General features: G+C 72.8%; 198 protein-coding genes, 2 tRNA genes and 2 pseudogenes (2 of these 202 only partly in view). 64 read left to right on the forward strand and 138 right to left on the reverse strand.

Features of this window, described 5'->3' with window-relative positions:
• The 4 genes from AIF0345_RS09230 to AIF0345_RS09245 form a co-directional block, all read right to left on the reverse strand.
• A protein-coding gene (locus AIF0345_RS09230; RefSeq protein ID WP_285295968.1) for a hypothetical protein crosses the window boundary here: on the reverse strand, positions 1-24 show its start. It extends 513 nt beyond the left edge of the window; 24 of the gene's 537 nt are visible here — the first part of the coding sequence; its start codon is at positions 22-24; its stop codon lies beyond the left edge, outside the window.
• Positions 25-151: 127 nt separating this feature from the next.
• Entirely contained in the window at positions 152-361 is a 210-nt protein-coding gene (locus AIF0345_RS09235) for a hypothetical protein (protein WP_285295969.1), read from the reverse strand.
• Positions 362-497: 136 nt separating this feature from the next.
• Complete coding sequence (locus AIF0345_RS09240; protein ID WP_043558085.1) at positions 498-1,943, reverse strand: class I SAM-dependent RNA methyltransferase; 1,446 nt, start codon at positions 1,941-1,943, stop codon at positions 498-500.
• A complete protein-coding gene (locus AIF0345_RS09245) occupies positions 1,940-4,018 on the reverse strand; it encodes an APC family permease (RefSeq protein ID WP_285295970.1) in 2,079 nt (692 codons plus the stop codon). The genes AIF0345_RS09240 and AIF0345_RS09245 overlap by 4 nt, the downstream gene beginning before the upstream one ends.
• A 58-nt stretch (positions 4,019-4,076) precedes the next feature.
• Here AIF0345_RS09245 and AIF0345_RS09250 point away from each other — a divergent pair, with 58 nt between their 5' ends.
• Together AIF0345_RS09250 and AIF0345_RS09255 are read left to right on the forward strand one after the other, a co-directional pair.
• Positions 4,077-4,742: a potassium channel family protein gene (locus AIF0345_RS09250; RefSeq protein ID WP_043558090.1), complete on the forward strand. Its 666-nt coding sequence runs from the start codon at positions 4,077-4,079 to the stop codon at positions 4,740-4,742.
• Between the two features lie 3 nt (positions 4,743-4,745).
• Complete coding sequence (locus AIF0345_RS09255; protein ID WP_043558092.1) at positions 4,746-5,468, forward strand: potassium channel family protein; 723 nt, start codon at positions 4,746-4,748, stop codon at positions 5,466-5,468.
• A gap of 30 nt (positions 5,469-5,498) precedes the next feature.
• On the opposite strand, the gene AIF0345_RS09260 is transcribed toward AIF0345_RS09255, so the two are convergent.
• Genes AIF0345_RS09260 through AIF0345_RS09275 form a run of 4 tightly spaced genes read right to left on the reverse strand, consistent with a single transcriptional unit; the run spans position 5,499 to position 7,673 of the window.
• Entirely contained in the window at positions 5,499-6,215 is a 717-nt protein-coding gene (locus AIF0345_RS09260) for a DUF3159 domain-containing protein (RefSeq protein WP_285295971.1), read from the reverse strand.
• Between the two features lie 15 nt (positions 6,216-6,230).
• Positions 6,231-6,608, reverse strand: coding sequence for an OB-fold nucleic acid binding domain-containing protein (locus AIF0345_RS09265; protein ID WP_043558097.1), 378 nt, complete (start codon positions 6,606-6,608; stop codon positions 6,231-6,233).
• Positions 6,605-7,309: a DUF3710 domain-containing protein gene (locus tag AIF0345_RS09270; RefSeq protein WP_285295972.1), complete on the reverse strand. Its 705-nt coding sequence runs from the start codon at positions 7,307-7,309 to the stop codon at positions 6,605-6,607. The genes AIF0345_RS09265 and AIF0345_RS09270 overlap by 4 nt, the downstream gene beginning before the upstream one ends.
• 58 nt (positions 7,310-7,367) lie before the next feature.
• Entirely contained in the window at positions 7,368-7,673 is a 306-nt protein-coding gene (locus tag AIF0345_RS09275; RefSeq protein ID WP_043558102.1) for a DUF4193 domain-containing protein, read from the reverse strand.
• A gap of 294 nt (positions 7,674-7,967) precedes the next feature.
• Here AIF0345_RS09275 and sepH point away from each other — a divergent pair, with 294 nt between their 5' ends.
• Positions 7,968-9,161: a septation protein SepH gene (sepH, locus tag AIF0345_RS09280; protein ID WP_043558105.1), complete on the forward strand. Its 1,194-nt coding sequence runs from the start codon at positions 7,968-7,970 to the stop codon at positions 9,159-9,161.
• 47 nt (positions 9,162-9,208) lie between these two features.
• On the opposite strand, the gene AIF0345_RS09285 is transcribed toward sepH, so the two are convergent.
• Both AIF0345_RS09285 and AIF0345_RS09290 read right to left on the reverse strand, forming a co-directional pair.
• The gene (locus AIF0345_RS09285; RefSeq protein WP_043558107.1) at positions 9,209-10,489 is read right to left on the reverse strand and encodes an alkaline phosphatase family protein; all 1,281 of its coding nucleotides are present in this window, start codon (positions 10,487-10,489) and stop codon (positions 9,209-9,211) included.
• Positions 10,486-11,085, reverse strand: coding sequence for a DUF5998 family protein (locus tag AIF0345_RS09290; protein WP_043558108.1), 600 nt, complete (start codon positions 11,083-11,085; stop codon positions 10,486-10,488). The genes AIF0345_RS09285 and AIF0345_RS09290 overlap by 4 nt, the downstream gene beginning before the upstream one ends.
• Before the next feature lie 140 nt (positions 11,086-11,225).
• Here AIF0345_RS09290 and AIF0345_RS09295 point away from each other — a divergent pair, with 140 nt between their 5' ends.
• Complete coding sequence (locus tag AIF0345_RS09295) at positions 11,226-13,751, forward strand: DNA gyrase/topoisomerase IV subunit A (protein WP_285295973.1); 2,526 nt, start codon at positions 11,226-11,228, stop codon at positions 13,749-13,751.
• Between the two features lie 35 nt (positions 13,752-13,786).
• On the opposite strand, the gene AIF0345_RS09300 is transcribed toward AIF0345_RS09295, so the two are convergent.
• The 5 genes from AIF0345_RS09300 to dapA all read right to left on the reverse strand — a co-directional run bounded on the left by AIF0345_RS09300 (position 13,787) and on the right by dapA (position 19,587).
• Complete coding sequence (locus AIF0345_RS09300; RefSeq protein ID WP_268916346.1) at positions 13,787-14,950, reverse strand: glycerate kinase; 1,164 nt, start codon at positions 14,948-14,950, stop codon at positions 13,787-13,789.
• A complete protein-coding gene (locus AIF0345_RS09305; protein WP_043558116.1) occupies positions 14,947-16,308 on the reverse strand; it encodes an enolase C-terminal domain-like protein in 1,362 nt (453 codons plus the stop codon). The genes AIF0345_RS09300 and AIF0345_RS09305 overlap by 4 nt, the downstream gene beginning before the upstream one ends.
• Positions 16,309-16,341: 33 nt before the next feature.
• On the reverse strand, positions 16,342-17,235 hold the full coding sequence (gene garR / locus AIF0345_RS09310; protein ID WP_043558119.1) for a 2-hydroxy-3-oxopropionate reductase: 894 nt from the start codon (positions 17,233-17,235) through the stop codon (positions 16,342-16,344).
• Between the two features lie 69 nt (positions 17,236-17,304).
• Entirely contained in the window at positions 17,305-18,660 is a 1,356-nt protein-coding gene (locus tag AIF0345_RS09315; RefSeq protein ID WP_268916348.1) for a gluconate:H+ symporter, read from the reverse strand.
• Positions 18,661-18,690: 30 nt separating this feature from the next.
• On the reverse strand, positions 18,691-19,587 hold the full coding sequence (dapA, locus tag AIF0345_RS09320; RefSeq protein ID WP_043558123.1) for a 4-hydroxy-tetrahydrodipicolinate synthase: 897 nt from the start codon (positions 19,585-19,587) through the stop codon (positions 18,691-18,693).
• Positions 19,588-19,767: 180 nt separating this feature from the next.
• Between dapA and AIF0345_RS09325 the strand changes: the two genes are divergently transcribed.
• Positions 19,768-20,538 (forward strand): IclR family transcriptional regulator, encoded by a 771-nt coding sequence (locus tag AIF0345_RS09325; protein WP_268916349.1) that lies wholly within the window; start codon positions 19,768-19,770, stop codon positions 20,536-20,538.
• A gap of 50 nt (positions 20,539-20,588) precedes the next feature.
• On the opposite strand, the gene AIF0345_RS09330 is transcribed toward AIF0345_RS09325, so the two are convergent.
• On the reverse strand, positions 20,589-21,329 hold the full coding sequence (locus AIF0345_RS09330; protein WP_285295974.1) for a FadR/GntR family transcriptional regulator: 741 nt from the start codon (positions 21,327-21,329) through the stop codon (positions 20,589-20,591).
• A 109-nt stretch (positions 21,330-21,438) separates the two neighbouring features.
• A complete protein-coding gene (locus AIF0345_RS09335; RefSeq protein ID WP_043558133.1) occupies positions 21,439-22,590 on the reverse strand; it encodes an L-talarate/galactarate dehydratase in 1,152 nt (383 codons plus the stop codon).
• A gap of 139 nt (positions 22,591-22,729) precedes the next feature.
• Between AIF0345_RS09335 and AIF0345_RS09340 the strand changes: the two genes are divergently transcribed.
• Positions 22,730-24,370, forward strand: a complete 1,641-nt coding sequence (locus AIF0345_RS09340) for an amidohydrolase (protein WP_285295975.1) — start codon at positions 22,730-22,732, stop codon at positions 24,368-24,370.
• An 11-nt stretch (positions 24,371-24,381) separates the two neighbouring features.
• Here AIF0345_RS09340 and AIF0345_RS09345 read toward each other — a convergent pair whose 3' ends face one another.
• Positions 24,382-25,440, reverse strand: a complete 1,059-nt coding sequence (locus tag AIF0345_RS09345; protein ID WP_043558136.1) for a GNAT family N-acetyltransferase — start codon at positions 25,438-25,440, stop codon at positions 24,382-24,384.
• Between the two features lie 83 nt (positions 25,441-25,523).
• Entirely contained in the window at positions 25,524-27,791 is a 2,268-nt protein-coding gene (locus tag AIF0345_RS09350; RefSeq protein WP_043558140.1) for a DNA gyrase/topoisomerase IV subunit B, read from the reverse strand.
• 192 nt (positions 27,792-27,983) lie between these two features.
• Between AIF0345_RS09350 and AIF0345_RS09355 the strand changes: the two genes are divergently transcribed.
• Together AIF0345_RS09355 and AIF0345_RS09360 are read left to right on the forward strand one after the other, a co-directional pair.
• Positions 27,984-28,259 (forward strand): DUF7455 domain-containing protein, encoded by a 276-nt coding sequence (locus AIF0345_RS09355; protein WP_229118259.1) that lies wholly within the window; start codon positions 27,984-27,986, stop codon positions 28,257-28,259.
• A gap of 35 nt (positions 28,260-28,294) precedes the next feature.
• Complete coding sequence (locus tag AIF0345_RS09360; RefSeq protein WP_285295976.1) at positions 28,295-28,729, forward strand: rhodanese-like domain-containing protein; 435 nt, start codon at positions 28,295-28,297, stop codon at positions 28,727-28,729.
• 100 nt (positions 28,730-28,829) lie between these two features.
• On the opposite strand, the gene AIF0345_RS09365 is transcribed toward AIF0345_RS09360, so the two are convergent.
• Positions 28,830-30,452, reverse strand: coding sequence for an RNA polymerase sigma factor (locus tag AIF0345_RS09365; protein ID WP_043558143.1), 1,623 nt, complete (start codon positions 30,450-30,452; stop codon positions 28,830-28,832).
• 175 nt (positions 30,453-30,627) lie between these two features.
• Between AIF0345_RS09365 and AIF0345_RS09370 the strand changes: the two genes are divergently transcribed.
• Positions 30,628-31,785, forward strand: coding sequence for a polyprenyl synthetase family protein (locus tag AIF0345_RS09370; RefSeq protein WP_285295977.1), 1,158 nt, complete (start codon positions 30,628-30,630; stop codon positions 31,783-31,785).
• Between the two features lie 95 nt (positions 31,786-31,880).
• Complete coding sequence (pknB, locus tag AIF0345_RS09375; protein WP_285295978.1) at positions 31,881-33,923, forward strand: Stk1 family PASTA domain-containing Ser/Thr kinase; 2,043 nt, start codon at positions 31,881-31,883, stop codon at positions 33,921-33,923.
• 775 nt (positions 33,924-34,698) lie between these two features.
• On the opposite strand, the gene AIF0345_RS09380 is transcribed toward pknB, so the two are convergent.
• The 4 genes and pseudogenes from AIF0345_RS09380 to AIF0345_RS09395 all read right to left on the reverse strand — a co-directional run bounded on the left by AIF0345_RS09380 (position 34,699) and on the right by AIF0345_RS09395 (position 38,723).
• Entirely contained in the window at positions 34,699-36,054 is a 1,356-nt protein-coding gene (locus AIF0345_RS09380) for a class II 3-deoxy-7-phosphoheptulonate synthase (RefSeq protein ID WP_404975918.1), read from the reverse strand.
• A 115-nt stretch (positions 36,055-36,169) separates the two neighbouring features.
• Entirely contained in the window at positions 36,170-37,393 is a 1,224-nt protein-coding gene (locus AIF0345_RS09385) for a pyrophosphate--fructose-6-phosphate 1-phosphotransferase (protein ID WP_043558154.1), read from the reverse strand.
• 243 nt (positions 37,394-37,636) lie between these two features.
• A pseudogene (locus tag AIF0345_RS09390) lies at positions 37,637-37,776 on the reverse strand (IS630 family transposase); the annotation flags it as partial.
• Positions 37,777-37,835: 59 nt separating this feature from the next.
• Entirely contained in the window at positions 37,836-38,723 is an 888-nt protein-coding gene (locus AIF0345_RS09395) for a lysophospholipid acyltransferase family protein (RefSeq protein ID WP_043558160.1), read from the reverse strand.
• Positions 38,724-38,837: 114 nt separating this feature from the next.
• Here AIF0345_RS09395 and AIF0345_RS09400 point away from each other — a divergent pair, with 114 nt between their 5' ends.
• Positions 38,838-40,595 (forward strand): DEDD exonuclease domain-containing protein, encoded by a 1,758-nt coding sequence (locus AIF0345_RS09400; RefSeq protein ID WP_267489896.1) that lies wholly within the window; start codon positions 38,838-38,840, stop codon positions 40,593-40,595.
• A gap of 140 nt (positions 40,596-40,735) precedes the next feature.
• On the opposite strand, the gene AIF0345_RS09405 is transcribed toward AIF0345_RS09400, so the two are convergent.
• A complete protein-coding gene (locus AIF0345_RS09405) occupies positions 40,736-41,179 on the reverse strand; it encodes a DNA-binding transcriptional response regulator (RefSeq protein WP_285295982.1) in 444 nt (147 codons plus the stop codon).
• 168 nt (positions 41,180-41,347) lie between these two features.
• Between AIF0345_RS09405 and AIF0345_RS09410 the strand changes: the two genes are divergently transcribed.
• Entirely contained in the window at positions 41,348-41,971 is a 624-nt protein-coding gene (locus AIF0345_RS09410; protein WP_043558165.1) for a superoxide dismutase, read from the forward strand.
• Positions 41,972-42,061: 90 nt separating this feature from the next.
• Here the strand turns inward: AIF0345_RS09410 and AIF0345_RS09415 are convergent, their stop codons facing one another.
• The 4 genes from AIF0345_RS09415 to AIF0345_RS09430 form a co-directional block, all read right to left on the reverse strand.
• Positions 42,062-42,967 carry an FKBP-type peptidyl-prolyl cis-trans isomerase gene (locus tag AIF0345_RS09415; protein ID WP_043558167.1) on the reverse strand — a complete coding sequence of 302 codons (906 nt, stop codon included), beginning with the start codon at positions 42,965-42,967 and terminating at the stop codon, positions 42,062-42,064.
• 103 nt (positions 42,968-43,070) lie between these two features.
• Positions 43,071-43,466, reverse strand: a complete 396-nt coding sequence (locus tag AIF0345_RS09420) for a HesB/IscA family protein (protein ID WP_043558169.1) — start codon at positions 43,464-43,466, stop codon at positions 43,071-43,073.
• Positions 43,467-43,645: 179 nt separating this feature from the next.
• Positions 43,646-45,313, reverse strand: coding sequence for an ABC-F family ATP-binding cassette domain-containing protein (locus tag AIF0345_RS09425; RefSeq protein ID WP_285295984.1), 1,668 nt, complete (start codon positions 45,311-45,313; stop codon positions 43,646-43,648).
• Positions 45,314-45,398: 85 nt separating this feature from the next.
• A complete protein-coding gene (locus tag AIF0345_RS09430; protein WP_285295986.1) occupies positions 45,399-46,100 on the reverse strand; it encodes a hypothetical protein in 702 nt (233 codons plus the stop codon).
• A 353-nt stretch (positions 46,101-46,453) separates the two neighbouring features.
• Between AIF0345_RS09430 and AIF0345_RS09435 the strand changes: the two genes are divergently transcribed.
• On the forward strand, positions 46,454-48,577 hold the full coding sequence (locus AIF0345_RS09435) for a glucose PTS transporter subunit IIA (RefSeq protein WP_285295987.1): 2,124 nt from the start codon (positions 46,454-46,456) through the stop codon (positions 48,575-48,577).
• A gap of 96 nt (positions 48,578-48,673) precedes the next feature.
• On the opposite strand, the gene ppk2 is transcribed toward AIF0345_RS09435, so the two are convergent.
• The 7 genes from ppk2 to AIF0345_RS09470 form a co-directional block, all read right to left on the reverse strand.
• Complete coding sequence (gene ppk2 / locus AIF0345_RS09440) at positions 48,674-49,510, reverse strand: polyphosphate kinase 2 (RefSeq protein WP_043558498.1); 837 nt, start codon at positions 49,508-49,510, stop codon at positions 48,674-48,676.
• A 119-nt stretch (positions 49,511-49,629) separates the two neighbouring features.
• The gene (locus tag AIF0345_RS09445; RefSeq protein WP_404975920.1) at positions 49,630-50,535 is read right to left on the reverse strand and encodes a TrmH family RNA methyltransferase; all 906 of its coding nucleotides are present in this window, start codon (positions 50,533-50,535) and stop codon (positions 49,630-49,632) included.
• Entirely contained in the window at positions 50,532-52,526 is a 1,995-nt protein-coding gene (locus AIF0345_RS09450; RefSeq protein ID WP_285295988.1) for an ABC transporter ATP-binding protein, read from the reverse strand. The genes AIF0345_RS09445 and AIF0345_RS09450 overlap by 4 nt, the downstream gene beginning before the upstream one ends.
• Positions 52,523-54,271: an ABC transporter ATP-binding protein gene (locus AIF0345_RS09455; protein ID WP_285295989.1), complete on the reverse strand. Its 1,749-nt coding sequence runs from the start codon at positions 54,269-54,271 to the stop codon at positions 52,523-52,525. The genes AIF0345_RS09450 and AIF0345_RS09455 overlap by 4 nt, the downstream gene beginning before the upstream one ends.
• 122 nt (positions 54,272-54,393) lie before the next feature.
• Positions 54,394-55,551 carry an SPFH domain-containing protein gene (locus AIF0345_RS09460; RefSeq protein ID WP_043558186.1) on the reverse strand — a complete coding sequence of 386 codons (1,158 nt, stop codon included), beginning with the start codon at positions 55,549-55,551 and terminating at the stop codon, positions 54,394-54,396.
• A 136-nt stretch (positions 55,552-55,687) separates the two neighbouring features.
• The gene (locus AIF0345_RS09465) at positions 55,688-56,152 is read right to left on the reverse strand and encodes an NfeD family protein (protein ID WP_285295990.1); all 465 of its coding nucleotides are present in this window, start codon (positions 56,150-56,152) and stop codon (positions 55,688-55,690) included.
• Positions 56,153-56,193: 41 nt separating this feature from the next.
• Positions 56,194-57,006, reverse strand: coding sequence for an ABC transporter ATP-binding protein (locus AIF0345_RS09470; protein ID WP_268916359.1), 813 nt, complete (start codon positions 57,004-57,006; stop codon positions 56,194-56,196).
• 100 nt (positions 57,007-57,106) lie between these two features.
• Between AIF0345_RS09470 and AIF0345_RS09475 the strand changes: the two genes are divergently transcribed.
• Positions 57,107-57,826 carry a hypothetical protein gene (locus AIF0345_RS09475; protein WP_268916360.1) on the forward strand — a complete coding sequence of 240 codons (720 nt, stop codon included), beginning with the start codon at positions 57,107-57,109 and terminating at the stop codon, positions 57,824-57,826.
• A 33-nt stretch (positions 57,827-57,859) separates the two neighbouring features.
• Here AIF0345_RS09475 and glgA read toward each other — a convergent pair whose 3' ends face one another.
• Positions 57,860-59,089 (reverse strand): glycogen synthase, encoded by a 1,230-nt coding sequence (gene glgA, locus AIF0345_RS09480; RefSeq protein WP_268916361.1) that lies wholly within the window; start codon positions 59,087-59,089, stop codon positions 57,860-57,862.
• Positions 59,090-59,393: 304 nt separating this feature from the next.
• On the opposite strand from glgA, the gene AIF0345_RS09485 reads away from it, so the two are divergent.
• Both AIF0345_RS09485 and serB read left to right on the forward strand, forming a co-directional pair.
• Positions 59,394-60,638 (forward strand): glucose-1-phosphate adenylyltransferase, encoded by a 1,245-nt coding sequence (locus AIF0345_RS09485; RefSeq protein ID WP_043558198.1) that lies wholly within the window; start codon positions 59,394-59,396, stop codon positions 60,636-60,638.
• 149 nt (positions 60,639-60,787) lie between these two features.
• Entirely contained in the window at positions 60,788-61,498 is a 711-nt protein-coding gene (serB, locus tag AIF0345_RS09490; RefSeq protein ID WP_285295991.1) for a phosphoserine phosphatase SerB, read from the forward strand.
• Between the two features lie 36 nt (positions 61,499-61,534).
• Here serB and AIF0345_RS09495 read toward each other — a convergent pair whose 3' ends face one another.
• A complete protein-coding gene (locus AIF0345_RS09495; RefSeq protein ID WP_043558203.1) occupies positions 61,535-62,047 on the reverse strand; it encodes a SixA phosphatase family protein in 513 nt (170 codons plus the stop codon).
• A gap of 131 nt (positions 62,048-62,178) precedes the next feature.
• Positions 62,179-62,910, reverse strand: coding sequence for an SDR family oxidoreductase (locus AIF0345_RS09500; RefSeq protein ID WP_285295992.1), 732 nt, complete (start codon positions 62,908-62,910; stop codon positions 62,179-62,181).
• Between the two features lie 191 nt (positions 62,911-63,101).
• Here AIF0345_RS09500 and dusB point away from each other — a divergent pair, with 191 nt between their 5' ends.
• On the forward strand, positions 63,102-64,292 hold the full coding sequence (gene dusB / locus AIF0345_RS09505; protein WP_311136112.1) for a tRNA dihydrouridine synthase DusB: 1,191 nt from the start codon (positions 63,102-63,104) through the stop codon (positions 64,290-64,292).
• A gap of 32 nt (positions 64,293-64,324) precedes the next feature.
• Here dusB and AIF0345_RS09510 read toward each other — a convergent pair whose 3' ends face one another.
• Positions 64,325-65,572 carry a YibE/F family protein gene (locus AIF0345_RS09510; RefSeq protein WP_404976010.1) on the reverse strand — a complete coding sequence of 416 codons (1,248 nt, stop codon included), beginning with the start codon at positions 65,570-65,572 and terminating at the stop codon, positions 64,325-64,327.
• A 263-nt stretch (positions 65,573-65,835) separates the two neighbouring features.
• Positions 65,836-67,227, reverse strand: a complete 1,392-nt coding sequence (locus AIF0345_RS09515; RefSeq protein ID WP_268916366.1) for a glycine--tRNA ligase — start codon at positions 67,225-67,227, stop codon at positions 65,836-65,838.
• A gap of 211 nt (positions 67,228-67,438) precedes the next feature.
• On the opposite strand from AIF0345_RS09515, the gene AIF0345_RS09520 reads away from it, so the two are divergent.
• The 4 genes from AIF0345_RS09520 to AIF0345_RS09535 are packed head-to-tail and all read left to right on the forward strand — an operon-like array spanning position 67,439 to position 70,897.
• A complete protein-coding gene (locus AIF0345_RS09520; protein WP_285295996.1) occupies positions 67,439-68,440 on the forward strand; it encodes a metal ABC transporter substrate-binding protein in 1,002 nt (333 codons plus the stop codon).
• Positions 68,441-68,465: 25 nt separating this feature from the next.
• Positions 68,466-69,461, forward strand: a complete 996-nt coding sequence (locus tag AIF0345_RS09525; RefSeq protein ID WP_285295997.1) for a metal ABC transporter ATP-binding protein — start codon at positions 68,466-68,468, stop codon at positions 69,459-69,461.
• The gene (locus AIF0345_RS09530) at positions 69,458-70,423 is read left to right on the forward strand and encodes a metal ABC transporter permease (protein WP_052374438.1); all 966 of its coding nucleotides are present in this window, start codon (positions 69,458-69,460) and stop codon (positions 70,421-70,423) included. Before AIF0345_RS09525 ends, AIF0345_RS09530 begins: the two co-directional genes overlap by 4 nt.
• 24 nt (positions 70,424-70,447) lie before the next feature.
• A complete protein-coding gene (locus AIF0345_RS09535) occupies positions 70,448-70,897 on the forward strand; it encodes a Fur family transcriptional regulator (protein WP_043558216.1) in 450 nt (149 codons plus the stop codon).
• Positions 70,898-70,940: 43 nt separating this feature from the next.
• Here the strand turns inward: AIF0345_RS09535 and uppS are convergent, their stop codons facing one another.
• From uppS to leuA, 3 genes are read right to left on the reverse strand one after another with little or no spacing between them, the layout of a single operon-like run.
• Positions 70,941-71,756, reverse strand: a complete 816-nt coding sequence (gene uppS / locus AIF0345_RS09540; protein WP_043558219.1) for a polyprenyl diphosphate synthase — start codon at positions 71,754-71,756, stop codon at positions 70,941-70,943.
• 1 nt (position 71,757) lies between these two features.
• A complete protein-coding gene (gene recO / locus AIF0345_RS09545) occupies positions 71,758-72,507 on the reverse strand; it encodes a DNA repair protein RecO (protein ID WP_285295998.1) in 750 nt (249 codons plus the stop codon).
• A 35-nt stretch (positions 72,508-72,542) separates the two neighbouring features.
• A complete protein-coding gene (leuA, locus tag AIF0345_RS09550; RefSeq protein ID WP_268917508.1) occupies positions 72,543-74,321 on the reverse strand; it encodes a 2-isopropylmalate synthase in 1,779 nt (592 codons plus the stop codon).
• Positions 74,322-74,687: 366 nt separating this feature from the next.
• Between leuA and AIF0345_RS09555 the strand changes: the two genes are divergently transcribed.
• Genes AIF0345_RS09555 through AIF0345_RS09565 form a run of 3 tightly spaced genes read left to right on the forward strand, consistent with a single transcriptional unit; the run spans position 74,688 to position 76,599 of the window.
• On the forward strand, positions 74,688-75,539 hold the full coding sequence (locus AIF0345_RS09555; RefSeq protein ID WP_285296000.1) for an ABC transporter ATP-binding protein: 852 nt from the start codon (positions 74,688-74,690) through the stop codon (positions 75,537-75,539).
• On the forward strand, positions 75,536-76,375 hold the full coding sequence (locus AIF0345_RS09560; protein WP_285296002.1) for an ABC transporter permease: 840 nt from the start codon (positions 75,536-75,538) through the stop codon (positions 76,373-76,375). The genes AIF0345_RS09555 and AIF0345_RS09560 overlap by 4 nt, the downstream gene beginning before the upstream one ends.
• Positions 76,375-76,599 (forward strand): helix-turn-helix transcriptional regulator, encoded by a 225-nt coding sequence (locus AIF0345_RS09565; RefSeq protein ID WP_268917514.1) that lies wholly within the window; start codon positions 76,375-76,377, stop codon positions 76,597-76,599. Before AIF0345_RS09560 ends, AIF0345_RS09565 begins: the two co-directional genes overlap by 1 nt.
• A 58-nt stretch (positions 76,600-76,657) precedes the next feature.
• Here the strand turns inward: AIF0345_RS09565 and AIF0345_RS09570 are convergent, their stop codons facing one another.
• The 13 genes from AIF0345_RS09570 to AIF0345_RS09630 all read right to left on the reverse strand — a co-directional run bounded on the left by AIF0345_RS09570 (position 76,658) and on the right by AIF0345_RS09630 (position 92,445).
• Positions 76,658-77,749 carry an acyltransferase family protein gene (locus tag AIF0345_RS09570; RefSeq protein WP_285296004.1) on the reverse strand — a complete coding sequence of 364 codons (1,092 nt, stop codon included), beginning with the start codon at positions 77,747-77,749 and terminating at the stop codon, positions 76,658-76,660.
• Between the two features lie 302 nt (positions 77,750-78,051).
• Entirely contained in the window at positions 78,052-81,618 is a 3,567-nt protein-coding gene (locus tag AIF0345_RS09575) for a bifunctional proline dehydrogenase/L-glutamate gamma-semialdehyde dehydrogenase (protein ID WP_285296005.1), read from the reverse strand.
• Between the two features lie 218 nt (positions 81,619-81,836).
• Complete coding sequence (locus AIF0345_RS09580) at positions 81,837-83,633, reverse strand: alpha/beta hydrolase family protein (RefSeq protein WP_285296006.1); 1,797 nt, start codon at positions 83,631-83,633, stop codon at positions 81,837-81,839.
• Positions 83,634-83,636: 3 nt separating this feature from the next.
• The gene (gene era / locus AIF0345_RS09585; RefSeq protein ID WP_285296007.1) at positions 83,637-84,728 is read right to left on the reverse strand and encodes a GTPase Era; all 1,092 of its coding nucleotides are present in this window, start codon (positions 84,726-84,728) and stop codon (positions 83,637-83,639) included.
• A 9-nt stretch (positions 84,729-84,737) separates the two neighbouring features.
• Complete coding sequence (locus AIF0345_RS09590; RefSeq protein ID WP_043558242.1) at positions 84,738-86,018, reverse strand: hemolysin family protein; 1,281 nt, start codon at positions 86,016-86,018, stop codon at positions 84,738-84,740.
• Positions 86,015-86,473: an rRNA maturation RNase YbeY gene (ybeY, locus tag AIF0345_RS09595; RefSeq protein ID WP_043558245.1), complete on the reverse strand. Its 459-nt coding sequence runs from the start codon at positions 86,471-86,473 to the stop codon at positions 86,015-86,017. Before ybeY ends, AIF0345_RS09590 begins: the two co-directional genes overlap by 4 nt.
• Positions 86,470-87,648 (reverse strand): PhoH family protein, encoded by a 1,179-nt coding sequence (locus AIF0345_RS09600; protein ID WP_268917501.1) that lies wholly within the window; start codon positions 87,646-87,648, stop codon positions 86,470-86,472. The genes ybeY and AIF0345_RS09600 overlap by 4 nt, the downstream gene beginning before the upstream one ends.
• Before the next feature lie 153 nt (positions 87,649-87,801).
• Complete coding sequence (locus AIF0345_RS09605) at positions 87,802-88,671, reverse strand: EamA family transporter (protein ID WP_043558251.1); 870 nt, start codon at positions 88,669-88,671, stop codon at positions 87,802-87,804.
• A 346-nt stretch (positions 88,672-89,017) separates the two neighbouring features.
• Positions 89,018-89,536, reverse strand: a complete 519-nt coding sequence (locus AIF0345_RS09610) for an HXXEE domain-containing protein (protein WP_285296009.1) — start codon at positions 89,534-89,536, stop codon at positions 89,018-89,020.
• Positions 89,537-89,624: 88 nt separating this feature from the next.
• The gene (locus AIF0345_RS09615) at positions 89,625-90,371 is read right to left on the reverse strand and encodes an ABC transporter permease (protein WP_268917499.1); all 747 of its coding nucleotides are present in this window, start codon (positions 90,369-90,371) and stop codon (positions 89,625-89,627) included.
• Complete coding sequence (locus AIF0345_RS09620; RefSeq protein WP_285297923.1) at positions 90,368-91,126, reverse strand: ABC transporter ATP-binding protein; 759 nt, start codon at positions 91,124-91,126, stop codon at positions 90,368-90,370. The genes AIF0345_RS09615 and AIF0345_RS09620 overlap by 4 nt, the downstream gene beginning before the upstream one ends.
• A 91-nt stretch (positions 91,127-91,217) precedes the next feature.
• The gene (locus AIF0345_RS09625; RefSeq protein ID WP_285296010.1) at positions 91,218-91,820 is read right to left on the reverse strand and encodes a TetR/AcrR family transcriptional regulator; all 603 of its coding nucleotides are present in this window, start codon (positions 91,818-91,820) and stop codon (positions 91,218-91,220) included.
• A 61-nt stretch (positions 91,821-91,881) separates the two neighbouring features.
• On the reverse strand, positions 91,882-92,445 hold the full coding sequence (locus AIF0345_RS09630; protein WP_285296012.1) for an STM3941 family protein: 564 nt from the start codon (positions 92,443-92,445) through the stop codon (positions 91,882-91,884).
• A 192-nt stretch (positions 92,446-92,637) separates the two neighbouring features.
• Here AIF0345_RS09630 and AIF0345_RS09635 point away from each other — a divergent pair, with 192 nt between their 5' ends.
• Positions 92,638-93,573, forward strand: a complete 936-nt coding sequence (locus AIF0345_RS09635; RefSeq protein WP_285296013.1) for a CPBP family intramembrane glutamic endopeptidase — start codon at positions 92,638-92,640, stop codon at positions 93,571-93,573.
• A 730-nt stretch (positions 93,574-94,303) separates the two neighbouring features.
• Positions 94,304-94,642, forward strand: a complete 339-nt coding sequence (locus AIF0345_RS09640; RefSeq protein WP_084682267.1) for an Imm51 family immunity protein — start codon at positions 94,304-94,306, stop codon at positions 94,640-94,642.
• A 122-nt stretch (positions 94,643-94,764) separates the two neighbouring features.
• On the opposite strand, the gene AIF0345_RS09645 is transcribed toward AIF0345_RS09640, so the two are convergent.
• On the reverse strand, positions 94,765-95,502 hold the full coding sequence (locus AIF0345_RS09645; RefSeq protein ID WP_285296016.1) for a DUF4241 domain-containing protein: 738 nt from the start codon (positions 95,500-95,502) through the stop codon (positions 94,765-94,767).
• A gap of 94 nt (positions 95,503-95,596) precedes the next feature.
• Here AIF0345_RS09645 and AIF0345_RS09650 point away from each other — a divergent pair, with 94 nt between their 5' ends.
• Complete coding sequence (locus AIF0345_RS09650; protein ID WP_285296018.1) at positions 95,597-96,202, forward strand: SMI1/KNR4 family protein; 606 nt, start codon at positions 95,597-95,599, stop codon at positions 96,200-96,202.
• A gap of 85 nt (positions 96,203-96,287) precedes the next feature.
• Here AIF0345_RS09650 and AIF0345_RS09655 read toward each other — a convergent pair whose 3' ends face one another.
• Positions 96,288-97,094, reverse strand: coding sequence for a 16S rRNA (uracil(1498)-N(3))-methyltransferase (locus tag AIF0345_RS09655; RefSeq protein ID WP_043558268.1), 807 nt, complete (start codon positions 97,092-97,094; stop codon positions 96,288-96,290).
• A gap of 76 nt (positions 97,095-97,170) precedes the next feature.
• Here AIF0345_RS09655 and AIF0345_RS09660 point away from each other — a divergent pair, with 76 nt between their 5' ends.
• The 3 genes and pseudogenes from AIF0345_RS09660 to AIF0345_RS16695 all read left to right on the forward strand — a co-directional run.
• Complete coding sequence (locus AIF0345_RS09660) at positions 97,171-97,998, forward strand: YggS family pyridoxal phosphate-dependent enzyme (RefSeq protein WP_285296019.1); 828 nt, start codon at positions 97,171-97,173, stop codon at positions 97,996-97,998.
• Between the two features lie 48 nt (positions 97,999-98,046).
• The gene (locus AIF0345_RS09665) at positions 98,047-98,307 is read left to right on the forward strand and encodes a hypothetical protein (RefSeq protein ID WP_285296020.1); all 261 of its coding nucleotides are present in this window, start codon (positions 98,047-98,049) and stop codon (positions 98,305-98,307) included.
• A gap of 5 nt (positions 98,308-98,312) precedes the next feature.
• A pseudogene (locus tag AIF0345_RS16695) lies at positions 98,313-98,564 on the forward strand (hypothetical protein); the annotation flags it as partial.
• 158 nt (positions 98,565-98,722) lie between these two features.
• On the opposite strand, the gene dnaJ reads toward AIF0345_RS16695, so the two are convergent.
• Both dnaJ and hrcA read right to left on the reverse strand, forming a co-directional pair.
• Positions 98,723-99,850 (reverse strand): molecular chaperone DnaJ, encoded by a 1,128-nt coding sequence (gene dnaJ / locus AIF0345_RS09670; RefSeq protein ID WP_268917491.1) that lies wholly within the window; start codon positions 99,848-99,850, stop codon positions 98,723-98,725.
• A gap of 117 nt (positions 99,851-99,967) precedes the next feature.
• Entirely contained in the window at positions 99,968-101,029 is a 1,062-nt protein-coding gene (hrcA, locus tag AIF0345_RS09675; protein ID WP_043558282.1) for a heat-inducible transcriptional repressor HrcA, read from the reverse strand.
• 158 nt (positions 101,030-101,187) lie between these two features.
• Here hrcA and AIF0345_RS09680 point away from each other — a divergent pair, with 158 nt between their 5' ends.
• Positions 101,188-102,231 carry a DUF3097 domain-containing protein gene (locus AIF0345_RS09680; RefSeq protein ID WP_285297924.1) on the forward strand — a complete coding sequence of 348 codons (1,044 nt, stop codon included), beginning with the start codon at positions 101,188-101,190 and terminating at the stop codon, positions 102,229-102,231.
• A gap of 157 nt (positions 102,232-102,388) precedes the next feature.
• A complete protein-coding gene (locus AIF0345_RS09685; RefSeq protein ID WP_285296023.1) occupies positions 102,389-104,185 on the forward strand; it encodes a subtype A tannase in 1,797 nt (598 codons plus the stop codon).
• Between the two features lie 118 nt (positions 104,186-104,303).
• Here the strand turns inward: AIF0345_RS09685 and AIF0345_RS09690 are convergent, their stop codons facing one another.
• The 11 genes from AIF0345_RS09690 to AIF0345_RS09740 form a co-directional block, all read right to left on the reverse strand.
• Positions 104,304-105,707 (reverse strand): sodium:proton antiporter, encoded by a 1,404-nt coding sequence (locus AIF0345_RS09690; protein WP_043558290.1) that lies wholly within the window; start codon positions 105,705-105,707, stop codon positions 104,304-104,306.
• A 98-nt stretch (positions 105,708-105,805) separates the two neighbouring features.
• The gene (locus tag AIF0345_RS09695) at positions 105,806-106,420 is read right to left on the reverse strand and encodes a hypothetical protein (protein WP_285296025.1); all 615 of its coding nucleotides are present in this window, start codon (positions 106,418-106,420) and stop codon (positions 105,806-105,808) included.
• A 101-nt stretch (positions 106,421-106,521) separates the two neighbouring features.
• The gene (locus tag AIF0345_RS09700; protein ID WP_052374444.1) at positions 106,522-107,115 is read right to left on the reverse strand and encodes a GNAT family N-acetyltransferase; all 594 of its coding nucleotides are present in this window, start codon (positions 107,113-107,115) and stop codon (positions 106,522-106,524) included.
• 185 nt (positions 107,116-107,300) lie between these two features.
• Positions 107,301-110,267 (reverse strand): leucine--tRNA ligase, encoded by a 2,967-nt coding sequence (locus AIF0345_RS09705; RefSeq protein WP_285296027.1) that lies wholly within the window; start codon positions 110,265-110,267, stop codon positions 107,301-107,303.
• Between the two features lie 209 nt (positions 110,268-110,476).
• A complete protein-coding gene (locus AIF0345_RS09710) occupies positions 110,477-110,953 on the reverse strand; it encodes an HIT family protein (protein WP_268917486.1) in 477 nt (158 codons plus the stop codon).
• Positions 110,954-110,999: 46 nt separating this feature from the next.
• Positions 111,000-111,803 carry a metal-dependent transcriptional regulator gene (locus tag AIF0345_RS09715; protein ID WP_268917485.1) on the reverse strand — a complete coding sequence of 268 codons (804 nt, stop codon included), beginning with the start codon at positions 111,801-111,803 and terminating at the stop codon, positions 111,000-111,002.
• Complete coding sequence (locus AIF0345_RS09720; RefSeq protein ID WP_268917484.1) at positions 111,800-112,525, reverse strand: vitamin K epoxide reductase family protein; 726 nt, start codon at positions 112,523-112,525, stop codon at positions 111,800-111,802. The genes AIF0345_RS09715 and AIF0345_RS09720 overlap by 4 nt, the downstream gene beginning before the upstream one ends.
• A gap of 92 nt (positions 112,526-112,617) precedes the next feature.
• A complete protein-coding gene (locus AIF0345_RS09725) occupies positions 112,618-114,411 on the reverse strand; it encodes a bifunctional UDP-sugar hydrolase/5'-nucleotidase (protein WP_285296031.1) in 1,794 nt (597 codons plus the stop codon).
• Positions 114,412-114,414: 3 nt separating this feature from the next.
• Complete coding sequence (locus AIF0345_RS09730) at positions 114,415-115,269, reverse strand: HAD hydrolase family protein (protein ID WP_043558298.1); 855 nt, start codon at positions 115,267-115,269, stop codon at positions 114,415-114,417.
• A gap of 96 nt (positions 115,270-115,365) precedes the next feature.
• Positions 115,366-115,551 (reverse strand): methionine/alanine import family NSS transporter small subunit, encoded by a 186-nt coding sequence (locus AIF0345_RS09735; protein WP_043558301.1) that lies wholly within the window; start codon positions 115,549-115,551, stop codon positions 115,366-115,368.
• Position 115,552: 1 nt separating this feature from the next.
• On the reverse strand, positions 115,553-117,115 hold the full coding sequence (locus AIF0345_RS09740; protein WP_043558303.1) for a sodium-dependent transporter: 1,563 nt from the start codon (positions 117,113-117,115) through the stop codon (positions 115,553-115,555).
• 228 nt (positions 117,116-117,343) lie between these two features.
• On the opposite strand from AIF0345_RS09740, the gene deoD reads away from it, so the two are divergent.
• Positions 117,344-118,060, forward strand: a complete 717-nt coding sequence (deoD, locus tag AIF0345_RS09745; protein WP_043558304.1) for a purine-nucleoside phosphorylase — start codon at positions 117,344-117,346, stop codon at positions 118,058-118,060.
• A gap of 33 nt (positions 118,061-118,093) precedes the next feature.
• Here deoD and ppgK read toward each other — a convergent pair whose 3' ends face one another.
• The 3 genes from ppgK to AIF0345_RS09760 all read right to left on the reverse strand — a co-directional run bounded on the left by ppgK (position 118,094) and on the right by AIF0345_RS09760 (position 121,322).
• The gene (gene ppgK, locus AIF0345_RS09750; protein ID WP_285296034.1) at positions 118,094-118,852 is read right to left on the reverse strand and encodes a polyphosphate--glucose phosphotransferase; all 759 of its coding nucleotides are present in this window, start codon (positions 118,850-118,852) and stop codon (positions 118,094-118,096) included.
• Positions 118,853-118,943: 91 nt separating this feature from the next.
• Positions 118,944-120,293 (reverse strand): SMI1/KNR4 family protein, encoded by a 1,350-nt coding sequence (locus AIF0345_RS09755; protein ID WP_285296035.1) that lies wholly within the window; start codon positions 120,291-120,293, stop codon positions 118,944-118,946.
• 75 nt (positions 120,294-120,368) lie between these two features.
• Entirely contained in the window at positions 120,369-121,322 is a 954-nt protein-coding gene (locus AIF0345_RS09760; protein WP_268917480.1) for an NADP-dependent oxidoreductase, read from the reverse strand.
• Between the two features lie 104 nt (positions 121,323-121,426).
• Between AIF0345_RS09760 and AIF0345_RS09765 the strand changes: the two genes are divergently transcribed.
• Positions 121,427-121,900, forward strand: coding sequence for a MarR family winged helix-turn-helix transcriptional regulator (locus AIF0345_RS09765; RefSeq protein WP_268917479.1), 474 nt, complete (start codon positions 121,427-121,429; stop codon positions 121,898-121,900).
• Between the two features lie 34 nt (positions 121,901-121,934).
• On the opposite strand, the gene AIF0345_RS09770 is transcribed toward AIF0345_RS09765, so the two are convergent.
• From AIF0345_RS09770 to nadD, 7 genes are all read right to left on the reverse strand, one after another.
• A complete protein-coding gene (locus AIF0345_RS09770; protein ID WP_268917478.1) occupies positions 121,935-123,920 on the reverse strand; it encodes an OPT family oligopeptide transporter in 1,986 nt (661 codons plus the stop codon).
• A 284-nt stretch (positions 123,921-124,204) separates the two neighbouring features.
• Positions 124,205-124,279: transfer RNA gene (locus tag AIF0345_RS09775), tRNA-Lys, on the reverse strand.
• 44 nt (positions 124,280-124,323) lie between these two features.
• A tRNA-Ala gene (locus AIF0345_RS09780) sits at positions 124,324-124,399 on the reverse strand.
• Between the two features lie 118 nt (positions 124,400-124,517).
• Complete coding sequence (locus AIF0345_RS09785; RefSeq protein ID WP_043558315.1) at positions 124,518-125,168, reverse strand: histidine phosphatase family protein; 651 nt, start codon at positions 125,166-125,168, stop codon at positions 124,518-124,520.
• Between the two features lie 10 nt (positions 125,169-125,178).
• Complete coding sequence (gene rsfS / locus AIF0345_RS09790) at positions 125,179-125,565, reverse strand: ribosome silencing factor (RefSeq protein WP_268917476.1); 387 nt, start codon at positions 125,563-125,565, stop codon at positions 125,179-125,181.
• A 41-nt stretch (positions 125,566-125,606) separates the two neighbouring features.
• A complete protein-coding gene (locus tag AIF0345_RS09795; protein ID WP_285296041.1) occupies positions 125,607-127,355 on the reverse strand; it encodes a hypothetical protein in 1,749 nt (582 codons plus the stop codon).
• Entirely contained in the window at positions 127,348-128,028 is a 681-nt protein-coding gene (gene nadD / locus AIF0345_RS09800) for a nicotinate-nucleotide adenylyltransferase (protein ID WP_268917474.1), read from the reverse strand. The genes AIF0345_RS09795 and nadD overlap by 8 nt, the downstream gene beginning before the upstream one ends.
• Before the next feature lie 326 nt (positions 128,029-128,354).
• Here nadD and AIF0345_RS09805 point away from each other — a divergent pair, with 326 nt between their 5' ends.
• From AIF0345_RS09805 to AIF0345_RS09850, 10 genes are all read left to right on the forward strand, one after another.
• Positions 128,355-129,131 (forward strand): DeoR/GlpR family DNA-binding transcription regulator, encoded by a 777-nt coding sequence (locus AIF0345_RS09805; protein ID WP_273166196.1) that lies wholly within the window; start codon positions 128,355-128,357, stop codon positions 129,129-129,131.
• A gap of 124 nt (positions 129,132-129,255) precedes the next feature.
• Positions 129,256-130,458, forward strand: coding sequence for a glycosyltransferase family protein (locus AIF0345_RS09810; RefSeq protein ID WP_268917472.1), 1,203 nt, complete (start codon positions 129,256-129,258; stop codon positions 130,456-130,458).
• Entirely contained in the window at positions 130,455-131,672 is a 1,218-nt protein-coding gene (locus tag AIF0345_RS09815; RefSeq protein WP_268917471.1) for a glycosyltransferase, read from the forward strand. The genes AIF0345_RS09810 and AIF0345_RS09815 overlap by 4 nt, the downstream gene beginning before the upstream one ends.
• Positions 131,672-132,805 carry a glycosyltransferase family 4 protein gene (locus AIF0345_RS09820; RefSeq protein ID WP_285296044.1) on the forward strand — a complete coding sequence of 378 codons (1,134 nt, stop codon included), beginning with the start codon at positions 131,672-131,674 and terminating at the stop codon, positions 132,803-132,805. The genes AIF0345_RS09815 and AIF0345_RS09820 overlap by 1 nt, the downstream gene beginning before the upstream one ends.
• Positions 132,802-134,604 carry an ABC transporter ATP-binding protein gene (locus tag AIF0345_RS09825; protein ID WP_285296046.1) on the forward strand — a complete coding sequence of 601 codons (1,803 nt, stop codon included), beginning with the start codon at positions 132,802-132,804 and terminating at the stop codon, positions 134,602-134,604. Before AIF0345_RS09820 ends, AIF0345_RS09825 begins: the two co-directional genes overlap by 4 nt.
• Positions 134,601-135,743 carry a phosphotransferase family protein gene (locus AIF0345_RS09830; RefSeq protein ID WP_285296047.1) on the forward strand — a complete coding sequence of 381 codons (1,143 nt, stop codon included), beginning with the start codon at positions 134,601-134,603 and terminating at the stop codon, positions 135,741-135,743. Before AIF0345_RS09825 ends, AIF0345_RS09830 begins: the two co-directional genes overlap by 4 nt.
• The gene (locus tag AIF0345_RS09835; RefSeq protein ID WP_285296049.1) at positions 135,728-136,774 is read left to right on the forward strand and encodes a phosphotransferase; all 1,047 of its coding nucleotides are present in this window, start codon (positions 135,728-135,730) and stop codon (positions 136,772-136,774) included. The genes AIF0345_RS09830 and AIF0345_RS09835 overlap by 16 nt, the downstream gene beginning before the upstream one ends.
• An 11-nt stretch (positions 136,775-136,785) precedes the next feature.
• Positions 136,786-138,177 (forward strand): UDP-glucose dehydrogenase family protein, encoded by a 1,392-nt coding sequence (locus AIF0345_RS09840; protein WP_285296051.1) that lies wholly within the window; start codon positions 136,786-136,788, stop codon positions 138,175-138,177.
• A complete protein-coding gene (locus AIF0345_RS09845) occupies positions 138,174-139,646 on the forward strand; it encodes a sensor histidine kinase (RefSeq protein WP_285296053.1) in 1,473 nt (490 codons plus the stop codon). The genes AIF0345_RS09840 and AIF0345_RS09845 overlap by 4 nt, the downstream gene beginning before the upstream one ends.
• Positions 139,643-140,308: a response regulator transcription factor gene (locus AIF0345_RS09850; RefSeq protein ID WP_043558337.1), complete on the forward strand. Its 666-nt coding sequence runs from the start codon at positions 139,643-139,645 to the stop codon at positions 140,306-140,308. Before AIF0345_RS09845 ends, AIF0345_RS09850 begins: the two co-directional genes overlap by 4 nt.
• Before the next feature lie 32 nt (positions 140,309-140,340).
• On the opposite strand, the gene AIF0345_RS09855 is transcribed toward AIF0345_RS09850, so the two are convergent.
• Positions 140,341-140,712 carry a hypothetical protein gene (locus AIF0345_RS09855; RefSeq protein ID WP_285296056.1) on the reverse strand — a complete coding sequence of 124 codons (372 nt, stop codon included), beginning with the start codon at positions 140,710-140,712 and terminating at the stop codon, positions 140,341-140,343.
• A gap of 7 nt (positions 140,713-140,719) precedes the next feature.
• Positions 140,720-142,036, reverse strand: coding sequence for a glutamate-5-semialdehyde dehydrogenase (locus tag AIF0345_RS09860; RefSeq protein WP_285296058.1), 1,317 nt, complete (start codon positions 142,034-142,036; stop codon positions 140,720-140,722).
• 346 nt (positions 142,037-142,382) lie between these two features.
• Between AIF0345_RS09860 and AIF0345_RS09865 the strand changes: the two genes are divergently transcribed.
• From AIF0345_RS09865 to AIF0345_RS09875, 3 genes are read left to right on the forward strand one after another with little or no spacing between them, the layout of a single operon-like run.
• Positions 142,383-142,637 (forward strand): AAA family ATPase, encoded by a 255-nt coding sequence (locus tag AIF0345_RS09865; protein WP_285296060.1) that lies wholly within the window; start codon positions 142,383-142,385, stop codon positions 142,635-142,637.
• Positions 142,634-143,407, forward strand: a complete 774-nt coding sequence (locus AIF0345_RS09870; protein WP_285296062.1) for an AAA family ATPase — start codon at positions 142,634-142,636, stop codon at positions 143,405-143,407. Before AIF0345_RS09865 ends, AIF0345_RS09870 begins: the two co-directional genes overlap by 4 nt.
• On the forward strand, positions 143,404-143,790 hold the full coding sequence (locus AIF0345_RS09875) for a hypothetical protein (protein ID WP_285296063.1): 387 nt from the start codon (positions 143,404-143,406) through the stop codon (positions 143,788-143,790). The genes AIF0345_RS09870 and AIF0345_RS09875 overlap by 4 nt, the downstream gene beginning before the upstream one ends.
• Before the next feature lie 36 nt (positions 143,791-143,826).
• Here the strand turns inward: AIF0345_RS09875 and proB are convergent, their stop codons facing one another.
• From proB to AIF0345_RS09900, 5 genes are all read right to left on the reverse strand, one after another.
• Positions 143,827-144,972 carry a glutamate 5-kinase gene (proB, locus tag AIF0345_RS09880; RefSeq protein ID WP_285296064.1) on the reverse strand — a complete coding sequence of 382 codons (1,146 nt, stop codon included), beginning with the start codon at positions 144,970-144,972 and terminating at the stop codon, positions 143,827-143,829.
• Positions 144,969-146,558, reverse strand: a complete 1,590-nt coding sequence (gene obgE / locus AIF0345_RS09885; RefSeq protein WP_285296065.1) for a GTPase ObgE — start codon at positions 146,556-146,558, stop codon at positions 144,969-144,971. The genes proB and obgE overlap by 4 nt, the downstream gene beginning before the upstream one ends.
• A 106-nt stretch (positions 146,559-146,664) precedes the next feature.
• A complete protein-coding gene (gene rpmA, locus AIF0345_RS09890; protein WP_043558350.1) occupies positions 146,665-146,922 on the reverse strand; it encodes a 50S ribosomal protein L27 in 258 nt (85 codons plus the stop codon).
• 65 nt (positions 146,923-146,987) lie between these two features.
• Positions 146,988-147,308: a 50S ribosomal protein L21 gene (gene rplU / locus AIF0345_RS09895; protein WP_043558352.1), complete on the reverse strand. Its 321-nt coding sequence runs from the start codon at positions 147,306-147,308 to the stop codon at positions 146,988-146,990.
• A gap of 196 nt (positions 147,309-147,504) precedes the next feature.
• Positions 147,505-150,135 (reverse strand): Rne/Rng family ribonuclease, encoded by a 2,631-nt coding sequence (locus tag AIF0345_RS09900; RefSeq protein ID WP_285296066.1) that lies wholly within the window; start codon positions 150,133-150,135, stop codon positions 147,505-147,507.
• 447 nt (positions 150,136-150,582) lie between these two features.
• On the opposite strand from AIF0345_RS09900, the gene AIF0345_RS09905 reads away from it, so the two are divergent.
• The 5 genes from AIF0345_RS09905 (at position 150,583) to AIF0345_RS09925 (ending at position 158,946) form a co-directional block, all read left to right on the forward strand.
• Positions 150,583-152,079: a cytochrome ubiquinol oxidase subunit I gene (locus AIF0345_RS09905; protein WP_268918498.1), complete on the forward strand. Its 1,497-nt coding sequence runs from the start codon at positions 150,583-150,585 to the stop codon at positions 152,077-152,079.
• Between the two features lie 22 nt (positions 152,080-152,101).
• A complete protein-coding gene (gene cydB, locus AIF0345_RS09910) occupies positions 152,102-153,238 on the forward strand; it encodes a cytochrome d ubiquinol oxidase subunit II (protein ID WP_285296067.1) in 1,137 nt (378 codons plus the stop codon).
• Positions 153,239-153,453: 215 nt separating this feature from the next.
• Positions 153,454-155,211 carry a thiol reductant ABC exporter subunit CydD gene (gene cydD, locus AIF0345_RS09915; RefSeq protein ID WP_285296068.1) on the forward strand — a complete coding sequence of 586 codons (1,758 nt, stop codon included), beginning with the start codon at positions 153,454-153,456 and terminating at the stop codon, positions 155,209-155,211.
• On the forward strand, positions 155,208-156,989 hold the full coding sequence (gene cydC, locus AIF0345_RS09920) for a thiol reductant ABC exporter subunit CydC (RefSeq protein WP_285296069.1): 1,782 nt from the start codon (positions 155,208-155,210) through the stop codon (positions 156,987-156,989). The genes cydD and cydC overlap by 4 nt, the downstream gene beginning before the upstream one ends.
• A 1-nt stretch (position 156,990) precedes the next feature.
• Positions 156,991-158,946 (forward strand): GAF domain-containing sensor histidine kinase, encoded by a 1,956-nt coding sequence (locus AIF0345_RS09925; RefSeq protein WP_404975922.1) that lies wholly within the window; start codon positions 156,991-156,993, stop codon positions 158,944-158,946.
• 40 nt (positions 158,947-158,986) lie between these two features.
• Here AIF0345_RS09925 and AIF0345_RS09930 read toward each other — a convergent pair whose 3' ends face one another.
• The 6 genes from AIF0345_RS09930 to coaD all read right to left on the reverse strand — a co-directional run bounded on the left by AIF0345_RS09930 (position 158,987) and on the right by coaD (position 163,463).
• A complete protein-coding gene (locus AIF0345_RS09930; protein WP_043558371.1) occupies positions 158,987-159,640 on the reverse strand; it encodes a response regulator in 654 nt (217 codons plus the stop codon).
• A gap of 105 nt (positions 159,641-159,745) precedes the next feature.
• On the reverse strand, positions 159,746-160,774 hold the full coding sequence (gene mutM, locus AIF0345_RS09935) for a bifunctional DNA-formamidopyrimidine glycosylase/DNA-(apurinic or apyrimidinic site) lyase (protein WP_285296070.1): 1,029 nt from the start codon (positions 160,772-160,774) through the stop codon (positions 159,746-159,748).
• A gap of 6 nt (positions 160,775-160,780) precedes the next feature.
• Positions 160,781-161,626 carry a ribonuclease III gene (rnc, locus tag AIF0345_RS09940; RefSeq protein WP_052374451.1) on the reverse strand — a complete coding sequence of 282 codons (846 nt, stop codon included), beginning with the start codon at positions 161,624-161,626 and terminating at the stop codon, positions 160,781-160,783.
• Positions 161,626-162,210: a YceD family protein gene (locus AIF0345_RS09945; protein ID WP_043558377.1), complete on the reverse strand. Its 585-nt coding sequence runs from the start codon at positions 162,208-162,210 to the stop codon at positions 161,626-161,628. The genes rnc and AIF0345_RS09945 overlap by 1 nt, the downstream gene beginning before the upstream one ends.
• A 183-nt stretch (positions 162,211-162,393) precedes the next feature.
• Positions 162,394-162,945 carry an ATP synthase subunit B family protein gene (locus AIF0345_RS09950; RefSeq protein WP_043558380.1) on the reverse strand — a complete coding sequence of 184 codons (552 nt, stop codon included), beginning with the start codon at positions 162,943-162,945 and terminating at the stop codon, positions 162,394-162,396.
• On the reverse strand, positions 162,942-163,463 hold the full coding sequence (coaD, locus tag AIF0345_RS09955; protein ID WP_285296071.1) for a pantetheine-phosphate adenylyltransferase: 522 nt from the start codon (positions 163,461-163,463) through the stop codon (positions 162,942-162,944). Before coaD ends, AIF0345_RS09950 begins: the two co-directional genes overlap by 4 nt.
• A 99-nt stretch (positions 163,464-163,562) precedes the next feature.
• On the opposite strand from coaD, the gene rsmD reads away from it, so the two are divergent.
• Positions 163,563-164,138, forward strand: a complete 576-nt coding sequence (gene rsmD / locus AIF0345_RS09960; RefSeq protein ID WP_084682275.1) for a 16S rRNA (guanine(966)-N(2))-methyltransferase RsmD — start codon at positions 163,563-163,565, stop codon at positions 164,136-164,138.
• A 10-nt stretch (positions 164,139-164,148) separates the two neighbouring features.
• Here the strand turns inward: rsmD and AIF0345_RS09965 are convergent, their stop codons facing one another.
• Complete coding sequence (locus tag AIF0345_RS09965) at positions 164,149-166,467, reverse strand: ATP-dependent DNA helicase RecG (protein ID WP_285296072.1); 2,319 nt, start codon at positions 166,465-166,467, stop codon at positions 164,149-164,151.
• A gap of 8 nt (positions 166,468-166,475) precedes the next feature.
• Positions 166,476-168,317 (reverse strand): DAK2 domain-containing protein, encoded by a 1,842-nt coding sequence (locus tag AIF0345_RS09970; protein WP_285297925.1) that lies wholly within the window; start codon positions 168,315-168,317, stop codon positions 166,476-166,478.
• Between the two features lie 301 nt (positions 168,318-168,618).
• On the opposite strand from AIF0345_RS09970, the gene rpmB reads away from it, so the two are divergent.
• The gene (gene rpmB / locus AIF0345_RS09975) at positions 168,619-168,810 is read left to right on the forward strand and encodes a 50S ribosomal protein L28 (protein WP_043558383.1); all 192 of its coding nucleotides are present in this window, start codon (positions 168,619-168,621) and stop codon (positions 168,808-168,810) included.
• 49 nt (positions 168,811-168,859) lie between these two features.
• Here the strand turns inward: rpmB and AIF0345_RS09980 are convergent, their stop codons facing one another.
• Positions 168,860-169,972, reverse strand: coding sequence for a thiamine-phosphate kinase (locus tag AIF0345_RS09980; RefSeq protein ID WP_043558387.1), 1,113 nt, complete (start codon positions 169,970-169,972; stop codon positions 168,860-168,862).
• Positions 169,959-171,131: a D-alanine--D-alanine ligase family protein gene (locus AIF0345_RS09985; RefSeq protein ID WP_285296073.1), complete on the reverse strand. Its 1,173-nt coding sequence runs from the start codon at positions 171,129-171,131 to the stop codon at positions 169,959-169,961. Before AIF0345_RS09985 ends, AIF0345_RS09980 begins: the two co-directional genes overlap by 14 nt.
• 93 nt (positions 171,132-171,224) lie before the next feature.
• Between AIF0345_RS09985 and AIF0345_RS09990 the strand changes: the two genes are divergently transcribed.
• Positions 171,225-171,959 (forward strand): AMIN-like domain-containing (lipo)protein, encoded by a 735-nt coding sequence (locus tag AIF0345_RS09990; RefSeq protein WP_285296074.1) that lies wholly within the window; start codon positions 171,225-171,227, stop codon positions 171,957-171,959.
• 60 nt (positions 171,960-172,019) lie between these two features.
• Here AIF0345_RS09990 and AIF0345_RS09995 read toward each other — a convergent pair whose 3' ends face one another.
• The 5 genes from AIF0345_RS09995 to leuC form a co-directional block, all read right to left on the reverse strand.
• Positions 172,020-173,078: an NAD(P)H-dependent glycerol-3-phosphate dehydrogenase gene (locus AIF0345_RS09995; protein WP_268918508.1), complete on the reverse strand. Its 1,059-nt coding sequence runs from the start codon at positions 173,076-173,078 to the stop codon at positions 172,020-172,022.
• Positions 173,075-173,920 carry a lysophospholipid acyltransferase family protein gene (locus tag AIF0345_RS10000; RefSeq protein WP_285297926.1) on the reverse strand — a complete coding sequence of 282 codons (846 nt, stop codon included), beginning with the start codon at positions 173,918-173,920 and terminating at the stop codon, positions 173,075-173,077. Before AIF0345_RS10000 ends, AIF0345_RS09995 begins: the two co-directional genes overlap by 4 nt.
• A 103-nt stretch (positions 173,921-174,023) precedes the next feature.
• Positions 174,024-175,346: a UDP-N-acetylglucosamine 1-carboxyvinyltransferase gene (gene murA / locus AIF0345_RS10005; protein ID WP_285296075.1), complete on the reverse strand. Its 1,323-nt coding sequence runs from the start codon at positions 175,344-175,346 to the stop codon at positions 174,024-174,026.
• A gap of 151 nt (positions 175,347-175,497) precedes the next feature.
• Positions 175,498-176,181 (reverse strand): 3-isopropylmalate dehydratase small subunit, encoded by a 684-nt coding sequence (gene leuD, locus AIF0345_RS10010; RefSeq protein ID WP_268918509.1) that lies wholly within the window; start codon positions 176,179-176,181, stop codon positions 175,498-175,500.
• A gap of 31 nt (positions 176,182-176,212) precedes the next feature.
• Complete coding sequence (leuC, locus tag AIF0345_RS10015; RefSeq protein ID WP_285296076.1) at positions 176,213-177,658, reverse strand: 3-isopropylmalate dehydratase large subunit; 1,446 nt, start codon at positions 177,656-177,658, stop codon at positions 176,213-176,215.
• Positions 177,659-177,818: 160 nt separating this feature from the next.
• On the opposite strand from leuC, the gene AIF0345_RS10020 reads away from it, so the two are divergent.
• From AIF0345_RS10020 to AIF0345_RS10030, 3 genes are read left to right on the forward strand one after another with little or no spacing between them, the layout of a single operon-like run.
• Positions 177,819-178,559 carry an IclR family transcriptional regulator gene (locus tag AIF0345_RS10020; RefSeq protein WP_043558406.1) on the forward strand — a complete coding sequence of 247 codons (741 nt, stop codon included), beginning with the start codon at positions 177,819-177,821 and terminating at the stop codon, positions 178,557-178,559.
• Positions 178,560-178,609: 50 nt separating this feature from the next.
• Positions 178,610-179,749, forward strand: coding sequence for a glycosyltransferase family 4 protein (locus AIF0345_RS10025; RefSeq protein WP_285296077.1), 1,140 nt, complete (start codon positions 178,610-178,612; stop codon positions 179,747-179,749).
• 34 nt (positions 179,750-179,783) lie between these two features.
• A complete protein-coding gene (locus AIF0345_RS10030; protein WP_268918511.1) occupies positions 179,784-180,122 on the forward strand; it encodes a hypothetical protein in 339 nt (112 codons plus the stop codon).
• Here the strand turns inward: AIF0345_RS10030 and nrdR are convergent.
• Together nrdR and AIF0345_RS10040 are read right to left on the reverse strand one after the other, a co-directional pair.
• Positions 180,092-180,547 (reverse strand): transcriptional regulator NrdR, encoded by a 456-nt coding sequence (gene nrdR / locus AIF0345_RS10035; protein ID WP_043558414.1) that lies wholly within the window; start codon positions 180,545-180,547, stop codon positions 180,092-180,094. The two genes, AIF0345_RS10030 and nrdR, sit on opposite strands and share 31 nt — an antisense overlap.
• Positions 180,548-180,634: 87 nt before the next feature.
• Entirely contained in the window at positions 180,635-181,207 is a 573-nt protein-coding gene (locus tag AIF0345_RS10040; protein ID WP_285296078.1) for a LysM peptidoglycan-binding domain-containing protein, read from the reverse strand.
• 363 nt (positions 181,208-181,570) lie between these two features.
• On the opposite strand from AIF0345_RS10040, the gene lexA reads away from it, so the two are divergent.
• Positions 181,571-182,323: a transcriptional repressor LexA gene (lexA, locus tag AIF0345_RS10045; RefSeq protein ID WP_043558417.1), complete on the forward strand. Its 753-nt coding sequence runs from the start codon at positions 181,571-181,573 to the stop codon at positions 182,321-182,323.
• 193 nt (positions 182,324-182,516) lie between these two features.
• Positions 182,517-184,973: a RecQ family ATP-dependent DNA helicase gene (locus tag AIF0345_RS10050; RefSeq protein WP_285296079.1), complete on the forward strand. Its 2,457-nt coding sequence runs from the start codon at positions 182,517-182,519 to the stop codon at positions 184,971-184,973.
• Positions 184,974-185,576: 603 nt separating this feature from the next.
• Here the strand turns inward: AIF0345_RS10050 and AIF0345_RS10055 are convergent.
• From AIF0345_RS10055 to AIF0345_RS10085, 7 genes are all read right to left on the reverse strand, one after another.
• Entirely contained in the window at positions 185,577-187,088 is a 1,512-nt protein-coding gene (locus AIF0345_RS10055; protein WP_285296080.1) for a Tat pathway signal sequence, read from the reverse strand.
• 52 nt (positions 187,089-187,140) lie between these two features.
• Positions 187,141-189,093, reverse strand: a complete 1,953-nt coding sequence (locus AIF0345_RS10060; protein WP_285296081.1) for a DUF2334 domain-containing protein — start codon at positions 189,091-189,093, stop codon at positions 187,141-187,143.
• 386 nt (positions 189,094-189,479) lie between these two features.
• Positions 189,480-190,844 carry a histidinol dehydrogenase gene (gene hisD, locus AIF0345_RS10065; RefSeq protein ID WP_043558424.1) on the reverse strand — a complete coding sequence of 455 codons (1,365 nt, stop codon included), beginning with the start codon at positions 190,842-190,844 and terminating at the stop codon, positions 189,480-189,482.
• Between the two features lie 72 nt (positions 190,845-190,916).
• Positions 190,917-192,092: a non-hydrolyzing UDP-N-acetylglucosamine 2-epimerase gene (gene wecB / locus AIF0345_RS10070; protein WP_285296082.1), complete on the reverse strand. Its 1,176-nt coding sequence runs from the start codon at positions 192,090-192,092 to the stop codon at positions 190,917-190,919.
• A complete protein-coding gene (locus AIF0345_RS10075) occupies positions 192,079-192,852 on the reverse strand; it encodes a hypothetical protein (protein ID WP_229118270.1) in 774 nt (257 codons plus the stop codon). Before AIF0345_RS10075 ends, wecB begins: the two co-directional genes overlap by 14 nt.
• Positions 192,849-194,273, reverse strand: a complete 1,425-nt coding sequence (locus AIF0345_RS10080; RefSeq protein WP_285296083.1) for a glycosyltransferase family 2 protein — start codon at positions 194,271-194,273, stop codon at positions 192,849-192,851. Before AIF0345_RS10080 ends, AIF0345_RS10075 begins: the two co-directional genes overlap by 4 nt.
• Positions 194,274-194,276: 3 nt before the next feature.
• Complete coding sequence (locus AIF0345_RS10085; RefSeq protein WP_268917350.1) at positions 194,277-194,564, reverse strand: hypothetical protein; 288 nt, start codon at positions 194,562-194,564, stop codon at positions 194,277-194,279.
• Between the two features lie 183 nt (positions 194,565-194,747).
• Here AIF0345_RS10085 and AIF0345_RS10090 point away from each other — a divergent pair, with 183 nt between their 5' ends.
• Genes AIF0345_RS10090 through AIF0345_RS10100 form a run of 3 tightly spaced genes read left to right on the forward strand, consistent with a single transcriptional unit; the run spans position 194,748 to position 195,753 of the window.
• A complete protein-coding gene (locus AIF0345_RS10090; protein ID WP_285296084.1) occupies positions 194,748-195,407 on the forward strand; it encodes an ADP-ribosylglycohydrolase family protein in 660 nt (219 codons plus the stop codon).
• A complete protein-coding gene (locus AIF0345_RS10095; protein WP_267489899.1) occupies positions 195,383-195,544 on the forward strand; it encodes an ADP-ribosylglycohydrolase family protein in 162 nt (53 codons plus the stop codon). Before AIF0345_RS10090 ends, AIF0345_RS10095 begins: the two co-directional genes overlap by 25 nt.
• Positions 195,541-195,753 (forward strand): hypothetical protein, encoded by a 213-nt coding sequence (locus AIF0345_RS10100; protein ID WP_285296085.1) that lies wholly within the window; start codon positions 195,541-195,543, stop codon positions 195,751-195,753. Before AIF0345_RS10095 ends, AIF0345_RS10100 begins: the two co-directional genes overlap by 4 nt.
• A 46-nt stretch (positions 195,754-195,799) precedes the next feature.
• Here AIF0345_RS10100 and AIF0345_RS10105 read toward each other — a convergent pair whose 3' ends face one another.
• The 4 genes from AIF0345_RS10105 to AIF0345_RS10120 all read right to left on the reverse strand — a co-directional run bounded on the left by AIF0345_RS10105 (position 195,800) and on the right by AIF0345_RS10120 (position 201,780).
• On the reverse strand, positions 195,800-197,266 hold the full coding sequence (locus AIF0345_RS10105) for a sugar transferase (protein ID WP_285296086.1): 1,467 nt from the start codon (positions 197,264-197,266) through the stop codon (positions 195,800-195,802).
• A 131-nt stretch (positions 197,267-197,397) separates the two neighbouring features.
• Positions 197,398-198,828, reverse strand: a complete 1,431-nt coding sequence (locus AIF0345_RS10110) for a polysaccharide biosynthesis tyrosine autokinase (protein ID WP_043558434.1) — start codon at positions 198,826-198,828, stop codon at positions 197,398-197,400.
• 155 nt (positions 198,829-198,983) lie between these two features.
• Entirely contained in the window at positions 198,984-199,301 is a 318-nt protein-coding gene (locus AIF0345_RS10115) for a hypothetical protein (RefSeq protein WP_268917395.1), read from the reverse strand.
• A 160-nt stretch (positions 199,302-199,461) separates the two neighbouring features.
• On the reverse strand, positions 199,462-201,780 hold the full coding sequence (locus AIF0345_RS10120) for a NosD domain-containing protein (protein WP_285296087.1): 2,319 nt from the start codon (positions 201,778-201,780) through the stop codon (positions 199,462-199,464).
• 161 nt (positions 201,781-201,941) lie between these two features.
• Here AIF0345_RS10120 and AIF0345_RS10125 point away from each other — a divergent pair, with 161 nt between their 5' ends.
• Complete coding sequence (locus AIF0345_RS10125; RefSeq protein ID WP_311136085.1) at positions 201,942-202,202, forward strand: RNA-binding S4 domain-containing protein; 261 nt, start codon at positions 201,942-201,944, stop codon at positions 202,200-202,202.
• A gap of 104 nt (positions 202,203-202,306) precedes the next feature.
• On the opposite strand, the gene dnaE is transcribed toward AIF0345_RS10125, so the two are convergent.
• The 21 genes from dnaE to mraY all read right to left on the reverse strand — a co-directional run.
• Entirely contained in the window at positions 202,307-205,915 is a 3,609-nt protein-coding gene (gene dnaE / locus AIF0345_RS10130; protein ID WP_285296088.1) for a DNA polymerase III subunit alpha, read from the reverse strand.
• 865 nt (positions 205,916-206,780) lie between these two features.
• Positions 206,781-207,578, reverse strand: coding sequence for a hypothetical protein (locus AIF0345_RS10135; protein WP_285296089.1), 798 nt, complete (start codon positions 207,576-207,578; stop codon positions 206,781-206,783).
• Positions 207,575-208,801: a radical SAM/SPASM domain-containing protein gene (locus tag AIF0345_RS10140; RefSeq protein WP_285296090.1), complete on the reverse strand. Its 1,227-nt coding sequence runs from the start codon at positions 208,799-208,801 to the stop codon at positions 207,575-207,577. Before AIF0345_RS10140 ends, AIF0345_RS10135 begins: the two co-directional genes overlap by 4 nt.
• Positions 208,798-209,757, reverse strand: coding sequence for a cysteine peptidase family C39 domain-containing protein (locus AIF0345_RS10145; protein ID WP_285296091.1), 960 nt, complete (start codon positions 209,755-209,757; stop codon positions 208,798-208,800). The genes AIF0345_RS10140 and AIF0345_RS10145 overlap by 4 nt, the downstream gene beginning before the upstream one ends.
• 24 nt (positions 209,758-209,781) lie before the next feature.
• Positions 209,782-211,887: an ABC transporter permease family protein gene (locus tag AIF0345_RS10150; protein ID WP_285296092.1), complete on the reverse strand. Its 2,106-nt coding sequence runs from the start codon at positions 211,885-211,887 to the stop codon at positions 209,782-209,784.
• Positions 211,884-212,555, reverse strand: a complete 672-nt coding sequence (locus AIF0345_RS10155) for an ABC transporter ATP-binding protein (protein WP_285296093.1) — start codon at positions 212,553-212,555, stop codon at positions 211,884-211,886. The genes AIF0345_RS10150 and AIF0345_RS10155 overlap by 4 nt, the downstream gene beginning before the upstream one ends.
• Before the next feature lie 862 nt (positions 212,556-213,417).
• The gene (locus AIF0345_RS10160) at positions 213,418-214,368 is read right to left on the reverse strand and encodes a 2-dehydropantoate 2-reductase (RefSeq protein ID WP_285296094.1); all 951 of its coding nucleotides are present in this window, start codon (positions 214,366-214,368) and stop codon (positions 213,418-213,420) included.
• Between the two features lie 28 nt (positions 214,369-214,396).
• The gene (locus AIF0345_RS10165; protein ID WP_043560656.1) at positions 214,397-214,996 is read right to left on the reverse strand and encodes a GNAT family N-acetyltransferase; all 600 of its coding nucleotides are present in this window, start codon (positions 214,994-214,996) and stop codon (positions 214,397-214,399) included.
• 45 nt (positions 214,997-215,041) lie between these two features.
• A complete protein-coding gene (locus AIF0345_RS10170; protein ID WP_285296095.1) occupies positions 215,042-215,962 on the reverse strand; it encodes an RluA family pseudouridine synthase in 921 nt (306 codons plus the stop codon).
• Positions 215,959-216,744 (reverse strand): signal peptidase II, encoded by a 786-nt coding sequence (gene lspA, locus AIF0345_RS10175; protein ID WP_084682392.1) that lies wholly within the window; start codon positions 216,742-216,744, stop codon positions 215,959-215,961. Before lspA ends, AIF0345_RS10170 begins: the two co-directional genes overlap by 4 nt.
• Positions 216,745-216,864: 120 nt before the next feature.
• Positions 216,865-217,506 (reverse strand): DivIVA domain-containing protein, encoded by a 642-nt coding sequence (locus AIF0345_RS10180; RefSeq protein ID WP_268917359.1) that lies wholly within the window; start codon positions 217,504-217,506, stop codon positions 216,865-216,867.
• Between the two features lie 239 nt (positions 217,507-217,745).
• Complete coding sequence (locus AIF0345_RS10185; protein WP_043560666.1) at positions 217,746-218,036, reverse strand: YggT family protein; 291 nt, start codon at positions 218,034-218,036, stop codon at positions 217,746-217,748.
• A gap of 14 nt (positions 218,037-218,050) precedes the next feature.
• Entirely contained in the window at positions 218,051-218,524 is a 474-nt protein-coding gene (locus tag AIF0345_RS10190) for a cell division protein SepF (RefSeq protein WP_043560669.1), read from the reverse strand.
• Between the two features lie 118 nt (positions 218,525-218,642).
• Entirely contained in the window at positions 218,643-219,419 is a 777-nt protein-coding gene (gene pgeF / locus AIF0345_RS10195) for a peptidoglycan editing factor PgeF (RefSeq protein ID WP_285296096.1), read from the reverse strand.
• Positions 219,420-219,422: 3 nt separating this feature from the next.
• The gene (gene ftsZ / locus AIF0345_RS10200) at positions 219,423-220,724 is read right to left on the reverse strand and encodes a cell division protein FtsZ (protein WP_268917360.1); all 1,302 of its coding nucleotides are present in this window, start codon (positions 220,722-220,724) and stop codon (positions 219,423-219,425) included.
• Positions 220,725-220,908: 184 nt separating this feature from the next.
• On the reverse strand, positions 220,909-221,847 hold the full coding sequence (locus AIF0345_RS10205; RefSeq protein ID WP_268917361.1) for a cell division protein FtsQ/DivIB: 939 nt from the start codon (positions 221,845-221,847) through the stop codon (positions 220,909-220,911).
• Positions 221,844-223,358 (reverse strand): UDP-N-acetylmuramate--L-alanine ligase, encoded by a 1,515-nt coding sequence (locus tag AIF0345_RS10210; protein WP_285296097.1) that lies wholly within the window; start codon positions 223,356-223,358, stop codon positions 221,844-221,846. Before AIF0345_RS10210 ends, AIF0345_RS10205 begins: the two co-directional genes overlap by 4 nt.
• 8 nt (positions 223,359-223,366) lie before the next feature.
• Positions 223,367-224,662, reverse strand: a complete 1,296-nt coding sequence (locus tag AIF0345_RS10215) for a UDP-N-acetylglucosamine--N-acetylmuramyl-(pentapeptide) pyrophosphoryl-undecaprenol N-acetylglucosamine transferase (protein ID WP_285296098.1) — start codon at positions 224,660-224,662, stop codon at positions 223,367-223,369.
• Positions 224,655-225,884, reverse strand: coding sequence for a peptidoglycan glycosyltransferase FtsW (locus tag AIF0345_RS10220; protein WP_043560684.1), 1,230 nt, complete (start codon positions 225,882-225,884; stop codon positions 224,655-224,657). Before AIF0345_RS10220 ends, AIF0345_RS10215 begins: the two co-directional genes overlap by 8 nt.
• 248 nt (positions 225,885-226,132) lie before the next feature.
• A complete protein-coding gene (gene murD, locus AIF0345_RS10225) occupies positions 226,133-227,632 on the reverse strand; it encodes a UDP-N-acetylmuramoyl-L-alanine--D-glutamate ligase (RefSeq protein WP_268917364.1) in 1,500 nt (499 codons plus the stop codon).
• Between the two features lie 65 nt (positions 227,633-227,697).
• Positions 227,698-227,803, reverse strand: the 3' end of a protein-coding gene (mraY, locus tag AIF0345_RS10230) for a phospho-N-acetylmuramoyl-pentapeptide-transferase (protein WP_268917365.1). It continues 983 nt past the right edge of the window; the window shows 106 of its 1,089 coding nt (coding positions 984-1,089); its start codon lies beyond the right edge, outside the window — the gene reads right to left on this strand; its stop codon occupies positions 227,698-227,700.

Genomic DNA, 227,803 nt, shown 5'->3' on the forward strand with positions numbered 1-227,803 from the left:
GTTCGTGAGCGGCGAGAGCCCCATCGGCCTCGTGTCGGAGCGGCCGCTCCACTGCCCCGCTCCGCTGACCGGGTCCTACCCGGTCACGTAGTCGTCGCCGTCCCCTTGGGAGACGACGAGGACGCCGGTGCTGGTCGCCCGTGCGCAGATGTTAGGAGCCGTGCCGGGCGGGCGGGTCGCCGACCTGCCCTGCGGTCAGGTCGATGCTCCACGCCTGTGTGACGCCCCGCGCCCAGGCGCTGGAGGCGGGCGGCGGGGAGACGGCGGAGAAGCCTCGGCCCGAGCAGCCGCCCAGGGCCAGCGCGACCGCGGCGAGCAGGGCGAACCCGCGGATCGGCGTCAGGGGGTGACGGGGCCTCACTGCTCTCATGGTGCCGGACTCGCACCTCAAGGCGGCCGGGGCCATGGGTACCGCGCCCCTCGACGCCGAGCCCGGACGGGCGCCCCGACGCCGAGCGCGGCGCCCGTCCGGCCGCACCGGGTTCGGCCCGTCCCCCTCAGGGCCTGTCGAGCACGACGATCGTCTCGAGGTGATGGGTGTGGGGGAACATGTCCAGGGCGCTCATGGCCGCCAGCCGGTAGCCGGCCCCCATGAAGGTCCTCAGGTCCCGCGCCAGGGCCGCGGGATCGCAGGCCACCATGACCACGCGCCCCGCGCCGAGAGCGGCGACGGCCTCCACGACCTCGCGCCCGGCCCCCTGGCGCGGCGGGTCGAGGACGACGACGTCGGCCCCCGGCTCGCCGTCGGGCGCGAAGCGGCCCAGCCTCGCCACGGAGGCGGCGGTGACCCTGCCGGTGAGGAGGCGGGCCCCCTCCAGGGAGTGAAGGGTCCGGCGGGCGTCGCCCACCGCCTGCTCCCTGCCCTCCAGTGAGCGCACCGCCCCGGTCAGCACCGCCAGCGGCAGCGTGAACAGGCCCGCGCCGGCGTACAGCTCGACCACGCGCACGCCCGCCGTCCCGGCGGGGTCCAGGGGGCCGTCGCCGGCCCGCGTGCCGGCCGCCGTCGGCGCACCGGACAGGGCGGCGCGCACCACCCGGTCCACGAGCACCCCCGGCGCGTCGCGGTGCACCTGCCAGAAGCCGCCGGCGTGCACGCTGTAGCGCAGCCGTCCCAGCCCGAGGCCGGCGGCGTCGACGGTCTCCTCCACGCGCCGGCGCCCCGTGGGGCGCCCCGATGCGGTCAGGACCTGGTGACGGTCCCCGTCCGACAGGAGCACCACCGGCTCGCCGGCGCTGGGGGCGACGGCCCGCACACGCATGCCCGGTCGGTAGCGCCTGCGCCACAGGGCGCGCTCGGTCAGGCCGAGGTCCCGGATCGCCGAGACGGCCAGCGGCAGGGACGTCACCGGCAGGACCCGTCCCGAGCGGAAGCCGTGCATGCCGGCCAGGCCGTCGTCGGTGACGCTCAGGGCGACCCTGGTCCGGGTGCCGGCGCCGGCCCAGCGGCTCGCCCGCGGCTCGCCGCCCGCCTCCGCGTCGCCCGGCATGGGCTCGACGGGCACCGTGGCGGCCCCCCGGGCCTCGGGCAGGGAGGCGGCCGCGGCCGCGACCTCCTCGCCGCCGATGCGCCGCAGGCAGTCGGCCAGCACCCACCGCTTCCAGGTGCGCTGGGCAGGCAGGGCGACGTGGCAGAGCTCCCCGCCGCCCACTCCCCCCGGGCCGGCCTCGGGCCACACGGGCCGCACCCGGTCCGGCGAGGCCGACAGGATCTCGACGGCGTCGGCGCGCCAGATCTTGGCGTTCTTCTCGGTCAGCACGGCGCGCACCGTCTCACCGGGCAGGGCGTGGCGCACGAAGACGACATGGCCGGCGGGGTCGTCGTCGGGGCGGGCCACGCAGTGCCCGCCGTGAGCGGGCGGGCCCACCCGCAGGATCATTGTCTCGACGGCGCCGGAGGCCTGCGGCCTGCCGGGCGCGCTGGAGTGCGGACTGCGGGTGCTCATACGGTCTCTCCTGGGCCGGGCGCGCCGGCGGGCCGGCGGCGGTAGCGGTCTTCCCTGCGGACGGCGGCGTCGGCGTCGGCGATTCCCTTGGCGGTGCGGGCGCGCAGGCCGTGGTGGATGTGGGTCTCCCCGGGCAGTCCGAGCTGCCAGGGCACCGACGCCATGACGACCCCGGGCGTGAACAGCAGCGCGGTCTTGAGCCGCAGCGCGGTCTGATTGTGAAGGATCTGCTCCCACCAGCGGCGCACGAGGTACTCGGGCAGGAAGACGACGACCAGGTCTCGCGGGGACTCGCGGCGCACGGAGCGCACGTAGCTGACGATGGGGCGGGTGATGTCGCGGAAGGGCGAGTCCAGGACGGTCAGGGGCACAGCCAGCTCCGCCTCCTCCCAGGCGTCCAGGAGCCTGTCGGCACCGCCGTCGCCGGTGTCCACGGTGACGGCCTCGATGGAGGTCGGGTGGGTGGACTGGGCGTAGGTCAGGGCCCGCAGGGTGGGCTGGTGGAGGCGCGAGGCCAGGACGATGGCGTGGACGTGGGCGGGCAGCACGCGCGCGTCGTGCAGGTCGGAGATCGCCAGCTCCTCGCTCACGCGCCGGTAGTGGCGCCGGATCCGGCTCATCACCAGGCACAGGAGCGCCATAATGGTCAGGGTGATCCAGGCGCCGCGGGTGAGCTTGGTCGCCAGCACGATGAGCAGCACCAGGCCGGTGCCCGCCACGCCGATGGTGTTGATGACCCGGGAGCGGTGCATGCGGCGGCGCGCCCTGGGGTCGGTGGCGGTGGTCAGCTCGCGCGTCCAGTGGCGGACCATGCCGATCTGGGAGAGCGTGAAGGAGATGAACACGCCGACGATGTAGAGCTGGATGAGCCGGTTGGTGCTGGCGTCGAAGCCGACGATGAAGGCGACCGCACCCAGCCACAGCACGATAATGCCGTTGGAGTAGGCCAGGCGGTCGCCGCGCTGGGAGAGCTGGCGGGGCAGGAACTCGTCGCGGCCGAGTACGCTGGCCAGGACCGGGAAGCCGCTGAAGGCGGTGTTGGCGGCCAGCACCAGGATGAGCCCGGTCACCGCGGTGATGAGGTAGAACATCGGCTTGAAGCCGGCGAACACTGCTGCGGCGATCTGCCCGATGACCGGGGCCTGGTGGTAGCCCGCGCCCAGCGGCCGGCCGTGGCTGAGCAGCTCGGTGGCCGGGTCCTCGACCATGCGGACGCCGACGGCGCCGGCCAGGTGGATGATGCTCATGAGCATGAGCGCGGCGATCGTGCCCAGCATGAGCAGGGTGGTGGCGGCGTTGCGGGACTTGGGGCGCTGGAAGCTGGGCACGCCGTTGGAGATCGCCTCGACGCCGGTCAGGGCCGCGCACCCCGAGGAGAAGGCCCGCAGGATGAGGAAGGCTCCGGCCAGGCCGGTCAGGCCCTGCTCCCACCCGCTGTGGGTGACGACCTCGTAGGAGGCGCTCTCGGCCCGCCCGAGCGCGCCGGTGGCCTCCTGTATGAGGCCGACGACGGCGAGGGCCCCGATGGCCGCCATGTACAGGTAGGTGGGGATGGCGAAGGCGCCGCCCGACTCGCGGCTCCCGCGCAGGTTGAGCAGCGCCAGGCCGGTGGCGATGCCGACGGCGATCTCAACCTTGTGGTCCTCCGCCCAGGGCACGGCCGTGGCCAGGTAGGAGGTCCCCGAGGACACCGAGACGGCAACGGTCAGGACGTAGTCGCTCAGCAGCGCGGAGGCCACCAGCAGGCCGGCGTGCGGCCCCAGGTTGGTCGAGACGACCTCGTAGTCGCCGCCGCCGGAGGGATAGGCGTGAACGGTCTGCCGGTAGGAGGCGACCACCACCACGAGCACGCCGACGACCGCCAGCGCGACCCACGGCGCGATCGCCGTGGCCGCGACCCCCGCCACCGCCAGGGTGATGAGCACCTCGTCGGGCGCGTACCCGACCGAGGACAGGGCGTCGGAGGCGAAGACCGGCAGGGCGATCCGTTTGGGCAGGAGGGTCTCGCCAAGCGCTCGGCTGGGCACCGGGCGCCCGACGAGAAGCCGCTTGACACGGTCTGCGAAATCACGCACGACACCGAATCGTACGTCCGCGTTCCCCGGCGTCCAAGGTCCGGGGTACGGTTTTCCCGTGCACTTCGTCATTATGGGCTGCGGCCGCGTGGGGGCCTCCATGGCCACCCAGCTCGACCGCATGGGCCACTCCGTGTCCATTATCGACCAGCTCTCCGACGCTTTCCGCCGCCTGCCCGCCGAGTTCAACGGCCGCAAGGTCAAGGGTGTGGGCTTCGACCGGGACGCCCTGGAGCAGGCGGGCATCGACGAGGCCTACGCCTTCGCCGCGGTGTCCAATGGCGACAACTCCAACATCGTGGCCGCGCGGGTGGCTCGGGAGCTGTACGGCGTCGAGCACGTCGTGGCCCGCATCTACGACGCCCGTCGCGCCGACGTCTACGAGCGCCTGGGCATCCCCACGGTGGCGACGGTGCGGCAGACCGCCGAGCAGATGATGCGGCGGATCCTGCCCGGCGGCACGGCGCGGGAGATCGTCGACGTCTCCGGGGCCGTGGGCCTGGTTCAGCCCGACGTGTCCAACGCCTGGGTCGGCATGACCACCAGCGCGATCGAGGAGCGCCTGGATGTGCGGGTCGCGTGGATCTCCCGCGGGTCGACGGCGCTCGTGCCGCGGTCCACCACGGTGCTCCAGGAGCACGACCGCCTTCACCTCGCGGTCGCCACCGAGAGGCTCGTCACCGTCCAGCGCGCACTGTCCCGTGCACCCGTCGAGGAGGTCTGAGCAGTGAAGATCGTCATCACCGGCGCCGGTTCCGTGGGTCGTTCCATCGCCCGCGAGCTCATCAGCCACGGCCATGAGGTCACGCTCGTGGACCGCTCCCCCGACGCCATGCGCATCGCCTCGGTGCCCGAGGCCGACTGGCAGCTGGCCGACGCGTGCGACGTCGACGCCCTGGCCGAGGCGGGGGCGGGCGAGTGCGACGTCGTCGTCGCCGCGACCGGTGACGACAAGTCCAACCTCGTGACCTCGCTGCTGTCCAAGACCGAGTACGGCGTGCCCCGGACCGTGGCGCGCGTCAACAACCCGAAGAACGAGTGGCTCTTCGACGAGACCTGGGGGGTGGACGTGGCCGTCTCGACGCCCCGCATTATGACGGCGCTGGTGGAGGAGGCGGTCAGCGTCGGCTCGCTGGTGTCCGTGTTCACCTTCCACCAGTCCGGCGCCTTCATGCACGAGCTCACCCTGCCCGACGACTCCCCGGTCATCGGAGAGCTCGTCAGCGAGGTGGAGCTGCCTCCCCACACGGTCCTGGCGGCCATCCTGCGCGACTACCGTCCGATCAACCCCGACCGGGACGAGCGCTTCGAGCGCGGGGACGAGCTGCTGTTCCTCACCGCCCGCGAGGGGGAGGAGTCGCTGTCCGAGATACCCGAGCTGTTCACCTCCGCGGAGGGCCCCGGGCCCGAGCTCACGCCCGACACCGACCCGGCGCCCATGCTGGGCTGAGCCCGCCTCCCGGCCCGCCGCCCAGCGGCCTCAGCGGCCGGGGCGCCGGGAGGCGGGCCGCACGATCAGCCACACGAACCAGACGCACAGGGCGAACAGCGGCAGCCCCAGCACGATCCGGGCCACCCCCAGGGCCCCGACGGAGGCCTCCCCCGCCAGGTAGAGCGGCGCCTCCACGAGCAGGCGCAGGGCGAACATGGCCGTGAGCACTCCGGTGCCGGTGACGTAGCGGCGCCGGATCCCGGCCCGGGCCGGGTCGGTGCGCCAGGAGCCCCGGGCCGCGGGGCTCCCGCCGTCCTCGGCCGACGTCGCGCCGCCCGGGCCCGTGGGGCGCCACAGCTCCATGAGCACCCCGACGACCGGCCGGCGCGCCAGCAGGGAGCCCAGGCAGGCGGCCAGCCACGCGGCGTTGACGGCCAGGCCGGTGGCGTAGAAGTTGGACGCCCGCCCGCTGTGCCAGGCCCACGCGGCGCTCACCAGGGCCACCAGTGCGCCGCCGGCCACCTGCCTGAGGCCCTGACGCTGGGCGAGCCGCGCGATGAGGGCGACGGCGCTCACGGCCAGCGAGGCGACCAGGGCCGCGGCCAGCGCGGTCGGCGCCACCGCCATAATGATGACGAAGACGAGCGTGGGGACGGCGGACTCCAGCACGCCGCGCCAGCCCCCGACCGCGGCCGCGACGTCGAAGCGGTCGGCGTCGAGGGCGCCCAGCCCTGTGGCCGTGCGGGGGGCGTCAGTGGTTCTCACGGTGTCGGTCTCCAGTCAGTCTCCGGGGGCGAGGATCTCGTAGCTCGGGTTGTAGATCGTAGGGCGGGGCCGGCCGGCGACGACCATGCCCTCGGCCCGCAGGTGCACGCCGGGGCGGATCCCGACGATCGCCCGGCGCCCGATCCACACCAGGTCCACCGAGCCGGTGCCGTCGTAGAGCTGGCCGACCAGGACGGGCTTGTCCGTGGACGGCCTGAAGGTGACGGCGCGCAGCACGCCGGAGACCTCCGAGCGTCGGCGCGCCCGCAGCTCGCCGACGGGCATGGTCCCCCGCCTGCGCGCGGAGGTCGCCTCGTCGAGGGCGTCGATGTCCTCGCGGCTGGAGCGCAGCCGGGAGAAGCGGTCCCTCAGAGCGCGCAGTGCACGGCTCATCGCACCTCGGCGATGGTCGGCCCGGGCTCGAGGGGGTCGAGGCCAGGCAGGTCCTCGGCGGCCGGGGCGTTGACGATCCCGGGGGCGTGAAGCGGGAGGATCTCCCGCGGCGGCCTGGCGGCGCCGTCGCGCACGACGACGATGTCGGCGAAGACGCCGCGCAGCACCTGTGAGGCCGCCTCGTCGGTGGCGGCGGGGCCCTGGAGCACGCCGCGCAGGAACCAGCGGGGGCCGTCCACCCCGATGAAGCGGGCCGCGACCGTCCCCTCCCGGCCGTCCGGGGTGCGCACGGGCACGTGCGCGAGGAGCTCCGGGCCGTGCTCGCCGTCCTCGACCTCGAAGCGGGCGCCGGCACGGGTCAGCTCGGCGGTGATGTCCTCGCGCAGCTCGTCCCAGATGCCGATGGTGCGCGGCGCCGCGAAGGCGCGGAGCTCGAGCGTGGAGCCGGACAGGACCAGGACGGCGGCCGATATCTCCTGGCCCGCCCCTCCTGGGTTCTCCAGGCGTATCTGCATCCCGTCCACGGCCGGTACGCGCAGGGAGCCCAGGTCGATCCGGCCCACGGATCCCGGGCGGTCGGGCGCATCGGCGGCGTCCCAGGGGCCGGTGCCGGTCTCGGCGGACGCCCGGGGTGCGACGTCATCGGAGTTGGTGCTCGATTCGCTCGCGTCGTCGTCTCGACGACGGGAGAACAGTCCCATGAGGGTCTCCTTGTCGGGGTGTGGTGCTCCACGGGGGAGCGGGTGCTCGAGCCTGTGGTCAGCCCGCGCAGTCGGTGCACACCGGCTGTCCGGTGGCCTCGTCGATATAGGCCAACGAGCCGCGGTGGTGGACCAGGAAGCACTCGGAGCAGGTGAACTCGTCCTCCAGCTGGGGGACGACGTGAACGCTCAGCTCCTCGCGGGACAGATCCGCCCCCGGCAGCTCGAAGCCCTCGGCGACCTCGTTCTCGTCCTCCTCGATGGCCTCCGAGGACTGGTCCTTCTGCCGGGCGGTAAGCTCCTCGATGGAGTCGGACTCGGGCTCGTCGTCGTTCTTGCGCGGGGCGTCGTAGTCGGTCGCCATGGCCTGTCACTCTCTCTCGTCGACGGCACTCGATCGGACTCTCGGGCGGTCCGCAGCTCCGCCGGAACCGGCTATAACACCGAAGACCAGCTGCTGTCGACCCCTCCGAGCAGGGCACGCGCACCATAGCACCACGAACTGGTCACGTGAACCATGCTCAACGGCGATGCAATAGGGCTCAGGGCGAACAGACTCACACGCCGGCCGCATGGCACACCGGGCGACATCCCGCGGCCCGAGCGGCCGGGATGGCACGCTGAGCCTGTACGACGGATACGAGGAGGCATATCCCCCATGATCGAGCTCGAGCTGCTGGGCGCCAACGGTGACACCGTCGTCATGACCGACGGCAAGGGTGAACGCTACAGCATCGTCGTCGATGATGCCCTGCGCGCCGCGGTGCGCCGCGCACGTCCGGCCGCGCTGTCACGGGCCATCGCGCCGCCGACCCCCGGCTCGGCCGTCCGCCCCCGCGAGCTGCAGGCCTTCATGCGCGCCGGCGCCAGCGCCGAGGAGGTCGCCACCACCACCGGCATGGACGTCGAGCACGTGCGCCGCTTCGAGGGCCCGGTCCTGGCGGAGCGGGCGTGGGCGGTCCGCCAGGCTCAGGCGTGCCGCATCGGCTGGGAGAAGGACTCCCCCGTTCTGGGCGAGCTCGTCGTGGACCGCCTGGCCACTCGCGGGGTGGAGCCGACGAGCCTGCAGTGGGACGCGCTGCGCGAGGGCCGCGACCCCTGGCAGGTGACCCTCGCCTTCGTCCAGGGGGCGCAGGCCAAGCTCGCCCGCTGGGAGCTGGACATGACCGCCCGCTCCGTCAGCGCGCTGGACGAGGAGGCCCGCTGGCTCACGGAGGCCGCCGCCGCTGCTCAGCGCCCGCCGGTCTTCGACCAGGACTCCCCCGTCTCCGGCGCCTCGGCGTCCTCGGCGCCGACGGCGGCGAGCCCGGTGGCGCCGGCCGCGGAGTCGGCGGCCTCCCCCGTCTCCCCTCCCGCGGCCGCGGAGGCGGGAGAGCCTGAGCAGTCCGCGTGGAACGAGGTGCGGGCGGGCCTCGAGGACTCCTCGACCGACGCGCTGCTGGCGGACCTGGCCTCCAGCCGCGGGCGCAGGCTGGAGGTCGAGCCCCCGGCGGACGAGGAGGAGCCCGCGGAGCCGATGACCTCGCCGCGCGGGCAGGCCCAGATCGTCTCGATGTCCGACCGCCGCAGGGTCGCCGTGGGCCAGGGCGGGCACTATCCGGCCGCTGCGAGGCGCCGCGCCTCGGCCCCCAGCGCGCCGTCCCCCGCACCGCCCGCTCCGGCGTCGGCCTCGCCCCAGGCCGCGGCCTCGGCCCACAGTGCTCCGACCGTGCCGCTGGCCCAGGTGGAGAGGCGGACCGAGCAGGACGAGTCCGATCGGGCACCGGCCGTGCCCGCCCCCAGGCCCAAGCGGCGCTCGCGCCGCTCCGTCCCCTCCTGGGACGAGATCGTCTTCGGGGCCAAGCCCGAGTAGCCCTCCGGAGGGCCCGGCCCCGCCGCCCCAGGCCCCGGGGCGACCAGTCAGGTCAGGACCGTCAGCAGGGGGACGGTCGTCTCGGCCCGCGTGAGGGACCCGTGCACGCCGGGCATGGCCATGGCGGACTCGCTGTGGACGCGCGGGTCGACCGCCACCCACTCCCGGCTCATCGCCACCAGGACATCGCCCACGACGCCGGCCGCCCGCTGCCCGACCGGGCCCAGGTGCCGGTCCGCCTCGGCCCGGGTGCCGATCCACAGGGCCCGCTCCCCCAGCTCGTCGCGCCACCGCTGGGCGACCTCGGAGGCGACGTCCTGGTCCGACCCGGGCACGTAGAGGTGGGTGAAGCGCGGCTCGCCCGCCACGGCGACGACGTCGCGGCTCAGGGCGGGGCGCGCCGAGACGTCGATGCGCCGGTCGGGCCCGGTGTCGACCATGCCGTGGTCGGCGGTGAGGATGATGCGGGTGCCGGCGGGGACGCGGCGCGCGAGCCCTGCCAGGGCGGCGTCGAGGCGCTCGAGCTGCTCGAGCCACCGCACGGACCGCCAGCCGTGGGCGTGGCCGGTGTGATCGAGCTCGCCGACGTAGAGGTAGACCAGGGGGATGCCCCGCCGCAGCGCCTCGACGGCGAGTCCCGGACGGGCCTCGAGGCAGTCGGCGCCCAGGTGGGGTGCGCCGCGCAGGCCGGCCACGGTCAGCCCCGAGCCGGCGAAGCGGGCGGGGCCGATCGTCACGGCCAGGGGCGCGCCGGGCTCGCCGCGGGGGCGGGGACGGCCCGGGTCGCGCTCGAGCCGCTCGAAGATGGTGGGCACGTCCTGCCAGGCCCGCGGGTCGGGGGCGCGCCCCTCCCAGGTGATCAGGCACAGGTTCTGCTCGGGGTGCGGGGCCGTGTCCACGAGCAGGGTCCGGTCCAGCAGCGGGTTGAGCACGCTGTAGCCGACCATGCCGGTGACTCCGGGCAGGGCGCCGGTGCCCAGGGTCGTCAGCGCGGCCGCCGTCGTCGAGGGGGTGCAGGTCCGCGCGGCGGGCCCGGGACCGGAGGCCGCTCGGGCCGCCGGCCCCGTGGACGAGGACGAGGCGGACAGCCAGGACCGCAGCGTGGGCGCGTGCCCCAGGCGCTCGCGCAGCATCTCCAGGCCCAGCCCGTCGACGAGCACGACGACGGTCGGGGTGGTCCCGGAGTCCTCGGCCAGCAGGCTCCAGGCGGCGGCGGCCTCGCGCGCCTGCGCGTCGGAGAGCACGTCGGGCAGATCGACGTCGCGCAGGCGCAGCCCCGCTCCGGCCGCGGCGGCGCCCAGGACCTGGCGCAGGTGCGGCGCGCTCATGCGCGCGCCGCGGCCCGGACGGTCGCCTCGGACAGCGCCCGGGCGAAGCGGTCGGCGCGGGCCAGCGCGGCGTCGCCCTCAACCCCGGCGGCGACCCGTATGACGATGTCGTCGGGCATGGAGATCCCCGTCAGCCCGTGCTCGGCCTCGCAGGACGGGTCGCCGCAGGTCGCCGGCTCGAGCTCCAGGCGGCGCACCGCGCCCCAGCAGACCGAGATCGTCACCTCGGTCAGCTGTCCGCCGCCGGCGGCGGGCTCGCGCACGCCCCGGGTCAGCGACACCGAGGAGATGCGGGCGATGGGCACGGCCTCGCTGGTGGCCACCGCGCCCGGCCTGCCGTCCTCGCGCGGGACGTCATCGACGTGGACGATAATGAGCCGGCTGGTGGTCAGAGCGAGCACGGTCAGGTGGCGGTGCACCGCGTCATCGAAGGTGGTCTCGGCCTGGACGAGGTCGACGACGATCTCCTCGCCCGCCACGGCGACGTCGAGCGTGCCCAGAACGAGCTCGGGGTAGTAGCCGGCGTGCCGCACCTCCTCGGCCAGGGGCGTCGAGGATGCGGCGTCGTCGGGTCGGCCCTGCGCAGTCCACTTCATGGGCCGATCATGCCACCAACCTGCGACAGGCCCGCGGGCCGGGGCCACTGGGCGCGGCCGGTCCCGCACTCGACGGCCGATGCGGCCGCCTCCGGGTGTCGTCTTCCCATTCCGGGCCCTCATCGCGCATGATGCGGGGCATGCCGAAGTCCGCTACGCAGCCGCCTCCCCCCGTCGACGGCCTCATTGTCGACCAGGACCTGCCCACGGAGATGCGCACGTCCTTCCTGGAGTACGCCTACTCCGTGATCTACGCCCGCGCCCTGCCGGACGCCCGCGACGGCCTCAAGCCCGTCCAGCGCCGCATCCTGTTCCAGATGGACCGCATGGGGCTGCGCCCCGACCGGCCGCACGTGAAGTGCTCGCGCGTCGTCGGCGACGTCATGGGGCGGCTCCACCCGCACGGCGACGTCGCCATCTACGAGGCCCTGGTGCGCCTGGCCCAGCCCTTCACCATGCGCCTGCCGCTGGTCGACGGGCACGGCAACTTCGGCTCCCTGGACGACGGCCCGGCCGCGGCCCGCTACACCGAGGCGAGGCTGGCCAGCAGCGCCCTGGCGCTGACGGCGGACATCGACGAGGACACCGTCGACTTCTCCCCCAACTACGACTACACCCTCACCGAGCCGGGTGTCCTGCCGGCGGCCTTCCCCAACCTGCTGGTCAACGGCGCCTCGGGCATCGCGGTGGGGATGGCGACCAATATGCCGCCGCACAACCTCGTCGAGGTCGCTGCCGCCGCCCGCCACCTCATCGAGCACCCCCAGGCCACCCTGGAGGACCTCATGGCCTTCGTGCCCGGCCCGGACCTGCCGGCCGGCGGCATGATCGTCGGCCTGAACGGCATCCGCGAGGCCTACCGCACCGGGCGCGGCAAGTTCCTCACCCGTGCGACCGCCCGCATCGAGAACGTGACCGCCCGCAAGAAGGGCATCGTGATCACCGAGCTGCCCTACCTGGTCGGCCCGGAGAAGGTCATCACCCGCATCAAGGAGACGGTGGCCTCCAAGAAGCTCCAGGGCATCACCGACGTCGCCGACCTCACCGACCGCAAGAACGGCACGCGCCTGGTCATCACGGTCAAGAACGGCTACAACCCCGAGGCGGTGCTCGCCCAGCTCTACAAGCACACGCCGCTGGAGGACTCCTTCGGGATCAACAACGTGTGCCTGGTGGACGGCCAGCCGCGCACGCTGGGCCTGCGCGAGCTGCTCGAGGTCTTCGTCCGCCACCGCCTGACGGTCGTGGAGCGCCGCACCCGCTTCCGCCTGGGCAGGCGCAGGGAGCGCCGGCACCTGGTCGAGGGCCTGCTCATCGCGATCCTCGACATCGATGAGGTCATCCAGGTGGTGCGCTCCAGCGAGGACGCCGCCACCGCCCGCACCCGTCTCATGCGGGTCTTCGACCTCACCGAGCCGCAGGCGAGCTACATCCTGGAGCTGCAGCTGCGGCGCCTGACCAAGTTCTCGGTCATCGAGCTGGAGAAGGAGCGCGACTCCCTGGCCCGGGAGATCGCCGAGCTCGAGGCCGTCCTGAACGACGAGGCGCTGCTGCGGGGCGTGGTCTCCCGCGAGCTGGCCGCGGTGGCCGAGGAGTTCGGCACGCCGCGGCGAACGGTGCTCCTCGAGGCCCCCGGGGCCGGGGCCCCGGGCTCGGGACCGCAGGCGCCCGACGGCGCGGGAGCGAACGCCCCGGGCGCCACGAAGCAGGCGGCCATGAGCCTCATGGCCGGCGCCTCCGACGTCCCGCTGACCGTCCCGGACGACCCGTGCCGGGTGCTCCTGTCGGCCACGGGCCTGGTGGCGCGCACGGCCGGGGCGGAGCCCGTCTCGCGCGCGGGCGGGCGCCGGCGCCACGACGCGATCACGAGCCAGGTCGCCGCGACCGCGCGCGGCCGGGTCGGGGCCGTCACCGACACGGGCCGCCTGGTGCGCCTGGACGTCGTGGCGACCCCGGAGATCCCGCGCCCGGAGGGGGCGCCCTCGCTCGCCGGCGGGCAGCCCGCGCGCCTGCTGGTCGACATCGAGCCGGAGGAGAGGGTCGTCGGCCTGGTACCCATCGGCTCGCAGACGACTCCGCCGATCGTGCTGGCCACCGCCGCGGGCGTCATCAAGCGCGTCAGACCGGGCGACGAGCCCGGCCGCGGCGACTCCTGGGAGGTGATCGCGCTGGCCGACGGCGACCGCGTCGTCTTCGCCGGCACCGCCGCCGACTCCGACATCCTCGCCCTGGTGACCTCGGACGCCCAGCTGCTGCGCTTCGAGGCGTCCAGGGTGCGCCCCCAGGGGCGGGGCGCGGGCGGCATGGCGGGCATCTCCCTGCACGAGGGGGCGCGCGTCATCGCCGGCTCCGCGGTGCCCGCCGACCTGCTGGCCGAGGCCGTCGTCGTCACGATCGCCGACGCCGAGGGGGCGCTGCCGGGCACCGGGACGGGCTCGGTCAAGGTGACCCCGCTGGACCGCTACCCCGCCAAGGGGCGGGCCACCGGGGGTGTGCGCGCCCAGCGCTTCCTGCGCGGGGAGGACGAGCTCGTCCTCGCCTGGGTCGGGGTGGGCCCGGCCCGGGCGGTCGGGCCGGGCGGCCAGAGCGTAGGGCTGCCCGAGACCGACGAGCGCCGCGACGGCTCCGGCTCGCCGCTGTCCGCCCCGGTGGCCGGGATCGGGTGACGCGCTCCCGGCCCGAACGGTGGGCGGACCGCGCGCTACGCCGCTGGATCCGCTGGGTCCACCACTGAGCCCGCCGGCCCGCTCCGGTGGGTCCACAGCCGCATGACCGTGGCGGTCGCCCGCTCGGTGCTCTGCGGCGCGGCGCGGAGCACCTCGGCGAGCGGGACGACATCCCCCTGCGAGCTCGACATGAGGGCCACGCAGCCGGTGGTCAGCAGCACCTCCGCGCCGGGGCGCACCCGCCCCGCCACAATGACGGTGGGCACTCCCTGGGCGGCGGCGACCCGGGCGACGCCGGCGGGGGTCTTGCCGGCCAGGGTCTGGGCGTCGACCGAGCCCTCGCCGGTCAGGACGAGGTCCGCCCCGCTGACCGCCTCGGCCAGGCCGACCGCGCGGGCGACCAGCTCGACCCCGGGCTCGAGCCTGGCCCCCAGGAAGGCCATGAGGGCGAAGCCCAGACCCCCGGCCGCCCCGGCCCCCGGCAGGTCCGCGAGCCCGGCGCGCCCGCTCAGGCGGGCCCAGCGGGCCAGCACCGAGTCGAGGTAGTCGACGTCCTCCGGGCTCGCACCCTTCTGCGGGCCGAAGACGGCGCTGGCGCCGCGCTCCCCCAGCAGGGGGTTGTCGACGTCGCAGGCGGCCTCGATCCTCAGGCCGGCCAGCCTCGCATCGAGGCCGGAGGCGTCGACGGACGCGAGCCCCTCCACCTCCCTGGGCGTCGTCCCGACGGCCTGCCCCTCGCCGTCGAGGAAGCGGACGCCGAGCTCGGCCAGCATGCCGGCGCCCCCGTCGTTGGTGGCCGAGCCGCCGATGCCCAGGAGCAGGCGGTCGGCTCCGGCGTCCAGGGCCGCGCGGATCATCCGGCCCACGCCCCGGGTGTCCGAGCCGAGCACGTCGCGCTCCTCCTCGGGGACCAGCTCGAGTCCTGCGGCCGTGGCCATCTCGAGCACGGCGGTGCCGCCGCCGACCGCCAGGCGGCCCTCGACCGGGCGGCCCAGGGCGTCGACGGTCTCGACCGTGCGGACCCGGGCGCCCAGCGCCGCCGCCACGGCGTCGGTGAATCCCTCGCCGCCGTCGGACATGGGCACCTGGACGACCTCGGCGTCCGGGACGACGGCGAGCACGCCGCGGGCCATGGCGGCCGCCGCCTCAGCGGCCGTCATGGCCTCCTTGAAGGAGTCGGGGGCGAGGACGACCTTCACGGCCGCCCCCCGGCGGCGGGCTCGCGCACGAGCGCGGGCCGCTTGGGGTCGAAGGCCCACCCGGGGATGAGGTACTGCATGCCGATCGAGTCGTCCCGGGCGCCGCCTCCACCGATCTTCTCCAGGAACAGCGCGTGGGCCGCCTCCAGCCGGTCGCGGTCGACCTCGACGCCCAGGCCCGGGACGTCCGGGTCCACGGCGACCTCGCCGTCGATGATCTGCGGGCTCCTGGTGGTCAGGCGCTCGAGGCCCTCCTGCCAGATCCAGTGGGTGTCCAGGGCGTTGTACTCCCCCGGCGCCGAGGCGCCGCAGTGGGCGATCATCGCCAGGCTGATGTCGAAGTGGTTGTTGGAGTGGCAGCCCCAGGTCAGGCCCATGTCGTGGCAGAGCTGGGCCACGCGCACCGAGCCCTCCATCGTCCAGAAGTGCGGGTCTGCCAGGGGGATGCTGACCGAGCCCAGGGCCAGGGAGTGGGTCATCTGCCGCCAGTCCGTGGCGACCATGTTGGTGGCCGTCGGCAGCCCCGTGGCGCGGCGGAACTCCGCGAGGATCTCCCGGCCGGAGTAGCCCTGCTCCGCGCCGCAGGGGTCCTCGGCGTAGGCCAGGACGCCCACCTTGTCCCTGCACAGCTCGACGGCCTCGGCCAGTGACCAGGCGCCGTTGGGGTCGAGCGTGATGCGGGCGTCGGGGAAGCGCCGCTTGAGCGCGAGGACCGACCTCATCTCCTCGGCGCCGGGCAGGACCCCGCCCTTGAGCTTGAAGTCCTGGAAGCCGTAGCGCTCGTAGGCGGCCTCGGCCAGGCGCACGACGGCGTCCGGGGTCAGCGCCTCCTCGTGGCGCAGGCGGTACCACTCGACGTCGGAGCCGGGCTCACGCACGTACTCCAGGTCGGTCCTGCCCGGGTCCCCCACGAAGAAGAGGTAGCCCAGGGTCCTGACCCGCGACCGCTGCTGGCCGTCGCCCAGCAGGGCCGACACCGGCAGGTCCTCGTACTTGCCCAGCAGGTCCAGCATGGCCGCCTCGATGGCGGTCACCGCGTGGACGGTCGTGCGCAGGTCGAAGGTCTGCAGCCCGCGCCCGCCCGCGTCCCGGTCGGCGAAGGCCGTGCGCACCCGGCGCAGCACGTTCTTGCGGTCGGCGATCGACCTGCCGACCACGAGGGGCCCGGCGTCCCGGAGGGTCCGGGTGATCTTGTCCCCTCCGGGGACCTCGCCGACGCCGGTCGCCCCGGTGGAGTCGGTGAGCACCACGACGTTGCGGGTGAAGTAGGGGCCGTGGGCCCCGGACAGGTTGAGCTCCATGCAGTCGCGCCCGGCGACTGGGTAGACCTCGATCTTCTCGATCCTCGGTGCAGTCATCGGCGACTCTCCTTAGCTCGGCCCCGGTCCGCCTCAGTCCGCCAGCGCGGTGCCGGCGAGCCCCTCGTAGAAGGCGAGCAGGCTCGAGTGGTCGTGGAGGAGGTGGCCGTCGTTGGCGATCGCGGTCATCATCTCACGCACGGCGGCGGTCAGGGGCAGGCTCGCCCCGACCGCGTGGCCGGTCTCGAGGGCGTTGTTGAGGTCCTTGATGTGCAGGTTGATGCGGAAGCCGGGGGCGAACTCGTCGGCGAGCATCTTCTCGGCCTTCTGCTCCAGGACCTTGGATCCGGCCAGGCCGCCTCGGATGGCGTCGACGACGCCGCGCGGGTCGACGCCGGCCCGCTTGGCCAGGACGAGGGCCTCGCCCAGGACGGCGATGTTGACGGCGACAATGGCCTGGTTCGCGAGCTTGGCGGTGTTGCCGGCGCCGAGGTCGCCGACGCGGGTGACCGAGCCGCCCATGACCTCGAGCACGGGCCTGTAGGTGTTGAAGACGTCCTCGGGGCCGCCGACCATGAAGGCGAGAGAGCCCTCGATGGCGCCGGGCTCCCCGCCGGAGACGGGGGCGTCGAGCATGGGCACGCCCTTGGCGGCGAGGAGCTCGCCGACGTGCTGGGACACGCCCGGGGCGATGGAGCTCATGTCGATGAAGGCCATGCCCTCGTGGGCGCCCGCGAGCACGCCGTCCTCGCCGTTGTCGCCCTCGACGACCTCGAGGACCTGCGGGCCGTTGGGGACCATGGTCAGGACGAGCTCGACCTGCTCGGCGACCTCGCGGGCGGTGCCGGCCCCCCGGGCGCCGTGGGAGACGAGCTCGGCGACGGGCTCGGGCGAGCGGTTGCTCACGACGAGCTCGTGTCCCGCCTTGAGCAGGTTGATGGCCATGGGCCTGCCCATGATCCCAAGGCCGATGAATCCGATCCTCATGATATTTCCTTCTGTTGCGTGTGGTGTGCGGTGGTCGTTGCGGGTGCGTGGTGGACGGTGGGGTGCCGCTCAGACGAAGGCGCCCAGGATGAGGCAGCCGCCGAGGCCGAGGACGGAGAGCACCGTGGTGTAGGTGGTGCGGACCTTGATCGCCTCGGTGACGGTGAGGTTGAAGTACTCCTTGAACATCCAGAAGCCCGGGTCGTTGACGTGGCTGAAGGCGACCGAGCCGCATGCGGTCGCCAGCACCATGACCTCGGGCGAGACGCCGCTGTCGGCGACGAGCGGTGCGGCGATGCCCGCGGCGGTGGCGACGGCGACGGACGCCGAGCCCAGGGCGATGCGCAGGATGACCGCGATGAGCCAGGCGAGGATGATCGGGCTGACGTCCCAGCCGGAGGTCATCGCCTTGATGTAGTCGGCGATGCCCGCGGCGGTGAGGACCTCCTTGAAGGCTCCGCCGGCGGCGATGACGAGCAGGATCATGGCCATGGACCTCGCACCGCCGGCCATGGAGTCGGCCACCTCGCGCATCGGCCGCCCGTTGAAGGGTCCGAAGACGCACACGGATACGAGCAGGGCGATGAGCAGGGCGATGGCGGGGGACCCGACGAAGCCGATCACGCCGGTCAGGGCGTTGTCGGCCGGCTCAGTCATGTCGTAGACGGCGGCCCCGGCGATCAGGACGACGGGCAGGAGCGCGACCGTCAGCGAGATGCCCATGCCCGGGAGCTCGTCGTCGCTGAACTCCCGCTCGGAGACGAGGCCCGCGGGGATCTCGGGGGTCACGGTCCTGACGAAGCGGAGCCGCGGCCAGGTCATGGACACAAGGATGCCGACGGGGACGGCGATAATGAGGCCGAGGGCCAGTGTGTGACCGATGGAGGCGTCGTAGAGGCCGGCGACGGCGGTGGGTCCCGGGTGCGGCGGCAGGAAGGAGTGCATCGTCGACAGCGTGATGGACATGGGCAGGCCGATCCACAGCAGCGAGTTCCTCGTGGCCCGCACAAGGGTGAAGGCGACCGGGACGATAATGACGAAGGCGACCTCGTAGAACATGGTGATGCCGATGACCACCGAGGTGATGACCATGGCCCACTGGACGCCCCTCTCGCCGAACTTCTCGACGATCTTGAGGGCGATGCGCTGGGCGGCGCCGGCGTCGCCCATGACGCGGCCGATCATGGCGCCCAGGCCGATCACGACGAGCGTGGACGACATCTGCCCGCCGATCCCCTTCTCCATGAGCTCGGGGACGGCCGGCAGCCCCGCCGGCTCGTCCTTGTAGGTCAGGACGCCGGCGGCGGCGGCCCACACGCCGACGAGCGCGGCGACGGTGAGCAGCGCGAGGAAGCCGTTGAGCTTCGTCTTGGTCATGAGGAGGATCAGCAGCGCGACAGCGAGCGCGACGACGACGAGAGGCATTGTTCCGTTCCTTTCCGCGTGATGCCCCGGTCAGGCGCCCGCAGCGCCCGCAACGTGCTCGGCCACGTACTCGGCGAGCCGGGTGCGGTACGGCTCGGTGAGCTCGCTGGCGGGCTGGAGGCAGTAGCCGGCCTCCACGCCGGCCATGCGCAGCCCCTCCTTGAGGACCACCGGGAAGGTCGCCTTGTCCAGCAGGGCGCGCAGCGGCACCAGCTCCTCCTGACGGCGCCGGGCCTCATCCAGGTCGCCGGCGGCGAAGGCGCTGTAGATCCCCACCGAGATCGCCGGCGCGATGTTCGCGGTCGAGGCGATGGCCCCCGCGGCGCCCGCCCGGAGCGCGTCGAGGATGAGGTTGTCCCGGCCGATGAGGACGCTGAAGTCCTCCGGCGTCTCCTGGATGACCCTGCGGGTGAACGCCAGGTCGCCGGCGGAGTCCTTCAGGCCGATGATGTTGTCGACCTTGGACAGCGCCACGATGGTCTCCAGGGTGAGCTCGACATGGGCGCGCGCGGGGTTGGTGTAGAGGATGATCGGCAGCTCGGTGCCGGCGGCGACGGCGGTGAAGTGGCGCACCAGCTCGCTCTGGGTGGGCGACATGAAGTAGGGGGTGAGCACGGACAGCGCGCTCACCCCGCCGATCTCCTGGGCCGTGCGCGCGACCTCGACCGCGCTGCGGGTGGTGATCTCCGAGGCACCCGCGTAGACGGGCACCCGGCCCGCGGCGTGCTCGACCGCGATCTCGATGACGCGGCGCTTGGTCTCCTTCGACAGGCCGTAGAACTCGCCGGCGCTGCCGAGCACGAACACGCCGTGCACGCCTGCGGCGATCGTGTAGTCGATGACGTCGCGCAGTCCCTGCTCCAGCAGGTCGCCTTCACGGGACAAGGGGGTGACGAGCGCCGGGATGACGCCGCGGGGAGTGAGCATCGGGTACCTCCATCGGTCCGGGCGAAGACAGCCTCGTCTCCACCACTGTCATGAAGTCTACATACTTAGACGGCTGTACGCTATAGAAGACAGCATTCTCGTCGTCCGGCTTCGTGACGGCGCGTCCGGGTATGCTCGGACCCTTGACGGCGAGCGGCGAGGGAGTGGTCAGGAGTGGTCATGGGCGCGTTGGGCGCCGGAGTGCGCGAGGTCAAGTCCGCGGCCCGCACGATCGAGCTGCTGGAGTTCCTCGCCGCGCGGTACGGCACCGCGACGAGGCTCCGCGACGTCGCCGAGGGGCTGGGGACTCCGCGCTCGTCGGCCTACGCCCTGCTGCAGACCCTCGTCGCGCGCGGCTGGGTGGAGACCGATCCCACCGGCGCCGACTACTCGATCGGCATTCGCGCCCTGCTGGCCGGAACCAGCTACATCGACCGGGACCCCTGCGTCCGCCTGGTCCAGCCCGTCCTCGCGGACGCCGCCCACGAGCTGCGCGAGACCATGCACATGGGACGCCTGGACGGCACCCAGATCGTCTACCTGCTCACCGTCGAGTCCCACGAGTACCGCCGCTCCAACCACCGGGTGGGCCGGCGCCTGGAGGCCATCCACACCGCGCTGGGCAAGGCGGTGCTCGCCGCCCGGCCGGGCACCGTCCTCGACTCGCTTCCCGACCCGCTGACCCCCGGCTCGCTGACCTCCCTCAAGGCGGCCCGGGCCGACCTGGATCTGACGCGCACGCGCGGCTACGCCGTCGACAATGAGGAGAACACCCCCGGCCTGCGGTGCTTCGGCGTCGCCCTGCGCTACTCGACCCCGGTGCGGGACTCCATCAGCTGCTCGATCCCGATCGAGCGCCTGACGCCCGCCCGGGAGAAGACCATCATCGACACGCTCCTCGCCGTCCGCGAGCGCATTGAGTGGTCGGCGCCCGTGGACGCCGTCCGCTAGGGCCCGCGGCCCGGCGCCGTCGCCGGACCCCGCGGGGTCGGAGGCGCCGCTCAGGGGCGCGGCAGCGAGGCCAGCGAGCGCCCCAGGTGGACCCTCACGGCGGAGCGGGCCGCGTCGGCGTCGCCGCGCACGACGGCGTCGCGGATCGCCGCGTGCTCGTGGACCAGCAGCGCCCCGTGCTCGGGGTCGACCAGGTCGACGTCGTCGAGGCTGGCCCGGTGGCGCAGCACCGACTGCGCGCCCAGGCCCTCCATGACCCCGATCAGCAGCGGGTTGCCGCTGGCGACCGCGACCGCCATGTGGATCGCCCAGTCGGGGCCGACGACGCTGCCCCCGGTGCGAACGGCCCGCCGCAGGTCGGCCAGCGCCCGGTCGAGGACCTCGATCTGGGCGCGGGTGCGCCGCCGGGCGGCGAGCGCCGCCGCCTCGCACTCGATGGCGAGCCTGAGCTCCATGACGTCGCGGGCGCTGCGGCGGGCCGGCAGGACGATCCCGCCGCCGTCGGCCCGCCCGCCCGCCGCCCCGGGCGTGGCCGCGATGAAGGAGCCGCGCCCCTGGAAGGTCTCCACCAGGCCCTCGGCGCGCAGCTGGGAGACGGCCTCGCGCACGACGGTGCGGGAGACCTCGTAGCCGCGGGACAGCTGCGCCTCGGAGGGCACCTTGGCCCCCGGGGTCAGGGCCCCGTCGGCGATGGCGGTCCTCAGGCGCGCGGCGACGGCGTGGGCCAGTCCGCGCGGGTCGTCGCGGCGGAGGGGGCCGCCCGGCTCCCAGGCGTCCGGCGCCGGGCTCATCTCTCGCCCGCCCGTCCGTCGCCCGGCCCCGGACGGGAGCTGCTGGCTCTCACCGGTGCATCGTAGCGAATCGGGACGGCCGGCCCCCGTCCGGCCGCGCCGCGGGGGCTCAGGGCCGGCCGGAGAGCCGGCAGGCGTCCACGGTCCAGGCGCGCAGCTGGTCTGAGGGCGTGACCCCCAGCCCGGGGCGCCCGGAGACCAGCATGCGGCCGTCGGCGATCTCCATGTGCTCGTTGAACAGCGGGTCGAGCCAGTCGAAGTGCTCGACCCAGGGCTCGATGGGGTAGGTGGCGGCCAGGTGCGAGTGGATCTCCATGGCGAAGTGGGGCGCCAGCTGCAGGCCGGCGTCCTCGGCGAGGATGGCGAGCCTGCGGAACTGCGAGATCCCGCCGATGCGCGGGGCGTCGGGCTGGATGACGTCGCAGGAGCGGCACTCGATGAGCCGCTTGTGCTCGGCGACGGAGGCGAGCATCTCGCCGGTGGCGATGGGCGTGGCGATCTCGCGCGCGAGCTCGGCGTGGCCGGCGTTGTCGTAGGCGTCCAGGGGCTCCTCGATCCACACGAGGTTGAACTCCTCCATGGCCCTGCACATGCGCATGGCGGTGGGGCGGTCCCACTGCTGGTTGGCGTCGACCATGAGCGGGAAGTCCTCGCCGAGGTGCTCGCGCATGGCGGTCAGGCGCTCGAAGTCGACCCTGTGGTCGGGGTGGCCCACCTTGATCTTGATGCCCCCGATGCCGGCCTCGACCGACCTGGTGGCGTTGTCCAGGACCTCGGGCAGCGGGGAGCTGAGGAAGCCGCCGGAGGTGTTGTAGCAGCGGATGGAGTCGCGGTGGGCGCCGATCAGCTTGGACAGCGGCAGCCCGGCGCGCTTGGACTTCAGGTCCCACAGGGCGACGTCGATGGCGGCGATCGCCTGGACGGCGACGCCGGAGCGGCCCACGGAGGCGCCGGCCCACAGCAGCTTGACGCGCAGGCGGTCGATGTCGCTGGGGTCCTCGCCGAGGAGGTTGTCCGCGACCTCTCTGGCGTGCGCGAACTGGGCGGGGCCGCCGGCGCGCTTGGAGTAGCTGAAGCCGACGCCGGAGAGGCCGTCGGCGGTCTCCAGCTCGCAGAAGAGGAAATTGACCTCGGTCATGGGCTTCTGGCGGCCGGTGAAGACCTTGGCGTCGGAGATCTCGTGCGCGAGCGGGAGCACGACGTGGGACAGCGCGATGCTCGTGATCCGGTCCGAGCTCCGGCCTGGGCTCTGGTCTGACATGGAATGGCTCCTTCGACGTTCCGCGGCAGTCAGTCCACAGCATATCATACAAGTAACCATACTTATATGATAAGTAGGCGCTCCGGTTCCTTCCGCCTCCGGGCGGGACATGTCCATCCGTCGAGGCCCATAATCGCCCATGGCCTCGCTCCTCCTGCGTCACGTCCGCCCCGTCCGCTTCCGCAGCCGCCGCCGGCTCGGCCGCCTGCGCGCGAGCGCGCGGGGACTGCCCGCGCCCGGGCGCGGCCGGGCGCGGCCTGCGCCCGCGCCCGTCGACATCCGGGTGGACGACGGCGTGGTCACGGAGATCGGCCCCGGCCTGGAGCCGAGGGGCGAGCACGTCCTGGACGCCGAGGGCGCCTTCGTCATCCCCGGCCTGTGGGACGCCCACGCCCACCTGGACCTGGAGGCGGCGCGGCGCTCGCGGATCGACACGGCGGGGACCCGGTGCGCCGAGGACGCCCTGGCCCTGGTCGCCCAGGCCGTCGCCGCCCTGCCCGCGGGCGGCTCCGGCCCCGTGGCCCCCACGGTGCAGGGCTTCGGGCACCGGCTGTCGAACTGGCCGCGCGTCCCCACCGTGGCCGAGCTCGACGCCGTCACCGGCGCGGTCCCCACCGTCCTGATCTCGGGCGACGTCCACTCCGGGTGGCTCAACTCGGCGGCGCTGGCCGCCCTGGGGCTGAGCGCCGCGAGCGCGGGCGAACCGGGCGCGCCCATGCGGGAGGACCCCTGGTTCGCCGTCCTGGACCGGCTCGACGAGATCCCGGGGACCCGCGAGCGACGGGAGGCGGGCTACGGCGAGGTCCTCGCCGACATGCTCGCCCGCGGCGTGACCGGGGTGGTGGACATGGCCTGGGGCGATGATCCCGAGGACTGGCCCCGGCGCCTGGCGGCCATGGGGGCGCGGGGCGCCCTGCCCGGGGTCCTCCCCCGCATCCGGGCGGCCGTCTACCGCGACAAGCTGGAGCGGTGGATCGCCGCGGGCCTGCGCACCGGGGAGGCGCTGCCGGGCTCGCCGGTCGGCGGCGACGGCGCCGCCGTGCTCACGCAGGGGCCGCTCAAGGTGATCGCCGACGGCTCCATGGGCACGGCCAGCGCCCACATGCGCGAGCCCTACCCTACCGGGCTCGGCGCGGAGCACCCTTTCGGCGTGGCCAATATCGGGCGGGCGGAGCTCACCGCCCTCATGGTGCGCGCCCGCGGCGCCGGCTACGAGGCGGCGATCCACGCCATCGGGGACGCCGCGGTGGAGGACGTCGCGGCGGCCTTCGCCGCCTCCGGGGCCGCCGGGCGCCTCGAGCACGCCCAGCTGCTCCCCCGCGACTCGCTGACCCGGGCCGACAGCGCGCTGGCGGCCCTGGTGTCCTGCGGCGTGGAGCTGTCGGTCCAGCCGGCCCATCTCCTGGACGACTGGGAGGCTGTGGGGAGGGTGTGGCCGGGCCTGGAGGGGCGCGCCTACGCCTTCGCGGACATGGTGACCGCCGGCGCCCTGCTGCACCTGGGCTCGGACGCGCCGGTCGCGCCGCTGGACCCGTGGCTGGCCATGTCGGCGGCGGTCGGCAGGCGCACGCCCGACGGCGGAGCGTGGTCGCCCTCCCAGCGGCTGAGCGCCGAGGAGGCCCTGGCGGCCTCCCTCGACGGCGCCGGGCCGGTGGCGGTCGGCTCGCGCGCCGACCTGGCGGTGCTGCCGGCCGACCCGCTGGCGCTGGGCGCTAAGGAGCTGGGGCGTCTGCGGCCCGTGGCGACCGTCGTGGCGGGCGCGGTCGCGCACACCGGCTGAGGGCGCGGCCCTCACACATCCAGGGCGTAGAGGATGGTGCCCCGGGTGGGCGTGTACCCCAGGTTGCGGTACAGGTCGACGACGCCGGTGGGGTTGTCGGAGTCGACGCCGGCCGCGGCGTAGTCCATGCCGTCGCGCCGGTAGGCTCGCATGGCGGCGGTCAGGAGCGCCGGGGCCACCCGCCGGGTCCGGTACTCGGCGAGCACCCCCAGCATGTCCGTGTACCCCTCGCGCCACCCCAGCGCCGCCCAGTCCTGCTCGTAGCGGCCCGAGCGCAGGAAGCCGGCGACGCGCGCCCGGTCCCCCGAGCGGTCCATGGCGACGAAGCTCCACCCGGGGGCGAAGTAGGCGCGGCCGGCCCTCCACTCCTCCCGCGTCATCTCGCTCGCCTCGTACTCGCCGTCGGCGACCCGGTTGTGCGCGATGCGGACGAGCTCGTCGAGCTCCTCGCTCCACGGCTCAATGGCGATGAAGCCGTCGGTGTCCACATCCGGGATGTCGTCGCTCAGGCTGCGGCGCACCTCGCGGAACCACCGGCTGGGCTCGAAGCCCAGGTCGCCCAGGTGCTCCTTCATGCGCTCGTCGTCCTCCAGGACGGTGGTCACGACATGGGCCGGTGTCGTGGCGGCCTTCGATCCCGGTGCCGCCCCGGCGCGCTCGGTGCCGATGAGGTGGCGGGCGCGCTCGGTCTGCCAGTGCAGGAGCGCCCCGCCGATGCCGCGCCTGCGGAAGTCGGGGTCGACGACGCCGATCAGCGAGGCGTAGATCTCCCCGGCGGGCCGCAGGCGCACCAGGGCGAAGGCGCGCATGACGCCCAGGGCGTCCCTCCCGGCCACGCCGGAGTAGGTCGGGTCGACGAAGTACTCCGCCGTCTCCTCGGCGGTGGTCCGGTAGGGCGGGTCGTCCACGGACTCTGCGCGGGCGATGAGCGCCGCCAGCGCCCCGTTGTCCAGGGGGCTCAGCGGGGCCCAGAACAGGTCCCGGGGAAGCGCCGAGCGCGGGCCGGGGCGCAGCATGGACCAGGGGCCGGTGACTCCTGCGCGACGCGAGGATCCGTAGACGGGGGCCATAGGCGCCTCCTTGCGCGGTTACCGGGAGGGCGCCCCGGCGGTGACGAGCGGACTATGCGGCACCATACCCGATGCGTCTGACATCAGGCGTCGATGCGCTCCCGGTCGACGTCGGCGGCGCCCTCGATGATGAAGCCGCGGCGCGGCTCGACGGCCGCGCCCATGAGGAGCTCGAAGACGTTCTCTGCCTCCAGCAGCTCGGCCTCGTCGCCCAGGGTGATGCGCCGCAGGGTGCGGTGCTCGGGCTCCATGGTGGTCTCGGCGAGCTGGTGGGCATCCATCTCCCCCAGGCCCTTGTAGCGCTGGGGCTCCTTGAAGCCGCGCCCGGCCCTCTCCAGCCTGCGCAGGGTGCGCACCAGCTCGTCGTCGGAGTAGGTGTAGATGACCTCCTTCCTGCGCCGCCCAGAGCCGGAGACCTCGATGCGGTGCAGCGGGGGGACGGCGGCGAAGACGCGGCCGGCCTCGATCATGGGCCGCATGTAGCGGAAGAAGAGGGTCAGCAGGAGGGTGCGGATGTGGGCGCCGTCGACGTCGGCATCGGTCATGAGGATGACCTTGCCGTAGCGGGCCGCCTGGAGGTCGAAGGTGCGCCCGCTGCCGGCCCCCACCACCTGGATGATGGCGGAGCACTCGGCGTTGCGCAGCATGTCGGCCTGGGAGGCCTTCTGGACGTTGAGGATCTTGCCGCGGATGGGCAGCAGCGCCTGGAACTCGGAGTTGCGGGCGTTCTTGGCGGTGCCCAGGGCCGAGTCGCCCTCGACGATGAACAGCTCGGAGGCGCGCACGTCGTCGCTGCGGCAGTCGGCGAGCTTGGCCGGCAGGGTCGAGGACTCCAGGGCGGTCTTGCGGCGGGTGATCTCCTTGTGCATGCGCGCGCTGACGCGGGCGCGCATCTCGCCGACGATCTTCTCCTGCAGGGCCCGCGACTGGGTCTTGAGGTCGCGCTTGGAGGAGGTCAGCAGGGCGGTGAGCTCGGTGTCCACGACCCTGGCGACGATCTGGCGCACGGGGGCGGTGCCCAGGACCTCCTTGGTCTGCCCCTCGAACTGGGGCTCGGGCACGCGCACGCTGACCACCGCGGTCATGCCCGCCAGGATGTCGTCCTTCTCGATGCGCCCGTCGCGGCTGGTGACCTTCAGGGCGCGCGCGTTGGAGTCGATCTGCCTGCGCAGGACCCTGGTGACGGCCTGCTCGAAGCCGGCCAGATGGGTGCCGCCCATGGGGGTGGCGATAATGTTGACGAAGGAGCGCTCGGTGGTGTCGTAGCCGATGCCCCAGCGCAGGGCGACGTCGACGGCGCAGGTGCGCTCCACCTCGACAGGCCGCAGGTGCCCGCTGGCGCGATCGAGCTGCTGGATGGTCTCGGTGTAAGCGCCCTGGCCGGTCAGGCGGAAGGTGTCGGTCACCGAGCCGTCGGTGGCCAGGAAGTCGACGAAGTCCGCGGTGCCGCCCCTGGCCCGGAACACCTCGGCGCCCCCGGCCGTCTCCCCGCCCGGGGCCGCGGCCTCCAGCAGGTCCCCCGCGGTCCCTGCGGTCTCGGTGGCGCTCCTGGCCGCAGCCCGCATCGCCAGATCATCGGTGGTCCTCGAGCCCGAGGAGGCCGCGCGCTCGGATCGCGCGGCCTCCTCGGCGCTGCGCTCGTCGGTCAGGGACAGGGCCAGCCCGGGCACGAGGAAGCTCGTCTGCCGCAGGCGGGCGCGCAGGGCCGCGGCGTCGTAGTCGGCCGGGGAGGGGAAGATCTGGGGGTCGGCCCAGTAGCGCACGCGCGTGCCGGTCACGCCCCGCCCGACCCTGCCGATCACCCGCAGCTCGGAGGCCTCGGTGTACTCCTCGAAGGGCGAGGCCGGGCCGGGGCCGCCGGGCGGGTCGGTGAAGACGCCGGGCACGCCGCGGCGGAAGCTCATGGCGTAGGTCCGCCCCGCCCGGTCGACCTCGACGTCCATGCGGGCGCTCAGGGCGTTGACGACGCTCGCGCCCACCCCGTGCAGGCCGCCGGCCGCGCCATAGGATCCCCCGCCGAACTTCCCCCCGGCGTGGAGCTTGGTGTAGACGAGCTCGACGCCGGTCAGCCCGGAGGACGGCTCGACGTCGACGGGCACGCCGCGGCCGGTGTCGCGCACCTCGATGGAGCCGTCAGCGTGGACGAGGACGTCGATGCGGTCCCCGTATCCCTCGAGGGCCTCGTCCACGCCGTTGTCCACGATCTCCCACACGCAGTGCATGAGGCCCCGCTGGTCGGTGGAGCCGATGTACATGCCGGGGCGCTTGCGCACCGCTTCCAGCCCCTCCAGCACGGAGAGGTGGCGGGCGGAGTAGTCGCCGCGGCTGGTCTTGTTCTCAGAAGCGGGCACGACCGGACTTTACCGGACCGGGGTCGAACAGGTGTTCCTGCGCGCCGCGGCCGAGCCTGTGGTCTTCGTCGTCGGGCGACGGCGGCCCGCGACCGGTGCACGACGGCCCCCGGTGCGCCCTGGGCGAAAGCGCGTGCGCCTGGGGCGGAAACGGGCGCCCGAGAAGGATGAGGTGCTCCGGGGCGTGGTGGAATGCGGGTCATGAGCACCATCAGCACATCCGCCGCCCCCCAGACGGCGACATCCCTGGGCGAGCAGCGCGCCCCCGGCGCCGGCGCCTCCACCGAGCGGCCCCTGACCGCCGCCGACCGCTGCGACGTGTGCGCGGCGCAGGCCTACGTCCGCGTGGTGCTGCTGACCGGAGAGCTCTTCTTCTGCGCCCACCACGCGCGCGAGCACGGCAGCAGGCTCAGGGAGGTCGCCCTGCTCTTCCAGGACGAGACCGCGACCCTGACAGCGGGCGACTGACGCGCAGGCGCTGCGATGTCACAGGCGGAGCCGTCGTGAGCCGCCCCTCCCGTCCTCCGAGGCCCATCCGGGCCCTGCCGGTCCTCGCGGCCTGCGCCCTGGCGCTGGCCGCCTGCTCGGGCCCCCCGCCGCAGGCCGGCGCCACGGCCGGCCCGGCGCGTGCCTCCCAGGCCGGCGACGGGAGCACCGAGAGCGCAGCGGCCCCGGTCACCATTGACGTGCGCACCCCCCGGGAGTACCAGCAGGGGCACCTCAGGGGCGCCGTCAACATGGACGCCTCCTCCGGGAGCTTCGCCGAGCAGATCGGCGGCCTCGACCCGAACGCCCCCTACCGGGTGTACTGCAGGTCGGGGAACCGCTCCGCGAGGGCCGTCGCCACCATGCGCGACGCCGGGTTCACCAACGTCACCGACCTGGGGGGAATCGAGGACGCCGCGGCCGGCACCGGCCTGGAGGTCGTCACCGACTGAGCCGGTCTGAGCCGGCCCCGGGCCGGCCCCGGGCCATGTCGTCGCGCCGCCCAGGCGATCCCGTGGCCGCCGTCGGCGCGCACAGCGCCCCGCAGGCCGGTCAGTCCAGGTAGTCGCGCAGCACCTGGGAGCGTGAGGGGTGGCGCAGCTTGGACATGGTCTTGGACTCTATCTGCCGTATGCGCTCACGGGTGACCCCGTAGACCTTCCCGATCTCGTCGAGGGTCTTGGGCTGGCCGTCGGTCAGGCCGAAGCGCATGGAGACCACGCCGGCCTCGCGCTCGGAGAGCGTGTCCAGCACGGCGTGGAGCTGCTCCTGCAGGAGGGTGAAGCTCACCGCGTCGGCCGGGACCACGGCCTCGGAGTCCTCGATGAGGTCGCCGAACTCGCTGTCCCCGTCCTCGCCCAGCGGCGTGTGCAGGCTGATGGGCTCTCGACCGTACTTCTGGACCTCGACGACCTTCTCCGGGGTCATGTCCAGCTCGACCGCCAGCTCCTCAGGAGTGGGCTCGCGGCCCAGGTCCTGAAGCATCTGGCGCTGGACCCGGGCGAGCTTGTTGATGACCTCGACCATGTGGACGGGGATGCGGATGGTGCGGGCCTGGTCCGCCATGGCGCGGGTGATGGCCTGGCGGATCCACCAGGTCGCGTAGGTGGAGAACTTGTACCCCTTGGTGTAGTCGAACTTCTCCACCGCGCGGATCAGCCCCAGGTTGCCCTCCTGGATAAGGTCCAGGAAGAGCATGCCGCGCCCGGTGTAGCGCTTGGCCAGGGAGACCACCAGGCGCAGGTTGGCCTCCAGGAGGTGGTTCTTGGCGCGCTGGCCGTCCTGGGCGATCCAGTGCAGCTCGCGGCGGTACTTTGCCTCCAGGTCGTTGCCCCGCGTGCCCAGCAGGTGCTCGGCGTACAGGCCGGCCTCGATGCGCTTGGCGAGCTCGACCTCCTGGGCGGCGTTGAGCAGCGCCACCTTGCCGATCTGCTTGAGGTAGTCCTTGACCGGGTCCGCCGTGGCACCGGCGGTGACGACCTTCTGGGCCGGCTCATCGGCCTCATCGGAGTCGGAGACCGTGAAGGAGCCGTCCTTGCCCTTCTCGGAGCGGGACTTGCGCCCGGACCGCTTGCCCGCCGCCTTCTCCGCCTGCTCGCGCCGGATGCGGTCGAGCTCGCCGGTCAGGGCCGCGATGGAGGGCTGCATCTTGATGCCCTTGATGATCCAGCCGCGGAAGATGAAGCCGTTGCTCGTCAGGAACTCGCGGGCGACGACGGGACGCTCCTCCTCGGGGATCACGAAGCGGGGCACCGGGCCGTGGCCGTAGGGGGCCAGGGTGATCGGGTTCTCGAGCGTGCCGTTGCCCGTGAGCTCGAGCCCCTCGACGACGGTGCGGCTGCGCACGTACAGGGTCGCGCCGGGGGCGAGCCTGACCCCCTTGAGGGCGGCGGTGGTGTTGAAGGGCTTGCGCTTGGTCCCGTCGCCGTTCTCCTCCAGGCTCACATCGAGGTAGTAGTCGCGCAGCTCGGGAGCGGGCTCGTCCTCCTGCTCCCCGGAGTCGTCCGAGCCCTCATCGAGGGGGGCGTCCTCCTCCGCATCGCCCGAGTCGCCTGAGTCGTCGTCCTCTGCGCCATCATCGAGATCGTTGAGATCGAGAGCCTCGCTATCCTCAGGGGTCTCGTCGATGTCATCAGCGCGCTGGATGCGCTTCCGCGTAGCTGTGGAAGTAGCCACGGAGTTCCTTTCGCGTGGGCGGACTGATCGGGGTGGGGCAGGGCCTGCTGGCGGCATGCTCACGGCCGACGCAGCAGACAACCCTCCGACTATAGCGTTTATTCCCGCTGCCTCAGCACGGCGGCCGGGGGCGGCACGCAGGTAGGCCGGGTTCCGCCCCATTACGCTGATTCGCATGACTGCTCTTCCCCCCGCGCTCCGAGCTGTGCGCGCCGCCGTCGACGCCAGACTCGCTCAGGTACTGGACGCCCACCGGACCCGGTGGGCCGGCCCGGCACCCGCCTGCGGGGAGCTGCTCGACGCCGCCGAGGCACTGACGTCCTCGGGAAAGCGGATGCGCGCGGTGCTCGGCGCCGTCGGGCTCGCGCTGGGCGCACCGGGCGCGGCGCCCGAGGAGCGCAGCCGGCTCATGACCGGCGCCACCGCCGCCCGCCTCGGAACGGCGCTCGAGCTGTACCAGGCCAGCGCCCTGGTCCACGACGACGTCATCGACGCCGCCCTGACCCGCCGCGGCCGTCCCACGGCCCACCGCCGGTACGCCGCCCAGCACGCCGCCTCGCACTGGCTCGGCGACGCCGCGACCTACGGGAGCAGCGCTGCGATACTGCTGGGCGACCTGCTCATGTCGCTAGCCGGCGCCGAGATGGGCGCCGCCGTCGCCCCGCCCGTCGACGGCGCGCACGCCGCGTCCGCCCGGGCCGCCTTCGACGCTATGACCGCGGAGGTCGCCGTCGGGCAGTTCCTCGACGTGCGCGGCGGGGTGACCGCCCTGCCCGCCCCCGACGCCGATCCCACCGCCACGGGCCGGGCGATGCTCGACTCGGCACTGGCCGTAGTGCGGTGCAAGTCCGCGCGCTACTCGGTCATGCACCCCCTGCTCATCGGCGCTCTCCTCGGGGGTGTGGCGATGGACGCGCCCCTGTACGCGGCGCTGCGGGTCTTCGGCGAGCAGGTCGGCATCGCCTTCCAGCTGCGCGACGACGTCCTCGGCGTCTACGGGGACCCCGACCTGACCGGCAAGCCGGCCGGCGACGACCTGCGCGAGGGCAAGCGGACCGTCCTGCTGGCCATGGCGTGGCGGCGGACCGACCGGGCCGGCCGGACCCTGCTGTCCCGGGTCCTGGCGAACCGGGGCGCGGATGCCGGCCTGATCGCCGTCGCGTCCGCCCTCATCCGCGACTGCGGCGCCCTGGCCGAGCACGAGGAGGAGATCGCCGCTCACGCCCGGGCCGGGATCCGCGCCCTGGGCGGCGCCCCTCCGGGGTCGCTCGACGAGGCCGGCCGCAGCGACCTTCTGGCCCTGGCCCAGGCGCTGACGGCGCGCAGCGCCTGAGGCGCCCCCCGGCGGGAGGAGCCGATCCGCACCGCCCTGCGCAATGCCGGCCGATGCTGGTCCCCCGCGCCCCTTCCGCGCCTTAGAATCTGGCCGTGGTCAAGGATCCCCTCACCGGTCGCCTGGTCGACTCTCGCTACGAGATCGTCGACCTCGTGGCGCGCGGCGGCATGGCAACCGTCTACCGGGCGTTCGATCGCCGGCTCGACCGCGTCGTCGGCCTCAAGCTCATGCACGCCCACCTGGCCGACTCCCCCGACTTCGTCGCCCGCTTCCGGCGCGAGGCGCGCGCGGCGGCGCGCCTGTCGAACCCGGGGGTGGTGGCCGTCTACGACCAGGGCAGCCTCGACGGCATCGCCTACCTGGTCATGGAGTACGTCGAGGGGCCGAACCTGCGCGACCTCATGGCCGCCGGCCCCCTGTCGGTGCGCGAGGCCCTGGGGCTGACCGCCCAGATCCTGCGTCCGCTGGGCGCTGCGCACCGCGCGGGCCTGGTCCACCGGGACATCAAGCCCGAGAACGTCCTGCTGCCCGCGGACGGCTCGGTCGCCAAGGTCGCCGACTTCGGGCTGGCCCGCGCCGTCACCGAGGCGACGCAGACCACGACCGGCAACGTCCTGGGGACCGTGGCCTACCTCGCGCCCGAGCTCATCACCTCGGGCACGTCCAGTCCCCGCGCCGACCTGTTCTCCGTGGGCATCATCGTCTACGAGCTGCTCACCGGCGAGCAGCCCTTCGCAGCCGACGCCCCCATCCAGATCGCCTTCCGCAACGTGCACGAGGACATCCCTTCTCCCTCGGCCCTGGTCCCGGACCTGCCCGCCGAGGTCGACGAGCTCGTGTCCGCCCTGACGCAGCGCGATCCGGAGCTGCGTCCCCGCAACGCCGACGAGGCGCTGGCCCTGCTGCGCAGGACCGCCGCCTCCCTGCCCGAGGCCGATCTGCTGGTCAAGCGCGGCGGCGGGACCGGCTCGGTGCGCACGCAGGAGGTCCTCGCCGCCAACGCCGAGGCCGCCCGGGCGGCCATGAGCGCCCAGTCCCCCGAGGAGCCCGTCGCGGAGAGCTCCAGGCCCGCGCCGGGGGCAGGCCTGCGCACGGTCTCGCTGCCGATCGGCTCGATCGGGCCTGACGCCCAGGACGCCGGAGACGGCCGCACCCAGCACCTGGCGCGCGAGGAGCTGCTGCGCGCCGACGACCAGGCCACGACCGCGGTACCGCGCAAGGGCCTGCGGCCCGTCCGGCGCCGCACCGTCGTCATCGGGGCCGCGGCCGCGCTCCTGGTGGGCGGCGGCGCCGGCGGCTGGTACGCCTGGTACGTCCTCAAGGGGCCCGGGCGCTCCGTCCCCGTCCCCGAGATCATCGGCCAGAGCGCCGAGGATGCCCAGAAGGCGGTCGAGGACGCGGGACTGACCTGGGGGACGCCCAGCCGCGACTTCTCCGACACGATCCCCGAGGGCTCCGTCATCTCCTGCAGGCCGGGGCCGGGCGACGGCGCGCGCCTCAAGCAGGCGGTCACCGCCGTCGTCTCGCGCGGCGTGGAGCAGAAGAAGGTCCCCGACGTCGCGGGCAAGACCCAGGACGAGGCCACCAAGGCCATCACGGACGCCGGCCTGACCGTGGGCCCGATCACCCAGGAGTACTCCGGCACCGTGGAGTCCGGCAGGGTCGTCTCCACCGATCCGAAGGCGGGGACGAGCATCAACCACTCCTCGGCGGTGGCGATCGCCGTCTCCAGGGGGCGTCAGAGCGCGACCGTGCCCGACGTGACCGGCATGACCGTGGACCAGGCCAAGACGACCCTGGAGGCCGCCGGCCTCAAGCTCGGCACCCAGACGCAGGCGTTCTCCGACACCGTGGCCTCCGGCCAGATCATCTCCACCAGCCCGGCGGCGGGCGCCAGCGGCGTCTATAACGGGGACACGGTCGCCGTGACGGTCTCCAAGGGGCCGGAGAACGTCACGGTCCCCGACGTGAACGGGAAGAGCGAGGAGGAGGCCAAGAAGGCCCTGGAGGACCTGGGGCTCAAGGTGGAGGTCAACAAGCGCCTGGGCGCCCCCTTCGGCACCGTCCGCTCCACCGAGCCGGCCGCCGGCACCAGCGTCAAGACGGGCTCCACCGTCAAGATCAATATCTTCTGACGGCTGCCCGCCGAGGCGGAGGCCGGCCCGGTGCCTGCGCAGGGCGCGCAGCCGATCCCGCCACGGCTCGGTCCATCCGCTGGCGGCGCCCTGGTGGCCGACGATCGCCAGTGCCAGGGCCCCGGCGGCGGCGTCCCCGCGCTCCAGCAGGGAGTCGACCGGCCCGGCCCCGGGACCGCCCGACGGCAGGATGCGGGCGCGCTCGGCCGGCGAGGCGGCCGCGTCCGCCAGCAGGCTCGCCAGGCGCAGGTGGGGCCCCAGTCGGGGGCGATGGCGCGGTGGGCAGGGCGTCGAGGAGTTCGGCGGACCACACACGCGTGTCGGTTCTCGCGCCCTTGCAGGCGGCGAAGACCTCGGCGCGCTCTCCGGGCGGCAGTGCCGTCAGCAGCGCCGCGAGCCGGACCTCGTCGCGCCGGGCACGGGCCAGCGCCGCGCGCTGACGGGCCGCGAGCAGGGGGATTCGGTCGCGCAGGCCGCCCACCGGGCCGGCGCGCCCGCGGCGCATGCCCGCGCGCCACGGGCAGTCCGCGAGCAGGTCGGTGACCGCCTGCGGGTCGTGCCGCAGGAGCAGGCCGGGGCGGCCCTCCACGGCCCGCGAGATGATGCTCGTGGGGCCCGCCGCCCTCAGGAGGTCCACCAGCGCCCCGGGACGGCTCACGGCCAGGGCGGGCAGGGCGGGCGCGGCCCAGGCCCCGTCCCGGACGGCCGGGGCCGCTCCCGTGAGCCGACGGCGCGGGCGGGCCTGCCGGGGCCGGCCCTCCAGGGCGGACCGGGCTCAGCCGCGCAGCATCTCGGCGACCTCGAAGGCCATCTCCAGGGACTGCTGGTGGTTCAGGCGCGGGTCGACCAGCGTCTCGTAGCGCCGGGCCAGGGCGGCCTCGTCGATGTGCTCCCCCCCGCCGAGGACCTCGGTGACGTCGTCGCCGGTGAGCTCGACGTGGATGCCGCCGGGCACCGTGCCGAACGCGCGGTGGACCTCGAAGAAGCCGCGGAGCTCGTCCATGACGGTGTCGAAGCGGCGGGTCTTGTAGCCGTTGTCGGAGGTGATGGTGTTGCCGTGCATGGGGTCGGTGACCCAGGTGACCGGGCGGCCGTCCTCGGCGACGGCCTCGATGAGGGCGGGCAGGGCCTCGCGGACCCGGTCGGCGCCCATACGGGTGATGACCGTCAGGCGCCCGGCGTCGCCGCGGGGGTTGAGGTGGTCGATGAGCGCCAGGAGCTCTGCGGGCGTCGTCGTCGGGCCCACCTTGACGCCCACCGGGTTGTGGACGCCCTCCAGGAGGGCGACGTGGGCGTCCTCCGCCCCGCGGGTGCGCTCCCCCACCCACAGGAAGTGGGCGGAGGTGTCGTACAGGCGGCCCGAGCGCGAGTCCTCGCGGATCATGGCGTCCTCGTACTCCAGGAGCAGGGCCTCGTGGGCGGCGTAGAAGTCGACCTGCCGCAGGGCCTCGAAGTCGACCCCGGCGGCCTCCATGAAGCGCATGGCGCGGTCGATCTCCCCGGCGAAGGACTCGAAGCGCGCGTAGGCCGGGTTGGCGGTGAAGCCGCGGTTCCAGGAGTGGACCTCGCGCAGGTCCGCGTACCCGCCCATGGTGAAGGAGCGAATGAGGTTGAGGGTGGTGCCGGCGCGCAGATAGGCGTCGAGCATGCGCCCGGGGTCGGGGACGCGGGCGGCCCGGGTGAAGGCGTGGTCGTTGACGGAGTCCCCGCGGTAGGAGGGCAGGGTGACGCCGTCGCGCGTCTCGACGTCCGCGCTGCGCGGCTTGGCGTACTGGCCGGCCATCCGCCCCATCTTGACCACGGGGGTCGAGGCGCCGTAGGTCAGCACGGCCGCCATCTGCAGGATGGTCTGGAGCTTGAGGCGGATGTTGTCGGCCGTGTTGTCCGCGAAGGACTCGGCGCAGTCGCCGCCCATGAGCACGAAGGCGCGCCCTCCGGCGGCCGCGGCCAGCTTGGTGCGCAGGGAGTCGACCTCGCCGGCGAAGACGAGCGGGGGCCGGGTGCGCAGGTCCGCGGTCACCGCCCGCAGAGCGGCCGCGTCCGGGTAGGCCGGCTGCTGGGCTGCGCGGCGCGAGCGCCAGCCGACGGCGTCGCGGGGGGCGGTCGGGTCGGTCATCACATGGGTCAGCATAGAGTCGCGCGCCGGGCCCCGGTGCCACGCCTCAAGGTGTGGAAGGCGTGGCGCCGGGGTCCGGCGCGCAGACGGCGAACGCCGGGCCCGGGGCTCCCTGAGGCGCTCAGTGCGCTCAGTGCTCGGGCGCGGCGGGCTCGACGCTCTGGCCGAGCTCGCCCATGAGGGCGGTGAACCAGGGCTGGGTGATGTCGAAGGGCTTGCCGCCGGCGATGCGCGGGAAGGCGATCGCGGCGAGCGCGTCGTCGTTCTCCTCGTCCTGGCCGATGACGCCGGACTCGCCGCGCAGGGCGCACTCGACGCCGTAGTCGCACATCCTCTTGATCAGGGCCAGGTCCTCGGCGTTGGCGGCCGAGGCGCGCGAGTAGTAGCCGGACTTCTGGACCATGACCTTCTCGGCGCCGATCAGCTCGGCGAACTGCTTGGCGAACCACTGGCCGGGGTTGATGGTGTCGAGCTTGACGTGGCCGAAGGGGTCGCGCTGGACCTCCTGGCCGGCCGCCTCCAGCTCGGCGATGATCTCGGGGACGCCGGCGCCCTCGGACAGGAAGATGTTGACGTTGCCCTGGGAGTCCATCAGGGCCTTGAGGCGCTCGGCCTCGGCGGCCAGGTCCAGCTTCATCTCGGGCAGGAAGACGGCGTGGACATCCCAGCGCTCGCGGGTCAGGCCGAGCGAGGGGGCCCACTGCCTGGTGGCCAGCAGCTCGTGATAGCGGCGGGCCGTCTCGGCGGTGAGGTAGCCGCAGTTGCGGCCCATGCACTCGTGGACGATGAGCATGCGCGGGTTGGAGCGGTGCTCGCCGATGACGTTGAAGGCGAACCCGGCGCCCTGCTCGGCCGCGGTCCAGGCGCCCAGCGACTGGCGGATGGGGATGATGTCGTTGTCGATGGTCTTGGGCAGGCCGACGACGGTGAGCTCGTAGTCGTTCTCGTGCAGGTAGGCGGCCAGGTCGGCGGCGGTGGTGTTGGTGTCGTCCCCGCCGATGGTGTGCAGGACGTCCACGCCGTCCTTGCGCAGCTGCTCGGCGGCGAACTCCAGGGGGTTGACGCCCTCGGCGACCAGGCCGCGCTCGACCAGGTTCTTGGCGTTGGTGAGCTTGACGCGCGAGTTGCCGATCGGGGAGCCGCCGAAGTCGCGCAGGATGCCTGCGTTCTTGCGGGCTTCGTCGTCGATGACGACGTAGTTCCCGGTCAGCAGGCCGTGGTAGCCGTACTGGTAGGCGATGATCTCGACGTCGGGAGCGACCTCGGTGTAGCGCTCGATGAGGTCGCCGACGGCGGCGGACAGGCAGGGGGCGAAGCCGCCCGCGGTGAGCAGGGCGACACGACGGATCGACATCGTGGACCTTTCGTTGAATGCGAGAAGTGACAGGCATCATCCTAGATGATTGACTCCGGGCGGGGCGCGGGTCGGGCCGTCAATGCCGGAGCCGGCCCGCGGAGCCCGCCGGGCGCCGCGACCCACCCGCACCCGCCTTGAGGCCAGGACGAGGCCGATGACCGCCAGGCGGCCGACCGGGAAGATCACGTCGAGCACGAGGACGGCATCGAGGCTCCTCTCCCACTCGTGATAGACCCACTGGCTGGCGGTGGTGTGGCGCACGTAGTCGTGGGAGCGCCGCTCGGGGCGCCGGGCGTCACGGGGAAGGCCGGCCGGCAGCGCGACAGGGCCTGGATCCGGGACCTCTCGTCCACGCACAGGACTACTGCGGTCTCAGGAGGACCCGAGGTGCAGGGGCGATAATGTCGCAGAGCACTAGCCGATCGCCGAGCCCGGACGCTCAGCCCCGCTGATCCGTCCCCACGCCGTCGTCACCGGCCGACGCATCCTCCGCGGCGTCCTCGCCGTCGCCGTCCTCGTCGGGCGGCTCGGGGACGCTCACGTCGGGGGCGGGCCGGCCGCCGGGGGCCGCGACCGGGGCGGCGGCGGGGCGGCGCAGCGCCTGGGCCTGGAGCATCTCGGTCACGACCTCGTCGGCGGACTTCTTGTCGGCGTCCATGGCCTTCTTGACGTCGGCGGCGTAGAGGTCCACGTACTCCTGGCCGGACAGGCACATGAGGGAGTACATGATCTCGTCGGTGATGGAGCGCAGCACGAAGCGGTCGTTCTCCAGCCCCTTGTACCGGGAGAAGTCGAGCGGCTCGCCGACGACGATGCCCACCCGGTGGCGCGTGGAGGGGATGGCCTGGCCGATGGGCTGGGCCAGGTTCGAGCCGATCATGGCCACCGGGATGACCGGGGCGCCCGTGGCCAGGGCGATGCGCGCCACTCCGGTCTTGCCGCGGTAGAGGCGGCCGTCGGGGCTGCGGGTGCCCTCGGGGTAGATGCCGAAGAGCTCGCCGGAGCTCAGGCGGGCTATTCCCGCCTGCAGGGCGGCCAGTGAGGCCTGTCCGCCGGAGCGGTCCACCGGGATGGTACCCACGGCCGTCATGAAGTTCTTGACGACCCAGCCCTTGACGCCCTTGCCGGTGAAGTAGTCGGACTTGCCGATGAAGGCGACCTCGCGGTCCACCAGCAGCGGCAGGAAGAAGGAGTCGATGACGGCCAGGTGGTTGGAGGCGAGGATCGCGGCACCCTCGGCCGGGATGTTCTCCTCCCCCCGGATCCACGGCTGGTAGAGCATCTCCAGCGCAGGCCCGACAGCGGTCTTGATGCCTCGGTACCCCACGGGACCTCCTGTGCTCGGCGACTGGCTGGGCTCCTCGCCGGGTCCGCACCCCGCCCGCGCGGGGAGGCACGGGCACGGCTGGATCGGCGCCGTGATGAAGTCTAGCCTCGCACCGTGGCCGACCATGCACCTGCGAGACGTCTGAGTGAGGAATCCGGCCCTTCCCCGGCCGGCGCCCCGGCGCTCTCCGCCGCCCCCGCCGGACTGCAGGCATCCTTCGAGGACATGGGCACGCCCCTGCGGGAGGTGACCTTCGTCGTGGTCGACCTGGAGACCACCGGCGGCGCACCGGGCGCCCGTGCGATCACCGAGATCGGCGCAGTACGGGTCCAGGGCGGCGTCATTGACGGGGCAGACGGCGCCTTCTCCACCCTGGTCAATCCCGGCACCGCCATTCCCGCGCAGATCACGGTCCTGACGGGCATCACCAACGCGATGGTGGCCGGTGCCCCGCCGGTGGGCGAGGCCATGGCCTCCTTCCTGCGGTGGGCGGGCTTGTCGGCTCCCGGGACGGTCCTGGTGGCGCACAACGCGCGCTTCGACGTCGGCCACCTGCGCGGTGCGGCGCGCGCCCTGGCCCTGGGGTGGGAGGAGCCGCTGGTGCTGGACACCCTCGCCCTGGCGCGCAGGGTCTGGGGGCGCTCGGACGTCCCCAACCACCGGCTGGGGACGCTGGCGTCCTTCGTGGGCTCTCCCACCAGGCCGACGCACCGCGCCCTGGACGACGCGCGCGCCACCGTCGACGTCCTGCACGCCGTCCTGGAGGCCCTGGCCCCGCTGGGCGTCACCCACCTGGAGGACCTGGCCACCGCCGCCGACCCGGTGCCCCCGCGGCGCCGGGCCAAGAGCCGCATGGCCGACGGCCTACCCGCTGCCAGCGGCGTCTACCAGTTCCTCTCTCCCGCCGGCCAGGTCCTCTACGTCGGCTCGGCGGTCAACCTGCGCCGCCGCGTGCGCTCCTACTTCACCGCCGCGGAGAAGCGGACGACGGTCGCGCGCATGCTCGACGCCGCCGCGAGGGTCCGGATCATTGAGACGGCCACCGAGGTCGAGGCCCGGGTGCGCGAGCTGCGGCTGATCGCCGAGCTCGACCCTCCGGCGAACCGCCGCTCCCGGGCGCCGTGCCGTCAGCCCTGGATCCGCCTGGTGGACTCCCCCGAGCCGCACCTGGCGACGACGACGGCGCTGCCGACCGACGAGGTGGGCTCCGCCGTCGGCCCCTTCCCCTCGCGCTCCGCCGCCCGGGAGGCAATACGCGCGGCGGAGTCGGTGCTGCGGCTGCGCGCCTGGGACGGTGGAAGCCTGAGGGCGGTCACCCGCGACGATGCGCCCGCCGACGCCGCCACCGCGGTGCGCGCCCTGTCGGGGCAGGTGGATCTGGTCGCCGCACCGGTGCTGGAGCGCGTGTCGTCCCTCGCGGCCCAGGAGCGCTATGAGGAGGCCGGGGCGTGGACCGCCCGGCTGCGCCACCTTTTGCTGGGGGTGCGCCGTGCGGAGCGGGCGCGCCCGCTGCTGGCCTGCCCGCACCTGATCGCGGCGCGGCGCAGGCGGGGCGGCGGCTGGGAGCTGGTGGCCGTGCGCTGGGGGCGGCTGGCCGGCAGTATGGCCACGCCCGCGGGCGCCGATCCACGCCCGGCCGTCGAGACGCTGCGGGCGACGGCGCAGGTGGTGGAGCGGCCCGAGCGCGTGGGGGCGGACACCAGCGTGGAGGAGACGCTGCTGCTGTCGGACTGGGTACTGGAGGCAGGAGCGCGCCTGGTGGAGGTGCACGGCGCCGACGGCGTCAGTGGTACGGGGCCGAACGTCTGCGCCGCCCTGAGCTGGCCTGTCGGTGCGGCCGCCCGGTACCGCCGGGTCATCGACTCCTCCTGAGGCGACTCTCGTCGAGATCGGTCGTACTCCGTACCGAGATCGGTCGAGTTCCGGCTCGAGATCGGTTCACCTCCGCGTCGAGATCAGTCCGGGACGCCGACCTGAGGCCCGCCTGGCGCAACCGCCCCGGTCGGGCCGGGTCAGCCGGCGGGGACGACCGTGCCGGGGCGCGCCTGAAGGGCCCTGGTCACGCCCTCCTGGAGGGCCATCGGATCGAGCGGACGGGGCACGACGACCTCGGCCTTGGACCAGGCGGCGAGCCAGTCGTCCTGGGGGCGGGCGGTCAGGAGAACCACCGGCGGGCGTCTGTCGAGCTCTGTGAACAGCTCGTGGGCCAGCCCCATGCCGCCGAGCTTCTTCGTCTCGGCGTCGAGCACCAGGGCGTCGAAGGGGGCCCTGCCCTCCTTGGCCCGGTCCTTCAGCGCCATGCGCACGCCCTCGGCGGTGGCGGCCTCCGTCCAGCTCACCAGCGGCAGGCCCTTGGCGGGGCGGCGGCCGACCCCCTCCCTCACCTGGCGGCGCACCGCGGCGTCGTCGGAGAAGACGAGGATCTCGAGGCGGGCGGTCGCGACCTGGTCGGCCATGCTGTCCTCCATGATGGGGCGGGACGGTTCCACGGTCAGTGTAATCACAGAACAGCGCCTGTTGGAGCCGGAGATCAGTCTGTACAATGAATTCTGAGCACTGTTGCAGTACTTGTCTATGGAAACGTCTGCGCAGTGGACCGCGACCGACCCACGAAAGGCATTACCATGGCCGTGTACACCCTCCCCGAGCTCCCCTACGACTACGCAGCCCTTGAGCCCCACATCTCCGGGCGGATCATGGAGCTCCACCACGACAAGCACCACGCCGCCTACGTCGCCGGCGCCAACGCCGCCCTGGAGAAGCTTCAGGCCGCCCGCGACGCCGACGACTTCGCCGCAGTGAACCTGTGGGAGAAGAACCTGGCCTTCAACCTGGGCGGCCACATCAACCACTCGATCTTCTGGAAGAACCTCGCCCCGGGCGCCGGCGGCGAGCCCGAGGGCGACCTGGCCGAGGCCATCAAGGACTCCTTCGGCTCCTTCGGCTCCTTCAAGAAGCACTTCGCCGCCACGGCCCTGGGCATCCAGGGCTCCGGCTGGGCGGTGCTCGCCTACGACTCCGTGTCGGGCGGGCTCGTCATCTTCCAGCTCTTCGACCAGCAGGGCAACGTGCCGGTCGGCACTATCCCGCTCTTCCAGGTCGACATGTGGGAGCACGCCTTCTACCTGGACTACCTCAACGTCAAGGCCGACTACGTCAAGGCCGTCTGGAGCATCGCCAACTGGCAGGACGTGGCCGAGCGCCTGGCCGCGGCGGTGGCCCGCGCCGAGGGCCTCATCGTGCGCTGACGCCGCCCGCCCCGTCGCAGCGGATCGCCCCGCAGCCGCACGGCTGCGGGGCGATCGCGCGGAGGCCCACGTGAGCCTACACGGCCGGGCTCACACGGCGGCCTCGATATCCATCACGTGGACGTAGGCGGGCAGCGGCTGGCCGTTCTGGCCCTTGCCTCCCCCCGGAACCAGAACGACGACGCGCGAGCCCACCGGCACGTCCACGAGCCCGGCGAGGTTGGTGGCCGAGGACATGGGGATGAGCTGAGGCTGCTTGCGGGTCCACGAGGAGTCGCCGGCCGAGCCGTCCCAGGATGAGAAGGCCACGTTGACCAGCAGCGTCGAGTCCTTGGTGATCGGCTCGCCCGTGCCCCTGGCCAGGACGATCACCTCGGTCTGGGTCGGCTCGGCGGCGCCGGAGCCGACCGCGACGGACGGCGCAGAGCCGAGCTCGCCGGTCACGCTCACGCCCCGGTCGGCCACGGCCTGCCCGCCCTCGGGCGCCGCGTCGGCGGTCCCCGCCGCTATCTCCTCGAGCGTGCCCGCGTACCTGATCTCGACCACGAAGACGAGCGGCCCGGAGGGCTTGCCCTCGCCCGGGTTGTCGCCGTAGGCCTGGTCGGCGGGGATGGCCATCTCCAGCCGGTCGCCGACCCTGTGCCCGGGAAGGCCCTGGCGCCACCCGTCGATGACGCCGGAGAGCGGGAACAGGGCGGGAACGCCCCTGGTGTAGGAGGAGTCGAAGGGCTGGTCCGAGCCCCACTGCCAGCCCGTGTACGACACGGCGACGAGGTCGTCGGCGGAGACCTCCTCGCCCTGCCCCTCGGACAGGGTCTTCACGGTGAGCTCGGCGGGCGCGTCGCTTCCGCTCCAGGTGAGTGTCGGCTGGGCGCCTGCGTCACCGGAGACCCCGGGGAGTATCTCGGAGTCGGCCCGGCTCCCCGTGCAGCCCGCGAGGGCGAGCGCAGCGGCGAGGATGAGCGAGGTCAGGGCGACGAAGGGGGTGCGGCGCACGGGGTCTCCTTGGGTGCGGGTGGGTGATGCCGGCGGGCGCCCGGCACCCGGTGGGAGGCGCCGCGTTCCCGGCAGCGAGCGCGGGCTCCTTCTGGCGGACGGGTCAGCTGAAGGACTCGCCGCAGGCGCAGGTCCCGGCGGCGTTGGGGTTGTCGATCGTGAAGCCCTGCTTCTCGATCGTGTCGGCGAAGTCGATGGTGGCCCCCGACAGGTAGGGCACGCTCATGCGGTCCACGACGACCTCCACGCTGTCCATCTCGCCGCCGCCGGTCGAGAAGGAGCGGACGGCGTCGCCGTCGAGCAGGCGCTCGTCGAAGTAGAGCTGGTAGACCAGCCCGGAGCAGCCGCCGGGCTGCACGGCCACGCGCAGGCGCAGGTCGTCGCGGCCCTCCTGGATCAGGAGGCTGGCGACCTTGGCGGCGGCGGTCTCGGTGAGCAGGACCTCGTGCTCGGGGACCTCGGCGGTCGTGTCGGTCGAGGTCAGCGTCGTCTCTGCCATGTCATTCTCCTCGTAGGGGACAATCGGGCGCTCATGTGAACTCATGGTCCCGAACGCCCCGGTGGGACGTCTTGTTCCCCCACCCTACGTCGTCCGCCCGGCGATGCCCGCGTGACGGCACTCACCCGGGTCGGGCGTGTTCCCTCCCGGAGGGGCGCGTCGGGCCCTGGCGGGCCCGGTCAGGCGAGCGTGACCAGCTCGAGGTAGTCCGGGCTCCACAGGTCCTCGTCGCCGTCGGGCAGCAGGAGGACCCGGTCGGGCGCGAGCGCCTCGACGGCGCCCTCGTCGTGGGTGACCAGGACGACGGCGCCGGCGAAGGTCGCCAGCGCCCGCAGGATCTCCTCGCGGCTGGCCGGGTCGAGGTTGTTGGTGGGCTCGTCCAGGAGCAGGACGTTGGCGCTGGAGACCACCAGGATGGCCAGCGCCAGGCGGGTCTTCTCCCCGCCGGACAGGACGCGCGCCGGCTTGTCGGCGTCGGCCCCGGAGAACAGGAAGGAGCCCAGCACGCTGCGCACCTCGGTGTCGTTCATGCCGGGGGCGGCGGCGCGCAGGTTCTCCACGACCGTGCGCCCGGTGTCGATGGTCTCGTGCTCCTGGGCGTAGTAGCCGATCTTGAGGCCGTGGCCGCTGAGGACCTCCCCGGAGTCGGGGTCCTCGACCCCGGCCAGGAGCCGCAGCAGGGTCGTCTTGCCCGCGCCGTTGAGGCCCAGGACGACCACGCGGCTGCCGCGGTCGACGGCCAGGTCGACTCCGGCGAAGACCTCCAGGGAGCCGTAGGCCTTGGACAGCCCGGTGGCGCGCAGCGGCGTCCTGCCGCACGGCGCGGGGTCGGGGAAGCGCAGGTGGGCGACCTTGTCGGCGACCTGCTCGGCCTCCAGGTCCTCCATGAGCCGGTCGGCGCGCTTAAGCATCTGCTGGGCGGCCACGGCCTTGGTGGCCTTGGCCCGCATCTTCTCGCCCTGGGCGCGCAGGGCGGCGGCCTTCTTCTCGGCGTTGGCGCGCTCTCGACGACGCCGGTGCTCGTCGTCAGCGCGCTGCTTGAGGTAGGCGTCCCAGCCCAGGCGGTAGACGTCCAGGACGCCGCGGGTGGCGTCCAGGTGCATGACCTGGTTGACGGTGTCGCGCAGGAGGTCGACGTCGTGGCTGATGACGATGAAGCCGCCGGAGTAGGCGCGCAGGTGGTCGCGCAGCCACAGGACCGAGTCGTGGTCGAGGTGGTTGGTGGGCTCGTCCAGCAGGAGCGTGTCGGGCTTCTGGAACAGGACGCGGGCCAGCTCGACGCGCCTGCGCTGGCCGCCCGACAGCGTGCCGATGGCCTGGTCCAGCACCCGGTCGGGCAGGCCGAGCGCGGCGGCGATGCGGGCCGCCTCGCCGGCTGCGGCGTAGCCGCCGGCCATGGTGAACTCGTGGTCCAGGCGCGCGTAGCGGTCCATGGCCTTGGCCTGGGCCGCCCCCTCGGTGGTGGCGATCCGCTCCTCGGCCCTGCGGATGCGGGTGAGCAGGGCGTCGATGCCGCGGGCGGACAGGATCCTGTCCCGGGCGATCTCGGTGAGGTCGCCGACCTTGGTGTCCTGGGGCAGGTAGCCGACCGAGCCGTTGCAGGCGATAGTGCCCTCGTGCTCGACGGCCTCCAGGCCGTGGCGCTCATCGGCGTCGGCGACGGCCTGGCCGGAGCCCTGGGAGACCGAGGCGGCGGCCAGGAGCTTGGTCATCGTGGTCTTGCCGGCCCCGTTGCGCCCGACCAGCCCGATGCGCATGCCCTTGCCCACCTGGAAGGTGGCTCCCGCGACGAGCCGGCGGGCGCCGATGCGCATAGTGAGGTCCTGGACGTTGATCACGCGCGCCATGGTACGGGCACCGGGGCGCTCCCCCGCACGCCGGCGGCGGGGAGCGCCCGGTGATCGGTCACACCGAGGGGCGCCCGGCGCCGACTCAGTCCCACCAGAGCCAGGTCCCCAGGGGCTCGTGCTCCCAGTGCCGGTGCACGAACCGGACCTCATCGGGTACCGACTCCGCGTCCAGGTCGTAGCGGGTCCGGACGGTCTCCCACAGGGCGAGGCACGCGCAGTACTCGTCATGGGCCTCACTGATCTCCAGCTCGAGCAGGTCCGCATCCGCGATCCACAGGCCCTCGACGGTGACCCGCTCATCGGGGCGCTGCGGGCCGATGCCGTAGCCGGACAGGCGCACGCGCCCTGCGGCCCGCGCGCACGCCCGCAGGAGCGCGCCCAGGGTGGGGGCGAGGTTCTGGCGGTCCTGGAGCTGGGCGGCCGGAAGGATCTCCAGGAGGCGTCGCGCGACGCGCGGGCCGAGGTCGTGGAAGGGCGTGTAGTCCTCCTGGGGCGCGCCGTCGGCGGCTATGAGGCCCTCCGGGCCGTGGCCGTACTCGGCGGGGATGACGGTGGAGCGCAGGTCGTCGCGGCAGCAGGCGAGCTCGTGCCACACGCCGGCCCGCACGCTCCAGCCGCGCGGCCCGTACAGGCCCGCGTCCTCCTGGTCCCAGCGGTCCTCCCCCGGCGGGGGGACCGGGGCAGGGACGACGTCGGCCGCCTCGCAGTCGGGTCGGTCCTGGCCGATCCGGTCGAACTGGCTGATCCGGTCGATGTCGGGAATGGTCTCTGTCGTCGCTGTCATGGCGGTGGCTCCTCGAAGTGTGCGGCCGGGCTCTTCCGGCTGCTGCTAAGGCCGGCGGCGCCGTCGCCGCCTGATCCGAGTGTGAGGGCACGGCCACCCGCCCCGCTGACCGCCTGTGAGTGTGTTTCTTCGGCCCGTCACAGGTGAAGGCTGTGGAGCCCCGCAGCTCCTCCGCCGCCCCGCGCGGCCGATACGGGGTCGCGACCGCAGGTCCGGCGCCCGATCTGACCACGTGCTGTGATCCACGCGCTATCCTGTTCGCTAGTCCCAGCTGCCTGGGACGGTCCCAACTCTTGGTCCTGCGCTCCTTACGTACCGTCGCGGAGAGCGCAGCGGCCTACGAAAGGCCCTCGATGACAACAACAACCTCTACCCCGGAGGCGATCCTCGCCGCGGTCGGTGGACCTGGCAATATCACCAGCTTCACCCACTGCGCGACGCGTCTCCGTTTCGAACTGCACGACGCCTCCGTCGTGGACAAGGCGACCGTGGAGGCCATCCCCGGTGTTCTCGGCGCTGTCCCGCAGGGTGGCGACCGCTACCAGATCGTCATCGGCGGAGCGGTCGCCAGCGTCTACGAGCAGATCAACAGCCTGCCGGCCATGAAGGCGGGGGGGGGAGCCTCCGGCTCCGGAGCGAAGACCGACGCCGAGGTCAAGGCCGAGGCCCGTGCGAAGACCCGCGGCAAGAACGCCCTCGTCGACGCCTTCTTCGAGTACCTCTCGGACTCCTTCCGCCCGCTGCTGCCGGTCCTGCTGGGAGCCTCGCTCATTATCGCCGGCGAGGCCATCTGCGAGGCCTTCGGCCTCATCGACACCCACCTGCCCAATGACCAGAAGCCCGCCACGCTGCTGTTCGTGGACGCCATGTTCCGCAGCGTCTTCTACTTCCTGCCGATCATGGTGGCCTACAACGCCTCCAAGAAGCTGAAGATCGACCCGTGGGTGGGGACCGCCATTATGACGGCGCTCCTCACGCCGGAGTTCCTGGACCTGACCAACCACCCGAGCACCACCTGCGTCCACAACGACACCATTAACTCCGACCTGTGCACCGCCCACATTCTCGGCCTGCCCATGCAGCTCAACGCCTATGGCGGCCAGGTCTTCGTCCCGCTCATGATGGTGGCGGTGCTCGCCCTGGTCTACAAGGGCCTGGTCAAGGTCGTTCCGGACAATGTCCAGATGGTCTTCGTGCCCTTCCTGTCCTTCTGCATTATGATGCCGGTCACGGCCTTCCTCATCGGCCCTCTGGGCGTGTGGATCGGCACCGGCCTGGGCACCGCCCTCTTCTGGCTCAACAGCCACGCCCCCATCGTGTTCGCCATTATCATCCCCATGGTCTACCCCTTCCTGGTGCCGCTGGGCCTGCACTGGCCGCTCAACGCCCTCATGCTGGCGAACATCGCCTCGGACTCCACCGGCCACACCGACTTCATCCAGGGCCCCATGGGCGCCTGGAACTTCGCCTGCTTCGGCGCCACGGCCGCCGTCCTCGTCTGGTCCTTCCGCGACAAGGACAATGAGATGCGCCAGACCGCCACCGGTGCGCTCTTCGCCGGTCTGCTCGGCGGTATCTCCGAGCCGTCCCTCTACGGTATCCACCTGCGATTCAAGCGCATCTACCCGTTCATGCTCGTCGGCTGCGCCGTCGGCGGCATCATCGAGGGCATCGGCGGCGGCGTCAAGACCGGCACCTTCGCCTTCACCTCGCTGCTCACCATCCCGGTCTTCAACCCGATGGCCCTCTACGCGATCGCCGTCGCCGCGGCCTTCGCCACGGCCTTCTTCCTCATTGTCACCTTCGGCTACCGCACCAAGGAGGAGAGGGCCGAGGCGCTCGCCGCGGCCGGCGTCGTCGATGCCGACCCGTCCCAGGCCGCCGCGGACCTCGCCCTGGAGTCCTCCGCGTCCTCCGCGTCCTCCGCGGCCGCCAACGAGGCGGCCGCAGCGGACGCCGCCGAGGCGCCGACCGAGGAGGTCAAGCCGGCGCTCGCACCGGGTGCCGTCACCGAGGTGGCCGCCCCGCTGACCGGCTCGGTCATGGCCCTGGAGGACGTCTCCGACCCGGTGTTCTCCTCCGGCGCCGTCGGCAAGGGCGCAGGACTGACCCCCACCGGCGACATCGTGGTGACCGCCCCCGCGGACGGCACCGTCGTCGTCGCCCCCGCCTCCGGCCACGCCTTCGGCATCAACCTGGACAACGGCATCGAGCTGCTCATCCACGTCGGCCTGGACACCGTCAACCTCGAGGGCAAGGGCTTCGACGTCAAGGTCAAGCAGGGCGACCGCGTCACCGCCGGACAGGAGCTCGTCCGCGTCGACCGCGCCGTTATCGAGGAGGCCGGCTACCCTCTGACCACGCCGGTCCTGATCACCAACACCGCCAAGTTCACCTCCGTCGAGGTCATCCCCGACGGCGACGTCACCGCCGGCGCCCCCCTCATCCGCGTCACCGCACCGGCCGAGGAGGGCTGAGCCCCTGGCAGCAGTCCCGGGGCCGCCGGGACGCAACGCCGGTTCCCCCGGCCCGCGATCATCTCGCGGGCCGGGGGAACCGGTGTTGCAGGCCTGTCAGCCGATGCCCTCGTCCTCGACGTCCACGTAGCGCTCGGCGGGAGCCTTGTCGGCGCTCAGCGTCGCGGCGTAGTCGGGGACCTCCAGCTGCAGGGAGCGATCGGTGCGCTGGTAGCCGGTGGACGGCGGCCGCTTCGGGAACTTCATCTTGGGCCGGTCGACGTGGTGGTAGGGGATGGCATTGAGCATGTGGTGGATCACGTTGATGCGCGCCTTGCGCTTGTCCTCGGACTCCACCACGTGCCAGCGCGCGGACTCGATGTCGGTGTGGACGAACATGTCGTCCTTGGCCCGCGAGTAGTCCTCCCAGCGGGTGACGGACTCCAGGTCGGTGGGAGAGAGCTTCCAGCGCCGCATAGGGTCGGTCAGGCGCGACTTGAACCTCTTGTACTGCTCCTTGTCGGACACGGAGAACCAGTACTTGAGCAGCAGAATGCCGTCGTCGACGAGCATCCGCTCGAAGATCGGGCACTGCTGCAGGAAGCGCCGGTGCTCCTCGGGGGTGCAGTAGCCCATCACGTGCTCCACGCCGCCCCGGTTGTACCAGGAGCGGTCGAACAGCCGGATCTCCCCCGCCGCGGGCAGGTGCTCGATGTAGCGCTGGAAGTACCACTGGGTCTGCTCGCGCTCGGTGGGCGCGGGAAGCGCGACCACCCGCGCAATACGGGGGTTGAGGTACTCGGTGATCCGTTTGATCGCCCCGCCCTTGCCCGCGGCGTCGCGGCCCTCGAATACCACGACGACCCGGGCTCCGGTGGACTTGACCCATTCTTGCATCTCGACCAGTTCCGCCTGCAGCCGCAGCAGCTCCGCCTCGTACAGGGAACGATCCATCTTGTGGTGCTTCTTCGCCATGTGCCCGAGTATGGCACGGATCACGTCACCGCACAGGCTCTTCGCCGTCCTTTCCATGGCGGCATCCGGGCGGAAGGCCCGCAGGAGGGCCCCGCCCGTCAGTCGCGGATGCGCAGCGCCCAGAAGGCGACCGCGGCCGCGGCGGCCACATTGAGGGAGTCCACTCCCCCGGCCATGGGGATGCGCACGACCTCATCGGCCGCGGCCAGGGCGCGCCGGGACAGCCCGTCGCCCTCGGTCCCCAGCACGACGGCGACCTTCGAGCCGGCCGCCGTGCACGCCGGCGAGGAGGCGAAGTCGTCCAGGCTCACCGAGTCCTCGCCCAGGGCCAGGGCCGCCACCGCGAAGCCGGCATCGTGCAGCTCGTCCACAGCGGGCCAGCGGGCGATCCGCGTCCACGGCACCTGAAAGACGGCGCCCATGGACACCCGCACGCTGCGCCGGTACAGGGGGTCGGCGCACCGGGGGGTGACCAGGACGGCGTCGATGCCCAGCGCCGCCGCCGAACGGAAGGCGGCGCCGACATTGGTGTGGTCGACCAGGTCCTCCAGCACGGCCACGCGCCGGGCGCCGCGCGAGCCGCGGGCGGAGGCGAGCAGCGCGCCGACGTCGGCCGGCGCGGGCCGGTTCATGGCCGCCAGGGCGCCGCGGTGCAGGTGGAAGCCGGTGATGGACTCCAGTACCTCCTCCGGCGCCAGGAACACGGGCACGTCCCCGCCGTCGTCCGCTCCCCCGCAGCCCACGGCGGCGGCAATGAGGGGCCGCATCTGCCGGTAGTGGCGCTCGGCCATGAGGAAGGAGCGGGGCGCGTGGCCGGCCTCGACGGCGCGGGCGATGACCTTGGTGGACTCGGCCATGTACAGGCCCCGCTCGGTCTCCAGGCGGCGGCGCAGGGCGACGTCGGTCAGGCTCGTGTAGTCCGCGAGCAGGGCGGCCGGCCCAGGGCCGTCTCCGGCCGGCCCGGGACCGTCGGCCCCATCAGGGCTGTCGAGGCGGATGATCACGAGCGGCGCGCGCCCCTGGAGTCGCGGCCGACGTCGGCGAGCAGCGGGTTGCGCTCGGCCGCGGGGGCCTCGGCGACGGCGGGACCGTGGAACTGGCTCTGGTAGAGCTCGTAGTAGGCGCCGCGAGCGGCGATGAGCTCGTCGTGGCCGCCCTGCTCGACAATGTCGCCGTGCTCCATGACCAGGATGATGTCCGCGTCGCGGATGGTGGACAGGCGGTGGGCGATGACGAAGCTCGTGCGGCCCTCGCGCAGCCCCACCATGGCCTTCTGGACGAGCAGCTCGGTGCGGGTGTCCACCGAGCTGGTCGCCTCGTCCAGCACCAGGATCTGCCGGTCGGCCAGGAAGGCGCGCGCGATCGTGATGAGCTGCTTCTCCCCTGCGGAGACGCCCGCGCCGGAGTCGTCGATGACGGTGTCGTAGCCCTCGGGCAGGGCCCGCACAATGTGGTCGACGCTGGCGGCCCTCGCGGCGGCGAGGACCTGGTCCCGGGTGGCGCCGTCGGCGCCGAAGGCGATGTTCTGGCCGATCGTGCCCTCGAAGAGCCACGTGTCCTGGAGGACCATGCCGATCTGCCCGCGCAGCTCGTCGCGCGACAGCTCGCGCGTGTCGACGCCGTCGAGGGTGATGGCGCCGGACTGGGGGTCGTAGAAGCGCAGCAGGAGGTTGACCAGGGTCGTCTTGCCGGCGCCGGTGGGGCCGACGATGGCGACGGTCTGCCCAGGCTCGACCACGAGGTTCAGGTCCGTGATGAGCTCGGTGCCGGGGCTGTAGGAGAAGCGGACGTGGTCGAAGACGACGCGGCCGGCGACCCGCTCCGGGAGGGAGGCGGCGGCCGTGTCGGTCTCCTCGGGCGCGTCCATGATCTCGAAGACGCGCTCGGCGCTGGCGGCCCCGGACTGCAGGAGGTTCGTCATGGAGGCGAGCTGGGTGATGGGCTGGGTGTACTGCTGGGAGTACTGGATGAAGGCCTGGACGTCGCCGAGCGTCATGGTGCCGCTGGTGATCTTGATGCCGCCGACGACGGCGATGATCACGAAGTTGAGGTTGGCCACCACGCGCATGGCCGGCTGGATGGTGCCGGAGATCCACTGGGCCCTGTAGGAGCCCTCGTAGAGGCGGGCGTTCTCCGTCTCGAAGAGGCGGTTGAAAGTCTCCTCGGAGCTGAACAGGGCGACGGCCTCGCGTCCGGTGAAGGCCTCCTCGACAACGCCGGACACCTTCCCGGTGGCGTCCCACTGCTCGGTGAAGTGGGGCCGGGCCCTGCGGGCGATCAGGAGGGTGATGGCCGCGGCGACCGGGAGGGTCACCAGGGCGACCAGGGAGAGCTGCACGGAGACGGTGAGCATCATGGCGAAGACGCCGACGACCGTGATGACCGAGTTGAGCGCCTGGGAGAGGGTCTGCTGGAGCGTCTGGGTGACGTTGTCGACGTCGTTGGTCACGCGCGAGAGCATGTCGCCGCGCGAGCCGCGGTCGATGTAGGACAGGGGCATGCGGGTGAGCTTGTCCTCGACCTCGGCGCGCATGCGCCTGCCGGTGCGCTGGACGACGCCGGCCAGGATCCGCCCCTGGATCCACAGGAAGACCGCGGAGGCGAGGTAGAGGGCGAGAACCTGCAGGAGGACGACCATGAGGGCGCGGGTGTCGAGCCCGCGGCCGACGACGACGTCGTAGGCGGAGAGCATGTCGGCGTAGCCGTCCTGCCCGCCGTCTCGCAGCACCTGGGCGAGCTGGTCGCCGGCCAGGCCGTCGGGCAGGCCGCGTGCGCCCAGGAGCGTGCCGAGGACGCCCTCGAAGATGATATTGGTGGCGCGGGCCAGCACCCTGGGGGCGACGACGTTGAGGACGACCGCCACGGCGGTGAGGGTGACGACGGCGGCGATGCGCCACCGCTCGGGGCTCAGCTCGCGCAGGAGCCGCCTCCAGGTGCCGGTGAAGTTCTTGGCCTTCTCGGTGGGGGCCGCGGCGGGCCCGGGTCCCTGGCTCATGCCGCCTCCTGCGCGCTGATCTGGGACAGGACGATCTCGGCGTAGGTCGGGCAGCCGGTCATGAGCTCGTCATGGGTGCCGATGCCGACGACGTGCCCCTCGTCGAGGACGACGATCTGGTCGGCGCCCCGGATGGAGGCCACGCGCTGGGCGACGATCACGACCGTGGCCCCGCCGGTGGCCCCGGGCAGGCCGGCGCGCAGGCGCGCGTCGGTGGCGTAGTCCAGGGCGGAGAAGGCGTCGTCGAAGATGTAGACGCCCGCCTCGCGCACGAGGGCGCGGGCGATGGCGAGGCGCTGGCGCTGCCCGCCGGAGAAGTTGACGCCCCCGGAGTCGACCTCGTGGTCGAGGCCGTCGTCGAGGCCCTGGACGAAGCCCGCGGCCTGGGCGGCCTCGAGGGCGCTCCACAGCTCGGCGTCGGTGGCGTCCTGCCTGCCGTGCCGGAGGGTGGAGCGGATGGTGCCGGAGAACAGGTAGGCCTTCTGGGGCACGGTGGCGACGGCCCGGCGCAGCTCGACGGGGTCGAGGTCGCGCACGTCGACGCCGTCGAGACTCACCGCCCCCTCGGTGACGTCGAGCAGGCGGGGCAGGAGGTTGACCAGCGTCGTCTTGCCCGAGCCGGTGGAGCCGATGAAGGCGGTCGTGGTGCCCGGGGCCATGTCGAGGGTGATGTCGGCCAGGACGCGGGAGGCGGCGCCCGGGTAGCGGAAGGTGACGCCGTCCAGGCGGACGCGGCGCCCGCGGCCCGGCCCGGCGGCGACAGGCAGGTGCGCGGGCTCGGCCGGTGCCCTGATGGCGGGTTCGACGGCGAGGACCTCCTGGAAGCGGTCGGCCGCGACCTGGGCGCGCGGCAGGAGCGTCACGAGCATGACGGCGATAATGACCGAGAAGAGGATCTGCATCATGTAGTTGAGGAAGGCCGTGAGGTCGCCGACCTCCATCTGGCCGTCGCCGATGCGCAGCCCGCCGAACCACATGACGCCCAGGGAGGCGAGATTCATAATGATCGTGACCGAGGGGAAGAGCAGGGCGAAGAGGTAGCCGATACGCAGGGACGTGTCGGTCAGCTCGTCGTTGGCGCGGGCGAAGACCTCGCCGCGCTCCTTCTGGCGCACGAAGGCGCGGATGACGCGCACGCCCTGGATCTGCTCGCGCATGACCAGGTTGACGCGGTCGATGCGGTCCTGCATGGTGCGGAAGCGCGGCAGAAGGCGGCCGGCGAGGACGCCGACGACGGCGAGCAGCAGGGGGATGAGCACGAGCAGCAGGGAGGACAGGGGCACGTCCACGCGCAGGGCCATCACCGTGCCGCCCACGAGGATGATCGGCGCCATGAGCATCATGGTCGCGACCATGAAGACGACCATCTGGATCTGCTGGATGTCGTTGGTGGAGCGCGTGATGAGTGAGGGGGCGCCGAAGCGCGAGACCTCCTCGAGGTTGAAGCGCTGGACGTGGCCGAAGATGTCCTTGCGCATCTGCCTGCCGAGCCCCATGGAGGCCCTGGCCGCGAGGTAGGCCCCGACAATGGCGACGCTCCCCTGGACGACCGTGATGGCGAGCATCTGGGCGCCGAGGCTCCAGATCTTGTTCGTGTCACCGGCCACGACGCCGTCGTTGATAATGCCGGCGTTCAGGGTCGGCAGGGACAGCGCCGCGATCGTCTCGACGATCTTGAGCAGCAGGATCGTCAGCAGAAAACCCCTGTAGGGGCCCAGGTAGCGACGAAGGGTCGTGAGCAGCACACCAGGGAGACTAAGACCGTTCATCGAGCACTGTCCTGGTCTCCCCGGCGGCGGAGGCGTTTTGGGACGCGGTTCACGCCGTTGATCAATGCGACCGGCGCGAGCAGCGTGAGCGAGGCGGCTCAGCCGCGGTGGCTGGTGGGCGGCATCGACGGGGGGTAGCCGTCGCCCGGCCGGGAGCCGTAGCGGCCGCGAGCGCCCTCCGAGGGGCGGTCGTCGGACGCCTCCTGGGAGGCGGACTCGGCCTCGCCGCGGGCCTGCGCCAGCGCCTCCTCGGGCGTCTGGAGGTTGGTGGCCGCCAGGTCGGAGGCGATGTCGAGGCCGGAGCTCATGCCGGACAGGTCGACCCTGACGTTGTCCGACCCGGAGCTGAAGGCGCTCGAGCCCGGGCCCGACGGCGGCCTGCCGCCCAGCGCGCCGGCGATGCCGTCCAGGGCGGCGGTGAACTCGGTGGGGACGATCCACATCTTGGAGCTGTTGCCGTTGGCGATCTTGGGCAGGGTCTGCAGGTACTGGTAGGCCAGCAGCTTGGGGTCGGCGTTGCCGCGGTGGATGGCGTCGAAGACCTGGAGGATGGCGCGGGACTCGCCCTGGGCCTTGAGGATCGCGGACTGGGCCTGGCCCTCGGCTCGCAGGATGGCGGACTGCTTGTCGCCCTCGGCGGTCAGGATCTGGGACTGCTTGACGCCCTCGGCGGTCAGGATCGCGGCACGGCGGTCGCGCTCGGCGCGCATCTGCTGCTCCATGGCGCCCTGGATGGAAGCGGGCGGGTCGATGGACTTCAGCTCGACATTGCCCACGCGGATGCCCCAGCGGCCGGTCGCCTGGTCCAGGACGCCGCGCAGCTGTCCGTTGATCTGGTCGCGGCTGGTCAGCGTCTGCTCCAGGTCCATGGCGCCGATGACGTTGCGCAGCGTGGTGACGGTCAGCTGCTCGATGGCCTGCAGGTAGTTGGAGATCTCGTAGGTGGCGCGCATGGGGTCGGTCACCTGGTAGTAGATGACCGAGTCGATGGACACCACGAGGTTGTCGGAGGTGATCACCGGCTGCGGCGGGAAGGAGACCACCTGCTCGCGCAGGTCCACCGTATTGCGCACGCGGTCGATGAAGGGCATGAGGAAGTGCATGCCGGCGCCGTACTCGGCCTGGAACTTCCCCAGCCGCTCCACAATGATCGCGTAGGACTGCGGGACGATCCGCACCGCGCGGAAGATGGCGATGACGATGAACAGCGCCAGCAGCAGAAGGATGATGATCGGGACAATGGCGAAGTCGTTCACGCGAGATGTCTCCTGACGTGGTTGGAATGGTCTGTCATGCTGATCGGGTCCGAGTCGGACCGGGAGGCCGGCGCCCGCGCACGACGGCCCGCCCGCCCCGGGGCGTCCGGCGCACCGTTCACCCGGTGTCCCTGGCTCACGCCGGCTGCGCGCCTGCGGGGGCTCCCGCCGGAGCCACCACGGCGATGGCGCCGTCGATGTCGGTCACGCGCACGGGATCGCCCACGCTCAGGCGCGAGACCCCGCCGTTCTCCTTGGACAGGCGGGCGCTCCACTCCTCGCCGCCCAGGCGGACGCGCCCCCCGTGGGCGTCCACGGCCGTCAGCGCGACGGCCTCGCGCCCGATGAGGCCCTCGGCGTTGGTCCGCGCGTCGGGTGACCCCCTGGTCAGGCGGCGCCTCGCCCAGGGCCTGACGGCCACCAGGAGGAGCACCGAGACGACGGCGAAGACGAGGGCCTGGACCCACAGGGGGCCGCCGAGGGCGGCCGCGGCGGCGCCCCCGAGCGCTCCGCCTGCGAGCATGAGGAACGTCAGGTCAACGGTGAGCGTCTCAACGACGCCCATCACCAGGGATGCGCCAAGCCACCAGAGCCAAGCCATTGGATTCCTCCTAGTGTGAGATGCGACGCCCGAGCCGTGGCTCAGGCGGTGTGCCGGCCCGTGGGGCCGGCGGGGACCCCGCGCGCGGTGTAGCGGCCGCGGTCCTGGCCGATCTCCAGCGGCAGGCCGAAGGTCGCCGACATGACGGGGCCGGTGAGGACCTCGCGGAGGGGGCCGGCGGCCACCACCTGGCCGCCGCGCAGCGCGAGGGCGTGGGTGAAGCCGGTCGGGATCTCCTCGAGGTGGTGGGTCGCCATGAGCATCAGCGGCGCCCCCGGTCCGGAGATGATATCGGTCAGGGCGGCCAGCAGCTGCTCGCGGCCGCCGACGTCGAGGCCCGCGGCGGGCTCGTCCAGGATGAGGAGCTCGGGGTCGGGCATGAGCGCGCGGGCGATCTCGACCCGCTTGCGCTCCCCGGAGGACAGGGTGGCCCAGGCGCGCCCGGCCAGCTCGCCGGCGCCGAGCGCATCCAGCAGGGCGCGTGCGCGCTCGATGTCGAACTCGTCGTACGCCTCGCGCCACACGCCGATGCGCCCGTAGGAGGCGGACAGCACGATGCTCAGCACGGGCTCTCCCCCCAGGACCCGGCCGGCCAGGGCCGAGGAGCACAGGCCGATGCGGGGATGGAGCTCGGAGACGTCCACGCGCCCCATCCGCTCGCCCAGGACCTCGACCGTCCCCGAGGAGGGGAACAGGCGCGCCGCGGCGATGCGGCAGACGGTGGTCTTCCCGGCCCCGTTGGGCCCCAGCAGCACCCAGTGCTGCCCCTCCTCGACGCCCCAGCTCATGTGGGCGAGGATCTGCGTGGTCCCACGGTGGAGCGAGACGTCGTCGAGGCGGAGCACGGTGGTCATGGGCCCTACCCTATCGTGCAAGGGTGACTTGAGTCCCACGTCCACGGCCGCAGACTGTCGCGGGGCACGGTCGCCGCCGCAGCGGCTAGGGTGCAGCGCCGTGAGCCTCTTCGACCTGCCCGCATCCGTCGTCCTGGCCCTGTGGGCGCCTCTGCCCTCCTCCCGCGGCACCGCCGTCGTCGAGGGCCCCGACGGCGCTCATGAGGTCGATGACTCGGCCTCCCCGTGGGGGCTGGGGCGGCTGCCGCTGGAGCGGTGGCTGACGGCCTTCGGCTCGCTGGGGCGGGCCTGCGCGGCGCTCGTCTCCCCCGCCGATCCGCTGCCCGGCCTGGCCGCCGCCGTCGACGCCGGCGAGTGCGCCCTGCTCGAGGCGACCACCGGCCGCAGGGTGCTGCTCATCCCGGAGGGGGCCGGCACGAGCGCAGTGTGGCGGGCCGAGGAGCTGCTGACTCCTCCGCCTCCGCTCGACGCCGGGCAGGCCCGCCGGGACGTCCACGCGGCCACGCAGGAGGCGATCGACGCCCTCACCGAGCTGGACCTCGCCCGCGAGCGCCCCGACCTCGCCGACACCCTCACCGACCTGGTGACCGCGGTGATCGACCCGCGCCTCCTCCCGCCGTCCCTGGACGCCAGGCGCCGCACCCTGCTGGAGCGCTCGCTGCGGCTGGCGGCGATCTGCGAGCTGGCCCTGGCCGACGACGGCGCCTCGGCGACGGCCCTCCAGGCCGGGCGCCGCGCGCAGGTGCTGCGCCCGCTGCTGACGACGGCGCGCCGCGGGGTCGCGGCCGCGACCGAGTGGTGGGGGCCGCGGCAGTCGTGACGACGGCGGCGGCCCCCTGCCGCGGGACCGGGCTCAGCCGTTGTCCAGGGCCCAGCGGTAGACCTCCATGGTCCGCTCGGCGATCGCCGTCCAGGCGAAGTGCTCCTCCACCCGCTTGCGGGAGGCGGCCCCCATCTTCTTGGCCTTGGCCTCGTCGGTGGCCACCGCGGCCAGGCGCTCGGCGAGGTCGGTCACGAAGCGCTCGGGGTCGATCGGCGTGCCGGTTCCGTCCTGCACCTGGTCGATGGGGACCAGCAGGCCGGTCTCGCCGTCGACGATGACGTCCGGGATGCCGCCGGTGGCCGAGCCGACCACGGGCAGCCCCATGGCCATGGCCTCCAGGTTGACGATGCCCAGGGGCTCGTAGACCGACGGGCACACGAAGACGTCGGAGGCGCCCAGGATGGCCTGGAGCTGGCGGTGCGGGAGCATCTCCTCAATGAGGATGACGCCGGTGCGCTTGGCTTGGAGGCCGGCCACGAGGGAGTCGACCTCGGCCTTGATCTCCGCGGTGTCGGGGGCGCCGGCGCACAGGACGACCTGGATCTCGGCGGGCAGCTTCTCGACGGCCCGCAGCAGGTGGGGCAGGCCCTTCTGGCGGGTGATGCGCCCGACGAAGACCACCGTGGGCCGGGAGGTGTCGATGCCGTAGTGCTCCAGGACCTTCTGGCTGTCCGCCTCCCAGTCGGCGTCGGTGGGCCGGGCCCAGGCGTCCAGGTCGATGCCGTTGTGGACGACCTTGACCCGCTCGGGGTCGACCTGCGGGTAGGAGCGCAGGATGTCCTCGCGCATGCCGCGGGAGACGGCGATGACGGCGGTCGCCCCTTCGTAGGCCTGGCGCTCCGCCCAGGAGGACAGGGCGTAGCCGCCGCCGAGCTGCTCGGCCTTCCACGGGCGCATCGGCTCCAGGGAGTGGGCGGACAGGATGTGCGGGATGCTGTAGAGCAGACCGGACAGGTGCCCGGCCAGGTTGGCGTACCAGGTGTGGGAGTGGACGATGTCGGCGCCCTCGACGCCGGGGACCATCTCCAGGTCGACGCCGAAGGTCTTCAGGGCCGCGTTGGCGCCGTCGAGCTCGGCGACCTCCGGGTAGCCGGTCACGCCCGGGTCCGCGCCCTCGGTGCCGGGCTCGCGGGGTCCGCCGAAGGCGTGCACGCGCACGTCGGCCAGCGGGCGGAGCACCTTGGCCAGCTCGTTGACGTGGACTCCGGCCCCGCCGTAGATGAAGGGTGGGTATTCCTTGGTCAGCAGGTCGACCCTCATGGGTTGCGTCTCCTCGCTCGCGCCCCTGCGCGCTGTGTGAATCTGGTGGCTGGTCCGGGGTGGGGCGGGCTCGCGGAACGTGAGCCGTCCCACGTCCGACGGTATCGGCTTTGCGCTGCCGATGGGGCGGTTTGCGCCATTCGATACCCGTGCCGCGCCGCGTCGGCCGCCGGGCAGGGCCTTCGACCGCCGCTCGGCCCCCGGCGGCTCCCGGCCCGGGCCCGCGGTCCGCTCCTCGGGAAACATGTGAGGAACATCGTGCGATTCGCCCCACAGGGTGGCTCGGGTCACGTAAGGTGGCCCCATGGCTTCCCCTCGTGTTCTTGCAATCATTCTCGCCGGCGGCGAAGGCAAGCGCCTCATGCCCTTGACGGTCGACCGCGCCAAACCGGCCGTGCCCTTCGGCGGGATCTATCGCCTCATCGACTTCTCACTGTCGAACATGATCAACTCCGGCTTCCTCAAGGCCGTGGTGCTGACCCAGTACAAGTCGCACTCGCTGGACCGCCACATCTCCAAGACGTGGCGCATGTCGGACATGCTGGGCAACTACATCGCCCCGGTGCCCGCCCAGCAGCGTGTGGGCAAGCACTGGTTCCTGGGGTCCGCCGACGCCATCTACCAGTCGCTGAACCTGCTCGACGACGAGCGGCCCGACTACGTCGTCATCACCGGCGCGGACAACATCTACCGCATGGACTTCTCCCAGATGCTGGACCACCACATCGCCTCGGGCCTGCCGTGCACCGTGGCGGGCATCCGCCAGCCGCGCTCCCTGGCGGACCAGTTCGGCGTGATCGAGACCGACCCTGAGGACCGCAGGAAGATCAAGGCCTTCGTCGAGAAGCCCAAGGACACCCCGGGCCTGCCCGACTCCCCCGACGAGATCCTGGCCTCCATGGGCAACTACATCATGGACGCCGACGCCCTCTCGCAGGCCGTGACGGTCGACGCCGCCGACGAGGACTCCAAGCATGACATGGGCGGCAACATCGTCCCGTGGTTCGTGGGCCAGGGCTCCGCCGGCGTCTACGACTTCAAGGACAACGACGTCCCCGGCGCCACCGACCGGGACCGCGACTACTGGCGCGACGTGGGCACGGTGGACGCCTTCTACGAGGCCCACCAGGACCTGATCTCGGTCACCCCGGTGTTCAACCTGTACAACGACCGGTGGCCGCTGTTCGCCGGCTACACGAACTCCATGCCTCCGGCCAAGTTCGTCTACGGGCACCACGAGCGCCTCGGCCACGCGGTCGACTCGATCGTCTCCCCCGGCGTCATCGTGTCCGGCGGCGAGGTCATCTCCTCGGTGCTGTCCCCGGGCGTGCGGGTGAACTCCTGGTCCTCGGTGCGCGAGTCCGTCCTCATGGACGGAGTCAACGTCGGGCGCAACACGGTTGTCAGCCGCGCCATCCTCGACAAGTACGTGGTCGTCGAGGAGGGCGCCATGGTCGGCATCGACGCCGAGCGCGACCGCGAGCGCGGCTTCACCGTGACCGAGTCCGGCATCACCGTCGTGGCCAAGGGGCAGAAGGTCGCCCGCTGACCGGCCCGCGAACCCGCCTGCGCAGCCGCCCGGGGCCGTCCCCGGGCCGTCCCCGGGCCGTCTCGGTACCGGGGCGGCGTTCTGGCCACCGCCCCCCTCCACTCAGCCGGCCCCGCACCCCGCTGGAATCGGTCGTCTAGCATCGGCCCATGGCTGATGAGCAGACCGACAGGCAGCACGCTGCCGGCCCGCGGGTCTCCGGCGCCCGGGCCGCGGGCCCCCTGGTCGGGCCCGGGCCCGGCCTGCTGGTCATGGACGTGGACTCCACGCTCATCGAGCAGGAGGTCATCGAGCTCATCGCCGAGCACGCGGGCACCCGCGGGCAGGTCGCCGAAATCACCGCGCGGGCGATGCGCGGGGAGCTGGACTTCGCCGCGTCCCTGCGCGAGCGCGTGGCCACCCTGGCCGGGCTTCCGCAGAAGGTCCTGTCTCAGGTCCAGGCCGAGGCGAGGCCGACCCGGGGGGCGAGGACGCTCATCAGTGCGCTGCACGCCCGCGGCTGCCGGGTGGGGGTCGTCTCGGGCGGCTTCGAGGAGGTCGTGGCGCCCCTGGCCGACCGCCTGGGGATCGATCACGTGGCGGCCAACCGTCTGGAGGCCTGCGACGGCGTGCTGACAGGCCGGGTGCTGGGACGGATCGTGGACCGGGAGGAGAAGGTTCGCCGCCTGCGCGCCTGGGCCGAGGCCGATGGCGTGCCCATGGAACGCGTCGTCGCCGTGGGGGACGGCGCCAATGACCTGGGCATGATCGCCGCGGCGGGCCTGGGGATCGCCTTCTGCGCCAAGCCGGTCGTCGTCGAGCAGGCCGACGCCGCCGTGCACGTGCGCGACCTGGCGGCCGTGCTCGACCTGCTGCCCTGAAAAACCGGTGCCGCGGCGTCCGATCCTCGGCGCCTGTCAGCGCGGCGCGGTGACGATCTCGGTCAGGTGGGCCCCCTGGGGGGCGAGGTCCGTCCAGGGGCCCAGGACGGTGAGCATCAGCGCCGTGGCCGTGGGCACCCCGAAGGAGGCCTGGGCGGCCAGGTCGTCGTCGGCGTCGTGAAGCATGTGGGCCAGGATCGAGACCGTGGGCTCGTGGCCGACGAGGACCACCGTGCTCGTGGCCTCGGGCAGCGGAGTCAGCAGATCGAGGATCTTCAGGGCTCCGTTGTGGTAGATCTCCGGCTCGACGCGGATCTCGGCCGGTTCAAGACGCTGCTGCACGGGGCGGGCGGTCTGCCTGGCGCGCGCGGCGGGCGACACGAGCAGGAGGTCGAGATGGCCCAGGCGCCTGCCCAGTGAGCGGGCCAGCCTGTCCGCCAGCGTGCGGCCCTTGGAGGTCAGCGGGCGCTCGAGGTCGGTGGGCGCGTCATGGGACGCCTTGGAGTGGCGGACCAGGACCAGGGTCTTCCCGAGCTTCTCAGTCGTCACACCGCAACCCTACGGCACGCACGCGGCCCGTGCGACGTCAGCCGGCGTGCCCCGCGCCTCACAACCGTCTTGCGAGCGCGGCCCGTCCCGCGGCGGACGGGAGCGGCGCCCTCCCGCGGGCGCCTCGGCGCTCAGCGCCCCATGCCCATGCCGCCGTCGACGCCCAGGACGGTGCCGGTGACGTAGGAGGCCTCCGACGAGGCCAGGAAGAGGATGGGGGCGACAACCTCCCGGGGCGCCGCCAGACGCCCCATGGGGATGGCGGCCAGGTGCGCGGCGCGCGCCTCCTGGGACAGTCCCGCGGTCATGCCGGTGTCCACGAAGCCGGGCGCGACGGCGTTGACGCTCACCCCGCGGGAGGCGACCTCGCGGGCGAGGGCGCGCGTCAGCCCCTCGACCCCGCCCTTGGAGGCGGCGTAGGCGGCCTGCCCCGTCCCGCCGCGGGCCGCGACGACGGAGGAGACCAGCACGATGCGGCCGCGCCGGGCGCGCAGCATGTCCGGCAGGACGGCGGAGGCGGAGGTGAAGGCGGCGGTGAGGTTGACCGCGATCGTGTCGGCCCACACCGGTTCAGGGGTGCGGATGGCCAGGGCGTCGCGGCTGACTCCGGCGCACGCCACGAGGACCTCGATCGGGCCGTGCAGCATGCGGGCTCGCGCCACCGCCCGCCGCAGGGCGGAGGTATCGGTCACATCGACGCTCATGCCCACGACGCCGTCGGGCGCGTCGCCGGAGCGGGACAGGCCGACCACCCGCTCCCCGGCAGCGTCGAAGGCGGCCGCGACGGCGCGGCCGATTCCCTGCGACGCCCCGGTGACCAGGACCGATCGGGCGCTCGACGGCGAGGCGTGCGGGATGCTCACGGGCGCAGCCTACGAGACGCCCCACGGCCCGCGGCGCGCGCCGTCCCGCGCCGGCCGTGTGCCAGCATGGCCCGGTGACCCTCGAGACCTCCGCCGCCCCGCCCCCCGCGCCGTCCGACGGGGGCCGGGCGGGCGCTGCGCCGCTGCGCATCGGTCCGATCGAGGTCGCCACGCCCGTCGAGCTCGCCCCGATGGCGGGGGTGACCAACGCGTCCTTCCGGCGCCTGTGCCGCCTGGCGGGAGAGTCCGCGCTGCCCGCCGCGCTGCGCCCTGCGCACGACGGCGCGGTGCCGGCTGCGGGCGGGGGCCTGATCGCGCCCGCGGGCCTGTACGTCACCGAGATGGTCACGACGCGCGCCCTGGTGGAGCGCAACGAGAAGACCCTGGCCATGGTGCGCTCCGACCCCGGCGAGCGGGTGCGCTCCATCCAGCTCTACGGGGTCGACCCGGCGGTCGCGGGCGCAGCGGTGCGGATCCTGGTCGAGGAGGACCTGGCCGACCACATCGACCTGAACTTCGGCTGCCCTGCGCCCAAGGTGACGCGCAGGGGCGGGGGCGCGGCCCTGCCGTGGAAGAGGGACCTGCTGGCGGCGATCCTGCGCGAGACCGTGCGCGCCGGCGAGCGGGCCGTGCGGGCGGCGCGCCGCGAGCGCGCCGTGCCGGTGACCGTCAAGACCCGCATCGGCATCGACGAGGACCACGAGACCTTCCTGGATGTCGCGCGCGCGGCGGAGGACGCCGGCGTGGCGGCGATCGCCCTGCACGGCCGCACGGCCCGCCAGCACTACGCGGGCAGGGCGAGGTGGGAGGCGATCGCCAGGCTCAAGGAGGCCACGAGCCTGCCGGTGCTCGGCAACGGGGACATCTGGACCGGGGACGATGCGCTGGAGATGATGCGCGCCACCGGCTGCGACGGCGTCGTGGTGGGGCGCGGCTGCCAGGGGCGCCCGTGGCTCTTCGCGGACATTGTGGCCGCCCTCCACGGCTCGACGGCGCGCACCCGCCCCGACCTGGACGAGGTCATCGCCGTCGTCGAGGAGCACGGGCGGCTGCTGGCCGCCGAGATGGGCGAGGAGCGGGGCGTGCGGGACCTGCGCAAGCACGTGGGCTGGTACCTCAGGGGCTACCCCGTGGGCGGGCGGGCGCGCGACGAGCTCGTGCACGTGAGCACACTGGCGGGCCTGCACGAGGCGCTGGCGGCGATGCGCGCCCGGCTGCCCGAGGCGGTGCCCTACCCGGGCGAGACGGTCGAGGGGCCCCGCGGCCGGGCCGGCTCGCCCAGGCGCCCGCACCTGCCCGACGGCTGGCTCGACTCCCCCTGTCTCAGCGAGGAGCACAGGCGGCTCCTGCTGGATGCGGAGTCGGACGCCTCCGGGGGCTGAGCCCCCGTCCCCGGCGCCCTCCCGGCGTCCTGTCAGCGCCCGGCCCCGGGGTACGGGGAGCGCGCCCGGTGGCGGGCCCGCCGCGGGGCGGGCTCGACGACCTCGACGACGTCGTCCACCGGGGTCGTGCGGCACAGGAGCGCGGCGACCGCCGTGGTCGCCGGGATCGCCAGCACCAGTCCGATGGAGGACACCAGCGTGCGGACGATCTCCTCGGCGATCTCGCCCGAGAGCACGGTGTCGATCATGGAGCGGTCGATGAGCGAGGCCGCCAGGATGAGCGGCAGCGCGGTCCCCGCGTAGGCGAAGGCGAGGGTGTAGACGGTCGAGGCGATGTGGTCGCGCCCGATGCGCATGCCGCCGGTGAACAGGCGCACCCGGCTGAGCGCCGGGTTGGCGGCGTGCAGCTCCCACACGGCCGAGGCCTGGGTGATGGTGACGTCGTTGAGCACGCCGAGGCCGGCGATGACCATGCCGCAGGTCAGCAGCGCCCGCAGGCTCAGCCCCGGCACGGCCGCGGCCAGGGTCATCGAGGTCTCCTCGGTCGCCCCCGTCAGGTTGGCCGCCCCCACGCCCCACAGGGACAGCGCGACGGTGATGACCACGCCCACGATCGTGCCCAGCAGGGCGGTGGTCGTGCGCACCGAGACGCCGTGGGCGATGTAGACCGCCAGCAGCATCATGGCGCTGGCGCCCACCAGCGTCACCCACATGGGCGAGGCGAGGTCCAGCAGGGCGGGGATCATGAAGAACACGAGCACCGCCGTCGCCAGGACCAGGCCCAGGGCGCTGAGGATGCCCTTGCGGCCGGCCACGGCCACCACCAGCACGAGGTAGACGACCGCCAGCCCCAGCACGGGGGTCTGGCGCTGGTAGTCCACGAACACGTAGGGCGTGCCCGAGGTCACGGCGGCCGGGGTGTACATGACGCGCATCCCGTCGCCGACGTCGGCGGCGCTCATGGACTCGGCGGGCACGTGGACCGGCAGGACGAGGCCCTTGCCCTTGCCCGAGGTGATGCGGGCGCACACCGCGTCGGTGAGCAGCCCTCCCGTGGAGGCGTCGCCCAGCGACTGGATCGCCCCCTGGCAGTCGGCGACCGACTTGGAGGTGATGGTGGCGGTCTCCAGGCTGGTCCCCTCCGCCCCGAAGGGCTGGGAGCCGACCAGCGAGCTCTTCCCGGGCCACAGCGCCACCAGGCCGACGAGGGTGGCGATAATGATGGGGACGACGATCGCGGTCAGCACGATCCGCGCACGCCGCCGCTCGTGCGCGGGCACGGCCACGTCGCCGTGGCTGTGGCCATGGGAAGACGTGGAGGAATGGGGGTGATGGGCCGGGGTCGTGTGCGCTGAGGATGGGGGCACGGGAGTCTCCTCGCTCGTCATGGGTCCATGATGGTCCGAACCGCGGGCGCGCACGCGGAGCAACGCGGAGGCGGGACGGAGGCGCAGCGGCGAAGCGGGTCAGCGGGCGGCGCCGTGGCCCTGCGGCGACCGGGGCGCCAGGGCCGCGGACGGGTCGGCGCCGTCCCGGGCCGGCGTCAGCAGCCGATGAGGCGCTCGGCGAGGTAGCGCTCCACGCCGTCGAGCGGGACGCGGTCCTGGGTCATGGTGTCGCGGTCGCGCACCGTGACGGCGCCGTCGTCCGGGGAGTCGAAGTCGTAGGTGAGGCAGAAGGGCGTCCCCACCTCGTCCTGGCGGCGGTAGCGGCGTCCGATGGCGCCGGCGTCGTCGTAGTCCACGTTCCAGCTGCGGCGCAGGCGCGCGGCCAGCTCCCGGGCGGGGCCGGTGAGCTCCTCCTTGCGGCTCAGCGGCAGCACGGCGGCCTTGACGGGGGCCAGGCGCGGGTCGAGCCTGAGGACAATGCGCTTGTCCACCCCGCCCTTGGTGTTGGGGGCCTCGTCCTCGGTGTAGGCCTCCACCAGGAAGGCCATGAGCGAGCGGGTCAGGCCCGCGGCGGGCTCGATGACGTAGGGCACCCATCGCTCGTTCCTCGTCTGGTCGAAGTAGGACAGGTCCTTGCCGGAGTGCTTCGCGTGGGTGGTCAGGTCGAAGTCGGTGCGGTTGGCGATGCCCTCCAGCTCGCCCCACTCGCCGCCGGAGAAGCCGAAGCGGTACTCCAGGTCCACGGTGCGCTTGGAGTAGTGGGAGAGCTTCTCCTTGGGGTGCTCGTACAGGCGCAGGTTGTCCTCGCTGATGCCCAGGTCCACGTACCAGGCCCTGCGGTGGTCGATCCAGTACTGGTGCCACTGCTCGTCCGTGCCCGGCTCGCAGAAGAACTCCATCTCCATCTGCTCGAACTCGCGGGTGCGGAAGATGAAGTTGCCCGGCGTGATCTCGTTGCGGAAGGACTTGCCGACCTGGCCGATGCCGAAGGGGGGCTTCTTGCGGGCGGCGCTCATGACGTTGACGAAGTTGATGAAGATGCCCTGGGCGGTCTCGGGGCGCAGGTAGTGCAGGCCGGCCTCGTCGTCGACGGGGCCGAGGTAGGTCTTGAGCAGGCCGGAGAAGGCGCGCGGCTCGGTCCACGCCCCGTTCTGGCCGGTGACCGGGTCGGGCACGTCGTCCAGCCGGACGGCGTCGGGGTCCAGGCCCTTGCGCTCGGCGTAGGCCTCGATGAGCTCGTCGGCGCGGTAGCGCCTGTGGGTGTGGAGGGACTCCACGAGCGGGTCGGTGAAGGCGCTCACGTGCCCGGAGGCGACCCACGCCTCGCGCGGCAGGATGACCGAGGAGTCCAGGCCGACGACGTCGTCGCGGGAGCGGACCATGTACTGCCACCACTGGCGCTTGATGTTCTCCTTGAGCTCGACGCCGAGCGGCCCGTAGTCCCAGGCCGAGCGGGTCCCGCCGTAGATCTCCCCGCAGGGGAAGACGAAGCCGCGGCGCTTGGCCAGGTTGATCACGCGCTCGAGCGCGGAGGGGGTCTGTGCCACCGTAGTGTCTCCTGATGTCGTCGTTGTCCGCACCTGGTTGGTGGGAACGAGTCGGGAACGAACTGGGAAAGAATACGGCCATCCTACGGCCGCGGCCGCCCCGCTCCTCGGACGGGCGGCCGGAGGCGTCTTCGAGTCTGACGCGTCACACTCGGATCCGCGGCGACAGCACAGCTTGACGAGAATCATTATCGCCTTGACAATGGCGCTCATGAACGTTCCCGTCGCCCGCCGCGTCCTGTCCGCTGTCGCCGCAGCAGCACTGGGCCTGTCCCTGACCGCCTGCTCGGCCCTGTCCCCGGAGTCCTCCGGCTCCGGCGCCCCGAAGGACGCCTCGGGCGCCCTGTCGGTGTCGGTCTCCTTCTACCCGATCCAGTACCTGACCGAGACCATCGGCGGCGACCACGTCAGCGTCACCAGCCTGACGCCCACCAACGCCGAGCCCCACGACTACGACCTGTCCGGCAAGGAGGTCATCTCCACCCTGGAGGGCTCCTCCCTGGTCGCCTACGTCGCGGGCTTCCAGCCCTCGCTCGACAAGGCGGTCAGCCAGGTCAACGGCCCGACGGTGGTCGACCTGTCCGACAAGGTCGACCTCCGGCACCACGAGGGCGTCGAGGACGAGGACGAGCACGGAGACGAGGCCACCGGCGGCGCCACCGGCGAGGCCGGCCACGAGGGCCACGACCACGATGCGGGATCCCTCGACCCGCACTTCTGGCTCGACCCGGTCCGCATGAAGTCCGCCGCCACCGCCATCGAGGAGGCCCTGGCCGCCGCCGACCCCGACAACGCCGACGACTACAAGACCAACCTCGACTCCCTGACCTCCACCCTCGACGGGCTGGACTCCTCCTACCAGGGCGGCCTCACCCAGTGCGAGCGCAAGACCTTCATCACCTCCCACGCCGCCTTCGGCTACCTCGCCGACCGCTACGGGCTCACCCAGGTCTCCATCTCCGGCATCGATCCCGAGTCCGAGCCGAGCGCCGCCGAGATCGCCGCGGCCAAGAAGGCTGTCAAGGACACCGGCTCCACCACGATCTTCACCGAGGAGCTCCTGTCCACCGAGGTCGCCGACACGGTCGCCGGCGAGACCGGCGCCACCACCGCCGTCCTCAGCCCGATCGAGTCCGCTCCGGAAGGCGCTGACTACGCCGGCGCCATGTCCAACAACCTTGAGGCGCTGCGCACGGCGCTGGCCTGCAAGTGACGTCTCCGCGCAGGGCAGGGAACCCATGACCTCCGATCCTCCCCCCGCCTCTGGCGGGGATGAGCGGACGACGCCGTCCGGGCGGGGCCGGGCGGCGTCGTCCGCGCGCCCGGGCGGGGCCCCGACGGCGGGCGGCGCCGGGGGCCGGCCCACCGGCTCCGCCCCGGCGCCGCCCGTCGTCGTGACCGGCCTGTCGGTCGTGCTCGGCTCGGCCCTCATCCTCTCCGGCATCGACCTGACCGTGGCCGGCGGCGAGTCGGTGGCGCTCCTGGGCGCCAACGGCTCGGGCAAGTCGACCCTGGTCAAGGCGATCCTCGGCCTCAACCCGATCCGCACGGGCAGCGTGCGCCTGTTCGGCCACGACGTCGAGCACCGCTCGCGCGTGCCCTGGAACCGGATCGGCTACGTGCCTCAGCGCGTCGCAGCCGCCTCCGGCGTGCCCGCAACCGCCCTGGAGGTCGTGCGCTCAGGACTGCTGGGCCCGCGCCGCCCCTTCGCCGACCGCGGCCGGCGCGCCCACGAGCGGGCGATAGCTGCTCTGGAGTCCGTCGGGCTGGCCCACCGCGCCCGCGACCACGTCCAGGTCTTCTCCGGGGGCCAGGCCCAGCGCGTCCTCATCGCCCGCGCCCTCGTGCGGGACCCGGAGCTGCTCGTCCTCGACGAGCCCCTGGCCGGCATCGACCGCGATTCGCGCCGGGCCCTCGCCGAGATCCTCACCTCACTGCACGAGACGGGACTCACGCTCATCACCGTGCTGCACGAGATGGGCGAGCTGAGCGACGTCGTCAGGCGCGCCGTCGTCCTGGACGAGGGGCGGGTCTCCTTCGACGGCCCCGCCCGCGACCTCGCCCCCCTGCGGCACGACCCCGCCCGGCACGACGTCGTGGGCCACGACCGCCTCGACGACTGCGAGCACGGGCACCCGCACGGCCGGGCCGCGCCCGTGGTCCACCACGCGCCGACGCTCACCACCCGCGTCCCCTCGCCCCCCGGATCCGAACGCCGCGGAGAGCGCCCATGAGCGACCTGTTCGCCGCCTACAGCGAGATGCTCCAGAGCCCGCTCATGCAGCGCGCGCTCATCGTCGCCGTCCTCGTGGGGCTGTCCGCCCCCGTCATCGGCACCTACCTCGTCCAGCGCGGGCTCGCCCTCCTGGGCGACGGCATCGGCCACATCGCGCTGACCGGCGTGGCCCTGGGCTGGATCGCCGGCGCAGCGGCCAATGTCTCCCCGCACGACGCCTGGGCGGTCCCCGGCGCGATCGTCGTCAGCGTCCTCGGCGCGATCCTCATCGAGCTCATCCGCTCCTACGGGCGGACCCGCGGCGATGTCGCCCTGGCCATCCTGTTCTACGGCGGCATCGCCGGCGGCGTCATCCTCATCAAGATCGCGGGAGGCACGACCACCAACCTCACCAGCTACCTCTTCGGGTCGATCGTCACCGTCTCCGTGTCCGACGCCTGGTTCACCATTGTTCTGGCCGCCGTCATCCTGCTCGTGGGGCTCGGCCTGCGGGGCCCCCTGTTCGCCCTGTGCCACGACGAGGAGTTCACCCGCTCCATCGGCCTGCCCACCGGCGTGCTCAATGTGACCATCGCCGTGGTCGCCGCCCTGACCGTCTCGGTGTCCATGCGGGTGGTGGGCGCGCTGCTGGTCTCCGCGGTCATGATCGTGCCGGTCGCCACCGCCCAGCTGCTGTCCCGCTCCTTCGTCGTGACCATGCGGCTGTCCATGGGGATCGGCGTCGTCGTCTGCGTGACCGGCCTGCTGATCACCTACGTGGTGTCGGCGTCCTCGGGCGCCATGATCGTGGTCCTGCTCGTCGGCCTGTACGCTGTGGTGGCGGTGACGACCGCCCTGGTCCACCTGCTGGTGCGCCTGTGGGCACGCCTGCGGCCCGCGCCGGCACGCCCGCTGCCGCCATCGGCCCCGCCCGCCCCGGCCCGGGGGCCGTCCGGCGCAGACCGCCCGACCAACCGATGAGGCCCCGGCACAGGAGGCACAGTCATGACCATGACCCGCAGCACCGCAGGCTCCACCGCGGCGCGCCCCAGGGCGACCTGGCAGCGCGCGGCGGTGGCCGACATCCTTCAGCGCACGGAGGAGTTCCGCTCCGCCCAGCAGATACACGCCGCCCTGGAGGCCGAGGGCACCAGGGTGGGGCTGGCCACGGTCTACCGTAACCTGACGGCCATGGCCGAGGCCGGCGAGGTGGACCAGGTGCGCAACGCCGAGGGCGAGACGCTCTACCGGCGCTGCCACAGGCCCGAGCACCACCACCACATCGTGTGCCGCTCCTGCGGCCGCACGGTCGAGGTCAGCGGGGGCGAGCTGGAGGACTGGATCACCTCCGTCTCCGCCGCCCACGGCTTCACCCAGATGGAGCACACGGCGGAGTTCTTCGGGCTGTGCTCCAGCTGCTCGACCGAGCCCGGCGCCGGCCGGGCCGAGAAGTAGGCCGCCGCCCCGCGAGCCGCGGTCGAGGCCGCGTCGCCGCGCGTCAGGCGCCGGCGACCCGGTCGACGGCGCCGCCGAAGCGCCGGTCGCGGCTCGCGTAGGCCTGGCAGGCCCGCCACAGCTGGGTCCGGTCGAACTCCGGCCAGGGCAGGGGCGAGAAGTACAGCTCGGCGTAGGCCGCCTCCCACATGAGGAAGTTGCTCGTGCGCTGCTCCCCGCCGGTGCGGATCAGCAGGTCCACGTCGCGCATGGCGGGCGAGTAGAGGTGGCGCTGGACGGTGCGCTCGCTCACCGCCGAGGCCTTGAGGCGCCCGGCGGCCGCCTCCTCGGCAATGGCGCGGGCGGCGTCGGCGATCTCGGCCCTCCCGCCGTAGTTCAGGCACATGTTGAGCACGAGGGCCTCGTTGCCCGCGGTGATGCGCTCGGAGCGGCGCACCTCGGACAGGACCGACTTCCACAGGCGGGGCTCGCGCCCCACCCAGTTGACGCGCACGCCCCAGGCGAGCAGGTCGTCGGTCTGTGCGCGCAGCACCTGCCGGGTGAAGCCCATGAGGAAGCGGACCTCGGCCGGCGAGCGCCTCCAGTTCTCGGTGGAGAAGGCGTAGACGCTCAGCTCCTCGATCCCGATCTCGACGGCGCCGGCGATGACGTCCATCATGGTCGTCTCCCCCACGCGGTGCCCCTCGGTGCGGGCCAGGCCGCGCGCGTTGGCCCAGCGCCCGTTGCCGTCCATGACGCAGGCGACGTGGGCGGGAACCGCCTGGGCCGGCAGGTCCGGCGGGGTCAGGCCCGGCCGGTGCAGGGCGACACGGCCGCCGGAGGGCGCCGGGTCCGGCGCGGTGGAAGGCTGATCGGTCACATCAGGCCCTTTCGACGAGGGAGAGGGAGCGCAGACGGCGCTCCAGGTGCCAGGTCAAGTATGCCGACACGATCCCGGAGGCCTGGGCGCGCTCCCGCCCGCCGGAGGCGTCGGCCACGCCCCAGTCGCCGCTCAGCAGCGCGCCGAGCAGCGCCATGGCGGCGGGCTCGACGTCGACGGAGCCCGCGGGCCGGCAGACGGCGCACACCGCCCCGCCCGTCTGGACGTGGAAGGCGGCGTGCGGCCCGGGGGCGCCGCAGCGGGCGCAGTCGTAGCACGACGGCGCCCACCCGGCCAGGGCCAGGGCGCGCAGCAGGTAGGAGTCCAGGACGAGCCCCGGCGCGTGGCGCCTGCGGGCGAGGGCGGACAGGGCCCCGTAGAGCAGGAGGTGCTGCTGGGGGGAGTCGGTGGTGCCCAGGTCGCCGTCGTCCTGCGTGAGCCGCTCGGCCGTCTCGACCATGGTGGAGGCGCAGGTGAACACGGCGTAGTCGCCCATGATGGCGCGCGCGAAGGGGTGCAGCGTCTCGACCTGGGCGACCACGTCCAGGCCGCGCCCGCGGTGGAGCTGGACGTCGATCATGGAGAAGGGCTCCAGGCGCGCGCCGAAGCGCGAGGTCGTGCGGCGCACTCCCCTGGCGACGGCGCGCACCTGCCCGTGGGAGCGGGTGAGCATGACGACGATGCGGTCGGCCTCCCCCAGCCTGTAGGTGCGCAGGACGACGGCCTCGTCCCGGTAGAGCCTGCTCGTCATCGGGCGCCCCCGCCCCGCACCCCGGTCGAGCCCCCTCAGCGCAGCGCGCGGTTGACCGCGGAGATGACGGCCTTGAAGGAGGACGTGGTGATCGACGGGTCGATGCCCACGCCCCACAGGACCTGCCCGTCGACCTCGCACTCGACGTAGGAGGCGGCCCTGGCGTCGCGCCCCTCGCTGAGCGCGTGCTCGACGTAGTCGAGGATGCGCACGCGTACGCCGGTCTGCTCCAGGGCCGCGACGAAGGCGTCGAGCGGGCCGTTGCCGGAGGCGGTCAGGAGCCTGCGCTCCGGCCCGTCGGCGATCGTCACGGTGAGGATCGCCTCGCCCTCGCTGGCGGCGGTCAGCGTGGCGCCCTTGAGCGAGAAGCGCCCCCAGGCGGGCAGCTCGGCGTCGGGCGCGGCGGCCGCCGGCAGGTACTCGTCGGTGAAGATCGACCACATGCTGCGGGCGTCCACCTCGCCGCCGTAGGTGTCGGCGTGGCGCTGGACGATCCTGGAGAACTCGATCTGGAGGCGGCGCGGCAGGTCGAGGTTGTGGACCTGCTTGAGCAGGTAGGCGACCCCGCCCTTGCCGGACTGGGAGTTGACGCGCACGACCGCCTCGTAGGAGCGGCCGACGTCGTGCGGGTCGATGGGCAGGTAGGGCATGGACCAGGGCACGGCGGCCTCCGCGGCCTCGGCGTCGAGTCCCTCGGCCATCTTGGCCTCGACCTGCTTGGCCCGGGCCAGGAAGCCCTTCTTGATGGCGTCCTGGTGGGAGCCGGAGAAGGATGTGTAGACGAGCTCGCCGACGTAGGGGGTGCGCGGGGGCACGTCCATGCCGGTAGCGCGCTCGACGGTGCGGCGGATCTCGTCGATGTCGGAGATGTCGAGCATGGGGTCCACGCCCTGGCTGAAGAGGTTGAGGGCCAGGGTGACCAGGTCGACGTTGCCGGTGCGCTCGCCGTGGCCGAACAGGCAGCCCTCGACGCGGTCGGCCCCGGCCAGCAGGCCGAGCTCGGCGGCGGCCACGCCGGAGCCGCGGTCGTTGTGGTTGTGCAGGGACAGGCACACGTGCTCCCGGTGGGGCAGGTTGCGGCTCATCCACTCGATCTGGTCGGCGTAGACGTTGGGGGTGGCGCGCTCGACGGTGGCGGGCAGGTTGATAATGATCTCGCGGTCGTCCTCGGGCTGCCACACGCCCATGACGGCCTCGCAGACCTCCAGGGCGTACTCGCGCTCGGTGTCCACGAAGATCTCCGGGGAGTACTCGAAGCCGAAGACCGTCTCCTCGGTGAGGACCTTCTCGGCCCGGGCCATGACCTGGCGGGTGCCGTCCACGGCGAGCTCGCGGATGTCGTCGCGGCCCATGCGGAAGACGATCTCGCGGAACAGCGGCGACAGGGCGTTGTAGAGGTGGACGGTGGCGCGCGGCATGCCGACGCAGGCGTCCAGCGTGCGGTCGATGAGGTCGCCGCGGGACTGGGTGAGCACTGAGATGGTGACGTCGGCGGGGATGGCGTCGTCGTCCACCAGCGAGCGCACGAAGTCGTAGTCGGTCTGGGAGGCGGCGGGGAAGCCGACCTCGATCTCCTTGAAGCCCATGGCCACCAGCAGGTCGAAGATCGCGCGCTTGGCGTCCGGGTCCATGGGCTCGATGAGGCTCTGGTTGCCGTCGCGCAGGTCGGTGGTCAGCCAGCGGGGGGCGCGGGTGATGCGCCTGGTGGGCCAGGTGCGGTCGGGCAGGTCGGTGTCGACCGTGTCGAGGAAGGGGACGTACTTGCCGAAGGGCATTCCGGAGGGCTGCTGGGGTGCGGGGCGGGCGGTGCGCATGATCTTCTCCTAGGGGTGGCGCTCTGCTCGGGAGGCGCCGCAGGGTGGGCGCGTCCCCCGTCGGCTGGCAACGCGAATGAGCCGCGGTCGGGGTGCCGGCCTCGGTCAGGCCCCGCCGCGGCGACTAAGCAGGAGGCTCGCCTCCGGGCGCGTGGTCGCTCGCACGAGGACGACACTACCGCACGACGCGGCGCGCGTCAGGACGCGCCGCCCCGCGGGCCGGTGCCCGCCGACCGGGCGGGCGCACGGACGAGGGGCGGGCGCGGTGCGGATGAGCACAAGAAGTAGCGAACCTCTTCGCCAACTTGTAGCATAAGTACTATATATAATGGCAGGACTACTGAGGAGGTACAGAGGAGGTACAGATTGCCCGTCATCACTACGGAGAACCTCGAGTTCTCCCACGGGGCGGAGCCGGTCCTGCGGGGCCTGACCCTGTCGGTCGAGGCCGGCGAGGTCGTCTGCCTGCTGGGCCCCAACGGGGTCGGCAAGACGACCCTGGTGGAGAACCTGCTGGGCTCCCTGGCCCCCACCGCCGGCTCGGTCCGGGTCCTGGGGACCGACCCGCGCCGGGCGGGCGCAGCCTTCTGGGCGCGCGTGGGCCTGGTCCAGCAGAACTGGACCGACCACGCCAAGTGGCGGGTCGCCGACCAGCTGGAGTGGATCCGCGCCATGCAGCTGACCGCCTCCCCCGGCGCCATGAGCGTCGCCGAGGCGCTCGACGCCGTCGGGCTGGCCGGCAAGGCGGCCTCCCGCCTGTCCCGCCTGTCGGGCGGGCAGCGGCGCACCATCGACTTCGCGGCGGCATTCATGGCCCGCCCCGAGCTCCTCGTCCTCGACGAGCCGACGACGGGCCTGGACCCGGCCTCCAAGGCCCACCTGCACGACCTCATCCTCCAGCACGTCGACGACGACAACGCCACCGTCCTCATGACCACCCACGACCTGGCCGAGGCCGAGCGCATCGCCTCGCGCGTGCTCATTATGAGCCGGGGGCGCGTCGTCGCCGACGGCTCGGTGACCGAGCTGCGCGAGCGCCTGAGCCGCGACGCCGAGGTCACCTGGGTCCAGGACGGCGAGCACCACGTCCACGCCACCGCCGCCCCCGAGCGCTTCCTGGCCCAGCTCGACCTGGGCGCCATCACCGGTCTCACCGTCACCCGCCCCACCCTGGAGGAGACCTACCTCGCCCTGGTGAGCAAGGAGGAGCAGTCATGAGTATGCGCACCGTCCCCGCGATCCTGCGTGCGGCCGCCCGTCAGGCGGCCGGCGACCTGCGGCCGGTCATCCTGGGGACGGGGGCCGTCTCGCTGCTGCTCGCAATCGTCCCCGTCATCCTGGTCGGCAGGCTCAGCGACGGGGCCGTCGACGCGCGCACGGCGTTCGGCCCCATGCTCGTCGCCGGCAGCATCGGCGCGTTCGGCTGCTTCGCCACCATGCAGATCCTCGGGGAGACCTACACCGACCGCGTCGGCGGCGCCCTGCTGCGGGTGCGGATCCTGCCCCACGGCCCCCTGACGTGGGCGATCGGCAAAGCCGCCTCCACCATTGTGCAGACCATTGTGATCCAGGCGGCCATGCTCGTCGGAATGATGGTCTTCGTCACCGCCCTGCCCGTGAGCGCGCCCCAGGTCCTGACCTGCCTGCCGCTCATCGCACTGTCCGCGGTCGCCGCGGCCCCCCTGGGCTTCCTCGCGGGCGCCCTGGTCCGGGGCGTCTACAGCATGATGGTCGCCTACCTGGTCGTCTTCGCCCTCGTCGTCACCAGCGGCTCCTTCTTCCCCCTGGCCTGGCTGCCGGGCTGGGCCCGGGGGGTCCAGCCCGTCCTGCCCACGTACTGGTCGGGGCACCTGACCCGGTGGGCGCTGGCGGGCGACCCCGCCTGGGAGGTCGGCGGCGCCTTCGCCCCGGCCCTGGCCGCAGGAGTCCTGGCGGCCTGGGCCGTCGTCGGCTTCGCGGCGGCGCCCGCGGTCATCCGCCGCTCCTTCCGCAGGGAGAGCATCGGCGCCCTGTCCCGCATGCAGTCCACCATCCGCTCGCAGTCGGGCCTGTGATGGCCGGGGAGAGCGTCCACAACCGGATCGCCGTCCTGCGCGCCGACCGCAGGGTCAGCCGCCGCGAGCTGGCCGAGGCCCTGGGCGTGCACTACCAGACGGTGGGCTACCTGGAGCGCGGCGAGTACGCCCCCTCCCTCCACCTGGCGCTGCGCATCGCCCGGTACTTCGACGTGCCCGTGGAGTCGGTGTTCTCCCTGGAGGAGTTCCCCCGCCTGAGGTGAGACGGGGGCCGGGGCTCGCACCGGCCCGACGGTCAGGCCGGGTGCCGGCGGCCCGCCGTCAGCCCAGGTGCGCGTTCCCCCAGTGCCGCAGTCGCCGTTCCACGGGATGCTCGACGAAGCGGTAGAGGGCCCACGCCGTCGCCAGGGCCGCCGCGAAGACCACCGGGTACCACCAGAGGTTCTCCACGGACATGGGCCGGAGCCCGACAGCGCCGCTCACCGCGTACATGACGGTGGCGTGCACGAGGTAGAAGGCGAAGGACCACGTCCCCAGGGTCACCAGGACCCGGTGGCGCAGCCAGGACCGCCTCCGGGCGAGGTCGTTGTTGGCGACCCCGAGGATGGTCAGCGCGAAGAGGACCGCGAGAATCTGCAGCTCCAGGTTCCGGGCCCAGACGGACCAGGGATCCGCCCACCCGTAGCGGCGGGAGAGCGCGGACCAGGTGACGAAGACGGCAATGGTCGTGTACCCCATCCAGGGGCGGATCCGCCTGCCGGCGCCGAGCTGGACGAGGCGGGCCACCACCATGCCCATGACGAACTCCTCAAGGCGGGCCACGGGGATGGGCAGGTCGGCCAGGACGCCCGAGGGGTCGCGGATCACGACGACGCGATGGAGCACGACGACGGCGGTGACGGCGCCCAGGGCGAGCAGAGCCCCGCGCCGCGAGACCCGGGCCAGCAGGCGGCTCAGCCAGGGGTGAAGGGCGTAGAAGAAGGCCTCGACGCCGAGCGTCCAGGCGGCCGGGTTGCCGGCGAAGCGGATGCTCGGCTCCTTGAACCAGCTCTGGAGCAGCGTCAGGGACAGCAGCAGCGGCACGACGGCGAAGGGCTTGACCCAGAACCGGCTGGGATCCGGCGTCACTGACGTCGCCGAGTAGAACACGGGGACCGCCACGAGCAGGGCGAGGACGTGGGCCGGGTAGATGCGGGCGAAGCGCCGCCAGTAGAAGTTGGCGACCGTCGTGCCCGAGATGCCGGCGGACCAGGTGAGCACGAAGCCGGAGAGCAGGAAGAAGAAGGCGACGCCGTGGTTGCCGAAACGTGCGACGGCTCCGAGGCCGGGCACGGGCGCGAAGCTCATCATGTGGTAGCAGAAGACGGCGAACGCCGCCCACCAGCGCAAGCCGGTCAGCGAGTCCAGGCGCATCACACCGGCCTGACGGGGAGGCAGGCAGGGGACCACGCGGGAAGAGCAGCCATGCCCCAGAGACTACACAGCCGGCACCCATGGGCTGACTCGACCGGGAGGCGTGGCCTATGGGCGCAGACTCCAGATGGCTGGTCCCGGGCGGTGCCGGTTCTGTCCGGCCCTCGTGGCCGCGCCGCCGGGGCGCGCCTGCGGCGCCCGGCAGGTACCCCGAACCGGTCTGGAGCCGGTGACCTACCCGATCTCGGCGAAGGGGGCTGCGGGCGCGGGGCCGGGCGGCGCGGGCCGGCCCCGCGCCGCCCTCAGAGCAGCCCGGCGGCCAGGTCGAGCGGCGTGCCGAAGCGGTGGTTGGTGACCGCGACCGCCTGCTCGCGCAGGAAGGGCAGCAGCTCGGAGTGCGGGCAGGTCGTCACGGCCCCCGTGTACAGGGCGACGTCGGGGCTGCCGCCGGTGAGGCGACTCGCCTCCCGCCACCGGCAGGCAGCGGTCTGCTCACGCGGCCCCAGCACGCGCACGCGCAGCCCGAGCGCCTCGGAGGCCGCCAGGTCCGCCAGGCGCGCGCTCCACACGCCCGGCGCCTCGACATCCACCTCGACATTGGCGGCGGCCAGCGCGCTCGCCAGCTCGGCCGGGAGCCTGTCCGCCACGGACAGGCTCACGAAGGCGCCCGCACGCACGCCGGCCGCCACGACGCGCACCAGGTCGGCGGGGTGGGTGCCGCCCGCGGCCCGCACGACGACGGGCGTGGGCCGGTAGCGCAGCACGTTGCGCTCGCAGACCAGGCCCGTGACGTCCCGGCTCGCGCCGTACTGGGACCGCCACGCCTCGGCGTCGGCCACGAGCGCGCGGCGCAGCTCGGTCATGTCGCGACGCTCCAGGTGGGTGCGCACGGCGTCGTAGAGGGCGGACACGCGCGCGTCCAGGGTGGACACCAGGTCGTGGTGGCCCTCGTAGGCCTCCTCGTGGTTCCGGCCGGCGGCCGGAACGACCTCGCCCAGCCCGAGCAGGTAGGACGGCCCGCCGGCCTTGGTCGTCGACCCGATCGCCGAGCGCTTCCAGCCCCCGAAGGGCTGGCGTCGCACGATCGCGCCGGTGATGCCGCGGTTGACGTAGAGGTTCCCGGCCTCGACCGAGTCCAGCCAGACCGCGAGCTCGTCGGCGTCAAGCGTGTGCAGCCCCGAGGTCAGGCCGTAGTCGACGGCGTTGACGGCGTCGATGGCCTCCTGGAGAGTCTCCACCCGCATGACGCCCAGCACCGGGGCGAAGTACTCGGTCAGGTGGAACTCACTGCCGGGGACGACACCGGCGCGGATGCCGGGGCGCCACAGGCCGTCGCCCAGATCCCGCGGAGTCAGCACCCAGTGCTCGCCGGCTCCCAGCGTCGTCAGGCCGTGCAGCGCCTTCTCGTCGTCGGGGACGACGACGGGGCCGACCTGGGAGTCCAGGTGCTCGGGGCCGCGCACCCGCAGGGAGGAGGTCGCGTCCACCAGCTGGCGGGCGATGCGCTCCGAGGTCCCGGCCGAGCCGACCAGGATGAGCAGGGAGCTCGCCGAGCACTTCTGTCCGGCGTGGGCGAAGGCGGAGGCCACCACGTCGCGCACGGCGAGATCCGGATCGGCCGAAGGCGTGACAATAATGGCGTTCTTGCCGCTGGTCTCCCCCAGCAGGCGCATGTCCGGCCTCCAGGAGCGGAAGAGCCGCGCGGTGTCGTAGGAGCCGGTGAGCACCACGCGGTCCACCTGCTCGTGGGTCACCAGGTGGCGCGAGACCTCGCCGTCGTCCAGCGGGGCGAGGACCACGAGGTCCTCCGGAAGGCCGGCGTCGTGGAAGGCGCGCACGAGCTCGGCGGCGCAGCGCTTGGCGGGCGGAGCCGGCTTGAGGATGACGGCGCTGCCCGCGGCCAGGGCGGCCGCCACTCCCCCGGTGGGGATCGCCAGGGGGAAGTTCCACGGCGAGGCGACCACGGTCAGGTCCACCGGCGCGAAGCGGGCGCCGGCCATGTGCTCCGGGTCGTGCAGCAGCAGGGAGGCCTCGGCGTAGTGGCGGCAGAAGTCGATGGCCTCGCTGACCTCGGGATCGGACTGGTCGATGGTCTTGCCCGCCTCGGAGGCGGCGACCTCGATGAGCTCGTGGCGGCGGGCCTCCAGGACGTCCCCGACCCGGTTCAGGACGACGGCGCGCTCGTCGGGGTCGCGCCCCTGCCAGGCCGCGGCGGCGGCCGCGGTCGCCCTCACGACCGCGTCGCACCTCGCGACGGTTCCCATGCGGGCGGCGCCCGCCTCGACCTGGGCGGCGCCCCTCTCGGAGGCCGGCACGGCGGCGGCGATGTCGCGGGCCCACCGGCGGTTGGCGGCCAGCGAGGGGTCCGAGTCCGGTGTCGAGACGAAAGGACGCCGAATGCGCTCGGCCGAGGCGGTGGCGGTCGGGACGCCCGCCTCGCGCTCGGCGAGCCGGTCCTGGGAGCGGTTGGGGGCCGGCGCGGGCGCGGCGGGGTCGAGGTCGGCCAGAGCGGCCAGGAACCGGTCGCGCTCGCGGTCGAAGACGGCCGGGTCGGAGGCGATGTCGAAGACCCCGGACATGAAGTTCTCCGGCGCCGCGTTCTCCTCCAGGCGGCGCACCAGGTAGGAGATGGCGACGTCGAACTCGCCCGGGTCGACCACGGGCACGTACAGCAGAAGGTGGCCCGTCTCATGGCGCACGACCTCCTGCAGGCCGGTGGCCATGCCCGCGAGCATCTCGAACTCGACGTCGTCCGCCACGCCCCGGGCCTCCCGCAGCTCGTGGGCGAAGGCGATGTCGAACAGGTTCTGCCCCGCCACCCCCAGACGGATGGCGCGGGTGCGCTCGGGGGTCATGGCCCAGGAGAGGATGCGCTTGTAGCTCGTGTCCGTGGCTTGCTTGGTCGGCCAGGTGGTCAGCTCCCAGCCGTGGATCTCGGCGTCCACCCGCTCCATGGACAGGTTGGCGCCCTTGACCACGCGCACCTTGATGCGCGACCCGCCGGCGTCCACGCGGGCGGTCGCCCAGGCCTGGAGACGCTCCATGGCGGCCAGGGAGTCCGGCAGGTAGGCCTGCAGCACGATGCCGGCCTCGTAGCCGGTCAGGTCCTCCTGGTCGAGGATGGCGGTGAACACCGCGATGGTCAGGTCGAGGTCCTTGTAGTCCTCCATGTCGAGGTTGAGGAAGGTGCCGTGGTCGCGGGCCAGGCGGTACAGCGGGGAGAGCACCTCCACGCCGTGGGCGACGACCTCCTCGAAGCCCCAGGGGTTGTGCGGGCCGGTGACGGCCGAGACCTTGACCGACACGTAGTCGACGTCCTCGCGGGCCACGAGGCGGGAGACCTCCGCCAGCCGGCGGGAGGCCTCCCTGTCCCCCAGGACGGCCTCGCCCAGAAGGTTGACATTGAGACGGTTGCCGCCGGTGCGCAGCCGGGCCAGGGCGGGGCCCAGCCCCCGGTCGGTGGCGTCCACGACGAGGTCGCCGACGATCTCGCGGAAGACGCGCCGGGCCACGGTGGTCACCGAGCGGGGCGCCAGGCGGGTCGCCCGGCCTCCCAGGCCCATGGCCGCGGCCAGGGAGCGCGGCAGGAAGTCGGTGCGCCCAGCGGCCAGCCGCGCCAGAGCATGACTGGCGACGTCGAGGTCGATGGGTCGCACGACGTCATCGACGAAGCGGGTTGTGAACCCCAGACCGTCCGGATCCGACAGGATGCGCGCCAGAAGCCGCGCTGTGCGGGGAACGGGCTGGGAGGCCGACTCGTCGGCCCAGCGGCGCGCGCGTGCGGCCGCCTTCTCACCGAGCTCCCACAGCTCCGCGGGGCAACGGCGCTCAGCGTCGCCGGGCAGGGGGTGATCGACGGTGGTTAACATGCGTAGTGCTCCTGGCTCGGGGTACGAAACGCCTCTAAGTGTGCCCCATCCCGCACGCCCCGTGGGCGAAAAGTCCCAACTGGATGTCTGGTGCCGCGCTGCGGGGAGGCTGTGCGGGGAGTGCGCGCCGGCACGGACGACGGCGGTCCCGTACTGGTTCCGTACCGGTCCCGTACTGGTTCCGCCCGCCGGAGACGGGTCGGCGCGGGGGCGGGGACTCAGTACAGGAGCGGGAACAGGCCCCAGTACGCCAGGGCCGTCAGAAGAACGGCCGTCCCGCACAGGGCGGAGCCGAGGACGCAGCCCGCGGGCACCGTGAGCCAGCGGCCGCCCTCCTCGCAGTCGTGCCGCATGTGCCCGCGCATGAGCCAGACGCGCTGGACGAGCCTGACGTACAGGACGACGGCGCCCAGGGCGACGACCTGGGCGAGCATCCAGCCGCCGTAGGAGACCAGGTAGTTGGTGCGGTAGCTCGTCGCCAGCGAGACCACCCCTGCGATGTAGGCGAGGTACAGCACCCAGGCCGCCACAATGCTCAGGCTCAGCGAGACCGTCCAGCGCCCGATCGGATCGGGCAGGTGGAGGCCGCGCCGGTCGCGCAGCCTGGGCGCCTGGCCGGCCGCCCACAGGAGCCCGGCCAGGGCGAGCAGGCCGAAGCCCACGACGAAGGCGGCGAGCATGAGATCGCCCGAGGCGTACCAGCGGGTCGGGTCGGGAGTGCGCGCCCAGTAGGCCTGGCTCGGGGCGGCTCCGGCGACGTGCGGGGCCGCGTCGGCGGTGGCGGGCAGCCCGGTCACCCAGCGGGCGAGGTCGCGGGCGACGCCGGGGGCGAGGTCGCCGTCGGTGCTGCTGCCGAGCTTGAGCCCGTGGTTGGCGCCGTCGTAGTAGCGCACGGTCAGCGCGGCGCCGCCGGAGTGCAGGGCCTGCCGCGCCGTCGTCGGCCCCTGGACCAGCGGCATGGAGGCGTCGGCCGTTCCGTAGAGCATGAGGACGGGGACGGTGATCCTCTCCAGGTAGGGCACGGAGTCGAAATCGGCGTACTCGAAGCCGCCCCCCGGAACCCGGGTGGAGCCCAGCAGCCGCGGGATGAGGACGAGCATGGGCTCGGGCACGCCGACATTGCGCATGTAGGAGTCCATGGCCAGCGCCATCTGCTCGCGCAGCGGCACCACCGGGGCGCTGGCCATCACGAGGAAGGCGATGCGTTCGTCGTCGGCGGTGAGCACCGCCCCGGGGATGGCGCCCTCGGACTCGGCGTAGAGGCCCACCCGCGTCGGGTCCACGCCGTTAAGCGCGATCAGGTAGTCCACGCTGCGCTGGTAGTCGGCGGCCATGGCCTGGTAGTCGCGGGAGGTCAGCGAGTAGTCCTCCATGGGCTTGGAGGGCACGAGGGTCGTGACGCCGGCGGAGGACAGCGCCTCCGCCTGACCGGCGAAGCCCCGGAGGTCATGGGTTCCCGCGCCGTGCAGGAAGACCACGCCGGGCGTGGTGGCGGTGACGCCGACGGGGCGGCGCAGGAGGGCGGGGACCTGCTCGCCGTCGGCCTGGGTGATGGTCACCGTGGAGGCCTCGATGCGATAGGTGCCGGTCGCGGGCGTGGCCGCCTCACCACCGATGGCGGTGTCGGCGGTGGGGAGGGCCGGCGGCTCGGTGAGGGGCTCGGGCGACCAGCGCGGACCCGCGAGGGTGCCCACGAGGCTCAGGGCCAGCACGGTCACGACGACGGTCCCCGAGGTGCGGTGGTCGGCCGAGACGGCCACGACCAGGGCGCCCAGGCCCAGGGTCGCCAGGATCTCCCAGATCGTCTGGCCGTCCGCGCCCAGGAGGGCCAGGGCGAGCGCGGCCGCCAGCACCGCCAGAAGGCCCAGGGCGGTGCGCCGCCGCTCGGTGCGCCACAGGCGCGACCCGAGCGCGAGCGAGCGCCGCGGGAGGGCGCGCGCCCAGGCCCAGCCCGACCGCACCTGGGCGAGGGTCGGGTGGGCCGGCTCCCCCCTGGGACGAGGACGAGGAGGCACGGGTCAGAAGCCCAGCTTGGCCAGGGCCTTGGGGTCGGACTGCCAGTCCTTGGCGGTCCGCACATGCAGGTCGAGGTAGACCTTCCGCCCCACCAGCTTCTCAATGCCCCGGCGCGCCGTGATACCGATCTCCTTGAGGCGGGATCCTCCCCTGCCGATGATGATGGCCTTCTGGGAGTCGCGCTCGACGACGAGGCTCACCCGCACCTGGAGGCGAGCGCCCGCGCCCTTGACGCGTGAACCGGTGGTGTCCGTGGTCGGGTCCAGAATCTCGTCGACGACGACGGCCAGGGAGTGGGGCAGCTCCTCGCGCACGCCCTCCAGGGCGGCCTCGCGGACGAGCTCGCCGATCATGACCGCCTGCGGCTCGTCGGTGATCTCGCCGGTGGGGTACAGCGGCGGGGAGGGCGGCAGGTGGGAGACGAGGACACCGGTCAGGACGTCGACCTGCTCGCCGCGCCTGGCGGAGACGGGGACGATGTCGGCCCACTCGCCGAGCCGGTCGACGGCCAGGAGCTGGGCGGCGACCGCGGCCCTGGAGACGGTGTCGGTCTTGGTGACCACGACGACGACGGGGGTGCGCGTCTCGGCCAGGTCGCGGGCGATGAAACGGTCGCCGGGGCCGATCTTCTCGTTGGCCGGGACGCAGAAGGCGATGACATCGACGTCGGCGAGGGTCTCGCGCACCAGGTTGTTGAGGCGCTTGCCGAGCAGGGTCCGGGGGCGGTGCAGGCCGGGGGTGTCGACCAGCACCAGCTGGGAGTCGTCGCGGTGGACGACGCCGCGCACATTGTGGCGGGTGGTCTGGGGGCGCCCGGAGGTGATGGCGACCTTGGCGCCGACCAGGGCGTTGGTCAGCGTGGACTTGCCGGCGTTGGGGCGCCCGACCAGGCAGGCGAAGCCCGCGCGGAAGCCCTCGGGGATCTCGGGGGCGACGATCTCGGCGCGGGCCTCGCCGTCGGGGCCCGCGAGGCCCCCCGGGGCGCCGGGGCCGTCCGTGGGCTCGGCGTCGCCGGGGAAGCGGAAGGGCGTGTCGGGCGTGTCGGGCGTGTCGGACGTGTCGGATGTGTCGGATGTGTCGGATGTGTTGGTCATGGGCGGTCCTCACTCGTGGTGGTCGGCGGGCTCGGGGGTGCGGCTGGCGATGAGGGTGGCGACCTGGCGGCGCCTGCCGACGGCCTCCTCGGCGACCAGGTCGACGCCCTGGGCGCTGCCGCGGGCGCCGGGCAGGGGGACGCGGCCGATGGCCTTGGTGAGCAGGCCGCCCGCGGTGTCGACGTCGTCGTCATCGATCTCCAGGTCGAACAGCTCGCCGAGCGCGTCCAGGCCCAGGCGCACGGGCACGCGGTAGCGCCCCTGCCCCAGGTCCTCGACCTCGGGCTCGGCGTGGTCGTGCTCGTCGGTGAGATCGCCGACGACCTCCTCCAGGAGGTCCTCCATGGTGACCAGCCCGGCCGTGCCCCCGTACTCGTCGACGGCCAGGACCATGTGGACGTGGTCGGTCTGCATCTCGCGCAGCAGGTCGTCGGCGAGCTTGGTCTCGGGGATCCAGAGGGCCTCGCGGGTGAAGGAGGACACGGGGCGCATCTCGTGCTCGGGGTGGTCGGACAGGCGCCGCAGGACGTCCTTGAGGTAGAGGATGCCACGCACGTCGTCGGCGTCCTCCCCCACCACGGGCACGCGCGAGTAGCCGGAGCGCACGAACAGGCGCATTGCCGCGGAGGCCGTCTTGTCGGCGTCGATCGTCACCATGTCGGGGCGGGGCACCATGACCTCGCGCACGAGGGTCTGGCCGAGCTCGACGACGCTGCGCATCATCTCGCGGTCCTCGTCCTCAATGGTCTCGGCCTCGCCGATCTCGTCGATCATCTCGCGCAGGTCCTCAGTGACCTCGGCGCGCGCCTCGGCGTCGGTCAGGGCGGACGAGCGACCGTAGTGGGACTCGATCCAGCGCCACGGGGCGCCCAGGGCGTCGACCTTGAGCAGCGCCCCGGCCAGGATGAGAAGGGTGCCGTCGGGGTTGCGGCGCCCCACCGAGCGCGGCGAGAAGCCGACGACCAGGCCGAGCAGGACGATATTGAGCACGACGGCGACCACCAGCACCTGCCACCACCGGCTCAGCAGGCCGGAGACGGCCAGGGTCAGCAGGACGGCGGCGAGCATGTCGACGGCGACGCGGATGGGGGCGACGGAGCCGAGCACCTGGCCGCGCCTCTCGGCCAGGGCCAGGACCCTGCCCGCCCCGCGGCGCCCGTCCTCGACGAGGTCCTCTGCGGCGGCGCGGGTCATGCGCGTCAGGGCCGCCTCCCCGGCGGACAGCAGGGCGCCGAAGACGAGGACGACGACGGCCAGGACGACCAGGAGGGCGACGGGCGTGCCGGTCACTGTCCCCGCTCCGCGAGGAAGGTCAGGAGCAGGGTGCGCTGCAGGTCGAACATCTCCTTCTTCTCCTGCGGCTCGGCGTGGTCGTAGCCCAGGAGGTGGAGGATCCCGTGGGTGGTCAGCAGGAGCATCTCCTCGACGGCGGAGTGGCCCGCCTCGATGGCCTGCTTGGCGGCGACCTGCGGGCACAGCACGATGTCGCCCAGGGTCCCGGCCGGCGTCTCGTTGTCCACGGTGCCGGGACGCAGCTCGTCCATGGGGAAGCTCATGACGTCGGTGGGGCCGGGCAGCTCGAGCCAGCGCATGTGCAGCTCTGCCATGGGCTCGGGGTCCACGAACAGGATGTTCAGCTCGGCCAGCGGGTTGACGTGCAGGGCGCGCAGGACGTGGTCGGCCAGCGCGGCGAACTCGGTGCCGTCGATGACGGTCTGGGTCTCGTTGAGGACCTCGGTGCTCACAGGCGGTTCCTCCCGCGGAATTCTGAGGGCGTGCGGCCGCGGCGGCTTCCGCGCCCGTGGTTGTGGCCGTCGGCGCGGGCGGCGGGCGCCGTCGGCCCGGTGGATCCAACGGCCTCGGCGTCCCCGGCGGCCCGCGCCTCGTAGCGGGCGTAGGCCTCGACGATGCGGCCCACGAGCCGGTGCCGCACGACGTCGTCGGCCCCCAGCTCGCAGAAGGCGATGCCGTCCACGCCGTCGAGGATCCGGCGCACGACGAGCAGGCCGGACTCGCGCCCGCCGGGCAGGTCGATCTGGGAGACATCGCCGGTGACGACCATGCGCGAGCCGAAGCCGAGACGGGTGAGGAACATCTTCATCTGCTCGGGGCTGGTGTTCTGGGCCTCGTCGAGGATGACGAAGGCGTCGCTGAGCGTGCGCCCGCGCATGTAGGCCAGGGGCGCCACCTCGATGGTGCCGGCCGCCATGAGGCGGGGCAGGGCCTCGGGGGCGAGCATGTCGTGCAGGGCGTCGTAGAGGGGCCGCAGGTAGGGGTCGATCTTGTCGGTCAGGCTTCCGGGCAGGAAGCCGAGGTTCTCACCCGCCTCGACGGCGGGGCGGGTGAGGATGATGCGGGAGACCCGCTTGCGGGTCAGCGCGTCCACGGCCTTGGCCATGGCCAGGTAGGTCTTGCCGGTTCCGGCGGGGCCGATGCCGAAGGTGATGGTGGATTCCTCGATGGCGTCGGTGTAGGCCTTCTGGCCGAGCGACTTGGGGCGGATGGTGCGGCCGTGGGCGGTCAGGACGTCGTCGGCCAGGACCTCGGCGGGGCACGCGGCGGTCTCCAGCAGGCCGATGGCGCGCTCGACGGCGTCCGCGGTCAGGGGCGTGTCCGCGCGGGCGACGTCGATGAGCTCGGACAGGAGCAGGACGACGACGTCGACGCGGGACTGCTCGCCGGTCGCGGTGATGGTGCTGCCGCGCACGTAGAGGTCGACGTCCGGGAAGCCCTTCTCAACGGCGCGCAGGACCTCGTCGCGGACGCCGAGAAGGGCCACAGGGGCGAGCCCAGCGGGCAGGACGAGGCTGCGCGTGACGTCGTCGTGCGCACCGGGTGAGCGCGCGGGCCCGGAGGCCGCGGGGCCGGCGGAGGTGATCGCCGGCGGTGCGGCTGGTGAACTGATCGGCATGCTCGTCATTGCCCTTGATCCTAGATGATTGATTCCGGGCGTCCGGGCCCGCGGCTCCCTTTCGCCGAGATCGGTGGAGACCCGCGCCGAGATCGGTTCACTTCCGGCTCGAGACCGGTTCGAGGCACCCGCAGGGCGCCGGGGTCCTGCGGCCCGCCCTGTTCAGAGGGCGAGGGCGACTGTTCCCGCCACGAGGACGGCCAGGCCGAGCAGCGCCCGGACGCCCACGTGCTCGCGCAGGACGAGGACCGAGAAGGCCACGGAGACCAGGACGCTGAGCTTGTCGATGGGGACGACGACGCTGGCGGGCCCGTCCTGGAGGGCGCGGAAGTAGCACAGCCAGGAGGCGCAGGTGGCCAGGCCCGACAGCAGGATCCAGGTCATCTCGCCGCGCGGCACGCGGGTGGCGCTCCCGAGCCGTCCGGCGACGCCGACCATGGCCCAGGCCATGACCAGGACGACTCCTGTGCGGATGGCGGTGCCGAGGTCGGAGGGCACCGCGGCGATACCGATCTTGCCGAGGATCGCGGTGAGGGCCGCGAACAGGGCGGCACCGAGCGCGTACAGCAGCCACCCGCCGCCTCCGGCCAGCGCCCGCGGCAGGGCGCGCAGGTCCTCGGCGCGCAGCATGAGGAGCGTGCCGATGGTGACCAGGACCAGCCCGACGGCGCCGAGGGCGCTCAGGCCCTCCCCCAGGAGCAGCACGGCCATGATCACCGTGAGGACCGTGCTCATCTTGTCGACGGGGGCGACCCTGCTGACGTCCCCGAGCTGGAGCGCCTTGAAGTAGCACAGCCAGGAGGCGCCGGTGGCCAGGCCCGACAGAACCAGGTAGGCGAGGCTGCGGGCGTCGACCTGCCCGAGCTCGCGGATCGAGCCGCTGAGCAGGGTCATGCCCCAGGCGCCGACGAGGACGACGGGCGTGCGCAGGGCGGTGGCGAGGGTGGAGTCGGTGGTGCGCACGCCCTGCTTGGCCAGGACGGCGGTCAGCCCGGCGAACAGGGCGGAGGCGCAGGCGAACAGGAGCCACACGGATGCGACGGTAGTCGTGAGGGGCCACCGCGACCAGGGGTGTCAGATCGAGGCGCCTGGGAGGCCGCCCATGTTCGCCGAGATCGGTCGTATTCGGTCGTATTCCGCGTCGAGATCGGTTCACTTCCGGCTCAAGACCGGTTCGCGGGGTCGGACGGCCGCCGGGTGGCCTCCCAGCCGGTTCTCCATGATCTCCTGGAGACCGGCCCCGGCAGCACCCAACACACAGCCCGACCCCCTCGCTGTGGCGTCCCAGAGCACGAGACACCGCCTGCCCTCCATGGGCGGGGGTTCCGGGATCGAACCCGGGGCTCGAGCTCAGGAGGCCTCGGCGGCCCTGGGAGCCTCACGCTGCGCTTGTGATCGCCGCATCGACCCTGCCCGTCAGCCTGTACATGAGGTTCAGGTTCGCAAGCAGCCCCGCGCCGATCACGATCGTGAGGACCGCCAGCAGCGGCCAGCTGACGGTGAACATCATGAGCATGGCGCCCAGCACCACGATGACCAGCGGAGACGTCAACACGGCGGTCCGGCTGCCCGGCGCCCACCCGGGGAAGACGAGCGCCTCGCGGATATGGGCGAGCAGATGCAGCGCGTAGGCGATGAACGTGGCCGCCACCACCTCGATCGAGCCCAGAAGAGTCCCGGCCAGCAGGATGAGGCTCGAGACGATGAGCTCCTCGCAGATCATCGCCGATATGAGCTCGGTGGACGGATAGCGGTGCGCTCCCGCGACGAACATCTCCGACCTGTAGCGGTCGTCGCCCGAGTGCTTGTCGATATATCGGCGGATGAAGACGATCTCGTCGAACTCGTGCACCATGAACAGCACGATCGTGACAAACGCGAATCCGCCAACACCCATCGCGCCCCCCCTGCCCCGGCGCCGCCGCAGGATGCCGACTCGCGGCGGAGCCGATGGCCACGGTACCACGCCGGGCAGGGGCCCGGCCTCAGCGGGCTCTGCGCGGCACGGTAAGGGCCGCTACGGCGAGGACCGCGAGCCCGGCGGCCGCCAGAAGGGCCAGGTCCGCGGAGAAGTCCGCCGTCGGCGTCTCGTTGGCGGCCAGCTCGCCCACGGCGTCGACGGCCCAGCTCATGGGCAGGACGTTGCTGCACAGCTCCAGGACGCGGGGCAGCTGGTCTCGGGCGACGAGCAGCCCGCACAGGAAGATCTGCGGGCCGACGACCACAGGCATGAACTGGACGGCCTGGAACTCGGTGCGGGCGAAGGCCGAGACGAACAGGCCCATGGCCACCCCCAGGAAGCCGTCAATAAGGGCGGTCAGAATGACCCAGGCCCAGGAGGCGGCGATCTCGACGTCGAGGAACCAGGCGGCCACCGCGCACAGGATGAGGGACTGCCCCACGACGGTGACGGTGAAGGCGGTGGCGTAGCCGAGGAGGAGGTCCGCGCGGTGCAGGGGCGTGGTCCACAGGCGCTCCAGGGTGCCGGAGCCGCGCTCGCGCAGCATGGTGACGCTGGTGACGAGGAACATGACGATCATGGGGAGGACCGCCATCATGGACACGGCAATGCGGTTGAACAGCGCGCCGGCGCCGGGGTAGTCGTAGTAGACGAAGTACAGCAGGGTGAGCAGGGCGGTGGGCACGGCCATGATCAGGGCGAGGGTCCGCCGGTCGGCGACCAGCTGTGCCAGCACGCGGCGGACGGTGGCGGCGTAGGTGCGGGCGTTCATCGGGCGCCCTCCTTCTCGGACTCGCGGATGACGGTGAGGAAGGCCTCGTCGAGGGTCTCGGCCCCGGTGCGCTCCAGGAGCGCGGAGGCGGTGGTCGTGTCGAGCAGGTTCCCGTCCCTCATGAGCAGGACGCAGTCGCAGCGGAAGGCCTCGTCCATGACGTGGCTGGAGACCAGGAGCGTGGCGCCCTGGGAGGCCAGGGCGTGGAAGGTGGCCCACAGGTCCTCGCGGGTCAGGGGGTCCAGGCCGACGGTGGGCTCGTCGAGGACGAGGAGCTCGGGCCCGGCCACCAGGGCGCAGGCCAGCGACACCCGGTTGGCCTCGCCGCCCGAGTAGGTGCCGACCGCACGATCGGCGAGGGACGCGAGTCCCACCGTCTCCAGGACCTCGTCGATGTCTCGGGCGCGGGAGCCGGCCAGCGAGGCGAAGTAGCGCAGGTTCTGCCGGGCGGTGAGGTCCTTGTAGACGGCGGCCTCCTGGGTGACGTAGCCGATGCGGTCCCGCACCGCCGGGGCACCGGGCTCGGCGCCGAGAACGGCGGCCTCGCCGTCGTAGCGCTGGACGCCGACGAGCACGCGCATGAGGGTGGTCTTGCCGCAGCCGGAGGGGCCGAGCAGGCCGGTGATGGTGCCGGTGGGCAGGGCGAAGGCCAGCCCGTGCAGGATCTCGCTGCCGCTGCGCCTCACACGCAGGTCGCAGACACGGACCGCCGGGTCTGCCGGGGAGGCGGGGCCGCGATCGGCCGACGACGACATGATGGAGAGCGGGGAGCCGCTCACGTTTTTCATCATGTGATGAATATAGGGCGCGGGCGTCGCCACGTTCAAGGCCATCGCGGAAGATCACTCAGCCGGCCAGGTCGCCGGTCATGTAGCGCTGGACGGTCGGGCCGACGGCGGCGGCCAGCACCTCCGCGTCCGCAGTGCGCACGGCTTCCAGCCGCGCCACCCATCGTGCGACTCCGAGGCCGACCAGCTGGCTCACGACCAGCTGAGCGCGCAGGTCCGCCTGGTCGGGCGCCGCACGCGCCACCACCGGGGTCACCAGGCCGGCCAGGAGCATGGCACGGATCCGGGCCATGATCGCCTCGTCCCCCAGCGCGGCACGGACGACCGCGGCGAAGCGCTCCCCTCCCAGGTCGTCCCACTGGATGACGAACAGCCTGACCAGGGCCTCGCCCTGCTTGGAGTCGGGAAGGTTGCGCACGCCGTCGATCAGCGCGGCCGCGTCCAGCTCCTGACCCTCCGGACTCGCCAGGATCGCGGCGGTGAAGAGCTGGGCGCGCCCGGGGAAGTAGTGGTGCACCAGGGCGGGGTCGACGCCGGCGTCGCGGGCGATCCCGCGCAGGGACGTGGAGTACCCGTCGCGGGCGAAGGCGGTGCGGGCCACCGCAAGGATCGCCTCGCGCGCGTCCGGGCTGCCGGCGGGCCGGCGTCCGCGCGGAGTCATGCCGCACCTCCTGGTCCGAGGAGAGCAGCAGAAGAGCCAGCTGCTGGGATCGCCCGCATTATCAGGCCGTTGGGGGCATGCCGGGCGCCTCGGACAGCTCCGGGCGGCGCCGGCGACGCTGCTCCAGCAGCATGAGGGCGAGCTGCGGGCCCGTCACCTTGAGCATGTCCGCACTGATCGGGCCGACGGGCGTGCCCATGCCGTGGTTGAGCCGATTCATCCGACGAGCCGTCGGCTTCATATGGTCCCAGGCCCACTGCTCATCGGCCCAGAGAACCGCAACAAGGTCATTGAGCGCCACTCTGACCGGCTGGAAGCCCAAAGTCTGCTCCCACGGGATGAGGCCGACCGACAGACCCGAGGTGTTGTCCCAGATGCCGCGGTCGTCGACGACCAGGGCCGGACGAGTCAGCATGCGCGCGCCCAGGAACCCGAAGAAGCCGAAGACGAGGATCGCCACGACTCCTATGACCGTGAGCTCAAGGGACCTGAGGCCGGTGGACTGGGACGTCAGGCCCATGATGAGCAGAACGATGCCGGCGATCACGAAGCAGGCAGACCCGACGACCTGGAAGACTGCGCGCCCCTTCTTGCGGGGTAGACGAAGAGCAGGAAGACTCGACATGCCCGCATTCTCCCCCACCCTGGGACCACCCCACCACAGGATGGTGGGATCGAACACATTCTGAAGGGCCCCGGAGCCCAGGGGACGGGGCGCCTCTGGCAGCGCCAGCGCAGAGCGGCAGCGGGACCACGGGACCCTGTCGGGACTATGGTGGACGACGATGGCCCGGCCCCGACTGGAGGTACTCCGCCCATGGATGCGACCGCCCCTGGCACCGTGCAATGGCGAGCGGTCGGCCTGTTCGTCATGGTGGCGATGGGGGCCGCCTTCGTGCTGGACGCGGCCTGCGCAGCAACAGGCGGCCTGGGGACGCCCCTGGCGCAGGCCCTCATGTCCGTCCGCATGTTCTCCCCCGCGCTGGCCTCATGGGTCGTCTGCCGCTTCGTCACCGGCCGGCCCTGGCCGCGAGCCGTGGCTCTGCGGCGCGACTCGTCGAGCAGGGACGGCTGGGGCCGCGTGCTGACTTCGGCGCTCATAGGGGTGGCCGTGGTCCTGGTCGCGACTGCGGTCTGCCTGACGGTGGCGATTATGGCGGGGTGGCTGGAGGTCGACTGGTCAATGGACGGCCTCATGGCGCAGACGTCGGCGAAGGCCCCGGAAAGGCCGTTGCCGCCGGCAGGAGTCCTCCTGCCGGCCCTGGCTGTCCAGACCGTCGTCGGCGGGTGCACGATCAATGCCGCCCTGGCCCTCGGCGAGGAGACGGGATGGCGCGGGTGGCTCCTCGGCGCACTGGCCCCGCTGGGGCCGTGGCGGGCCGTGGCGCTCACGGGTGCGGTGTGGGGCCTGTGGCACGCGCCGCTGATCGTCATGGGCTATGAGTACGCGTCCCAGATCCCGGCGGTCGCAGGCATCGGATTGTTCACTCTCTTCTGCATGGGACTCGGCACGCTGCTGGCCTGGCTGCGGACGAGATCGGGGAGCATCCTGCCCGCGGCGATCACGCACGGAACACTCAACGCCTGCGCGCTCTTCCCCATGAATCTGCTTGCCCCGGGGCACACCTGGCGCACGGTCACATCGAGCATTGCGGGGCTGCCCGGGGTTCTTCTCTTCGCCATCGTGGCAATAGCGCTGCTGAGCACCGGGCGCGTCAATGTGGCGCCGAGGGGGAAGGCCGCCGAGAGCTGACGCGTCCGCGCACCGGCGCGCAGAGCGTCCCGCCCGAGCTCGCCATCGAGCGCGGCCTGCGGGCCCGGGCGCGCCCGGGGACTACTTGTCACCGGCCCGCCGTGGACTAGTGGACTAAGAGTCTCAGAAGTCTCAGCCCCTGCCGCCTCGAAGTCGTCGACACCGCGGGTGGCCAGAGCACAGCGCCGTGAGCGGGCGGCAGCAGCGACGGGAGAGCCCGTAAGACGACGGACGGCAACGCCGGCCGTAGCCCTCTCCTCCGATATCAGTTACAGCAAACGATATCGTCGGCTTCGACGCGGGGAACGCGGGAAGATGAGAGTGACATGGCCCGCGGTGCCGGGTTGTCTCTCCCGGCCCGCGGGCCCTTGTCGTCGAGGGGCTCCGCTCCCGTGTTCCCAGTCGGGGGAGCCCCCTCCTTCGCCAGAGCGATCGACCCCGGGCTCCCTTAGACCCCGGGCCATCTCGGAGGAGGGCCGGTCACCGGGTTCCCCAACCCTCGTGACCCTCTCCGTCCGGCGGCACGCACTATGCAACCTGCTGGACCTGGACATCCGCCCCCGCTCAGCCTGTGAAGATGATGAGAGCGCCGAGAGCCGGCCCCGGGCCGGGGACAGCGCCCCGTCGGCGCATTCGCGGAAAGCCGGGCGCGGCCGGTACCGTGAGCGCGCCAACGTCCTCCCCCGCGCCCGGGAGGGCCTGCATCTCACCACCGATCCGAAAGGCCGCCATGACGACCACGCCCGACTTCATCCGCCTGCTCGACTTCGAGGACGGGATCACCTCCTGCTTCTTCTACGCCGCCGAGCCCGTCACGGCCGGCGTCGTCGAGTCCCTCGGTCATGAGCCCAACGGGTACTTCTGGGAGGGGGTCGTGCGCAGGCTCGTCGAGAAGGGCGAGCTCGACGAGCCGGACGCCGATCCCGAGGGCGGCATGTTCTGCGCCCGCGGGCCGCGCCCCGCCATGGAGCGGCTCGCCCAGGCCCTCACCCCCTACCTCACCGACTCGCGGGCCATCACCGCCCTGGTGACGGAGGCCGACGCCGAAGGGTTCGACTTCGACGACTGAGACCGGCGGGGACGGGCGCCGTCCGCTCCCGCTGGAACCTGGGAAGAGTCAGGGCCCGTGGTCCATGGGCATCTCTGAGCATCTCCAGCGTCTCTGTGCGGGGCTCGGCCCCGGCGCCAGGCTCAGCGCTCGTCCTCGTCGTCCTCGTCATCGTCCCCGGCGAACACGCCGACCACGCCGAGGTCGATGTGCAGTCCCACGGGAGCGCCCTCGGCGTCGCGGGTGAGCAGGACCGGGTAGGCGCCGTCGCCCCAGCCCGAGTGCGACAGGACGACGTTCTCTCCGTCCCCAGCCAGCGGCATGACGATATTGGCTGCCCCCGCCCGGTAGTGCTCGGAGGAGTCCATGAGGCTGAACCAGGACCCGGGCTCCCCGGAGTCGAAGATGTCGTCGTACCAGTCGGCGCCGTCCTCCTTCGCGGGCATGGCGGCGGGGACGGCCTCGTGATCGACGAAGGCGACTGTGCCCGAGTCGACGCCCACGCCCCAGTCCGGCCCAGAGGCCACCTGCGCCTCCTCCACGGCGACCGGCTCGCCATCACCCAGCACGAGGGACAGGTACGCCTCGCGCTCATGGGAGCCGTCCTGCTCCTTGGAGACGTCAGCAATCGTGACCCCGACAGGGTAGTCGCCGGGCTCGACGTCGAAGACCGGGCCGTCCCCCAAGCAGCAGAAGGGGTCGCAGGCCTCAATGCGCCCCGAGGGCGCGTGCAGCACCCCGAGGTCGACAACTGTCAGGCCCACCGTGTCCGGGGGAAAGGAGTCGGCGTCCTCCGCAGCGAAGGGACTGGGGACCGGCCCGGAGACAAGGGCGAAGAAGTCGCCCTCATTGGCGCCGTTGTTGGTGTCGATATCACTCATGCGCGTCATCCTAGACAGGGCGCGCAGACGCATGCGGCGAAACGGTCTCGGCGCCTATGCTGACGGCACGCGCCGCCGTCCCGAAAGGTCCTGCATGCCAATGCCGCACCCGCCCGCCGGAGTCCCGCCCACGGCCGACGGCGCCGCGCCGCCGTCCGTGCGGCGCCGCACCGGCTCCTTCACCGCCGAGGACCTCGACGGCCTGTGGTCCGACGACGTGCGCGACGCACAGACGCGGCCCGAGCCGGCCCCTTCCGACGAGCTCGTCGCCGAGGTGGAGGAGGTCCTCGGCTACCGCCTGCCCGACGCCTACGTCGAGCTGTGCCGCCTGCACAACGGCGGCGGCCTGCGACGCGGCTGCTTCCCCGTCGAGGCGCCGACCTCCTGGGCCGAGGACCACGTCGCCGTCTCCCGGATCGCCCCGATCGGGATGTCCCTGGAGGACTCTCTCGCCGGGGAGAGCGGCTCGCGCTTCATGATCGAGCAGTGGGGGTACCCGCAGATCGGCGTCGTGTTCGGCGCCTGCCCCAGCGCGGGCCACGACGTCGTTATGCTCGACTACTCCGAGTGCGGCCCCCGGGGCGAGCCGCGCGTGGTCCACGTCGACCAGGAGCGCGACTACCGCGCAACCGTGCTCGCCCCCGACTTCGCGACCTTCATCAGGGGACTGCTTACCGCCGAGGCCCTTGAGGCCTCCTGACGGACGCCAGCGGCCGCCCCGGCGCAGCCCGCGCCGCCCTCGCCGTCGGCGAGTGTGCCGCCCGCCACGCCGAGGCCGACGGCTGTCAGCCCCACAGGCCGGCGCGCTGCGCCAGGACCGCGAGGGCGAGCGGCCCGGCTGAGGCGGTGCGCAGAATGTGCGGGCCCAGCCGCACCGCGACCGCGCCGGCGTCCCGGAGCGCCGTCGTCTCCGCCTCGCTGATGCCGCCCTCAGGGCCGACGACGACGGCCGCCACCGGCCGTCCGCCCGCGCCCGGCTCGGGCAGGCCCGCCCCGCCGATGGGCGTCGTCGCCGCCTCGTGGAGGACGAGCACCGCTCCCCCGGCCAGCGTCGTCTCGCGCACCCATCGGGTGAGAGCGCGCGTGGAGCGCGGCTCCCCCACCTGCGGCACACGGGCGCGGCGGGCCTGCTTGGCGGCCTCGCGGGCGGTCGCCTGCCACCGGGCCCGCCCCTTGGCGGCCTTCGGGCCCCTCCACACCGACACGCACCGCTCGGCCTGCCAGGGCACTACCGTCTCGACCCCGACCCCGGTGGCGGTCTGGACGGCCTGCTCGTCGCGGCCCCCCTTGGCCAGGGCCTGCACCAGGGTCAGGCGCAGTGGCGGCGGCGTCTCGGCAATGCGCTCGATCACCCTTACCGCCAGGCGATCCCTGTGCCCGCCCTCGCCAACCGCGGACGCCGCCTCGCACACCAGCCGCAGCCCGGCGCCGTCGACCAGGTCCACCCGCTCCCCTGCCCGCAGCCGTCGCACCGTCACGGCGTGGCGGGCCTCGGGGCCGGTCAGGGTCAGCGTCTCGCCGGGGCGGGCCGCGTCCGCGCCGCCGGCGGGCTCAAGCGTGTCGGGGGTCAGGATGAAGACGGGGGCGCTCACCCGGTCAGCCTACGGTCGCCGCGAGACCCGCAGGAACCGGCACAGCCGCCGGCGCGCCGGTGCTAGCGTCGAGGGCATGACCGAGCCGCAGCCGCTTCCCGACCGGGCGCCCTCCCCCGCGCCGTCCGAGCCCGCACCCGGGTTCACCACCGCCGTCACCGTGGAGGACTTCCGCCGCAACCTGGCGGCCGTGCGCGCCCGGCTCGCCTCCGCCGCCGAGCGCGCCGGGCGCGACGCCGCCGAGATCCGCCTGCTGCCGGTGTCCAAGACCGTCCCCGAGGAGCGGCTGCGCGTCGCCCACGCCGCCGGCATCACCCAGATGGGCGAGAACAAGGTCCAGGAGGCCAGGCGCAAGGCCGCGGCCCTGGCGGACCTGGGCATCCACTGGGCCGTCATCGGGCACCTGCAGACCAACAAGGCGAAGGACGTGGCGGCCTTCGCCGACGAGTTCCAGGCCCTGGACTCCCTGCGCGTGGCCGAGACCCTCGACCGGCGCCTGCAGGCGGCGGGGCGGGGCCTGGACGTCTACGTGCAGGTCAACTCCTCGGGCGAGGCCTCCAAGTTCGGCCTCGAGCCCGCCGATGTGCCCGCCTTCCTTCAGGCGCTGCCCGCCTTCTCCTCGCTGCGGGTGCGCGGGCTCATGACGCTGGCCGCCCACACCGGGGACCGGGCGCGCATACGCGAGTGCTTCCGGACCATGCGCGACCTGCGCGACGCCGGGCTCCAGGCCGGCACTATCGGCGACGGGCAGCTGTCCATGGGCATGAGCGGGGACTTCGAGCTCGCCATCGAGGGCGGCTCGACCTGCGTGCGCGTCGGCCAGGCGATCTTCGGGCCGCGCCCGACCCCCGACTCCCACTACTGGCCCGAGGGCGGTGCCGCGGAGGCGGCTCCGGGGGCCTGAGGGCCGTCCGGCCCAGACGACTTCACGGGCACGACGCCCAGTGCGACTGTGGCCGCTCCCATCACGAGCCCGCGGACCCTGCCGGAAGAGCCGACGGGAGCCGCCAGCAGGGCGCCCACGACGCAGGTCCCGACGCTGGTGCCGAGCTGCCGGGCGGAGGTCATGACGGCGCCGACGCGGCCGGGCGGGACGCCCGGGACCGCCGTCGTGGTGAGCGTCGCCGCCGTGCTCGCCGAGACCGCGGCGACGCCGAAGGCGGCCATGAGCGCCAGGCTCGCGGGGGCGGCCGCGGCGGCCGCCTCGACCTGACGATCGTGGACACCGCCCGCCCCTCGGACCCTGCGCTCGAGTCGGTGACGGTCTGCGAGGAGGCCTTCTGCCTCACCGGCCCGGCGCTGCCGCCCGGGCCCGTCGCACCGGCCGAGGTCGACAGGCGCGCCTGGGTCGCGCTGCGCCGCGGAACCCGGCTCCGCGGGGTCTTCGACCGGCTCATGGCGGATCAGCACCTGGTCCCCGTGGTCGCTGCGGAGGTCGGCGACATCCGGCTGCTGGCCCGGCTGAGCGCGGCCGGCTTCGGCAACGCCGCGCTGAGCACCTGCCTGAGCGCCCCCGAGCGACAGCGCGGCCCTGGCCGGCTGAGCGCCGCGACCGCGGCTCCCCGGGGCCTGCTCCCCGGGCGAGGGTGCCGACCGGGGCGCGGGGAGGCCTGCGCCCCTCCCCGCCCTCAGCGGCGCCTGGACTTGCCCTTGAGCTTGCCCAGCAGGGTCTCGTCGCGGGCGGGCGCGTATCCGTCCTCGCCGCGCAGGGAGGCGAGCTCGGCGAGCAGCCGACGCTGGCGGTCGTCGAGCCTGGTGGGCGTCTCCACGACGATCTGCACGTGCAGGTCGCCGCGGCCGGAGCGCCGCAGACGCCCGACGCCCAGGCCCGAGAGGACCACCTCGTCCCCGTTCTGGGTGCCGGGCTTGACCGACACGGTGCGCTCGCCGTCCAGGGTGGACAGCGGGAAGCTCGCCCCCAGCGCCGCCGCGGTCATGGGCACGCGCAGCTCGGTGTACAGGTCGTCGCCGCTGCGCGAGAGGGCCTCGTCGCGCGTCTCGTGGATCTCGACGTACAGGTCGCCGTTGGGCCCGCCGGCCGGACCGGCCTCCCCGCGCCCGGACATGCGGATGCGGGTGCCCGTGGACACCCCGGCCGGGACGTTGACGTCGATGGTGGTGCGCACGCGCCTGCGGCCCTCGCCGTCGCAGTCGCGGCACGGGGAGGCGATGACGGTGCCGAAGCCCTGGCAGCGCGGGCACGGCGAGGAGGTCACGACATCGCCCAGGAAGGAGCGCTGCACGCGCTGGACGGAGCCCCGCCCGTTGCACTCCGGGCAGGTCACGGGCCCGGTGCCCTCGGCGCAGCACGTGCCGCCGCAGGTCTCGCAGGTGACGTAGGTGTTGACGGCCAGGGTCTTGGTCGCCCCGAAGGCGATATCGGCCAGGTCCACCTCGAGGGCCACGAGGGAGTCCTGGCCCCGGCGCGCCCGGGAGGCCGGGCCGCGCGAGGCTCCGCCGCCGAAGAAGGCCTGCTGGAGGAAGTCCCCGAAGCCGCCCAGGTCCGAGGCGGTGAAGCCGCCCGGCCCGAAGCCGCCGCCCCCGTGCACGGCGTCCTCTCCGCCGAGGTCGTACATCTGGCGCTTGTCGGAGTCCGAGAGGACCTCGTAGGCGGCGTTGACGGCCTTGAACTCGTCCTCGTGGCCGGGGCCGGCCACATCGGGGTGCAGCTTGCGGGCCTTCTTCTTGTAGGCGCGCTTGATCTCGTCGGTGGTGGCCTGACGGCTCACGCCGAGAACCTTGTAGTAGTCGCTCACGCTTGGTCGTGCTCTCTGGTCGGTGGTGGAACAGGTGCCGGACGGTCTCCGGCCGGGGCGGGGGCCGCGGCCGGAGGAAGGTACGGGCAGCGCTCTGGGACGCGTCTCATGGGGCTGTCATGCAGAGTCGTCGTTGTCGGTCAGGAACCGGGACAGGTAGCGGGCCACGGCCCGCACTGCCGCCATGGCGGCCGGGTAGTCCATGCGGGTGGGGCCGATGACGCCCAGGTGCGCGACGACCTCCCCGTCCCCCGCCCCGTAGGAGGCGGTCACGACCGAGGCCTCGGCCAGGGCGTCGTCGTGGTTCTCGCTGCCGATGGACACCCGCATGCCTGCATTCGCCCGCGGGCGCGACAGCCCCGAGGCGGCGTCCTCGGCGAACAGGCGCAGCAGCACCACCTGCTCCTCGACGGCGTCCAGCAGCGGGCCGAGCGAGGAGAAGTCGAGGGTGGAGCGGGCCAGGTTGGCGGTCCCGGCCACGACAATGCGCTCCTCGCCGTCGGGACGCAGCGCCTCGATGAGCTCGTCGGCCACGGCGGTGAGCAGGAGCCGCTCCTCCTCGGGCGCACGCTCGGCCAGCGAGGTCAGGATGGGGACGACGTCGGCGGCGATGCGGCCCGCCAGGGCGGCGTTGACGCGGGTGCGCAGGGACTCCAGGACCAGCGGGTCGACCAGGCGCCCGGCGGGCACGGAGACCGTGCGCTGCTCGACGCGCCCGGTATCGGTGATGATAACCAGCAGCACGCGCGTGGGCCCCAGGGCGACGAGCTCGAGGTGGCGCAGGGCGGTGCGCCGCAGGCTGGGGTACTCCACGACGGCGAGCTGGCCGGTGAGCTGGGCGAGCGCCCGCACGGTGCGGGCCACGACCTGCTCCAGGTCGACGGCGCCCGACAGCAGGGCGGTGATGGCGCGGCGCTCGGGTCCGGACAGGGGCTTGACGCGGGCGACCTCGTCGACGAAGAGCCGGTAGCCCTTCTCGGTGGGGACGCGTCCAGCGCTCGTGTGCGGCTGGTGGATGTAGCCCTCGTCCTCCAGGGCGGCCATGTCGTTGCGGATCGTGGCCGGGGAGACGCCGAGCCGGTAGCGCTCGGCCAGGGCCCGCGAGCCGACGGGCTCACGGGTGCGCACGTAGTCGGTGACGATGGCGGAGAGGACCCTCAGGCGGCGGTCGTCGGCCATGGTCGTGCTCCTTTCCTCGTCGGCGGCCGCGGTGCTGGTAGGTGCTGGTGACCGGCTGGTTAGCACTCACGGGGTGTGAGTGCCATCCTACGCCGGGGCCCGGCGGGTCAGTCGCCCCGTTGGCGTGAGGTTCCCCTACCGTGCCCAGGGTGAACGCAATGCCCTACCGCTCCCGCCCCGCCCCCGGCTCGACCGTCGAGCGCCGCAAGGCCCTGCGCGCCCAGGCGGCCGCCGCCGGACGGGCCGGGAAGCGGCTCCCGGCGGCCGCGGAGCCCGCCACTCCGCCCTCGGGGCCCTCGCGGCCGTCGAGCACGGACCGCTACGGGGGCGACGTGCTGGCCGCCGACCCGCACCGGGTGGGGCCGCACGCGACGCGCCCCGAGTCGGCGCACGTGGCCGTCGAGCGCGGCATGGTCCTGGAGGACCGGGAGAGCGGGTTCGTGGGGGCGGCGGTGTCCGTGGAGAGGTCCGGGGGACGCCACGTCGTCGTCCTGGAGGACCGCAGGGGCGTGCGCCGCGGCTTCCCCCTGGGCGGCGGCTTCTGGCTGGAGGGGCGCCCCGTGATCCTCGATCCGCCGCGACCGCGCCCCCGGGCCCCCCGGGGGCCGGTCAGCGCCGGCGGGCGCAGGCTCACGGCGTCGGGTTCATACGCCGTGGAGGGCGACAGGGCGAGAGTGGCCCGGGCCTCGCGCATCTGGGTGGAGGGCAGGCACGACGCCGAGCTGGTCGAGAAGGTGTGGGGAGACGACCTGCGCCACGAGGGCGTCGTCGTCCTCATGCTCGACGGCGTGGACAACCTCCAGGAGGTCATGGCCGGCTTCGGCCCCGGCCCTGAGCGGCGCGCCGGCGTGCTCGTGGACCACCTCGTGGCCGGGTCCAAGGAGTCGCGGATCGCCCAGCGCGTGCGGGCCATGCCCGGCGGCGAGAACGTGCTGGTGCTGGGCCACCCGTACGTGGACGTGTGGCAGGCGGTCAAGCCCGAGCGCGTGGGGCTGAAGGCGTGGCCCCGGGTGCCGCGGGGAACCGACATCAAGCGCGGCACCCTCGAGACGCTCGGCTGGCCGCACGCCACCCAGGCGGACGTGGCCCGCGGCTGGCAGCGGATCCTGGCGACGGTGCGCACCTACAAGGACCTCGAGCCGAACCTGCTGGGGCGCATGGAGGAGCTCATCGACTTCGTCACCGCGCCGGGTACCCGCTGACGCCCCGCCCCGAGCCCGGCACACAGCCGGCCGCCCCCTCTTGCCGAGATCGGTTCACTTTCACAGGAGATGCACAAGAACCTCATCGGCAGCCCATGTGGAGCCGCGCGACGCTTCTCGCATCCGAGAACCACCCGGCTCGCGGAAAGGATCGATCATGCTCGTGTCACGCCGTCTTCTCCTGCGCGCCGCCCCCCTGGCCGCGGCCCTCGGGCCGCTGGCCGCCTGCTCCTCCGGCACCGCGTCGGACCCGCATTCATCGGCCGGACCGGCGCCCGCCTCGCTCGTGCTCGACACCGCCGCCTGGAGCCACGACGCCGACAACGACGTCTACTACCAGCTCGGCCTGAGCTACGTGACGGCGCCGCAGGACACGGCCCACGAGACGCTCGGCATCTTCGTCCCGGGCGCCTACTTGTCGGCCGTCGACAACGGGGACGGCACCTTCACCGCGTCGGTCTCCGACGGCTCGGTCGGCAGCTGGACGGCGACGACGGCTCCTGTCGTCATGCCGGTCAACACTCCCGGCTACGCGGCCCAGAAGCCCCTGACCGACTACTCCTACGACACCGTCTCGGCCTATATGCGGGCGGGCATCGTCTACGTCCACGCCGGGCTGCGCGGCAGGGACTCGACGACCGACGCCGCGGCGGGCAACGCGCCGTGGGGCGTTGTGGACCTCAAGGCCGCGGTGCGCTACCTGCGGTACAACGCCGCCGGCCTGCCGGGGGACGTGGAACGGGTCTTCGTCTTCGGGCACTCCGGGGGCGGCGCCCAGTCCGCCGTCATGGGCGCCTCGGGCGACTCCGCGCTGTACACGCCCTACCTGGAGGCCCTCGGGGCGGCGACGGCGGGCGCCGACGGCGGGCCCCTGTCCGACGCGATCGCCGGCGCCATGTGCTGGTGCCCCATCACCAGCCTGAACGAGGCCAACGCCGCCTACGAGTGGAACATGGGCCAGTTCTCCTCCGAGGGCGCTCGAGCCCCGGGCACCTGGACCGAGGCCTACTCCAAGGACCTGGCCGCCGCCTACGCCGGGCACGTCAACACCATGGGCCTGACCGACGCCGCGGGAACCGCACTGAGCCTGGAGGCCTCCGGAACCGGCGTCTACCTCAAGGGCAGCTACTACGACCACCTCGTCGGAGTCGTCACCGACTCCCTCAACGCCTTCCTCGCGGCCACCGAGTTCCCCTACACGCCCGACGCGACCCAGATGGCCGGCATGGGCGGCGGGGCGCCGGGCGGCCCCGACGGCGGAGCCCCGCCCAGCGGCGGCGGGCCCTCGGGCGGCCAGGGCCCCGGCTCGTCGCAGTCGGCCGACGCCACGACCTACGCCACCGTCGAGGACTACATCGCCTCGCTCAACGCCGGCACCCAGTGGGTCGCCTACGACTCGACGACGAAGACGGCGACGATCACCGGGCTGGCGGACTTCGTGACCAGCCAGAAGAGCCCGAGCAAGGACGTGGGCGCCCTGGACGGCGTCGACCGCGGGCAGACCGAGAACACGGTGCTCGGCGTCGGGCAGGAGACCCGGCACTTCTCGCGGGTCTCGCGCGACGTCCTGGCCGCCAAGGAGTCGGGGTACGCGTCCCTGACGGGATGGTCGTCGGACTACGGCTCGGCCTCCTACGACTCGGACTTCACCACGGCCGACGGTCTCGGCGTCGATGTGCTGACCCGCGAGCAGATGTACAACCCCATGCACTTCCTGGGCTCCGGCGCGGGCGCCGGAAGCTCGACCGTGGCCCCCAGCTGGCGCATCCGCACCGGCATCCAGCAGGGCGACACGGCCAGCACCGTCGAGGTCAACCTGGCGCTCGCCCTTGCCGCCGCCGGGCACGACGTCGACTTCGCGACGGTGTGGGGGCGGGGCCACACCATGGCGGAGGTCACCGGCTCGGGCGAGGCCAGCTTCATCGCCTGGCTGGGCGAGGCCGCGGCCGGCTGAGGCGGGACGAGGTGAAGGGGAACCGGCTTCCACCCCGGGCCCGGCATGTCCAGCTCCGGGACGAACGCCGCGATCACGCCCCGAGGCGCCGGCGCCCCCCTTCGCCCCGGCAGGCGCCTCAGCTGTCGACGAGCGCCAGGCGCCGCCCGGCGAGGGCCAGACGCACGTCGTTGGCCAGCAGCGCCACCGCCCCGAGCCCGCCGATCGCCTTGACCCACACGGGCTCGGCGATGAACAGGCACACCATCACCGCCAGGACCGGCACGAGATGGGTCAGGGCCCGCACCACGTACCCGCCGAAGGAGGGCATCTCGACGCCCCGGGAGTCGGCCACCGACTTGACCATGAAGTTCGGGCCGTTGCCGATGTAGGTGATCGCCCCGCACAGCACCGCGCCCAACGAGATCGACACGAGGTAGGCCTCGGGCACTCCGGCAATCGTGGCGCCGCCGGGGTGGGCCACCCGCCCGGCCATCTCGAAGAAGGTCACGTAGGTCGGGGCGTTGTCCAGCACGGAGGACAGGCCCCCGGTGAAGACGAAGAACGTGATCCGGTTCAGGGGCAGAGAGCCGGCAACGTCGTCGAGGTAGTGCAAGGCCGGGATCATGGTCAGGAAGATGCCGATGAACAGGGTGGCGACCTCGGCGATCGGCCCCCACTCGAACTGATTGTCCTCGAAGCGCGCCCGCTTGTCGCCCAGGGCGTAGGAGGCTCCGGCCGCCGCGAGCATAATGATCTCGCGCAGCGGCACCCAGTCCATGGCGGTGGCGTGCCCGGCCTCGATGGCCTCTGCGTCGACGGAGGGGACGAAGGCCACGGCCAGGATGATGACGAGGAACCAGATGAAGTTGGTGGCGCCGCGCAGGCCCAGCGGCTCGATCGCGGTGCGGTCCAGGCGGACGGAGGCGGCGGGCTCCTGCGCGTGGTAGTAGGTGTCCAGGGCGAAGTAGCCGGCCAGCAGCATCGCGTTGACGAACAGCCACTCGGGCAGCAGGTGGAAGGTCCAGGTGAAGGGTACGCCTCGCAGGAACCCGAGGAAGAGGGGAGGGTCGCCCAGGGGCGTGAGTAGGCCGCCGCAGTTGGCGACGACGAAGATCGTGAACAGCACCGTGTGGACCCGGTAGCGGCGCTCGGCGTTGGTGTTGAGCAGCGGGCGGATCAGCAGCATGGCCGCCCCGGTGGTCCCCACGAAGCTGGCCAGGACAGCGCCGATGGCCAGGAACATCGTGTTGTTGCGCGGGGTGGCCTCGATGTCGCCCTTGAGGAAGATTCCGCCGGAGACGATGAACAGGGCCAGGAGCAGGGCGATGAACTGCCCGTACTCGACGGCGGCGGCGAACACGATCTCCCAGCCCCCGGCGATCCACATCCATGCGGCCACGGGCAGGCCGAGCACCAGGGCGATGGTGAGCTGGCTGGAGCGCCTCTCCCACCAGTGCGTCGTGGCGGGCACGAGCGGAAGCACCGCGATGCTGGCGAGCATCATGGCGAAGGGCAGAACGGACCACCACTGCAGATGCACGGTGAACTCCTCATGTCGGGGGCGCTGTGCCCACTCACCTTACGTCGGCCGGCGCTGCGCCGCCCGGGTCGTCCGGCCGGCACCGGTGCGCTCAGGGCTCAACGGGCCCAGCGCGCCGCATCTCGGCCCTGGATGCGCAGATAGGCGTAGCCGCTCATCAAGAACACCAGGGGGACAGTCACGACCCACCCGATGATGGTGGCCAACGCGCTCAGGAAGGAGGTCAGGAGAGCCTGACCGAAATTCGGGAAGGTCACGAAGTCCGCGAAGGCGGCGCGCCTGCCCGAGGCGACGACCAGGCAGACATGAGCCACGACAATCGGGGCTAGCAGATTGGCGATAATGCCGACGGGCGTGCCCCAGGTGAAGCCATAGCCGTGCTCCTCGCCATTCACCGTGTACTCGAAGTGCGCGCCGGCTCCCCGCAGGACCGTCCAGATGCCGAAACCCGCCAGCAGCACGACCGGGTCCGTCTTGACGGCGTCCCACGCCCAGGACAGGGCGCCGCCGATCGACAGTGGCAGGCGCGCCGGACCGCCCGGCGCGGTGCCGTAAGCGCCATCGCCGGGGACTCCGTAGACGGCGCCGGGGTACGGCGGCATCCCGCCACCGGCACCCGGCTGCTGACCGTAGCCCGGCTGCTGACCGTAGCCGCCACCGGGCTGCTGCGAACCGTCGTCGAACTGCGGGTTGCCTGGAATGTCGGTGGCCATGGGGCTCATACTGAGTCATAGGGGGACTCATCTCAATGTCAAACGCCGATAGCGCTGCGGTCCACCCGATACCGGCAGGCCCTCACAACCGGCGCAGCCGTTCAGAACTCGCCGGCCATCCTGATCAGGCGCACCCCGGAGTCGTTGATCTGCGCATCGTGGATCACGCGGAAGCCGGCGCGCTCGTAGAAGGGGATATTGCGCGGATTCGTCGTCTCCAGCCAGCGGGTCCCCGGGCCTCTGCCGAGCGCGGGCGCCAGGAGCCGGGATCCCACCCCACGGCCCTGCATGTCGGGCACGACCGCGAGCATGGCCAGATAGTCCCCCTCGACCCGGGGAGCGCCGTCCCGTGCGGCGCGCATTCCGCTGCGGGAGGCCCGAGCCGTCGGCCCGTCCATGAGGATCTCGGCAAGGTCGTCCATGGCGGGCAGCGTGTCCGGACGGGTCAGGTCGGGATCCAGCCACAGGGCGGCGCCGACGACGTCGCCGCCCGTGAGCGCGACATGAGCGGTCGAGGCTGCGACCATCCAGTCGATCTGGGGCGCGAGGTAGAGCGCGATCCGGCTCAGGCGCCGCTCCTCGGGCTCGCGTCCGCGGGGGAAGAACCAGGCGAAGAGCGGGTCTCCGGCCAAGGCGCGTGCCAGCACGGTCCGAATGGCCGGGACCTGCGCCGGCCCGGCGCGCCGAACGTCCATGGGCTCACGCTACCGGGGCGCGCGGCCCTGCTCCGGGATCACCGAGCCAGGACAGCCGGGGCGTCGTCCTGCTCCCGGGCGATTGAGCCCGGGAGCTCGTCTCCGTCTCCCAAGGTCAGCGCCATACCGACCGACAGACAAGTGTGAATTACATCACTTCGATTGTATGCCGCGGCGGGCGCTGTTCACTCCGGGACGACGCTGACCAGCTTCGGCGCCTTGACGATCACCTTGCGCACGCCGCGCCCGTTCAGGGCGCGCACGACGCCGGGGGCCGCCAGGGCGAGCCTCTCCAGCTCCGCCCCGGAGATGTCCGGGACGACCTCCAGCCGGTCGCGGACCTTGCCCTTGACCTGGACCACGCAGGTGACGGCCTCGGCGGCCAGCAGGGACTCGTCCTCGACCGCGGGGAAGGCCTCATGGGCGAGCGAGCGCTCGTGGCCCAGGCGCGCCCAGATCTCCTCGGCGATGTGCGGGGCGACCGGCGCCGTCATGAGGGTGAGGGCCTCGACGGCCTCGCGCGGCACCCGCGCCAGTCCCGTCAGGTGGTTGTTCAGCACGATGAGCTTGGCGATGGCGGTGTTGAGGCGCATGGCCTCGTAGTCGCCGCGCACGCCCACGACCGTGCGGGCCACCAGGCGGGCCGTGGCACGGTCGGCCGGGTCGTCCACCACCGTGACCTCACCGGTGGCCTCATCGACCACGTTGCGCCACAGGCGCTGCAGGAAGCGCTGGGCCCCGGCCACGGCGCGGGTGTCCCAGGGGCGATCCTGGTCGAGCGGCCCCATGCTCATCTCGTAGACGCGGAAGGTGTCCGCGCCATAGGCGGAGTACATGTCGTCGGGGGTGACGATGTTCTTCAGGGACTTGCCCATCTTGCCGTACTCGCGCCGGACGCCGCGCCCCCGCCAGGTGAAGGTCGGCTCGCCGCCGGCGTCGTCCGGCCCCTCCTCGACCTCCTCGGCGGGCACGTACTGGCCGCGCTCGTCCTTGTAGGCGTAGGCCTGGATGTAGCCCTGGTTGAACAGGCGGTGGTAGGGCTCGGAGGAGGACACCACGCCCAGGTCGAACAGGACCTTGTGCCAGAACCGGGAGTACAGCAGGTGCAGGACCGCGTGCTCCACGCCGCCCACGTACAGGTCGGTGCCGCCGGAGGTGTTGCCGTTCTCGGGGCGCGGCCCCATCCAGTAGGCCTCGTTGACCGGATCGACCAGGGCGTCCCGGTCGGCGGGGTCGATGTAGCGCAGCTCGTACCAGCACGAGCCCGCCCAGTTGGGCATCGTGTTGGTCTCGCGGCGGTACGTCTTGAGGCCCTCCCCCAGGTCGAGCTCGACCTCCACCCAGTCGGCGGCCCCGCCCAGGGGCGGCTCGGGGCTGGAGGCGGCGTCGTCGGGGTCGTAGGAGCGCGGCGAGTAGTCCGTGACCTCCGGCAGCTCGACCGGCAGCATGGACTCCGGCAGCGCGTGGACGCCGCCGGCCTCGTCCCACACGACGGGGAAGGGCTCGCCCCAGTAGCGCTGGCGGCTGAAGAGCCAGTCGCGCAGGCGGTAGGTGACCGCGGCGCGTCCGGCGCCCTTGGACTCCAGCCAGGCGGTCATGGCGGCCGTGGCCTCGCCCTTGGACTTCCCGTCCAGGCTGATCTCGTCGTTGGCGCAGTCCACGGCGACGCCGTCACCCGTGTAGGCGCCCCTGGACAGGTCCACGCCGCGGGGGTCGTCCGCGGGGCCGATCGTCTGGACGATGTCGAGGTCGTACTTCCGGGCGAAGGCCCAGTCGCGCTCGTCGTGAGCGGGCACCGCCATAATGGCGCCGGTGCCGTAGCCCATGAGGACGTAGTCGGCCACGAAGATCGGCACCCGCCGCCCGTTGACCGGATTGATGCCGAACAGGCCCGTGAACACGCCGGTCTTGGCGCGGTCCTCGGCGGTGCGCTCGGCCTCGGTGGCCGCCGCGGCCCGGGCGCGGTAGGCGGCCACGGCCCCGGCGGGCGTGGCGCGGCCGCCCGTCCACGCCTCGCGGGCGCCCTCGGGCCAGGCGGCGGGGACGGTCAGGGCGGCCGCGTCGTCGTCGACCGGGGCGCCGAGCCGCCCGCCCAGCAGCGGGTGCTCGGGGGCCACCACCATGAAGGTCGCGCCGAAGAGCGTGTCAGGGCGCGTGGTGTACACGCTCAGGTCCGCCACGGCGCAGCCGGCCTCCCGGGCGCCCTCGACGGCGAAGGTGACCTCCGCGCCCTCGGAGCGGCCGATCCAGTTGCGCTGCATGAGCTTGACCTTCTCGGGCCAGTCGACCGTGTCCAGGTCCTCGGCCAGGCGGTCGGCGTAGGCGGTGATGCGCATCATCCACTGGCGCAGGTTGCGCTTGAAGACCGGGTAGTTGCCCCTCTCGGAGCGGCCCTCGGCGGTGACCTCCTCGTTGGCCAGCACCGTGCCCAGGCCCGGGCACCAGTTGACCGGCGCGTCGGACACGTAGGCCAGGCGGAAGGAGTCGACGACGTCGGCCCGCTCGGCCTCGCCCAGGGAGGCCCAGTCGCGGCCGCCGGGGACGGCGACCTCGCCGGAGGCGAGCTTGTCGCGCAGCTCGTCAATGGGCCGGGCCGCCCCCGTGCCGCGCCCGTCGCGGCGCGGGGCGGCGGGGTCGAACCAGGAGCCGAAGATCTTCAGGAAGATCCACTGGGTCCACCGCACGTAGTCCGGGTCGATGGTCTGGATGGAGCGGCGCGGGTCGTGGGACAGGCCCAGGCGCCGCAGCTGGCGGCGCATGGTGGCGATATTGGCCTCGGTGGAGACGCGCGGGTGCTGGCCGGTGGCGACGGCGTACTGCTCGGCGGGCAGGCCGAAGGCGTCGTAGCCCATGGTGTACAGGACGTTGCGCCCGGTCATGCGGGTGAAGCGGGCCACGACGTCGGTGGCGATGTAGCCCAGGGGGTGGCCCACGTGCAGGCCCTTGCCGCTGGGGTAGGGGAACATGTCGAGCAGGAAGAACTTCTCCTCCTCGGCGTCCGGCCCCGCCAGCGCTCCCACGGGGTTGTCGGAGTGGAAGACGCCCTCGGCCTCCCAGCGGTCCTGCCAGGAGGTCTCGATGGTCTCGGCCAGGGCCGCCGTGTAGCGGAACGGCGTCGCGGACTCGCCCTGGGGGGTCTGGTTCTCCGTCATCGAAGGAGCGCTCTCTTCCGTGGTGGTGCTTGGGTGCCTGCGGGTGCGCCGCCCCCGCCATGGAGAGGGCGGAGGCGGCCCGGCTGCCGCTCAGCCTATCGCTGGTTCTCGCCGCTTCTCCGCGCCGTCCGGGTGGCGGGCGCGAGGCGCCGGTCACTGTGATCCCGGCCGGCCGCGCACCGGCGGCGGGCGGCACGGGCCGGGCGAGATCAGGCGAGGGAGGGCGAGTCCATCCGCGCCGGCACGAACGCCCCCCACCCGTCCTCGCCCAGCCCCTGGCGCAAGCGGCCCATCGTCTCGTCGAGCTCGGCGCCGTCGGCGGGACGCGCCGAGGACGGGGCGATGTCTGCGGCCCGGTGCAGGGGGAGCACGTGGATGTGCAGGTGGGGCACGTCCAGCCCGAGGACGACGATGCCCGGGCGCACGGCGTCGAAGACCCGCACCTGGGCGGCGGCGATGCGCTTGGCCACCACCGACAGGTGGGCGATGGTGGGCTCGCTGGCGTCTATGTAGGACTCGTGCGCAATGCGCGGCACGACCAGGACGTGGCCGGGGGTCTGCGGCTCGATGGTGGCGAAGGCGACGCACACGTCGTCGGCCCACACGAAGCGCCCGGGGATGTCGCCGTTGATGATCTTGGTGAAGACCGAGGTCTCAGTGGTCTCAGTGTTCTTGGGGGCGGTCATGGCGCCAGCCTAGATGATTGGTCTCGCAGCCCCGGCAGCGCTCCCGTCATCGATCTCGGCGCGGATGCCCACCGATCTCGGTGAGCGGCCGCGGGTTCTCCGCGCCGCCGGGGCCGGCCGCCGAGGCCAGCACCCACAGGTGGCCCACCGGCACGACCGCCTCGGCGCGCTCACGGGGAGGCTCCTCGTCCGCGCGCACGGCGCGCACCACCGTCGCCCTGCGGCGCTTCTCCCCCGCCGCGAAGGCCGACACGGTGCCCCGATCGATCACAGTCACCGTCGTGTCCAGGCCGATGCCGGCCAGAGCGAGATCGCGCAGGGTCTTGGAGCAGTCCTTGATACGGCCCACGACGACGGTCCGCCCCACGGGCACGGTGTCGATGCTGCACAGCTCCGGCTGGACGACGCACCCGTCCGGGGCGGGGATCGGGTCGCCGTGCGGGTCCCGCGCAGGATGCCCCAGTGCGTCGTCGAGCGCCTCCAGGAGCCTGTCGGACACGGCGTGCTCGAGAACCTCGGCCTCGGCGTGGACCTCGTCCCAGCTCAGTCCCAGGCGCTCGACCAGGTAGGTCTCCAGAAGGCGGTGGCGGCGCACCATGCCGGTGGCCAGGCGCTGCCCGTCGGCCGACAGCGTGACGGCCTTGTAGGGCTCGTGCTCGAGCAGGCCCGCCTCGACCAGGCGCCCCACGTTCTCCGACGCCGTGGAGGGGGCGACCTTCATCCGCCGCGCCAGACCGGTGATCGAGGCGCCCTTGCCGCCCCACTCCATGGCGGCCCACACCGCCTTGAGGTAGTCCTGGGTCACGGCGGAGGCCTCGGCCGGGGCATCGGCCTGGTTGACGGGGCTCATGACAGCATCGCCATCCAGCCGTCCCAGAAGGCGACCACGACGGTGGCGATGACGGCCAGGTACATGGCGGCCGCGACCGGCCAGCGGGCCCTGTGCAGGCGCTCGGCCGCTGCGGGCGACAGGCCCAGGTGCCCGCGACGGGCGGCCTCGCCCCAGGTGCCGGCGGCGATCGGGATCGTCACGGCCCAGATGAGCATGCAGAAGGGGCACAGCCTGCCGAAGACGGTGATCGAGATGATCAGGAACCACACGACGAACCCGACGCCGCCGACGGTCCCCGCGGTCATGCCCCACCACACCCAGCGGGGCAGCCGCCCGCCGGAGGCGAGCAGGACTCCGGCGAACAGGAGCACCGCGAAGGCCATCGCCCCGATGAAGGAGTTGGGAACCCCCAGCAGGTTGCCCTGCCACACGTCCAGGGAGGCGCCGCAGGACACCAGCGGGCTGACATCGCACGACAGGCTCGCCAGCGGCTCCCTGATGAGCGCCAGCTCGCTGGACATGAGCTCCCAGGACGCCGCGATGCCGACGAGGGAGCCGACAACGAGCAGCCAGGCGTAGGAGCGCGAGGCCCCGGTGGCGGTGAGCCACGCCGGCGCGCCGTCCTGGCCGGGACCCGCGGCGTCGGCGGCGCCGGGACCGCCGGGCTCCGCGGCAAGGTAGACCTCGAGCTCCTCCTCGCTCATGGCGTCGATCTCTGCCTCGGTGGGCACGTGCGTCATCGGTGCCTCCTCGTGATCGGGTTCGTCTCTGTGGGTGCGTAGGTGCAGTGGAACGATGACCGCCTATTGTGCACCATCGTCCCGGCGGCGACTCATCCCGTCGCGGGCGCGGGCTGCCAGGCCCCCACGGTCACCGAGGCGTCGGGGTGAAGCACCACCACGCGCCAGGCGACCAGGCCGCCGTCGGAGTCGAAGGACAGCACGTGCAGGTAGGCGTCCTCGGTCACCCGCCCCACGGACGTGCCGCCCTTGCCGGCCCCGGAGACGAGCTGGGCGACGTCGAGATTCGCGCCCCGGGTCACGCTCATCCCCTGCTCCTGGTGAACGTGCCCGCCGATGAGCAGCGGGACGCAGCCGCCGTCGATGAGCGGGCCGAAGGTCGCCGGCTGGTGGATGAGGACGACGTCGGCCCCCTCGCCCCTGCCCGCGGCCTCGCAGGAGACGGTCGCCAGGCGCCGCCCGATGTCGGTGGCGCTCTCCTCGCCGCGCTGGAAGGTGCCCCCGGCCGGGGTGCGGTCCGGGTCGACGTCGCCGAGGACCCGCAGCCCGCCGACGTCCCGGACGCTGCCGTCGGTCACCGTCCAGCCGAGCGCCCGCAGGCGCTCAGCCGTGTAGGACGAGTCGTGGTTCCCGATCGTGGCCACCCGGGCGACGCCGCCCGGCACCGCGTTGTCCAGGGCGTCGACGCAGAACTGCTCGGGCTCCGAGCCGGTCATGGTCAGGTCGCCGTCGTCCATGTGGACGGTGGCGCCCGCCAGGGCGTCGAGCAGCCCGGCGAAGGCGGTGACGTCGAGGTTGCAGTGCAGGTCGGTCGTCAGGACCGCCGTGACGGCGTCCCGGCCGCGGGCGGGCCCGACCGTCGCGGTCGGCTGCGCGGAGGAGCCGGGCGCCGCGCCCGTCGACGGGGCCCGGGACGACGGCGTCCCGGCCGCCCCCGGGGACGCGGCGGCGGAGGCCGCCCGGGCGACCTCGTCGGCATCGACGGCGCCGCCGGCGGCCGTCACGTCCGCGACCCCATCGACCCGCTCGGAGGCGGCCCACGCGGCCCAGAGGTTGGCGTGGGCGGCGGCGTAGAAGGAGGTGTTGTCGGCCAGGAAGGCCGTGACCCGGCCGCCGTAGGCCTGGACGATGTCGCCGATGCGCCCGGAGACGCGCGCCTGCTCCAACGGGGTGCCCGCCAGGACCGGCAGACGGTTGCCGGTCACCGCCTGCGAGCGCAGGCCGGGCAGGAGCAGCGCCACGACGGTGACCGCGCCGGTGGCCGCCAGCAGGCTGGAGGCGGTGGCGTGGGCGAGGCCCCGGTGCACGGCGTCGCGCAGGCGCCCCCCGGTGGCCAGACGGCCGGCGGCCACCAGGCACAGCATGACCGACTCCAGCAGCCCCGCCCGTCTCAGGGCGTCGTCGACCAGGGCCCGCAGGCCGCGCTCGATGGTGAGCTCGGGATGGGTGATCAGGGACATGTAGGCGGCGCCGTCGGAGCTCAGGGCCTCGCCGAGGGCGTCCTGTGAGCCGACGACGGGCTCTGCCTGTCCCGCGACCTCCCCCAGCACCACCCGCACCCCCAGGATCCCGGCAGGCGAGTCGAGGGCGACCTGCCCCAGGGGCCCCAGGTCGAGGCTGACGGTGGAGTCGAGGGTCGTCGACCACTGCGCCTGGTGGGGGCCGACGGGGCTGGAGGCCTCGGCCGTGACCACGCCGACGCACAGCGAGACCAGGCAGGTGACGGCGAGCAGCACAAGGGTGCGCGTGACCTTGCGGAAGCGGACCGTGCGGGCCGTCCACCACCGCGAGCAGGCCGCACGGCAGCCGCGCAGCAGCACCCGGGGCCCGCCGGGCGCCGTCGGCCGGCCGCGGTCCCGACTCCGCGCCCACCGGGCCTCCGTCATGGCTCAGGCCCGAGAGGAGCCGGCGATCCGGGCCGCCAGCGCGATGACGTAGTCGACGGTGTCCTCCCAGCCGGTCACGGCCCGGCAGGGCACGCCCAGGGCCTTGACGGGGTGGTCGTTGCCCTCGGCGTCGAGGCGATCGCCCACGAAGAGCATGTCGCCCAGGGGGATGCCGGTCTGCTCGGCCAGGTGGACCATGCCGTAGGCCTTGTCGACGCCCTTGGGGGTGATGTCCACGCTCGTGGACCCGCCCGAGCGGACCTCGAGCTCGGGCAGGCGCGCAGCGACGGCGTCCCGCAGCCGCCCCTTCTTCTCCCCCGTGGGGTCCCAGGCCTTCTTGGCGTCCAGCGGCGCCTCCTGACCGAGCGCCGAGAAGGTGATCTGAGAGCCGCGGTTCTCGAGGATCTCGCCCCAGGTCCGCTCCTCCCACAGGCCCAGCCTGCGGGCCTCGGCCTCGACGATCGCGAAGCCCCTGTCGACCTGCGCGGGCGTGAAGTCGTGGGCGTAGACGAGCCTCCAGCCGTCGCTGCTGATGCCGTCGGCCGCAGCGGCCTGCGGAACATGGACGTAGTAGCGGGTGCCGCAGGTGGGCATGAGGTGGAGGCGGGAGAGCTGGTCGCCGGTAGCGTCCAGGTGGGCCAGGACCTGGTCGTGGAACTGGGTGAATCGCCCGCCGGAGATGACGCACACGGGTACGACGTCGAGCAGGGCGCGCAGCGCGGCGGCCATGGCGGCGGGCAGGGGCGACTTGGATGGGGCCAGGGTCTCGTCGAGGTCGAAGGCGACCAGCCGGGGGACGATGTCGTCCGGTGCGGTGGACAGGGCGTCGGGGGTGACGGCGTCGCGGGTGTCTGTCATGGCGGCATTGTCTCGCACGGGCGCGGCGGCGGGGAAGCCGTCGCGCCCGTGCCCGCCGGAGCGGGCCGGATGCGTGTCTGGACGACGCCGGTCGGCTCAGTCCTGGGCCTGCGGCGGGGCCCCGGGGTGGCGCAGGTGCTCGCGGGCGGCTGCGCGTGCCTGGGCGCGAGCGTCCCTGTCCTCGCGGCGCCCGCGCACGACCAGGGCGGTGACTGAGACGGCGAGACCGCCCCAGATGACAACGATGGCGACGAGCATGAGGGTGATCGCGGGACCGGTCATCTCACTTCACCTCCTCGTAGGCGTCCAGGGCGATGGGGGTGAAGTCGTCCACGGGCGTCCTCCAGGGGATCGCGGTCAGCACGGCGGTGACCACCGCCCCCGCGAAGAGCATGCCCCAGCCGAACACGGCCTCGAAGCCGCGGGAGTAGGTGTAGCCGTCGTGCGCGTAGGACCACACGGTCTGGATGAACATGTACCCCAGGAGCGCGGGCACGACGACCGCGGCCGTCACCCGCCACCACTCCCCCACCGCGCGGGTCTCGGAGACGACGTTGAGGTGACGCCGAAGGATCTTGAAACGGCGCAGGACCAGCCCCAGCCCGACGCACATGGTGATCGCGGAGGCCACGACGCCGATGTTGTTGATGTAGGCGTCCACGACGTCGAGGTCGTACAGGCCCGAGGACGTGCCGAACAGCACGAAGGACAGGGCCGCGCTGGGCAGGCCGCAGGCGAGGGTCGCCGTCACATTGGACCAGCCGAACTTCTCGGCGACTGCGGGCGCGACGACCTGGATGATGGAGATGAAGGAGGTCAGGCCCGCCAGCGTGAAGGAGGCGAAGAAGAGGAACCCGAAGAGCGGCCCGCCCGGCATCTGGGAGATGACGGTCGGGAAGGTCACGAAGGCGAGGGCCGGTCCCGTGATGCCCTCGAGCTCGCCGACCGAGACGTTCTGGACGTGCGCCATGAAGCCGAGGGTCGCGAACACGCCGATGCCGGCGAGCAGCTCGAAGGAGGAGTTGGCGAAGGCCGCCGTCAGCCCCGTGCCCACGAGGTTGGAACGGCGCTTGAGGTAGGAGGCGTAGGTCAGCATGATGCCGAAGCCGATGGACAGGGAGAAGAAGATCTGCCCGAAGGCGGCCATCCAGACCCGGTAGTCGCCCAGCTTGCCCCAGTCGGGGGTGAACAGGGTGTTGAGGCCGTCCGTGGCGCCGGGCAGGAGCATGGCGCGCACGACGAGTATGAGGAACATGACGACCAGGACGGGCAGGAAGATCCGGTTGGCGCGCTCGACGCCCTTGGACACGCCGCGCGCCACGACGTAGATCCCGTAGGCCCACACGAGCAGCAGCGGGATGATGACGCCGACGACCGGCTCGGCGGAGTAGGCGGGGGTACCGGCGTCGGAGATCTTGCCCAGGCCGATGTAGCTGCTGAAGAAGCCGGAGGCGTCATCGCCCCAGGCGGTCGTCAGGGCGAAGACCGTGTAGCGCAGGGCCCAGGCGACGACGACGACGTAGTAGGTCATGATGATGAAGCAGACGACGACGTGCCACCAGCCCAGCCACTCGAACCGCCTGGATATGCGCCGGAAGACGGCCGGCGAGGATCCCCGGTAGCGGTGCCCCAGGGCGTAGTCGAGGAGGAGGACGGGCACGCCCACGGCCAGGAGGGCGACGATGTAGGGAATCATGAAGGCGCCGCCGCCGTTGGAGTAGGCGACGCCGGGGAAGCGCCAGATGTTTCCCAGGCCGATGGCCGAGCCGATGGCGGCCATGAGGAAGCCGAACTGGCCGCTCCACTGCTCGCGCGCGGGCGTCGAGGGCGTGGATGTGGAGGACATGGTGAAGCCCCTGTGCGTAATGGGTGGTCGTCTTGGGGGCGGCGCCGCGGGAACGGCGCCGCCGACCTGCGAGGCTGACGCAGAGACGCTGAACCAGCGAACCGTAACCCCGCTCACTGGCTGGTTCCCCGTCGTTCCACAATCCGGGACATCGGGCTGTGCCACACTGATGCGCAGGGCGCCCGCAGCGGCGCGCCTTCCGCCCGTCTGACCGCCCCGGAGGACCCCATGGCCACCGCCCACATCGCCGCCGAGCCCGGCGACTTCGCCCCCGCCGTCCTCATGCCCGGCGACCCCAGGCGCGCCCAGCGCATCGCCGAGTCTCTTCTTACCGAGCCGCGCCTGGTCACCGACGTGCGCGGGATGCTCGGCTTCACCGGCACCGTGGACGGCGAGCCATTGAGTGTCATGGGCTCGGGCATGGGCCAGCCCTCCCTGGCCATCTACGCCACCGAGCTGTTCGCCCGCTTCGGCGTCGAGCGCATCATCCGCGTGGGCACTGCGGGCGGCATCAGCGAGCGGGTCGGGGTGGGCGACGTCGTCATCGCCACCGGTGCGCACACCGACTCCGCCATGAACCAGCTGCGCGTCCCGGGCATCAGCTTCTCGGCCGTCGCGGACTTCCACCTGGCCATGGCGGCCTACCGGGAGGCCGTCGCAGCCGGCATCGCCGAGCGGACCCACGTCGGCACGATCGCCTCCCGCGACCACTTCTACTTCACTCCCGAGGGCCAGACCGAGCGCCTGGCCGCCTACGGGACGCTGTGCGTGGAGATGGAGTCCGCGGTCCTGTACGCGGTGGCGGCCGAGTACAGCAGGCGGGCCCTGACGGTGCTCACCGTCTCGGACCACCTGCTCGACCACCGCGGCGACATGAGCGCCGCCGAGCGGGAGACGCGCTTCCAGGACTCCCTGCGCCTGGCCGTCGCAGCCGCGCTGAGCTGAGGGCGCCGGCCCGCGTCAGCGGGCGCGGGGCCGCTACTCGGCCCGGGAGGCCTGCCAGGCGGCGCCGACGATACCCGCGGTGTTGAGCAGGGCGGCGGGCACGATCGGGGCGCGCAGGTCGAGCAGCGGCAGGAACTTCTCGTGCTTCTTCGATACTCCCCCGCCGACGACGAACAGGTCCGGGCTGAAGAGCATCTCGACGTGGGAGTAGTAGCGCTGCAGCCGCTTGGCCCACTTCTTCCAGCTCAGGTCGTGGACCTCCTTCTGGTGGGAGGAGGCGCGGGTCTCGGCGTCGTGGCCGTCGATCTCCAGGTGCCCGAACTCGGTGTTGGGCACGAGCGTGCCGTCCACGATGACGGCCGAGCCGATGCCGGTGCCCAGCGTGGTGACGATGACGGTACCGCGCACCCCCTTGGCCGCGCCGTAGGCGACCTCGGCCAGGCCGGCGGCGTCGGCGTCGTTGAGCGCGTATGAGCGCCTGCCCAGGACGTGCGTCATGAGCTCATTGACGTCGACGCCCTTCCAGGACTTGTCGAGGTTGGCGATGAAGGGGATGGTCCCGTGCACGATCGGAGCCGGGAAGGTGATGCCCACGGGCACGTCCTCCTCGACACCGAGCCTGTCGATGATCGTGCGGCAGACCTTCGCGACCGCCTTGGGCGTGGAGGGCCGGGGGGTGTCGATGCGGACGCGCTCGCCCGCGAACTCGCCGGTCTCCAGGTCGACGAGGGCGCCCTTGATACCCGATCCGCCGATGTCGATCCCGCATGCCATCCGGTTCGTCTGACTCATGACAGCCTCCTGAAGGTCTTCTGATCAGTGCGGTCCGAGGATATAGGAGGAGTCGGTGAGCCGGGGCCGGTTGGAGGCGGCTTCCGGGCTCTTACGGTGCGGTCGTGAACACCGTGGAGGGCACCCCGAGGCGGGCGTAGGTCTCCTCGCAGGCGTGGCAGGGGCCGATGGGCTCGCCCTGGGGGGAGTGGATCTTCACCCGCGTGACGGTCTCGGGCAGCTTGTCGACGCCCTCCCTCTGCGCGGCGTCGGCGAGCATCTTGTAGGCGGCGTCGACCCTGTACTCCCAGCGGGCGAAGGGGCCGGCCCCGCAGATCGCATTGTCCAGCCAGGCCTCGTACCAGGCCAGGAAGCCGGGGGCCGCGAGCTGGAAGCCGTCGTCGCAGGCGCGCGAATCCAGCCACACGGTGCTGTCGGCGAGATTGAGGACCCACTGGGCCCCGCAGCCGGCGTCGGCCAGGTACCACCACTCCTCGGCGAGGGGCCGGGGCTCGAGGCCGTAGCCGGGCCCCGCCCCGCCGGCGGCGACCGTGCTCAGGAACCAGGCCATGTCCTCCGGCAGCCCGAGGCTCGCGGCGCCGGGGTCCGTCTCTCCCAGCCGCATGCCGTGATGGCGGGCGCCGCACCAGCCGGCCTCGCTGGTCGGGTTGTCGGCGCAGGCGCGCAGCAGGTCGAGGGTGCGCTGCAGGCCGCCGCGGGTGAGGGTGGGGGCCAGCTCGATCGGAGTCAGCAGTGCCCACTCGCGCAGCATCCGCGTGCCGCCGGACTCCGGCGGGATGGTGTCGAGCACGGCACGGGCGGGCGGCCAGTCGGCCGCCCCGAGCTTGACCTCGGCCAGCGGCGTCGGGCCCGCCTCGAGGAAGCAGCCGAGCGCAACGACTTGGCCGGACCGCAGGGCGGGGACGGTTCCGCTGTCCAGCACCCGTGTTGTCAGGGCCCGGGGACCGCCCAGGCGCTGCCGGTAGACCGCCGCCTCCTCCGCCGAGCCGGTCCAGCGGTCGAGGTGGCCAACCGCGACGCGGTACCGCCGTCCGTCCAGGGCAGTCTCGAGCTGCTCGACATCCGGATCCTGAGTGCTGATGAGGTCGGGGCGGCCGATCCCGGTGAGCAGGACGGGTCCGAAGGCGCAGGCCCAGTTGCACCCGGCCAGTACGAGCGCGGACTGCGTGCTCGAGCCGTATCCGCTGGCGGTGACCAGGGCTCCCGACTCGCCGAGCGCGCCGCCTCTGATGGTCAAGAAGATGAACACCCCGTAGGGCGGAGCGTCCTGGCACTCGTCGATGGAGCACTCGATGACGGGCAGCCCCTCCCCGAGCTCCACGACCTGGGCGCCGTCGGCCTCCACCACCCGGGCACCGATGAAGTGCCCGGCGACCACCTCGGCGAGCATGCGCTCAGGCGTGGAACCAGATGCGAGGGACGGCTGATCGGACTCGCTCATGCGCCCATCACATCACATACGCGCTGGGGCGCGCGGAGGCCGGCTCGCAACGGCTTCAGAACACCCCGGGCCGGCTCAGGGGGTCTCAGGTAGGTCAACAACGAGCTTGCCGCGCACGTGGCCGCCGCGCAGCTCGGTGTAGGCCTGCCGCACCGAGTCGACATCGAAGGGGTAGACGCGGGCGATCGTCACCGTCATGGTTCCGTCGGCCACGAGGGCGGCCGCCCGCCTCAGGTCCTCGGGGCGGGCGTCGCGCGAGCCGGTGACCCGCACCCCCTTGGCGATGGACGGCGGCGCGGGCACAATGGTGGCGATGGCCTCGGGGGCCAGGCCGAGCGCCAGCGCGAGATCGACGTACTGCGGGCCGTGGCAGTCCAGCAGCCTGGTCACCGGCGACGGCGCCGCCGCGCGGACGCGGTCCTCCAGGTCCTCGCCGTAGGCGACCGCGACGGCGCCCAGGGAGCGGATGCGGTCCAGGCTGTCCTCGCCGGCGATACCGATGACGGCGGCGCCGGCGCGCCCGGCGAGCTGGACCGCCATCGAGCCGACGCCGCCCGAGGCGGCGCTGACCACGAGCACGTCGCCGTCGTGGACCCCCAACGCGCGCAGCGCCCCCGCCGCCGCCTCGACGGCGACCCCGAGCGCGGCCGCCTGGGCGAAGCTCAGGGCCGCGGGCTTGAGCACGACGTCGCCGGCGTCGACGACGAGCCGCTCGGCCAGCGTCCCGGCCCCCGACCCGCTTCCCGGAGCGGCGTGCACGGTCCCCAGGACCTCGTCCCCGACTGCCACGGAGGCGACGCCCTCGCCGACGGCGTCGACGACACCCGCGTAGTCGCGCCCCACACCCCGGGGCCGCCGCGGACCATCGCCGCCCATCATGCCGGAGACGATCTTCCAGTCCACGGGGTTGAGGCCCGCCGCCCTGACCGCCACGCGCACCTGCCCGGGGCCGGGAACGGGCTCGGGGACCTCGGCCATCTCCAGGACCTCGGGGCCGCCGAAGCTCCTGTACTCAATCGCTCGCACCATACTGCAACATCCTCGTTCCGTCGCCGCGGGTCGGCGGGCCTTCCATCCCGCCGACCGCCCACTATGATTCTCATAGAATATACAACTTATAGAAACGGAGTGTCATGATAACGGCGTCCGACTCACCGCAGCTGCGGACGATCCTCGCCCTGCGCCGGCTGGGCAGCGCCCTGGCCATGACCAACCGCGCCGCCGGGGTCGTGCTCGGCATCAAGGGCGCGGACCTCGCCGTGCTCGACGTCCTCCACCGGGAGGGGCCGCTGACCCCCACCGAGCTCGCCCGGCGCACCCGCACCCACCTGGCCACCATGACGGGCGTGCTCAGGCGGCTGGAGAGGGGCGGGTGGGTGGAGCGCCGGCCCGATGCGGCCGACCGGCGCTCGGTGCACATCCACGCCGCGGGGGCGGATCGCCTGGCCTCCGTCTTCGCCCGGGCGGACGAGGAACTGTCGGAGGTCGTGTCGGGCTGGTCCGAGGAGCAGGTCGCGATGCTCATCAACTTCCTCAACGACGCCAGCGAGGTCGCCGGCCGTCTGGCCGACGACCTCGTGGCGGACGCCCCCGCCCGGCGTCCCTGACGCCGGTTGACGAGCCCGGCCGAGCCGGTCGGGATCAGGCCCCTGTGCGGGTCATCGCCCTGACCGACAGCCTCTTGACCCACAGGTAGAGTCCGAGCCCCACCCCGGCGAACACCAGGGCGCCGAGCGCCTCGGAGGCGGTCTCGAACCCGGGGCCGACGACGGCGAGGGGCTCCTCCTGCCCGCTCGCGGCCACGATGCCCGCCAGGACCACGCCGAACAGGCTCTCGCCGACGATCAGCCCGGTCGCGGCCAGGGTGCTCAGCCGCTTGGTGCTCTCCGGGTCCGCGGTCCCCGCCGCCCAGCGGTCGTAGAGCAGGCCCGCCACGGCGCCGACGGGGATGATGAGCGTCAGGCCCATCGGCAGGTACATGCCCATGCCCACGGCCAGCGGCGGCAGGTGCATCCGGTTCTTCGTGGCCAGGCCGAGCACCTCGTCAACGACGACCACGACCACCCCGATCGCGGCGCCCAGGCCCAGGAGCCCCCAGCTCAGGTCACCGCCGAACACGCCCTTGGCCAGGGAGGACAGCAGGGCCGCCTGGGGCGCGGCCAGGGCGTTGTCGGTCGCCTCGGGCGCGCCGGCGAAGCCGAAGCTGGTGTTGAGCAGCTGGAGGACCGGCGGGATGATGAGCGAGCCGAAGGCGACGCCGACAACCAGGGCGACCTGCTGCTTCCACGGGGTCGCCCCCACGAGCTGGCCGGTCTTGAGGTCCTGCAGGTTGTCGTTGGAGATGGTGGCCACGCCGAAGACGACCGCGGCGGTGAACAGGGTGTAGGCGATCAGCGCGTCGCCCTGACCGGGGGCCTGGGCGCCGTGCACCACCTTGATGAGCAGGGCGGCGGCGATCACAATGAGGATGCCGACCCCGGAGATGGGGCTGTTGGACGCGCCGATCAGGCCCGCCATGTAGCCGCACACGCCCGCGACGGCCAGGCCGATCAGCAGCACGAAGAGGATGCTGACCACGACCATGCCGACCGTGTGGTGACCGATGGGCGTGTCCCGCACGAACAACCACAGGAGGAGCCCGATAGGCAGCATCGAGGCCAGGGTCACCCCGGCCACCACGCGCATGGACAGGTCGCGCTCCTGGACGGGCACGTCCGTCCCCTCGTCGCGGGCGCGGGTGGCCGCCAGGGCCTCCTTGACGCCTCGGGCGATGGGCAGGGCGATCTTGGCGAGCGTCCACACGGCGGCGACCGCCATGGCCCCCGCTCCGACGAAGCGCACGTCGGAGGTGAAGATCCCCGACACGATCTCGCCAAGGTCGCCGCCGGCAGGGATCTGGCCGGCGGTGCGCAGCGGCAGCATGACGCCGAAGGAGATCAACAGCCCGACGATCATGGCGATGCCGACGGTGATGCCGACGAGGTGGCCCACACCGATGAGGGCCAGGGAGAGGCTGGCGCTGACCATGCTGCCGCCGGAGCCGACGCGGAAGGCCCGCTCAATGCTGCCGGCCACGACCTTCATCGCCGCCAGCGCGGCGAAGCCGGCCGACGCCAGCCCGCCCACAACGATGACCAGCAGGCCGCGCCTGTTCTCCTCCGCGCCCTCGGCGCTGTCCCCCACGCGCAGCACCTCCGCCGCGGCCACGCCCTCGGGGAAGGGCAGGTCCGATCCGGTGACGAGGGCGCGGCGCAGCGGGATGGAGTACATGACGCCCAGCACGCCGCCCAGGGCGGTCACCAGCGCGGTCTCCCAGTACGGGAAGCCGGTCCACCACCCGATCATGACCAGACCGGGCAGCACGAAGATAATGGCCGACAGCGTGCCGGCTGCGGATGCGATTGTCTGGACGATATTGTTCTCCACCACGGAGTGGTCCCGGAAGGAGCGCAGGATGGCCATGGAGATGACCGCGGCCGGGATCGAGGTGGCGAAGGTGAGGCCGACCTTCAGACCCAGGTAGACGTTGGCGGCTGTGAACACCAGGGTAATGAGGCCGCCGATGACGACGCCCCGTACTGTAAGCTCGCGCACACCTGATGTGGCGGGAGCGGTATTACCGGACATGGTCCTCCTCAGACATGGGACACCGGACAGCAGATCGTGTCCATCACGCACAATACGCCTCGACGTCACAGCGCATGCGAGTCTGTTGGACCGGAACGGTTGCTGAGTGGCGGACTTGGGCCAGTGGGCGGGCAGAGCGACTGATTCCGGAGGCCCGCGGGCGCCTCGGACCGATCTCGGTGCGGAACTGAACCGATCTCGGCGAAACAGCGCTCTCACCGCGCTTGCCGCCCGGCAGCAATACGACGGGGTCCTCGCCCGTGCGGGCGAGGACCTCCGCCTCCTGGTGGAGCTAGAAGGAATCGAACCCCCGTCTCCTCCACAAAGTGGAAGCGCGCTACCAACTGCGCCATAGCCCCGTGACATATCGTCGCGCTTCAATTGATTGACACCGAACGGTGCATGGTGGAGCTAGGGGGATTCGAACCCCCGACCTCTTCCATGCCATGGAAGCGCGCTACCAACTGCGCCATAGCCCCTTTCGGGCGCCGCCCGCCGGGCGACGGAGATAATCCTATGGAGTCCGCACCCCGCGGGCAAATCCTTCCCGCGTGCGGTACCTCACCCCCGGCCCGGCCCTCCCGCCGCGGCCGGGCATCAGGACAGGAACCCGCCGATCGCCCCGCCGGTCCCCGAGCCCGTCCGCTCCTCACCGCTGTTCCAGTGCTCGAGCCTCCATCCCGGCGACCGCCCGGTGCTGCTGAGCACCGCGTAGTGGCAGTTGTCCAGGCCGCGCAGCCCGAACCACGCGGAGGGATCGAGGCCCAGGAGGCGGGTCGTGCCCAGGGTGATGGCCGCACCGTGCGCGACGACAACGACGGTCGCCTCACCGGCCGCCGCGGCGATCCGCCCCAGCGCCGCCCCCACCCGGGCGGCAGCATCGCCGCGGGTCTCGACCCCGACGCCCGCCGGGTCCCCGCCGGCCCGCCACACGGCGAACTGCTCCGGCCAGCCCGCCTCGATCCGGGCGCGCTCCAGTCCCTCCCACATGCCGAAGGACCGCTCCACAAGACCCTGATCGACACGCACGTCCACACCGGTCGCCGCGGACAGCGCCTCGGCGGTCTGCCGTGCGCGCTGCAGGGGCGAGGAGACGATCACGCTCGGCCTCAGGGCCGCCAGCCTCGGGGCCGCCGACACGGCCTGGGCTCGTCCGACCTCGTTGAGGGGGATGTCGACGCGCCCCTGGACCCTGCCCGCGACGTTGTGATCGGTCTGGCCGTGCCGCCACAAGACGAGATGCGCCATGGAGGGCCCCTCAGCTCACGGCGCCGGCCGGGGCCAGAACATCCTCAGGCAGATCGATGAGCGGGCAGTCCTTCCACAGGCGCTCCAGCGAGTAGTACTCGCGGTCCTCGGCCTGCAGGACGTGGACGATAATGTCGGAGTAGTCGATGAGCACCCAGTGGGACTCCTCCAGCCCCTCGCGCTGCCTGCGCTTGACTCCGGCCTTGAGCACGGCCTCATCGATCGCGTCGACGAGGGCGCGCACCTGACGGTCGTTGTCGCCCGAGAGGATGAGGAAGACGTCGGTCAGGGCGAGCCGCCCGGAGACGTCGATCGCAATAATGTTGTCCGCCTTCTTCTGCGCGGCGGCGCGAGCGGCGACACGGGTCAGGGCGACGGCATGGTCGGTGGCGGGCACGGAACTCCTTGAAGACGGGCGACGGGCTTCAGCCCGTCAGCCTAGCAATCCAGCAGCGGTGTCCAGGCGGAAATGGAGTCGAAAGCACCTGCCGAGCCAGCGCCCTCGCGGTTGAGGAAGAACCACACCACGGCGAGCACCACGAGCGCGACGACGGCGACGAGCAGGGCGATGAGCAGGATCTTGCCCATCTTCGACGTCTTCGGCGGCTCGGCAACCGGTCGCATCGGGGACGTCGCCGGGCCGGGCGCGCTCCAGCTCGCCTCGGAGTCGGCAGGCGCCGCCGCGCCGGGCCCGGAGAGCTGAGGCTCGGGGGCCGCAGGCTCGGGCATGGACTCGTACGGGGTGAAGGCGGGCCCAGGCGCGGGCGCGGGTGCGGGCGCGGGTGCGGGCTCCTCGACGGCGGCCTCGGACGCGCCGGGGACATCCGGTTGAGCGCCCTCGGGCCGCAGAATGCGCCACTGGGGATTGTCGATGCCGTCGAACTCGTCGTCGATGGGGCGCACCTCGCTGAGCTCGCCGGTGCTGGTGTCGACCGTGCGCACACCCTGGGCGGCGTTGGGGATCCTCACGGTGGGGCGACGCGGCGGCCCGCCGGCGGCCGGCTGCGTGGCCCACTCGGGCAGGCTTCCGGCATCGGCGCTCCCGGGCACGCCGTACCCGTCTGTGCCCGAGGGGGCCGGAGCCGGCCCACCCGACCCGTACCCGTCGGCGCCCGAAGGGGCCGGAGCCGGCCCACCCGACCCGTACCCGTCGGCGCCCGAAGGGGCCGGAGCGGAGTCCCCCGTCCTGCTGTCCGCTGAGGCGTCGCGGTTGAAAAGAGAGCGTCGTTCGGGCAGACCGGCCGGCTCATCCGTCCGTGAGGCCGAAGGGAGGGGTGAGAGCGCCGAGGTCTCCACAGCATTCATCACACCGGTCGGCTGGGCGGAGATGTCCTCGATGTCGTCATCGGACAGTGAGGCGTTGGCGACCTGCGGCGCCGGCTCGGTGAAGGTCCTCTCCGTCCCGGGCACGGCCCCGGTGCCGGAGGTGAAGGGCGCAGCCTCGCCGCCCGGGCCGCCGGGGGCCGTCCCCTGCCCGAACGCGGCCTCGCCAACAGGGCTGGGGGCCGACGGCGCTGACGTCCGCATCGCAGGCTCGGGCGCGTAGGGGCGCGCCCGCCAGGTATCCGCTCCGCCCTCCTCGGAGTGCGGAGCCGACGACGTCGCCGGGCTCACGGGCGAGGCCCCGGGCTCGCCGCCGACCATCCGGGCGCCGGGCAAGGCCGTCGCGCCGTCCGGGCCCTCCACCCCGGAGGCCCCGGACGTCAGAGGCCGGCCGGGGGACTGCAGGACGCGGGCCGCCTCCGCCTCGTCGTACGACGCCGGGGCGACCGGACCGCTCGGGGCGAGCCGTCCCGGAGCATCGAGCAGGCCATCGCCGCGGAAGGCGGACCCGGGCACCGCGGGCTCGCCGGCTCCGGTGCCGGACGGGCCGGAGGGGGCCGCGTGGCTCCCCGCGGCCTCCAGGCTGGGGGACCCGATCATGGGCTGCTCGGCCAGCGGGTCCTGCAGCGCTCTGGCCTGCTCGGGGGTGATCTCCCCCGAGGCGACAGCCGCGCGCAGCGCCGCAGCCTCCTGACGCAGGCGCTTGAGCTCGCGTCGGGTCAGAAGAGGCTGCTGCCCGGTCAGGATGGCCTCGCGCTCGGCAGCGCGCTCGGCCTGCCGCATCGCCCGGCGGCTGCGACGAGTGCCGGTGCGATCATCTGCGGCGTCAGGCTGGCTCTGGTTGACGTCGGTGGGATCACTCACCGTCGTTCTCCTTCCTCAGGGACTGCTCCCGTGCGACGCGAGCGGTCATCGACGTCGTCGATGCCGAACGCTCAACCGTGCGGTAAAGACCGTACTTGCGGATGTACTGGACGACGCCGTCGGGTACGAGATACCAGACGGGAATACCTTGGGCCACCCGACTGCGGCAGTCCGTGGACGAGATCGTCATCGCGGGCACTTCCACCAACGACACAGTATCCCCAGGCAGGCCCGTATCCGTTAAGACATGCCCGGGACGCGTGACACCAACCAGGTGGGCCAGGTCGAAGATCTTCTGGTTGTCCTTCCACGTCAGGATCTGCGCCAGGGCGTCGGCTCCGGTGATGAAGTAGAACTCGGCACCGGGATACTCGGCAATAACGTCGTGGAGCGTGTCGATCGTGTAGGTCGTGCCGCCCCGGTCAATATCCACCCGGGAGACAGTGAAATGCGGATTCGGGGCGGTAGCGATGACCGTCATGAGGTAGCGGTGCTCCGCCGGGGTGACGTGCCGGTCCTTCTTGAAGGGCTGATTCCAGGTCGGCACGAAGACGACCTCGTGGAGCCCGAAGGCGTGCTGGACCTCGGAGGCCGCAACGAGATGCCCGTGGTGAATCGGGTCGAAGGTGCCGCCCATAATGCCGATGCGCAGCTGGCGCGAGACGTCGCTCATCGGCACCACCCCCTGTTGCTCTTCGGCACTGCTGCTCCTCCGGTCACTGCGAGCCGTGTGCGCGGACGCGCCCATACTGCCACGGACAAGGCGCGGCGCGACGCGTGCCACGCCAGCCATGCGCACAAGCGTGATCGGTGTCGCCCGGCTCCTCCTCGTTCCGGCAGGTCCCGTCCCCGGGCCGCCGTCCGCCGGTCAGTCCCGTCGGCGCGACCGGTACGCGGGCGTGCCCTATGCTGCCTACCGCCACAATACCGCGCACTACCGCGACCGCCTCGTCGACGCCCCTCCTGCGCGGTCTCAGGGAGCCGCGCGAAGGAGACCCGATGAGCCGCCACGAGCGTCTGTCCGCCATCCTGGCCATCGTCGTCGAGGAGGGCGGAGTCCGCATCGACGACATTGTCGAACGGCTCGGCGTCTCGGCCGCCACGGCGCGCCGCGACCTCGACCTGCTCGCCGAGCAGCAGCTCGTCACCCGCACCCGGGGCGGCGCCTCCGCCAACCCGACATCCGCCCAGCTCCCGCTGCGCTACCGCACCACCCGCATGGGCGCCCAGAAGATCCGCATCGCGCGGGCTGCCGCCCGGATGGTGCGCCCCGGCGACGTCATCGGCCTGGGCGGCGGCACGACGACGACCGAGGTCGCCCGGGAGATCGTGCTCCTGCCCGGCCTCACCGACCCGGACAGCCCCGTGACGGTCGTGACCAACGCCGTCAATATCGCCGGCGAGCTGATCGTGCGCCAGGCGGTGCGCGTCATCGTCATCGGCGGCGCGGCCAGGGCCCGCTCCTTCGAGCTGACCGGACCCCTGGCCGGTCTCATCCTGCCCCAGATCGCGGTGAGGACCCTCTTCCTGGGCGTCGAGGGACTCGACCGCGACGGCGCCTACGCCTCGCACGAGGACGAGGCCGCCGTCAGTGCGGCCCTTGTCAGGACGGCGCGGCGCACCGTCGTCGTCGCCGACCACACGAAGCTCGCCGGACCGGCCTTCGCCCTGATCTGCAGGACGCCCGACATCGACCTGCTCATCACCGACACCGACGCCGCGCCGGAGGACGTCGCCGCCGTGCGCGAGTCGGGCATCGACGTCCGGCTCGCCTGAGCCGAGCCGCGCCGCGGCCGCAGGCGTTCCTGAGAACTCTCTCATGATCGTCTCATCACCATCTCCTGGCGCCCGCCGATCCTGATCCCACAGGCCACGAACGGGGCCGGGAGAGGAGAGGCGCATGAGGCAGGACACCACCCGCATCGTGCTCTACAGCCACGACGCGCTGGGCCTCGGCCACCTGCGGCGCAACCTCGCGCTCGCCCACCGGCTCGCCCACGACCTGCCCCACCTGACCGGTGCGAGCGTCACCGGCCTGCTGGTCGCGGGCCTGGCGCCCCCCGCCGCCTTCCGCCTGCCCCCGGGCTTCGACTGGCTCATCCTGCCGGGCTTCACCAAGGATCCCGACGGCTACCGCCCCAGGCGCCTGCGCGACACCCCCCAGTCGCTGGCCGATCTGCGCTCCGCGCTCGTAGCCACCGCCCTGGCGGACTTCGTCCCCGACCTGGTCATCATCGACCGCCACCTGTACGGGGTGCGCCGCGAGCTGCGCGCCCCGCTGCGCCGCCTGCGCGAGGACCGCCCCGCGACCCGCATCGTCCTGGGTCTGCGCGAGGTCCTCGACGCCCCCGACGCGGCCGCCGCGGAGTGGCGGGCCCTGGAGGAGCCAGGCGCCCTGCGCGCACTCATCGACGAGGTGTGGGTCTACGGCGACCGGCGCGTCCACGACGCCGTCGCCACCGGGGAGGTCCCGGCCGTCCTGCACGACCGCGCCGTCTTCACCGGCTACCTCGCCAAAGGACGCGCGCTGCTGGACCCCGAGCACCGCGCAGGCGGCCCGCCGTTCATCCTGACCACCGCCGGCGGGGGGTCCGACGGCCCCCGGCTGCTGCGGGCCGCCGCCGCCCTGGCCCCCCCGCCCGGCCACCGGCACGTGCTCGTCACCGGCCCCCAGCTCGCCGAGACCGACCTGGAGGCCGTGCGCGCCGGGGCCCGGCCGGGCACCGAGATCCACCGGTGCCTGCCGGGACTGAGCCGCCGCATCGACCGGGCCGCCGCCGTGGTGGCCATGGGCGGCTACAACACGGCCTGCGAGGTCCTGGCCTCCTCCACTCCGGCCCTCATCGTGCCCCGCGAGGAGCCGAGGCGCGAGCAGCTCATCCGGGCCCGCGCCCTGATGCGCGCCGGGGCCGTGGACGTCATGCGCTCGGCCGACCTCGACACCGGCGCCCTGACCCGCTGGGCCGCCCAGGCGGTCGGCCGCCGGGTCCTGCGCACCCGCCTGCGGCGCGACGGCCTGCGAGCTGCGGCCGCCCGGGCCGCCGCGCTCCTCCGCCCCGACCGCACCACCGCCCGCCGAGCCCCCGAGGAGCAGCCCTCATGAACCGCACCGGATACGTCCTCAAGGTCTACCCGCGTTTCTCGGAGACCTTCATCGTCACCGAGATCCTGGCCCGCGAGACGCTGGGCGACGACCTGAGCATCTACGCCCTGCGCCCCACCGGCGACTCGCGCTTCCACCCCGAGATCGCCCGGGTCCGCGCACCGGTGACCTGGGTGCCCCGCCCCCTGAGGGCGTCCGGGCTGTGGGAGCTGCTGACCGCCTCGCTTCCCGACGCCGCTGCCCGCGCGCGCCTGGCGCGGATCATGCCCGAGCTGACGGGCCTGCCGGGGGACGAGGTCGCCCAGGGCGTCGCCCTGGCGGCGGCAGCCCGCGCCGACGCCGTCACCCACCTGCACGCGCACTTCGCCTCCCTGGCGGGGCGCACCGCCTGGATCGCCTCGCGCCTGACCGGCATCCCCTACACGGTCACCACCCACGCCAAGGACATCTACCACCGGGACGTCGACCCGGTGTGGCTGCGGCGCGTGTGCTCCGACGCCGACCGCGTCATCGCCATCAGCCGGTTCAACGAGCGCCACCTGCGCGCGACGCTGGAAGGGAGCGGGGCGCGCATCACCCTGCGCTACAACGCCCTGGAGCTCGACCGCTTCCCCTACCGGCCTCCCGCTCCCGTCGGGCCGGGGACCGCCCTGCGGGTGGCCGCGGTGGGCCGGCTCGTGCCCAAGAAGGGATTCGACGTGCTCCTTCAGGCGCTCGCGGCCCTGGCCGGCGCCGGCGTCCCGGTCACGGCGGTGATCGCCGGGGAGGGGGAGCTACGCGACGCCCTGACGGCGCGCGCCCGCGCGCTGGGGCTGACGGAGCGCGTGCGGCTTCCCGGGGCCCTGACCCAGAGCGAGGTGCGCGCCCTGCTGCGCGGCTCCCACGTCCTGGCCGTCCCCTGCGTGCCCGCCGAGGACGGCAACATCGACGGCCTGCCCACGGTCGTCCTGGAGGCCATGGCCTGCGGGACGCCCGTGGTCGCCACCGACGTCACCGGCGTGCCGGAGGTGGTGCGCGACGGCGAGACCGGGATCCTGCTGCCGGCGGGCGAGCCCGAGGCGCTCGCCCGCGCCCTGCGGGACCTCGCCTCCGGCCTGGTCGACACCGCCGGCCTGGCGGCCAGGGCCCGCGCCCTCATCGAGGAGGAGTTCGACTCCCGCGAGCAGGCGGCGGTGCTGTCCGCCTGGCAGTCCGAGCGCGGGGAGGCCCGCTGATGCGCGTGTCCTACATCTGCGCCGATCCCGGCGTGCCCGTCTTCGGCTCCAAGGGCGCCAGCGTGCACGTCCAGGAGGTGGTGCGCGCCCTGCGCCGCGCCGGCCACGAGGTGGTCGTCCACGCGGCCCGCCGCGGGAGCCTCGTCCCCGCCGACCTGGCGGACCTGGAGGTGGTCGAGGCGCCGGTGCGCGCGAGCGACCCCGCCCGCCGGGAGCGGGAGCAGGCCGGGATCTCCCGGCGCATCGCCCACGACGTCCTGGCCGGCGGGACCGACCTCGTCTACGAGCGCTACTCCCTGTTCTCCACGGCGCTGGCCGCCGTCACGCGCTCCAGCCCGGCCCGCGGCGTGCTGGAGGTCAACGCCCCCCTCATCGACGAGCAGCGCGAGCACCGGGTGCTGGTCAACGAGCGGGCCGCGCTGCGCGCCCTGCGCGCCCAGGCCGGCTGCGCGCGCCTGACCGCGTGCGTCTCCGACCCGGTGCGTCGGTGGGTGGAGCGCCTGGTCCCCGGCGCCCGCGCCCTGACCGTCCCCAACGGAGTGTCCCTGGAGCGCATCGGCCCCTTCCCCGAGGACCCCCGCGGCGTCGTCGTCGCCTTCGTCGGGACTCTTAAGCCCTGGCACGGCGTGGACGACCTGCTGCGGGCCGCGGCGACGGCCCGCGCGCCGTGGAGGGTGCGCGTCATCGGAGACGGCCCGCAGATGCCCGCGCTGCGCGCCCTGGCCGACGAGCTCGGGCTCGACGTCGACTTCCGCGGGGCCGTGCCCCCCGAGGATGTGCCCGCGCACCTGGCCGGGGCCGCCCTCGGCGTGGCCCCCTACCCGGACCTGGGCAGGGCGGACGAGCAGTACTTCTCCCCTCTGAAGGTCCTGGAGTACCTCGCAGCGGGCCTGCCGGTGGTCGCCTCCGCCGTCGGGCAGCTGCCGCGGATGCTTCAGGGCGTCGGCGTGCTGGTGCCGCCCGGAGACCCGGCTCGGCTGGCCGGGGCGATCGACGCCCTGGCGGCCGACGCGGACGAGCGCGCCCGCCTGGGCGCCCTGGGCCGCCGACGCGCCGAGGAGCGCCACGGCTGGGAGCGGGTCGTCGCCACGGTGCTGGACCGGGTGCGCCAGGACGAGGGGGTCGAGCCATGACCGCGCACGTCCGCCGCTCGGCGCTGGCGCGCACCCTGCGGCTGGTCGGCCCCGACCTGCGCCCTCACGCGCTGCTGGTGGCGGGCGGGACCCTCGCCCTGCTGGCCGAGGTCGTCTTCCGGGTGCTCGAGCCCTGGCCGCTGAAGATCGTCCTCGACTCCGTCCTGTCCTCGCTGGGGACCCGCACCGGCTACGCGCCCGCGAGCGTCCTGGGCCTGGTGGCCTGCGGGATCGTGCTCATCGGGATCGTGGCCATGCGCGCGCTGTGCAACTACCTGGCGACCGTGTCCTTCGCGCTGGCCGGGTCCCGTACGGCGGTCGCGCTGCGGGCGCGGGTCTTCCGGCACGTGGCGGGCCTGTCCCAGCAGTTCCACGCCCGCAACCGCAGCGCCGACACCGTCCAGCGCCTGGTCTCCGACATCGCCCGGATGCAGGACGTCGCCGTCACCGCGGGCCTGCCGCTGGCCGCCAACGTCCTGACGCTGCTGGTCATGCTCGGCGTCATGGTCGTCCTGGACCCGCTCCTGGCGGTCGTCGTCGTGGCGGCCGTGGTCGCCTTCCTCCTCACCTCCTCGGGGAGCTCACGGCGGATCACGTCGGCGTCGCGCCGCACCCGCAAGAGCGAGGGGCAGCTCGCCAACACCGCCCAGGAGGCGCTGGCCACCATCAAGGTCGTGCAGGCCTACGGCCTGGAGGAGCTGATCCTGGAGCGATTCGTGGGCGCCAACCGCACCTCGCTGCGCACCGGGGTGCGCTCCCTGCGGCTGGCGGCGCGCCTGGAGCGCTCCACCGACGTGCTGGTCGGTCTGGCCACGGCCCTGGTCATGGTCGGCGGCGGGCTGCGGGTGCTCCAGGGGGCGATGACCCCCGGGGACCTCGTCCTGTTCACCACCTACCTGCGCACGACCATGAAGCCCCTGCGGGACATGGCCAAGTACACCGGGCGCATCTCCCGGGCCACCGCCTCGGGCGAGCGCGTCGCCGACCTCATGGCGGTGCGCCCCGACATCGTCTCGCCCGCGGCCCCTGCGCCGCTGGGGCGCGCCCGGGGCGGGCTCGACTTCCGAGATGTCGTCGCCCAGTACGACGGCACCGAGGTGCTGCACGGGGTGAGCCTCAGGATCGCCCCGGGCGAGCACGTCGCCCTCGTGGGCCCCTCGGGATCGGGCAAGTCGACGTTGGTCTCCCTGGTGGTGCGCGCCCTCGACCCGGTGGCGGGCGCGGTCCGTCTCGACGGTCGCCCCCTGCCCGAGCTCGACCTGGGCGAGCTGCGCGCCAATGTCGCCGTGCTCCACCAGGACGCGGTCCTGCTGACCGGAACGGTGCGCGACAACATCCGCATGGGGCGCCCCGGCGCGAGCGACGCCGAGACCGAGGCCGCCGCACGCCGGGCGGGCGCGCACGACTTCATCCTCGCCCTGCCCCGGGGCTACGACACGGCCGTCGGGGAGCGGGGCGACACCCTGTCCGGGGGGCAGCGCCAGCGCATCGCCATCGCCCGGGCGCTGCTGCGCGACACCCCGATCGTCGTCCTCGACGAGGCCACCACGGGGCTGGATCCCGCCGCCTGCGCCCTCGTGCTCGACGCCGTCGACCGCCTCGCCCGCGGGAGGACCACGCTGGTCGTCACCCACGACGCCGACGTCGCCCTGCGGGCGGACCGGGTCGTGTGGATCGAGGACGGCCGGATCGGGCTCGACGGCTCCCCCGGGCGCCTGCTCGAGCGCTCCGACGCCTTCCGCGCCTGGGCGAGCGCGGGCACGGCCCGACGCGGGCCCGCCTACCAGGAGGTCAGATGAACGCCCCCACCACGCTCACGGCCGTCGAGTCCGTGCTCGACGAGGGCCGGCTGTCCGCCCTCATCGGCCATCCGGTCCGCGCGGCGCGCCTGCGCATCAAGCCGGACGTGTCGCTGACGGTCGGCCTGGAGGATGCGGGCGACTCCCGGCCCGTGGGCTGGGCGCGGCTGCTGTGGCCCGTCAGCCGCGTCAAGGCCGACAACGCCGCCAGGCGCGCCCGCCGCCGCGGCCGGTGCACCGAGCAGCGCGAGCTCGGCGACGGGATGACCCTGCAGGTCGGCCGCCTCGCAGCCGACCCGGCGCTGGCCGAGCACGTGGGCGCGGCCGTGCGCCGCGGGCTCCTGGAGCCCGACGACGCGCAGGTGCTGCGCTACAACCCGCTGCGGCGCCTGGTCATGCGGACCGCCGTCGGAGTGGTGCGCATCACCTCGACGCCCCAGGACGACGAGATCCTCCTGCGGGACTTCCTCGAGGGCCGCGTCCCGGTTCCCGAGCGCGTGAGTCTCCCGGGGGCCGAGGCGGGCCCGCCCGTGCACGTCAGCGCCCTGAGGCTCGTGGGCGACTGCGACCTGGAGCAGGCGTCCCGTCTCGAGGCGACCGCCGCGGCCGGAGCGGGGCTGGCGGCCCTGCACGCCCTGACCGGCCGTCTGCCCGACGAGGCGGCCCGGCGGCTGCCCGGCGGCAGGCCCGCCGGGCGCCCGGGGGCCGCTCACGCCTCGGTCCTGCGGGCGCTGGCGCCGCCGCTGGCCGCACGGGTGGAGGCCCTCGGCCGCAGGCTCCCCGGCCTGACCCGGGACCGGCGGGTCCTCGCGCACGGTGACTTCACCCCCGACCAGGTCCTCGTCCGGCTCGATGACGACGCCGTGTGGCTCACCGACTTCGACAGGTCCCGACTCGCGCCCGCCGAGCTCGACCTGGGCTCCTGCCTCGCCGTCGTCGGCCCCGAGGCCGGGGCCGCACTCCTGAAGGGCTACGCCGACGCCGGCGGGGACCTGCCGGACGGCGCCCGCCTGCGGGCGGGCATCGCCCACGCCCGGATGGCCCGCCTGGTCGAGCCCCTGCGACACGCCGATCCGCTGTGGCGCACCCGCATCGGCCAGAGGCTGGACGAGCTGGAGGAGACATGCGCAGCGCACTGACGGCACTGACCCCGCCGCGGCGGAGCCCGGCGTCGGTCCTCCCCCGGGTTCCCGGCCTGCGCCGGGCCTGGCCGCGGGAGGACGGCAGCATCGCCTTCGAGGCCGTGGACGGGAAGGGCCTGCTGCGGGCCGGGCGCATCGGCCCCGCCGGCCGGTGGACCCTCGCGCCCTACGCCACGGACCCCGCCCTGCCCGCCCTGTCCCCCGAGGCCGACGGCGACCTGGTCGTCCACAGGCTCGGGCGCCGCGCGGTCGTCGTCGGCGCCTCCCGGGTGCGCAAGCTCGTGCGCCTCGGGCGCGCCCGCCGCCTGGCGCCCCCCGAGGCGCTGAGCCCCTTCCGGCGGGCCGGCCTGCGCACCGCCGAGGTCGTCGAGCGCGGGGCGTCCCGCATCGACCTCGAGCTCCTGCCCGGACGCCCCCTGCACGATCTGGGCGAGGAGGGGATGGCGGGCTGGGAGCGGCTGGCCCGGGCGTGGCCGGCCGCCGTCCGCGCCACGGCCTCCCTGCCCGAGCACACCGCCGCGCACGAGGCGGCCGTGCTGCGGACCTGGCTCGACCGGACGCGCGCGGCGGGGGCCCTCGACGTCCTCGACGCCCTCGCCGGCCGCGGCCGGATCGAGCGGGAGGTCGAGCGCGCGTGCGCCGCCCTGGGGCAGGCCGGCGGCCCCCCCGTCGTCTCGCACCGCGACCTGCACGACGGCCAGCTCCTGTGGGACGGGCGCGACCTGTCCCTCCTCGACCTGGACACGGCCGCCACCGCGGAGGCGGCCCTGGACCTGGGCAACCTCGTCGCGCACGTCGACCTCATGCGCGTCCAGGGCCGCCTGGGCGCCGCCGCCCACGACCGCGTCCTCGGTCTTCTCGACGGCGTGGCGGCGCGGCTGCCCACCAACTCCCGGCGGCTGCGCGCCTACCGGGACGCGTCGCTCCTGCGCCTGGCCCTCGTCCACGTCTTCCGCCCCGGCGCAGGAGCGTGGCTGGCCGCCTGGACGCACCACGCCCTGCACACCACTACCACCCATACCACCTGATGGAGGCCACGATGAGACTGACAGTGATCGGCTGCGGATATCTTGGGGCCGTCCACGCCGCGGCCATGGCCGAGCTCGGCCACCACGTCCTCGGCGTCGAGACCGACCCTGCGCGGCTGGCGCCGCTCGCCCGCGGCGAGTCGCCCTTCTACGAGCCCGGCCTGGAGGAGCTGCTGCGCCGGGGCGCGCGGGAGGGGCGGCTGCGGTACACCGATGATCCCGCCCGCGCAGAGCTCGCCGGCGCCGCGGTCCACTTCCTGGCCGTCGGCACGCCCCAGTCCCCGTCCGGCCGCGGCACAGACCTCAGCTGCCTGTGGGAGGCGGTCGATGCCCTGGCCGCGGCACTGCCGCGGCGCCGGCACCTGGCCGGGCTGCCGCTGGTGGTCGGCAAGTCGACCGTGCCCGTGGGAACCGCGGCCCGGGTCGCCGACCGCCTGGCCGGGCGCGCCCTGGTCGTGTGGAACCCCGAGTTCCTGCGCGAGGGCACGGCAGTGGCCGACACCCTGCGGCCCGATCGCCTCGTCTACGGGCTGCCGGCCCGGGCCGCGCAGGCCGCGAGGGCCCGATCCCTGCTGGACGAGGTGTACATCGAGCTCCTCGTCGCCGGCGTGCCCCGCCTGGAGATGGACTACCAGACCGCCGAGCTGGTCAAGACGGCGGCGAACTCCTTCCTCGCCACGAAGATCAGCTTCATCAACGCGATGTCCTCGGTGTGCGCCGCCGCGGAGGCCGACGTCGCCGTGCTGGCGGACGCGATCGGGCGCGACGAGCGGATCGGCGGGCAGTTCCTGCGGGCGGGAATCGGCTTCGGCGGCGGCTGCCTGCCCAAGGACCTGCGGGGCCTGGGGGCGCGCGCCGCCGAGCTGGGCGTGACGGAGCTGGCCTCGTTCCTGGAGCAGGTCGACGCCATCAACCGGGGACAGCGCGACCTGGTGACGCGGATGGCCCTGGACGCCCTGGGAGGTGATCCCGCCGGACGGGCGGTGACGGTCCTGGGCATCACCTTCAAGCCCGCCAGCGACGACCTGCGGGACTCCCCCGCCCTCGATGTGGCGCTGCGCCTGGCGGACGCCGGCGCCGACGTCACCGTCCACGACCCCGAGGGCCTGCCCGGCCTGTCCGGCCTCCGCCCCGCCCTGCGAGCGCAGCCGGACGCGCTGGTGGCGCTGGAGGGCGCCGACCTGGTCATCCTGGGCACGGAGTGGGAGGAGCTGACCGGCCTGGATCCCGCGGCGGCGGCCCGGCGGGTGGCGCGCCGCGTCATCATCGACGCGCGCAACGCCCTGGTCCCCTCCCGGTGGACGGGGGCCGGGTGGGACTACCGGGGGATCGGCCGCCCGCGCCCGCCCCAGCAGCGGAGGGTGCCGACGCCCCGGCGCTGCGCGGGCACAATAGTCGGATGAAGCTCGTCGCCGCGGTCTCCCGAGCCACGATCCGCACCCGGCTGATCTGGACGGTCGTCCTGGTCTCCTCCGTCGCGCTGCTCACCTCCGGGGCGGCGGTGTGGGTCCTGGGCCTGCGCAGCCTCCACGGCGAGATCGACACGCGCCTGGCGCTGACCCGCACCGAGCTGCGCCGCCTGGCGGACAAGGGCGTCGACCCGGCCACGGGGCACGCCCTCGCCGGCCCCTCGCAGGTCGTCCTGGCGCACCTGGAGCGCTCCTCCCTGCCCCCCTCCGAGGAGGAGCTCGGCATCGTCGACGGCAGCCTGCGGTGGGTCTCCGCCCAGGGCGGTGAGCCGTCCCCTCAGGCGGATCCTGCGCTCCTGGAGCGGCTGCTCGCGCTGTCGGCCTCGGAGGAGTCGGTCATCGAGACCGTCGAGACCGTCTCGGGACGCCACCGGGTGCTGGTCGTGCCGCTCGACGACGGGACCCACAGGGCCGCCCTGGCGCGCCTGGTGGACCTGGGCGCCGCGGAGGCCGAGCTGCGGCGCACCATGGGCCTGTACGCGTGCGCCGCCGCCGTCACGGTCGCCCTGGTCACGGCGCTGTCGTGGTTCGGCGTCGCCCGGCTGCTGCGCCCCATCGAGGAGCTGCGCCGGGCCACCGAGGCGATTGACGAGCGCGACCTGACCACCCGCGTCCCGGTGCGCGGGCGCGACGACCTGTCCGCCCTGGCCGGCGCCGTCAACCGGATGCTGGACCGGGTCCAGCGCTCCGTCGAGGCGCAGCGCGAGCTCCTGGACGACGTCGGCCACCAGCTGCGCACCCCGATCACGGTCGTGCGCGGCCACCTGGAGCTCATCGACGCCGCCGACCCCGACGACGTCGTCCAGACCAGGGACCTGACCATCGACGAGCTCGACCGCATGGGGACGCTGGTCGCCGGGCTCCTGGAGGTCGCCCGCAGCTCGAGCAGCGACTTCGTCTCCCCCGCGCCCACCGACGTGGCCGCGCTGACGACACAGGTCCTCGACAAGGCCCGCGCGCTGGGGCCGCGGAAGTGGACCCTGGCGTCCAGCGCCGCGGCGACGGCGCTGCTCGATCCGACCCGGGTCACCGAGGCGTGGCTGGAGCTGGCGGGCAACGCGGTCAAGTACTCCCCCGAGGGCTCCGAGATCCGCCTGGGCTCGCAGACGGAGGACGGCAGCCTGCTCCTGCGGGTGGAGGACCAGGGCATCGGCATCGCCCCGGAGGACCTGGCCAGGGTGCGGCGCCGCCTGACCCGCCTCCCGGAGGCCGCGGCCATGGCGCAGGGGACGGGCCTGGGGCTGAGCGTCGTGGAGAACATCGCCGCCGCCCACGGCGGGAGGCTCGACATCGCCTCCCGGCCCGGGCGAGGATCCGTGTTCACGCTGCGCCTGCCGATACGGGAGCCCGGCGCCGGGAACGCTCACCAGGACGCGCACCACGAGTCAGGAGGACTCCCATGAGCACTGTGCTGATCGTCGAGGACGAGGCCCGCATCGCCTCCTTCCTCACCAAGGGACTCAGGGCGGCGGGCTTCACGCCCCGGGTCGTGGCGCGAGGCGGCGAGGCCGTGGAGACGGCCCTCCAGGGAGGCGTCGACCTCATCCTGCTGGACGTGGGCCTGCCCGACATCGACGGCTTCGAGGTCCTGGAGCGCCTGCGCGGACAGGGCGTGAGGACGCCCATCATTATGCTCACGGCCCGCTCCTCGGTGTCGGACCGCGTGGCGGGCCTGGAGAACGGGGCCGACGACTACATGCCCAAGCCCTTCTCCTTCGAGGAGCTCGTCGCCAGGATCCGTCTGCGCCTGCACCCGCCGACGGCGGAGAGCGCCGCAGACCGCACCCTGCTCGAGCACGGCGGGCTGGCCCTGGACCTGCGCACCCGGCGCGTGAGTGTTGACGGGCGCTGGGTGGACCTGTCGGCGCGGGAGTTCTCGCTGGCGGAGACCTTCATGCGCCACCCGGGCCAGGTCCTCAGCCGCGAGCAGCTGCTGGCCCGGGTGTGGGGGCTGGACTTCGACCCGGGGTCCAATGTCGTCGACGTGTACGTCTCCTACCTGCGGGGCAAGCTCGGCAGGGACCGGCTGGAGACGGTCAGGGGCGTCGGCTACCGGCTCGTGTAGGCGCCCGTCGGCCGCCCCCGCGCGCCGGCGGGTCAGTCGCCGTCGCCGTCGTCGCGGTCCTCGGGCTCCTTCCCGAGGTCGTCGTCGTTGTCGGGCTCGTCCGGGGACAGGTCCTGGGGAGGCGGGGGCGGGACGACGACGGGGGAGGCCGGCGCCGCCCCCGGGGAGTCCGCCGTCCCCAGGGTGTCCGCCGCGCCGGAGGCCGCCGCCCTGAGGGACGCCGTCGTCTCCGGGACCGAGGACGAGGAGGCCCGCGCGTCCGGGGGCGCCGGCGTCATGGTGATCCCCGGCTCGCCGGCCGGCTCGGAGGGTCCGCGCAGCACGAGCGCGGCCAGGCCGGCGAGGGCGACGGCGGCGGTCACCGTCACGGCCGCCGCGATCACCCGGCCGCGATCGCGTCTCACCAGCCGCTCACGGGCGCACATGCCCGTCCCCCTCGACGATCCACTGCGTCGTCGTCAGGGCCGCCAGTCCCATCGGGCCGCGGGCGTGGAGCTTCTGGGTGGAGATGCCGAGCTCGGCGCCCAGGCCCAGCTGGCCGCCGTCGGTGAAGCGGGTCGAGGCGTTGACCATGACGACGGCGGAGTCGACGGCCCCGGTGAAGCGGTTCACGGCGGTGACGTCCTGGGTGAGGATCGCCTCGGTGTGCCCGGTGGACCAGCGCGCGATGTGGTCGACGGCCTCCTCCAGGTCCGCCACGACGCGCACGGCCAGGTCGGGGCTGCCGTACTCGGTGGCCCAGTCCTCCTCGGTGGCGGGCACCAGCAGATCCCCGCGGCCGGCCCGCGCGGCCGGGGCGCGCAGCACGGCCTCGGCGGCCGCGTCCACGTGGAGGGTGACGCCCCCCTCCCACAGCGCCGCCGCCGCGGCCGGCAGGAGGCGGTCGGCGACGTCGCGGTGCACCAGGAGCGTCTCGGCGGCGTTGCACACGCCCACGCGCTGGGTCTTGGCGTTGACGATAATCGGTACGGCGGCCCCGAGGTCGGCACGGGCGTCGGCGTAGATGTGGCAGTTGCCGCTGCCGGTCTCGATGACAGGCACCGCGGACTGCTCCACGACGGCCCTGATGAGCCCGGCCCCGCCGCGCGGGACGAGCACGTCGATGAGGCCGCGGGCCCGCATGAGCGCCTCGGCCCCCGGCCTGCCGGCGGCGTCGACGGTCGCGACCAGGTCCGCGGGCAGGCCGGCGGAGGCCAGGGCGTCGCGCAGGACGCCCACAATGGCGGCGTTGGTCCGCTCGGCGGCGCTGCCGCCGCGCAGCACGACGGCGTTGCCGGACTTCAGCGTCAGGGCGGCGACGTCCACGGTGACGTTGGGCCGCGCCTCGTAGATCATGCCGACCACGCCCACGGGGACCCGCACGCGGCGCACCCGCAGGCCGTTGGGCAGGGTGCGGCCGTCGACGACCTCGCCGACCGGGTCGGGCAGGGCGGCGATCTCGCGCAGGGAGCCGGCGATGGCGGCGATGCGCTCAGGGGTCAGGGTCAGACGGTCGATCAGGCCCGCCCGCATGCCCGCTGTGCGGGCGCGCTCCAGGTCGGCCGTGTTGGCCGCCAGGACGCCCGGGGCGGCCTCCCCGAGACGATCGGCCATGGCGTGCAGCCCGGCGTCCTTGACCTCGCGGCGGGCCCCGGCCACGGTCCGCTGCGCGCAGCGGGCGGCTCGGGCCGCGCGCGCGACCAGGTCGGTCGCGTCCTGCCGGCGGGGGCTGCTGGGAGTAGCGCTCATGGCAGCACCATACGTGCCGGGCCCGCGCCGCGGGAGGGCGTGCGCCGCACGCCCTGAGCGGGATCTTCGCTCTCGCTTCGGACAAGGACTGCGTTCCGGCTACCATGCCGCGGAAAGACGCGGTAGGATTCATCGGGCGAGGGCGCTTGGCCGTTCCGCCCATGGCTTGAGCATCCGCATCGCTCGCCGTGGGTCGACACCACCACCACCCGCGGTCGAGTGCCCTCGCCCCTGTCCGTGGAGCTGAGGGGCGCGCAGTGGCGCCCGCGGGTCCTGCGCCGCTGCACCCACCGTCATCCGCCGTAGGATTCTTCTGAGCATCGAGCAGGGAGGGCGAGCACCGTCCATGAGGATCACGCACCTGGCAGCAAGCAACTGGCGGAACTTCAAGAATGTGGAGTTCGACGTCGGGGAGCGCCTCTTCGTCGTGGGCCCCAACGCGGCCGGCAAGTCCAACCTCCTCGATGTCTTCCGTTTTCTGGCGGACATCGTCGGCCAGGGGGCGGGCTCGCCTCCGCGATCGAGCGCCGAGGCGGGCTGGGGAAGGTCCGCAGCCTGTTCTCCCGGACCAATGCGAAAGGCCGCCTTGTCGTTGACGTGAGGCTGCAGGACGGCCAGGACTCATGGCGGTACAGGCTCTCCGTCAAGGGTGAGGGGAAAGGGCGAAACCGTCCCGTCGTCGACTACTTCGACCGGGTCCAGTACTTCCACCTCGTCCCGCAGATCATCCGTGACCCCTCACGCGCCCTCGTCGCCAACGACGATCCCTTCGGAAGCGACTTCATCGTCCAGATGAATGCGACCGCGCCTCGAACCCGCGACGCGTGGCTCAGACGCATGCAGGAGGCTCTGCGCGCGGCTGTCCCCGGTTTCGTCTCCCTGACCATCGAGAGTGACCCCGCCGGCAGACCTCACCTGATCGCGGGCTACAAGAACTGGCGCTCAGCGCCATCGAGACAGAACGAGGCGGACTTCTCCGACGGCACGCTAAGGCTCATCGGACTTCTGTGGGCCATTATCAAGACACCGACAAGCCCCGGGATCCTGCTGCTGGAGGAGCCCGAGCTCTCGCTCAACAGCGCAATCGTGAGGATCCTGCCCTCGATGCTCGCCCAGGCACGGCGCTCCTCGGACCTTCAGGTCATCCTGTCCACCCATGCCCCTGAGATCCTCGACGACGAGGGCATCAGTCCGAGTGAGGTCCTCGTCCTTCGCGTCACGGACGACGGCTCACGCGCGGCTCTCCTGTCCTCTTCGCAAGAGGCGATGGACGATCTCGCTCTGGGACTGACCGCATCTGACGTCGTCAACGGCCTGATCGCTCCCGAGGACCTCACCGGGCTGGTCCGGGCAGTACGGAACCGCCGATGACCGAAGACCTCCGTGTCTACGTCGCCGTTGCCGTTGAAGGAGAGTCGGACACGGGGATGGTCCAGGCTCTGCTCAGGCACGTCCACCTCACGCTTTCGCGCCCCTGCCTCGTCAGGAAGGTTCCCGGGTCGCCAGACGAGCTGCCCCACGCCAAGCGGGAGCTGCTCCGTCTATGCGCGTCGTCTCGTTCGCATCACGTGCGCGACAGCATGGTCCGCATCGACGGCGCCCCTGGACCACTCTACGTGTCCTGTCTCAATGAGTTCGCCCGTGAGCGCTGGAACGTGGTCAAGGCGCAGGAGCGCAGCCCCAGCCTCCGCCGCACCGTGGCACGACTGGAGTCAGTTCGCCGCCGGCTCCTCACCGTCTCGGCGGGAGGCTGACCGGCGCGCCGGGCGTCCGGAGGCGCCCGCCGGAGCCTATGCGCCCGCGGTGCGCGGGAGCTCGGCGAGGTCGTCGCGGTGGACGACGGGGGCGACGTGGTCGAGGGCGTCGGCGCCCCCCTCCCGGCGCGCCTGCAGGACCTCCTCGAGCTCGGAGGCGCAGTAGCGGCAGATGCCCCGGGCCACGGCTCCCACGGGGCCCACGATCTCCACGACCGCGCCGGACTCGAAGTCCCCGCTGACGCCGGTCACCCCCGGCAGGAGGAGGGACTTCTTGCCGACGGTAATCGCCTGCTGCGCGCCGGCGTCGATGACGACCCGCCCCTCGGGGATGGAGGCGTGCGCCATCCACAGCCGCCTGCTGGGGCGGTGGGGGCCGGTGGGCGCGAACCAGGTGCCCAGGTCGGCGGGCACCTCCCGGCCCCCCAGCAGACGCGGGGCGTCGTCGGCCGAGGCGATGATCGTGGCGGTTCCCGAGGCGCAGGCGATCGTCGCCGCCTGGACCTTGGTGCGCATCCCGCCCGTGCCGAGCGAGCCGCCGCGCCCGGCGACGTCGACCGCGCCGAGCTCGTCGGGGGCCTCGACGTAGCGCACTGGCCCGGCCCCGGGCGTGCCCGGCCTGGCCGTCCACATGCCATCGACGTCGGTGAGCAGCACGAGCGCGTCGGCGGTGACCAGGTGGGCCGCGAGCGCGGCCAGGCGGTCGTTGTCCCCGAGGTGGAACTCGGCGGTCGCCACCGCGTCGTTCTCGTTGACGATGGGCACCGCCCCCATCGACAGCAGGGCGTCGAAGGTGGCGCGCACGGTCCGGTAGTGGCTGCGCACGGCGACGTCCTGAGCGGTGAGCAGCACCTGGGCGGTCACCACGCCGTAGGCGCTCATCGCGGTCTGCCACCGGGAGACCAGGCGCCCCTGGCCCACGGAGGCCGCGGCCTGCAGCAGCCGCAGCTCGCCGGGGCGCCGGGCCATGCCCAGGGGAACCAGCCCCGCGGCCACCGCCCCGGAGGACACCAGGACCACGTCGTGGCCGCGCCCGCGCAGAGCGGCGACGAGGCCGGCGACGATGTCGATGCGATTCAGGTCGAGGCCGCCGTCGGAGCGGGTCAGGGAGGACGAGCCGACCTTGATCACGAGGCGCGCCCCGTCAGCCAGGCGCGTGGGCCGGGAGCCCGCCGGGCTCATGCGTCGTCCTCGCCGCCGGAGTAGTCGGCGGCGTCGGTCCAGATGCCCTCGGCGGCCTCGTCGCGCAGCTCCCGGCGGGCGGCCTCCTTGGCGTCCATGCGCGCGTGGTACTGGGTGCGGCGCTCGACATTGGTGCGCCGGTGGCGGTCCTCCAGACGCGCATCGGTGCCCCTGGCCCCGAGCAGCTCGGCCCCGGTCGTCATGGTCGGCTCCCAGGTGAACAGCACTCCGCCGTCCGCCGGCCCGATGAGGACGGTGTCCCCGGCGTGCGCGCCGGCGGCCACCAGCTCGTCCTCGACGCCGCCGGCGGCCAGGCGGTCGGCCAGGTAGCCGACGGCCTCGTCGTTGGCGAAGTCGGTCTGCCTCACCCAGCGCTCGGGCCTGTCCCCTCGGACCTGGTAGACATCGCCCTCGTGAGGGTGACGGATGAGACGCACCGTCGCCAGGGGCTCCCGGCCCCGGCGTCCGACGGCCGCCGGGCGGATGACGGGCCGGTGCGCCTCGGCGCCGGCGGCGCCCCCGGAGGCCGGGGCGGCGGACCGCGCCCGGGTCACGAGCTCGGCCAGCGCGAAGGACAGGGGGCGCAGGCCCCTGCGTGCGACGGCGGAGACCTCGAAGACCGGCAGGCCGCGGGCCTCGACGTCGGAGCGCACGAAGTCGGCGAGCTCGGCGGCCTCGGGAACGTCGATCTTGTTCAGGACCGCGACGCGCGGGCGCTCCATGAGCGGCGCGCGGCCGGTGAGGGCCCGGTCGTCCTCCTCCTGGGCCAGGCGGGCCGCGTAGACGGCGAGCTCGCCCTCGATGGTGTCCAGGTCGGACAGCGGGTCGCGGCCGGGCTCGAGCGTCGCGCAGTCCAGGACGTGGACGATGACCGCGCAGCGCTCGATGTGGCGCAGGAACTCCAGGCCGAGGCCCTTGCCCTGGCCGGCTCCCGGGACGAGGCCGGGGACGTCGGCGATCGTGTAGCGGGACTCGCCGGCCTCGACGACGCCCAGGTTCGGCGCCAGCGTCGTGAAGGGGTAGTCGGCGATCTTGGGCCGGGCGGCGCTCAGCGCGGCGATGAGGGAGGACTTGCCGGCGCTCGGATAGCCGACGAGGGCGACGTCGGCGATGGTCTTGAGCTCCAGAACGACGTCCCGGGCCTGGCCGGGCTCGCCCAGCAGGTGAAAACCCGGCGCCTTGCGCCTGGAGGAGGCCAGGGAGAAGTTGCCGCGCCCCCCGACGCCGCCCGCGGCCACGACGACGCTGGCGCCCTCCCCGACGAGGTCGGCGATGAGGCGGCCGTCGGAGTCCTTGACCACGGTCCCATCGGGGACGGCCAGCACCAGGTCCTCGCCGTCCGTCCCGCGCCGCCGGCCGCCCATGCCGGGGGTGCCGTTGCCCGCGGACCGGTGGGGGGAGCGGTGGTAGGTCAGCAGGGTCGTGACCCGCGGGTCCACGACGAGCACGACGTCGCCGCCGTGCCCGCCGTCGCCGCCGTCGGGCCCGGCCAGGGGCTTGTACTTCTCGCGGTGGATCGATGTGCAGCCGTGCCCGCCGTCGCCGCCCGAGGCGTGGAGAATCACTCGGTCGATGAAGCTGGGCATGCGGTTCTCCTCAAAGGCGCGGGGCGAGCTGGGGGCGGGCGGGGCACATGCCGCGAGGGCGGACGGCAGCAGCCGTTCGCCCTCGCGGAACCGAGTGGTGGGAGGCTCAGGCCTCGGGAAGCACGACGTTGACGACCCTGCGGTCGCGGTGGGTGCCGAACTGGACGTGGCCGGCGGCCTTGGCGAACAGGGTGTCGTCATTGCCGCGGCCCACGTTCTTGCCGGGGTGGAAGTGGGTGCCGCGCTGACGGACGAGGATCTCGCCGGCCTTGACGAGCTGACCGCCGAAGCGCTTGACGCCCAGGCGCTGGGCGTTCGAGTCGCGGCCGTTGCGGGAGGAACCAAGACCCTTCTTGTGTGCCATGGTGAGGCTTCTTTCTCTTAAGGCCGGCGCGCCGGCCCCGGAGGGGCGGCGCGCCACGGCAGTGGTCACTTGATCGCGGTGATCCTGATCTCCGTGAGCTTGGCGCGGTGCCCCTGACGCTTGCGGAACCCCGTCTTGTTCTTGAACTTGAGGATATTGATCTTCGGCCCCTTCTTCTCGCCGACGATCTCGGCGGTGACGGAGGACGCGGCGAGGTCGGCGGCGGCAGTGGTCACCTTGTCGCCGTCCACCAGCATGACGGGGGCGAGGGAGATCTCGTCGCCGATCTCGCCGGCAAGCCTGTCGACAACCACGACGTCGCCGACGGAGACCTTCTCCTGACGGCCGCCGGCCTTGACGATCGCGTAGACCACTTGAATGCTCATCTCTGTCGGAACTTCGGACCGTACCCGGGGAGCCTGTGCTCCATCACCGGAAGACGATCTCCTTGGCAGGGCGCATGACGCACCGGCGAACAACTTTATGCGATCGGCCCTGCCCGACCAACTCGCGACGACCGCACATGTCTGTGTTCTTGGGCACGGAGTCCCGCGCAGAGCCGTCGGAGGCCACGGCGGGCCCTCAGCCGGCCTCCTCGGCGCCGGCGTGCTCGCCGGCCTGCTCATGGGCCTGCTCCGCGGCGGCGGCGATCTGGGCCAGCGCCCCGCGCACGGCGGCGCGCGCCGCGTTATCGTGCTCGGGCGCCTCGGCCTGCGCCTCCGCGGAATCGCCGGAGCGCGCAGAAGCGGACCCCTCGCGGCTCCTGCGGCCGCGGCGGCCCGACCCCGAGCCCTTGCGCCCGGAGGCCGACGTGTCCGCCGCCTGGTTCTCGACGGGGTTGTCGTGGACGATGAAGCCGCGCCCGCCGCAGCACTCGCACGGGGTGGAGAAGGCCTCGACCAGCCCCTGCCCCACGCGCTTGCGGGTCATCTGCACCAGGCCCAGGGAGGTCACCTCGGTGACCTGGTGGCGGGTGCGGTCGCGCCCGAGGCACTCGACCAGGCGGCGCAGGACGAGGTCGCGGTTGGACTCCAGGACCATGTCCACGAAGTCGATGACGACCATGCCGCCGATGTCGCGCAGCCGCAGCTGGCGGACGATCTCCTCGGCCGCCTCGAGGTTGTTGCGCGTGACCGTCTCCTCCAGGGTTCCGCCGGCGCCGCCGGTGAAGCGGCCGGTGTTGACGTCGATGACCGTCATGGCCTCGGTGCGGTCGATAATGAGCGTGCCGCCGCTGGGCAGCCAGACCTTGCGGTCGAAGCCCTTGGCGAGCTGCTCGTCGATCCGGTGGGCGGTGAAGACGTCCTCGGGGCCCACCCAGTGCTCGAGGCGGTCGGCCAGGTCGGGGCTCAGATCGCCCACGTACCGGCTGATCGTCTTCCAGGCGCCGGGCCCCTGCACCACCAGGCGCCGGAAGTCCTCGTTGAAGACGTCGCGCACGACGCGCACGGCCAGCTCCGGCTCTCCCTTGAGCAGGACGGGGGCCTTGGCAGAGCCCCTGAAGACGGAGGAGGCCTTCTTGTCGATGGTCTTCCACTGCTTGAGGAGCCGCTCGACGTCGGCCTCCAGCTGCTCCTCGCTGGCGCCCTCGGCGGCAGTGCGCACGATGACGCCGGCGTCGTCGGGGACGATGCGCTTGAGGATCTTCTTCAGGCGCGCGCGCTCGGTGTCGGGGAGCTTGCGGGAGATGCCGGTCATGGTGCCGCCGGGCACGAGCACGAGGTAGCGGCCCGCCAGGGTGATCTGGCTGGTCAGGCGCGCGCCCTTGTGCCCGATGGGGTCCTTGGTGACCTGCACCAGGACCGTGTCGCCGCTGGAGAGGGCGTCCTCGATGCGGCGCGGCCTGCCCTCCATGCCGGCGGCGTCCCAGTTGACCTCGCCGGCGTACAGGACGGCGTTGCGGCCCTTGCCCAGGTCCACGAAGGCCGCCTCCATGGAGGGCAGCACGTTCTGGACCCGGCCCACGTAGACGTTGCCGACCATGGAGGTCTGCGTGTGGCGGGCGACGTAGTGCTCGACGAGCAGACCGTCCTCGAGCAGGGCGATCTGGTTGAGGCCGTCCTGCTCGCGCACGATCATCTGGCGGTCCACGCTCTCGCGGCGGGCCAGGAACTCCGCCTCGGTGACGATGGGGCGGCGGCGCCCGGCCGCCCGGCCCTCGCGGCGCCGCTGGCGCTTGGCCTCCAGGCGGGTGGAGCCCTTCAGGGCGGTGACCTCGTCGCGCGGGTCCCGACCGGCGTCGGAGCGGGTGCGGGAGCGCGACCGGCGGCGGCGACGGCGGGCCGGGGGCGCCCCCTCCTCGGCGGCCTCCGCGGCCTCCGCAGCCTCCTCGGAGCCCTCTGCGCCGCAGGCCCGGGAGCCGGCCGAGTCCGCCTCCGGGGCGCTCCGGTCGTCCTGCTGCGCCTCGGTGCGGGAGCGCGACCGGCGACCGCGGCCTCCGCGCCGGCGCTTGCGCCGCCCCGCGCCGTCGCGCTCATCGGAGCGGAAGCCGTCGTCGGCGCCCTCCCGGGAGTCGGGCTCGGGAGCCTCCTCCGAGTCGCCGGCGGGCGTCTCGACGTGCTCGGGCGCCGCCTGGGCGGCGGTGGCCCTGCGGCGGCGCCTCCCGGTGCCCCTCGAGGGGGCCGCGGCGCCGTCGTCGGCCTGCGCGCCCGAGTCGGGCCCCTGCCCGCGGGCGGCCGCCGGCTGCTCGGCGGCGGGCGCCTGCGCGGGCGCGGTGGCGGCGGCGGTCGCCCTGCGACGACGACGGGCGCGCGCCGGGTCGGGGGCCTGGAAGAGCAGGGACGCGGCGGGGAGGTAGGGCGCCTGCGCACCGGGCCCGCCGGCCTGCGCGGCACCGTCCCGCGGCGCCTCATCGGCCCCGGCATCTGCGGCGCCCTCAGCGTCGTCCGCCCGCGCGCCGTCGGCATCGACATCAGCGGCCTCGTCGGCCCGGGCGTCCTCGACGACGTCCTCCTGGGCGGGCTCCGTCGCCCCGGCGCCGCCGTCCTCGGGCCGGACGGCCCGCGAGGGGTCTTCGTCACCGCCGTCGCCACGGGAGCCGTCGGGCGCGGCCAGGACCGGCTGCTCCGCGGCGGGGACCCGCGTGGGAGTGGTGGCGGCGGCGGTCGCCCTGCGGCGACGACGGGCCGGGGCTCCGCCGGTCGTCTCGTCGGCGGGCGCTCCGGACGCCTGGGAATCGCGGTGGGGATCAGATGATGGGTTCGATGTGGACACGGTGGTGTGCACTCTCCGGGCATTCCGGCCCCCGCCGTACCCACGGTGCCGGGACGCAAGTCACGCTCCCAACGAGGGAGCCGAAAAGCCTGTGTTCTCGCCTGGCGGCGCCGGCCTGCGGAGGGAGTCGCACGATCCGGGAGTGCGGCGGCGCATTGTGCGGCGCACTTCTCCGGGGCGGTCTCAACCGAGGTTCGGAAACCGGGTGCCGGTACGTGGCACCCGGAGCCGACGACAGTATTCCACACCGGGCGCCGCAGCAGCGGACGGGCCGCCCGGGGCCTATCTCACGCCGGGGTTCTGGCATCCGCGGTGCCGGGGACGCCCGCGCACCCGACGCTTTCGTGACAAGTCGTCACCGCTTGCCCTACACTGCGCCTATAACTCCGCGACGACTGCGGAATATTCACTTATCACTCTCATCAACCGTCCCGAAAGGTGGCGCTGATGGTTCACGCACCGATGGCGCTGGACTCCCTCGACCTGGCTCGATGGCAGTTCGGCATCACGACCGTCTACCACTTCATCCTGGTCCCGCTCACGATCGGCCTGTCCCCGCTCGTGGCGCTCATGGAGACCAACTACCTGCGCACCGGCAACGAGCAGTGGCGCGTCGCCACGAAGTTCTTCGGCAAGATCCTGCTGATCAACTTCGCCCTGGGCGTGGCCACCGGCATCGTCCAGGAGTTCCAGTTCGGCATGAACTGGTCGGAGTACTCCCGCTACGTCGGCAACATCTTCGGCGCGCCGCTGGCGTTCGAGGCGCTTCTCGCCTTCTTCATGGAGTCGACCTTCCTCGGCCTGTGGATCTTCGGCTGGGACCGCCTGTCCCCCAGGCTGCACAACCTGTGCATGTGGATGGTCGCCCTGGGCACGAACGTGTCCGCCTTCTTCATCCTGGCCGCCAACTCCTGGATGCAGCACCCGGTCGGCGCGGTCGTCAACCCTGAGACCGGCCGCGCCGAGCTCGACGGCGTCGGCGGCTTCTTCCAGGTCCTGGGCAACCCCATCCTGTGGACCACGATCCTCCATGTCATCGCCACGTCCTTCCTCGTCGCCGGGACGATCGTCTTCGGCGTGTCCGTGTGGTGGATGGTCAAGGCCGCCCGTGCCGGACAGGACTACGAGGCCCGTGAGCTGTGGCGCCGCCTGACCCGCTTCGGCGCCGTCGCCGTCGTCGTCGCGGGCCTGCTCACCGCCGGCAGCGGGCACGTCCAGGGACAGCTCGTCGCCGAGGAGCAGCCCGCCAAGATGGCCGCCGCCGAGGCCCTGTGCTCCACCGAGTCCGGCGCCGGCTTCACCGTGGCCGCCTTCGGCGACTGCGACAGCGGCGTCACCCGCATCGCCTCCGTGCCCAACGTCTACTCCTTCATGGCGACCAATGACCCGAACGCCAGGGTCATGGGCCTGGACGACGCGCAGGCCATGTACGAGCAGCGCTACGGCGCCGGCGTGGACTACACCCCCGACGTCGCCACGACCTTCTGGTCCTTCCGCCTCATGATCGGGCTCGGCGTGCTGTCCCTCCTCATCGGCGCCGTCGGGCTGTGGCTCATCCGCAAGGACCGCCTCATCACCAGCCCGCGGCTGGGCAGGATCGCCCTGTGGACCCTGCCGCTGCCCTTCCTCGCCTCCACCTTCGGCTGGATCTTCACCGAGATCGGCCGCCAGCCGTGGGTGGTCGCCCCCAACCTGGCCGACCCCGTCGCCCAGGTCTACATGCTCACCAGCGACGGCGTGTCCACCGTCGTCTCCTCCCCGACGGTGCTCGCCTCCATGGTCCTGTTCACGCTCCTGTACGCCGCCCTCGGCGTCATCTGGTTCGTGCTGGTGCGCCGCTACGTGCGCGAGGGCGTGCGCACCCAGACCGAGGAGTCCGTCGAGCTGGTCGGCAGGGCCGCCTCCCGCAGGGCCCCGGTCCCCGTCCTGTCCTTCGAGTACTGAGCCGGAAGAAGGAAGCACACCCATGACACCTCTGTCCATTCTCTGGTTCGTCCTCATCGCCGTCCTGTGGATCGGCTACCTGACCCTGGAGGGATTCGACTTCGGCGTCGGCATGCTGCTGAGGATCCTCGGGCGCGACGAGAGGGAGCGCCGGGCCATGCTCGGCACCATCGGTCCCCACTGGGACGGCAACGAGGTCTGGCTGCTGACCGCCGGCGGCGCCACCTTCGCCGCCTTCCCGGAGTGGTACGGCACCCTGTTCTCGGGCGCCTACCTCGTCCTGCTCCTCATCCTCCTGTGCCTCATCGTACGCATCTGCGCCATCGAGTGGCGCGAGAAGATCAACGACCAGGTCTGGCGGGACCGCTGGGACTGGGCGCACACGGTCAGCGCCTGGATCCCCTCGATCCTGTGGGGCGCCGCCTTCGCCAACCTCGTCCAGGGCATGAGGATCGAGGTGATCGACACCGCCTCGGACGCTCCCGTGCCCGCGGGCCAGGTCTCCCCCGACGCCCTGGTCCACGGCGCCTCCCACCAGATCACCGGCGGGTTCCTCAGCCTGCTGACCCCCTTCACGCTGCTGGGCGGGGCGGTCACCTGCCTGCTGTTCCTCACCCACGGGGCGCTCTTCGTCTCCCTCAAGACCGCCGGGGAGCTCTCCGAGCGGGCCCTGGCCCTCGCCAGGCGGTCCGCCCCCGCCTCCACCGCCGTCACCGCCGTGTGGGCGCTGTGGGCCCAGCTCGCCCACTCCCCCAACGCGCTGTCCTGGATCCCGCTCGTCCTGGCCGCGCTGGCGCTCATAGGCTCCCTGGCCCTGACCCGCCGGGGCAGCGAGGGCAGGGCCTTCGCCCTGCACTTCGCCGGCATCGCCTTCGCCGTCGTCTTCATCTTCGCGGCCATGGCCCCCGACGTCATGCGCTCCTCGGTCGACGCGGCCTACTCCCTGACGATCGCCCAGGCCGCGAGCGCGGACACGACGCTCCTCATTATGACCGTGGCCGCCGTCGTCTTCGTCCCGGTCGTGCTCTTCTACACGATCTGGGGGTACAAGGTCTTCTCCAGGCGCATTCGCGCCGAGGCGATCGACCCCCACGAGGGAGGCCTGCACCCGACCAGGGTGCGCGACTCCGCCCAGCCGGAGGCCGCCATCGGCTACTGACACCGCTGACACCGCTGACACAGCCGGCCATCGGCCCAGCCCGGACGCGCCGGCACGTCGGGGTCGCGGGGCACCGTCCTCGCGACCCCGACGGCCTGCCCGCCCGGTGCCGTGGCAGGCCAACGAGTCGACGGGCCGGCAGGCCAACAGGGCAACAGGCCAACAGGGACCGCACAGAGTCAGGACCACAGTCCCAGGACGACTATCCTGGAGCGGTGAAGCCTCTGGACCCCCGGCTCATGCGCTACGCGCACGCCGCCCGGCGCTATATCGTCGTCACCGCCCTGGCCGGCGGGACGACCGCGCTGCTCGTCGTCGTGCAGGCCGTCCTCATCTCCAGGTCCGTGTCCCCCGTCGTGGCCTCCCGCGCCGCCCCGGGCACGGTGGCGCCCCTGGTCGGGGCGCTGGCTCTCGTCATGGCGGCGCGCACGGTCATCACCTACGCCCAGGAGGCCCTCGCCCACCGCGCCGCCACGCGCACGATCATCGAGCTGCGCCGCCGGGTCCTGGAGCACGTCGCGGCGCTGGGCCCGCGCTGGGCGGCCGAGCACGGCCCCGAGACCGCCACCCTGCTCACCCGGGGCCTGAACGACCTCGAGCCGTACTTCACGCGCTATCTCCCCCAGCTCCTCCTCGCCGCGACGGTCACGCCCCTGACCGGCCTGGTCATGCTCGTGGAGGACCCGCCCTCGGCCATCGCCGTGGCGTGCACCATCCCGCTCATCCCCGCCTTCATGATCCTCATCGGACGGCTCACCCAGCACCACTCCGAGGAGCGCCTGGAGGCCATGGAGCGCCTGGGGGGCCAGGTGCTCGACCTGCTCGCCGGGCTCCCCACCCTGAAGGCCCTGGGACGCGAGGCCGGCCCGGCCAGGCGCGTGCGGGCGCTGGGCCGGGCCTACAACACGGCCACCATGCACACCCTCAGGGTCGCCTTCCTGTCCGGGGCGGTCCTGGAGTTCATCACGACGCTGTCGGTCGCGATCGTGGCCGTGCAGGTGGGCTTCCGGCTGCTGTTCGGCCACATGGACCTGGCGACCGCCCTCCTGGTCATCATGATCGCCCCCGAGGTCTACCAGCCGCTGCGGCAGGTCGGGTTCCACTTCCACGCCTCGGCCAACGGGCTCGCCGCCGCCGGCGCCGTCTTCGAGGTCCTCGATGCGCCCCCGCCCGAGCGAGGCGCGCTCCCGGCGCCCGACCTGTCCTCCGCCGTCATCGAGATCGAGGACCTCGGCGTCGCGGCGCGCGGCTCCTGGGCCCCGGCCGGACTGACCGCGAGAATCCGGCCCGGGCGCCTGGTGGCGCTCGCCGGCCCCTCGGGCGCCGGAAAGACCACGACCTGCCAGGTGCTGCTGTCCCTGCTGCCCGCCGACCGCGGCGCCGTGCGCGTGGTCGGCCCCGCCGGCGACGCCGCCGACCTGTCCCGGATCGATCCGGCCACATGGTGGGCGCAGATCGCCTGGGTCCCCCAGCGGCCGGTCATCGTGCCGGGCACGGTGCTGGCCAACGTGATAGGCCCCGACCGGGCGGCCGGGCTCGACGGCGCCCGGCTCGAGGAGCGCCTTCCCCGCCTGGGGGCCGCCGCCCGCGCCACGGGCCTGGACGAGGTCGTCGCCGCCCTCCCCCGCGGCTGGCGCACGCGGGTCGGGCAGGGCGGCGTCGGGCTGTCGGTGGGGCAGCGCCAGCGCCTGAGCCTGACCCGGGCGCTCATGTCGGACGCCCCGCTCGTCGTCCTGGACGAGCCGACCGCGCACCTGGACGCGGCCAGTGAGGCGCACGTCCTGGACGGCGTCGAGATGCTGCGCTCCCAGGGGCGCACCGTCGTGGTGATCGCGCACCGGGCGGCGCTGCTGGCCAGGGCCGACGACGTGATCGAGGTCTTCTCGCAGCCAGCGTCCGCCGACGACCCGCAGGCCCCCCCGGGGGCGGCCGCCGCGCAGCCCTCCGGCGCCGGAAAGAGGGCGGCCCGATGAGCGTCCTCCTGTCCCCGCCGGAGCGCAGGGCGCTGCGGCGCGCCGTCGGGCTGCTCGACCTCGACCCGGTCCGCTTCGCGGCCTCCGTGGCCGCCGGCGCGCTGGGCCTGGGCAGCGCGATCGGGCTGTCCGCCGTCGCGGCGTGGATGATCGCCCGCGCCTCCCAGGTGCCCGACGTCGTGGCCCTGGGCGTGGCGCCCGTGGCGGTGCGCCTGTTCGGCATCTCCCGCTCGGTGCTGCGCTACTGCGAGCGGCTCCTGTCCCACGGCACGGCGCTGCGCGGCATGAGCGCCCTGCGCACGCACCTGTACGAGATCCTGGCGGCCTCGCGGACCGACACCGTGGCGGGGCTGCGCCGCGGCGACGTGCTCGCCCGCGTGGGCGCCGACGTCGACGCCGTGGGCGACCTGGTCGTGCGCGGCTACCTGCCCATGGCGGTGGCGGCGAGCGTCGGCGCCGTCACGTCCATCGGGCTGGTCCTCATCCACCCCGCAGCCGGGCTCGTCCTGGCGGCGTGCCTGCTGCTGGCGGGGGTCGTCGGCCCCCTGGTGACGATCCGGGCGGCCCGTACCGCCGAGCTGGCCCGCCAGGAGCAGGCCACCGACCTGTCGGCGACCGTCCTGACCGCGCTGGAGGGCGGCGACGAGCTGAGCGTGTCCGGACGCCTGCCCCGCCTCATGGACGAGCTCGCCGCCCTGGAGGCGCGCCTGGCCTCGACCCGCGACCGCGGCGCCCGCCCTGCGGCCCTGGCGGCCGCCGTCGACACGGCCGCCCTGGGCCTGGCGGTCGTGGGCGCCCTCCTGATCGGCGTCCCGGCGGTGGCCGGCGGCGGTCTCGCCCCGGTGTGGCTCCCGGTCGTCGTCCTGGTGCCGCTGGCCGCCTTCGAGCTCACCTCTGCGCTGGGGCCCGCCAGCGTCCAGCTGGTCGTCTCCGCCGGGGCGGCCAGGCGCGTCGTCGCCCTCATCGACCGGGCCGAGGCGCCGCGCATCGAGGCGCCCTCCCCTGCGCCGCTGCCGGCCGTCGGCGACGGCGGCCCCCGCCTGCGGGCCCGGGGCCTGGCCGTCGGCTGGCCGGGCGGCCCGGTCGTGGCCGAGGGCATCGACCTCGACCTGGCGCCCGGCGACCACCTGGCCGTCGTCGGGCCGTCGGGAATCGGCAAGACGACCCTCCTGCTGACCCTGGCCGGACTGCTGGAGCCCAGGGACGGCGAGCTCAGCCTGGACGGGGCCGCGCTGTGGCCGGCGAGGCGGGCGGACGCGGCGAGCCGGATCAGCCTGACCGCGGAGGACGCCCACGTCTTCGGCACCACCGTCCTGGAGAACCTGCGGGTGGCCGACGGCTCCCTGACCGCGGAGAGGGCCCGCGCCCTGCTGCGAGAGGCGGGCCTGGGAGACTGGCTGGCGGGCCTGCCCGAGGGGCTGGACACCATGATCAGCCCCAACGCCACGACCCTGTCCGGGGGCGAGCGCCGCCGCCTGCTGCTGGCCCGCGCGCTGGCCGCCCCGGCGCCGCTCATGCTGCTCGACGAGCCCGGCGAGCACCTGGACGCGGCCGCGGCCGACCGGCTCGTGGCCGACCTGCTGGGCGCCGGCGAGGGAGTGCGCGGCGTCCTGCTGGTCACCCACCGCCTGAGCGCCCTGGAGGGCGCCGACGAGGTCCTGGTCCTGGGCGCCCCCGGGCCGGGCCGCCCGGCCACCGTCGCGCGCCGCGGCACGCACGCCCGGCTGACCGCGCGCGACGAGTCCTACCGCTGGTCCCTTGAGCAGGAGCGCGACTGACATGAGCGAACCGACTACGCCCGGACCGGCCGTCTTCCCCGGCATGCCGGACGACGACCTGGTCCTGGCGCTGCCCAGCGGCCCGAGCCCGGAGGACCCCGCCGGCATCGGCTCCCTGGCCCACGCGATCCACACCGATCGGCTGGCCTCCACGCGCGGACGCCCGGCCCGCGGGGTCGCGCTGGACGACGGCGCCGTCGAGCTCTTCCGCGCGGCCCTGCGGCTGACCGGATCCCTCAACATGCCCGACGCGCTGCGGCGCCTGGTGGACTCCGCCTGCTCGATCACGGGCGCGGCCTGGGGCACCATCGGCGTGCTCGGCGCCGCGGACGCCCCGGCCCTGGCCACGGCGCGGGCGACGGCCTCGCCCGGCGAGCTCGACTCGATGCTGGCGGGCGCCCACGGAGCCGGACCCGCCGACAACGGCGTCGTCATCGACAACGACCTGGCGCACGCCTCCGCCTTCACCGGCGAGATCGAGGGGGAGACGACGGGCTCGGTCCTGTCGGCGCCCCTGCGGGTGCACGGGCGGGTCTACGGACGCCTGTACCTGTGCGACAAGGACGGCGGATTCGACGACGGGGACGCCGCCATCGTCCTCACGCTGGCCGAGGCCGCCGCCGTCGCGGTGGAGAACGCCCGCCTGTACCGCGAGGCCCGGGACCGCGAGCGCTGGATGGCCGTGTCCCAGGAGCTGACGACGCTGCTGCTGTCGGGCGCCGAGGAGGACGACGCCCTGACTCTGATCGCCCGCCGTGTCCGCGAGGTCGCGCACGCGGACACGGCCGCCCTGGTCCTTCCCGGCGTCGGTCGGACGTGGGTGTGCGAGATCGCCGCCGGCGCTCACTCCACCGACCTGATCGGGGCGGCCTTCCCGCCGGGCGGCAGGGCGCTGACGACGCTGGCCCACCGGACCGGGCTGACGGTGGGCTCGCTGGCCGAGGCGTGGGGTGCGCACGACCTGCTCGTGCCCGAGCTGGCGTCCTTCGGGCCGGCCCTGTACGCCCCCATGATCCACCGCGGCCGCGGGGTGGGGGTCATGCTGCTGCTGCGCGCCCAGGGTGCGGCCCCCTTCACCGAGCGGGACCTGGAGATCGCCGAGCTGGTGGCGGGCCAGGCGACCGTGGCCTTCGAGCTGGCCGACGCCCAGCACGCCGAGGAGATGGCGGCCCTGCTCAACGAGCGGGCGCGCATTGGACGCGATCTGCACGACCTGGCCATCCAGCAGCTCTTCGCCACCGGGATGCAGATCTCCGCGGCCCGCGACCGCCTGCGCGCCAAGGACTCCGACGGCCCCGGCGGCTGCGCCGACCTGGAGGCGGTGTGCGGGGCGCTGGAGTCCTCGCTGGAGGCGGTCGACGACTCGGTGCGTCAGATCCGCTCCATCGTGCGCTCGCTGCGCGACCGCGACGAGGAGGCGGGCGTCGTCGAGCGGCTGCGGCGCGAGGCGTCCCTGGCGCGCACCTCGCTGGGCTTCGCCCCCTCCTTGATCCTCACCGTCGACGGGCGCGGGCTGGCGCAGGCGGGCCGCGAGGAGGCGGACGAGCTCATCGACGCCGTGGACGCGGCCGTCGAGGAGGACGTCGCCGACGACATGGTGGCGGTGGTGCGCGAGGGCCTGTCGAACGTGGCCCGGCACGCCAGGGCGTCCTCGGTGACGGTGGACGTCAAGATCGAGGGCGTCCTGCCCGGCGGCTCCAGCCTGCTGGCCGGGGGCGGGCCGGCCTCCGGGGACGCCGAGCCCTTCAGCGGCGTGCCGGTGGTCGAGGTGGTGTGCCGCGACGACGGCGTGGGGGTGGACCCCTCGGTGACGCGCCGCTCGGGCACGGCGAACATGGCCGAGCGCGCCCGCCGCCACGGCGGCGTCTTCGCCATCGGGCCGCGGGCCCGCTCCGACGGCGAGCGCCGCGGCACCTGCTTCACCTGGCGGGTGCCGCTGGAGCCGGGGGCCGGCTGAGCCGGTCACCCGGCGGCGGGCCCGCGGCGCCGGAGCGCGGTCAGCCGCGGCGCCAGCCCGAGGCTCGCTGGCCGGCGACCCAGGCGGCCACCTGGGTGCGGCGCTGCAGGCCCATCTTGGCCAGCAGGGAGGTGATGTGGTTCTTCACGGTCTTCTCCGCCACGCCGAGCCTCTCGCCGATCTCGCGGTTGGACAGGCCGTCGCCGATGAGGTCGAGGACCTTGCGCTCGGCGTTGGTCAGGTCCGCCGTCGGGTCGTCGTGGTCGGCGCGGCGGCGCGTGACCGTGCGCTCGTCGAGCAGCACGCGCCCCGAGGCCACGGCCCGCACGACGTCGCTGATCTCGGCGCCGTGGACGGTCTTGAGCAGGTAGGCGCGGGCTCCCGCGTCGAGGGCCTCGGCCAGGGCCTCGTCGTCGTCGAAGGAGGTCAGGACGATGGGCAGGGCGTCGGGGACGGAGTCGCGCAGCTCGCGCATGAGCTCGATGCCGGTGCCGTCGGGAAGCTGCAGGTCGACCAGCACGACGTCGGGGCGCATGAGCTCGGCCCGGCGCAGGGCCTCGGCGCAGGACCCCGCCTCGGCCACGACGTCCAGGCCGTCGGCACGGTCTATGATCTCGGCGATCCCACGACGGACGATCTCGTGATCGTCCACGATCATGACGCGGACGGTCTCGGCGGCAACGGCTCTCGGCATGGGAACGAGCCTATCAGCGCCGGGGACCTACGTCACAAACACGGCCTCGTCCTGGGAAAATCCGCCGGGCCCATGGGCCGCCGGGCCGCGGCGGCCTCAGCGGCCTCAGCGGCGTCGGCGCCGCGGGCGCGTCTGGCACCTCGGGCAGGACGTGTGGCTGCGCCCGCCGACGCTCTCCACGCGCATGGCCGCCCCGCACCGCCTGCAGGGCAGCCCGGCGCGCCCGTAGGCCGCGAGCTCGCGGGCGAAGAAGCCGGCGGCGCCGTCGGCGTCGACGTACAGGGCGTCGAAGCTCGTGCCCCCGGCGGCCAGCGCCCGCTCCATGACGGCCGCGGTCCGCTCCAGCAGGCGCGCGGCCACGCGCGGGCCCAACCGGCTGCCGGGCCGCAGGCCGTGGAGGCGGGCGGCCCACAGGCCCTCGTCGGCGTAGATGTTGCCGATGCCCGACACGACCCGCTGGTCCAGCAGAATGGTCTTGACGGCGCGGCCCGAGGAGCGCACCCGGGCCACGACACCGCTCCGGTCGAGCGCGGGGTCGAGCAGGTCGCGGGCGATGTGGGCGGCGTCGGCGGGCAGGAGGGCGTCCGGGCTGCCCGCCCCGCCCGGCGCCCCGTCGGGCGTCGGCACCAGATCGGTCACGCGCAGGCCGCCGAACATGCGCTGGTCGACCAGGTCGACGGCGGCGCCGCCGGGGACGTCACCGTCGACGGGCGCCAGGCGCAGGCGCACGCGCAGGTGGCGCGGCCGGGCGGACAGCCCGCGCACGAGGCTCGGGGCGCGCAGCGCCGTCAGGTCGGCGCGCCGGCCGCCGCGGGTGTCCGCTGCGCCCGGGCGGCGGGCGGGACCGGTGCCGGGAGGCCGCCCCGCGGCGGTGCCGCGCACGAGGACCTGGCCGCTCATGCCGAGGTGGGCGGACAGCGCGCGGCCGTCGTCCAGCGCCAGCCACAGGAACTTGCCCCGGCGCACGGCCGCGGTCACCGTCCTCCCGGTGAGCAGGCTCGCGAAGGCCTCGGGGCCGCCGTCCTGCCGGCGCACGGAGCGCGCGTCGAGGACCTCGACGTCGCCGATCGTGCGGCCGGTCAGGTGGCGGGCGAGCCCGGCGCGCACGGACTCGACCTCCGGAAGCTCGGGCACACCCGCTCAGTCCCCGCCGGCCGTCTCGGCCCGTGTCGTCGCCGGGAGAGCCATCTCCGCCATGTCGGCGCGCAGGGCGTCGTTGACGCCGGGCAGGTCCAGCCCGCCGTCGCCGCGGCTGGCCAGGATCGAGGCGTAGGCGGCCTCCGCGGCCTCGTGCTCGGCGAGCTTCTTGGAGGTGCCGGTGCCCTCGCCCAGCACCTCGCCGTCGATAATGGCCTGCGCGGTGAAGACGCGCTCGTGGTCGGGCCCCACGCCCTCGACCTCGTAGTGCGGATTGCCCAGGCCGTGGGCCGCGGCCAGCTCCTGGAGGCTGGTCTTCCAGTCCAGGCCCGCGCCGCGCGTGCGGGCCTGGCGGAGGAAGCGGGACACGAGGCGCTCGATCACGGCGCGGGTGGGCTCCAGGCCCTGAGTGAGGTAGCTGGCGCCGATGAGCGCCTCGACCGTGTCGGCCAGGATCGAGTCCTTGTCGCGGCCGCCGGACAGGGCCTCCCCCTTGCCCAGCTTGATGAACTCCCCCAGGCCCAGGTCCCGGGCCACGGCCGCCAGCGCGGGCTCCGAGACCGTCGCGGCGCGCATCTTGGCGAGCTGGCCCTCGGGGACGTCCGGGTGGGCGCGGTAGAGGTACTCGGTCACCACGATGCCCAGCACGGAGTCGCCCAGGAACTCCAGGCGCTCGTTGGTGGGCAGCCCGCCGTGCTCGTGGGCGAAGGAGCGGTGGGTCAGCGACAGGTCGAGCAGGTCCGGATCGATCCTCGAGCCCCACCGGTAGACGAGGGCCTCGACATCAGCGCGAGCCGGGGAGGCGACGCGGCGGGAGCTCCTGCCGCCCCTGCGGGATGAACGGGCCATCAGGCCCGCCCCCTCTCGCTCGTGCCGGGCTCGCCCTGATCGGGCAGGAGCGCCGCCAGCGCCGACCAGCGCGGATCGGGCTGGTCGTGGTGATGGTGGTCGGGGGGCAGGTCGTCGAGCCTCTCCCCGCACTGGGGACACAGGCCCGCGCAGTCCTGCCGGCACAGAGGCTGGAAGGGCAGGGCGAGCGCGAGGGCGTCGCGCAGCGCCGGCTCCAGGTCGAGGTCGGTCTCGCCGACCAGGAACAGGTCGGCGGCCTCCTCGTCGCCCTCGGCCGCCTGGGCCTGGGCGGCCGGGGGCAGGTAGTAGAGCTCGTCGAAGACGATGGCGCGGTCCTCGTCGAGGTCCCGCAGGCAGCGCACGCACCTGCCGTGGATGTGGACGCCGGCGCGACCGCGGGCGAGCACGCCGTCCTCCATGCTGGTCAGCTGCGCGTCCAGGACGATGGGGCTGCCCTCGGGCACGCCGATGATGTCGGTGCCCAGGTCCGCGGGCGCGGCCGTCTCGACACGGACGTCCTTGACGGACCCGATCTGGCGCGGCAGATCGACGATGTCGACGACCAGGGCGGCCGTGGTGGTCATGGTGCTCCTCCGGTTGTCCGGTACGTGGACGGGTCGGGGCGACTCCCGGGCCCGCAGGGGCTCAGAGTACTCGGGCGCCGGCGGCACGATCCTGCGTCGTCCCGCGGCCGCGGGTCACACTTTGAATCGTGATCTTCCGGCGCGACGGCGCCGCACGCCTTCTGCACGGCTCGGGCCGGCCCCTCACAGGCCGCCGGGGATCAGCGGCCAGCCGGGCCGACGGCGACCGCCCGGCGCCTCCTCCTGCTCGGCGTCGTCGAGCTCGCCGAGCCGGGCGGCCAGGACGTCGCGTCCTGCGCGCACCTGCTCGGTGATCTTGACGAGCTCGTCCTCCAGGGCCGCCAGCGAGCGGTCCGAGTAGACATCGGCGCCGTGGCGCAGGTCGGCGGCCCGGTCCTCGGCGACGGCGATGATCTCGTCGGCGCGCTCGTGGGCCATGCGCACCACGCTCTCGCCCGCAACCAGGCGCTCGGCCTCCTCCTGGGCGCGCAGCACGATCCGCTCGGACTCCTCCTGCCCCTGGGCCAGGACCTCGTCCGCGTCAGCGACGATCTCCTCGGCGCGGCGCACGGCGGTGGGGACGGCGTGGCGGGCGCGCTCGATCAGCGTGAGGGCGTCCTCGCGGTTGACAATGGCGGAGCCGCTCATGGGGACGGAGCGCGCACCGGTGATGAGCTGATCGAGCTCGTCGAGAATGCGCAGCAGGTCGTCTCCGGCGTCGGGGCTAGTGGTCACGAGTGGCTCCTTCCGGTCAGGCATTTCAGGGACTGCGGCACCAGCAGGGCGTCCCGAAGCGCTTCCGGGACGCCGTCGGGCACCAGGCGGGAGACATCGCCGCCATGACGCGCCACGTCCTTGACCAGAGACGACGAGACGTGGGCGTACGCGGGGGCGGCGGCGAGGAAAACGGTCTCGGGCGCGCCGAGATCGCGGTTGAGCAGGGCCATGGGCGCCTCGGCGTCCAGGTCGGTGCCATTGCGCAGCCCCTTGACGATGGCGTCGGCCCCGCGGTCGCGGCAGTAGTCGGCCAGGAGCCCGGGCACGACGTCGACCTCCGCCCCGGGCAGGCCCGCAAGGGCCCGCCGGGCCAGCGCCACGCGGGTGTCGGGACCGAGCAGGTGGCCGGAGGCCTTGGCGGCGTTCTGGGCGACTCCCAGGACGATCCGGTCGAACACGGTCAGGGCGCGGCGTACGACATCGACGTGCCCCAGGGTGATGGGGTCGAAGGTTCCGGGATAGACGGCCAGTGACATGCCCCGAGGCTAACGGCACGCCCGGCTCAGCGGTGGACGCGCGCCGCGGGCGACGGCACCGATCCACGTACTGCCGCCGCCCTGCCGTAGGCTCCGGACGTGACCAGGATCGTGGCCGGGACGGCCGGCGGACGCAGGATCGAGGTGCCCGGCGCGGGCACCCGCCCGACCTCCGAGCGGGTGCGGGAGGCCCTGTTCTCCCGCCTGGAGCACTACGGGCTCGTCGAGGGCGCCAGCGTGCTGGACCTGTGCGCGGGCTCGGGGGCGCTGGGGCTGGAGGCGGCGAGCCGGGGCGCCGGGGAGGTGACCCTGGTGGACTCCTCGCGGAGCGCCACGACGGTCTGCCGGCGCAATGCCCGCTCCCTGGGGCTGGCGGGCGTGCGCGTGGCGACGGCCACGGCGGCGGCCTTTCTGGCGGGTGCGGCCGGGGCGCCGATGGATCTGGTGCTCGTCGACCCGCCCTACGGGCTGGGCCGGGAGGGGCTGGCGGCCATGCTCGCCCCCCTGGCCCGCGGTGGCGATCCGTGGCTGGCGCCCGGCGCCGTCGTGGTGGTGGAGCGCTCGACCCGCTCTCCCGAGCCCGCCTGGCCCACCGGCCTGGAGCGCTTCGCGCACAGGCGCTACGGGGAGACCGCCCTGTGGTTCGCCGAGCCCGCTGCCGCCCGGGGCGGCTGAGGCGCATTCATCAGGACCGCTCCAGGAAGGCCTGGGACTCCTCGTCCAGGCGGTCGGCGATGGCGGCCGCCAGGACGCGGTGCCTGCTCAGCCGGGGATCGGCGTCGACGATCGCCTCGGCCTCGCCGCGGGCATCCTCGATCACCTTCCTGTCCCGCGTCACCCGCAGCAGGTCGAGGTCGGAGCGCCGCCCGGACTGGGCCGCCCCCAGCACGTTGCCCTCGCTGCGCAGCGCCAGGTCTGCCTCGGCCAGGGCGAAGCCGTCGGTGATGTCGCCGAAGGCCTTGAGCCGGTGGTAGGCGGCCGAGCCGATCTCGACCCCGGTGGTCGCCACGCACACCGACGGCCGGCCCCCACGGCCCACGCGCCCGCGCAGCTGGTGGAGCTGGGAGAGCCCGAAGCGGTCGGCGTCGAGGATGACCATCATGGTCGCCTCGGGCACGTCCACCCCGACCTCGATGACGGTGGTGGCCACGAGCACCGGGGCCGCGCCGCTCGCGAAGGCCCCCATGGCGGCGCCCTTCTCGGCGCTGGTCATCCGCCCGGTCAGCGTGCCGATGCCGATCCCCGCGAGCGCGGGCTCGTCGGCCAGGCGCTGCGCCCACTGGGCGACCGCGGCCGGCGGGCGCGCCGACGCCCCACGGCCCGGCTCCCGGGAGCCGGGGCCCTCCAGAAGACCGTCGTCGAAGCCCTCGGGGCGGTCCGGGTCGTCGTGCGCCTGCTCGGCCGCCCCGGCCTGCTCGTCGGCGTCGATGCGCGGGCAGACGACGTAGACCCGCCCCCCGGCGGCGACCTCGCGGGCCGCCCGCCTCCAGATCCTCTCTACCCACAGCCGCCGCTCCCAGGGCACCAGGTGGGTGGCCACGGGGCGCCGGCCGGCCGGGAGCCCGTCGAGGACCGCCGTGTCGAGGTCGCCGAAGATTGTCATGGCGATCGTGCGCGGAATGGGGGTGGCTGTCATGACCAGCAGGTGCGGGGTGCGCTCGGCCCCTGTGGCGGGGTCGGTCACGCCGCGGCGCCCGCGCAGGGCGTCGCGCTGGGCGACCCCGAAGCGGTGCTGCTCGTCGACCACCACCAGCCCCAGGAAGGGGATCTGGACGGTCTCGGACAGCAGGGCGTGCGTGCCCACGACGATGGCGGGCTCGCCGGAGGCCAGGGCGGCGAGGATCTCGCGGCGCCGCGGGGCCGGGGTGGATCCGGTCAGCAGCAGGACGCGGGTGGCGCGCTGCGCGCCGCCGAGCTCGCCCGCCCGTCCCAGAGGCCCCAGGAGCGCCTCGAGACTGGTCTGGTGCTGGGCCGCCAGGACCTCGGTGGGGGCCAGCAGGGCGGCCTGCCCGCCGGCGCCGACGACCTGGGTCATGGCGCGCAGGGCGACGACGGTCTTGCCGCTGCCCACGTCGCCCTGCAGGAGGACCTGCATGGGCACGGTCGACTCCAGGGCGCGGGCGAGGTCCTCCCCCACGCGCGCCTGCCCGGCGGTGAGCTCGTAAGGCAGGGTGGCGTCCAGGTCGGCGCGCAGGGAGTCGGGTCCGGGGGCCGGCCAGGCCACGGCGGTGCGCGTGGCCCGGTGGCGGGCGCGCCGCTGGGCCAGGGCGGTCTGGAGGACGAGCGCCTCCTCGTGGCGCAGCCGCCGTCGCGCGACCCGCCACTGCTCGTCGTCCTGGGGCTCGTGGACCCACCGGTAGGCGGTGAAGGCGTCGATGAGGCGGTGGGCCCGGCGCACATCCGCGGGCAGCGGGTCGGGGACGTCGGCGGCGCCGACCTGGTCCAGGACCGTGCTCACGGCCTTGGCCACCTGCCAGGTCGGCAGGGCCTCGGTCGCCGGGTAGATGGGCAGGGGGCGGGCCAGGATCGCCTCGCGCTCGGCCTCGCTGAGGTCGTCGAGGACCTGGTAGCGCGGATTCGCCAGCTGCAGGCGCCCCCGGCGGCGCCCCACCCTGCCCGTCATCAGCGCCGTGGTGCCCGGCGAGAGCTGGTTCGCGCGCTGCTTCATCAGGCCGATGGTGCCGAACATGACGACGGGCATGGCGGTGGTCCCGTCGGTGACGGTGGCCTCCATCATGGCGGGGGGGCGGGCGCTGCGGGTGCGGCGGACCGAGGAGCGCACGACCTGGACCTGGACGGTCGCCTGCTCGCCGTCGGTCAGGGTGCGCAGATCGGTCAGCTCGCCCCAGGTGTCGTAGCGGCGCGGCAGGAGCCGCAGCAGGTCCCCGGCCGTCCGGGCCCCCTGCTTGGCGAGCTGGTCCGCGGTCCGCCTGCCCACCAGCCCGTCCAGGGGGCGGTCCAGCAGGGGCACCGCCGCGCGGGCGGGCGTGGGTGAGGTGGTCATGCGCGCCCCTACTCCAGGGCCAGCAGGACGTCGGGGCGCGCCTGGCCGCCGGCGTGGATGACGACCTCGATGGCGTCGGGGTCCCCCAGGGCCCGCTCGCCGTAGCGGGCGACGGCCTCGGCCGCCAGGGCGCCGGCGTCGGGCATGGCGTCGCGGCCGAGGATCACGGTGGCCAGCTCGTCGTCGGGACGCAGCGCGGCGTTCAGGGCGGCTGTGACCGCATCGGCCTCGGCGTCCGGGCCGCTGAGCGCCAGGGTGCGCAGCTCGACGGCGGCGCGGCCGGCCCTCATGGCCAGGGCGGTGAGGTCCTCGTCACGCCCGGCGACGGCGACGGCCGCCGCCAGGACGCGGGCCTCGTCATCCGTGTCGCACACGAGGAGGCGAACGCCGTCGCCGGGCTCCAAGGCGTCCTCGACGGCGCCGCGCACATGGGAGGCGGCCGATCGGGCCGCCAGGAAGCGCGCCGCCTCGTGGGCGTGGGCGGCGCACTCGGCGTCGCAGGGCAGCACAACCGCCCGGTCCCGGCCGAGGTCGACGGCCGCGCGGACGATTCCGTCGCGCTCGGGGTCCAGGACGACGACGGCGCCGGTGCGGGCGAGCTGCTCAATGAGCCCCGGGGCGCGGGTGCAGGTGATGACGCCCGTGCGCTCGCCGGCCGGCGTGGGGGAGCCGAGCCGCGAAGGGTGCTGGCGCATGGAGCGGTCGCGCTGGGCGGCCCGGTTCCGCGCCCGACGGGCCGCCAGGCGCTCGAAGGACACGACGTGGGAGTCCTCGATCTGGCCGCCGGGCAGGGGAGGCTCATCGGCCTCCCAGCCGGTGGCCACCGCCAGGGCCGTGGGGTGGAGGTGGTGGACGCACACCTGACGCGCCCGGCCGGCGCGCGGCAGCGCCGCACGGGGGGTGTCGGTGTGGACGTGGACCTGGTACAGGCCCACACCCAGGGCGTCGGGGGTGCCGACGACGCCCACGGAGTCCCCGACGCGTTCGAGGTCGCGGCGCAGGGCGCACGCCTGGGCGGTGGTCGCCTCGAACAGGTACATGACCTCGAACTCTCCGGTCGAGGCCGCCTGCACGGCGCCGCCCGGACCGGCGACCCCGTGCGCGGCGCCGGTGAGGAGGTCGACGAGCATCTGGTGGGCGACCTCGGTGCAGGGCGTCGGGACATCCCCCGTCCCGTCGCCCACCGTGGCCCGTCCCCCGGCCGCGACCGTGTCCGACAGGCAGGTGAGCATGAGCATGAGGGCCGCGCCCCCGGCATCGACGGGGCCGTGACCGAGCCCGGCGGTCTCCACGACGCTCTCCTGGGCGCCGAAGGCGGCGGCCGCGCAGATCGCCAGGACGCTCGCGGGCGAGGCGGGGCGGGACTCCTCCAGGGCGGCACGCGCGGCCGCGGCGGCGTCCTGGGCAACCGTCAGCAGGGTGCCCGTCACCGGGCGCGACACGGCGGCCCAGGTGGTGTCAGCGATGCGCTCGTAGACGCGGACGACCTCGACCGGCCGCAGGGCCGCGGGGTCGGGTGCCTCAGCGCAGACGTCGGCGAGCGCGGCCAGGGCCTGGGAGATCAGGAGACCGGAGTTCCCGCGCGCGCCGCGCACCGCGCCGTCGGCCGCCGCCCGGGAGACCTGGACGAGATCGGCGCCGGCCGGCAGGAGGCGCATGGCGTCGCAGGCGGCGCGCACGGTGAGCAGGACGTTGGTGCCGGTGTCGGAGTCCGGGACCGGGAAGACGTTGAAGGAGTCGACGAGCCCGCGCGTGACCTCCCCCGTTCTGCGGGCCAGGTGCAGCCAGTCCCGCAGTGCGGGGGCGGTCAGAGCGTGCGCGGGGAGCGGCTTGGGCGACTGGCTGCTCATCTGCCGTGTCACGCCGCGCTCTCCTTGGCTGCTGGTGGGCGATCCGACCGCCCGACCGGGCGGCACGCTGACCCTGTTATGCTCCCAGGCTACCGGTCCGCGCCACTGCGCGCGTCCTGGGAGCGCGCCGGATGCACCGCGAGAGGGCGGGGCGTGTGCCTCACCCCACGCACTGCCCGCTTGGGACGCGCGCCCGCCGTCCGATAAGGTTTCCTGGTTGCCCGAGCGCGAGCTCTCGGGCGGTCGATCCAGCACCGGGCCCTCGCCCGGCGTTCAAGCAAGAAGATTCAGGAGTGAGACCGTGGCTGCTGTGTGCGACGTCTGCGGCAAGGGGCCCATCTTCGGCAAGAGCGTCTCGCACTCCCACGTGCGGACCAACCGCCGGTGGAACCCGAACATCCAGCGCGTGCGCGCGCTCGTGAAGGGCGCCCCCAAGCGCCTCAACGTGTGCACCTCCTGCCTCAAGGCCGGCAGGGTGACGCGCAACATCTGAGGCCGCCGAGATCGGCCGTGCTCCGGCTCGGGATCGGTCCGGGACCGGGTCAGTCGGCGGCGCCGTCGACCGCGCCCCGGCCGCGGAAGTGGTCCCACCCGGCCCCGACGTCGGGCGCCCTGCCGTCGAGCGTGACGCGCGGGCCGTCTCCCGGCTCGAGCACCCGCCCGATGACGCGGCCGCCCGCCGGGAGCCCGGCCCCGGCCGGGACGGCGGCCAGCAGGCCGTGGTCCTCTCCCCCGGTCAGCACCCACCGGCGCGCCAGCGCGCGGGCGCCGGCGGGCGAGTCCTCCAGCAGGCGCGCCACGGGCTCCAGGGCGGCCAGATCCTCACCGGCGCCGTCACGGGCGCCCGCAGGGTCCCCGACGTCGATCCGCACCCGGGAGGCCGCGGCCACGCGCCCGGCGTCGCGCAGCAGGCCGTCGGAGACGTCCATCATCGCGGTCGCGCCGGCACCGGCCAGGGCGGGGCCGGCCGCCAGCGGCGGGGCGGGGACGCGGAAGACGGACAGCGCCCGGCGCGCCGCAGCGCGCGTCCCCTCCGCGAGGCCGCTCCAGGGCGGGGCGCCCGAGCGCGTGCCGGCCCGGTCGGGGTCGTCAATGCCGGCGGAGAGCAGGGCGAGCCCGGCGGCGCTGCGGCCGAGCGTCCCGACGTGGACGAGCAGGTCGCCCGGGCGGGCGCCCGAGCGCAGGACGGGCGCGCGGCCCCCCAGGTCGCCGTGGACGGTGACGGCGACCACGAGGCTCTCCCCCGCGCTCAGGTCGCCGCCGACGATGCCGGCCCCGGCCCGCTCGCAGACCCGCGCCATTCCGCGCGCCAGGTCCTGGACCCAGGCCAGCGGCGTCGCCGGCGGCAGGACGAGGCCGACGACCAGCGCAACCGGGCGGGCCCCCATCGCCGCGACGTCGGCGAGGTTCTGGGCCGCGGCGCGCGCCCCGATCTCCTGCGGGCCCGACCAGCCGGTGGAGAAGTGACGGCCCTCGACCAGCAGGTCCGTGCTCACGCAGTAGCGGGCGTCCGGGGCCGCCAGGACGGCGCAGTCGTCGCCGGCGCCGACCAGCTCGCGTCGCCCGCGCGGCAGCAGGGGCGTGAGGGCGGCCAGGAGCCCGTCCTCCGTCAGGTCCGCGACGGCGAGCGGGGCGGCGCCCTCAGCGGTTGACATCGGCCGGCCGCTCCAGGGCCAGCTCAATGAGCTCGCCGACGAGCGCCGGGTAGTCCATGCCGGAGACCCTCCACATGTAGGGGTACATGGAGAAGGGGGTGAAGCCGGGCATGGTGTTGACCTCGTTGACGATGGCGCGCCCGTCGTCGGTGACGAAGAAGTCGACCCGGGTCAGGCCCTCAGCCCCGATGGCCAGGAAGGCCCCGGCGGCGGCGGTCATGACCAGCTCGCGCTCGGCGGGGGTCAGGCGGGCGGGGCAGACCATCTGGACGGCGTCGTGGGCCAGGTACTTGGTCTGGTAGTCGTAGAACTCGCCTGCCCCGTGGGCGGCGTCCATGACGATCTCGCCGGGCTCGGCCACGCGCGGGGCGTCGTCGCCGCGGCCGCCCAGGACCGCGACCTCGATCTCGCGCCCGACGATCCCGGTCTCCACGAGCACCTTGGGATCCACCTCGCGGGCGGCCTCGATGGCGGCGGGCAGGTCCGCCCGCCGCTCGACCCTGGTGATGCCCAGCGAGGACCCGGCCCGCGCCGGCTTGACGAACAGCGGGTAGTCCAGCGCCTCGCAGGCCCGCAGGACGGCGACGCGGTCCCGGTTCCACCGGTGGGGCTCGACGACCACGTGCGGGGCGGTGGCGATCCCGGCGGCGCTCAGCAGCACCTTGGTCACCTGCTTGTCCATGCCCGCGGCGCTGGCCAGCACGCCGCATCCCGCGTAGCGGACGCCCAGCATCTCCAGCATCCCCTGGATGGTGCCGTCCTCCCCGTAGGGGCCGTGCAGCAGGGGCAGGACGACGTCGACGCCGCCCAGGGCGCTCGGCCCGGCGGGCGTCAGGGCGGTCAGCGCCCCGCTCCCGGGCCGTACGGCGAGCTCGCCGCGCCCCAGCCCCTCGGCGGTGATCTCCACCGGCGGGCGGGAGTCGTCCAGGGCCAGGGCGGCGGGGTCGTCGTCGACGAGCACCCACTGGCCGCTCGGCGTGATGCCGATGGGCAGGACCTCGTAGCGGTCGCGGTCGATGGCCGACAGCACCCCGGCGGCGGTGGCGCACGAGATGGTGTGCTCGCCGCTGCGCCCTCCGAAGACGACGGCGACACGCGGCTTGCGGCCAGTGGGGCGGGATGCGGGGGAGGAAGCGGGCTCCTGCAAGTCATCTGCCATGGGTCCCACGCTACCGCGCCCGACCTCATATCCTGGAAACGCACTCGGATCTCGGCACCCGGACCTTCGCACCGCCCGACATCAGGAGACACCATGAAACACCGCTCACCCGCACTGCTCGCCACCGTGCTCCTCGGCGGGGCCCTGACGCTGAGCGCCTGCAGCAGGGGGGCTCCGACCTCGGACCCGACGGATGAGGGGGGTGCCCCCGCGGGCGACGCCTCAGCGTCCGCCGCTCCCGCTGCGGACAGCACCGACGCCGGCCGGCCCTCCCCCTCCCAGACCGCCGGCCCCGGGCCCCTGAGCGAGGAGGAGCAGGACGCCTCCGGCGCCCCGGCCTGGGGCACCGGCAGCGACGGACAGGAGGCGTCCGAGGGCAGCACGCTCACCGTCGCCGAGGTGCGCGTGGGGTCCCACGACGACTACAGCCGCATCGTCCTGGAGCTCGACGGTGAGGGGACGCCGGGCTGGAAGGCCCCGCAGTGGGACACCGACGTCAGCACCATGGGCAAGGGCGACCCGGTCACCCTCGAGGGGGACCACACGCTCGTCGTCCACGGCACCGGCCTGGCCGCGGTGCCGCCCTCGGGGCAGCGGACCACTAGCCAGCAGCGCCTCGACCTGGACAAGGGGGACAACGACGAGGGCATTGAGGAGGCCTTCGTCGACCCGGGCTTCGAGGGCGAGTTCCAGGTCGCCCTGGGCACCGACTCCCAGACCTACCGGGTCTTCACCCTGTCCAACCCCACGCGTCTGGTCATCGACGTGGCCGATGACGACCAGGGCCACGACGACCAGGGGGACGACAGCCATGACGACGACGGCTGATCGGTCCTCCCGGCCGCGGGCGCTCACCGCGCGCAGCGGGACACGGCGGTCCTCACGGGGCTAACCCGCGTGGCCCGGCCCGCCCGCGTCGGCAGCGGGGGCGGCGTAGACGCCCTCGGCCTTGCGGGGCCGCGCCAGCAGCGCGTCATTGACCTCGGTGACGGTGGCCCTGCCCTCGACGACGGCGACCACGCCCGCGGTGATCGGCATCTCGACGCCGTGGGAGGCCGCCAGGTCGAGGACGGCGCGGGCCGACTTCGCGCCCTCGGCCACGCCGCGCGAGGCCCGTCCCGCCTGGGCCACGCTCATGCCCTCGCCCAGGCGCCGGCCGAAGGTCTGGTTGCGCGACAGGGGGCTGGAGCAGGTCGCCACCAGGTCCCCCATGCCCGCCAGCCCCGAGAAGGTCTCCGGCCTGGCCCCCAGGGCCAGGCCCAGGCGGGTGATCTCCACCAGGCCGCGGGTGATGATGGTCGCCTTGGAGTTGTCGCCGAAGCCGCACCCGGCCGCGGCCCCGACGGCCAGGGCGATGACGTTCTTGACCGCGCCGCACAGCTCGACGCCGAGCACGTCGGTGTTCGTGTACGGCCTGAAGGTGCTGGTGGCGCACAGCGCGGCCACGCGTGAGGCGACGTGCTCGTCGGCGGCGGCGACCACGGTGGCGGTGGGCTGGCGCGCCGCGATCTCGTCGGCGAGGTTGGGCCCCGAGATGACCGCGACCCGCTCGGCGGGCAGGTCGAGGGCCTCGGCGAGCACCTGGCTCATGCGCAGCCCCGTGCCGACCTCGACCCCCTTCATCAGCGAGACCGTCACGGCGCCGTCCTCCAGCCCGCCGTGCAGCGGGGACAGCACGTCGCGGGCGCTCTGGGAGGGCACGGCGGCGACGACGAGCCCCGCCCCCCGGACGGCCCGGACCAGGTCGCTCGTGGCCGACACCCCCTCGGGCAGGCGCCGGCCCGGGACGTAGCGCTCATTGGTGCCCGCGTTGATCTCGGCGGCGACCTCCTCGCGGCGCGCCCACACCGTCGTGGGAGTGCCCGCCTCGGCGAGCAGGCAGGCGAAGGTGGTGCCCCAGGCGCCCGCGCCGACGACGGCCGCCCTGCGCACGGCTGCGTCGCTCACGGCTGCGCCTCCGTGCCGGTCTGGGCGCCGGTGCCGCCGGGAGCCTCGGAGCCGGCCCCGCCCGGCCCGGTCCCGCCGTCGTCGCCGGACTCGGCCTGCGCGCCGGGCGCCGGGTCGGGCCTGCGCACCCCGTGGCGCTTCCTGCCGGGATCGCCGTCGTAGTGCACGTCGTAGGGGCGCGGGGCCTTCTCCCCGCGCAGCTCCTCGACCAGGACGGTGATGCGGCGCATGATCTTCGCCGTCGCGGCGCGCACCGCCGCGCGGTCCTCGGTGTCCGAGCCGAAGGACTCCAGGGTGAAGGTCTCGCCGATGAGGACCCGCACGTCCTTGCGCGGGAAGGGGTGGAAGCCGCCGCCGAAGGAGTCCAGGATGTCCTGCGCCCCCCACTGCCCCATGGGCAGCACGGGCGCGCCGGTGCGCATGGCCAGGCGCGCCGCCCCGGTCTTGCCGGTCATGGGCCACAGGAGCGGGTCGCGCGAGAGCGTGCCCTCGGGGAAGATCATAATGACGTCCCCGGCGAGCAGCCGCCTCTCCGCCTCGATGAGGGAGCTGCCGGCCTCCTTCGTGCCCCGGTAGACGGGGATCTGGCCGCCGGCCTTGAAGACGTGCCCGATGATCGGCGCCTCGAAGATCGTGGACTTGGCCAGCGAGTACACGGGCACGTCCTCATCGACCAGGCACCGCATGGCCGTCAGGGAGTCCAGGTCAGACAGGTGGTTGCACACCGCGACGAAGCCCCCCTCGCGGGGGATGTTCTCCGTACCGCTGACGTGCTGGCGGGAGACCAGCCTGAGGAACGGGATGATCGCCCCCCGGGAGGCGAACCGGTAGAAGGGGGTCATGCGTCGGGTCGTGGGCACGATGCGACTCTAGCCGGTGCCCGCGCCTCGGCGCACGACTGCGGACGGGCGCATGGAGCCAGACGCGTCTCAGACCTGTGGCGCCTCAGGCCAGGCGGGTGACGTCGGCGTCGAGGGCGGAGAGCTTGCTCATGAAGTGCTCGTAGCCGCGATCGATGAGATTGATGCCCTCGACCCGGCTGGTGCCCTCGGCCGCCAGGGCGGCGATGAGGTGGGAGAAGCCGCCGCGCAGGTCGGGCACGACGATGTCGGCGCCGTGCAGCGGGGAGGGGCCCGAGACGACGGCCGAGTGGTTGAAGTTGCGCTGGCCGAAGCGGCACGCGGTACCGCCCAGGCACTCGCGGTAGACCTGGATGGTGGCGCCCATCTTGCGCAGGGCGCCGGTGAAGCCGAAGCGGTTCTCGTAGACGGTCTCGTGGACGATGGACAGGCCCTGCGCCTGGGTGAGGGCCACCACCAGGGGCTGCTGCCAGTCGGTCATGAAGCCGGGGTGGACGTTGGTCTCCACCACGATGCTTCTCAGGTCCCCGCCGGAGTGGTAGAAGCGGATGCCGTCGTCGCGCACGTCGAAGGCGCCGCCGACCTTGCGGAAGGTGTTGAGGAAGGTCGTCATGTCGCTCTGGCGGGCGCCGCGCACGAAGATGTCCCCGCGGGTGGCCAGGGCGGCCGACGCCCAGGAGGCCGCCTCGATGCGGTCCGGCAGGGCGGCGTGGTTGTACCCGGAGAGCTCGCCCGTGCCCTCGACGTGGATGGTGCGGTCGGTGTCGACCGAGATGATGGCGCCCATCTTCTGCAGGACGTCGACCAGGTCGAGGATCTCGGGCTCGACGGCGGCGCCGCGCAGCTCGGTCAGCCCCTCGGCGCGCACCGCGGTCAGCAGCGTCTGCTCGGTCGCGCCGACGGAGGGGTAGGGCAGGTCGATGACGGTGCCACGCAGGCCGTCGGGGGCGGTGATGCGGATGCCGCCCTCGAGCTTGTCGACGACCGCCCCGTACTGGCGCAGGATCTCCAGGTGGAAGTCGATCGGCCGGTCCCCGATGCGGCAGCCGCCCAGGTCGGGGATGAAGGCCTCCCCCAGCCGGTGCAGGAGCGGGCCGCAGAACAGGATGGGGATGCGCGAGCTGCCGGCGTGGGCGTCGATGTCGGCCATGTGGGCGGTCCCGACGCGTGAGGAGTCCAGCCGCAGGACGCCCTCGGTCTGGTCGTAGTCGATGGACACGCCGTGAAGGGACAGCAGCCCCGAGACGACGTCGACGTCGCGGATGAGCGGGACGTTGCGCAGGACGGACGGCGTCGCGCCCAGCAGGGCGGCGACCATCGCCTTGGGCACGAGGTTCTTCGCCCCGCGCACCGTGATCTCGCCGTTGAGCGGGCGTCCGCCCCGGACCTGGAGCAATCCGTCGACCATCAAGTACCTCCGAAATGATGAAGTGGTCGCGGGCACCGCGTATTCCTACGAGCGCGCCCGGTGAGCGCAGAGCCGTTTCAGCATAGGCGAGACGGGAGGCGCCGCGGACGCCTATGAGCGCGCCATCGGCGAACAGCCCGTGGCATGCGCCTCAGCCCTCGGCGCGCGCGCCCGGCAGCCCGACGACGGCGGGCATGTCGGCGGCGCGCGCGGGCACGACCTCCTCCTCGGGCAGGTGGCGGGCCGGCAGCGTGGCCGGCTTGAAGGCCGGGCGCGCCCGCTCGTAGGCGACGATCTCGTCCTCGTGCTGGAGGGTCAGCGAGATGTCGTCCAGGCCCTCCATGAGGGTCCAGCGCACGTAGTCGTCGATCTGGAAGGTGGTGCGGAAGCCGCCGGCGACGACGGTGCGCTCACGAAGGTCCACCGTGATCTCGGTGCCGGGCTCGGTCTCCAGGATCTTCCACAGCTGCTCGGCGTCGTCCTGGCTGATGACGCCGGCGACCAGGCCCTGCTTACCCGCGTTGCCCCGGAAGATGTCCGCGAAGCGCGGGGCCAGCACCACCTTGAAGCCGTAGTCCTTCAGCGCCCACACGGCGTGCTCGCGCGAGGACCCGGTGCCGAAGTCGGAGCCGGCCACCAGGATGCTGGCGCGCCTGTAGGCCTCCTGGTTGAGGATGAAGTCGGCCTCGTTCGCCCTCCACGCCGCGAAGAGCGCGTCCTCGAAGCCGGTGCGGGTGATGCGCTTGAGGTAGACGGCGGGGATGATCTGGTCGGTGTCCACGGCGCTGCGGCGCAGGGGGGCGCCGATGCCGGTGTGCCGGATGAACTTCTCCATCGTGGGTCTCCTTAAGTCCGGCTGGTCCGGCTCAGGCCGCGGTGGACGCGGGCAGCCCCACCGGGGTGGAGCGGGGCGGAAGGTCAGCGGGGGTCGACAGCGTGCCGCGCACGGCGGTGGCGGCCGCGACGACGGGCGAGACCAGGTGGGTGCGTCCGCCCTTGCCCTGACGGCCCTCGAAGTTGCGGTTCGATGTGGAGGCCGAGCGCTCGCCGGGGGCGAGCTGGTCGGGGTTCATGCCCAGGCACATGGAGCAGCCGGCGTTGCGCCACTCGGCGCTGAAGTCCTTGAAGACCCGGTCCAGGCCCTCGGCCTCCGCCTGGATGCGGATGCGGGCGGAGGCGGGGACGACGAGCATGCGCACGCCCGGCGCTTTGGTCCGCCCGCGCACGACCTCGGCGGCGGCGCGCAGGTCCTCGATGCGCCCGTTGGTGCAGCTGCCGAGGAAGACGGTATCGACCCTGATGTCGCGCAGCGGCATGCCCGGAGTCAGGCTCATGTACTCCAGGGCGCGCCGGGCGGCGCGGCGCCGGGTCTCGTCCGCGATGGACTCGGGGTCGGGGACGGTCGCCGAGATGGGCAGGCCCTGGCCGGGGTTGGTGCCCCACGTGACGAAGGGCTCGATGTCGGCGGCCGCCAGGACGACCTCGGTGTCGAAGACGGCGTCGTCGTCGGTGCGCAGGCCTCCCCAGTACTCCACGGCAGCGTCCCAGTCCTCGCCGACGGGGGCGTGGGGACGGCCGGCGAGATAGTCGAAGGTGGTCTGGTCGGGTGCGATCATGCCGGCCCGGGCGCCGGCCTCGATGCTCATGTTGCAGACCGTCATGCGGGCCTCCATCGAGAGCTGCTCGATGGCGCGGCCGCGGTACTCGATGACGTGGCCCTGGGCGCCGTTGGTGCCGATCCTGGCGATTATGGCCAGAATGATGTCCTTGGCGCCGCTGCCGGCCGGCAGGTCGCCGTCGACGGTCACGCTCATGGTCTTGAATGGGGCGATGGGCAGGGTCTGGGTTGCCAGGACGTGCTCGACCTGGCTGGTGCCGATCCCGAAGGCCAGCGCCCCGAAGGCGCCGTGGGTGGATGTGTGGGAGTCCCCGCACACCACCGTCATGCCCGGCTGGGTCAGGCCCAGCTGGGGGCCGACGGCGTGGACGATGCCCTGGTCGGCGTCGCCCAGGGGGTGCAGGCGCACGCCGAACTCGGCGCAGTTGGCGCGCAGCGTCTCGATCTGGGTGCGGGAGGTGGCGTCGGCGATCGGCAGGTCGATGTCGAGCGTGGGGGTGTTGTGGTCCTCGGTGGCCAGGGTCAGGTCGGGGCGGCGCACCTGCCGCCCGGCCAGGCGCAGCCCCTCGAATGCCTGGGGGCTGGTGACCTCGTGAATGAGGTGGAGGTCGATGTAGAGCAGGTCGGGGGCTCCGTCCACGCCCTGCGAGACGACGTGGTCGCGCCAGACCTTCTGGGCGAGGGTCATTCCCATCGCTGCACATCCTTTCCGTGAAGAAGAGGTTCCCTCGGGGCTGTCAGGGGCGCCGCCCGCGGCGGCGCCGGGCGCCGTCGGCGTGAGGATTCTGACACGGCGCCACTTCTATGCGGCAGCATACTTGAAGTCTCATCCCTCGGAATGGCAATATCAGATTATGGACGCGTTAAGCGACAGTGAGAGCAGCAGCGGCGTTGGAGTCATAGACAAGGCCGCTCTCGTCATGAGTGCGCTGGAGGCGGGGCCCGCCACCCTGGCGCAGCTCGTCACCTCCACCCACCTGGCGCGGCCCACCGCCCACCGCATCGCCGTGGCGCTGGAGTACCACCGCCTCGTCTCCCGCGACTCCCAGGGCCGCTTCATCCTCGGTCCGCGTCTGAGCGAGCTCGCCTCGGCCGCCGGGGAGGACCATCTCCTGGCGGCGGCGGGCCCCGTGCTGGCGGCGCTGCGCGACAAGACCCACGAGTCCTCCCAGCTCTACCGCCGCCAGGGCGACGTGCGCATCTGCGTGGCCAACGCCGAGCGCCCCATCGGCCTGCGCGACTCCATCCCCGTGGGCGCCACCATGTCCATGCAGGGGGGATCGGCCGCCCAGGTGCTCCTGGCCTGGGAGGAGCCCGACCGCCTGCACCGGGGCCTGATGGGCGCCCGCTTCAACGCCACCATGCTCTCGGCCGTCCGGCGGCGGGGCTGGGCCCAGTCCGTGGGCGAGCGGGAGCCCGGCGTCGCCAGCGTGTCGGCCCCCGTGCGCGGCTCCAGCGGAAAGGTGATCGCCGCCGTGTCGATCTCCGGGCCGATCGAGCGGATGGGCCGTCAGCCCGGCCGCGTCCACGGCGGGGTCGTCATGGCCGCCGCGCGCCGCCTGTCCGAGGTGCTGCGCAACAACGACGAGGGCTGACCCGCCGGCGCCGTGCGCCCGGGCGCGGGAACGCGCAATAGACTCCCGGCATGCGCCGCACCCTGCTCGTCACCAACGACTTCCCCCCCGTCGTGGGAGGTATTCAGTCCTACCTCGACGACTACACCCGGCGCCTGCCCGCCCGGGACCTCGTGGTCCTGGCCTCGACGCCGCCCGAGGGCCCGCAGGCGGCGGACGGGTTCGACTCCGCCCGCGACTTCGAGGTCGTGCGGGCCCCCGCCCGCGTGCTGCTGCCCACGCCGGGGGCGCGCGCACGGATGCAGCACCTGATCCGCGCCCGCGGCATCGAGACCGTCTGGTTCGGTGCCGCCGCGCCGCTGGGCCTGCTCGGCCCGGCGGCCAGGAGGGCCGGAGCCACGCGCATTATCGCGACCACCCACGGCCACGAGGTCGGGTGGGGCATGCTCCCGGGGGGCCGGCAGGCGCTGCGCAGGATCTTCCGCGGCGCCGACGTCGTCACCTGCATCTCGGACTACACGCTGAGCGGGCTCCGCCCCCACATGCCGGCCGGTCAGCGGGTGCTCCGGCTCCCCAGCGGCATCGACGTCGAGCGCTTCCGCCCCGACGCCGCCGCCCGCGCCGCCCTGCGCGCCCGCTACGGCCTGGGCGGGGCCCCGACCGTCGTGTGCGTCTCGCGGCTCGTGGCCCGCAAGGGCCAGGACTCGCTCATCGAGGCCTGGCCCCGCGTGGTCGAGCGGATCCCCGGGGCCCGGCTGGTCATTGTCGGCTGGGGCTCCTACGCCAGGCGGCTGGCCGAGCTGCGCCGCGCCTCGCCGGTGCGCGAGTCGATCGTCCTGACCGGCGAGGTGCCCGCCGCCGAGCTGCCCGGTCACGTCGCGATGGGCGACGTCTTCGCCATGCCGTGCCGCACGCGCGGCGGCGGTCTCGACGTCGAGGGGCTGGGTATCGTCTTCCTCGAGGCCTCCGCGACGGGGCTGCCCGTTATCGCCGGCACCAGCGGCGGCGCGCCCGAGACGGTGGTCGAGGGGGCGACCGGCGACGTCGTCGACGGCCGCGACCGGGACGCCCTGGTCGCCGCCCTGGTCGCCCAGCTGGCGGACCCGGCGCTGCGGGCCCGGATGGGGGCGGCGGGGCGGGCGCTCATGGAGGAGAGGTGGACCTGGCCCTCCCTGGTGGCCGGGCTGATCGACGCGATCGACGCGCGGTAGGGGCGGGACGATGCCGTCGATCCGGGAAGCAGGAATGGCCCGGCGGGAGCCGGCCGACCCCGGCCTGCCAGCCGGCGCCGCCACGAGCCCCGTCGTGCGGCTCGAGCTCGCCCTGCCGTCCCCCCTGCGCCCGGACGCGGCCCTGGCGCGGCGGGTGGCGCTGGAGGTCGAGGACGGCGACGACGACAGCGACGGCGCCATCGCCCGCTACCTCCGGCTGGGACTCCGGACGCACCACCGGCATCGTTATCATCTGCTTGCCCACGCCGACGCGGGACCTCCGGACCGACAGGGGCCGTCCGGCGCCGAAGAGCCCGGCACGGACCCGGCGCCAGCCGGGGTTCAGTCGTCGTGGCGGGAGGCGCGCAGCTGAGCGATGGCGGCCTCGAAGTCCTCCACGGAGTCGAAGGAGGAGTACACCGAGGCGAAGCGCAGGTAGGCGACCTCGTCGAGCTCGCGGAGCGGCCCCAGGATCGCCAGGCCGACCTCGTGGGAGTCCACGATCGCCTGGCCGGTGCCCCGGATCGTCTCCTCGACCTTGTAGGCCAGCAGCGCCAGGTCGTCGTCGGACACGGGCCGCCCCTGGCAGGCGCGGCGCACCCCCCCGATCACCTTGGCGCGCGAGAAGGGCTCGACGGCGCCCGAGCGCTTGCGCACCGACAGGCTGGCGGTCTCCACCGTGGTGAAGCGGCGCCCGCACCGGGTGCACTCGCGCCGACGGCGGATCGACATCCCGTCCTCAGCGGTGCGGGAGTCCACCACGCGCGAGCCGTCGTGTCGGCAGAAGGGACAGTGCACGCCGACCTCCTCCGGCTGGTCACCACTGGCGTGCAAACGAGACTAAACGCACAGGCCGGGCCGCCGCAACCGGCATCGGCGTCGAGCTCACCCGGCTGGGACCACGAGAACCTGACCGGGCTCGAGCACGGAGGACTCCAGGGCATTGAGATCGACGATCCGGGCCACGGTCCCCCCGATGTCGCCCGTGCCCGTGGCCGCCGCGATATCCCACAGGGACTGCCCGGCCCGCACGGTCGCCGTCGTCGTCCGGCCGGGGGCGCCCGCGAGCCCGGCGTCCGCGAGTCCGGAGACCACGATCCCCAGGGAGACGAGAAGAGCGAGCACGAGCGCCACGGCGCTCGCCACTGCCAGGCGGCGCAGCCCGACCGGCAGCGAGCCCGCCGGCCCGCCGGCGCGCCGGGGCGGGGCCTCGGCACGCTCGACCTCCCGCCGCCGCGCCTCGAGCTCGCGTCGGCGAGAGGCGCGCACGGCCGGGTGCCTCGGCGCCAGGTCCGCCGGGCGCGCTCCTGCGGCGCCCGCCGGCCGTCCGGCCCGCTCGCGCCGGGTGCGCCCGGCCCGCGGGACGGCGGGGCGACGGGTCAGCTCCGCGGGGGGCTCGATGGCCGCCTCCGCCCGGGAGCCGTCGGACGCAGGGCCATCGGCACCGCCGCCAACCACCAGGCGAAGGTGAGGACGGGAGCCGGCAGCCGCCTTCCCGCGCATCGCCCGCCGCGTGGGGAGGGCCGAGACGCCACTCGGGCCGAGGGAAGGGAGAAGCGTACGGGCACTCACAAGGACCTCCTGGAACACACGTTCGACGAACATCTGTTCGATACGATAGCGGGAAACGGGAGCCGTGTCCAGGACATTTCGAACACATGTTTGAACTTACGGTGATTCCACCGTAAACTGGATGCGTCAAGACCACCACAGGCCACCGACACGAATTCGACCCCCTCACCGACCGCGCTGTCCGCACCGGCCCCGTCCCGGCCGCCGCGGACAGCGCCCGGGACGGGGCCGAGGAAGGACCGCCCGGCCATGAAAGCCCCCAGCCCCACAGCCACGGCCGCTCCGGCCCCCGTGGACGCGGCCCTCGCAGCCCTCGACACACGCGCCCGCGCCGTCTACGAGGCCGTCCGGGAGGCCGTCAGCGCGCACGGCTACCCGCCCTCCATGCGGGAGATCGGCGCCACGGTCGGTCTGACCAGCCCGTCGTCGGTCAAGCACCAGCTCGACAAGCTCGAGCGCCTCGGCCTGGTGCGGCGCGACCCGAACCGACCGCGCGCCCTCGAGATCATCATGCCCGACCATCGCGACGACGAGCCGAGGACCCCCGCCCCCGCACAGCGCGCAGAACCCGGCGAGCCGCCCCCGCCGCCGCCTCTTCCGGGCGTGGCCGAGGACGAGGCCGTCGCCGTGCCCCTCGTCGGCCGGATCGCGGCGGGCCGCCCCATCCTCGCCGAGCAGAGCATCGAGGACGTCGTGGCGCTGCCCCGGCGCCTGACCGGCGACGGCGAGCTCTTCATGCTCGAGGTCCACGGCGACTCCATGATCGAGGCCGCCATATGCGACGGCGACTGGGTCGTGGTGCGAGCCCAGGCGGACGCCTCGAACGGGGACATCGTCGCAGCCATGCTCGACGACGTCGACGGCGCCACCGCCACGGTCAAGGTCCTCTCCCGCAAGGACGGCCACCAGTGGCTGCTGCCCCGCAACCCCGACTACACGCCGATCCCGGGAGACCAGGCTGCGATCATGGGCAAGGTCGTGACGGTGCTGCGCTCCCTCTAGACGGGCGGCTCCGGGACCTGCGGCCCCTTTCTCGTCGAGATCGGTTCAAGGGAGCCCGGCGGGGCCCGCCGCCGGGCCTCCACCAGCCCTCGGGTCTCTCCGAGGCCCCGGGAGGCCGACACCGACCGGAAAAAGGCGGCTCCCCACCGCGCCGCACCGCCCAGCCCCGGAGTCACTCATCTAGCGTGGCCGCATGAGCCAGTCCTCCGCTCCCGACACCGACGACCCGGCCGCCCGCTCCCCCGACACCGACGACCCGGCCGCCCGCTCCCCCGACACCGACGACCCGGCCGCCCGCTCCCCCGACACCGACGACCCGGCCGCCCGCTCCCCCGACACCGACGACCCGGCCGCCCGCTCCCCCGGCGCCGCCGAATCCGCCGTCCGCGAGCGCGCCGAGGCGGTCCTGCGCGAGCTCGTCGGGCGCGAGGACGCCCGCCTGCGGGAGGACCAGTGGCGCGCCATCCGCGCCCTGGTGGTCGACCGCCGTCGGGCCCTGGTGGTCCAGCGCACCGGCTGGGGCAAGTCGGCCGTCTACTTCGTGGCCACGGTCCTGCTGCGCACCGGCTGGGGCGCCCCGCGGCCCACCTCCCCCGGGCCCGGCTCGCCCGCCCCGGCGGGCGGCGAGGGCGCGGCGTCCGGCGCGACGGTCATCATCTCCCCGCTGCTGGCCCTCATGCGTGACCAGGTCGCGGCCGCCCGCCGCGCCGGCATCAGCGCCGTCACCATGAACTCCGCCAACGTCGCGCAGTGGCCGGACATCGAGGCCCGGGTGCGCTCCGGCGCCGTCGACGTCCTGCTGGTGTCCCCCGAGCGCCTCAACAACCCGGTCTTCCGCGACGAGGTCCTCCCCCACCTGGCCGCCGACGCCGGCCTGGTCGTCATCGACGAGGCGCACTGCATCTCGGACTGGGGCCACGACTTCCGCCCCGACTACCGGCGCATCCGCACCCTGCTGGCGGACCTGCCGGCGCGCACGCCGGTCCTGGCCACCACGGCGACCGCCAACGCCCGCGTCACCGCCGACGTCGCCGAGCAGCTCGCCGGCGGGGAGCCGGGGTCGCGGGCCGAGCAGGTCCTCGTCCTGAGGGGGACCCTGGAGCGGGCCTCCCTCCACCTGGGCGTGCGCCACCTGCCCGACGCGGCCTCGCGCCTGGCCTGGCTGACCGCCTACCTGCGCGGCGCCCCCGGCTCGGGGATCGTCTACTGCCTGACGGTCTCGGCGGCCGGCGAGGTCGCCGAGCGTCTGCGCGAGGCGGGCCTGGAGGCCGCCACCTACACCGGCCAGACCGACGCGGCCGAGCGCGAGCGGCTCGAGGAGGATCTCAAGGCGAACCGGGTCAAGGCGCTCGTGGCCACCTCCGCCCTGGGCATGGGCTTCGACAAGCCCGACCTGGCCTTCGTCATCCACATGGGGGCGCCGAGCTCGCCGGTGTCCTACTACCAGCAGGTCGGGCGCGCCGGCCGGGGGGTCGATCGCGCCGAGGTGGTGCTCCTGCCGGGCGCCGAGGACCGCTCCATCTGGGACTGGTTCGGCTCCCAGGGGTTCCCGCCCGAGCCCGCCGTCCGCGAGGTCCTGGCCGCCCTGGACGAGGCGGCCGGAGCGGGCGAGGGGCCGCTGAGCACGAACGTGCTGGAGACCGCCACGAGCCTGCGCCGCACCCGCCTGGAGTCCATGCTCAAGGTCCTGGACGTCGACGGCGCGGCGCGGCGCGTGCGCGGCGGCTGGCAGTCCACCGGACGTCCCTGGACCTACGACGCCGAGCGGTACGCGCGCGTGGAGGCCGCCCGCGTCCGCGAGCGGGAGGCGATGCTGCGCTATGAGGCGCTGGAGGCGCCCGAGTGCCGCATGGCCTTCCTGCGCGCCGCCCTGGACGACCCGGTCATGCCCGCGCACTGGCGCTGCGGGGCCTGCGACCTGTGCGGCGGGCTGGCCCTGGCCCAGGACGCGCAGGCCCGGGAGGTGGAGGCGGCCCGGGCCTCGCTGGCCCGGGTGGGGGCCGCCCTGACGCCGCGCAGGCAGTGGCCCACCGGCATGGACCGGCTGGGGCTGCCCGGCCTGCGCGGCCGGATCAAGAAGCCCGAGCGCGCCGGGGCGGGCATGGCCGTCGGGAGGCTGGACGGCCTGGGGGTGGCCGGGGCGCTGCGCGAGCTGATCGAGCCGGGCTCCGACGCCGAGGTCCCCCGCGCGCTGCGGGCCCCGGTGCTCCAGGTCGCCGACCGCCTGGCGGCCCTCATCGGGGCCCCTCCGACAGGCGCCGGGGACGAGACCGGCCCAGCCGCCGCGCCGCCGCAGGGGGAGGACGCGCCACTGGGCGTCGTCATCGTCGACTCGCGGCGCCGGCCCCGGCTCGTGCGCCAGCTGGGCCGGGCGCTGGCCCGCCACCTGGGCGCCAGGCCCCTGGGAGTCGTCGGGGTGCGCGGCGAGCCGGGCCGCCACGACGTCGGCGGCGCCTACCGGCTCGCCGAGGTGGCGCGCTCCTTGACCCTGGAGGAGTGGTCCGACGACGCCCGGACCCGGCTTACCGGGGCGCGGGTGATCCTGGTCGACGACTGGACCGGCTCGGGCTGGACGCTCACGGTCGCGGCCCGCCTGCTGCTGTGCGCGGGCGCCGCCTCGGTCCACCCCTTCGTGCTGGCTCAGCGCTGAGACCCTGTCCGACCCCGCCGGACCCGTGCGATGGCCGGTTCCGGGAGGGTGCAGACGGGCAGCGCAGCCTGCGTCCCGCGCGTCAACCGAGCCATCCCAACGTCAACGCACCTTCCCGGCGCACCGCGGGCCTGGGCGGGCGCGGCCGCGCCGTCGTCCGAGCCCCGTCATGGCCGGGACGGTCGGCTGGTCCGGCTCCGGCCCGCACCCCTCGGGCAGCACCCGGCCGCACCAACCGTCCACCGCAGGAGCCGGCACCACAGCAGGGGACCCACCCGGCACCCGCCTGCGCCCGAGAGCGGAGAAAAGGTGGTTCCCACGCACTTTTAAGGCGATCGACACCGATGCGCTCAACAAGAATCGTTGCAATTTCGCGGTTCTACGACACAGGCGGAGCAAGGCCCAGCGTTAAAAGTGCGTAGGAGCCACCTTTCCCTACCGCAACCGGCCCCCACAAGGTCCCGAGGAACCGGGCGAGACCGCTCCCGACGAGCACCTCAGACCGATCTCGGCAAAATCTCGGCAAAGGAGACGACCGGGAGCGGCCGAGGGAGGAGCCGGGCGCTCCGGGCGCCGACCCGCCCAACGCCCCGGACCGGTCGCCTAGTGGTCCGACGAGCCCGTGGCGGCCTCGGCGAGCACCTCGCCGACGGGGCCTCCCGGCGCCCCGGGCTGCTCGTCCCGGAGGTAGTACCACCAGAAGGGGGCGCCCCAGGACCTCTCGCGGCCCAGCGCCGCGCTGGTCAGGTGGCGGGCGGTGGCGGTGCGGGCGGCGGCCGCGTCCTGCCGGGAGCCGAACCACCAGGGGCCGGGATCGAGGTCGTCCCCGCCGTAGCCGAGCTCGGTCAGGGCCAGGCGCTGGTCCGGGAAAGCCTCCGCCAGAGCGGTCAGGACCCGGTCGGCGCCCGTGCCCAGCGGGTGCAGCTGGGGGTAGACGGACAGGCCCAGCACGTCGGTGAGCCCGAGCAGCTCAGGGGTGAGCTCGCTGCCCGCCCAGGTGAGGACCGAGGTCTCCCCCGACTCCTGGCCGAGCTGGTAGTAGAGGGTGACCACGGTGGTGGCGGCGGCCGTGGCCGGGTCGGCGCGCACGGCCCGCGCCGCCCGCAGGGTCCTGTCGACGGCGCCGTCCCCCAGCCAGGAGCCGCCGAGCTCGTTGCCGACCTCCCAGGCGTCGGCCCCGGGCAGGCCGGCCACCAGAGCCCCCACCCGCTGGTCCCAGGCCTCGTCGCTGAAGTCCGCCATCACCTGGGAGTCGCAGACCTGCACCAGGGCGAGCGCCCCGGCGTCGTGCAGGGCGGTGACGGTCCGCCGCCAGGCGTCCAGCTCGTCGGAGTCAGAGGCGTCGTCGACGACGATCCTGGCCGCCGTGCGCCGCCGCCCCTCGCCGATGCCGGCGGCCCGGGAGACCTGGGAGGCGTCGGGCGGCTGGGTGAAGGTGACGCCGATGAGCGCGTCGGCCGGCGCGAGCGCCCGGCCGGCCTCGTCGAGGGCCAGCTGGGCGCCGGCCGCCGCCTCCAGGGCCTCAGCCCCGCGCGAGGCGCGCTCGGCAGGGTCGGAGGCCGACGAGCAGGCCTCCAGGGCGGCGGCGGCGCCCTCCCGCAGGGACTGCACCCCGGCGCGCGCCGCCGCACCAAGGGCGTCCAGGCGCGTCCCCTGGCGCTCGTACAGGGCGCGGGCGGCGAGCTCGGCCAGGGAGTAGCGGCCCGGGCCGGGGATGTCCGCCATGAGGGCGGAGTAGCCGTGGCTCGTGGGCCACGACAGCGTCAGGGTCGCGGGGCCGCCCCCCGGCAGGTCGACGGCAGCGCTGGCCTCGTCGTCCTCGTACAGGGGCGCGTGGGCCAGGACCTCCAGGGTGCCGGTGTCCAGGAGCTGGTCGTCCCAGCCGTCCTCCCCCGCCCCGTTGGACTGGATGCGGCGCAGGCCGTCGAGGTCGAGCAGGGAGCCGGCCGGATCGACGACGTCGAGGCGCGCGACGCCTGAGCCCGGCTCGTCCTCGTCGGGCGCGCACGCCGCCATGACGGCGGCAGCCGCGGTGGTGACGCCGGCCGTCCAGGCCAGGGCCCGGCGCCTGCTGATCCCGCCCGCGTGGTGCGCCGGGTGCACCGGGTGCGCCATAGCTCCTCCTGCCCGTGTCCGGGTGGGCGGTCCCACTCACCCGGATGCTCGCTCAACCCAGGTCGGTCGCCGGCACGAAGGTGTATCCGGCCCCCCTGATACCGGCGACAATATCCTTCAGCGCGTTGATGTCGTAGAAGGGGTGGAAGAAGAAGGAGGCGTTGGCGTGGGTGACTACCGTGTTCGCCTGCGCCGCCGCGATAATGTCCTGCGCCGTTCGGGCCGGGTGCTGGCTGTAGGCCTCGGGCTCGTAGTTGCCCAGGTTCTCCGGCAGGACGTTCATCCCGTAGGGGTCGGTGACCGTGTAGGGGAAGAGCTGCCCGACGTAGTCGTAGGGGCCGCCGCTGCGGCCGGTGAGCGTGCCCGCGTAGAACAGGGAGCGCTCGTAGCGGGTGGAGTAGACCTGCGAGATCCCCCGGTAGGCGGCGTCGGTGGCCGCGTAGTGGGGGGCCTCGAAGATGGCCGGGGTTGGCAGGCCCGCCTCGGCGAAGAGGTCGCGGCCGCGGGTGACGCGGTCGGCGGTCTGAGCGGCAGACATGTTCGCCAGCTCGCCGCCGATCTGCACGTAGGTCGTCTTCGTGCACGGCACCGCCTCGGCGCCCCGGTCGGGGGTGGCGGTGCACCAGGAGCGGATGAACTCGAAGTCGTCGGTGCTCACGGCCGAGTACGGGTTGGTCAGCTCGCCGTACTGGTGGGTGGTGCCGTGCTGCACGAGGGTCCCGCCGTTGTCGACCGCGTACTTGAGCACAGCGACGAGCTCGGGCCGGTCGGCCAGCGTGGTGGGGCCCTCGGGCGCGCCGTCGTTGTCCACGCCCAGGGGGTCGGTGTAGATGGGGACGACGGCCATCTGGAAGGGGACCTGCTCGCCCACGAGGTAGTCGACCTGGGCGCGCAGCTGGGCCGGGTCGGTCTCCGGGCTGACGTCCTCGATGCGGACGGCCGCGGTGCGGGTGGCGGCCGCCCCGGGCTGGAGGGTGTCGAGGACGATGTCGGCGGCCGCCAGGTAGCGGTCGGACTCGTTCATGTAGGTCATGGGGATCTCGCCGATGTAGGTCAGGTTGCCCGACTTCACCGCCCACGGGAAGGCCGACCCGGAGGACTGCGCCACGGAGGCGCAGGCGGCCTCCGCGCCGTCGGCCCCTGAGCACCGCGCCTGGCCGAGCACGCTGACGGCGGCGGCGTCGGTGATGTGGGGCGAGAGGATGCCGCTGGTGTTCAGGGCGTTGCGGCTCAGGTCCCGGCCGTTGTAGCTCACCTTCGTCACGGTGTCGGTGGCGTCGATGTAGGACGTGGCCGCGTCCCACCCGTACCGGGCCGCGAAGGCCGTCCTGCCCTCCTGGGTGGAGGTCAGCTGCCAGATGTTGAAGCCCATCCACAGCACGGGCACGTCCCCGGTCAGCACGTCGTCCCGGAAGGCCTGGGGCAGCTCGCCGTCGTAGGTGGAGCCCACGTACATCACCGCGGTGTACCGGCCCGCGAGACCGGCGACGTAGTCGGTCACCGGCAGGGTCGTCACGGCCCCGCTGTGGGATGCGAGCATGCCGGCCTCGATCGCGTAGTACTCCCCGAGCCGGCCCCACTGGCCGCCGGTGTCGAACAGGACCAGGGTGCTGGCCGGGCCGTTGGCCTGGCTGGAGAAGCTGCGGGCGCTGGCGGGCGTCTCCGGCGCCTGCGCGGCGAGGTCGCGGGGCTGCGCGGGCGCACCGGCCGCGTCGGCGGGGGCGGCGAGGTCGACCTGGGCGTCCGGGTCGAGTGCGAGCGGCAGGGTCTCCTGCCTGGCGGCCTCGGGGGCCGGTACTCCGGCGGCGGCCTGGTCGGCGACCTCGGCGGCGAGGTCCGCGGGGGCGCCCGCCGGCGCCGCCGCGGCCCCGGCGGGCGAGTCGGGCAAGTCGGCGGGTGCCGCGCTCGAGCCCGGCACCGCCAGGGCGAGGGCCGCGACGCACATCGCCAGCAGAGGGAGCCCGTATCGGGTCCGGCGTTGTCCGCCGGGGAAGGGACGGGACATGGTGCACCTCCGTCAGGGGCCGTTCTCGGTTGGAAGGAGCCTGCGTCTCGAAGGCGCTCCGAAGACGATCGCCCCGTCGGGGAGCGACGAGCGCCGGAAGCACCTGCTAAAGCGATCAGTGACGCAGTCAAAGTTACGATCCGGTAACGACACTAGCATTCATAGGGGCCTCTTGTATATGTCGTTGCTCACGCGGAGGCCCGCGGAACTCACGGGGAGGGCCGACGGGAGGGGCGTCGCGAGCCTGCCCGAGGCGGAGGGACGTGCTCCTGCGGTCCGGCGGGGGCCGGCCCCACTGCAGGGTCCGACGTGCAGGCGAACGGCGAGACCGGCCCCGGCGGGCCCGGGCGTCCCTGTGGAGCCGGGGACGACGAGCGCCGGGGAGGTCAGCCCCGGCGGGCCCGGACGGCCTCGGCGTGCGCCGGCAGGTCCTCGCAGTGCGCCAGCGCGCTCAGCGGGCCGCTCAGGGACTCCAGGGCGGCGGCGTCGTACTCGATGAGCTGGACGGGCCTGAGGTAGGCCATGACGCTCAGCCCGGAGCTGAAGCGGGCCGTGCCGCCGGTGGGCAGGACGTGGTTGGAGCCCGCCAGGTAGTCCCCCAGCGGCACGGGGCTGCAGGGGCCCACGAAGATCGCCCCGGCGTTGCGGATGCGGCGCGCGACCTCGGGGGCGCCGGCGGTGTGGATCTCCAGGTGCTCGGCGGCGTAGGCGTCGGCGACGGCGATGCCCTGCTCAAGGTCGCGCACCAGCACGGTTCCCGACTGCCTTCCGCGCAGGGCGGTGCCGGCCCGCTCGGCGTGCCTGGTGGCGGCCAGGCGGCGCGCCAGCGCCTGGTCGACGGCGTCGGCCAGGGCCGGGGAGTCGGTGATCAGGACGCTTGCGGCGCTCGGGTCGTGCTCGGCCTGGGAGAGCAGGTCGGCGGCCGCGTACTCCGGGTCGGCGGTCCCGTCGGCCAGGACGGCGATCTCGGTGGGCCCGGCCTCGGCGTCGATGCCCACCGCGCCGCGCACGGCGCGCTTGGCGGCCGCCACGTAGATGTTGCCGGGGCCGGTGACGACGTCGACGGGATCGCACAGCATCGCCCCCGGCTCGCCGGGACCGCCCGCGGCCGCGAGGTCGGCCCGGTCGACGTCGTCGTCGGCCCGGGCGCCGTAGGCGAGCATGGCGACGGCCTGGGCGCCGCCGGCGGCGTAGACCTCAGTGAGGCCCAGCAGGGCGCAGGCGGCCAGGATCGTGGGGTGGGGCAGGCCGTTGAAGGCGGCCTGCGGCGGCGAGGTGAGCGCGATCTGCTCGACGCCGGCGACTTGGGCGGCCACCGCGTTCATGACCACCGAGCTCGGGTAGACGGCGAGGCCTCCGGGGACGTAGAGCCCGACCCTGCCCACCGGGATCCACCGCTGGACGATCCGCCCCCCGGGAACGATCTGGGTGACGGCCTCGACGGGGAGCTGGGCGGCGTGACCGGCACGGTTGTGGGCGATGCACAGCTCGAGGCCCTCGCGCACCGCCGGGTCGAGGCCGGCCAGGGCGGTCCGGAGGGCCTGCGCGGGCACGCGCAGGTGCTCGGGGCGCACGGCGTCGAAGCGCTCGGAGGCGTCGCGCACGGCGGCGGCGCCGCGCGCGCGCACGTCCTGGATGACGGGCGCCACCCGGTCCAGGGCGGTGGCGACGTCCAGGCGGGCGCGGGGCAGCGCCTCGGCGAGGTCGCGGGCGGACAGGTCCTGGTCGCGCAGGTCGATTCGGGTCAGCACACGCACATGCTAGCCACCGGACGGTCCGGCGCGGGCGGCCCTCAGCGGGGCCCGGACCCCGAGGACGCCCGCTCAGGCCCCAGGTGCCGGATCGAAGTCGGGCAGGCGCTCGCCGAGGCCGAAGGTGGCGGCGAGCGCCGCCAGGACGCGGGCGGCGGCCCTCCCGTCGCCGTAGGGGTTGACGGCGCGGGCCATGGCCGCGTGGGCCTCCGGGTCGTCCAGCAGGCAGGAGACCTCCGCCACGATCCGCTCCTCGTCGGTGCCCACGAGCCGGGCCACCCCGAAGGCGATCGCCTCGGGACGCTCGGTGTTCTCGCGCATGACCAGGACGGGCTTGGACAGTGCCGGCGCCTCCTCCTGGACGCCGCCGGAGTCGGTGAGCACGACGTCGGCCCGGTTCATGAGGGTGCAGAACTGGCCGTACTCCAGGGGCTCGGTGACCACGACGTTGCCACGGCCGGCGATGCGCGGCAGGAGGGCCTGGCGCACGCGCGGATTGCGGTGGGCCGGCAGGACGAAGAGCGTGTCGGGGTGGGCCCGGGCCAGGCGCGCGACGGCCTGTCCGATGCGCTCCATGGGCTCGCCCCAGGACTCCCGCCGGTGCGCGGTGACCAGGACGACGCGGCGGGCCGAGTCGGACAGGGCGTCGGCCAGCGCCGGGTCGGCAGGCGGCACCGGCCGGGTGACGGCGTCCAGGAGGGCGTCGATGACGGTGTTGCCGGTGACCAGGACCGTGGTCGGGTCGAAGGTCTCCCGCAGGAGGTTGTCCCGGCTGCGCCCGGTCGGGCACAGGTGCAGGGAGGTGATCTGGCTGAGCAGGCGCCGGTTGGCCTCCTCGGGGTAGGGCGAGGCGATCGAGCCCGTGCGCAGGCCCGCCTCGACGTGCGCGACGGGCACCTCGTGGTAGAAGGCGGCCAGGCCCGCGGCGAAGGCGGAGGTGGTGTCGCCCTGGACGAGGACGACGTCGGGGGCCAGTGCCTCGATCTGCTCGCCCGCGCCGGTCAGCGTCCGGGTGGTGACCTGGGTCAGGGACTGGCCGGGGGCGTGGATGTCGAGGTCCACGTCGGGGGCGATGGAGAAGAAGCCGTTGACCTGGTCGAGCATCTCGCGGTGCTGGCCGGTCACGACGACGACGGGGCGGAACCGCCGGTCCTCCCCCATGGCCTTGACCAGCGGGGCCATCTTGATGGCCTCGGGGCGGGTGCCGTAGATGAGCATGGCGGTCAGGGGCGGCTCAGGCGCGGTCATGGGTTTCGTCCCTGTCTCCGGGTCTTGTGCGATTGCTTGGGCTACTCAGGCTACTCGGCGCGGCCCCGGTCGTCAGCGAGACCGGGCCGACGGTGATGACGGCGTCCTCGGTGTAGGCCGCTACGGCCCCTGACGGGTAGGGGCTCTCCTCGTCGGTGACGGTGGCGAGCTCGGCGCCGTCCACGCTCACCGTCATGGTGACGGCGTCGCCGGCCGTGGTCGTGGTCACGGTGACGTCGAAGGCGGTGCCGATCGGGTAGGTGGGCGCGTCCCCGGAGGCGAGGAAGCGCTGGGCCCCGGGGTAGGCGGGGTCCTCCTTGCTGACCTCCCAGCCGTTGGGCTTCAGGGCCAGGGCGTAGAAGTGCTGGTCGTCGGTGTAGCTCCACAGCAGCCAGGCGACCTCCCAGGGATTGGGGTCGCTCCCGGTGCGCAGCTGGGCGACGGTGCGCACGGTCGCCGTGATCGTCTGCGTCGCGCCCGCCTCGACCGCCATGCCGTCGACCGTCGCCAGGGCGGCGTGCGTCTCGTCGGAGCGGGTGGCGGCCTTCGGGCTCAGGCGGATGGTCTCCCGGGAGCAGGTGACCCTCCCGTACCCGTGGTGGACGGTCGTCCACCCGCAGCGGTTGGCCATGGTGTACACGGTGGTCACCACACCGCCCAGGACGAGCACCCCGACCAGGGCCACGACGACGTGCCGCCGGGCGAGCCGCAGGAACCACCTGGCCCCCTCCCCGATCCTCTCCGCCACACGGATGCTCATCCGGCCGTCCCCGCAGCGACCCTCCGCCACACCGGAGCCGGGGCGCCCGCGGCGTCGGGGCGGGGGCCGGTCCCCGTCGGCGGGCCCGGTGCGGCGCCGGGCCGCCGCGGCGCCCCCTGGACCGGCACCAGGGCGGCCTGCTCCTCCTCCGGGTCCGCCTCGCGGGCCGTCTTGGCCCAGCCGGTGCGGCCGGTGGCCTGACGGGCCAGGGCGCGCCAGCCGACGAGGCAGGGCATGAGCCCGTACAGGACGAACAGGTGGGAGTATGCCAGGGCGCGCAGCAGCCCCAGGCCCTCGCTGCGCTCGACGCGCCAGTAGAGCCACCCGAAGATCAGGCCCGGGCCGAAGGCCAGCAGGTAGGCGCCGGCGGCCCACCGCCACGACCGGGGCATGCCCTGAACCGCGGCGGCGGCCGTCAGGATGAGGGCGGACAGGAACGAGGCGACCAGGAATGACCCCGCCAGGAGCAGCGAGGGGGTGAGGATCTGCCACAGGGAGTCCGCCCTGGACAGGCCCCGCTGCTCGCGGGCGACCCTCCCCAGGAGGCGGGCCGACTGGAGGTTGCCCTGGAACCAGCGGGTGCGCTGGCGCAGCAGGCGGCGGCCGCTGGTGACGCCCTGCTGGTGGACGGCCGCCCGGCCCCAGTACTCATTCGTCCAGCCGGCACCGTTGAGGCGCACGCCCAGGTCGAAGTCCTCCGTCAGCGAGCGCGTCCACGGCCTGCGCCCCAGGGAGTTGAGCGCGGACAGGCGGGCGAACTGGGCGTTCCCGCCCATGCCGACGCTGCCCAGGCGGCGGCGCCCCTCCTGGAAGACGGAGGTGAAGACCACGAACTCCATGTCCTGCATGCGGGCCAGCAGCGAGCTGAACCGGTTGTTGATCCGCACCCCCATCTGCACGGCGCCGACCTCCGCCGAGGCGAAGGCCCGGCGCGCCTCGGCGATCGCGTGGGGGTCCAGGCGGCCGTCGGCGTCGACCACGCCGACGATCACCGAGCTCGGGTCGCAGCCGGAGAAGCGCTCGCGGACGACGGCGAGGGCGCTGTTGAGGGCCTCGCCCTTGCCCCTGCGGGCGTTGGGCAGGACGCGCCGCAGGACCTCGGCGCGCGGGTCGCCGAGGGCCTGGACGACGTCCCCGGTCCCGTCGTCGCTGCCGTCGTCGATGACCATGACGTGCAGACCGGGGTCGCGGATGTCGAGCAGGCGCCGGACGGAGGCCGCGATGACCTCGGCCTCGTTGAGGCAGGGCATGAGGACCACGACGCGCATGCCGGGGTCAAGGGCCGGCGGCCGTCCGTCCGCCGAGCGGCGGGGCGGGCGCCCGGAGACGACGAGAAGGGCCAGGGCGTAGCCGAGGGCCACGATGACCATTCCCAGCGCACCGCCCCAGACGATGCGGTCGATCAGAAGGAGGATGCTCATGCTTCACCCCGTCGTCAGGTCATGGAGGCCGGTTCTGGGGCGGCGGCTGGAGGAGCCGGCGCCGCGGTAGGAGCGGGGCCGCGCGTGGCGCGGCCGGTAGGCGCCGCCGGCGGAGCGCGCGCTGTGGGCGGCGCCGTAGACGTTGAGCCCGATGAAGAGCAGGACGACGGCGAGGAACACCGCCCCGGCGACGTCCACGAGCAGCCGGGGTACCAGGTCGAGACGCTGCTGAGCGAAGAAGGCGGAGGCGACGAGGACGTGCTCCGCGTCTGTGAGATCAAGAATGTGCATGATCGTTGCCGATCGACACTTGGTGAGGTGGCGGAGCGCCGCGCCCCTGGGGGACGGCGCGTCTCTTGCACGGGGCGCCGGGCCGCTCTCAGGACAGCCGGACACCACGTGCACCCAGGCTAATCGGAAGCATGCATGAATGTAACAAAATGATCACGTTCGATTCATGGAGTATCTCACAGGTTGCGCACAGCCGCCCGGGGGGCGCTCGCGGTCCGTCCCGGTACCGGCGCGTGCGGCCGTCCCCGACGGCCCCGCCCCGACCGGTGCGGGCCGGCCGGCGCCCAAGGCGGGCACGCCCCCGCCGAGCGCCCCCGTGCGCCGTCGGCCGCCGCGCCCGACACCTACACTCCGCCCGCGGGTACCGATGAAGCCTCCCCCCTGTCCGCCTCCCAGCTCGACCGCGCCGAGGGAGTCCTGCCGGCCCAGGCCTGCGGCGACGCCCTCGGGGCGCCGTGGGAGCTCGACCGCCGCCCCGCCGATCCCGGCTGCGGGGCCGAGCCGGGAGAGGGCTTCATGCAGGGCGGGGGCCTGGGCCCCTACGCGCCGGGCGAGTGGAGCGACGACACCCAGGTGGCGGTGGTGATCGCCCGCGTCGCGGCCACCGGCGCCGACCTGATGAGCCGGGTCGCCCTGGACGCCATTGCGAACGGCTTCATCGACTGGCTCGCCTCAGCGGCCTCCGACGTCGGCGCGCAGACCCACGCGGTCCTGACGTCCGTCGCCCGCCACCGCGGTGAGCCGGGCGTCTCGGAGAGGATGCGCCGCGCTGGACTACCACAGGGCCTCCGGCGGGCGCAGCACCGGGAACGGCGCTCATGCGCAACGGCGTCGTCGGCCTGACCCGTTTGCATGACCCGCGCGCCACGGCGGCAGCGGCTCGGGCCGCGGCGTCGCTGACGCACGCCGATCCCCTGGCCGCCGGCTCCTGCGTCATCCAGGCCGAGATGATCCGCGCCCACGTCGTCTCGCCGGCGTGAGGGGCCTGCCGTTCAGCGGGGCCGACACGGTGGCCGCGATCGCCGGCGCGGTGACGGGCGGCTACCTGGGCGCCGCCGTCCCGGACGGGTGGGAGGCGAAGGTCCACGGGCTGCCGGCCGGTCCCGGCTCCGCACCGCCGCGCGCCGCCGACCTGCGGGACCTGGCGCGCCGGACGGCGCTGGCGGGAATCGGACGGCCGGCGGCCTGACCAGCGTCGCGCCGTCCGGGCGGACGACGGCGGACGCTCCAGCCGCTCAGGCGGACCCCTCCTGGGTGAGGACGACCTTGACGGTCCTGAGCAGGATCTTCAAGTCCATCAGGAGGGTCCAGTTCTCCACGTAGAACAGGTCGAGGCGCAGGGCCTCCTCCCAGCTCAGGGCGGACCTTCCGCTGACCTGCCACAGTCCCGTCATCCCCGGCTTGACCAGCAGCCGGCGTGCGGCGGTCTCGTCGTAGAGCTCGACCTCCTTGGGGACCTGGGGCCTGGGCCCCACCAGGCTCATCGATCCCTCGAGAACGTTGAACAGCTGGGGGAACTCGTCCAGGGACGTGCGCCGGAGCACCCGTCCGATCCTGGTGATGCGGGGGTCGCCCGCCACCTTGAACAAGGGCTTGTCGCCCGTCCCCTGCTCGGTCAGCAGGGTGCCCAGCTCGGTGTCGGCGTTGACGCGCATGGTGCGGAACTTCCAGATCCTGAACGTCTGCCCGTCCCTGCCGACCCTGGTCTGGCGGAAGAAGGCCGGTCCGCGGTCGTCGTGCCGGATGAGCGCGGGCACCACGACCCACATGGGGGCCAGGGCAATGATCAGGATGACCGACGCCACGATGTCGATCGCCCTCTTGACCGCGAGCCTGGTTCTGGCGAATGAGCCGAAGCTGATCTCGTGCAGACGGATGCCGCCGGCCGAGTGCGGGCCGGAGACCTCGAGGGCGGCGCGCACCAGCATGAGCCGGCTCGTCGTCCCCAGCGCCCGTCCGATCCTGCGTACCGCCAGCGGGGTCAGGCCGGAGGTCGGGGCGATCAGCAGGGTGATCCCGTCGGCCCCGTCAACGGCCCGGCCGATGTCCTCGACGCCCCCGACGACCGGCACGGGCAGGTGCGCGACGTCTGCGGCGTCGCAGTCCGCCGGGCCGTCGTCGGACAGGAAGGCGCCGCAGGGCCTCAGGCCGAGCTCGGGCCGCCGACTGATCGTGGCGATCACCGCCGAGGTCGACTCGTGGGAGCCGACGACGAACGCCGGGCGGGTGAAGGCCCCCCGTCTCCTGGCCTGCACGAAGAACTGACGGGCCGCCCAGCGCCAGATAAGGAGCAGGGCGATGCCGCCGGGCAGGGCCACCAGGAAGTAGACGCGGGGCAGCTGGGCCCCGCTGAGGGCGGACAGGAGGGCCAGGCCCCCGAACTCGGCCGCCGAGGCCTGAAGCACGCGGTGGTACTCGTCGAGCCCGTGACCGAGAATGCGCTCCTGGTAGGCGTTCATGACCGTCAGGAGGAACCACCAGCTGGCGGCCACGCAGACGTCCAGGAGGATGTCGTTGGGCATGAGCCGACCGGCGTGCGCGGCGAAGGCCCGTTCGTCGGCAAGGCCCACGAACCGGCCGAAGAGGACGGCGCAGAAGATGGCGGCGAGATCGCCGGCGCGTAGTGAGTGCTGGAATCCCGCCGTCACGCGGGGACCAGGGACCTTCGATGTGGTGTAGGGGGCGATCTGTGTGCGGGACATGGTCTCTGGTCTCTCCAGGGTCGTAAGGGCATCGAGGCGGCGCGGACAACTGCAACCTCAGGGGGAAACTGCTGTGATATGGGGACGAGTAGCGGACGTACGACGCAGTTGTGCTTGCTGGAGCCGTGCACTCACCTGGCCCTGGCAGGCAGGTTGGGCCCCGGAGCCGGGGCGCCGCCCAGCCCCTCCACCGTGCGCCGTCCCGCCCCGTGGGCCTGCTCACGGGGCGCGAACGCCGGCGCCTCGCCGGCGCCGGTGAACCGGCGCGGCTTGGGCTGCGGTGTCTGGTTGAGAACGACGCCGAAGACAGAGCCGCCGCCCTGTCGGATCACCTCGACCGTCTGCTCGAGCTGGTCGTTCGTCGTCCGTCCCGAGCGCGCCACCAGCAGGACGCCGTCCGTGTGGGCGCCGAGCGCGGCGGCGTCGGTGACCGGCAGCGCGGCCGGCGCGTCGATCACCACGACATGCTTCGACGACAGGTAGGTCACCAGATCCGACATGCGCTCGGAGCCGAGGAGCTCGGACGGGTTCGGCGGAGGGTCGCCGGCCGGAATGACCCGCAGGCCGGGCACCGCGCTCTGGACCAGCACCGCGTCCAGGGACGTGGAGCCGACCAGCAGCTGGGTCAGCCCGGGACGGCGCCGCCCGCCCCCGTCATGGGGCCGGTGACGGCGCAGGTCGCCGTCGATGAGCACGACCGACTGGCCGGCCAGCGCCATGACGCGGGCCAGGTTGCTGGCGACGGTGGACTTCCCGTCGCCCTGCATGCCCGAGGTCACCACGAAGGACTGCACGCCCTTGTCGACATTGGCGTAGCGCATGTTGGTGCGCAGCTTGCGGAAGGCCTCCTCGGCGCCGGCGCCGGCGCCTGTTCCCACCCGCCCGTGCGCAATGGCGTCCGACACGGGGATGACGCCGAGGACGGGGCCGTCCACGACGGCGGCCAGGTCCGCGGCGGAGCGGACGCGCCTGTCCCACACCTCGCGCGCGAAGGCCAGGGCGTATCCGAGCAGGACGCCGCCCACCAGGCCGACGCCGAGATACTTGAACCCGGACGGCGAGCGGGTCGTGGGCGCCAGGGCGGACGGGGACATGAGCACGACCTCGATCGGCGAGTCCTCGCCCTCCAGCTGCTTGACCTGCTCGGCGGACTGGCGCACGACCTCGTCGGCGATGCGGCGGGCCCGGTCCTCCGACGACGCGGTCGCGGTGACGGTGATCGTCAGGGTGTTGTTCTTGTTGGTCGCCGACAGCGAGCGCGACAGCTGGGCCGGCGTCATGTCGAGCCCCAGGGAGTCGATGACGCCCTGCGCGACGGCCTCGGAGGTGAACACGGGCACGAAGGCCTTGACCTTCTGGTTGGCGAGCTGGGAGGCCGCGTACTGCTGCGCCGCCTCCCCGTCCGGCGACACGTTGACGCGGATGTAGGCCTCCGCGGAGGCCTGATACGACACCGGCGTCAGCAGGATCACCGTGAGGGCCACGAAGAGCCCCGCGAGGAGACCGACGGCGATGGCGACGACCTGCCGGCGAGTGAGCTTGAGAAGATCCTCGAATGTCATACCGCCGTCACCAATCGAGATTCACAACTGAGCATGCCGTGTATCTCCTACAGGGAAAGATGGATAGAGAAAGCACGAGGACGTTACCACAGTACGCGGATGAGCACCAGGGCCTGCGCCAGTTCGTTTCACAGTCGTTAGGACGCCGCGGCATATCAGTGCCCCGTGCCACTTCCGAGGCCCCAGCGCAGCCAGCACGCCCTGCGGGCGGGCGCCGCCCAGGCGCCGTCGGAGGTGCCGACCTCGCCCGTGGCTGCACTGACGACGAGCGCGGGAAGGGACGGCTCGTCGCGCAGTCGGCAGTCGTGGCCGAGCATGTGGAGCAGCGGTCCCATGTGCCGGGGCAGGACCAGGCCGCCGATCGCCTCGCTGAGCTCGCCGTAGGTGATGACCTCGCGGTGGGCCGCCACGTCGAGCAGGACCGCCCGGGCCCGGCCGGCGGCCTCCGCCAGAGCGGGGGTGAGGGTGAGCATGCGCTCGCCCACCGGGTAGCGCTCGCCGACGTCCAGAGCCAGGGCCCCCGGCTCCTCGGCGAGCTCACGGCCCTCCGAGGACGCCGGCTGCGGACCGCCGTCTGAGATCATGACCACCGTCCTCGCCCCCTTCCGCCTGCGCCGCAGCACAGCCCGTTGTTCAGAACAGCCGTGCCCGGAAGAGGTAGAGGACGGCGCCCAGGACCGTGGCGGTCGCCCCCAGGCCGGCGATGGTGCGGCCGACGAACTTCTGCAGCGTCGTGGACTGAGCACCGGTGGCGGGGTGATCGACGGCGTCGATCTGGCCGCCCGGTGCCGCCACGCCGACGCCCTCGGCCCCGGAGGCGGCGAGCACGCCCGGCGTCGTCGGATCATCAGCGGCGGCCTGGGCCGCCTGGGTCTGGGCCGTCGCGTCCTCGCCGCCCTCCCCCTGGGGCTGGGCCGAGGGGGAGGCGGTCTGCTCCGCCGCGGGCGCGGCGGCGGGAGCCTTGGGAGTCTGTGCACCGCCCTGCCAGGCGGCGTTGACCAGGGCCCCGCGGTCGACAGCGCCGCCCGCGCTCACCCCCAGGGCGTCGGCGATGTCCTGCGGCAGCGGCGTGCCGGTGCCCGCGGCGGGACCGCCCGGCTTGGCGTGCAGGTCGGAGGTCTTCCACGCGGTGGGGTCGGCCGACTCGCTGACCAGGACGGGGTTGGCGTCCCGGCCGCCCTGCAGGTCCAGCCCGTTGGCCTCCTTGCCCGCCGTCGTCACGTTCGGGCTGCTGGAGAAGTCGGACAGGGAGGCGGCGTTGACGGCCTGGGAGCCGCGGTCCTCCCCGTACTGCCACAGGACGGTGGTCGAGGGCTGGCTCGTGGGCTGCCGGTAGTAGACGTTGTAGTCGATGCCGGAGACCATGTCGTTGGCGTACAAGGCGCTCGAGCCGTCGGCGTCCTTGGCGCCGGTGACCTGCACCATGGCGGAGTACCGCCAGGTGTCCGCGTTCGCGGGGACCATCTGCTCGGAGGACAGGATGTTGTTGTAGATGCTCGTGTCCGTGGCGTCCCATGTCAGGCCGTGCTCCTTGGACCAGCTCTCGTTGGAGGTGCAGGTGCCGTCGCTGCCGCGCGCGTTGCAGCCGTCGGAGCGCTCGTCCTCGTAGACCGAGACGCTCGTCAGCGCGTGCGTCACCGTGTTGTTCCACACCTTGGTGCTCTCCGAGCCCGCGACCTGGATGCCGATGCCGGCGCCCTCGATGAGGTTGGAGGCGACCGTGTTGCCCTTGGAGACCTCCACGGAGACCCCCGTGGGCACGTTGACGAAGTACGAGGCCAGGACGGAGGAGTCCAGGACGCCCTCGTCGAACCAGACGCCGGACTGCCGGTTGGTCTCCCACGAGGACAGCTCGGAGTGGTCGGTGCCCGACTGCGAGTAGTCCACGGTGTTGTAGGCGTAGCGCACCTTCTCGGAGTGCGTGACCTTCGTGTCCGCGATGGTGCAGTAGCCCCCGCAGGCGGTCGTGATGAAGCCGGCGCTGTTGTTCCCCGACCACAGGTTGTTCTCGATGGTGACGTTGGAGGAGCGGTTGACGCCCATCCCGACGCCGGCGTTGTCGGTAATGCTGTTGCTGGTCACGGTCGCGTTCTGCGCGTTGGCGACGCCCAGCGCCGTGCCTCCCCCGGAGTACCTGAAGGCGCTGCCGGTGATGGTCAGACCGGTGCCGGAGGCGAAGACCATGACGCCCCCCGTGCTGGTGCCGATCTCAGGGTCCATGTAGTCCCACTCCTGGACCGGGGAGTACTTCTCCACGGTCAGGCCGCTGAGGGTGATGTTGTCGGCTGACAGGGTCAGGGCCCGCGAGTGCTGGGCGACCTCGACCGTGTGCTGGTTGGGGTCCACGCCGATGACGTAGGAGGTCCCCCGGTGCGGCTTGGTGTTGTAGCCCGCCCGGCTGTTGGACGGGTTCTTGGCGGTGATCGGGTCGTCGTCCTGGACGTAGAAGGTGGACTCCGTGACCTCCCCGCGCGTGGCGACCTGGGTCAGCGGCTTGCCGTCGACGAAGACCTGCTCGGGGTGGGCCGCCATGCCCTCGGCGGAGGGGTCGGCGTTGGTGGTGCACACCGTGCAGAAGCGCACCATGTCCGCCGCGGTGGACCAGGTGGAGCCGGAGGCCGACCAGGATGTGGGGACCTCGGCTCCCGACAGGACCGGGGCCGCGCCCTCGGCGGCGCGAATGGTCAGGCTCTTGTCGACCGAGATCTCGCCCTCCCGGTAGGTGCCGTCCCCGACCTCGATCGTGGCTCCGGACGGGGCGGCGGCAATCGCCTCGGTGATGGTGGTGTAGGGCTTGTCCGCCGAGCCGTCGCCGCCCTGACCGGCCGATGCCGAGACATGGACGACACCAGCAGCGGGAGCGGCTGCGGCGCTGGACGCCGTCAGTGGAAGTGTCAGTGGAAGCATGATGAGGGCGAGCACGGCAATGATGGTGGCTGCGCTGCGACGCACGCTGATTCTCCTCCTGCAGACTGCACGGAATCGCGTTTACCGTACCGTTATCCCTGCCCGAGCGCGAGCACATGTGCCTCACAGTGCGATAAGCGCGCCGCTGCGCGACGCGCTCCTCCTCACACGGGGCGGCCCGACGGCGGGCCTGGAAGAATGGGGGCGTGCAGCCCCGGACGCCTCCTCACACGCCTTCGAGCCGCTACCCGTACGTGCCCGTGCGCGGACGGATCAGGCTCGGCCAGTTCCTCAAGCTCGCCGGCCTCGTCGAGGACGGCGCCGAGGCCCGCATGGCGGTCCAGTGCGGCGATGTCACCGTCAACGGCGAGACCGACACCCGTCGCGGGCACGCGCTCGCCGACGGCGACGTCGTCGTGGTGGACCTGCCGACCGGTGCCGCGGGCGCCGTCGTCGAGGTGGTCTGAGCCGGGCGGCGGGGGCCGCCTGCTCGCAGCCGGCCGCGAGGCGGCGGCGGGCGTCCCCGCCCGGCGCCGGGTTACGCGTAGAGCCGAAAGCGCCCTGCGGCTCCTCAGCGCCTCAGGCAGCCCGGCCCGAGCAGCGCCTTGATGTCGGAGTAGAAGGCGGCGCTGGCCTCGACCCGCAGCGAGGAGTCCAGCTGGGTGCGCACCTCCCGGCCGGGGCTGGTGAGGTTGAGCCGCACCGTGGACATGCCCGGGTGGTTCTCGAGGACCGCCTTGAACCTCTCCACCAGCGGGGCGGTGCACCGGTTGGTCGGCAGGGTGATGGTGACCGCCTCGTGGGCGGCGCTGGAGACGTCCGGGAGGGTCATCTCCTGGGCGTACAGGGCCACCTGCCCGTCGCGCCGGTTGAGGCGCCCGCGCACGGTGACCACCGTGTCCGGGGCCAGCATGGTGGAGACGGTCTGGTAGGTGCTGGGGAAGAACAGCGCCTCGATGCTGCCGCCCAGGTCCTCGATCTGGGCGATGGCCCACAGGTTGCCCTGCTTGGTGGTCTTGCGGGTCAGGCCCGTGATGAGCCCGGCGATCGTCACCATGGCGCCGTCGGGGCGCTCCTCGTCCTCGACCAGGTCGGCGATCTCGGTGTCGGCGAGCTTGCCCAGCACGCCCTCCAGGCCCAGCAGCGGGTGGTCGGAGACGTAGAGGCCGAGCATGTCGCGCTCGTAGGCGAGCTTGTCCTTCTTGTCCCACTCGGGCAGGTCGGGCACCTCGGAGGAGAAGACGGGGCCCGAGCCGAAGGGCGACGGCGCGCCTCCGGCCCCCTCCATGGCGTCGCCGCCCATGAGGGAGGCGAACAGGTCGAACTGGCCGGCGGCCTCGTTGCGCTTGACGCCGATGATCTCGTCGACGAAGTCCTCGTGGCAGGCCTGCAGGGCGCGCCGGGTCCTGCCCAGGGTGTCGAAGGCGCCGGCCTTGATCAGGGAGTCGATGGTGCGCTTGTTGCACACCACCGCCGGGACCTTGTCGAGGAAGTCCTCGAAGCTGGTGAACTCGCCCTTGTCCTCGCGCGCCGCCACGATCGCGTCGACGACGTTGAGGCCCACGTTGCGCACGGCCGCCAGGCCGAAGCGGATGCTCTCGCCGTCGGCGGAGAACTGGGCGCGCGAGGCGTTGACGTCGGGGGGCAGGACGGTGATGCCCATGTGGCGGCACTCCCCCAGGTAGACGGCCAGCTTGTCCTTGTTGTCCTTCTGGGAGGTCAGCAGCGCCGCCATGTACTCGGTCGGGTAGTGGGTCTTGAGGTAGGCGGTCCAGTAGGACACGACCCCGTAGGCCGCCGAGTGCGCCTTGTTGAACGCGTACTTGGCGAAGGGGACCACGACGTCCCACAGGGTCTTGACGCTCTCCTTGGAGAAGCCGCCCTCCACCATGCCAGCCTCGAACTCGACGAACATCTTGGCCAGGATGTCCATCTTCTTCTTGCCCATGGCCTTGCGCAGCGCATCGGCCTTGCCCATGGAGAAGCCCGCCAGGTCGGTGGCGATCTTCATGACCTGCTCCTGGTAGACGATCAGGCCGTGGGTGGTTCCCAGGATCGGCTCCAGGGCCTCCTTGAGCTCGGGGTGGATGGGCGTGATCTCCTGCAGGCCGTTCTTGCGCAGGGCGTAGTTGGTGTGGGACTCCGCGCCCATGGGGCCGGGGCGGTACAGGGCGCCGACGGCGGAGATGTCCTCGAAGTTGTCCGGCTTCATCAGCCGCAGCAGGGTGCGCATGCCGCCGCCGTCGAGCTGGAAGACGCCCAGGGTCTCGCCGCGCGAGAGCAGCTCGTAGGTGGCCCGGTCGTCCAGCTCGACGTGGTCGATGTCCAGCGGCTCCTTGCCGTTGGCGACGATGCCCTCCAGGGCGTCGGAGATGACGGTCAGGTTGCGCAGCCCCAGGAAGTCCATCTTGAGCAGGCCCAGGTGCTCGCAGGTGGGGTAGTCGAACTGGGTGATGTAGGCGCCGTCCTGGAGGCGCTGCATCATGGGGATGATGTCGGTCAGGGTCGCCGAGGACATGATGACGGCGCAGGCGTGCACGCCCCACTGGCGGGTCATGCCCTCCAGGCCGCCGGCGAGCTCGACGATCTTCTGGGCGTCGGGGTCCTCGGCGTGCAGCTCGCGGAACTGCTGGGCCTCCCCGTAGCGCTCGTCGGCGGGGTTGAACATGCCCTTGATGGAGATGTCCTTGCCCATAATGGTCGGTGGCATGGCCTTGGTGAGCCGGTCGCCCACCGCGTAGGGGTAGCCCATGACGCGGCTGGAGTCCTTCAGGGACTGCTTGGCCTTGATGACGCCGTAGGTGACGACCTGGCTGACCTTGTCCGAGCCGTACTTGCGCTTGACGTACTCGATGACCTCGTCGCGCCGGCGCTCGTCGAAGTCGACGTCGATGTCGGGCATGGAGATGCGCTCGGGGTTGAGGAAGCGCTCGAAGATGAGCCCGTGGCGCAGGGGGTTGAGCTCGGTGATGCCCATGGCGTAGGCGACCATGGACCCGGCGCCGGACCCGCGCCCGGGCCCCACGCGGATGCCCTGGGCCTTGGCCCAGTTGATGTAGTCGGCGACCACCAGGAAGTAGCCGGGGAACCCCATCTGCACGATGACGCCGATCTCGTACTCGGCCTGCTTGCGGCAGTCCTCGGGGATGTCGCCGCCGAAGCGGCGCTCCATGCCCCGCCAGCACTCGGCGATGAACCAGGACTCCATGGTCTCGCCCTCGGGGACGGGGAAGACCGGCATGAAGGAGGCGCCCTCATCGACGGTGGCGAAGTGGACGTCGCACTGCTCGGCCACCAGGAGGGTGTTGTCGCAGGCGCCCGGCATCTCGGAGAAGAGCTCGCGCATCTCCCGCCCGGGCCGCAGGTAGTAGGTGTCCCCGTCGAACTTGAAGCGGTCGGGGTCGGTGAGCACCGAGCCGGAGTTGATGCACAGCATGGCGTCCTGGATGGTGCGGTCCTCGGGGCGCACGTAGTGGGAGTCGTTGGTCGCCAGCAGCGGGGCGCCGAGCGTCTCGGCCAGGCGCAGCAGGTCCTTGGTGACCCGCCGCTCGATCTCCAGGCCGTGGTCCATGAGCTCGACGTAGAAGAACTCCTTGCCGAAGATGTCCTGCAGCTCCCCGGCGGCGCGCAGCGCCTCGTCCCACTGGCCCAGGCGCAGGCGCGTCTGGACCTCGGAGGAGGGGCAGCCGGTGGAGCCGATCAGGCCCGCCGAGTAGCGGGAGAGCAGCTCGCGGTCGATGCGCGGGGCCTTGCCCCACTGGCCCTCCAGGGAGGCGTAGGAGTCCATGCGCATGAGGTTGTGCAGGCCCTCGTTGGTGCGCGAGAGCAGCGTCATGTGGGTGTAGGAGCCGCGGGCGGACACGTCGTCGCCGCGCTGGGACTCCTCCCCCCAGAAGACTCTGGTCTTGTCGAAGCGGGAGGTGCCCGGGGTCATGTAGGCCTCCACGCCGATGATCGGCTTGATGCCGGCGGCCGTGGCGGCCGCGTAGAACTCGTAGGCGCCGAACATGTAGCCGTGGTCGGTGATCGCCAGGGCCGGCTGGCCCAGCCGCTTGGCCTCGGCGACGTAGTCCTTGATCTTGCCCGCGCCGTCGAGCATGGAGTAGTCGGTGTGGACGTGAAGGTGGACGAAGTCGTCCCTGGGTGCGTCCTGGGTGCCCTCGCTGCTCTTGTCCGCCATGGGCCCATCCTAGAGGAACGGCTCCGGGGCCCAGGTGCGGGTGGGGTGCGGGGCGCCACGCCGTCCCCGTCTCCTCCCGCATCTTCCCGCCAGCCCCTGTCGCCGAGATCGGTCCGGTTCCGGCTCGAGATCGGTCCGGGACGCCCGCCGGGAGCCGCGCTCTCGGGAAAGCGATCATCCCACGCACTTTCAGCACCGCGCTTCGCGCCGCCCGTATCGCAGAACTGTGGAATCACGACGATCCGCACCGCGCCCGAGACCGCCGATCGTCCTGAAAGCGCGTGGGGTGATTGCTCCCGGCTGAGGGCGACCCGTTCGGGGCCCTTCGGGACTCCGGCGGACTCCGAGGGACCAGCGCCGGGACCTCCCCGGCGGGCGGCACGGGACGCACCCCAGACGCCGACGGCGGTTGACGACGTGAACGTACCTTCGTCGCATGAACGTACCTTTCTCGCATCCTTCTGACCTCCACCCTCAGAAGGATGCGAGAAAGGTACGTTGAGGCTGGAAAGGTACGTTGATGTTCCCGCCTTCCAGCCGCCCCGCCCGGGCACGGCAGGCAGGGGGTCGGCTAGGTTGGTGGAGTTAGGCGGTGGTGGTGTTGAGCGCTGTGGTGTGGGTGGGCGTCTGGTGTGTTGGCGCGGGTGAGGTGCTCGGTCTCCAAGCCCCACTCCGGGCCGCCTCGAGCACCCCCAGCAACAGGCCATCACCCCATCCCGGCCCCCGGGGCACAAAGCGCGGGGCAAAACCGAGAAGGAGCATGGAAAAACAACAAGACGAGCGGCCTGAAATACGGCTTTAAACCACCCAAAACACGCCGGACCTCCACCCGCAGCCCAACATTAATTTTCGGCCTATTACATTATTACAACCATCCGCGCACAAAGAAAACTAATTTTACAAAAATCAACACAATCGACACAATCACAAAAATGTAATACACGAACGCCGGTCGACTCGCCGCAAACAATGAATGCGGTCTAAAAAAATTCATCAGCACTAATCGCCGCAGATCATAGACCTGAAAGATCTCTCGAAGAATATTAAATCCATCAGTGAAAAGTAAAGGATACAAATTAAGCATTACAATCAAAAAATTAAATCGATACGAAAAACTCAAAAAATATGCATGCTCCCAAAATCGCAACCAACATTTGAAGGCGATGAAGCAAGTCCACCCAATAGCAGAATTCATCAAAACTCCACCACTGTAATAGAATATTCTCTCAATGCGGGTGCGCTCATAGATCCTTCTATTAGAAATGTAAAGAATCGGAATCACACCATACTGCAGCTTAGCTCCAAAAAAAAGATCTGACTCTTTCTCAAGAAACGCCACACTCATATGTCCAAGCTCATGCAGGACCAGGCTCCATACAACAATGAAAGTCAATGGGGCCATCGCTCCGAAAATTACCGTGCTCACACCAAGGGCGCCAAAGAACCACAGCAGTCTGCCCAAAGTGACATCAAACCCAAGCTTAGGACCGCTATAGACACTGAGTCTCGCCTCGCCCTTCGGAATACCGCGCACGCGCATCCCAATCAGGTCCTGGGGATCCGCGACTCGCGTAGAATCGATAAGTGAATAGTTGCCGTCACTAGTCCGCAAGTAGGTGTATCGACTGCTGAACCTGCCTGATTTTACAACTTGGCGCATCACTTAATACTCTCTATCAGCTCGTTGACCCCAAAAAAATAGTTGTTCTGCAGAAACTCGCACATAGATCTACTCGGACGCGAAACGGAGCCATTCTCAATAACGCTCGCTCCGATGCAGGATTTACATACGTCCTTGATAGGACACCGCGAGCACACCGTCGAGCACGACTTTCGATTCGCTTCAAGATCAGCCACAAGAGCCGAGTTGGTCACTCCATCCCGAATCGTGCCCAGTCGATAACCGCTCCTGTTTATAAGCATAAAGCAAGGGTACAGATCTCCATTGACATCAATGGTGATTTCATCCAACCCAGCACCGCAGTAACCCGGATTGCATTGACGCTTAGTCAAAAAATTATACGCCTCTGCCACGGCATTATTCCGCAGACCTCTGGCATGAGCCGCAGCAATCATACGTGACTGAAGATCGCCAAGGCCTGCGAACTGCTCTTGAGAAAAAGCAAACTTTCCGCCGTGAATGTCGATGACCGGAGATAGGTGCAAATACTTCACTCCGACACTGACGAGTTGATCCATAAACGCCTCAACGTTGAGCCGTTCTTCTAAGTACGCTTCTACAGTCGCCGGACTGACGGTCAGCTGAACCGCGAGGTTCAGCCCACCGGATGCCATCCGCTCGGCATTCTTGATGATTGACTCGAAAGAGCCGCGGCCGCCTTTCTTAAACACCCGATACCGATCATGAAGCTCTGCAGGTCCATCAAGACTCACAGTGACCGAAATATTGTTTGAGACCAGCACCTCGAGGATCGATTCATTGAGAACAGTCCCATTCGTAACAATTGACCTTGCAGACTCTCGCATGGAAAAAGAATTCGAAGCACGTTCGCACAGCTCACCAATTGCCCTGATTTCAAGAAGCGGTTCACCTCCGAAAAACTGGAGATGCTCGATTCCTAAAGGAAAAGTCCGTTCTAAAAATGAAACCTCGTCATCAATTTGCTGCGCTTGGATTCTGTTCAGAGAACTCTTACCGTAAGCACCCTTACCAGCATAGCAATACGAGCAGCCGAGATTACAGCGTTCTGTTAGGATCAGGACCACGCGTCGAGCCTTTCCTGACCCCAGGGAGTAGGAGCGATCGCGCATGTTTTTTGCACAAGCATCATCAGAATTCTTCTTAGGAGAAGGCCCAGAGGGCAACTCCCTGTAGATACGATGGCTCCCCGAATCGTACAGCATTCCGTTCTTGAGGAGAATCATGCCACAGCCTCTCTTGCAATATCACTGATCTTATGTTCACATAAATAGCGCTTGCACATCGTTTGAAGGAACTGATAACGAAACAGCTCTAACCTGAGACCCCCGATATAGAGACTGAGGAAAATGAGCCAATGCGACCTAGTGATCTCGAATTTTTTGACATACATCAAACTGAAAACTTTGAACAAGAGACGATAGTAACTGATCACACCATTCTCGATCACCGCAGAAACTGGCATGTTATGATGCATAAAAAACTCCCGATTCTCCAAACGGCCATTTCGCGCGTTAAAGTCCGAGTAACTCATCCCACCGAGCGCGAGTTTCAAGAAGAATCGCAGAGCCCTCGTCGAGCTCACGCTGTGATGCCGAAAACCACGTATCGTCTGAATCGTCGAGCGTATCAATTCGATTCGACGGGCAAGAATCGAGCTAAAAGAGAGCTCCTCCGCAGATGAAGAATATGAGCAGCCAACTGAAGAATCGACAAACAACACGACATATCCCATGTATTGGACTGCCGGCTGAAATGGCGCCGTCCACAATTTGAGATCGCTGACAGTCATGACATGCTCTTGCTGGTCAAATGGATCAAAATACTTCAATTCGGCATCAAGGACATCATGGATGACGATGTAATGTGCTCCCATATGACGCCTAGGAGTTATGTAACTGAGATGATAACGATCAACAGCTGTGACGACAGGGCCCTCTTTCACGCGTTGCCGAATCAGCGCAATATATTCACAAAACGTGTCCGTCTTCACGCGTTGAAGTTGTGGATAGAGCGTCTGAACCTCGCTTACGTTAGGAAACCAGCTCGGATAGATAACTGGTACGTCAAAAGTCGTCGCAGCTGCTGTATCAATCCACGCTCGTGTCACCGTGTAGTTGGTCATGAAGGCTAGCTCAGCAGGCGTGATCTGTTCATCACCAACGATTTTATGGATGCTCATAATGTAACAGTCCATAGTCGTCACTCATGCCCTAGGATTAGTACGCAGGAACTGCCGGTAAATCGATTCACGGGTGATCCTGCGGTGGGCGAGCACAGAGAGAAGGACGATCAGAATAACGTGCTCAGCCGCAACCGCCACGATCGTTGTCGGCTCGATCGCGATGTCAACATAGGAGTCAGTACTATCGAGGATCCACTGAGTCAGATGGCTGGAGAGCTGGCCGGAGAAAATGAGGTTGACCAATAAGGCACCCAGGGCGACGGCCGCGAACAGTATAATCACGCTGCGCATGAACTCGCCCCTCGACATCCCGAACCCCCGCATGAGATTGATCTTCCACTCTATGAAGTCGATGAACGCGGAGAAGAGCTTGTAGGCAATATACGCGCTGACCAGGAGGATGACGGCGGTCAGTCCGTAGACAAGCGACAAGGTCCCTGCGGCCGAGTTCTGATAGAATTTTCTATAGTCCGCTTTGGACATGATCGTCGTACCGTCAGGAAATGTATTCTCAACCTCCCCCTTCGGACGATCGGTCGCATAGTAGGTCGTCCCTTTCCCTTTGTACAATTCTTCGAACTCAGCGTTAGACATGTAGATCATCATGCCTGCATACTGTTCCGTACCCACGACGTTCGTTATCGTCACTATCTTGCCATTGATGTTCACGGTATTCCCGACCCCGATATTGTACTTCGTGGCCAGAGCGCGCCCGATAGCAACAGAATCGTCATTGAGCGTCGAGCCGGACACCACATAGCCCTCATACCGGGAGAGATCGGTCGCATAAATCAGCGGATAGGCTCGCTCGCCGTTGACCTCAATTCCACTGACGGGATTGATGTACGCAAATCGATGAAGGTCATGCTTATCCTCTATAGAGTCCGGGAGACTGGCGGCTACGATCTGCGTCTCAAAGGGCATCGTCGTGTCTACCGATAGGTTCTCCTTCCGCACTACATCAATCCCGATGGATATGGTGCCGACATTGAGACCCGTGAGCACGGTCAGGATAACCAGCAGGCTCGCCAGGGTCGCTCCCATGCTCCTGTAGAGGGATGACACCATCAGATGACGCTGAATCACGATCTCCATAATAACGAGCAGAACCGCGGCGATGATGACGAGACCGTTCCTCGTGCACATGTATCCGGCCGCCCCTGCGGCAACACTAAGAATATAGAATAAAATCGACGGCGGCGCCTGGAATCTGGCAGTATTTCCCAGGCGAATTTTGACAAGAACTACCAGGATCAATGAGGCGATCAGCAGCGCAAATGTTGCCATCCATGCGGCAGCGAGAAGCAGAATCCAGTACCAGTGCGTCACGAGGGCCGAGACGATACCCGCGAGAAGAAAAACCGAGCCGGTTTCCCATGCCACCCGTCTGAGCTCTTTCCGGTGGATCGTCACATAGTTGGTCGCTATCTCCCAGGGACTCGCGCCGAAACCGGCCAGGGCCTGCAGCTGCCGTGACGAATCGATGACTTGACGAAGGATCAGAGTAATCCAGGCGACACCGCCCATGATCAACAGGGTGGCCGAGAAGATCCTGAGTATCAACTCGATGAGTGAATAGGTCTCGGCATTGATCTTCTGGTCGATGTTCTCGCCGGTCAACCGCACGAAGCCCGCGTCGGCGAGACGATCCGCGACGACTTTGTCCGGCTCCCGGTCGCATCGGATCTCACGCAGCGTCACCTTCGCTCCCGGTTCCATGAGGTAGATGTCGCCCAGACCATTGAGGGTCAGCGTCTCCGCGTACGTTCCAACGCACTGGCTGTCGCCGTCTGCATTGGAGGAATCGCAATCCGAGCCACCGCCGTCGGGAGCGACATACTCGTCCGCGCGTGCGGGGGCGCGCCCTCGAACCAGAGACAGCGTTGAGAAACTCGACATGAGCATATGGCCATCCTGGTCGGTACCGATGATGGTGGCCGATGAGTCGGCGAGCTGCTCTATGAGGTCTCCGGGATCTGCGAGAACCCCACTTCGGTTATTGCTGACGTAGTACGCGCCGGTATGAGCGTAGACGGATTTTTTAGATTCCTGAAAACCCTGCAAAGCAATCGTGCTGACAGCATGAATGAGAACAATCAGAAGAATAAAACGGATGACGGTCTTCACTGCTCCTCGCCTTCATGATGGAGCTCTCCGCCTCGGAGCCAGAACCGATGCTCGAACTGGCTGGCCACGAGCGTCGAGTGGGTGACGAGCAGTATCGTGCAGCTCTCCCGCTCATTAATATCTCGAATGAGGTCGATGACCGATTGGGAGTTGTCCTCGTCAAGAGCCCCCGTCGGCTCGTCCGCGAGAATGAGCTTCTTGTTCGCGACCAGCGCGCGTGCGATCGCGATGCGCTGCTTCTCTCCACCGCTCAGCTCTTTCGCGGTTCTGGGCTGGAACCCGTCGAGTCCGACCCTCACGAGCATGGAGTCGATCACGCCTCGATGCTCCTGTTTGGGGACTTGAGAGAATCTCAGGGCGAGTCGGAGATTCTCATCGACGGTGAGATCCTCGAAGATTCGAATGTCCTGGTAGATATAGGCGACGTACGAGCGGATGAGCTGCCGGGTTTTATTCTTCGAGAGCCCGGAGACCGGCTCGCCGTCATAGCTCACGACTCCGGCATCGGCTCGTTCGAACAGTCCAATGATATTGAGTAGAGTTGTCTTTCCGGACCCGCTCTCGCCCAATATAATATTGACCTCATCGGGCACGAACTCACAATCGATGCTCTCGAACAGAACCCGATCACCGAACGATTTCCCCAGCCTGTCAACCCTGACTCTCATAATACCTCTATCTGATCTAACCATTTAGAGTCGTGGTCGGCGGAGCCCACCAACTCCACCGACCACGACCACCGCTCCCGTCAGCAGAGGCCGCCGCAGCCACCGCCGGTCGCCGGGGACACGTCCTCCTCAAGCTCAACGAGCTCATCAAGGTTGATCTCGTTGCTCTTCTCCTGCTCCATTAGACTCACCTCCTTTACTTCAGCACACGAACCCAAGTTCCTTCGCTGGGGTGAAGACTATCACCTTTTCGAGCCGCACGCATCCGTTCGAGCGCTTTACTTGTCCGCGAATTTGCTTATAGCAGTGTTACGAAAGCCCCTTGAGTCAGTGGTCGATGCTGGCGAAGTTACTGGATGTGCGTCACTACCCGGTTCGTTGCAGTCTCCTCACCATAATGTGTCGTGAGAAGCGGCAGCCGTATAGATGCTAGGGGCGGGGGCCGAGCCGTTTGCGAGGGGCGTCAGGCTCCGGGTTTTCCGCAGAGTCGACCGTCTGGTTGTGGCGGCAGCTTCCAGGAGTCCTGGTTGCGGACGGCGTCAGCTCATGCAGGAAGCCTGTGTCCTCGGCCAGGACGCCGTCCAGGAGTCTTTCGGGCCCCTAGGTGACGGCCGGCAGTCGGCGTGGGCCTGGCCGTGCGCCAACATCCCGGCGCTGCGTCCCTCGACCCGGTGCGGCGCGAACGGGCCGGTCAGGTCAGCCCCGTCGGCGCGCCGCTGGTGGATCGCCATCGCCCAGGGCGTCGGCGCAGGCTCCGGGCGGCGTGGACCAAGAGGCCTGATGCTCCCGGCAGCGCAGTGCTTCAGGCGTTGCCTCCCGGCTCACCGCTCACGCGTCCCACCACCCCACGAGGCCACACGACCTACTGCGTCCGGGACGCGCGCTCCCGGCCAACCAGGGCGGCCAGGACCAGGTCGTGGATCGGGGTGGGCACGCCGGCCTCGTCCCCCGCGCGGCACACGGCGCCTACCTGGGCGTCGAGCTCGCTGGGCAGACCGGCGGCGATGTCCCGCTGCATCGAGGTCGTGGCGTGCTCGGGCTGCTGGTCGGCGAGCGCGAGAACCCGCTCCACGTACGCGGCCGGGTCCTCGGCCACCGGGTGCCCCAGGGCCGCAGCCACCTCGACGGTCTCACGGACCATGGCCCGATAGCTGTCGCGCAGCGCAGTCCGCAGGACGCCGATCGGGGCTCCCGCGACCGCCCCGAGGCCCCCCTGGGGCACGACGAAGGCGGCCTTGCGCCACAGCTCGGCCCAGATGTCCTCCGAGGCCCGCGCGCTCACCCCGGCCGAGCGCAGGGCCGCCACGAGCTCGCGGACCCGGGGGCTCGTCCCGCCGTCCCACTCCCCCACCTGCATGGCGCCCAGGTCGCTCATGGTCTCGACACGGCCGCGCTCCACCACCCGGGCGTAGACCCGGGCGACGCCGGGCAGGACCCGCTCCCGCCCCACGGCCCGGGCCACGAGCCGGGGCGCCTCCACCCCGTTCTGGGTGGTGACGACGGCGGTGCGCGGCCCGGCGAGGGCCCGCAGCGCCGGGGCCAGCCCGTGGATGGCCCCCACCTTGGTGGCCAGGAGGACCGTCTGCGGCCGCCGGCCGAGGGCCCGGAGGAGCTCGGCCGGGTCCGCCGCGGCCACGGGCGTCTCGATCCGGGCGCGCACCGAGCCTCCGGGCCCGGTCAGGGTGAGCCCGCGGCGGCCCAGGGCCTCCAGCGTCGCGCCGTGGACGAGGAAGCCGACGCGGTGACCGGCGCCGGCAAGCCGCGTCCCGAGCCAGCCGCCGATCCCTCCGGCGCCGATGACCACGATGTCCATGCCGTCTCCCGTCGTCGACCGGGGCCCGTCACCGGGCCCGGCGCCGCCCCGGGACTGCGGGGGCGAAGACGGTCCGCGCCATGTCCTGGTGCCAGATCCCCGCGTCCAGGTACCGTTCGCCGCCCACGACGGTGTAGCCGCAGCGCTCGTAGAAGCCCATGGCCTGCTCCTGGGCGGACAGCATGACGGTGACGGCGGCTCCGCCGTCCTCCTGGGCCACTGCGGCCCGCCGCCGGGCCGCGTCCTCGATGGCGGCGACCATCCGGACGCCGAGGCCCGTGCCCCGGCAGACGCGCCGCACGGCCAGCCGCCCCAGGTGGACCAGGCCGGGGCGCCCCGGGTCGGCCAGCAGCCGCCCGGCCGCCAGCGGCGCCCCGTCCGCCCCGCGGGCCAGCACGTGGATGGTGGTGGGCTCATCGTCGCGGGCGTCGATCTCCAGGGCCAGGGGGACGTCCTGCTCGGCCACGAAGACCTCCAGGCGGACGTCGGCGATGCCGGCGCGGACGGACTGCGCAGCCGGGTCCGCCGCGTCGCCCGCGCAGGTCTCGAACCGGTAGGGCTCGACGGCGGCGCTCACGGGCGGGATCAGCAGGTCGGGGAACCCGGGGTGCGTGGTGGACAAGGTCATCGGTTCCTCCAAGGCCGGTCGGTGTGCGGTTCGATCTATGAATGATCACGGCACGCGCAGCACGTCAAGGGCGTGGGCGAGGTCGTCGGGGTAGCCGGCGCGGAAGGTCATCCGCTCCCCCGTGATCGGGTGGGCGATGCCGAGCTCGCGGGCGTGCAGCCACTGGCGCGCCAGGCCGGTGCGGGCGGCCAGGGCCGGGTCGGCGCCGTAGGTGAGATCCCCCACGCAGGGGTGGCTGACAGCGGCCATGTGCACCCGGATCTGGTGGGTGCGCCCGGTCTCGAGACGGACCCGCGCCAGGCAGGCCGCGGGCATGGCCTCGATGACGTCGTAGTGGGTGACGGACTCGCGCCCGCCGTCAAGGATCGCCATCCTCCACTCCCGGCCCGGGTGCCGGCCGATGGGGGCGTCGATGGTGCCGCTGATGGGGTCGAGGTGCCCCTGGAGGAGGGCGTGGTAGACCTTAGAGACCTCGTGCTCCCGGAAGGCGCGCTTGAGGACCGAGTAGGCCCGTTCCCCCTTGGCCACGATCATGACACCGGAGGTGCCCACGTCCAGGCGGGAGACGATGCCCTGGCGCTCGGCCGCCCCGGAGGTCGCCACCCGTACCCGCATCGCCTTCAGGGCGCCGAGCACGTCGGGGCCGTCCCAGCCCATGGTGGGGTGGGCGGCCACGCCGGCGGGCTTGTCGACGACGACGATGTCCTCGTCCTCGTAGAGCAGCCCCATGCCGTCCACCGGGGTGGCCGCGGGGCCGGCGGGCCTCGGCTCGGGCATGTCCGCCTCGATCATGGCGCCGGCGGCCACCCGCCCGGACTTGCCGGCCGGGGCGCCGTCGAGGCGGACCGCCCCGGCCGCGCACAGCTCGCCCACCTTGGAGCGGGACAGGCCGGTCATCCGGGACAGGGCGACGTCGACCCTCTCCCCCGCCAGCCCGTCGGGCACCGGCAGCAGCCGCAGGCTCATGGCCGCTCGTCCCGGGCGGCCTCGTCCTCCGGCCCGGCGGCGCCCACCGTCGTCGGGGCACCGTCCGCGGCGGTGCCGGCGGAGGCGTCCGCGGCGGTGGCGGCGGAGGGGGGCCCGTCCCGCCCGTCTCCGCCTGCGGGAGCGTCGTCCACCTCCTGCTCATCGGTGCCGTCGGGGTCGTGGTCCCCCGCCCGGCTGCCGTCGATCTCGAAGCCCGCGGCGGACAGGGCCATAATGGCCGCGGCCGCGCCGACGATGGCGATGTCGGCGACGTTGCCGACGAACAGGCCCCCGTAGTCGATGAAGTCGACGACGTGCCCGCGGAAGATCCCGGGCTCGCGGGCGAGCCGGTCGATGAGGTTGCCGACGGCGCCGCCCAGGACGAGGCCGAGCGTGACCGCCCACCACATGGACCCCAGCCGCCTCGACACCCGCAGCACGATGACGGTCACGACCACGGCGACCGCGGTGAAGACCCAGGTCTGGCCCGTGGCGAAGGAGAAGGCCGCACCGGGGTTGCGGACGAGCACGAGGCCCAACCAGTGGCCCAGCAGGTCGATGCGCCCCGCGCCCCTCAGGACGGTCACCGCCCACGCCTTCGTCAGCTGGTCGACCACGACGACGCCCAGCGCGAGGCACCACAGCACGACGATCCAGCGGCTGGGGCGGGGCAGGCGCGCCGTCGCCGGTCTGGAGAAGAGTCGCCCGCGGGTGCCGCCGCGGGCGGCGGAGGCGCGCGGCGCAGGGATGTCGGCGGGTGCGGGGTCGGGCATCTGGCTCATGGTTCCTTGAAGTCGTCATGCGCGGCCGAGGGCGGCGGCCCGGGAAGGGCCGCCGCCCTCGGCCGACGGGTGCGGCCCGTCCGCACCGCGCCCGGCAGTGGCGCGCCGCGGAGGCCGGGCTCACAGGCCCGCGGCGGTCGCCTCCTCCCCGTCCTCGACGTTGGACAGCAGACCCTGCAGGTAGCTCTTGAGCCGAGTGCGGTAGTCGGACTCGAAGCGGCGCAGCTCGTCGATCTTGTGCTCCAGACCGGAGCGCTCCTTCTCGAGCTGGGCCAGGGTGCGGTTGCGCTGGTCCTCCGCCTCGCGGACGATCTGCTCGCCGGTGGCGCGGGCCTCGCCGATGATGCGCTCGCCCTCGGCGCGGCCGTTGGCGACGTGCTCGTCGTGCAGGCGCTGCGCCAGCTCGAGCATGCCGGAGGCGGCACTGGGCTCCTCGCCGCCACCGGGACCGCCGCCCTGGAACATGGTGGGCGGCGTCATCACCGGTGCGACCGGGGCGACCGGGGGCTGGGGCTCCTGCACGACCGGCTCGACGACGGTGGTCTCCGAGATCCCGCGAGCGGCAGTGTCGCCGAGCTCGGCCACGCGCCTGTTGGCGGCCTCGAGCTTGGCCTTGAGGTCGGCGTTCTCAGCCTCCAGCTGGCGCATCGCCTCGACGACCTCGTCGAGGAACTCGTCGACCTCGTCCTGCTCGTAGCCCTCGCGGAACTTGGTCGCCTGGAACTTCTTGTTGAGGACGTCGTCTGCCGTCAGCAGCGTCATGGTCGTCACCTCGGTGTCGTTACGGAAGATGTCACGGTCACCGGTTCAACCGGTCACTCATGCAACTAGGGTACCTGAACTCGAGGTTCAGGCCACTTTGGATGCACCCGCTCATGTCACGGTGCGATATCGATAGCCCGCGCAAAGCGCCCGATTCTCGGCCTGACGCCCATTACTCCGCTGCTGGAAAAGCCTGACGAGGAGCGTGTCACGGCAGTTCAGCGGCCAGCGGAGCGCCGTCAGCGCAAGAGCGCAAGCAGGCGCTGGAGGATGACGATCGCGACGACCAGCACCAGAAAGCTCAGGTCGATGCCCATGCCGCCCAGCCGCAGCGCCGGGATCATCCGGCGCAGTCGCCGCAGGGGCGGGTCGGTCAGCCCGTAGACCAGGTTCGCCACCACGAGCACCACGCCGGTGGGACGCCAGTCCCGGGCGAACATCTGCACCCAGTCGATCACGACGCGCACGAGCAGGACCAGCATGTAGAGGCTGAGCAGGCTCGAGAGGATCGAGGCCGTCGCGGCGATCATCGTCGCCCTCCTCCTCAGCTCTGGTTGAAGAAGCGGCCGTTGGCGGCGGTGGCGATGGCGCCCCCGTCGATGTCGACCGACGCGGGCGTCAGCAGGAAGACGCGCGGCGTGACCCGCTCGATGGCGCCGTGGAGGCCGAAGACCAGGCCGGCGGAGAAGTCGACCATGCGGCGGGCGTCGGACTCGCTCATGTTGGTCAGGTTGACGATGACGGGCACGCCGTCGCGGAAGGACTCGCCGATGACCCGCGCCTCGTTGTAGGTGGAGGGGTGGACCGTGACGATCCGGCGAAGATCCGGGGCGGCCGCCGGCTCGGGAGCATCGGCCTCCTCATAGGCGCGGTCGTAGGGCTCGTCGTACTCCTCCTCCTCAGCGGGCGCGTACTCCTCGTCGTCATAGGCGGCCTCGGCCTGGTAGCCGCCCTCATAGGCGTTCTCAACGGGCTCGGAGTAACCGAGGAAGTTCGTCATCTTGCGCAACGCGCTCATGGTGTGCTCCTTCTCCGTCCGGATCCCTGAGCAGCCCGGACGTGCTGACGGTATCGGCGTTTAGGAGGGGGGCTGCTGATTCGTCGCGGCGTGTCCCGGCCCGGTAGCGCCGGACCGGTCACGCTTCGGTGACGGCTTGACAAGCCCGGGTGACGACGATTCCCGCAATACGGCCGGTTGTCCCATCGCGCCGATAGGAGAAAAAGCGCCGGTCCTCCGCCGTGCACCACGGGCCGCCGGCGATGCGGGTCACGCCTGCCCGTCCCAGCTGGGCGCGCACCCCCGCGGCGACGTCGAGCCCGGGCGTGCCCCAGCGCGTCGTGGCGGCGCACTCGGGCTCGATCTCGGCCGCGGCCCGGCGCATCTCCTCGGGGACCGCGTAGCAGGCGCCGCACACCGCCGGGCCGATGGCGGCCCACACGTCGCCCGCACGCGCTCCGCGGGCAGCGAACGCCGCCAGCGCCCGGGGCACGACGCCGTCGAGCATGCCGCGCCTGCCGGCGTGGACGGCGGCGACGAGGGCGCCGTCGTCTGTGGCGAGCAGCACCGGGACGCAGTCGGCCACGAGCACCCCTGCGGCGCGCGGCGCCCACGGGTCCCGGCACTCGACCACCAGGGCGTCCGCCGTCGGGGTCCGGCCGCGCCGCGCCGTGGCGACGACGGCGGAGTGGACCTGGGCCATCCAGCCGATGTCGTCGGCGGCGAGCTCCAGCGCGCCCGCGAGGAGGCGCCGGTGGCGCTCCACCCTCTTGGGGTCGTCGCCGACATGGGCGGCGAGATTGAAGCCGGCGTAGGGATCGGCCGGCGTCACGGGCGGCGCCCCCGCGCCGCGGGTGGTGAAGCACCCGCGCGCACCAGGGCCCAGAGCAACCCGCAGGAGGTCGTCGGGCCCCATGGCTCAGCGCAGGAAGTCGGGCAGCTCGATCTCTTCCTTCTCGGCGTCCACGCCGATGACGCGCGGGACGTCCAGCTCGGGCCCGGCCTCGGACAGCGGGTCGTCGACGTAGGTGGGAACCTCGTTGGTGGGGGCCGTCGTAGGCGTCGGGGCGGGAGCGGGCGGCTGCATGCTGGCGACCGGCAGCGAGGGGCGCACCACGGGACGGACGACGGGGTTCTCGGCGGCGTGGGCGCCTCCGCGCGAGGCGAACACGGACGCGGCGGGCTCCGGCGGGGCCGACGGGGCCGGCGACGGCGGCGCCTTGGTCAGGTTCTGGGCCGGCTTCTGGACCGGCGCGGCCTTGCTGGCGGGCAGGGGCTCCTCGTCGAAGCCCGCGGCGATGACGGTCACCCGCACCTCGTCGCCCAGGGCCCCGTCGACCACGTTGCCGAAGATGATGTTGGCCTCGGGGTGGACGGCCTCGCGCACGAGGTTGGCCGCCTCGGAGATCTCGAACAGGCCGAGGTCGGAGCCCCCCTGGAAGAACAGCAGGACGCCATGGGCGCCCTCGATGGAGGACTCCAGCAGCGGGGAGGCGATGGCCTGCTCGGTGGCGGACAGCGCCCGACCCTCGCCGGTGGCCGAGCCGATGCCCATCAGGGCGCTTCCCGCGTCCTGCATGACGGACTTGACGTCGTTGAAGTCGACGTTGATCAGGCCGGGAGTGGTGATGAGCTCGGTGATGCCCTGAACGCCCTGGAGGAGCACTTGGTCCGCCTGCTTGAAGGCGTCGACGACGCTGATGTTCCGGTCCGCGATCTGGAGAAGACGGTCGTTGGGGATGACGATGAGGGTGTCAACCTCGGCACGCAGGTTGGCGACACCGTCCTCGGCCTGGGCGGCGCGACGGCGCCCCTCGAAGATGAAGGGCCGGGTGACCACGCCGATGGTCAGAGCCCCCAGCTCGCGGGCGACCCTGGCGACGACGGGCGCCGCGCCGGTGCCGGTGCCGCCGCCCTCGCCGGCGGTGACGAAGACCATGTCGGCCCCCTCGAGGGCCTCGCGGATGTCGTCCTCGTGGTCCTCGGCCGCCTTGCGGCCGATGGAGGGGTCGGCTCCGGCGCCCAGCCCTCTGGTCAGGTCCCTGCCGATGTCGAGCTTGGTGTCGGCGTCCGACATGAGCAGGGCCTGGGCATCGGTATTGACGGCGATGAACTCGACGCCGCGCAGTCCGGCCTCGATCATGCGGTTGACGGCGTTGACGCCGCCACCGCCAACGCCCACCACCTTAATGACTGCCTGGTAGTGCTGCGATTCCGCCACTGTCTGCCTCCGCGAGTTCGTGCCGAGCCCCGTGGGACTCCCTCAACCCTCAACCTCAAGTTAAGGTTTATACTTATGTCATTCTGACGATGACATGGGCAACGCTATGGGGCTCTCGCGCGGCGCCGTCGCATTTGCGCTCGGCGTGTTTCTGCGCGAGTCCCACGACTCGTGCCCCGGACACTCAGCCCCCTCCCGACGTCGTCGGACTGTGCGGGCTCGAGACGTCGTAGGTGGAGGCCGGCTGCCCCAGCAGGACGGCGAGAACCTCCGCCTTGAGGGCCGAGTCCGCGCTGTCCCCCCACACGACCCGGGCGCCCGAGCTGAGCACCAGGGTGACCTGCCCGGTGGTCGTGGCGCTGCCCGAGGCCACCTGCTGGCGGGTCTGCGTGTCCAGGCTGCCCACGGCCTCGGCGACGGCGCCGACCTGCTCCTGCGTCAGCGCCGCTTCGCTGTCGGCCGTGATCTCGGCCAGGCCCGACTGGGACTGCTCGGCGGTCCCCAGGACGACGGCCTCCCCGTCGAGGATCTCGTAGCCCGTCTCGGTCCTGTGCTGCGCCACCGGCACCCGCATGGTCAGCGCGACGGCGAGCCCGTGGGGCCACGACCGCGTCACGGCGGCCGACTTCACACGCACCAGGTCGCCGGCGACCTCGTCGCCGAGCTCGGTCACGTCCAGGCGCACCAGCGACGTCCCCGCGTGCCCGGACAGCGCCTCCTGCACGTCGGCGGCCTCGACGCTCCCGTCGGACCCGGAGACCGTGACGTCGCCGGTGCGCAGGGCGAGCAGGGGGGAGTAGGCGAGCGCCCACACCAGCACGGCCGCGCCGGCCGCAGCAGCGAGAGTCCACGCCAGACGGCGCAGGAGCAGGGCGCGGTCGGCGCGGCGGCGCTCGGCGAGCCGGTCGGTCAACCCGGTGGACACCACGCGGTCGCGCCGGTCGGCGCGCGCCGCCCCGGCGCGCCGACCGAAGACGTCCAGGGCGCCCTCGGAGCGCGCCCCGGGGACGGGCCTGGCTACGAGGTCGCGGCCAGGCGTCGGGGCGCCGTCCGCGCCGGAGGCGGCCTCGGGGACCTCCTGCGGGTCGGGGACCTCGGGGCGCGGGGCCCTCGGCTTCCTCATGCCGGACCGTCCTGACGGGCGCCGAGCCGCTCCAGGATCACGGGGCCGAGCCGGGTGACGTCCCCGGCGCCGATGGTCAGCGCCACGTCGCCGGGCCGGGCGGCATCGGCCAGGGCGCGGGCGGCCCGGTCGTGGTCCGCTATGTACCGGGCGCCCTCGACCCGGTCGGCGACGGTGGCGCCGGTGACGTCCGGAAAGTCCTCCTGGGTCTCGCGCGCGGGGTAGATGGAGGTCACGACGACGACGTCGGCGTGTCCCAGGGCGACGCCGAAGCGGTCGGCGAAGGCGCGGGTGCGGGAGAACAGGTGCGGCTGGAACAGCGCCAGGACGCGGCCGCCGCGGGCGTCGGCGACCTCGCGGGCGGCGGTCAGCAGCGCCTCGATCTCGGTGGGGTGGTGGGCGTAGTCGTCGATGACGCGCACCCCGGCCGCCTCCCCGCGCACCTCGAAGCGGCGCCCGGTCCCGCCGAAGGCGCCCAGGGCGCGGGCCATGGCCTCAGGGGCCACGCCCAGCTCGATCCCGGCGGCCCAGGCGCCGGCGGCGTCCAGGGCGACGTGGTCGCCGGGTAGGGCGAGCTCCAGGCGGATCGGACCGGTGACCGTGCGCTCCTCCGGGCGCGCCGGGCCCTGCCGCGTCGCCGGGCCCGCCTCGCCGCTCCACAGGGTCAGCCGCGCGCTGGTGCCGCCGGCGCGGCGCTCGGTGATCTCCACGCGCGCGTGGACACGATGGGCCCCGCCGCAGAGGCCCCCCGACTCCCCCGGGCAGGCGCCGTCGGTGCCGTAGGTCGTCGTCAGCACGCCCCGGTCGACCGCGGCGCGCGCCAGGCGCGCACCGCCGGGGTCGTCGGTGCACACGATGAGCCTGCCGCCGGGCCGGATGCTGCACGCGAAGTCGAGGAAGGCCCGCTCGAAGGCCTCGGGGGTGCCGTAGCTGTCGAGGTGGTCGGGCTCGACGTTGGTGACGACCGCCAGGTAGGGGTCGTAGTTGAGGAAGGAGCGGTCGGACTCGTCGGCCTCGGCCACGAAGGCGCGGCCGGCGCCGAGGCGGGCGCCGGTGCCCAGGTCGCGCACGACGCCGCCGACGGCGAAGGAGGGGTCCTCCCCCGCCACCGACAGGGCCTGGGCGAGCATGCCGGAGGTGGTCGTCTTACCGTGGGCCCCGGCCACGGCCACGAAGTCGCGCCCCCGGGCCGCCAGGGCGAGCGCCTGGGAGCGGTGGATGACCTCCTGCCCGCGCTCGCGGGCGGCCGCCAGCTCGGGGTTGGTCTCCTTGATGGCGGTCGAGACCACGACCGTGGCCCCGGGCGGCACGTGAGCGGCATCGTGGCCCAGCACGACCGCCAGGCCCAGCTCTCGCAGGTGGTCGAAGGCGTCGCCGCCGACGGCGTCCGAGCCGGTGACGGTGGCGCCGCGCTCGGTCAGGAGCTGGGCGAGCACGCTCATGCCGGCGCCGCCGACGCCGATGAGGTGGAAGGCGCGCCCGCTGAGGTCGGTCGGCTCGTCCGTCGTCATCACTCGCATCAATCGGCCTCCTGGTCCGCCGACTCTCCGGTGGAATCGGCCTCGGGTCTCGTCTCGGGCTGCGGACCGGCCCCTGGTCCGGCGGCGACGGAGCGGACGAGCGCCGCCAGGCGGGCGGCGGCGTCGCGCACCCCGGTGGAGGCGGCGGCCTCGGCGGCCTCGGCGCGGGCCTCGGCGTCGGCCAGCAGGTCGGTGAAGGACACGATGTCGTCGGCGGCCAGGTCGCCGTCGGGCACGAGGCGGCCCCCGCCGGCGGCGACGGTGTCGGCGGCATTGAGCCTCTGCTCGCCGTTGCCGATGGGCAGCGGCACGTAGAGGGCGGGCAGGCCCAGGGCGGTCAGCTCGGCCACGGTGCCCGCGCCGGAGCGGCAGATGACGCCGTCGGCGCACGCGTAGGCCTGCTCCATGGCGGACAGGTAGTCCAGCACGTGGTAGCGGTCGGTCAGGTCGGGGGCGCACTCGCCCTCGGCGGCGGCCCGCTCCAGGGCGGCGCGCACGGGCGCGTCCTTGTCGCGCCCCGTCAGGTGGAGGATCTGGAGGTCGGCGGGCAGGCGCGCCAGGGAGGAGGCGATGACCTCGTTGAGGTGCTGGGCGCCCAGGGAGCCGCCGGTGATGAGAAGGGTCGGGGCCAGAGGATCCAGGCCCAGGGCGGCCGCGCCCCGGCTGCGGGCGCGCGCGGCCCCCTCGGCGTCGGCCCGTTCGGCCACCAGGGCTCCGATGGCGGGCCGTAGGGGCAGGCCGGTGACCTCGGTGCGCCCCTTGGAGGCCTTCAGGCGGGTCGAGGCGAAGGTCAGGGCCACCGCCGCCGCCCAGCCGGCGCCCAGGCGGTTGGCCAGGCCCGGCCGGGCGTTCTGCTCGTGGATGACCACGGGCACGCCCGCCTGCCGGGCGGCCAGGTAGGCGGGCGTCGACACGAAGCCCCCGAAGCCGACGACGACCTGCGCACCCACGCGCCCGATGGCCCCCCCGGCGGCGGCCACGGCCTTCTGCAGCCGCCGCGGCAGCATGAACAGGTCCCCGGTGGGGCGGCGCGGCATCGGCACCCGGGGCACGTAGGCGAGCTCGTAGCCGGCCTCGGGCACGAGGCGGTCCTCCAGCCCCTCCCGGGTGCCCAGCACGAGGAGCTCGGCGCGCTCGTCCCCGCCGATCGCCGGGTCGCGCAGGGCGGCGGCCGTGGCCAGGAGCGGGTTGACGTGTCCGGCGGTGCCGCCGCCCGCGAGCAGCACGCGCAGCGGGCGGCGGGCCGCGGATGCGGGGGCGTCCTCGGGCGCACCGGTGAGATGGGTGTCAGGCACGGTTCCTCCTGCGGGGGGCGATCACGGCAAGAGTACGGCGAACGGCCGCTCCGCTGGCGCGCAGGGCCTCGGGCGCGCCGGGTTCATTGCGGGCCAGGGCGAGCAGCACGCCTATGCCCATGAGCACCGAGACCAGGGCGGAGCCGCCCTTGGAGATCAGCGGCAGGGGCACGCCGAGCACGGGCAGCAGGCCGACCACGACGCTCATGTTGATCAGGGCCTGCCCGACGATCCAGGCCATGAGGCCGCCGGTGACCACCGAGACGTACAGGGAGCGGGAGCGCCTGATAATGCGCGCGCAGCACCAGCCGATGACGGCGAACAGGGCGATGACGATGAGCGTGCCGATCAGGCCGAACTCCTCGCCCAGGACGGCGAAGATGTAGTCGGAGTCGGCCTGGGTGAGATAGCCCCACTTCTGGCGCGACGAGCCCGGGCCCACGCCCCACAGGTTCCCGGTGCCCAGCGCCCAGCGCCCGTGCTTGGGCTGGTAGCCGACGTCGTACATGTCTCCGTCGTCGGGGCGCCACCAGGCGAGGATGCGGGCGCGGCGGTTGGAGGAGAGCGCGGACAGCAGCGCGAAGGCGCCCAGCCCGAGGCCGCCGAGCCCCACGAACCAGCGCCGGCCCAGTCCTCCCATCCACAGGGCCCCGGCCACCAGCAGCGCCAGCACGACGACCGTGCCCAGGTCCCCGCCGCCCAGGACGAGGACCACCGCCAGCGCCACCGGGGCGAAGATCCATCCGGCCAGGCGCCCGAGCTTGCGCCACGTATCGACCCCCGGCAGGAAGATGTCCTGACGGGTGGTGACCATGGCCCCCAGGTAGAGGCACAGGGCGAGCTTGATGAACTCCGAGGGCTGGATGGTGCCGATGCCGGGGACGCGCACCCAGTTGCAGTTGCCCCCCACGCAGCTGCCCACGCCCGGGGCGTAGACGAGGACCTGTCCGAGGATGGCGAGGATCAGGGCGGGGACGGCGATCCGCTTCAGGAGGCGCACGGGGGCGTGGGCGACGGCGGTCATGCCCGCCAGGCCGACCACGGCGAAGATGAGGTACTTCGCGAACTCGGTGAACGCGTCCTGGCCCTGGGCCGCCACGGTCACCGACTGGACCGAGAAGACCATGACCAGGCCGAACAGGAGCAGGAAGAGAGTGGACAGCAGCAGGGCGTAGTAGGTCAGCGTGGCGGGCTCGCCCGGCCGGGGTCCGTCGCCGCCCATCACCCGGTGCCACCACTGCCGCGGCCCGCGGGGCGCCGGGGCCTCCGAGGTCCTCGGCGTCGTCGAGGCCTCGGGGCTCCCGGCGGACGGCTCAGCCGGCCTGCGGGCCGGCTTGCGGGCAGGCTCAGAGCGCTGGCGCGGGGTCGTCTCGGCCGAGGGCGGAGTCACCGGCCTGCGGGCGCGCCCGAGCCGCGCCACGCCGGTGCGATGGGCTCTGCCGCGCGTGGACCGGCCGTGCGAGCGCGCCATCATGGCCTGTCCCCCGTCCGCTCGCCGCCGAGGAGGGCGCGCGCCGAGGCCGCGAAGAGGTCGCCCCTGTGGGCGTAGGAGCTGAACTGGTCCCACGAGGCGCAGGCCGGGGCGAGCATGACGGTGTCCCCGGGGCGCGCCAGGGCGGCGGCCGCCGCGACGGCCCCGTCCATGACTGAGGCGCTGTCGCCGTCGGCGACGCGGGTCACCGCCAGCCCGGGCGCCCGGGCGCGCAGGGCGGCCAGCACGTCGGCCTGGTCCTTGCCGATCACGACGGCGCCGCGCAGGGCGGGGCGCACCGCGCGCACGAGGTCGTCGAAGGAGGCGCCCTTGGTGTCGCCCCCGACGATCCACACGCCGGTGCCCGCGGGCAGGGAGGTCAGGGCCGCGCTCGCGGAGTGGGGGTTGGTGGCCTTGGAGTCGTCGACCCAGGTGACGCCCCCGCCCTGGGCCACGGTGACGATGCGGTGGGCGCCGGGGGTGAAGGCGCGCAGGCCGCGGGCGACCGCGCCGGGGTCGCGGGCGACCGCCCAGTGGGCCAGGGCCAGGGCGGCGGCGGCCAGGGCGTCGGCGACCATGTGGGCGGGCAGGCGGCCCGCCTCCCCGCCCGGCGCCAGGTGCGCCAGGTCCTCCAAGGTGCCCAGCTCGCGTCCGTGGTGCGGGCGGTCGGCGCACCAGGCCCGGTCGACGAGCACGTCGTCGACCAGGCCGACCTGGCCCGCGTCCGGCGGTCCGGGCGAGAAGCTGATCCTCCAGCAGCCCTCGGCGACGTCGGCCTGCTCGACCATGGCCCGGGTCGCGGGATCGGCGGCGTTGTACACGGCCGCCTGCCGGGCGCGCGCATACACGCGGGCCTTGTCCGCCCTGTAGGCCTCCATGCCGCCGTGCCAGTCGAGGTGGTCGGGCGCGAGGTTGAGGCAGGCGGCGGCCAGCGGGCTGAGCGTGCGGGTGGTGTGGAGCTGGAAGCTCGACAGCTCGACGGCCATGGCGTCGGCCCGGCCCTCAAGGACGGTGGTGATGGTGGGGGAGCCGATATTGCCCACGGCCGGGGCATCGAGCCCGGCCGCGGTCAGGATGGCGGCCAGCATGCCGACGGTGGTGGTCTTGCCGTCGGTCCCCGTCACGACGATCCACGGCACCTCGGGGCGGGTGGCCTGCTGGAAGCGCCAGGCGAGCTCGATCTCGCTCCACACCCGGATGCCGTCCCGGCGTGCGCGGGCGAGGACCGGACCGGTCGCCGGCACCCCCGGGGAGACGATGAGCAGGTCGGGGCGGGCCCGGTCCAGGGCGTCGGCCTGGGCGCGGTCGTCGCCGAGGGTGACCCGCTCGAGCGGCGCCGTCACGGCGTCGGCCGCGTCCCGGCGGGCGTCGAGCAGGTGGATGCGCGCGCCGAGGCCGGTCAGCGCCTCGATGACGGCGAGCCCGGTGCGGCCGGCGCCGACGACGCCGACACGCGCCCCGGCCAGGTCCTTAAGCGTGATGGCGTCGGCGGTGGTCACTGGCGGTCTCGATCCTGGGGTCGTGCGAAGCGGTTGTGAGGAAGACGGTGTGCGCGGCGCCCCGGTCACGACACGAGGTACTCGGTGTAGAACAGGCCCAGCCCCACCACGACGCAGACCCCGGCGACGATCCAGAAGCGGATGACGACGTTGACCTCGGTCCATCCGCCG

The organism is Actinomyces israelii, from assembly GCF_030253495.1.
Taxonomy (GTDB): Bacteria; Actinomycetota; Actinomycetes; order Actinomycetales; family Actinomycetaceae; genus Actinomyces; species Actinomyces israelii.

Bases quoted from the DNA above. Each gene is read 5' to 3' on its own strand.
- AIF0345_RS09240 (WP_043558085.1), bottom strand. From the start codon at position 1,943: ATGAGCACCCGCAGTCCGCACTCCAGCGCGCCCGGCAGGCCGCAGGCC.
- AIF0345_RS09265 (WP_043558097.1), bottom strand. From the start codon at position 6,608: ATGAGCCGTGCACTGCGCGCTCTGAGGGACCGCTTCTCCCGGCTGCGC.
- AIF0345_RS09270 (WP_285295972.1), bottom strand. From the start codon at position 7,309: ATGGGACTGTTCTCCCGTCGTCGAGACGACGACGCGAGCGAATCGAGC.
- AIF0345_RS09275 (WP_043558102.1), bottom strand. From the start codon at position 7,673: ATGGCGACCGACTACGACGCCCCGCGCAAGAACGACGACGAGCCCGAG.
- sepH (WP_043558105.1), top strand. From the start codon at position 7,968: ATGATCGAGCTCGAGCTGCTGGGCGCCAACGGTGACACCGTCGTCATG.
- AIF0345_RS09285 (WP_043558107.1), bottom strand. From the start codon at position 10,489: ATGAGCGCGCCGCACCTGCGCCAGGTCCTGGGCGCCGCCGCGGCCGGA.
- AIF0345_RS09290 (WP_043558108.1), bottom strand. From the start codon at position 11,085: ATGAAGTGGACTGCGCAGGGCCGACCCGACGACGCCGCATCCTCGACG.
- AIF0345_RS09295 (WP_285295973.1), top strand. From the start codon at position 11,226: ATGCCGAAGTCCGCTACGCAGCCGCCTCCCCCCGTCGACGGCCTCATT.
- AIF0345_RS09305 (WP_043558116.1), bottom strand. From the start codon at position 16,308: ATGACTGCACCGAGGATCGAGAAGATCGAGGTCTACCCAGTCGCCGGG.
- garR (WP_043558119.1), bottom strand. From the start codon at position 17,235: ATGAGGATCGGATTCATCGGCCTTGGGATCATGGGCAGGCCCATGGCC.
- AIF0345_RS09315 (WP_268916348.1), bottom strand. From the start codon at position 18,660: ATGCCTCTCGTCGTCGTCGCGCTCGCTGTCGCGCTGCTGATCCTCCTC.
- dapA (WP_043558123.1), bottom strand. From the start codon at position 19,587: ATGCTCACTCCCCGCGGCGTCATCCCGGCGCTCGTCACCCCCTTGTCC.
- AIF0345_RS09325 (WP_268916349.1), top strand. From the start codon at position 19,768: ATGGGCGCGTTGGGCGCCGGAGTGCGCGAGGTCAAGTCCGCGGCCCGC.
- AIF0345_RS09330 (WP_285295974.1), bottom strand. From the start codon at position 21,329: ATGAGCCCGGCGCCGGACGCCTGGGAGCCGGGCGGCCCCCTCCGCCGC.
- AIF0345_RS09335 (WP_043558133.1), bottom strand. From the start codon at position 22,590: ATGTCAGACCAGAGCCCAGGCCGGAGCTCGGACCGGATCACGAGCATC.
- AIF0345_RS09340 (WP_285295975.1), top strand. From the start codon at position 22,730: ATGGCCTCGCTCCTCCTGCGTCACGTCCGCCCCGTCCGCTTCCGCAGC.
- AIF0345_RS09345 (WP_043558136.1), bottom strand. From the start codon at position 25,440: ATGGCCCCCGTCTACGGATCCTCGCGTCGCGCAGGAGTCACCGGCCCC.
- AIF0345_RS09355 (WP_229118259.1), top strand. From the start codon at position 27,984: ATGCGGGTCATGAGCACCATCAGCACATCCGCCGCCCCCCAGACGGCG.
- AIF0345_RS09370 (WP_285295977.1), top strand. From the start codon at position 30,628: ATGACTGCTCTTCCCCCCGCGCTCCGAGCTGTGCGCGCCGCCGTCGAC.
- AIF0345_RS09380 (WP_404975918.1), bottom strand. From the start codon at position 36,054: ATGCTGACCCATGTGATGACCGACCCGACCGCCCCCCGCGACGCCGTC.
- AIF0345_RS09385 (WP_043558154.1), bottom strand. From the start codon at position 37,393: ATGTCGATCCGTCGTGTCGCCCTGCTCACCGCGGGCGGCTTCGCCCCC.
- AIF0345_RS09405 (WP_285295982.1), bottom strand. From the start codon at position 41,179: ATGGCCGACCAGGTCGCGACCGCCCGCCTCGAGATCCTCGTCTTCTCC.
- AIF0345_RS09410 (WP_043558165.1), top strand. From the start codon at position 41,348: ATGGCCGTGTACACCCTCCCCGAGCTCCCCTACGACTACGCAGCCCTT.
- AIF0345_RS09420 (WP_043558169.1), bottom strand. From the start codon at position 43,466: ATGGCAGAGACGACGCTGACCTCGACCGACACGACCGCCGAGGTCCCC.
- AIF0345_RS09425 (WP_285295984.1), bottom strand. From the start codon at position 45,313: ATGGCGCGCGTGATCAACGTCCAGGACCTCACTATGCGCATCGGCGCC.
- AIF0345_RS09430 (WP_285295986.1), bottom strand. From the start codon at position 46,100: ATGACAGCGACGACAGAGACCATTCCCGACATCGACCGGATCAGCCAG.
- AIF0345_RS09435 (WP_285295987.1), top strand. From the start codon at position 46,454: ATGACAACAACAACCTCTACCCCGGAGGCGATCCTCGCCGCGGTCGGT.
- ppk2 (WP_043558498.1), bottom strand. From the start codon at position 49,510: ATGGATCGTTCCCTGTACGAGGCGGAGCTGCTGCGGCTGCAGGCGGAA.
- AIF0345_RS09450 (WP_285295988.1), bottom strand. From the start codon at position 52,526: ATGAGCCAGGGACCCGGGCCCGCCGCGGCCCCCACCGAGAAGGCCAAG.
- AIF0345_RS09465 (WP_285295990.1), bottom strand. From the start codon at position 56,152: ATGGCTTGGCTCTGGTGGCTTGGCGCATCCCTGGTGATGGGCGTCGTT.
- AIF0345_RS09470 (WP_268916359.1), bottom strand. From the start codon at position 57,006: ATGACCACCGTGCTCCGCCTCGACGACGTCTCGCTCCACCGTGGGACC.
- glgA (WP_268916361.1), bottom strand. From the start codon at position 59,089: ATGAGGGTCGACCTGCTGACCAAGGAATACCCACCCTTCATCTACGGC.
- AIF0345_RS09485 (WP_043558198.1), top strand. From the start codon at position 59,394: ATGGCTTCCCCTCGTGTTCTTGCAATCATTCTCGCCGGCGGCGAAGGC.
- serB (WP_285295991.1), top strand. From the start codon at position 60,788: ATGGCTGATGAGCAGACCGACAGGCAGCACGCTGCCGGCCCGCGGGTC.
- dusB (WP_311136112.1), top strand. From the start codon at position 63,102: ATGGCGGGGGTGACCAACGCGTCCTTCCGGCGCCTGTGCCGCCTGGCG.
- AIF0345_RS09520 (WP_285295996.1), top strand. From the start codon at position 67,439: ATGAACGTTCCCGTCGCCCGCCGCGTCCTGTCCGCTGTCGCCGCAGCA.
- AIF0345_RS09525 (WP_285295997.1), top strand. From the start codon at position 68,466: ATGACCTCCGATCCTCCCCCCGCCTCTGGCGGGGATGAGCGGACGACG.
- AIF0345_RS09530 (WP_052374438.1), top strand. From the start codon at position 69,458: ATGAGCGACCTGTTCGCCGCCTACAGCGAGATGCTCCAGAGCCCGCTC.
- AIF0345_RS09535 (WP_043558216.1), top strand. From the start codon at position 70,448: ATGACCATGACCCGCAGCACCGCAGGCTCCACCGCGGCGCGCCCCAGG.
- recO (WP_285295998.1), bottom strand. From the start codon at position 72,507: ATGACGAGCAGGCTCTACCGGGACGAGGCCGTCGTCCTGCGCACCTAC.
- leuA (WP_268917508.1), bottom strand. From the start codon at position 74,321: ATGCGCACCGCCCGCCCCGCACCCCAGCAGCCCTCCGGAATGCCCTTC.
- AIF0345_RS09560 (WP_285296002.1), top strand. From the start codon at position 75,536: ATGAGTATGCGCACCGTCCCCGCGATCCTGCGTGCGGCCGCCCGTCAG.
- AIF0345_RS09565 (WP_268917514.1), top strand. From the start codon at position 76,375: ATGGCCGGGGAGAGCGTCCACAACCGGATCGCCGTCCTGCGCGCCGAC.
- AIF0345_RS09570 (WP_285296004.1), bottom strand. From the start codon at position 77,749: ATGCGCCTGGACTCGCTGACCGGCTTGCGCTGGTGGGCGGCGTTCGCC.
- AIF0345_RS09575 (WP_285296005.1), bottom strand. From the start codon at position 81,618: ATGTTAACCACCGTCGATCACCCCCTGCCCGGCGACGCTGAGCGCCGT.
- era (WP_285296007.1), bottom strand. From the start codon at position 84,728: ATGACCAACACATCCGACACATCCGACACATCCGACACGTCCGACACG.
- AIF0345_RS09600 (WP_268917501.1), bottom strand. From the start codon at position 87,648: ATGACGAGCATGCCGATCAGTTCACCAGCCGCACCGCCGGCGATCACC.
- AIF0345_RS09610 (WP_285296009.1), bottom strand. From the start codon at position 89,536: ATGGGTGTTGGCGGATTCGCGTTTGTCACGATCGTGCTGTTCATGGTG.
- AIF0345_RS09615 (WP_268917499.1), bottom strand. From the start codon at position 90,371: ATGAACGCCCGCACCTACGCCGCCACCGTCCGCCGCGTGCTGGCACAG.
- AIF0345_RS09620 (WP_285297923.1), bottom strand. From the start codon at position 91,126: ATGTCGTCGTCGGCCGATCGCGGCCCCGCCTCCCCGGCAGACCCGGCG.
- AIF0345_RS09625 (WP_285296010.1), bottom strand. From the start codon at position 91,820: ATGACTCCGCGCGGACGCCGGCCCGCCGGCAGCCCGGACGCGCGCGAG.
- AIF0345_RS09630 (WP_285296012.1), bottom strand. From the start codon at position 92,445: ATGTCGAGTCTTCCTGCTCTTCGTCTACCCCGCAAGAAGGGGCGCGCA.
- AIF0345_RS09635 (WP_285296013.1), top strand. From the start codon at position 92,638: ATGGATGCGACCGCCCCTGGCACCGTGCAATGGCGAGCGGTCGGCCTG.
- AIF0345_RS09640 (WP_084682267.1), top strand. From the start codon at position 94,304: ATGACGACCACGCCCGACTTCATCCGCCTGCTCGACTTCGAGGACGGG.
- AIF0345_RS09645 (WP_285296016.1), bottom strand. From the start codon at position 95,502: ATGAGTGATATCGACACCAACAACGGCGCCAATGAGGGCGACTTCTTC.
- AIF0345_RS09650 (WP_285296018.1), top strand. From the start codon at position 95,597: ATGCCAATGCCGCACCCGCCCGCCGGAGTCCCGCCCACGGCCGACGGC.
- AIF0345_RS09660 (WP_285296019.1), top strand. From the start codon at position 97,171: ATGACCGAGCCGCAGCCGCTTCCCGACCGGGCGCCCTCCCCCGCGCCG.
- hrcA (WP_043558282.1), bottom strand. From the start codon at position 101,029: ATGGCCGACGACCGCCGCCTGAGGGTCCTCTCCGCCATCGTCACCGAC.
- AIF0345_RS09680 (WP_285297924.1), top strand. From the start codon at position 101,188: ATGCCCTACCGCTCCCGCCCCGCCCCCGGCTCGACCGTCGAGCGCCGC.
- AIF0345_RS09685 (WP_285296023.1), top strand. From the start codon at position 102,389: ATGCTCGTGTCACGCCGTCTTCTCCTGCGCGCCGCCCCCCTGGCCGCG.
- AIF0345_RS09695 (WP_285296025.1), bottom strand. From the start codon at position 106,420: ATGGCCACCGACATTCCAGGCAACCCGCAGTTCGACGACGGTTCGCAG.
- AIF0345_RS09700 (WP_052374444.1), bottom strand. From the start codon at position 107,115: ATGGACGTTCGGCGCGCCGGGCCGGCGCAGGTCCCGGCCATTCGGACC.
- AIF0345_RS09705 (WP_285296027.1), bottom strand. From the start codon at position 110,267: ATGACGGAGAACCAGACCCCCCAGGGCGAGTCCGCGACGCCGTTCCGC.
- AIF0345_RS09710 (WP_268917486.1), bottom strand. From the start codon at position 110,953: ATGACCGCCCCCAAGAACACTGAGACCACTGAGACCTCGGTCTTCACC.
- AIF0345_RS09715 (WP_268917485.1), bottom strand. From the start codon at position 111,803: ATGAGCCCCGTCAACCAGGCCGATGCCCCGGCCGAGGCCTCCGCCGTG.
- AIF0345_RS09720 (WP_268917484.1), bottom strand. From the start codon at position 112,525: ATGACGCACGTGCCCACCGAGGCAGAGATCGACGCCATGAGCGAGGAG.
- AIF0345_RS09725 (WP_285296031.1), bottom strand. From the start codon at position 114,411: ATGACGGAGGCCCGGTGGGCGCGGAGTCGGGACCGCGGCCGGCCGACG.
- AIF0345_RS09730 (WP_043558298.1), bottom strand. From the start codon at position 115,269: ATGACAGACACCCGCGACGCCGTCACCCCCGACGCCCTGTCCACCGCA.
- AIF0345_RS09735 (WP_043558301.1), bottom strand. From the start codon at position 115,551: ATGACCGGTCCCGCGATCACCCTCATGCTCGTCGCCATCGTTGTCATC.
- AIF0345_RS09740 (WP_043558303.1), bottom strand. From the start codon at position 117,115: ATGTCCTCCACATCCACGCCCTCGACGCCCGCGCGCGAGCAGTGGAGC.
- deoD (WP_043558304.1), top strand. From the start codon at position 117,344: ATGGCCACCGCCCACATCGCCGCCGAGCCCGGCGACTTCGCCCCCGCC.
- ppgK (WP_285296034.1), bottom strand. From the start codon at position 118,852: ATGAGTCAGACGAACCGGATGGCATGCGGGATCGACATCGGCGGATCG.
- AIF0345_RS09755 (WP_285296035.1), bottom strand. From the start codon at position 120,293: ATGAGCGAGTCCGATCAGCCGTCCCTCGCATCTGGTTCCACGCCTGAG.
- AIF0345_RS09760 (WP_268917480.1), bottom strand. From the start codon at position 121,322: ATGGTGCGAGCGATTGAGTACAGGAGCTTCGGCGGCCCCGAGGTCCTG.
- AIF0345_RS09765 (WP_268917479.1), top strand. From the start codon at position 121,427: ATGATAACGGCGTCCGACTCACCGCAGCTGCGGACGATCCTCGCCCTG.
- AIF0345_RS09770 (WP_268917478.1), bottom strand. From the start codon at position 123,920: ATGTCCGGTAATACCGCTCCCGCCACATCAGGTGTGCGCGAGCTTACA.
- AIF0345_RS09785 (WP_043558315.1), bottom strand. From the start codon at position 125,168: ATGGCGCATCTCGTCTTGTGGCGGCACGGCCAGACCGATCACAACGTC.
- nadD (WP_268917474.1), bottom strand. From the start codon at position 128,028: ATGAGCGACGTCTCGCGCCAGCTGCGCATCGGCATTATGGGCGGCACC.
- AIF0345_RS09805 (WP_273166196.1), top strand. From the start codon at position 128,355: ATGAGCCGCCACGAGCGTCTGTCCGCCATCCTGGCCATCGTCGTCGAG.
- AIF0345_RS09810 (WP_268917472.1), top strand. From the start codon at position 129,256: ATGAGGCAGGACACCACCCGCATCGTGCTCTACAGCCACGACGCGCTG.
- AIF0345_RS09815 (WP_268917471.1), top strand. From the start codon at position 130,455: ATGAACCGCACCGGATACGTCCTCAAGGTCTACCCGCGTTTCTCGGAG.
- AIF0345_RS09820 (WP_285296044.1), top strand. From the start codon at position 131,672: ATGCGCGTGTCCTACATCTGCGCCGATCCCGGCGTGCCCGTCTTCGGC.
- AIF0345_RS09825 (WP_285296046.1), top strand. From the start codon at position 132,802: ATGACCGCGCACGTCCGCCGCTCGGCGCTGGCGCGCACCCTGCGGCTG.
- AIF0345_RS09830 (WP_285296047.1), top strand. From the start codon at position 134,601: ATGAACGCCCCCACCACGCTCACGGCCGTCGAGTCCGTGCTCGACGAG.
- AIF0345_RS09835 (WP_285296049.1), top strand. From the start codon at position 135,728: ATGCGCAGCGCACTGACGGCACTGACCCCGCCGCGGCGGAGCCCGGCG.
- AIF0345_RS09840 (WP_285296051.1), top strand. From the start codon at position 136,786: ATGAGACTGACAGTGATCGGCTGCGGATATCTTGGGGCCGTCCACGCC.
- AIF0345_RS09845 (WP_285296053.1), top strand. From the start codon at position 138,174: ATGAAGCTCGTCGCCGCGGTCTCCCGAGCCACGATCCGCACCCGGCTG.
- AIF0345_RS09850 (WP_043558337.1), top strand. From the start codon at position 139,643: ATGAGCACTGTGCTGATCGTCGAGGACGAGGCCCGCATCGCCTCCTTC.
- AIF0345_RS09860 (WP_285296058.1), bottom strand. From the start codon at position 142,036: ATGAGCGCTACTCCCAGCAGCCCCCGCCGGCAGGACGCGACCGACCTG.
- AIF0345_RS09865 (WP_285296060.1), top strand. From the start codon at position 142,383: ATGAGGATCACGCACCTGGCAGCAAGCAACTGGCGGAACTTCAAGAAT.
- AIF0345_RS09875 (WP_285296063.1), top strand. From the start codon at position 143,404: ATGACCGAAGACCTCCGTGTCTACGTCGCCGTTGCCGTTGAAGGAGAG.
- proB (WP_285296064.1), bottom strand. From the start codon at position 144,972: ATGAGCCCGGCGGGCTCCCGGCCCACGCGCCTGGCTGACGGGGCGCGC.
- obgE (WP_285296065.1), bottom strand. From the start codon at position 146,558: ATGCCCAGCTTCATCGACCGAGTGATTCTCCACGCCTCGGGCGGCGAC.
- rpmA (WP_043558350.1), bottom strand. From the start codon at position 146,922: ATGGCACACAAGAAGGGTCTTGGTTCCTCCCGCAACGGCCGCGACTCG.
- rplU (WP_043558352.1), bottom strand. From the start codon at position 147,308: ATGAGCATTCAAGTGGTCTACGCGATCGTCAAGGCCGGCGGCCGTCAG.
- AIF0345_RS09905 (WP_268918498.1), top strand. From the start codon at position 150,583: ATGGTTCACGCACCGATGGCGCTGGACTCCCTCGACCTGGCTCGATGG.
- cydB (WP_285296067.1), top strand. From the start codon at position 152,102: ATGACACCTCTGTCCATTCTCTGGTTCGTCCTCATCGCCGTCCTGTGG.
- cydC (WP_285296069.1), top strand. From the start codon at position 155,208: ATGAGCGTCCTCCTGTCCCCGCCGGAGCGCAGGGCGCTGCGGCGCGCC.
- AIF0345_RS09925 (WP_404975922.1), top strand. From the start codon at position 156,991: ATGAGCGAACCGACTACGCCCGGACCGGCCGTCTTCCCCGGCATGCCG.
- AIF0345_RS09930 (WP_043558371.1), bottom strand. From the start codon at position 159,640: ATGCCGAGAGCCGTTGCCGCCGAGACCGTCCGCGTCATGATCGTGGAC.
- rnc (WP_052374451.1), bottom strand. From the start codon at position 161,626: ATGGCCCGTTCATCCCGCAGGGGCGGCAGGAGCTCCCGCCGCGTCGCC.
- AIF0345_RS09945 (WP_043558377.1), bottom strand. From the start codon at position 162,210: ATGACCACCACGGCCGCCCTGGTCGTCGACATCGTCGATCTGCCGCGC.
- coaD (WP_285296071.1), bottom strand. From the start codon at position 163,463: ATGTCACTGGCCGTCTATCCCGGAACCTTCGACCCCATCACCCTGGGG.
- AIF0345_RS09965 (WP_285296072.1), bottom strand. From the start codon at position 166,467: ATGACCACCTCACCCACGCCCGCCCGCGCGGCGGTGCCCCTGCTGGAC.
- AIF0345_RS09970 (WP_285297925.1), bottom strand. From the start codon at position 168,317: ATGAGCAGCCAGTCGCCCAAGCCGCTCCCCGCGCACGCTCTGACCGCC.
- AIF0345_RS09980 (WP_043558387.1), bottom strand. From the start codon at position 169,972: ATGTCAACCGCTGAGGGCGCCGCCCCGCTCGCCGTCGCGGACCTGACG.
- AIF0345_RS09985 (WP_285296073.1), bottom strand. From the start codon at position 171,131: ATGGCAGATGACTTGCAGGAGCCCGCTTCCTCCCCCGCATCCCGCCCC.
- AIF0345_RS09990 (WP_285296074.1), top strand. From the start codon at position 171,225: ATGAAACACCGCTCACCCGCACTGCTCGCCACCGTGCTCCTCGGCGGG.
- AIF0345_RS10000 (WP_285297926.1), bottom strand. From the start codon at position 173,920: ATGACCCCCTTCTACCGGTTCGCCTCCCGGGGGGCGATCATCCCGTTC.
- murA (WP_285296075.1), bottom strand. From the start codon at position 175,346: ATGGTCGACGGATTGCTCCAGGTCCGGGGCGGACGCCCGCTCAACGGC.
- leuD (WP_268918509.1), bottom strand. From the start codon at position 176,181: ATGGAGAAGTTCATCCGGCACACCGGCATCGGCGCCCCCCTGCGCCGC.
- leuC (WP_285296076.1), bottom strand. From the start codon at position 177,658: ATGGGAATGACCCTCGCCCAGAAGGTCTGGCGCGACCACGTCGTCTCG.
- AIF0345_RS10020 (WP_043558406.1), top strand. From the start codon at position 177,819: ATGGACGCGTTAAGCGACAGTGAGAGCAGCAGCGGCGTTGGAGTCATA.
- AIF0345_RS10025 (WP_285296077.1), top strand. From the start codon at position 178,610: ATGCGCCGCACCCTGCTCGTCACCAACGACTTCCCCCCCGTCGTGGGA.
- AIF0345_RS10030 (WP_268918511.1), top strand. From the start codon at position 179,784: ATGGCCCGGCGGGAGCCGGCCGACCCCGGCCTGCCAGCCGGCGCCGCC.
- lexA (WP_043558417.1), top strand. From the start codon at position 181,571: ATGAAAGCCCCCAGCCCCACAGCCACGGCCGCTCCGGCCCCCGTGGAC.
- AIF0345_RS10050 (WP_285296079.1), top strand. From the start codon at position 182,517: ATGAGCCAGTCCTCCGCTCCCGACACCGACGACCCGGCCGCCCGCTCC.
- AIF0345_RS10055 (WP_285296080.1), bottom strand. From the start codon at position 187,088: ATGGCGCACCCGGTGCACCCGGCGCACCACGCGGGCGGGATCAGCAGG.
- AIF0345_RS10060 (WP_285296081.1), bottom strand. From the start codon at position 189,093: ATGTCCCGTCCCTTCCCCGGCGGACAACGCCGGACCCGATACGGGCTC.
- wecB (WP_285296082.1), bottom strand. From the start codon at position 192,092: ATGACCGCGCCTGAGCCGCCCCTGACCGCCATGCTCATCTACGGCACC.
- AIF0345_RS10075 (WP_229118270.1), bottom strand. From the start codon at position 192,852: ATGAGCATCCGTGTGGCGGAGAGGATCGGGGAGGGGGCCAGGTGGTTC.
- AIF0345_RS10080 (WP_285296083.1), bottom strand. From the start codon at position 194,273: ATGAGCATCCTCCTTCTGATCGACCGCATCGTCTGGGGCGGTGCGCTG.
- AIF0345_RS10085 (WP_268917350.1), bottom strand. From the start codon at position 194,564: ATGCACATTCTTGATCTCACAGACGCGGAGCACGTCCTCGTCGCCTCC.
- AIF0345_RS10095 (WP_267489899.1), top strand. From the start codon at position 195,383: ATGCGCAACGGCGTCGTCGGCCTGACCCGTTTGCATGACCCGCGCGCC.
- AIF0345_RS10105 (WP_285296086.1), bottom strand. From the start codon at position 197,266: ATGTCCCGCACACAGATCGCCCCCTACACCACATCGAAGGTCCCTGGT.
- AIF0345_RS10110 (WP_043558434.1), bottom strand. From the start codon at position 198,828: ATGACATTCGAGGATCTTCTCAAGCTCACTCGCCGGCAGGTCGTCGCC.
- AIF0345_RS10115 (WP_268917395.1), bottom strand. From the start codon at position 199,301: ATGCTCACCCTCACCCCCGCTCTGGCGGAGGCCGCCGGCCGGGCCCGG.
- dnaE (WP_285296088.1), bottom strand. From the start codon at position 205,915: ATGGCGGACAAGAGCAGCGAGGGCACCCAGGACGCACCCAGGGACGAC.
- AIF0345_RS10140 (WP_285296090.1), bottom strand. From the start codon at position 208,801: ATGATTCTCCTCAAGAACGGAATGCTGTACGATTCGGGGAGCCATCGT.
- AIF0345_RS10145 (WP_285296091.1), bottom strand. From the start codon at position 209,757: ATGAGCATCCATAAAATCGTTGGTGATGAACAGATCACGCCTGCTGAG.
- AIF0345_RS10155 (WP_285296093.1), bottom strand. From the start codon at position 212,555: ATGAGAGTCAGGGTTGACAGGCTGGGGAAATCGTTCGGTGATCGGGTT.
- AIF0345_RS10160 (WP_285296094.1), bottom strand. From the start codon at position 214,368: ATGGACATCGTGGTCATCGGCGCCGGAGGGATCGGCGGCTGGCTCGGG.
- AIF0345_RS10165 (WP_043560656.1), bottom strand. From the start codon at position 214,996: ATGACCTTGTCCACCACGCACCCCGGGTTCCCCGACCTGCTGATCCCG.
- AIF0345_RS10170 (WP_285296095.1), bottom strand. From the start codon at position 215,962: ATGAGCCTGCGGCTGCTGCCGGTGCCCGACGGGCTGGCGGGGGAGAGG.
- lspA (WP_084682392.1), bottom strand. From the start codon at position 216,744: ATGAGCCAGATGCCCGACCCCGCACCCGCCGACATCCCTGCGCCGCGC.
- AIF0345_RS10180 (WP_268917359.1), bottom strand. From the start codon at position 217,506: ATGACGCTGCTGACGGCAGACGACGTCCTCAACAAGAAGTTCCAGGCG.
- AIF0345_RS10185 (WP_043560666.1), bottom strand. From the start codon at position 218,036: ATGATCGCCGCGACGGCCTCGATCCTCTCGAGCCTGCTCAGCCTCTAC.
- AIF0345_RS10190 (WP_043560669.1), bottom strand. From the start codon at position 218,524: ATGAGCGCGTTGCGCAAGATGACGAACTTCCTCGGTTACTCCGAGCCC.
- pgeF (WP_285296096.1), bottom strand. From the start codon at position 219,419: ATGGGGCCCGACGACCTCCTGCGGGTTGCTCTGGGCCCTGGTGCGCGC.
- AIF0345_RS10205 (WP_268917361.1), bottom strand. From the start codon at position 221,847: ATGAGGAAGCCGAGGGCCCCGCGCCCCGAGGTCCCCGACCCGCAGGAG.
- AIF0345_RS10210 (WP_285296097.1), bottom strand. From the start codon at position 223,358: ATGACGACGGACGAGCCGACCGACCTCAGCGGGCGCGCCTTCCACCTC.
- AIF0345_RS10220 (WP_043560684.1), bottom strand. From the start codon at position 225,884: ATGGGCGGCGACGGACCCCGGCCGGGCGAGCCCGCCACGCTGACCTAC.